The organism is Undibacterium sp. MH2W (assembly GCF_049340215.1).
Classification (GTDB): Bacteria; Pseudomonadota; Gammaproteobacteria; order Burkholderiales; family Burkholderiaceae_D; genus Undibacterium.
In genome coordinates, this window is sequence record NZ_JBMPPA010000002.1 from 173,015 (window position 1) to 403,700 (window position 230,686).

Here is a 230,686-nt window from a genome sequence, read left to right on the forward strand (position 1 = left end):
CCAGAACACAGGTGGTATCAATACCTCAGGGATTGATTTGAGTGCTAGCTATGTGCTCAACACAGACTACGGTAAATTCCGTTTCAGCGCGGAAGGTACTTATGTGTTGACTTATAACCTGCAAGAGTTCTCGACAGGTCCACAACTGAATCTGGTCGGTCAGTTCAACCAAGGTAATCAGCCAGTCATTCGTTTCCAAGACTTGTTGAGTATCGACTGGACCAAGGGTCAATGGGGTGCAGGCTTGAGCAATCACTACATGTCCAAATACCAGGACTTTACAACGGATGCAGCCGGTAACAACATCGATGTTGGTGCTTACTCCATCTGGAATGCGCATGTTAGCTACAAACCGTTCAAAGGCATGCGTGTTGTGTTCGGTATCGACAACTTGCTCAATACCAACCCACCGTTCTCTAATCAGATTCAAAACTGGCAGGCTGGCTACAATCCAGTCTTCTCTAGCGCAGTTGGTCGTGCTTACAACTTGCGTGCGACTTATCAGTTCTGATAGGGAAGCATAACGACACTCAACGATGATTGATCTGATCATCGTTTAGAGTCTTCGCCGACAAAAAGGCTTTTCAGTGGGATCTAGTTAGGTGTCACTTCTTCAAAATGGTACTCGTTGAGTACCATTTTTTTTGTCTCTTGCATTTAGCATGCAGTCCATCGGAAAGGATTTGCTACGATTTTTTTTAAAAAATTTTTAGTGTTGTGAGCGAACGCGGCCAAAAAAATAATCTGAAAAAATAGCGAGCATATGAAAAATTTCTATGCATTTTTTTAGTGCATTTACTTTTTGGATTGGGCGCTGTTTCGCTGTAAGCAACACCAATCGATCAATGCATTATTCGGAAATACAACAAAATATTTTGATAATCTTAATATTCACTACGCAAATGAGAAACAAAATCTCTGGAGAGCGCAATATAAATAATTAAAACCGAATTTCGCAATAACGCACCATGGGATGCCCCAATTTTGGGCGTCATTTTTAAGTCGTAATGAGGTGTTGTTTTTTTGTGGCAATGTATCTACGCGAGATTGACAGTAACAATGATGAAATGGTTTCATACATGATCAAAAAGATTTTGATAAATAAATTTACAAATGTAAAAAAGTGTTTTGAATCGATTACAGGGCATTGTTTGTAGTTGCATTAGAAAACCAATCTCGGGAGCGTGACAAATGGTGAAAGAAAAAATATTGTCCCAGTCAGTGAGAATTATGTTCTCTGGCGGGATGATTGCTGGGCTCAGCTTGTTCGGTGCAGTCGCATCCGCACAAGAAGCGAAAGATGCAGCCCCAGCAGTCCAAAAAGTAGAAGTAACAGGTACTCGTATTCCAACGATTAACGTCGATGGTCCGAGCCCAGTGACGCAAATGACTGCCAAAGACATCAAAATCGATGGCGCACGTTCAACAGAAGATATTCTGAACAACCTGCCGCAAGTATTCGCGGATCAAGGTGGCGCGATCTCTAACGGTGCTAGCGGTACAGCTACCGTCAGTCTGCGCGGCTTAGGCGCTGACCGTACATTGGTACTGGTTAACGGTCGTCGTATGCCATACGGCAGCACAAGCAGCTCTGCAGCTGACTTGAACGAAATCCCAGCAGGTCTGATCAAACGCGTTGACGTTCTGACAGGCGGTGCAGGTGCGGTGTACGGTGCGGGTGCGGTAGCGGGTGTGGTCAACTTCATTCTCAAAGACAATTTTGAGGGTGTTGAAATGTCCGTTAACTCCAGCGGCTACAACCACAAACAACACAACGACAGCGTCACGTCTGCAGCTATTGCACATGGCTACCCTGTGCCAGGCAATATTAATTACGACGGTCAGATCAAAGATGCAAGCGTACTGGTTGGTGGCAATTTTGCTGACAACAAAGGTAACGCAACTTTGTATTTCTCTTACAAGCAAACTGAAGCTATCCTGCAATCTGCACGTGACTTCTCCTCTTGTACAGTTGCAGCAGTATCTGACACAGCGTATGCGTGCTCCGGTTCTTCCACAAGTGCAACTGGTCGTATCACAGGCAAAACAGGTTCCTATACTTTAGGTGCTGACGGTAACCCACGTAAATACGTTTCTGCACAAGATGCGTACAACTTTGGTCCAATCAACTACCTGCAACGTCCATCTGAAGTTTATGTCTTCAATGCGCAAGGTCACTTTGATATTAATGAGAATGTTCGTATCTACAACGAATTTAACTTCCATAACTATCACACAGACGCGCAAGTTGCTGCTGGCGGTATTTTCTACGGTCCACAGACACTGTCTTCAGATAATCCATTCCTGACACCAGCTTGGCAGAAAGCCCTGGGCTTCACAGGACCAGGCCAAACTTTGACGTTTAACATCGGTAAGCGTAACGTCGAAGGCGGTCCACGTATCGATGACATCACTGATCAGTCATTCCGTGATGTATTGGGCGTAAAAGGTTCTTTGGGTAACTGGACTTATGACGTATTCGGTCAAGTATCACGTGTTAACCACTCTGAAACGAAGCTGAATTATTTCTCTTCAGCGAAAATCGGTAACGCACTCGATGCAATTACTGATCCTAAGACTGGTAAGGCAGTTTGCCGCTCCGCAGATCCTACTTGTGTACCATACAACATGTTCGCTGTTGGTGGCATCACGCAAGCAGCGTTGAACTACCTGCAAGTTTCAGGTCTGTCACAAGGTCACACAGATCAAACGATCGTTGGTGGTAACATCGGTTCCGATCTCTCCGTGTACGGCATTAAGACTCCATGGACTACCCAAGGTGTTGGCGTATCCTTCGGTGTTGAGCGTCGTACAGAACGTTTGGTCTATGCACCAGACTATGAAACAGCTTCCGGTGATCTCGCTGGTGCTGGTGCAGCTTCTCCAGCAATCAACGGTGGTTACACAGTTCAGGAAGTATTTGGTGAAGTTCATGTGCCAATCGCTGAAAACCTGAAGTTCATCAAATCGTTGGATTTGAGCGCTTCTTATCGTTATTCTGATTACAGTACGAACGCTAAGACAAACACCTACGGTTTAGGCATTGAATGGTCTCCAATCAAAGAAGTACGTCTGCGTGGTAGCTATCAACAAGCTGTCCGTGCACCGACAATCTTTGATCTGTACAACCCAGCAGTTGTCGGTTTGGGTGGTCCATCTAACGATCCATGCGGTGGCACTAAGCCAACAGCAACAGCTGCACAGTGTGCTAACACAGGTGTCTCTGCTGCTCAATACGGTAACATCGAACTCAACAGCGCGAACCAGTATCAGTCTCTGACTGGTGGTAATGCGAATGTGAAACCTGAAAAGGCGAAAACATACACAATTGGTTTTGTTGTTGAGCCAGTTAAAAATCTGAGCTTCACTGTTGACGCGTTTAGCATCAAGATCGAAGACACGATTTCCTCTGTTGATCCAACAACATCTTTGAACCAATGTTTGACAACAGGAAATCCAGTCTACTGTAACCTGATCCACCGTGACAACCAAGGCAGCTTGTGGTTGACAACAAATGGTTATATCTCCGCAAACACAACGAATATCGGTAAATTAGAAACTTCCGGTATTGACGTGTCTGGAAGCTATTTCTACAAATTGAACGGCTGGGGTAGTTTGGCATTCAACTTGAACGGTACTTACCTGAGCAAGTTGAGTGTTGAAAACACACCAGGTTTGGGTTCTTATGACTGCGTTGGCTACTATGGTCCTTCCTGCGGTACGCCAACACCAAAATGGCGCTCCAAAGCACGTGTAACATGGGATACACCATGGAAACTGGAAATCGCTGGTACATGGCGTCATATGGATAAAGTGACTTCTGAGTTGAACAGTAGTAACCCACTGTTGAATTCAAGCGGTCCTGCTGCTGCAATCGAATCACAAATGGGTGCACGTGATTACTTCGATCTGTATGCTGCATATCCACTGACAAAAAATGTAACAATCAGCGGCGGTATCAACAACGTGTTTGACAGAGATCCACCAGTTGTTTCTACTGACGTAACTACTGCAGCAGGTTCTGCTAACGGTAATACTTACCCACAAGTGTATGACTCTTATGGTCGTAAGATCTTCGTGAACTTGACAGCAAAATTCTAATTTTGTCTGCGTAGTTCATCTTAAAAACGGCATGCGCGAGCATGCCGTTTTTTTTCGGGCAATATTGAACGATTTGTTGATGTAAACGAAGAGTGAGCGAAGTCATATCGACTTCATCCTTGTCTATTGAGAACAAATAAGACATAAAATAGGTGGCAATCAATGATTGCCGCACCACAGAAATAGCAATATCAGTGGCAGTTCATTTCCGTTTTTTTTGTAGGGGTTGGGTGAGACAAACATGCAGCAAACACGAGACGTAGCGAGAGAGATCGAGATCCTGACCGCGGCCGCTAATAAGGCATTGCAAGAGGGAAAGGGTAGTCAAGCGATCACCTATTGGGGACAAATTTTATTATTGAATCCCAACCATATCCCCACCTTAGCGGCTTTAGGAAAATACTCGTTAGCGAATAACGACAACAACAGTGCCTGTAAGGCTTTTGAGCGGGTGTGTCAGATTGATGGTCGAGATCCGCAACAATGGATTAGCCTGGCGATCGCGTATCGAAAATTAAATAATATCGATGGCGAGAGTGCTGCGATCCAGCAGGCATTGGTGGCCGACCCAATGGATATGCTTGCCCTGATTATGAAAGCCGATTTACATACACGGCTGGGTGAAACGCATCAGGCTGCCTTGACGTACGGCAGCGTGGTGAAAGTCGCTCCACCTATTGAAAGAGTGCATCCAAGTCTCCGTCCTTCTATTGAATTTGCGATGCAATACAAGGCTAATTATGACCAGGAGCACGGCAAGTTTTTAGATGATTTTCTGGCGACCGCGTACCAAGAAGTTCATGGAGAACAACTCGATCGTTTCCGTGACTCGGTCGATATCATGGTGGGTCGTAAAAAGCGCTACGACTCGCAGTCATTGCTCTATCACTATCCTAGTTTAGCACCTGTCGAATTTTTCGATCATGAGCGCTTTCCGTGGCTTGCGGAAATTGAAAATGGTACCGAACAAATCCTCACCGAGTTTATGCACGTGCTGGGTGAAGAAGAAGGATTTACGCCGTATCTGGAATACAGTCCTGGGGTACCCATGGGGCAATTGGCGGAATTAAACAATTCGCCTGATTGGAGTGCTTACCACTTATACAAAGACGGCGTTGTTCAAGAAGCGAATGCGGCGAAATGTCCCAATACCATGCGCTTGTTGTCGCTGGCACCACAACCCATTCAATTAGGTAAAACGCCATCGGCATTATTTTCGTTGTTAAAGCCGAAGACCCATATTCGTCCACACACTGGTGCGTCCAATGTGCGACTGCTTACGCATATTCCGTTAATTATTCAGGAACATTGTGGATTCAGAGTGGGCAACCAAACGAAACCGTGGATTCCCGGACAAGCCCTTGTGTTTGATGACACCATTGAACATGAAGCGTGGAATAACAGCGATCAATTGCGCGTTGTGATGATCTTTGATATCTGGCATCCCGACTTGAGTGAAGCCGAGCGCCATATGATTACAGCGATGTCCAAAGCCGAGTTAGCTTTCAAAGAGCGCCATTCTCTCTGAGTGATGCTGGCATTTTCTGTTCTGAGCGGTGGCGTGGCAGATGGCTTACGTCACCGCTTTTTGTGAGCGACGCGTTATCGCTGATGGACTTTTTTTCCCGCCGCATAGGTCGCCTCAATACACCGATCATCGCCCAACATTGCTAAGACAAATAATTGCTCTTCCAATGAATTGACGTGTTTGCTTCGCCTTGCTAAGAGCGGCGTCGCTTGCGGGTTCACGAGAATAAAATCGGCCTCATTGCCGACCTTCAAACTACCAATCACATTCTCTAATTGCATTGCCCGCGCTGCGCCCAAGGTGGCGGTATAAAACATACTAGACGCAGGCAAATATCGACCACCCATGCGGGCGACTTTGTATGTTTCGTTCATGGTTTGCAGCATCGAAAACGACGTGCCACCACCGACATCCGTCGCCATCGACAAGGGAACATGTGCCGCATCCGCTTTATCAAAATCAAAGAGCCCACTCCCTAAAAATAAATTCGAGGTGGGACATAAGGCGACGGCAGATTGGGTCTCTGCCATCCGTTGCCTATCGATGTCATCGAGCCAGATACAATGGGCGTACATCGCCCGAGGGCGCATCAAACCGACGCGATCGTAAATATCGAGATAACTACGAGCCTCTGGAAACAGCGATCGTGCCCATGCACATTCGTCTTTGTTTTCAGCGACGTGCGTCTGAATGAATGTATCTGGATAGGCTTTCGCTAATTCTCCCGTCAGGTGTAATTGCTCGGGTGTCGATGTGGGTGCAAACCGCGGTGTCAGGGCGTACAGCTGGCGTCCGCGGTGATGCCATCGTTGAATCAGCGCCTCGCTATCACGCGCCCCTGTCTCTGCGGTGTCCTGTAAGAATTCTGGACAATGGCGATCCATCAGAACCTTACCTGCCACCATGCGTAGATCACGTTGTTCACTTTGATTGAAAAACGCCTCAACAGAGGCGGAATGGACGGTGCAATACACCATCGCAGTCGTCGTTCCAGCCCGTAATAGCTCGTCCAGAAAAAACGCAGCGACCTCGTTGGCATGTGCGGGGTCTTGAAATTGTCGTTCGGTCGGGAACGTGTATTGTTCCAGCCATGGTAGTAATCCCGGTGCCGGAGAGGCGATCATATCCGTCTGGGGGTAATGAATATGCGTATCGATAAAGCCGGGCATGATGATCTTGCCGGGATGGTGTTCGACAGATAAGTTATTTGGAATGAGATGCTGAAGTGCTGCATAGTCACCCGCAGCAGCAATTTTATCGCCCGCCAGCAACAGCAAGCCATCGCTGTGCCAGTGCATCGCACCCTCCTGATGAGCAGGATTGTCCGAAAAATGTAAAAGACTGGCGCGAAGGGCAGAGGTGATATTCATGCGTTTATGTCGAAGGAGAAGATGGTTGCACAGCAGTGATCGCCCGCAGGATCGCCTCGCTGGTCGCGGGGGCGGTGAGCGGCGGGTTGATTTTACCGTCGGCAACGCTGGCGATGGCATCGCGAATGGCAAAAAAGACCGAGAATGGTAAAAGTAATGGCGGCTCACCCACGGCTTTAGAGCGATGAATGCTATCAGCAACATTAAGATTGTGAAATAAACGGACGCGGAAATCCTCCGGACAATCCGAAATCGCCGGAATTTTATAAGTCGATGGCGCGTGGGTGGTGAGCTTCCCGTTGGCATTCCACACCAGTTCTTCGGTCGTCAACCAACCCATACCCTGAATAAACGCGCCCTCCACCTGGCCAATATCGATGGCGGGATTGAGTGAGTTTCCGGCATCGTACAACGCGTCTGCACGAAGGAGTTTCCATTCACCGGTCAAGGTATCAACAATGACTTCGGATACCGCCGCGCCGTAGGCGTAGTAAGAAAATGGGCTGCCCGTCATGGTTTTACTGTCCCACTTCAAATGGGGGGTGGCATAGAATCCGTCAGACCAAAGCTGGACACGCGCCAGATAAGCCTTATTGACCAGTTCTTCAAAAGGCAGATGGTGGTCGTCCCACATTACCTGACCATCCGCAAAACGGACCGTTTGTGCATCGCCCCCGAAACTCGCTGCGGCGAAAGCGGCAAGTCGTTCACGGATCTGCCGTGCTGCGTCTTGGGCCGCCTTCCCGTTTAGATCGGCCCCTGTGGAAGCGGCTGTTGCGGAAGTATTGGCGATTTTGGTGGTGTCGGTGGCGGTCACGCGCACCTGTGCCAGCGGCAAGCCAAGCTCATGCGCCACGACTTGGGCGACTTTGGTATTGAGACCTTGTCCCATTTCAGTGCCACCGTGATTCACGAGGACGGAACCATCCAAATACACATGGACCAAGGCACCGGCCTGATTGAGGTGCGTCACATTGAAGGCAATACCAAATTTATGCGGCGTTAAGGCGAGCCCTTTTTTGAGGACGGGACTGCTGGCATTGAAGGCAGTGATATCGTCACGGCGTCGACGGTATTCGCTGGTGGTTTCTAACTCCGCCACCAGTTCATGAATCACGTTATCCACCACTTTTTGTCCGTAATGGGTGACGTTGCGTCCTTCGCTGTCATTACGCCCATAGAAATTCACTTTGCGGATATCCAACGCGTCTTTACCGAGTAAACGTGCAATATTATCGACGACGTATTCAATCAAGATCGCGCCTTGCGGCCCGCCAAAGCCACGAAACGCCGTATTGGATTGGGTATTGGTTTTACCGCACATAGCGCGGATATCCACATCCGACAAATAATAGGTGTTATCGACGTGACACACGGCACGGGTCGCTACGGGGCCTGACAAATCCGCTGAAAATCCAGCGCGTGAGATCATCTCAAAGCGTGCACCTAGTATTAAACCATCTGCGTTGTATGCCACTTCATAATCGTAGTGGAACTCGTGCCGCTTACCGGTGACCATCATGTCATCATCCCGATCTGCACGTAATTTGACAGGACGTTTCAGGCGGAACGCACACAATGCGGCAGCAGCCGCCCACAAGCCGGATTGCGACTCTTTGCCACCAAAACCACCACCCATGCGACGGCATTCTACTTGTACGCTATGTGAGGGGATTGCCAATGCATGCGCAATGATGTGCTGCATTTCACTGGGGTGCTGGGTAGAGCAGAAAACAGACATGCCCTGTGATTCTTTGGGGATCGCATAGGCAATCTGCCCTTCCAGATAAAACTGTTCCTGACCACCCACTTGCCACGTACCTTGGATGCGGTGGGGCGCGGAAGCGATCGCTGCTTGTGCATCACCGCGTGACAGCGCCATAGGAGGCAAGACAAACGACGATGCGTCTTTGGCTGCGCGCGGGTGCAGAATTGCCGGCAGGGCGTCGTACTCAATCACCGCCAAACGTGCTGCACGTCGAGCGAGTTCGTGGCTTTGCGCCACCACGACAAAAAGGGGTTGACCGACGTATTCAACCACACCCTCTGCCAGAATTGGATCGTCTTTGATAATGGGACCGCATTGATTCGATCCTGGAAAATCCTGCGCCGTATAGACAGCGACAACCCCTGATGCAGAACGCACCTGATCGAGGTGCATTGCGACTATCTTCGCATGGGCTTGTGTCGACAAACCTAATGCTGCATGCAGCGTACCAATGACTTCGGGCAGATCGTCGGTGTAATTGGCCGTGCCTGAGACGTGCAAAATAGCCGATTCGTGCGGATGGGATCGACCGACTTCTGCCCATGGTGTGACAGCGGACGTGGTTGTTTGGATTGGTTTCATTTGACCTCCAGCAATGCACTCGTTGGGGTCGCTGCGGTTGCGGTCGAAGCACTAAAGGCATTGACGCTTTGCCGAGAGAGTGGCGCAGTGATCCGTGTTTCGAGCCAGAAGCGTTTCAGTAAGTGTTGAGCCGTCTGTAAGCGATAGGCCGCAGAGGCCCGCATATCAGATAACGGCGCATAATCTTCGGCCAAAGCGGCCATGGCTGCCTGCACTGCTGCTTCATCCCAATGTTGTTGATTGAGTGCCGCTTCCGCATGGGATGCGCGCTTGGGCGTTGCCGCCATCCCGCCAAAAGCGATACGCACATTGCTTAAACGCCCTTCGGTGAGTTCCGCTGAAAACGCCGCGCAAACCGCCGAGATATCCTGATCAAAACGTTTCGCTAGCTTGTAGGTGCGGAAAATTCTGTTGGGGTGAGGTAAAGGAATGCGGATGGCACGCACGATTTCATCGGCTCGCAATGCCTTTTTCTGATACCCCAGATAAAAATCCTCGAGAGGCATCTCCCGTTCGCCATCCGCACCGTGCAACACAATGCGGCTACCGAGGGCGATCAGCCACGGCATCGAGTCACCAATAGGCGAGCCGTTGGCAACATTGCCACCCAAGGTGCCCGCATGGCGGATTGGTAGAGAGGCAAACCGTTGCCATAACTCCGTCAGCTCGTCTGGATACAGATCACAAATGTGCCGGTAAGCATCATCAAGGCTGACGGCGGCGCCGATTTCTAGTACGCCATCTTCTTGTCGGATGTCATGTAGCTCTTTGACTTTGCCGAGATAAATGATCGGACCTAGTTCTCGGAATTGCTTTGTCACCCAAATCCCAATATCTGTGCCGCCCGCCAAAAGACACGCCTCTGGAACCTGTTGGCGCAGAGTGATGAGGCCCGAGAGCGACTGGGGGGCATAAAAATCTTGATCGTGGTAGCGATAATGCAGTGCTTCGGACCGCTGCAACTGGCGCAGTGCATCCAGCAGCGTTTGTTTGTCAAAATCGACGCGCGGCAGTTGTTCCATGTGATGCGCCGCGTCGATGATGGGGCGGTATCCCGTACAGCGGCACAGGTTGCCAGAGAGAGCAATATCAATTTGTTTGCGCGTCAACGGTGCGCAGGGTGGTTCACGGTCAAGATAGAGATCCCACAAGGACATCACAAAGCCCGGTGTGCAGAAGCCACATTGTGATCCATGGCAATCGACCATTGCCTGTTGTACTGGATGCAATTGTGTTTCTGTACTCAGGTCTTCCACCGTAAAAATCGCTTTGCCATCTAAGGTTGGCATGAGCTGAAGACAAGCATTGACCGATTTCATGGTCACTTCGCCATTGCTGATGTCACCAATCACAACGGTACACGCGCCACAATCACCCTCCGCACATCCTTCTTTCGTCCCTGTGCAGTGCAGGTCTTCACGCAAGTGCTGCAATAAAGTACGGGTCGGCGGAATCTGATCGACTTGATGAATTTGCTTCTGAAAGAAATAACGAATCGTGCCGGACATGCGAACTCCGAAGGGAAGTGTTGTGAAAATACACGCTAACGAGGGTGAATAGTACAGATATCGAAGGTTAGCATTCCGATACGGTTGCGCTATATCTAATCAGTGATGCTGCATATCAATCCAAATGCAATCTGTGATGAATCAACGGACAAATTTTGCATTTGAGATCCGATTTACACTATTTTTTTGCTTCGCAGCAAAGAAAATTCAGGGCTTATTTCAAATTGCGGATCATAATTAGTTTGATTAAATTTTGTGCAGACGACAAGATAGTGATAAATTGAAACTACTTTGCAACACAAATGAAGTGGTAATGTGAAAATTGAGATGTTGATGCGTTGAATTTACGCAAAAAAAGCCATTTCCATTGGGCAAAATTAAAGTATATTTCTATTTATTATCACGAAAATTAATTTACATCACGACGTGCCATTTTGTTTTTTGAAAACGGCGACGCGAAGATCGGCAGGAATGCCATCGAAGTAAAAAAGAGTAGAGATAAAAAGGCATATTACGCGGCACATATTTACCTGGGGTCGTCTCAGAAGGCAGAGCGCACCGGGATTTTGTTTGTTTTAACCATTTTTTCAGAGTAGTTACGCAATGAATTTCTCAAATATGACCGTCAGCAAACGTCTGGGTGCAGGTTTCGCACTGGTATTGGCATTTCTTGTTGCCGTTACCATTGTTGGTATCTCCAGAATGGCACAGATCCAAGGCCGATTAGAAAACATCGTTAATGTCAGCAACGTAGAAACCCGCCTCGCGTTGGATATGCGAGCGATTGTGTATGACCGTATGGTGTCTTTACGCAATTTGACGTTGCTTAATGATGCTGCCGATATGGAAAAAGATCTGGCGAAGATCGCCGATCAATCGAAAAAATATGCAGAGGCCAATGAAAAGCTCTTGAAGCTGGCAGAGACCGACGGTGGTCCAAGCGCTGAGAAAAAAGAGTTGTTGAACAAACTGAAAGAGCGTGAATCTGCCGCTTCCGCTTTGCCTGCGAAAGCGCAAGAACTCGGTTTGGCAAATAACCCAGAAATGGCGACGATCGCTCTGATCAAAAAAGTACGTCCAGTTCAGCAAAACTGGTTGGATTCTCTGGACGAATTAGTCACGTTAGAAGACAAGGTCAACTCTCAAGTAGCCGCTGACGCGAACGCAGCGTTTAAAGCAGCAACGACACTGATGTTGATTCTTGGTGCATTGGCGTTAGCTGGCGGCATTGTTGCTGCGGTCTACATTAGCCGTAGCCTGCTCAAGCAATTGGGCGGTGAGCCAAACTATGCGGCAGAAATCGCAGGTCAGATTGCTGCGGGTGAATTAACAACGAACATCGACGTGCAATCCGGTGACGATAGCAGTTTGATTTTCGAAATGAAAAAAATGCGCGACAGTCTGGTCAATATCGTTGCGCAGGTGCGTTCCGGTACAGACACCATTGCTACCGCATCAAGCGAAATCGCGATGGGTAACTTGGACTTGTCTTCACGTACAGAACAACAAGCAAGCTCATTGGAGAAGACAACTTCCTCCATGCGTGAACTGACCACGACAGTGAAACAAAACGCCGACAACGCCCGCGAAGCAAATCAATTAGCCGCGTCTGCATCTGAAGTGGCACGTCAAGGTGGTGCAGTGGTAGCGCAGGTGGTTGATACCATGGGTTCCATTAACGAATCTTCGAAGAAAATCGTCGATATCATTAGCGTGATTGACGGCATCGCTTTCCAGACCAACATTTTGGCGTTGAATGCTGCGGTCGAAGCAGCCCGTGCAGGTGAGCAAGGTCGTGGTTTTGCCGTGGTTGCGGCTGAGGTGCGTAACTTGGCACAACGTAGTGCCGCTGCGGCGAAAGAAATCAAAACATTGATTGACACGTCGGTTGAAAAAGTTGAAATCGGTACTAAACTTGTTGGACAGGCTGGTGTCACGATTGACCAAGTAGTGAGCAGTGTCAAACATGTGACAGATATCATTGCTGAAATCACAGCAGCGAGCCAAGAACAAAGTGTTGGTATTGAAGAAGTGAACCACGCGATCATTGAAATGGATGGCGTGACACAACAAAATGCTGCGTTGGTAGAAGAAGCGGCAGCAGCAGCGCAAAGTTTGCAGGATCAAGCGGCAGAATTGGCCAAAGTCGTTAGCGTCTTTAAATTGGGTGCGCATGATAACTTGCTTTCACATCGCCCAGCGCCGACACCAACAGCAGCACCGAAACGTGCAGAGCCATTGAAAGTGAATAAGCCAAGAGCGGCAGCACCAAAATCTTTACCTTCTGCCCGCCCTGCACCACGCCCTGCAACGAAATCGACAGGCACCTCATCCGGTACGTCGAATGCATCGAACAAATCGCAATCGGCCGATGACGGTTGGGAAGAATTTTAATTAAACAAACATCAGACGTTGTTTATCTATATTGACCAGAAACGAAAAGAAATATCATTATGAAATCTCCGCTCTCTACACTCCTGTGTTCGCTCTTATTTGTTGCAGCATCTTCCGCCATGGCTGCTGATACCGCACCTGTGATGGACAATAAGTCTTGCGATCCACCAAAATACCCAAAAGCAGCACTGATGAATGAAGAGACTGGTACTGTGTCGATGGGTTTTTTAATCAGTACCGACGGTAAAGTTGTTGACTCTAAAGTTGAAAAATCTAGCGGCTCTAAGAGTCTCGATAAAGCTGCGGTCACCGCACTGGCACTGTGCAAATTTAGAGCTGGTACCAAGGATGGTAAGCCAGAACAAACTTGGACAAAAGTCGATTTCGTTTGGAAGCTCGAATAAGAACTGATATGTTTGATGCGGGAGTCTTATTGACCTAGCTACCGCATCCTTCAAAGTAAAAAAAGAAGCGCAATTGGATTGCGCTTCTTTTTTTTTACGACGATGTTCCGGTAATGATGATATTTATTTCAAACCACGACGTACCAGTAACGGTTCGATCTCTGGATCACGACCACGGAAATTGCGGAAAGACTGCATCGGATCAATACTACCGCCACGGGACAACAATTGTTGTCTGAACCAGTCGCCATTTTTACGGCTTAACCCGCCATGCTCTTTAAACCATTCCACGGTATCGGCATCAAGTACTTCACTCCACAGATACGCATAGTAGCCTGCAGAGTAGCCGCCACCAAAGCTATGTGAGAAGTAGGGCGTACGGTAACGAGGTGGCACAGGGGCAAAGTCAACACCAGCGTCTTTCAGTGCAGTCGCTTCAAACGCCATCGTATCTGTTGGAATTTGCTTACTGCTTAACTGATGCCAGCGTTGATCCAACAAGCTCGCAGACAGGTATTCGGTGGTGGTAAAGCCTTGATTAAACTTACGGCTCGCCACAATCTTATCGACGAGATCCTGTGGGATGGCTTCGCCAGTTTTGTAATGCTTCGCGTAGTTTTTCAAGACCTCTGGCCATACTGCCCACATCTCGTTCACCTGCGACGGATACTCAACGAAATCGCGTGGAACGTTGGTGCCAGAGAATCGTGGATAACGCACTTGCGAGAACATGCCATGCAGGGCGTGACCAAACTCATGGAACGCCGTCTTGACTTCATCTGGCGTCAGCAGTGTCGGCTGCCCTGCCGGTGGCTTCGGAATATTGAGATGATTGGCGATCACTGGTTTCGTTGCAAACAAGCCAGATTGATCAACGTAGTTATTCATCCACGCACCACCGCGCTTATTGTCACGCGCATACATGTCCGCGATGAAAATAGCGAGCGGCTTACCATCAACGTCGTACACTTCAAAAACGCGCACGGTTGGTTCATACACAGGCAGATCTTTGCGCTCTTTGAAACTAATGCCGTAAAGCTGATTGGCAGCGAAGAAGACACCGTTCTGCAGTACGCTATTTAATTCAAAATAAGGACGTAACTGATTGTCATCAAACGCATATTTCTGTTGGTGCAAACGCTCGCTGTAGAATGCCCAATCCCATGCCGCCAGTTGGAAATTGCCATGCTCATCATCGATCAGCTTTTGTAATTCCGCCGCTTCTTTTTTCGCATTGGCGACACCTGCCGGTGCCAGTTCGCCCAGCATCTTATTCACGGCAGCGGGGGTTTTCGCTGTTTCGTCTTCGAGACTATAGGCCGCGAAATTGGCGTAACCCAATAACTCTGCTCGTTCAGCACGTAAGCGCGCTAATGTCAGTACCACCTCGCGGTTGTCGCCTTCACCACCATGGCTGCCACGTTGCACCGATGCTTCATAGAGACGTTGACGTGTTTTGCGGTTTTCGAGTGTCGCTAACAAAGGCTGACCCGTCGTGTTCATCAAAGGAATCATGTATTTGCCATCGAGCCCTTTGGCTTTGGCGGTCGCCGCTGCAGTCTCGATTTCCGTCGCCGACAGACCTGCTAATTCTTCTTTTGTATCAACGACCAAGGCCGAAGCGTTGGTGTCTTTCAGGACATTCTGATTAAACTTATTTTCCATCGTCGCCAATTGCGCATTGAGGGATTTCAGTTTCTCTTTCTCCGCGGCTGATAGATTGGCACCAGCACGGACAAAATCGGTGTAATAACGATCTAACAATCGGTCTGATTCAGCATCGAGGTGCAAACTGGCTTTTTGTTCCACCAAACGTTGAATGCGTTTAAATAATTGCGCATTAAGAGAGATCGCATCTTGGTGTGCCGATAAGGCTGGTGCCAGATCACCGGACAGGGCTTCGAGCGTCGGGTTGGTGTTAGCACCCAGTTGATTAAAGAAAATCGTCGCTACACGTTTGAGCGTCTGACCACTGCGTTCGAGTGCAATGACGGTATTGTCAAAGGTCGGCTTGGCAGGGTTAGCTGCAATCGCTTTAATCTCAGCATCATGCTGACGCATTGCCTCTGCAAAAGCGGGGGCGTAGTCCTCATTATGAATTTTATCAAAAGCTGGGTACTCGAATTCGAGCGCACTTTTGACCAGCAAAGGATTCTTTTTCAACGCACCAGGACTGGATATTGTCTTTGAGGCAGTTGGGGTAGCAGGAGAGGTTGCGTCTGCAGCAACGCTGGATTGAATTGCCAGCGCGGAGCAGAACAGCATGAGCAGGGGTTTGTTCATGAGAATTTAACGAGTTATTGAGTGTAGAAGAGAAAGAATAGACCATTTTTATTGAAGATAATTCCCTAAATACATGAAATCTTTGCTGAATGAATGCACTGAGTGGGTGATTGCAACATGACGCCATGACCTCGTTGCTTTTGCGCTTACTTTCTTCTCATGATCACGCGCCTCTTTATGCCGTCGCTCCCGCGAAGGCGGGAGCCCAGTGGCGCGTGAGCGCCTTGTTGTGGGGGCGTTGATCGCAGCAAGAAAGCGCTTTCGCGCACTGGATCCTCCGCCTGCGCGGAGGATGACGGGGTGTAGAGTTGGGATGAGGAGGTACGAATAGGGGATGACGGGGTATAGAGCTGGGACGACGATGTACGAATAGGGGACGAAGAGGTATAGATCTAGAATGACGAAGCAAAAATAAAGGATCACGCCTCTCTCAACATCGTCGCTCCTGCGAAGGCGGGAGCCCAGTGGCGCGTAAGCGCCTTGTTGTGGGTGCGTTGATCGCAGCAAGAAAGCGCTTTCGCGCACTGGATCCCCCGCCTGCGCGGAGGATGACGGGGTGTAGAGTTGGGATGACGAGGTACGAATAGGGGATGACGGGGTGTAGAGCTGGGATGACGAGGCACGAATAGGGGATGACGGGGTATAGAGCTGGGACGACGATGTACGAATAGGGGATGAAGAGGTATAGATCTAGGATGACGAGGCAAAAATAATGGACCACCCGTCTCTCAACATCGTCGCTCCCGCGAAGGCGGGAGCCCAGTGGCGCGTGAGCGCCTTGTTGTGGGGGCGTTGATCGCAGCAAGAAAGCGCTTTCGCGCACTGGATCCTCCGCCTGCGCGGAGGATGACGGGGTGTAGAGTTGGGATGACGAGGTACGAATAGGAGATGACGGGGTATAGAGCTGGGACGACGATGTACGAATAGGGGACGAAGAGGTATAGATCTAGAATGACGAAGCAAAAATAAAGGACCACCCGTCTCTCAACATCGTCGCTCCCGCGAAGGCGGGAGCCCAGTGGCGCGTGAGCGCCTTGTTGTGGGGGCGTTGATCGCAGCAAGAAAGCGCTTTCGCGCACTGGATCCTCCGCCTGCGCGGAGGATGACGGGGTGTAGAGTTGGGATGACGAGGTACGAATAGGGGATGACGGGGTATAGAGCTGGGACGACGATGTACGAATAGGGGACGAAGAGGTATAGATCTAGAATGACGAAGCAAAAATAAAGGATCACGCGTCTCTCAACATCGTCGCTCCCGCGAAGGCGGGAGCCCAGTGGCGCGTGAGCGCCTTGTGGTGGGGGCATTGATCGCAGCAAGAAAGCGCTTTCGCGCACTGGATCCCCCGCCTGCGCGGAGGATGACGGGGTGTAGAGTTGGGATGACGAGGTACGAATAGGGGATGACGGGGTGTAGAGCTGGGATGACGAGGCACGAATAGGGGATGACGGGGTATAGAGCTGGGACGACGATGTACGAATAGGGGATGAAGAGGTATAGATCTAGGATGACAAAGCAAAAATAAAGGATCACGCGTCTCTCAACATCGTCGCTCCCGCGAAGGCGGGAGCCCAGTGGCGCGTGAGCGCCTTGTGGTGGGAGGTTATCGATCAACTTTTCCAGTTGTCTGTCCGAAAACGGCTAGCTCAAACCAGAATGGCGGCGTATAAAGTGATCTGCGCGTTGTACCAGATGGCGCGATGACCGGATTTATTTGATCGCTTTAGACCTTGCTATGTTCACACCTCTACCCCCAACCGGCGGCACATTGACCGCACCGCAGTTTTATCGTGCACTCGCGGCGCGAGATAGCCGGTTTGACGGTGTTTTTTTTACCGGTGTGAAAACGACGGGGATTTATTGTCGTCCGATTTGTGCGGTAAAAACGCCACGTGAGAGCTCATGTGAATTTTTTACCTCGGCGGCCTCAGCAGAAGCGGCAGGTTATCGGCCTTGCCTGCGGTGTCGCCCAGAGTTGGCGCCGTATGCCATTCAACAAAATCTTGCCCATGCAATTTGGAAAAAAATAGCTAATGGCGCGCTCAATGAATCGAGTATCGAAGATCTCGCTGCACAGGTTGGGTTATCGTCAAGACAGATGCGTCGTGTGTTATTGCAGGAATTTGGCGTTAGCCCCGTCGAGATGGCGCAAACACAGCGCCTGTTATTCGCCAAAAAGTTACTGCAAGAAACGGCATTGAGTATGGCTGACGTTGCTTTCGCGGCGGGATTTGGAAGCGTCCGACGATTCAATGCCTTGTTTTCACAACGGTATCACATGACGCCCGGTGACATTCGCCGTGCGGCACCTTCTGCGGATGAGAGTCTTCGCTTACGGCTTGCCTATCGTCCACCTTACGCATGGCAAGCCTTGATGCACTATTTGCGGGGACGTGCCATGCCGGGTTTGGAAGCGGTGATCGAAGAGCGCGGCGAGCTTGTTTATGTGCGCAGCGTGATGATCGATGGCAAGTCAGGATGGCTAAAGGTCAGTCATGCACCCGAAAAACACCAGATTATTTTGCAAGTGGCGCCTGCACTAGCGACTGCATTGATGCCCTTGTTGGCCACCATTCGCCAGCAATTTGATCTTGAGGCACATCCTTTAATGATTCAAAGCCATCTGCAAGAAGATCCGATGTTGGCAGCGCAGATCATGGCAACGCCTGGCCTACGGGTACCCGGCGCATTTGATTCTTTTGAATTAGCCTTGCGGGCGGTGCTTGGACAGCAGGTGAGCGTTGCGGGTGCGACGACTGTTGCTGGACGGCTCGTGCAACGTTTTGGCGTGCCGGTGGCAACCCCTTTTACTGCGATCAGTCATCATTTTCCGACGCCGGAATGCATTGTCGCCTTATCGATCGATCAACTCGCTGGGATTGGTATTCCTGGAGCGCGTGCCGCGACATTGCAGCATGTTGCACGCTTTGCGCTGGCTGGGGGTTTTGAGAAAGCAGCAGATAGCCCCTTAGATGAGGCGATTCGGCAAATGAAGCACATTCCTGGCATTGGCGAATGGACAGCACAGTACATTGCCATGCGGGCATTGCGATTTCCGGATGCGTTTCCTGGCGGGGATTTAGGTTTGCAGAAAGCAGCGGCCCTGCTGACAGACCCCGTGACGGCCCGTTTTACAGAAAAGCAGTTGTTAGCGCGTGCAGAACAATGGTCGCCATGGCGGGCCTACGCGGCGTTACTTTTATGGCAATCGCTTCACTAAGATCTTCTGTTGAGGAGAGACCAACGATGTACTTTACAACGATCAATAGCCCCCTTGGCGTACTCACATTGACGGCCAGCCAAGGCGGTTTAACGGGCGTCTATTTCGAAGAGCACCGCCATTTTAAAGGTCTGGAAGGGGGGCAACGAGCGCCGGACTTTCGCCTTTTTGATCGGGTGGCGACGCAATTGGGGCAATTTTTCGATGGCACCCGTCAGACCTTTGATGTGCCCTTGGACCTTTCCGCCGGCACCGCCTTTCAACAGCAGGTATGGCGTGCTTTGCAGACGATTCCGTACGGAGAAACCTGCAGCTACGGCGAGTTGGCGCGGCATCTCAACAATCCGCAAGCGGTCAGAGCGGTTGGGGCTGCAAATGGGCGTAATCCTTTGTCGATTATCATTCCTTGCCACCGGGTTATCGCGGCGAACGGGGCACTGACAGGCTATGCAGGTGGCTTAAAAAATAAGCAGTACTTGCTTAAGTTTGAGGCAGAACAACATCATTTTTTTTGCTTGCCATTGAGGCATTAAATGGGTGAAACTGGCTGGAAACCCGCATGGATATTGCGTTTTGTAAATTTAACAAATAATATGATTTAGCCCATTATGTTGCGATGCACAAAAAATGCTTGACGTTTAAAATCCGGCGTGTAGAATCGAGGTTGTTGCGGTGCACCATATCAAGAATTCGTGGTAGGCGCTGCCGATTACTTAATCCTCACCACCACCGGAGAATGTCATGACTACATCACCAGAACAATTTATCGCTGCTACCAAAACAAACTTGGAAGCGCAATTTGCTTCATTGACAGCACTGAACAAAAAAGCATTTGAAGGTCTGGAGCAATTGTTTGCTTTAAACGTCAATGCTGCTAAAGCTTCTTTTGAAGAAGGTACAGCCACTGCGAAGCAATTGTTGGCAGCGAAAGATCCACAAGAATTCTTCACATTGACAGCAGCACAAGCTCAGCCAAGCGCAGAAAAAGCATTGGCATACGGCCGTCACTTGGCAAGCATCACAACAGCCACACAGCAAGAATTCACAAAAGCTGTTGAAGCACACATCGCTGAAACAAACACGAAAGTCATCGGTTTGATCGACGAAGTGACAAAAAATGCACCAGCTGGTTCCGAACAAGCTGTCGTTGCTTTGAAAACAGTTGTTGGTAACATCAATGCAGGTTACGAGCAGTTGTCCAAAACAACAAAGCAAGCCGTACAAACATTGGAAGAAAATCTGACAAAAGCAACAACGCAGTTCACACAAGCAGCTGAAAAAGCGACTGCAAAAAAGAAATAAGTCGGAAGACTGACTGATTGCGTGAATGAATTGACTTTCTTCACACTGCAAAGCTCCCGCCTCCCACGGGAGCTTTTTTTATGCGTCAAATTTGCGTCAAGTCAGGTACACGCAAGACCTAGGTGGTGTAATCTATCAAGGTATTCCTGCTCAACCTGCATCACATTATTTACACAGTATTAATATTTGTCTTAGAGCAATTCACTTTTTCGAAAACTGGAGAATCAATATGCAAGACGTTGTCATCGTAGCTGCTGGCCGTACCGCCGTAGGTAAATTTGGTGGTTCTTTAGCAAAAATACCTGCTTCAGAGTTAGGCGCCATTGTCATCAAAGGCCTATTGGCCAAGATTGGTTTAAGCGGTGATCAGGTCAACGAAGTATTGCTCGGACAAGTACTCACCGCAGGCGTTGGCCAAAACGCGGCACGTCAGGCCGTGATCAAAGCAGGTTTGCCAAACATGGTGCCAGCGATGACCATTAATAAAGTGTGCGGTAGCGGTCTTAAAGCGACGCACCTCGCGGCGCAAGCCATCAAAGTCGGCGACGCTGATGTGATCATTGCTGGCGGTCAAGAAAACATGAGCGTTTCACCGCATGTATTGAATAACTCCCGCGATGGCTTCCGTATGGGCGACACTAAGCTCGTCGATACGATGATTGTCGATGGTCTGTGGGACGTCTACAACCAGTATCACATGGGCATTACTGCCGAAAACGTCGCGAAAAAATACAGTGTTTCTCGCGAAGAACAAGATTTGTTTGCGTTGGCTTCACAAAATAAAGCAGAAGCGGCACAAAAAGCAGGCAAGTTTAAAGATGAAATTATTCCTGTTGAGATCGTTAGCAAAAAAGGCACCGTGGTTTTCGATACTGACGAGTTCATCAAACACGGCGTGACGCTTGAGTCCCTCGCCGCATTGCGTCCGGCTTTCGACAAAAATGGCACAGTGACAGCAGGTAACGCTTCGGGTCTGAACGACGGCGCTGCGGCTGTGATTATGATGTCCGCTAAAAAGGCGGAAGAGTTAGGCTTGCCTGTCCTGGCGCGCATCAAAGCATACTCTTCTGCAGGTGTCGACCCAAGCATCATGGGCATGGGTCCCGTGCCAGCAGCACAGCTCTGCCTGAAAAAAGCAGGCTGGACACATCAAGATTTGGATCTGATGGAAATCAACGAAGCCTTTGCAGCGCAAGCCATTGGTGTGAATAAAGAAATGGGCTGGGATACGAGCAAGATCAACGTCAATGGTGGTGCAATTGCGATTGGTCATCCGATCGGTGCTTCAGGCTGCCGTATTCTGGTCAGCCTCATCCACGAAATGATTCGTCGCGATGCAAAGAAAGGTCTGGCAAGCTTGTGTATCGGTGGCGGTATGGGCGTCGCTCTGGCGATTGAGCGTCCATAAAACGATCTGTATGTTGATACCCTGAGAATGGATTGCTGATTTTTTCAGCAATCAAATAAAAAATCCCCGGCGACAATTGCATGTCGCCGGGGATTTTTTTTGTCAGAGTACAGCTACCTGACAGAAGAGAATCGAAGAACGATTAATGAATGCCGTGCATCTTTTTGGCCATCCATTTGTTCAACAACATCAAGATGATCCCTGCAGCAATCGGGATAATCGTGAAAATCAGGAAGAACGTCGACAACGAGTAAGTCTCAGAAATCTTGTCGATATAGCTACCACTCAAGCCAGCCAGTTTGTTAGCGATGGATGTGTTCAAGAACCAAACGCCAAACATCAAACCCAGCAAGCGTTGTGGTGCCAGCTTACTGATGTAGGACAAGCCAACGGGAGACAGGCATAACTCACCCATGGTATGGAAAAAGTACGCTGCGATCAGGTAGATCATACTGACCGACGCTGTTTTTGCACCAGCAGGAATACTTGCTGCACCGTAAGACAATGCTGCAAAACCCAGACCCAGCAAGACCAAGCCCGTACCAAACTTCACTGGACCGCTTGGAGACCAATATTTGTCCCACATTTTAGAAAACATCGGTGCCAAAATCACCAAGAAGAAGGAATTGAGGACACCAAACCACGTCGCAGGGACATCCGACTGGGACATGCCAAATTCACGACCCAACATCCAGATGACCAGTGCCCAGATCACGCCGATACAGGTAATGAGCAACAGGTTAGAGACCAGATAGTCTTTCGCGGTACTTAAAAACAGCTTCAAAAGTAACCAGCTCAAAATCGCCGTTGGGATCACTGTCATCAAACTATTGACGATTTTAAACACCATACCGCTGGTGCCGACCAATGTGCGATCAGTGTAATCCGCCGCAAAAATCGTCATCGAACCGCCAGCTTGCTCGAAGGCAAACCAGAAGAAAATCGTGAAGAAAGAAAAGACACAGATGGCTTTCAAACGGTCTTTAACGATATGCGCTTCAGGTTCCACTTCGGCAACGACTGGAGTCGTTTGTTGAGACTTCGACAAACCAATCTCACGGAAGATACCTTGACCCAGGAAGAATTGAATCGCACCCAAGAGCATGAAACCACCAGCTAAGGCGAAACCATAAGACCAGGAAATTTTTTCACCGATGTAGCCGCAAAGCAAAATACCAAAGAATGCGCCAGAGTTCACACCCATGTAGAACAAAGTGTAACCAGAGTCACGTGCGTGTTCATTGTCTTTGTTATAGAGCTGACCAACGATGGCAGAGATATTAGGTTTGAACAAACCTGTACCCGCCACCACCAGAGATAGACCCACATAGAACATCGTTGGGGTGTCAAACAAAAGAGAGGCATGTCCGGCAGCAATGATAAAGCCACCAAGAACGACAGACCGACGGCTTCCAAGGAAGCGATCAGCAATATAGCCGCCCAGAATCGGTGTCAGGTAGACCAAGCCGGTGTACCAGCCATACAGCGATGTCGCCTCAGCACGTGACCAGCCCCAGCCACCTTTGGCGGTTTCGGTCACGAGAAACAGTACCAGCAGGGCACGCATGCCGTAGTAAGAAAAACGTTCCCACATTTCTGTGAAAAACAGGACAAATAAACTATTTGGGTGCCCAAGAATGGTGTGCGCCCCGGATGGTTGAATTTTGTTCAAACTGTGCTCCGTTGTTTTGGTTTTGGATGAATGAATACGGTAATGGCAAACTAATTTTCAACATCGACGTCAAAATGCAGCTAAATACGTCAATTTTGCGGCTAGCTTACCACGATGAAAAACTCATATAGAAAGACATATGGTGCGATGCAGCAAAAAACATACCAACAGACACGATCACTGAAGGTGCGGCATTCGGGCGTTCATCGCATTTTTCATTCTATTTATATCGTTTTCCGGTATTTCCTTCGGTCTTGTCGTGTTCTAGCGAGGAATCATTTTTGTTATTTGCACTGGTTGGGAGCAGCAGTAGGACTTTTTGATGGCGGTTGAGTCGTAACAAGACGGTAATGATGTCTGTGTTTTACAACGATGTTCAGTGCAACATGAAAAATAATCCGCAACCGTGCGAACTGGATCCTCCGCCTTCGCGGAGGATGACGGAGTGCGAGTGCGGAGGATGACGGGGCGGGAGCCCAGTGGCGCGTTAGCGCCTTGACGTGGGTGGGACTGCACTATTGCTGATATTTGTGTGTGATGACCTGATCGCGGTAGAAAAGCGCATTCGCGCACTGGATCCCCCGCTTTCGCGGAGGATGACGGAATGGGGGGCGGAGGATGATTGGGTACAAAATATGGCGGGGTGTACGGGGACGACGATGTATTAGCGGAAGCGGCGACATATCGTAGACAGACTCGGAATGTCCCCACCCCTCGTCGCTCCCGCGCAGGCGGGAGCCCAGTGGCGCGTGAGCGCCTTGATGTGGGTGCGAATGCATTTTTGCGGTCATGTGTGTGTGATGACCTGATCGGGGTAGAAAAGCGCATTCGCGCACTGGATCCCCCGCCTTCGCGGAGGATGACGGAATGGGGGCGGAGGATGACGGAATGGGCTTGTGTAGGGTGATGGAGTGGGGTTGCGGAGGATGACGGAGTAGGGGGCGGATGATTACGGAGTGGGGTTGCGGAGGATGAGGGAGTGAGGGTGCGAAGGATGACGGGGCGGGGGCACGGTGGATGGTTGGATGGAGGTGGAATGTCTCCACCCCTCGTCGCTCCCGCGCAGGCGGGAGCCCAGTGGCGCGTGAGCGCCTTGTCGGCGTTTGAGTGCCACTATCTCATCGTTGTGCAGCGCGGAAAGGTGTAAGAAACCATTGCCGTAGCCACATATATCGCTGCAGAAACAAGAACACCGCGCTACACTGCTTGCTTTTATCGCTGAAACTACCTCGTGTTCGCTCGTAGCTCGTCTTGTTGAAGGGCTAATAAGCGCGATGTCGTCTTCGTCATGAATGTCGGGCATTGGGCGCACTGAGTCTTTTTTTATTTGATTATGCCAGCCAATTTTCGTCGACTTGCACCCCTGCTATTTCTGTTGAGTTCCCCTTTCTCGTTACCCCTGGTCTCTGATGCGGCGACGCTTGCCAAAGCGGTGGATCCCAATGATGGGGCTTACAAAATGCCACCACCAGAGCTGCAGGCGATAGTTGATGCGCCGCGGGGGCCTGTTTTTAAATTGGGACCGCGCCGAAAAACGGCACTGTTGGAATCCATTCCAGGCTTGCCGGGCATTGCCGAGGTGGCGCAGCCAGAACTTAAATTGGCCGGTCTGCGTCTCAATCCACGGACACGGGCGGCGAGTCAGTTTGAGTTTGGGACGGGGTTGAGCTTACTCGATATCGCTACTGGTAAAACGCGCGTTGTCGATGGAATGCCTGTGCGTCCTAAGATCGCAGAGTTGATCTGGTCACCGGATGAACTATGGGTTGCCTTCAGTCATTGGACGGACGCGGGCGTTGAGTTGTGGTTATTGGATGTCGCCAAAGCGCATGCGCATCGGTTGATCTCAGAAAAGCTCAATGCAGTAACAAGTGCGGGATTCGAATGGACGGCTGGTTCAGATCAACTGTTGGTGCATTTGCTCCCTTTGCACCAGAAGCCCATGCCAACAGCCCCCTCACTACCAACAGGACCAAATACCCTCGAAACCAAAGGTGGCAAGATCACACAAAACCGGACCTATCCGGATATGTTGAAAACATCCACCGATGCTGACGTGTTGGATTGGGAATTGCAGACACAATTAGGGCTTGTGAACACCAAGGGAGAGCTGCACCGCATCGGGCCTGTGATGACGCTGACGAAAGCCCAACCCTCACCGGATGGCAAGCTGATTTTAACGACGCAGATTCGACGTCCTTATTCGACATTGTTGCCGATTGATCGCTTCGCGCAGCTCATCGAGTTATGGGATAAACAGGGTAAAAAAATCAAAACGGTGGCCGAACGGCCGATGCGTGAGCGGTTGCCGATTGGTGCTGATGCCGTCCAAACTGGTCCGCGTGAGTTTGGCTGGCGCACGGATAAACCTGCGACACTGTACTGGCTCGAAGCCCAAGCAGGCGGTGATCCGGAGATGCATGTCCGTGTGCATGATGTCATGATGCAGCAAGCCGCCCCGTTTGATACTGCGCCGCAGAAATTGATGGAACTGGCATGGCGGTTTTCGAGTGTCCAATGGGGGAACGATAACTTGGCGCTGGTCACCGAAAGTTGGTGGAAAACCCGCGATACCCGGACGTGGCGACTTCGCCCGGGCATCGTGGACAGCAAGCCTGATGTCTTGTTCAGTCGTAAGACCGAAGATCAATATGCCAATCAAGGCAATCCGGTCGTTGAGCTGAATCAGTTTGGTTTGCCAGCATTGAAGTTATCTTTGGATGACAAGGCAATTTATCTGGCGGGTCTGGGTGCAAGTCCAGAAGGCGAGCGTCCGTTTCTTGATAAATATGATCTCAACACGAAACAAAGCACGCGCTTGTTCCGTTCTCAAGCACCGTATTATGAGCAAGTCGTGGGGATACTGAACGACAAGGTGACCTCGGTGGTCACAAGCCGTGAGTCAAGTGAAGAGCGTCCGAACTACTACGTTCGCGACTTGACGAACACGGAGCCAGCAAGAGCGTTGACGAACTTTGCTAACCCTTTACCTCAATTAAAAGGAATTCGGAAGCAGCAGATTCGTTATGCGCGAGCCGATGGCGTTGAGCTCAATGCGACCCTGTACTTGCCTCCCGGCTATGAGCCAAAGCGGGACGGACCGCGTCCGATGTTGATGTGGGCCTATCCGCGTGAATACAAAACAGCGGATGCGGCAGGGCAGGTCAGCGGTTCGGCGTATAAATATAACCGGATCGCGTATAACAGCCCGATGGTGATGTTGGCACGTGGCTACACGGTGCTTGATTCGCTCAGTATGCCGATTATTGGCGAGGGTAAAAAAGAACCGAACGACACTTACATTGAACAGTTGAAGATGGATGCCGAGGCTGCGGTGGATGAAGTGGTGCGTCTTGGTGTCGCAGATCGCAATCGTATTGCCATTGGCGGGCATAGCTATGGCGCGTTCATGACCGCCAACTTGTTAGCACACACCCGTCTGTTCCGCGCTGGCATTGCGCGTTCTGGTGCCTACAACCGCACCCTCACGCCATTTGGTTTTCAATCCGAAGACCGCAATTATTGGCAGGCGGAAAAGGTGTACCAGGATATGTCACCATTTAATTTTGCGAATCAGATCAAAGATCCGTTGCTCTTGATTCATGGTGAGCAGGACAATAATACCGGTACCTTCCCATTACAAAGTGAGCGGATGTACCAAGCTTTGCAAGGCTTAGGTGGTATTTCTCGTCTCGTGATGTTGCCCAACGAAAGTCACAGCTACCGCGCCAGAGAGTCCATTATGCAGATGCTGTGGGAGCAAGACCGCTGGCTGGATATGTATGTGAAAAATGCCAAACCTGACGTTGGCGGTAGAGAAGACAGCAACCGATAAGCGCGTCATACAGGAAAAGACAAATTAAGCACACGTTGGCAACCCGCCACGTGTGCTTTTTTTACTCCTTTTTTCTATTTTGCATTACTATTGCGCAAAAGCCTTCTCATGGTAGACCTATGCTCAGAGCAGTCATTCTGGATACAAATGCTGTTGCCCGTAATTTGCTGACCTCCGTTTTAAACAACGGCGGGCACGAAGTTGTTGGCGATGCTAATTTGGCACCAGCGAGTTTGGCAAGGGTGATTAAGCTCAAACCGCAAATTGTCTGTGTCGATATCGGTGAACCTGATGAAACCGGTCTCGCTGTGATTGATCAGTTGCGCAAGGACTTGCCCAAGGCACTGCTATTTTTGGTTTCCGCCAAAATCGATGCCACAACCTTGCAAGCGGCGCAGCAGCGTGGTGTCCATGGCTTTATTGTGAAACCTTTCAATTCCATCGCTGTGCTCAGTGCAATACGCAATACCATTTTGCGTATTGCCAAACAACAGCGTCCGGCCGAGCCAAAGCCGCCAAGCGAAGACGCCCCCGAGTTGGCAAGCGGCGATCCTGCCTGATTTTATCTCCTGCTGACCCCATTTCATCCTGTTATGGCAGATTTCATCGCATCGCGCCATTGAGTGCCTTATTTTCCTTACACTGTTGTGGATGAACATACGCTCTCACCGCAAGAACAAGGAATACCACAATGACTAAGTCATTCCCTCATCCCGCAGCGACAGAACAACCTTTGCCACTCGAGGTCTCGATCCGTAGTGACAGTTGGTTGACCCGGGCGCGCAACTATCCGGTGTTTTCTCGCACGTGGTATTACTATCGGTTTCTCTCTTGGGTGATACCGTTATCGCTGATCGATCTGGTGGTGCTCACTATTTCAGCACTCAGTGGGGCGCCACTCGATAAAGTGATCATGGTGGTGGTGCCACTGAGTCTCGGTTTGCTTGCGCTGGGCTTACTGGGTACGGGGCTGGCGGTACTGGTAAGGAAGCGCCAATGGCCGGCAAGAAAAGAGACGATCGGTCTTGTTGTCGTATTGCTCCTCGGTGCTGGACTGAGTTACGGCCTGTTTGAGGGCTCGGATAAGCTCTGTAAGTGGATTGCACATGATCATATTCGCCATGGAAAAATAGAGCTTTTTGTTTCATCCAAGTATCACGAAGACGCGGAGGAGGGGAAGGCAACACCCCCGAAAGCGACCGCTCCAGCCTCTTCAGCCTCTCCTAGCGCCCCAAGCTCTTCAAGCACTCAGGGTCTCGCCAGTGCATCGGTCGCCGCCGAATCGCATTCTGTTCTGAGCCAAGAAACCTTGTTGATGCTGCGCGATCTCATTGACTTTTTATTTACCTGCTTTGTGGTGAGCTATCTGGGCGGCGGTTTTGACTTGTGGCTGTTTTTCCGTCAAAAAAAGCGACTTCAAGAAGATCGACTCGCCCGTGAACTCAAGCAGGCGCAAGAAGCACGACGTGAAGCAGAGCTGCGGTTATCGGTGTTGGTGGCACAGGTCGAACCACATTTTTTGTTTAATACACTGGCCGGCGTTCGCTCCGCGATCAACAGCGAACCCGCACGTGCGACGGCGATTGTCGATCATCTGGTTGATTATTTACGGGCAACGATTCCTAAAATACGCCGTGACGGGAGTTCAACCCAAGCCCGTCTAGGACAGCAATTAGACGCCGCCCGCGCTTATTTGAATCTGATGCAGACCCGCATCCCGCGTTTGCAATTTACCGTTGAATCGACAATTACCGATGCGGCTTTACCGCCGTTGATGCTCATTTCACTCGTTGAAAACGCCGTCAAGCATGGGATCGAGCCCAAAGTCGGCCCAGCGCACATTGCGGTGTCAGCGCATCAGACAGATAACGCCGGTCAACCTTATCTGACCGTGAGTGTGAGTGATGACGGGGTGGGGTTTGGTGGAACCACGAGCGGTTCAGGACTTGGCTTGGAAAATATCCGTGAACGACTCGCATCCATGTACGGCGAAAACGCCAGTTTGGTATTGAAAGCCAATCCCGACGGCGGCGTGACGGCGGTGATTAGTTTGCCTTTGGAAGCGTGAGAGGAGAGAAAAGAATGACAGCGATGATGACGGCAATCATTGCCGACGACGAAGATTTACCACGTAAAGACCTGCGACGTTTGCTCAATGAATTGTGGCCGGAACTCCGTATTGTGGCTGAATGTGAGCACGGCGCAGATGCCTTAGAAGCGATTCATGAGCATCAACCCGATATTGCTTTCTTGGATATCCGCATGCCAGGGATGACGGGTCTAGATGTTGCGCATGCGGTCAAAGGTCGGTGTCATGCGGTATTCACCACGGCCTATGATAGTTATGCCATTGATGCTTTTTCATGCGGCGCGGTCGATTATTTACTTAAACCCGTTTCTACTGCGCGCTTGGCAGAGGCCATTGATCGCTTAAAAAAACGGTTAGCAAGCCAACAACCAGTCCCAGATCTCAGTCAAATTATGTCGGCGCTGGATAAGCGTTTGCGGCCCGAGGTACCAGAGCGTATTCGTTGGATCAGTGCCAGCGTCGGCGATACGATCAAAATGTTCGCGATAGAGAAAATCTTGTTTTTTTCTTCCGACGAAAAATACACCCGCGTCGTCTGTGCGCACGATGAAGCCCATGTCCGTAAGCCATTAAAGGACATCATGGAAGGGCTCGACAGCGAGCAGTTTTGGCAAATCCATCGCAGTGTGGTTGTCCGTGCGGACGCCATTGTGCGTGCCCATCGTGATGAAATGGGACGATACACCGTTGAGCTCGAAGGCAGCCAAGAAAAACTCAAAGTCAGTCAAGCTTACGCGTGGCGCTTCAAGCCGATGTAGTGATGGCGTAATGCCGTGTCCGATTTAGGCGAGCGTAAGACCTGCGTCTTTGTTAAGCTGTTGCTCTTTGACTAGGTGGGAGTGGGCATGCGTCACAGTGATTTTCTGAGGTTACTTGGTTTGGCATCGATCTGGGGCGCGTCTTTTTTGTTTATGCGGATCATTGCCCCGCAACTCGGTGCTTTGTGGACCGCAGAAATTCGCGTCGGTCTTGCTGGTCTTGCACTGGTTGGATGGATGTTCGTTAGTAAACAGCCGATTCTTTTCAGGCAACATTGGAAATCCTTTTTAATTCTTGGTGCCATCAGTACCGCATTACCTGCCGTCTTTTATGCTTATGCGGCGATACATATTCCGGCGGGGTATTCAGCGATCATGAATGCAACAAGCCCCTTGTGGGGCGCAGTGATGGCGGCGATTTTCCTCGGTGAACAATTCACCACACGCAAAATGGCCGGCATGGTTGCCGGTGTCGTGGGCGTGGGCCTCTTGGTTCGCTTGGGTCCGGTTGCGTGGAGTACCGAATTATTGCTGGCGCTGTTGTCGTGTTCAGCAGCAACCATTTGCTATGCATTGGCAGGCGTCTACACCAAAAAATTATCGGTCAATGTGAACCCTGTGCTCATGGCCACTGCATCCCAAGTGGGTGGCGCTGTATTTTTGCTTCCTTCGCTCCCTTTTTCTCCGATTCCTGGAACGGTCACACCCACGGTGATGCTCGCGGCGGCGGGGTTGGCGCTCTTATGCAGCGCAGTGGCCTATCTCCTGTACTTCCGATTGATCCATGATGTTGGACCGACCAAGGCGCTGACCGTGACCTTTTTGATTCCGCTGTTTGCGCTCTTATGGGGATCGATTTTCTTGCACGAAGTGATTACGCTCAATATGCTAATTGGCTGTGCGGCAGTCGTGATGGCAACGTGGTTAGTCGCTTACTCTCCCAAAAAAGCAGAGGTCATCAAATAAGGGCAGCGCCATTAAGCGCTTGTCGTGATGGCGACCGTTATTGATTTTCTGGCGCGTTAGGGTCGTAGTCCGGTAGCGGTGGCTCGATTTGGGCAATGCTGTCGGGCCCTTTTGATCTCGCAGATTGCATTGCGGTGCTCGCACGTTGGAGCATGGTATCGGCGGTGTCTTTGATTGCGTTGGTGGTCAGACCCGTTGAAAAGGTCACCATTAAGCCTGGCGCTTGGCTTTCCCAATCGACGCTAGCGATACGTTTTTTGAGGCGTGCAATGGCTTTGAGGCTTTGATCTAGCCATGTCGTTGGCATAATAATCGCAAATTCGTTGGCGGAGACGCGACCAAATGAATCGAGGGTGCGCAGCATGTCGAGCGCTTCTTTGCTGATGGTTCTTAGGATTTCTTTTGCGACCGTTTGTCCGTGTTTTTCTAAAATGACTTCGAGTCCGTCGACACTGATGACGGCAAAAGAAAATGTGTGCCCTGTCCTGTAAGAGCGTGCTAATTCTGCGTCTAACGTGCTGAGTAATGTGCGGCGATTGAGCGCACCGGTGAGGTGGTCGTGTTGGGACATCCCTTCGAGCTTCGTTAACACCGTCTCCAGCGTCGGCAACAGATTATCCTGCTGTCCGTTCTCTTTGATTTGTTTAATCAACTGAGACAGCTGTAGTCTGGCACTGGTGAGCGATTGATCTAAATCTGCTGGCATGTCCCTCTCCGGGAAAAAGTGCGAATGGTGGGCGCGACAGACAAGACGGCATTCGTTTGTTCATTGCTGTACGCGTACAATGTTACTTTACCATTTTCGCTCAGATAATTGCATCGTGTTCACCTCATCTGCCTCGCCATGCCAGCGAATTAACAGTATTTTATTTCCCGGCATTGCGCTGTGGATCAAGCGGGATGATTTGCTACATCCGCAGGTATCGGGGAACAAATTTCGTAAATTGAAATATCCCTTGCTGGCGCTGGCAGGTCAGCGGTCGCACCTCGTCAGTATGGGGGGACTGTGGTCGAATCATATTCATGCGCTGGCGCATGCAGCAGCGTTGGCAGGACATTCGGCAACGGCCTTGATCCGCGCAGCCGATGGTATGCAAAGTGCAATGCTTGATGATTGTCGTGCGTTGGGGATGCACATTCAATACGTGAATCGAGAAACATACCGCGCACTGCGCGATGACGATCACTATTGGCGTCGTTGTGTAGATCACATCACTCCTGAACATGTTTGGTTGCCCGAGGGAGGTAGCTCGCCTGCCGCCTTACATGGGGTCGCGGAACTGGTAGTAGAGGTCGGCGACCAAATGGGTTCCCTTCCCGATGTGTTTATGCTTGCTTGTGGCACAGGTGCGACACTCGCTGGCGTGGTTGCAGGGGCACGTGGAGAGAGTCAGGTCATTGGTGTGTCTGCGATCAAAAATGGCGACTATTTACGCGACGATGTGAGACGTTTGTTGCAGCAAGCCGGTTATGCCACTGACCACCATTATCAGATTCTCACCGATTTTCATCATGGTGGTTATGCCAAAATCAGTACCGAGTTAGTCGCATTCTGTGATATGTTCCAACACCAGACTGGTATTCCCCTCGAACCTGTCTATACCGCAAAAATGTTGTTTGCATTACATCAGTTGTGTCGACAAAATTATTTCCCTGCGAAGACACGCGTTGTTGCGATACACACGGGGGGATTGCAGGGCAATCGTGGTTTTAGCGAGTAACTTCTCGCGGTATCAACGGGTGTTGTTTAGAACATGAAACGAGGATAAAACAGATTGAAGCAGGGTATTGATTTGATTGTCGCACGTGTGTGCGCGATCATGGTGTTGATCATCGGGGCACTCTTGCTGCCAATGCATGCTTTTGCACAGGATGAATTGAAGCTAGCGCTATTTGATACGGTCACCTACCCATTGAATGTGCTGGATCAGCATGATCATCTCGTTGGTGGGCTATTGAAAGATTTTCAGGATGCCATCGCCCGTGATATCGGTGCTACACCTGTCTATGTCGTTTACTCTCGTCGGCGCGTGGAGCAGGCGCTTAAGAGCGGTCAGGCTGATATGGTGTGTTATTTCAGCCCCCAGTGGACCGACAACCGCGATCAGTTTCTCTGGACCATCCCTAATTTGCCGCAAAACGAGCGGGTTGTCGTGGCGCGTGATAAGCCATTGCTCAATCATTTTCCACAACAGCTTATCGGTAAAAAAATCGCCGTCCGGCTTGGTTATTTTTACCCTTCCATTTCCAAAGAGGTGGCCGATGGGCGAATCAAGCGGATTGATTTGACCGATGTGCCGAGCATGTTCCGTCTCGTCGCTTTGGGTGGTGCGGATGGCTTGATCAGTTCGGAAGCCGAGATTGAAGGTTATTTCAAAAATTTTCCAGACCAGCGTGAGCAGTTCGCACTCTCGAAAACCGTGTTTTCAATGACGGGTACTCAGTGCGCATTGTCACGCAAATCCTCATGGAAAATCGATCAAATCAACCGTGCCATCAGCCGTCTTCAGTCGAGCGGTGAACAAGATGCCATGATGCGGCGCTATGGGTTGTCCGAAAAATAAGCAGATCAAGGACGCGCATCATGCATGAAAGTGCTGAGAAATACCCACGAGATTGTGCTGCCAATGATCATAAAAGCAGAGAAATACAGAGTAAAACAGCGTAAAAACATAGTTTAAAAATAAACATTTCAGTGTTAACCCCTGTTTTTCAGACCGGATTGCCTGTTTTTTGTGCAAACAATGGTGTAGTTTCTCCCTGACTCTATGACAACAGAGTAAACTACGCCCCAAATCTTGTCGCATCCTGCGATTCGAGCGAACGAGCGAGCATCGCCATGTCAGAATCTACATCCACTATTACTTTCACCGATTTGCAACTGAGTGCGCCTTTATTGCGCGCCTTGCAAGATGTCGGTTACGAAACACCTTCTCCTATTCAGGCCGCCACTATCCCGTACTTACTGGATAACCGTGACGTACTGGGACAAGCGCAAACGGGTACCGGTAAAACGGCCTCTTTCGCCTTGCCGATTTTGTCCCGTCTGGATATCAATCAAAGCAGTCCGCAGGCCTTGGTCTTGGCACCTACTCGCGAACTGGCGATTCAGGTTGCCGAAGCATTCCAAACGTATGCACGTCATATCCCGGGTTTCCACGTGTTGCCGATCTACGGTGGTCAGAGCTACGGTCCGCAATTATCCGCATTGCGCCGTGGTGTGCATGTGGTCGTTGGTACACCAGGTCGCGTGATTGATCATTTGGATAAAGGCTCGTTGGACCTGTCCAAAATCAAAACGTTGGTCTTGGATGAAGCCGATGAAATGTTACGCATGGGCTTTATTGACGACGTTGAACGCATTTTGCAAGAAACGCCAGAAGGCCGTCAGACTGCCTTGTTCTCTGCCACGATGCCATCCGCCATTAAGCGTATCGCGCAAACGTATCTGAACAAACCAGCCGAAGTCACCATTGCCGCTAAAACAGGCACCGCAGACAATATCCGCCAACGCTACTGGCTGGTCTCTGGGATGCACAAGCTGGACGCGTTAACCCGTATCCTCGAAGCCGAAACCTTCGACGGCATGATCATTTTCGCCCGTACGAAACTGGGCACAGAAGAATTGGCTGCTAAGTTGGATGCCCGTGGGTTCTCTGTCGCAGCGATCAACGGCGACATCAACCAACAGCAACGTGAACGCACCATTCAGCAATTGAAAGACGGCAAGATCGATATTTTGGTGGCGACCGACGTTGCGGCGCGTGGTTTGGACGTGGAGCGTATCAGCCACGTGATCAACTACGACGTACCGTATGATCCAGAAAGCTATACTCACCGTATCGGTCGTACCGGTCGTGCAGGCCGTAGCGGTGAAGCAATTTTGTTTATCACCCCGCGTGAAAAAAATCTCTTAAAAGCCATCGAACGCGCAACACGTCAGCCAGTGTCTCCGCTGGAATTGCCGACCATTCAAACCGTCAACAACGTGCGTATCGCCCGCTTTAAAGATCAAATTTCGACTGCGTTGGCAGAGGGTGGTTTGGATGAATACACTTCGTTGATCGAAGATTACGAGCGTGAACACAATATTCCAGCGATTGAAATCGCGGCAGCGTTAGCCAAGATGGCACGCGGTGATGAACCGTTGTTGCTCGATAAAAACCGTCGCGAAGTCAAATCTGACGATAGCTGGCGTGATGAGCGTCCGGCCCGTCATGATCGCAATGACCGCGGTGATCGCGGAGACCGCGGAGACCGTCCAAGTCGTGGCGATCGCTTTGAGCGTGAAGACCGCGGCGCACGACGTGAACACAGCCCACGTACTGCCGAGCCAGGCATGCAAACTTACCGTATCGCTGTCGGTCATGACCACGGCGTGAAACCTGGCAACATCGTTGGTGCGATTGCGAACGAGGCGAATATCGAATCCAAATTTATTGGTCGCATTGATATTTATGACGACTACACGATTTTGGATTTGCCAGACGATTTGCCGTCTGACATGCTCGATCATCTGAAGTCAGTCCGCGTGGCAGGCCAGTCTTTGCGTATCAGTGCTGAAAAAGCAGGCAGTGGTTCCGCTGCACCAGCGCGTGCACCCCGTTCTGATGCCCGTTCAGAAGCGCGTCCAGAGCGTACAGAACGTGCGCCACGTATTGCCGATGCGGTGCCCGGCAGCCGTATGAACCAAGTGGTCGATCGTGCATTCAGTGCACCCGCTGAATTCGATCGTGACGACCGTGCAGCAAAGCCGAAGAAAGACAAAGCAGGCAAAGCCAAAGTCAGCGTTCCAATGCAAACGTATCGTATCGAAGTCGGTAAGGCAGATACGGTCACACCAGCCAATATCGTTGGTGCCATCGCCAATGAAGCGGGCATGGAAGCGAAGTACATTGGTCGTATCGACATTTTCGATCACCACAGCACCTTAGACTTGCCTGTCGGTATGCCGCCAGAATTGTTGTCTCAACTCAAGGGTGTGTGGGTGGCTGGCAAGCAGATCAAGATTAGTCCCGTCGGCGAACCAACGAGCGGTGGCATTGCACATGATTTCCCAGCAGGTCAGAAGAAATCAGGTGGCGATCGTCGCGTATTAGAAAAAGCGGCTGGGAAGCCATCAAGTAAGCCAGCAGGCAAATTGTCGAACGGACGTCCTTCTAAGTTTGATAAGGATAGCGGAACGACCCGTCGCAAGTCGTCCAAATAAGACTGACTGTTGACCAACAAAAAACCGCCTTCGTGGCGGTTTTTTGTTGGAAGCGGGTTTCGCTACCTTGCTTAATTCAGAACACCGACAGGATGCGGCAAGCTTCTACCCGGTCCCATGCCGGCAATGCGCAATAAAATCGCCGTGATGGTTTTTTGATCATAGTCAAACGTTGCATGGCCGGCGCGGAGCAGTTCTTGGCCACTTTGCAGAAAGCGTTCCGATTGAATATGTAAAGTGAGTGCCTGTTTTTGCGTCAACCCGAGTCCTTTTTGCGCGAAGCCAGAAGGTGCTTTTCCTCCCCAATACACACTTTGCCATCGATGCAGCGCAGGAATCGCTGCAGGATTCCATTGCGCATGCGCGTTATCGGTGCTGGTGAGATAGGCCGCGTCGAGCGCGGTTGCCATGCCCAGCATGGGTGTTTTATGCCGGATCTCAAGACTATGTGACAAGAGGTACAGCAAGGATTTGCTGTAGACCTGTGCCACATTGTCAGCGCACTCGACCTCGTCGGATAACACATGCAAATGGAAATGCGAGCGTGCAATTTGACCTGATTCGAGTGCAGGTAAAAAGTTCGCATTAGCAAAATCGATACTGCAGGCAGGTGCTAATAGCGTACAAGTTTTGATGGTAAGCTTTTTCTTCAGATACGGAAGAAGATTGCCAATGAGTTGCGCTCCTGTCGAATGGCCGACCAGATGTAGCTCCAAACGATCAGGGCCAATGGCGTTGGCAAGTTTATGCAGATGCTGAACCAGCGCATGCAAGCCACGTGGTGGATGATCATTGAGCACCGATTGCGCTGCATTTTGTTTGAGTAAGGTCCATTCTGCTTTACCGCCATTGTTTGCTGCATACCCTTCAATACTGCTATCTTGCGCGGCGTTCGTGCCCGGATCGGGTGCAGAAAATTGACTAGAAATTAGCTGGTTTAATGTGTCACCGAGACCGCTATTCCATGTCAAAAAAATCGGATAACTACCATTCGCCAAAAAGTAAGGCGCAAGGCTAGCGATATGGGCGATGGTGGCATCTTCATTATCGAGGCCACTAAGCGCGAATAACGTGAGCTTGAAGGCTGACTTTGCACCCTGTTGTTGATAGGCCGACAGGGGCGCTTTGAACGCGATATGTTCGGCACTGGCAGCGGCATTTTTGAATGCCACTAGACGTTGAATGAGTGCACCGTTGTTGTCCATGACCAAGGTCAGACCATAGGCTTGATCTAGACTGAGGGGTGGCAAATGAGCAATAGGATGAGAGTGGCGGCGAGGGGCAGGTGGTGCGCCTCGTTTGCTTGTCATCGGTGGTGGTAATTGGCTGAGCAGACCAGCACTTGCTGGCGTCGATAAGGAATTACTGCTGCTGTACGCGCTAGCACCACTGGTTGGCACGCCGAGCGATACGGTCCATGCGTCAGTACCATTGGCTTGCCAGTCTTCGTAACTCAGTACCGCCAATCCCTGATAGCCCCAATCGGTTCCCCACGAATTTTGTACGACAAATCCCTGCGCGTTATAACCGATCAGTGCAAACGCGTGGCCACCAATTCCATGTGCTTCCATCGGTATGACCGGAATCTGATCCAGTGTGGTAAGCGGCGCTTGTTTTTTGGGGCGGCGATAGGTGGATAAATACCAACCCGTATGCACATTGGCGGAGACATAGACCGCCCCCGTCTCCGCAATGGCGGCCTGCATGTCGCTAATATTGCTCCGATCGACCCGATAGTAAATGCCGAGCGGCCTTGTCTGCGCATCCTGCTCCCAACCTGCTAATGGTGCCTCCCACGAGACGGCTTTGTTGCCGGCATGGACAGTAAATGGCCACAGATCACGGCGGCAAACGCCATGTTTATTCCAGCCTTTGAGTGCGCCACGACAGCTCGATCCGACATAGTCGTCGCCTTGCCACTCATCATAAAATTTAGCGAGGTGATACACCATTCGTGGACTGACTTCGACATGGTCTGGATGTTCGGACCAGTGCAGGTAATTGATCACCGCAGATAGGCCAAATCCCGTGCATGCCCCAGCAGATCCTTGATTCAGAATAAATCCTGCATCGATATAGGCTTGCCATTTGTTGGCAACCCAGTCAGGGGAGGGGGATGTGGGTGGGAGGTGTCGAATGACGGGAATAAACTGGCGATCGCGAATGTCTTGACGATCGGGGCGGACATCTAACGTGAGATTATCGCCGGTCCATGCAAATTGAGTAGTTGCCATGCATAAGCCTGTTTGATGGTGAAAAGAAACCGGATAGCACATCTGAGCCGGTACGCACATGATGAAGCAAAAGAATCGGTCGTATTATTGCATTTTTTATATATCAGGCACTGACGACCTGTTTTTCTGAGACAACGATAGGCAAAAAAATAGCTCATCACCAAACGGTGATGAGCTATGTCAGCTCACGCTTTGTTCAATCGTAATCGAACAAATTATTTCGATGCGGCTGCGTCAGCTGCTGCGGGTGCTGGCGTTGCTGCTGCAGGTGCAGATGCTGGCGCTGCAGTGATGTCAATCTTCGCTTTCGCTTTCATGTCATCCAGCATTTTTTTCAGATTTTGCTGTTGCAACTGTTGTGTCAGGCCAGCTTTGACTTCTTCCAAGGAAGGAACAGCCAATGGACGTGTGTCGTCCAGCATGATCACGTGGTAGCCGAATTGGGATTTCACTGGCTCTGCTGTGAACTTACCTTTTTCCAATTTAGCAACGGCGTTACCGAATTCAGGCACCATATTGTGCGGATTGAACCAGCCCAGATCGCCGCCTTTGTCTTTAGAACCAGGATCTTTGGATTTGGATTTTGCCAGTGCTTCGAATGCTTTTGGATCTTTAGAAATTTTAGCAATGATGTCTTTTGCTTCTGCTTCTGTGCCAACCAAAATATGGCGTGCTTTGTACTCGTTGCCGCCTTGTGTTGCTTTGAATTTGTCGTATTCGGCTTTGAGCGCTTCGTCAGTCACTGTGGCCGTCTTCATGTAATCACGAACAAACGAATTTGCCATAATGGAAAGACGTGCCATTTCCAGCTGTTCTTTAACGTCAGCAACTTTATCCAGCCCTTTTTTCTCAGCTTCTTGTGCGACGATAATTTGCATTGCCAGGTTATCGATCACCATTTTGCGTGTTTCTGGATTGTCAGGCATCCCTTGACCAGCTTGTTGCTGCATGATCTGGTCCAATTGCTTTTTGGAGATCGGTGTACCATTGACCGTTGCGGCAACGGCTTCTTTGGTATCAGCAGCAGCTGAAGGCGCAGAAGCAGCCTTATCTTTATCATTACAAGCGCTCAGCGCGAACAACGCAATAGCACTACCCAAAACTACGCGGGATTTGATCGACATGAATATTTCCTTAAAGTTGAACTGCTGTGCAGCGAATAAATACCATCGCATGTCTTTTGTTGCGACATGCTGCCAAATTATGTGACGCTGAATTCTACCTGTGATTATGGGGTTCTTGCTAGATATTCACTTTTCGTTACGTTCCAACGCCATTTTTGACGAAAAAGACCCCAATCTCGTCACAGAACGGTCATGAATTGCCCGTGCGGAACACGCTGAAAATCAGCAAATGGAACATATCGTTTGGTCACAAAAATCAGAAATAGTTCCCCAGCAGCCCTTTCTATGATGACCGCATCATCGTCTTGTCAGGCAAGGCTTACAATCACGTATCTGTTTCAACCGAGGATGCATCATGACCGACCCAATACACGACCTTGTCCCTACCAGTCTCGCAGAAATGTTACCTGTTGGCATGATTAACGGCGGCGGTACAGCTGCTGCAGCCATGGCCGCCGTGGCACAGCGCAAACGCGGCGTCCCTGGCTGGGAGGCATTTCATTACGAGCGACTGTCCGCCACCGAGTTCGAAATCACGGGTGGCATCGCAGTCAATATCAGTGGCGTGAAAAAATTCCAAGGCGCACATGATACGGTCAATGTCACCGAAACAGAGGTGCTAGACGAGATGAGGGCAAGCCAGCACGTGGTGGTGCCTTCGGTCATGACCCTCCTTGAGCAGGATTTGCTGGCCAATGACATTGGTCATAGCCGATCAGCGCATGGTCCTAAATTTTTGAAAGTCGTGTTTTCATTACCCGAAGACGAAGCGGGCCGGCAGCGTATTCTGCAGGCATTTCAGTTAAACAAGGACTTTTTTGGCGCGAAGGTACAGGCGTGCTCATTGCACGATAAATAAGCGCACGTACACTTTTTCTACTCGTCACTCCCGCGCAGGCGGAAGTCCAGTGGCGCGGTGGCGCTTTGTGGGGGGTGATCAACTTTCACTTAGACAAAGCGCTTGCGCGCACTGGATACTCCGCGTTCGCGGAGTATGACGAATTGATTGGAAGCGTGAGGGATTCATGCGGAGTGTGACGGTTTTGTGGAGCGTTACCTGTACTTTCATGAACTACCGTACCCCCAGCCTCGTCACTCCCGCGCAGGCGGGAGTCTAGTGGCGCGGTGGCGCCTTGTGTGGGGTTGATCAACTTTCATCGCGACAAAGCGCTTGCGCGCACTGGATACTCCGCCTTCGCGGAGTATGACGGATTGATTGGAAATGTGAAGGGTTGATGCGGAGTATGACATTTTGCCGAGCAATACGACAACGTGGCAGATCATCAATAACAAACCGGACGACAAGAATCCAAAACTTGCTGCTAGTCAAGAAACATATGATTTTTGTCACAAAAAAGCACAGGCATTTGTCCACCCAAGGATAATGGAGGATACTGCTCACCATTGCTGCAATGATCTTGCTTCGCTTTTTCTCGTGTCTTCCCACCCATAGGAGAACGTATGACCACCTCACACTTCGCAGAGCTGCTCGCTTATGCGCAAGCCCATCCTGGCCCAGCTGTTGACCGACAAGGGCCGTTTATTACAGCGTATTTTGAAAACACGGATCCCGACGAGATTACGGCGCGGGGGCCGGCGACACTGTTTGCGCAGGCGAATGCCCATTGGCGACTATTGGATGCGCCGAGAGCGGCACATACGCCGAAGATTCGGGTGTTTAATCCTACGTTGGCGGAAGACGGATTTGTCAGTGAACACACGATTGTGCAGATCGTCAATGACAACATGCCTTTCTTGGTTGACTCAGTCACGATGGCGATTAACCGGACTGGTCGGACCGCGCATTGGATCGTGCATCCGTTGATGAGCGTTACGCGTAATGCCAATGATGGCGTGGAATCGGTGAGTACCGTTGCTGCCGCCAAAGCGGCTGGACGCAATGACCCTGTGGAGTCGCTGATCATGGTCGAATGCGACCGCATCGTCAGTGTTGCTGAACAACAGGCATTAGCAGAAGAATTAAAACAGGTACTGGCGGATGTGCTCAGTGCGGTGGTGGATTGGCAAGCGATGCTTGATCGTGTTCATGCCGTGTGTAGTGCATGTGAAAAACATGCGCCAGACCAAAGTGGTAATGAAGGCGTCGCCTTCTTGCGCTGGTTAGAAGATCGTCATTTCACGTTCCTTGGGGCGCGTGATTATGATTTGAAACGGGATGGCGATAAATATAGTCTCGTCGCGATTCCTGAATCGGGACTGGGTATTTTGCGTGGCAAGGTACAGACCTCACTCGCGTATTTGCCGCCAGAAGTTCTGGCGATTATGGAATCAGACGAAACGGTCTTGGTGACCAAAGCCATGACACGTTCGACCGTTCATCGTCCTGCATGGCTCGATTATGTCGCCATCAAACGCTATGACGATGCCGGCAAAGTGATTGGCGAATCACGCTTTATGGGTCTTTATACCTCTTCGGCATATTCAGCGCCGGTCGATGACATCCCACAGGTGCGGCAACGTGTGGCCTCGGTGATGGCGACGTCAGGTGTAGTACCGCAAAGCCATGCAGCAAAAGCATTGCAAGCGATTTTGGATGATTATCCACGCGATGAATTATTCCAAATTGACACGCCAACGTTGACCGACCATGCAATCGGTATTTTGCGTTTGCAAGAACGTCAGCGTACACGTTTATTTTTGCGTCGCGATCCATTTGGCCGTTTCACTTCAGCACAAGTCTTTGTGCCGCGTGATCGATATAACACCGAATTGCGCGTCAAAATTGGCCATGAACTGATGTTCGCCTTGGATGGCGAATCCATTGAGTTCACACCGATGCTGACGGATAGCCCATTAGCGCGGATTCACTACCAAGTACGCGCTAAAAATCGTGCGCCAGTGAATGTGAATTTGAGGGCATTGGAAGCGCGTATCGCCAAACTGGCGCAGCGATGGGAAGACGATTGCACCGCCGAGTTGTTACGCACCCATGGGGAAGGCAACGGCCTTGCGTTAGCGAATCGTTTTGCCTCCGCGTTCCCAACCGCCTATCGCGAAGACTTTTCTGCGCTCGTCGGTGCGGAAGATGCCGAAATGTTAGCAAGCTTAAATCCATCACAAGCGATGGTGGTGAAGCTGTATCGTCCGCTGGATGCTGACAACGGCATGCTGCGCTTTAAGATCTACAACACCACCAAAGTGGCCTTGTCGGATTCCTTGCCGGTGCTGGAACATATGGGTGCGCGCGTACTTGATGAGCATCCCTACCAAATCGTTAATGGCACCGACAATTTATGGATTCATGATCTGGGTTTACAGCTGCCGCCAGACACCGATTTGTCCGCCATTAAGGCGCGTTTTGAGACCTTATTCTCACAAGCTTGGAAAGGCGAAGTCGAGAGCGATGATTTGAACCGTTTGGTACTCAACACGTCACTCGATGCACGTTCGATCGCTGTTTTGCGCGCTTGCTCACGTTACTTCAAGCAATTAGGTTTCGCGTACAGCCAGACGTACATCGAATCGGCGTTAAACAAAAATGCCGCCATCACGCAATTGATTGCCGAGCTCTTTGGCGCACGCTTTAAACCCGATTTTGCAGGTGACCGTGAAGCGGCACAAAAGCAGATTAAGGAACAACTAGAAGCCGCATTAGCCAACGTTGCTAGCTTGGATGAAGACCGGATTTTGCGACAGTTCTTTGCCACGATCATGGCAACGCTGCGGACGAATTTATGGCAGACGACAGCCGATGGCAATTTCAAACCGTACATGAGTTTCAAGCTCAATCCACGAGAAGTGCCAGGTGTCCCTGAACCAAAACCATTGTTTGAAATTTGGGTCTATTCGCCACGTGTTGAAGGCGTTCATTTGCGCGGCGGTAAAGTCGCACGGGGTGGCTTGCGTTGGTCTGATCGTCGCGAAGATTTCCGTACTGAGATCCTGGGGTTGGTCAAAGCTCAGCAAGTCAAAAATACGGTGATTGTGCCAGTGGGATCGAAAGGTGGTTTTGTCCTCAAAAATGCACCACCGATGAGTGATCGTGAGGCCTATCAAGCTGAGGGCGTGGCGTGCTACAAAATATTCCTGTCAGGCTTGCTGGATATCACTGACAACATCGTCAAAGGAACCGTCGTCCCACCGACAAAAGTCGTACGTCATGACGTCGATGATCCGTATCTGGTCGTCGCTGCGGATAAAGGCACGGCAACCTTCTCTGATATCGCAAACGGCGTATCAGCAGACTATGGCTTCTGGCTGGGTGATGCGTTTGCGTCGGGCGGTTCGGTTGGCTACGACCATAAAAAAATGGGCATCACTGCCCGTGGCGCGTGGGAATCTGTCAAACGCCATTTCCGCTCATTGGGTGTGAATACACAAAACACCGCGTTCACGGTGGCCGGTATTGGCGATATGTCAGGTGACGTGTTTGGTAACGGCATGCTGTTATCAGAGCACATCAAGCTGGTTGCTGCTTTTGATCATCGCCATATTTTTATCGATCCTTCACCGGATGTGGCAGTGTCGTTTGCCGAACGTCAACGCTTGTTTAACCTGCCGCGCTCAAGCTGGGATGATTACGATAAATCGCTGATTTCAGCAGGCGGTGGCGTGTATCCACGCAGCGCAAAATCGATCAAACTCAGTCCAGAAGCACGTAGTGTGTTGGGTATTCAAGCGGAAGAATTAACACCTGTTGAATTGTTACGGGTGATTCTGCAAGCGCCTGTCGATTTGCTCTATAACGGCGGTATCGGTACCTACGTCAAAGCGACCTTTGAAACCCATGCACAAGTGGGTGACAAAGCGGGTGATGCGTTCCGGGTCAATGGTAACGACCTGCGTTGTAAGGTGCTGGCAGAGGGTGGCAATTTAGGTTGTACTCAAAATGGCCGTATCGAATTCGCGCAAAAAGGTGGACGCATCTACACCGATGCGATTGATAACTCAGCGGGTGTTGATTGCTCTGATCACGAAGTCAATATCAAGATTTTGGTGGGCGCGATTGTCGAAGCAGGCGATCTCACACTCAAACAACGCAATGACCTCTTGGCGTCCATGACCGATGAAGTGGGTCACTTGGTTTTAACGGATAACTACTACCAAACGCAGGCACTGGATATCGCTGCACATCGTCCGTTATATGTACTCGATGGTCAACAACGTTTGATGCAATCCTTAGAGAAACAAGGGCGTCTCAACCGTGCGATCGAATATCTGCCAAGTGACGACGAAATTTTACGTCGTAAAGCGCGCAAGCAAGGCTTGACCGCACCGGAAGGCGCCGTGGTGCTTGCGTATGCCAAGATGTCGGTGTTCGATGATCTGGTCGCCAGTAATTTGCCAGATGATCCGTTCTTTAGTCGCGCACTGAAGGCGTATTTCCCGAAAGTGTTATCGGAACGTTTTGCGGACGCCATTGCACAGCATCCATTGAAACGCGAAATCATTGCGACCTACATCACTAACACCGTCGTTAATCGAGCCGGTGCGACCTTTGTGAATTTCATTGCGTCAGAAGCGGGGGCAAGTTCTGCGGATGTGATTCGTGCATTCACACTGGCACGAGAAATTTTTGATCTGGAAGCATTGTGGGATCAAATCGATATTCTCGATTACAAAGTCGCGTCTCATTTGCAACTGGACTTGTTATCGAAACTAATCGCCATCACCCAGCGGGCATCGCGTTGGATTTTACGCTTGCGTTCACAAAGCACTGACATGCCAACGCTGATTCATCGCTATCAACCGGCTGCACGTGAGTTGCGCGGCCAGCTCAATGAATGGTTGCCAGCGAATGCCCGATCAGCATGGCAACGTGAGGCTGATGTACTCGTTAAGGCAGGTGTTGAGTCTACACTCGCACAAGATTTAAGCGCCTTGGAATACATCTTCCCAGCCTTGGATCTCGTTGATTTAGCGGCGAGTTCTGATGCCACGCTAGAACAAGTGGCGCGTGCTTACTTTGGTGTGGACGATCAGTTAGGCTTAAGCGGCTGGCGAACACAAATCAACCGCCTACCAACTGATACCCTCTGGCAAACACAGGCCCGCGGTAGCGCCCGTGACGATGTGTACTCCATCGCCACGCAGATTACACGCGGATTGTTATCTCGTCAGGAAGACTTGGCGACATGGCATGCCCGTAACGCCGCAGCGATTGATCGTCTTACGGGTCTATTAACGTTGATCAGTGCACAGAGTGCTGATTTGGCACCGGTATCAGTGGCGTTGCGCGAGTTACGTCATTTGGCATAACCAGCGCTGGTATAAAGCTGAAGTGGTTCGTAATGATCCCTGCTCATGAAAGTGAGCAGGGATTTTTTTTGCACGACAGTTTTACTTGATCGGATGCTTCGTTTTTAACTCCGTCGCCTTTACAAACGACCCACCCCGTCACTCCCGCGTAGGCGGGAGTCCAGTGGCGCGGGAGCGCCTTGTGAGGGGAAGTGAGCGGCGAGCGTTATGCGCACTGGGTGGATCGTTGATTGCGGTAAGAAAGCGCTGACGCGCACTGGATCCCCCGCGTTCGCGGAGGATGACGGGTAAAGAGGGCGAGGATGACGGGTAAAAGGGGCGGGGGATGACGGGTAAAGGGGTGGGGGATGACGGGTAAAAGGGGTGGAAGAAGACGGGTAAAGAGGTGGAGGATGACAAGATACGAGTAATTAAACGTGTGAGCAATTGACATCGATTTTAAACACCGCTCCCCTCAACTCCGTCACTCCCGCGTAGGCGGGAGTCCAGTGGCGCGTGAGCGCCTTGTGAGGGGGAGTGAGCGACGAGCGGTATGCGCACTGGGTGGATCGTTGATGGCGGTAAGAAAGCGCTGACGCGCACTGGATCCCCCGCGTTCGCGGAGGATGACGGATGAACCGTCACCCCCGCATTTCCATCCACTCTTAAATCGTCACTCCCGCGTAGGCGGGAGTCCAGTACCGACTCGAAAACGATACGCTTAAAACTCTTCCCACTGATCGGCCGTCGACTCCTGATTGACACGCGACTTACGGGCGGTTTGATTCGTAATTTGCTGTGCTGGTCGGTTGCTGGGCGTTGGGCGGGACGAGGTACGGACGGCAGGTTTGACTGACGTTGCAGCTGTGGACGCTTGCGTGGTGACGTCGTGGCCTAAATCAAACATACCCACTGCGGCCATTAAGTGACCTGCTTGTTCTTCCATCGAGGCTGCGGCGGCCGCTGCTTGTTCTACCAAGGCGGCATTTTGCTGGGTGGCGTTGTCCATTTCTATGATTGCGAGATTGACCTGCTCAATGCCGGTACTTTGTTCACCTGTTGCCGCGGTAATTTCAGAAATGACGTCATTTACTTTCTTGACGCTTTCTAAAATAGCCTCCATGGTTTTGCCTGCAGCATCGACCAAGCGCGTACCATGGCCGACGTTGTCAACCGAATCATTAATCAAGGTTTTGATTTCTTTTGCCGCCAGTGCAGAGCGCTGCGCGAGGTTGCGGACTTCTGTGGCGACCACTGCAAAGCCGCGACCTTGCTCGCCAGCGCGTGCTGCTTCCACAGCGGCGTTGAGTGCGAGAATATTGGTTTGGAAGGCGATACCATCAATCACTGAAATAATATCCACAATTTTTTGCGACGAAGCGTTGATCACTTCCATCGTCGCGACGACTTCCGAGACAACGCTACTGCCTTTGATCGCCACGTCGGATGCCGAGCTGGCGAGTTGACGCGCTTGTCGTGCATTGTCTGCGTTTTGGCGGACGGTGCTGGTCAGTTCTTCCATGGTGGATGCTGTTTCTTCGAGCGACCCTGCCTGACTTTCGGTGCGTGCCGATAAATCAAGGTTGCCTGAGGCAATTTCTTTCGATGCGTGGCTAATGGTCTCGGCGCCTGTTTTAATTTGTCGGATCAAATCGGCGATTTCGTCGCGCATCATTTTGATAGAGGCTAACAAGCTCGTCGTGTCGTTCTGCTTGAGAATAATGTCACCTGTTAATTTTCCAGCGGCGATGTCTTTTGTCACCGCAGACGCATAACTTGGTTCGCCGCCCAGCTGTACGATCAGACTGCGTGCAATAAAGATAGACACGCCGATGAGAACCGCTGCTAATACGAGAGTGTAAACGGAGGCAGTTAGTAGGCGCGCATGAAAGCTAGCATCGACGCCGTCAATGTACACACCTGAGGCAATGATCCAGCCCCATGGCGCGAATCCTTTGACATAAGACACTTTAGGAACGGGCGCAGAGCTACCAGGTTTTGTCCAGACATGAAAGACGAAACCGGATCCCTTGGATTTGACGACATCAAGCATCTCCATGTACAACAGCTTGCCTTCAGGGTCTTTAAAATTAGCGAGATTTTTTCCCACTAGCTCTGCTTTAATCGGATGCATCAACATGACAGGTTGCATGTCATTGATCCAAAAATAGCCATTGTCACCATAACGTAAAGCTTTGACGGTATCCATCGCTGCTTGCTTCGCATCAGCTTCAGACATCTGATGTTGACTAGCAAGGTCATAGTAGTGGGACACCACTTTTGCTGCGGTCTCAACGGTTTGTTGAACGTTCGCTTGTCGCTCTTCGAGAATCATTTTTTTCTCGGACGCTAAGAACAATGCTGTCAGAAGCAGGATGCCAATGACTGCGCTAGCAATCAATAATTGTAGACGTCTCGAAATTGATAGTTGTTGTAATTTTTCAGAGATAGACATGCGTCCTCCGGTGATAAATAGGTGAAGAAACGGATGGTACAGAACCTTGATCGATCCACATTGACACGACGCAAGAGAGCCTCGCTGAACGCATCCGAATGAGCAGTTGTTGAATAAGTTATCTTGTCATTTTTATCGCCATATTATCGACGGTTTTTGATGGCGAGACCAACGCAAAACATGCATGTCAGGTCGTATGACGGTGAATTCTTTTCATTGTTTGCATCACTTTTTTTTTGCTTGCGGTGTGAATGATCAACTCACATCGCGAATGCTGCGACGCACAACGTTTTATCGTTGGTAAAGGTAATCTGAGCGAGAATTGATACAATGTTCGTTTGTTGTAGCGGCGGTGTTGGTCGGAGTGATCCAAAAGTGAAACCAGCGACCAATCACCATGAGCAAGGATGCTCGGGCTGCACGATTTTATCTACCTCTGGATGAACAGTATGAAACCATTGCAACACGCAAAATTAACTCCGGTGGCGCGTCTGTGCCTGCAAATGATGTTAGCCATGCCATTGGCAACGGCGGTGCACGTACCATTCGCCATGGCCGGCACGCTGACGCCTGAAGAGATCGCTGCCGTCAAAGGTAGCGGTATCGATCCAACGGTAAAGCCGGGTCAAGACTTCAATCAATACGCAAACGGTGCGTGGGAAAAGCAAGCGGTGATTCCTAAAACGAAGTCCAGCGTCGGTTTGGATGACATGCTGGCAGAAGAGTCAGATGATGCCGTTGCCCGTGTGATTCATCAGGCACTACAAGCACCTGCTGGCACCCCTGCTAAGAAAATTGCAGATTTTTATCAGGCATTTTTGAATACGGATGTGATTGATCAGCGTGGCTTAGCCCCTTTGCAACCGCGGATGGAAGCTATTGCGGCTATTAGCGATAAAACGAGTCTGGCTCGCTATTTGGGTCAGAATTTGCGCGCTGATGTCGATCCGATTAACGCGACCAAGGTATTTACTGAGAATTTGTTTGGACTCTGGGTTGCGCAGGGATTTCACGATCACACCTCTTATCAAGGATATCTGATGCAAGGTGGGCTTGGCTTGCCAGACCGAGAATATTATTTGTCGAAAAGCCCCGATATGGTGGCGTTACGCAGCAAGTATCAACAGTATGTCGCTGAGGTATTAACACTGGCGAACATCGTTCCCGCAGCCGATGCACCTCAGGCGGCAAAACGGATCGTTGATTTAGAAACGAGTATCGCACGCGGACATGCTTCACGTGAAGACACCTCCAATGTGTTGAAAGCGGATCACACATGGCGCAAGGCGGACTTCAATCAAAAAGCACCGGGTCTGGATTGGCAGACGTATTTCGCTGCTGCGGGCTTGGACAAACAGACTGCCATGATCATCTGGCATCCTACCGCGCTGAAAACCTCCGCGGCCTTGGTGGCCTCGACACCCCTGACGACTTGGAAAGACTATTTGCGGTTCCATGTCATTAACCAACGTGCTGACGTGCTGCCAACGGCTTTTTTCAAAGCCAAATTTGCGTTTTATAGCGTCTTAGCAGGCACATCGGTTCCTGAGTCACGCGAGAAATACGCGATCAATGCCACCAACGATGCGTTGGGCGAAGAAGTCGGTAAGCTCTATGTCGCTGATAACTTCACACCCGAAGCAAAAGAACGTATTCGTTCGATGGTGACCAATTTGCTGACAGCATTGAGCAATCGGATTGAAAGCAATACGTGGCTCGCAGCGAGCACCAAGCAAGAAGCCTTACAGAAAATCAAAAATACCTACGTTGGTGTTGGCTATCCTGAAAAATGGCGTGATTATTCAGCACTAGAAGTCAAGGCCGATGACGCGTATGGCAACATGGAGCGTTCTAGCTGGGTAGAGTATCAACGTGCGTTAGCGAAGTTTGGTCAGCCTGTTGATGAGACCGAATGGTGTATGAATCCGCAGTTGGTCAATGCGGTCAACATGCCAATGCAAAATGCGATTGATTTCCCTGCCGCGTATTTGCAATCCCCTAACTTTGATTTGCATGCCAGTGATGCAACTAACTACGGCGCACTGGGCGCAACCATTGGTCACGAAATCAGCCATAGCTTTGATAACACTGGTGCGATGTTTGATTCCAAAGGCGAATTACGTAACTGGTGGACCAAAGCGGATCTGGTGCGTTTCAATACCTCCGCCAAAGCATTGGTCGCTCAGTTTAATCAGTACCGTCCGTTTCCTGATCTCGCGATCAAGGGACAGCAAACACTCGGTGAAAACATTGCCGACTTGGTGGGCCTGATGGCGGCCTATGATGCGTATCATGCGGCGATGAAAGAAAAAGGGCAAACGCCAACAGAAGAAACTGACCGTGAGTTTTTCTTAGCGTATGCCAAATCTTTCCGCAGCAAATTGCGTGATGAAGTACTACGGACAGAAATTATCACCAATGAGCATGCACCATCACCTTATCGCGTACAAACCGTACGTAATCTGGATGCGTGGTACAAAGCGTTCGATGTGAAACCAGGTGATTCGCTGTATTTGGCGCCTGCTAAGCGTGTGCATATTTGGTAAGCGGCTGGTTGTGATCGGTTAGCGCGATCGACGCACCAGCGTCATGCGCTAAAACGTCACCAAAAAAGGTCACCAAAAAAGGCAACCAAAAACATCGCCGGACAAGATAGCTCATAATACGAGGTATATTGTCCGGCTTTTGTTTAGCCGGCACATTGCACCGGAGGTGATTGCACCATGACACGACTTTCTATCTTAGACCTAGCCCCTATTCCTGAAGGCAGTACACCTGCCCAATCGTTTAAAAATTCATTGCATTTGGCGCAACATGCGGAGCGACTTGGCTACCATCGATATTGGTTAGCAGAACACCACGGCATGCCGGGCATTGCCAGTGCTGCAACCGCCGTGTTGATTGGTCACGTTGCCGCAGGCACGACGTCGATCCGTGTGGGCTCTGGCGGCATCATGTTGCCGAATCATTCGCCGTTGGTCATCGCGGAACAATTTGGTACCTTAGAATCTTTATTTCCGGGGCGCATTGATTTGGGTCTGGGACGTGCACCGGGATCGGATCAGCGAACAGCGCGTGCTTTGCGTCGCAACTTGCACTCGGATGCCGATGAATTTCCAAGAGATGTGCAAGAGCTATTGGATTATTTTTCTGATGAACCGCAATCGGCGGTGCGTGCGGTACCGGGAACGGGTTTGCATGTGCCCGTGTGGATTCTTGGTTCTAGTTTGTATGGCGCGCAGTTAGCTGCGGCGCTCGGTTTGCCATATGCGTTTGCCTCGCATTTCGCCCCGCAAGAGCTGATGCAAGCAATTGATATTTATCGCCAGACGTTCCGTCCATCGGCGTACTTGCGTCAGCCGTATGTCATGCTGGGATTTAATGTGTTTGCCGCTGAAACCGATGAGCGTGCGCAGTATTTGGCAAGCTCTGCACAACAGGCTTTCCTCAATTTACGCAGTGGTCGACCCGCTAAAATTCCACCGCCAGTGGAACACTTTTTACAAGGCATCAGTGAAGGTGAGCGGTTCTTGTTGAATCAGATTCTTGCTTGCTCGGCGATTGGTGCGCCGGAGACCGTAGCGACGCAAATGCAGGCATTTATAGCGAAGACTGGTGCGGATGAGTTGATGATTGCGTCCAACATCTTTGATCATGAAGCGCGTTTGGCATCCTACCGAATCGCGATGGAAGTATTCACGCCACAACCTAAGGCATTAATTTAAGCTGGAACAATAAAAAAAGCCCGCAAACAAACATTTGCGGGCATCAAATACCAGAGAGCGTGATTCGGGAGATCTCTCCAGTGGGAGGGGTTCTGACGCTGATGACCAGCGTCAGAGGACATGACTAAATGACTTCAGAATTCGCAGCGGTCAGATCTAAGGGACGTGATCTACGGCGGCGTCCCAGGATCAACCCCAGCAATCGCAACAAGGTACGGTAGACAAATCGCAACATCAGCAAGGTGCATACCGCTTCTAACATCGTCATCGCAAAACCAACGACAGGGTTAAAACGTGTCATGCGGCTACGCATTTTTTGCAACATGCTTTCACGGGCGATTTCAATGCTGTCATAGAAAGTAGGTACGACCAGTAAAGTCAACAGTGTTGAGGTGATCGTGCCGCCGATAATCGCAATCGCCAGCGGACGATAGAATTCACCACCTTCACCCAGTCCCAGTGCCACCGGCATCATCCCTGCAATCAATGCGAACGTCGTCATCAGGATAGGCCGCAAACGGACGCGACCAGCCTGCATTAACGCGTCTTCACGTTGCATGCCTTCGGCTTCATTTTTACGCGCAGCGTCGAGCAACAGAATCGCATTTTTCGCCACCAAGCCCATCAACATAATGACCCCGATCAAGCTCATCAAATTGATCGTGCTACCAGTCACCAGCAAGGCAAGCACCACACCAATCAACGACAAAGGCAGGGATAACATCACACCAATTGGTGCAGTGAACGAGCCAAACTGCATGACCAAAATCAGATACATCAAGCCAATACCGGATAACAAGGCGATGGCCATGGCACCAAATACTTCTTCTTGATCTTGACCAGAACCAGCGATTGCTAAGCCGTATCCTGGTGGATAATCAAAGGACTCTGCCAATTTTTTAGCTTCTGCAATCACTTCACCGTTGGAGCGACCTTGCACATTGGCAGAGACGGTGATCGTCCGTTTGCCTTTGTTATGCTCGATTCCTGAAGGACCTTTCCCCATACTGATCGTCGCAATCTGATCCAGCGGCACCATTTGGTTTGTCCCTGTGACTGCGATTGGCAAGCGTTCGATATTCTCTTTTCTTACGCGATCATCTGGATGCAAACGCACGGCCACATCGCGGGTTTCTCCTGTCGGATCGACCCAGTCACCCACTTCGATACCGGCGAATGCCACACGTAATGCTTGTGCTGCATCGTTAGAAGAAATCCCCATCGAATTCGCCAGACCGCGGTTGAGTTCGATTTTCAGTTCTTTTTTCGGATCTTGCTGAGACAAACCAATATCGACGGCACCCGGCACATCATGTAATTTCTCCATGAAGGCACCAGTGATTTCTAATAGCTTGCGTGAATCAGGGCCAGTAAATTCAATCTGCACAGGTTTTTGCGCACCGTTGTTCAGATCATCTAACACCACGTATTCCGCACCGACAAGCGACTTCACTTTGTTGCGTAATTCGACAGCGATTTCTTTTGCGCTGCGTTTGCGTTCAGTCCGTTTGCCAATATCGACATAAATACGACCACCGGCAGGATTGATGTTGCTGTTCGTTTCTTTGACTTCTTTGATACTACGAGCAATCTCAGCAGCACGTTCCATTTTCAGCTTGGCGTATTCCAATGATGAGGAGGCTGGTGTGCGAACTTCGATCATCAGGTTACCCGAATCGGTAGGAGGTAAGAAACTCGTGCCACCCCATTTTGCTTGTAATCCCAATGCGGTCACCAAACTGATCACCGCAATCGCGCCCATCCAACGACGATGATGCAGCGCCCAAGCGATCACACGGCCATAACGGTCTGCCTGGTGGTCAAACCAATCATTAAAACGCGCCAAGACCTTGCTAATGCCCTTCTTGGGTGCGGTATGGTGGTCTGCAGGATCACCCCAATACGCAGACAACATCGGATCAAGCGTGAAGGAAATACCCAGACTGACCAGCACGGAACAAGTCACTGTCAATGCAAATGGACGGAACCATTCACCTGGCATCCCCGGCATAAACGCGACCGGAATAAATACCGCGATGATAGAGAAGGTTGTGGCAGCAACAGCGAGGCCAATTTCTGCCGTGCCTTCCAACGCTGCTTTGCGGCGGTCAGCACCCATTTGCATGTGACGGACAATGTTCTCACGCACTACAATCGCATCGTCGATCAACACACCAATGGCGAGCGACAAGCCCAACAAGGTCATAAAGTTGAGTGTAAAACCGCATAACCAAACTGCAATGAAGGCAGCAATAACAGAAGTCGGCAAACTCAAGGCGGTAATGAGTGTGGAACGCCAAGAGTTCAGGAAGGCATACACCACAAAGATCGTCAAACAGGCACCGAGCACCAAGGAATCGACTACGTTATTGAGACTGTTTTGCGCTTCTTTACCGCCGTCACGGGTCACTTCTAATTTTGTGCCAGGATGGTTTTTCTCAAAATCTTTATTGATTTCGTCGACCAACTTGTGCACTTCTTTGGCCACAGAAACGGTACTGGCATCGCGTGATTGCGTCACTTGAATACCGACGTTAGGCTTACCACTACGAATCGACAAGCCATTGATATCCGCAAAACTATCTTCAATGGTCGCGACTTGGGCAAGGCGAACGATCTGGTCGCCATTTCGTTTGACCACAATCCCTTGGAATTCTTCTGGGGATTCAATTCGACCAACTAAACGGATACTTTCTTCTTCCAGATCGCCCCGCAGTTTTCCGACGGGTGCGTTACTGTTTTGATTGCGTAAGGCATTGACGACGTCGCTAATAGAAACATTGTATTCACGCAGTTTTTCGGCGCGAACGAGGACGGATAACTCACGCTTTAACGAACCGTTCACGATCACTGTCGAGACACCAGGAATACCACGCAATTTATCTGCCAAAGTATCTTCTGCAAGACGAGAAATCTCGGCATGCGTCAACTTATTCGACGATAACGCTAAATTGAGAATGGGCTGCGCAGAAGGATCCCAACGCTGTATGACAGGCTCACGCATTTCGGTCGGCATCTTGTAGCGGACGCTAGAAATCACGTTACGTACTTCATCGGAGGCTTCGATCATGTTTTTCTTGAAGTTAAACATGATGTCGAAGGTGGCGACACCCTCGTTAGCAGAGGCGTTGAGCTCGGTCACGCCCTGAATACTCATGAGCGATTTTTCAAGGCGATTGATGACATCGCGTTCGACCGTATCAGGCGATGCGCCAGGGTAGGTAATGATCACCGACAAACCCGGTACGGAGACGTCTGGATTCTGATTGACGCGGAGCTTGCTTAACGCCAGCAACCCCATTGCCATCAACGCAATGATCATGACGATCGTTGCAATCGGTCGTTTAATACTGAAATCAGATAAAAACATAATCAGTTTCCTTCAGTACGCTGTGTAGAAGACGCGGCAACTTTGGCAACCGCCATTTCGATATCTTGGTCGTCTTTCAAGTTAGAGCCAGGACTCCGCATCACCACATCGCCTGATGCCAGACCGTGACGAATTTCCACATTGCCAGAGCGTTGGTCCCGCTTACCCAATAGCAGATCGACTTTTTTCAACTTTGCGCCTGTCACTTGCCATGCATACGATTTATCGCCTGCTTTGACGATGGCGCCTTCTGGCAAGGTCAACGCTTCCACCGTGGCTGATTCGATATTGCCTTCCGCATACAAGCCACCTACTTTAGGTTGGTTGCTATCGACAAAACTCACTAAGACCTCGACCTGACGGGTCACATCGTTAGCTGCAGGGTCAACGCGGGTCACTTTGCCGTGGAAATCTTGATTCAGATAGCCATTGACGCGGAAAGTAACAGGTTGGCCTACTTTCACCTGAGAAATGCGGTCGGCAGAGACATTGCCAACAAATCGCATACTGCCCGGATCGATTACTTTGACGAGTTCTTTACCAATGGACGCTGTGTCACCGGCGGAGACCTTGCGTTCACTGACCACACCATCAAACGGCGCGCGGACGACGGTGCGTTGCAATTGCTGGCGAGCGGTCGTTGCCCGGGCTTTGGATGCGGACAATTCGCTACGAGCGGCATCCACTTTCACTTCAGCATCATCCAGCGCTTGCAATGAAGCCATGCCAGAGGCGCGTAACGTTTTTAAGCGTTGTTGAGCGCGTTCTGCTTGTTCTAACGACAAGCTGGCGCTCCGCACGTTATCTTCTGCCGAATTAAGATTGTCTCGGATTGCCGTTTCATCGAGCTTGACGAGGATATCGCCGCGTTTTACCACGTCGCCGTTTTCTTTTAATACTTGCAGGACGATGGCTTGCACTTCTGCCCGTAGATCCGCTTTTCGTTCTGGTTGGATCGAGCCAGTCACAACTGGACCGGAAACCATCGCGTTCGTACCGATTTTGATGGTGTCTTCTGGAGCGATCAGTAGCTTGACTGCTTTCTCTTTCTTCTCTGCATTCTCTTTACCCGCGACACTGGTGGTGCTGGAAGCGGCCGTCTTTTCTGGTTCTTTATTATTGTTACAAGCAGCCAAGGTCGAGGCAATGGCGATGGCTATCAATGTTTTACGTAACATGGCGGGTCTCTTACGCTATAGAAATAATCGGGACTTCAGGGATGGTGCAGTATTGTGTACTGTGGCATCTAAGACAAGTGTCATAGATATAAGTTGCGTTTATTGAGGGATGAAACGCGTTTTTTTGAGGATGAACGGCAAAATAATACCTTCTGTCGGATCACAGAGGGGATAAAAAGCGGCGATGCCGTTCAATTATTTGAGATTTTTACTGCCGGATGACACGGAAGAGGGGGGGATACCGCAAGAAGTACGCTCTGGGAAAGAATGGGTGACTTCGAGTCGGCTTAACAAGCCGTCAGTGGCATCATCGATGTAATCGAGCACCAGATCAAAGCTCTTGCCGCCCTCGTAGTAGGGATCAGGCACTTCGGATGCGTTCGTATGTTGTGCATACGCCATCAATAAGCCGAGTTTGGACCGATAGCTCGTCGGACAGGCGGCTTCCAATAGGGCAAGATTGTGCTTGTCCATCGCAAGGATCAAGTCAAATTGCTCAAAGTCATTTGCTTTGACCTGGCGGGCGCGCTGCTTACTCAGATCGTAACCGCGTTTCAAAGCATGCGACTGAGCACGTGGATCTGGTGCTTCACCAACATGATTGAGGTACATACCGGCCGAATCAATAGTCAGATAATCCGCCAACCCGCGTGCGCGCACCTTCGCTTGAAACACAGCTTCAGCGGTGGGTGAGCGGCAAATATTGCCCATACATACAAAGAGAATAGAAGTCACTTTGGGAGGTGTCATCGGCGGCGTTGATGGAAAAACTATCTGAGATAAACATGACAAACACCGCACATGGTACGCGGATTTATTGTAAAAAAATGCCAAATTCTTCTAGACAAATGTGAACAATTCATAAATCCTCGAAGACAACTCGTTTCTTTCCGAGTGACAACGGCGAAGCGATAGGAGTGGCCTCGATGTATGGCAAAAATGGATGGCAAAACGTTACCCTTGAAGGGTAGAGCTGGCGATCACTTGCCAGCTTGAAACACCTTGTTCATTCGTTACGATAAACATACATTGCCACGCACAGTAGCACCCCAACGGCATACAGCAAACGGGTATCGCTACCAATCACATAGGGATAGAACATCATTGCGACGCCCAGCCATTTGGTTTTTGTTCGTGCCGTTTTTTTACCAAACCGATACGCCACAAAACCAACAATCCCAAAAATGATGGCACCAAACAGATAAGCGGGTGTGGGTAACAAGCCCATCAACATCCCTTGCATTTCTTCATCATTCATAGCGATAACTTTCTTTCTGGTTCTGGTGAATGAAGATGATGGAGGACAGCATCCACTGTGATCACGCTTGCAGCAAAATCGCGATCGAGGTGCCTACGCCTGCCATCCATATCAGCGTCCGCAGCGTACCGACGTTCATCAGATAGGCGATGACGTATAAAACACGAATCACAATGAAAGCGATCGCCAGTACATCGACTCGCCCCTGATCTGCATGAGCTTGCTGCGCCAGAACGACCGCTGCGATAAACAGTGGCAACGCTTCCCAACCGTTGTTTTGAGCCGCCTGAGCACGTTGCGGCCAGCCTGTGAGGCGATTTGCCCATTCACGTGGATTGTTATTGTCATAGCGACCTGCGCCGCCTGCCGTCTTTGCCGAGGCACCTTTGGCAAGACCGACAGTGATGATGGGCAACAAACAAGCAATTAATACACACCAGTTCGCGATCGTCATTTTTATCTCCTATAGATTGTGTTTTGCTCAGTGATCAGAATTTTCGTTTCGACATACTAAGTGAAAAGCTGTTCTTTAGCACCATGACTTCTTTTTTGTTTTCACCGGTTTCTATTTTGGTTGACAGCCAATTGTTAAAAAAAATCAGTTTAGAACGACTCTACCAAATCAGCTATTTTTCAAAAAACGTTGTCAACAGCTTGTCTCTCGACCGCGTTCTTGGCTTACGTAGACACACTACGCTAAACAAAGTAAGCAGTAAAAAAGAAATCATCCACGTTTCACTTTATATAGAACAGGACTCATCATGAAAACGATTATCGCCGCCATCATCGCTACAACGTTCGCAATGGGTACAGCGTTCGCCCAGACACCCGCAGCGAGCGCACCAGCAAAAGCCAGTGCAGCTCCAGCAGCAGTAACCGCACCAGCGCCAACCGCTAGCAAAGTTGACACCAATGTTGCTGCACCAGTTGCCAAAGTAGCGCATAAAAAACATCTGAAAAAAGAGGTGAAAGCCGAAGCAAAAACAGAAGCAAAAACTGAAGCAAAAACTGAAACTAAAGCCGACACAAAGACAGTTGCCAAAGCAGAAGCAACGACCGATACAAAAGTCGCTGCTGTCACAACAGTCGCAAAAAGTGGTGCAGCACCAGCCGTAAAAAAAGTAGAAGCACCAAAGAAATAATGTGAAGCAGTATTCAAGATCAACGTCGAATTCGACGCAGAAATAAACGCAGAAATAGACGTAGAAATAAACGCAAAACTAACGTAAAAACGAACGAAGAAAGAATAGGAACTATCATGAAAACAGTTATCGCCGCCATCATCGCTACCACTTTCGCAATGGGCACCGCTTTCGCACAAACGCCAGCAACAACAGCACCTGCTAAGAGCGCAACACCTGCCACACCAGCAGCAGTAAGTGCACCAGCGGCAAGTGCCAAAGCAGATACAAAAGTCGAAGCACCAGTCGTCAAACATGCACACAAAAAGCACGTGAAAAAAGACGCAGGCGCTGAAACAAAAACCGACGCAAAAGTTGATGCAAAAACAGATGCAAAAGTAGACGCAAAAACAGGACCAGCAACACCTGCTGTTAAGAAATAAATTTAACGGTTACCGCTAGAAATTGACCGTCACACGTAAGAACAGTCGCATTCAATTAACGATTAAAGATTAGGAACTATCATGAAAACAATTATCGCCGCTATCATCGCAACGACCTTTGCAATGGGTACTGCTTTCGCACAAACACCAACAGAGGCTGCGCAAGCAAAAGTAGCAGCACCAGTTGCAACAGCAAAAGCTGCCGCCACTACAACAGCAACTACAGCAGCAACAACGGCAACTGCGCCAGCAGCATCCGCAGTAGCAACCGCTGCATCACAGGCAAAAGCAACAGTGCCTGGTGAGAAAACTAAAATGAAGCATCATATGGATGCGAAAAAAGCGGCTGTTGAAAAAACAGAAGCAAAGATGGAAACGAAAACAGAAGTAAAACCAGAAGTGAAATCAGAAGTCAAAGCTGACACGAAAGTTGACGCGAAGGTAGCAACAAAAATCGCACCGAAGCCACAACTCGATAAAGTCGCTGCTTCTAAATAAGTCGAGCCGTAAGAAGTAAGAAGTACGATGTGAGAAGTACGATGTAAGAAGTGTTGTTAGCGTGAAGAAACACCAGTTCAGCGATGAACTGGTGTTTTTTTTATCGACGTCGCATGCACTGAATGGTCGCCTCATCAACGATGCCATCCGCCGCGCACTCCTTGAGCGTTCGTTCTTTTTTTGATTTTTTGACGGTCGGTTGACTTGGTGTCGTCACGGTAGCGGCTTGTCCTAGATTGGCTTGCCCTACCTTGTATTCGTAGTGAAACTCAAACGCAAAACGTTCTTGTTTGTCTTCGGCGGTGACGCGCACTAATTCACTCGTTTCACCTGCTTTTAATAAGCGGACGACCGGCCAGTTGGACGTCGATGCAATGTTCGTCGAACTGACCAAGGTCAGTGTCACGGTCAGCGGCGTTTGACTCAGATTATGCGCCATGACAATGTTCGCGTCGTCTTCTTTGATCGTTTCGACTTGGAGCAAACTCTCTTGAGATTGAGCCAGTAAAGGTAGTCCCTGCAAACATATCAGCAGGCTGACTCCTAGCAGTATTCGTCGTAATGGAGCGTGATTCATTGTGGAGGGCTTTCTAATGCTCGGCCATGTAAATGATGCGCGGACAGGTCGGATCTTGCTTTGTTTGTGGACACCAAAAAGAAACCGTCATCGACCAGCGACGACATGAAATCTCAATCAAATCTGAACGGTTTCCGCTACCCATATTGCAGGTCGATTGTAATGCCTGATCAATACTTCGTCCTTGAAAATAGCCGTAGCCACTCACTTTTTTTAAAGTCGTGATCGCGCGTGCGGGGTCGAGTGTGCCGGGGCGAACCAATAATTTGCGTGTTTCTGGTCCGTTCGACAGCGGTAGTATTGTTTCCAATTCGGATTCACTGCAACTCCATTCATTCCCGTCACGACCACATTGGGCAACGTGGTACAACGGTTGACCTTGTAACTGTGCATGGGGACGACATTTCACGTCCGCAAAATGTGCACGACTGTTGGCTTCCAGCGAACGGGCATCAATCTCAGCGACCGCCAGACCCCATTTGTCACCGCACACCATCCGCTCGAGCTGCAAGCGCTCCGCACGCGAAACCTTTGCTGGAAAGCTTTCGTCACTCGCCAACGCAATATGGTTGGTTGCGGTGAGGAGGCATACCATCAGTGCAGAAAACAAGACACGTTGATTCATAAAGACGTGAAGAAAATAGGTGTGGATGCAATGCATGGGCGATGTCTGAAATCGTATCATGGGTCGACCTATTTCCTCATCGCTCGTGCATCACCAGCGCCGCATTACAACTCAGTATTCGCTGTGGTACGCAACGCTGCCAATTGCTGATGGAGTGCATCCTCCCAGCTGACTTTGATTTGTTGCTTCGCTCGCAGGTAGTGATCGCTGAACACATCGAGATACGCATCAAGCGTTTGCGCCGCTTGCGTTTCCCCCGCCATCCCCAGACATATCGCCGCCACCTCGGCCGTACACAAATGATCATCGCGCTTCGAGCGTCGCAGACGATAGCGAGAAAGTTGTTCTGGTGCCAGACTGAGAACAGGAAACGGCAGCAGATACGGGCTCTTTTTAAAAATTTTGCGCGCCTCTGACCACGTGGCATCGAGCAAAATAAAGAGAGGACGTTTTGTTGGTGTGGCGGCGACTTCTGCTTGTGCGTCTGTCGCTGCACCTGCTTCAGCCTCTGCGATTAAGTGACTGACGACGCGCTCCGGTGCCACAAATTCACCCGGAAACACCACATAGGGCTGCCACTGAGGATCGGCCAGCACAGCAAGTAATGCGGGGTCGGTTTCCGTCCGCGCCCAGCCAAAGGCCATGGTATCGGGGATGACATCGGCAATCAGCCAGCCAGTGTTGCTTGGTTTGAGTGTTTCATGCTCTGCCATCAACAAACAAAACCCGGCGCGTGTTGGGACAATAGGGCGCAGATGACACAAACAATGACTTAATATTAACCGGCATCCACCGCACCGCTCGCCATGCGGCCCACCTCGTGCAAGGAAGGGACGGGTGCTGCGCAATAAACGCGCAGACCGCAACCGAGAAACAGCATGCGGCGGAAAAAGCGGTGGGACAGTGGTCATGATGGCAACGATGAAATGCGGAGTGCAGTAGAGGCATGCATTTTAGTGCAGGCACCGCAAATCACCTACAACAAGTCGCCATCCTCTTGTCGTTATCCTATTCTTCTGCCGGACGATGATCGAGTGCAATAAAATCCGGCTTTTCTCGGACAAAACACTCTGGACACGGAAAATCCTCCGGAAGCGATGACCACAGCGTCCCTGGCGCATATCCCTCATGCGCACAACCTTGCTGTTCGTCATACACATAGCCACAGTCAGGGCATTGGTAGCGGTGCATGGGTTCTCCTTAGGATGTGGTGGGGCGATGATACCGCTGAATCAGTGCCTCGCGCCGTGCTGGATCAAGGTTGACGCGCATCATATCGCCCTCTGCCCATGCCACCACCCGAGGATTCATGATGGCAAACCACAGCGGAGGAATCATTGCCACCAAAAACATCCCAAAATAACCTTGGGGTAATTGCGGCACATCGTCATAGTCGCGCAACACCTGATAGGGCATCGTCGGATGAGCATGGTGATCCGAATGGCGTTGGAGATGGACCAATAATAAATTCGATAATTTGAAGTTACTGTTCCATGAATGCTTAGGCTCACAACGTTGATAACGACCATTCGCTTCTTTTTGGCGTAACAAGCCATAATGTTCAACGTAGTTGGCTAAGGTTAATTGCCACCAACCAAACCCCGCTGCCAAGAGCAAAAAGGGAACCAAGACCACCCCCCAAAAAGACACCATCAGCCCATACATCAACAGCGTAAAGACCCATTGCTGCACGATCTCGTTATGGGGTGACCACCAGCGTTGATGTTGGCGCTCTAGTCGCTGCGTTTCCAGTTCCCACGCCCGCACCAATGCACCGGGCAATTCCCGTCTGGCAAAGCGATACAGCGATTCCCCAAAACGTGCCGACGCCGGATCTTCTGGCGTGGCGACATTCTTGTGATGCCCCTTATTATGCTCCACGATGAAATGCCCATAGCCACAACATGCCAGCACCAGCTTACCTGCCCAAGTTTGTTGTTTGTCGGTCACTTTGTGCCCAAGTTCGTGCCCAATGGCCAAACCAACGCCATTAATGAGACCCGCACTTAATCCTGCTCCCAGCATGACCAGTGCTGACCATTGCCAATGGGACACCGTATAGGCCATTCCTATCATCGCAACCCAATGCATGACTGCGGCGCAGTACAGCACGCGGGCAAAGTAACGATCGTTTTTGAGGTGCTCGACTTGTTCGTCGCTCGGGTTGGCGTGGTCTTTGCCGACAATGCTATCGAGTATAGGCACCAGCAGATACCCCACCGGTACGACTAGCCACAGCCATGCCCCTTGATGAAAGTGTACGGCCAACACCGCAGACAACAAGGGTAAGGTCGGTAACAGTAAGGAGGTGAGATACCAATAGCGTTTATGGGCGAGCCATTTCTGCTCGAGTGCAGAGGCCCAGCCTGAAGGGACGGTGGTTGCCATAGTTGTCTCCGATATGGTTGTCGTAATGGTTTTTTTTTTGATAATCCGTTCGTGTATTCTCTTCCTTACGGTCTTGCTAAAGTACGATAAACTGCGCTTGTTTTTATCAAAAAACGCTCATTGTCAGACAACGGAAGAGGTGCCAGCATGAAAGTGTGGGAAGAAGTCAGTCGGCTTCTGGGCGTGAAACCGATCGTGAGTGCGGCCATCGGGCCTGTCACTGGCGAAGGCTTGTCTTTGCATGCAGAGCGTTATCTGTTTCGGATGACACAACGGGAGATCCCTGCGTTGCCTGCGATGGTATTGCTGTCGCATTTAGGCGGTGGCCGCGCCCATGAGGCGCATCAGGCGGATACCGTGTTTGATTCTATTCCCAGCTTTTCCGCCGCGATGCGCGCAAATTGTCCGACGCATTGGCAATTTGGCGGCGCGATCGATGTGGCGATTTTTTATTTCTCTGAACCACTGCATGGGGATGCGTTGCGATTGCACCATCTGATCAGTGGTAGCAGCACGCTTTATTCCTTCAACGATCCGCTGGTCAATGCACTGGCTCGTCAGATCGTCGATGAACTAGCAAAAGCGCGAGGTGGTGACGCCGATTACGTCCACCGCCTGAGCGCGTTGATGGTGGAACAATCGTGCCGGACTATCGAAGGAATGACAGGCAAAGGAATGCGCCCCGATCCTTTACAAATCGGCCGCCTTGAGCAAGTTCTTGGTTGGATTCAACAAAATCTGTCGTCTTCATTACCCGTCGTTGATCTCGCCCGACGAGCAGGTGTGAGCACCGCGCATTGTCGGCGTTTATTTCTTGATGCCATGGGCATGGCGCCGCATCAGTATATTCTGCAACAACGTTTGCAGCGGGCGAGTGAGTTACTGACCAGAACGGATCTGAGTATCGAGCGTATCGCGCAGGAATGTGGTTTCAGTAGTCAGAGTCATTTAACCGCTGCATTCAAAACAGCATACGGTGTGACACCTGCGAAGATGAAGCAGAAAGCGAAGTTATCGCAGTTTGTGGCGTAGGGTAGTGATGATCTTTCCCCCAAAGCCCCAGAAGGGTGGGGGAAAGGCAGGGTGCCTATTTAGGCGAATTTCGCGTAATACGCTTGTACAGTAGGCAACGAAGAAATGCGCTGTAAATGGGCATTCAGTGCTGGCGCAACTTTTTCAACGAGGTCTGTTGGTACATGATCCAGGCGACCAGAATTCAAGCCGCGGATGTCCACAAACACTTTCAAATCCGCCACAGTTAAGCGGTTGTCGGCGAAATATTCGCCGCCGTGGGCCAGTAACTGCTTTTCTAACCATTGTAAGTAGACCGGCATTGGACCGTTCACCAAGGCAAGACGAGCGGCTTTTTGCTCTTCGCCCGTCATCCGGAACGTCGGACCGAGTCGCACAATCGATTCTTCCACCACATACATCACTTCGTCGCACAACAAGGCTTGGAACGCGTCGTTTGGATACAGACCCGCCAGTTTGCCTGCGTAACGCAGCATGGCATCGCACTGTGTCACGGTCACGCCATCCACTTCTAATGTAGGTACCTGACCAAACGGTGTCGTTTTACGCACTTCTGGAAACTCAGCAAAGCTAAAACGGTGATCTTCAAATGCGATGCCGCCGATGGCCAATGCGAGTCTGACGGGTTCGCCGCGACCGCCGTGCACATCGAAATAGGTAAGTTTGAGTTGAGACATGCGTTGCTCCTGAATGCTGAGTAATTGAAATAGTTGATTTGATCGTCATTCGCGTCTTGATATCGCTAGTCATGAGGGCAGACACAACGTGTTTTGTTGTGCTGCAAAATGATCCACTGATACAAGACGCGCAGACCATAGACGCGCAGATCATCGCCGCGCAGATCATAGCACGCACCAAAGCGGTGTGTTGTGGCTATCTCGCGCGACATTTCTCCACCGCCGCTGCCACGGTCACTTGCGCGGATTGACTGATTTGGTCCGTCACTGCGACTGCCGAGTCTGCACAAGTGACCGTCGCCCCTTTAAAGCCGCGCTGGGCTGGAATGCTGCCGGTACTTGCGCCTACTTCCGCGACACCAAAGATTTTTTTGCGGTTCTCTGCCTCATGCAGACTCTTCTCAAACTCATCGTGCGTTATTCCAGCGGCATTTGCCGTGCTATTGCTCAGAAGCGGTGGTTTTTCGTCGGTATTGTTGAGTTCTTTACTGATATCTTTGACAACCTGCTTTGACTCCGCGCTCAATGGCTGCGCGAGAACTTGCCCAGAGAGTCCCCCGGTTGATTGTGCCGCTGGGGGCGCGACGTTTGTCACAGGTGGTGCTATCTGTGCTTGTACATTGCCGTACAAGAATATTCCTCCGGACAGGCAAACACAGAGGGTGGCCAAACGACGGGCGGAATACGTGTGTAGTTTCATAACGACTTTCATTTTGCTCTTTCAAGCAATTTCAAAAAAATAATTATTTGCGGCCAGCAAACTTTTCAAATTTGTATTAAATTCTTGATATAGACCCTATATCACCTTATTGCCCTATACGGAATATTTGTTTTTAGAAACAAGTGTCGATATGTTCTTTGATACTATCACCGAAGTTCGCTTAATTTCTGCAATCCACTAAACACAATAAGAGACTGATGGCATGACAATAAAATTCAAAAAATATACCGAATGGACAGTAGGATCAAAATTAACGCTAATAGTTTCCGTTGTTTTCAGCTTGATCTTATTAACCTTCACATCAGTGGTGAACTATAACCTCAAGCAACAGGCAGACGCGCAGGCGGTGACCGATGTCACGGAGAGAACACAGTTTGTTGTCGATATGCTCAATATCTTTGATGCAGACTTGCGCAATCAAGCAAGTGACGCGCTCAAAGTGTTCAAAGGTAATTTTAAAGACGGTTTCGAACTTGACACTGCACGGACAGTCGACGTCGCGGGTGCCGCGACCCCAGTCCTCAAGTCAGGCGGCAAGGATCTGAACGGTGATCTGAGTTTTACAGACCGTTTGACCAGTGAAATTGGTGCCGTCGCCACCGTGTTCGTTAAAAGCGGCGATGACTTCATCCGTATCTCCACATCGCTCAAAAACGATAAAGGCGAACGCGCGATCGGCACACCACTGAACCACGCCAGCCCTGCCTACAAAACGCTCACCGATGGCAAAGGATATGTCGGTCTGACCGAATTGTTCAACAAACAGTACATGACCCAATACGATCCGATCGTTGATGCCAGCGGTAAAGTCATCGGTGCCTTGTTTGTTGGTAAAGACTTTACGGCCGCGATTAACGAAGTCAAAGACAAAATTCGCTCCATCAAACTCGGCAAATCGGGTTATTTTTATGCATTAGATGCCCGTGAAGGTAAAACCTACGGCAACCTGTTCTTGCATCCGACCAAAGAAGGTAAAAATATCCTCGATTCCAAAGATGGAAACGGCCACGAATTTATCAAAGAAATCCTCGAGAAAAAACAAGGCTTAATCCGCTATCCATGGATCAACACGGAGCTAGGCGAAACCGATGCCCGAGAAAAAATCGTCGCGTTCTATCCGATCAAAGGCTGGAACTGGGTTGTCGCAGGTGGCATGTATGCAGATGAATATGCAGCAGAATCCAATCGCACTAACCAGCGCTATCAGATCATTAGCCTGGTGATCGTGGTGCTGTTGGGTGTCTTCATGTTCAAGGTCATGCAGATCCGCTTAAGCACGCCGCTGGCGCAGGTGATTGATGCCGCCAATAAAATGGCTAACGGTGATCTCACCACCTCCGTACGCGTGACCCGTGTCGATGAAATCGGTCAGCTCATGCATGCCATCAACGGCATTGGCGAAGGCCTGCGTTCGCTGATTAACGAAGTCCAGCAAAGCGCCAACATGATCGCGTATTCGTCACAAGAACTGTCTGACGGCAACGTTGATCTCTCCGCTAGAACTGAATCACAAGCAAGCTCCTTAGAGCAAACGGCCGCCTCCATGGACGAAATGACGGGCACGGTTAAACAAAACTCCGAAGGCGCGAAACACGCCAATGATTTAGTCCTTGCCGCAGCAGAAGTTGCGTCGCGTGGCGGCAAAGTCGTCCATGACGTGATCGACACCATGTCCTCGATCAAAGACAGCTCCAGAAAAATCGTCGACATCATCAGCGTTATCGACGGCATCGCCTTCCAGACCAACATTCTGGCGCTGAACGCCGCCGTCGAAGCCGCCCGTGCCGGCGAACAAGGTCGCGGCTTTGCTGTGGTTGCGAGCGAAGTCCGAAACCTAGCACAACGCTCCGCCAGCGCCGCCAAAGAAATCGCCGCCCTGATTAAAGACTCCGTCTCCAAAGTCGAATCCGGCAACCTCTTGGCAGAACAAACCGGCAAAACCATGGAAGACGTCCTCCGCGCCGTCGACCAAATCACCCAAATCACCGCCGAGATTTCTCACGCCAGCCAAGAACAAAGCGACGGCATCGAACAAATCAACCAAGCCGTCGCCCAAATGGACGACATGACCCAACAAAACTCCGCCCTGGTCGAAGAAGCCTCCGCCGCAACAGAAACTATGCGCGAGCAGGTGGAGCATTTGGTGAGGTTGATTAGTGCGTTTAAGTTGAGATAAATTGCCGTAGAAAAAAATCATCGGCGCAAAAAAAGGAACCACATCTCTGTTTGGGCATGCCCATCAGGATGTGGTTCTTTTTTTTGTGCGGACTTTTTTACTTATCGAAGGCGCACAAAATCGCCGCGTTACAGTTTTTCGACTCCTAGTAACACACATAAATCGTCGAAGTGAGCTTGGGCACCGCCTCGTTCAGTAAATTTATTATTTTTGCCATAAGGCGATCAATAGTTCTGGTGTCATGCGCGCCAATAAAAATGATATAAAGTCTAAATTGAATTACAAGAAGGTCACCTTATTGATAAAAGATTAGGTCTCAATATCCGAATCTAAATTTATAACATTTTCTGACCCAAACCATTTGCGAGCTTTCGCTAAAACTTCTGTTGTGGGAGACTCATAGAACACAGCAAGATTTTCTTTCGCGCGAGTACAACATACATAAAATATTTTTTGAGTTCGTGTTATGACGTTTTTTTTATCAGTTCGGTCTGTAAAGAGATACTCAAAATTATACTTATTCCAATTTCCATTATTGAGTACAACGAAAACATTTGAGAATTCCGATCCCTTTGTTTTGTGCTGTGTTGAAAATGGTGTGGAGCCTTCGAGATATTTAAACAAATTCTGAAACTCTAAATACGGAAGCGCGACGACTTGTTCGTAAATATAGAGTCTTCTTTTATTAAAATTTAGTAGTCGATCATCGATCCTAACGATCCCACTCTTATTCGCCTCTTCGATTACTTGCCCGATCGTTTTACCATCTAAAGTTACAAAACCATCCATTTCTCTCTTAAGGTCAATTTTGTCTTGCAGCGAATTGATTTCTCGGTCAGTCACTCGCAAGAACTCATTAAATTGTCCATTCATATAGAGTTGTACGTTTTTTTGAATTCTAAACAGGTGTTTAATTAAATCGTCTCGATTTGAACCAGTTTTACTTATCTCGTCTTCGCTATTTTTTTTGTCATCAAGAAGGTGATCTTTATCGATAAAAAGTGAAGCAAGATCTCTGTAAGGCAAACTGCACGCGAGATTAAATATTGCTTTGTGTTTTCCGATATAGGTGAGCATTCCATCTGTTGGGTCGATGGCTTTAAGTTCTTTCGCTGACTTACCCTGTTTCAAAGAGCAAACAACTTCGCCAAAAGTTTTTTCTTCGACTGAAGTCTCAGGTTCCTTGTCCTTAATGTAGGCTTTTATTCGTTTTACATATTCTAAGACTTTGTCACCATCATAAATTCTCATTAGCTCGCCAAAGCCCGCTTTGGTAGCTATAAGGTTATGTGTCAAATTTAACTCTTTCGAATTTTTTGAATTTGAGAAATCCCATCCTAATAAGGACTTCGCTTTTGAAATGTCATTTTTCTTTGAGTATAGAAACTTTAAATTTCCTTCTTTAATTTCTCCACCTACATCCATATTTGGTGCAGAAATGTCGTTGGAGGGAATTTGAACTAGGCCGTCGTTCCTTAGCGCGTTCGCCAAGTCTATTACTTTCTTTGGATTTCGGCGATTTTGCTGCTTCTGAATTTCAGTAACTTTTCCAATACCTGTTCCTATATATGCATTCAGGCTTCCGACACCTTCATCATAAATGGACTGCATAGCATCGCCGAAAAAGCCCACAATATTCCGCTTTCCAGAACGATTTAAGCAAGAAAGTAAAATTTCAATTACATCTTTACTTGTGTCTTGGTACTCATCAACCATTATAAATGAGTAACAGTCTTGTATAATACGGCACAGTTTTTCATAGCGTTTAAACATTTCTCTTGCAACTGTAATCAGTTCATCGTGAGAAATTATTCCCTCCCTTAACCTGACATATTCTTTGTAGCGAATTTGATCTGGGATGAACTCTAATTTTTGTAGCTCTCCATCTGAATCTAAAACACTAAATTGAGATACTTCACTATCGTTAATGAGGTCGAGAAGCACACTTTTTAGTTCAGTTTGATAGTGTTTTATTGAGTCCCACAGAAAATCGTGAATTGTCGATACACGAAGATTTGGATGATTTACTCTTTGTTCAATTTCTCGGACGGCGGCGTTTGTATATGTGATACAAGCGATACGCGCTATTGGTCGCGACCCAATAAGATGCCTAATTATTTCTACAAGCGAATAAGTTTTCCCGCTGCCAGCACCCCCGCTAAGTAGGAAATTGTTTCCGAGGTCAATGGCTTCAACCACTTGTTTTGCCTCTTTGCTTAGCTCCCCAAGCATCATTGTTTGCATAGCCATTCAAGCCCCTCTTCGATATAGCTAGGAGTTTTCCAGTTAGAATAATCCGAAGTAGTGTCACTTTTGCTGTTAAGCAGGATCTCGATGGCCAAAGATGGCTTGCTGCCTACGGCTTTTTCTGCGAATTCGAACACATTACATTTATTTTCCACATATTTTTTAAACCATTTTTGTGTAAGGGATGGAAATTTAAGAGGACAGGTACCAAGTAAATTCTTGTTAATTGAGAAAAAAGCGTCTTCAAAGCTTCTAGCGTGATAGCCATCTTCTTCAGTTTGATAAACCATGAGTAAATTGCCATTTATATCTGGAATCCACTTGTCCCCCTCTTTTTTAAGACTCTTTTTTTCAAGAGTTAATTTCTTAAAATAGTCGAGATCTTTCGTATCGTTATCGTGATAAAAACATAAGGAAGAGTTAGATGTATGTTTGGCTCTCGTATCATTTGGGGAACACTTGATTTGGGCGGTGACTTCATTACCATTTGTGTACTTTTTAGTAGTCACTCCATCGTCTTCATATTCGACCTCCTCAAAATAGCTGTCGATATCTGTAATGATTAATGTTTTTAATTCGAAAAAATGGATGAACTTTTCAAACACTTTAGAGTGAGCGCCGACTTCAACTATTGAGATATTTTGAGAAAGTAAAGGCGAATATTCATTTGAAGGTTTTTCTTGATCGAATTTCTTCATCATTGCTGGAAGAAGAATTTTCTCGGTTTCGCCCTCAACTAATATCGCTTTGTCTGCGAAAAACAGCTCGGCTCGGTTCAGAGTCAAATATTGTTTCAGAAATTTGTAGTGCTGCTTGTATGTTGTGTCAACATCGGGATCTGTTGAAGAATATTGGTCTTGCAGGATTTTGAGACTTTTCGCCCTAACACCATTACCGGTTTGTACCTTCCAAAAGTATTTAATATCATCAAAATCACACTCGGCAACGATGTGTGAAGAGTGTGTGCTAATAATCGTTTGAAGGTTGACATTCAAACCGTCATCACGTGATCGGCTTTCCAAAAGCAACGATTTTATATTTTTTATGAATACATATTGCATTTGTGGATGCGTATGTGCTTCTGGCTCTTCAATAAACAGGAGATTAATCGCTGCTGGTTTTTCTTTTGAAGAACCTCGAAATGCGGCCATTAACATTTCAATCTCGAAAATCATACTTATTAGGTTCATATAGCCTAAACCGTTGAAATACTCTGGAAGTCGATGTGTGTCATGTGAGTATAGGACGGTTGTATTTCCTTCCAATAATTCCCTGTGCTGCAAAGTTGAAGCAATCTTGACTTGCGTATCACTTTCTTTTAACCCACCAAATTTTGATACTTTCTTCAACAACCCCTCGAACATGTTTTGATAAATGCCACTCAATTCTTGATCTGTCTCTCGTAGCTTTTTCTTGAAGGCAGCTACAGTTGCTTCTTGTTCGATGCTTCCAGCACTTTTCTTATAAATCGATGCAGTTTGTGTTGACAGTGTCTTATCGGTATCTTTATTGGTAACGCTCCTTTTTGCACTGATGTACTTAAAAGAGATCACATCTTGTAGTCCGATCTTTTCTTTAACTAGATCAGTGAATACGTTTGGATCTGAGAGTGAAACACTCTTTTTTCCTATCGACCCAAAGTAATCTTCCAGATTTTCACTGAGAAAAAGAGCTGGATCGTTTTCAAATTTATCTTTGCACAATTTAAAATCGTTACACATGGTACTTAACTGAGCGTAAGAAAGGACGTAATCGAACTCCAGTAAAATATGGTTGTCCTTGGGATCAAGGCTCATGATCAATTGATTTACACTTGAGAGATCATCTTTTTCATCATACTCAATGTCGATTTTTAGACTAATTCCAATGGGAATGTAGTCTTTTTCTTGAATGACTTCTTCTTTACTGACTAGTTTAATCAGCTTATTTTTTAATTCGATGTTGAAGTCATCATAAGTGAACTTGTTTTTCTCTGATGCGTTTAAGAACTTGTCCAAAGCGATAAGGAATGATGTTTTTCCAGAGTTATTTTTGCCAATTACTAGCGAAAGATCATGTTCGAGCTCGATTGTAAAGTCCTGAAGAAGTCGAAAATTCCTGATCTCAATACGAATTATTTTCATGCATGGCTCCACAAATGAGAAAGGACTGCCGGTAAAATTTTAGTTGCTTACTTTTCAAAATATATATTCTTTTTTTCATCTTAAATGCATTGAGCACAAAAAAACCAGCTTGATGCTGGTCTTCCTGTTTTTTGCATTATTGATGACACTAACTTGGCACAGTTTTCAATTATCGTGTCATTCGACATCTTTTCATTTTCTAAGGAACCCTACAAGATATAAATTTTTTGGGAAAAATTTATACTCCAACGGGAACCTACAACCTTAAACGTCAATATTCCCCGCCCTCAACGCATTCGACTCAATAAACGCACGGCGTGGTTCGACGTCGTCGCCCATCAGTGTCGTGAAAATCTGGTCGGCGGCGATGGCGTCTTCGATTTGGACCTTCAACAGGCGGCGGACGGTTGGGTCCATGGTGGTTTCCCAGAGTTGGTCTGGGTTCATTTCGCCCAGTCCTTTGTAGCGTTGCTTGCTGACGCCGCGTTCGGCTTCGTCGCGGAGCCACAGCATGGCGTGGTGGAAGTCTTGTACGGCGATTTCTTTCGCGCGTTCGCCTTCGCCACGGCGCATGAATGCGCCTTCGCCTAAGAGGCCTTTAAACGTTGCAGCGGCGCTTTCTAAGACTTTGTAGTCGGTGGCTTCGACAAAGTCTGCGTCGATGCTGGTGACCTTGATGTTGCCGTGGTACATGCGTTCGATGCGCAGGCTAAAGGCACCTGAGAGTTCATCCGTGCGGACCACTGCTTTGACGGCGGGGTCGTTGATCGCTTTGGTCATGTTGATCGCGGACTGTTCAGCGTTTTCTAAGGTGTCCATTTTGAGGGTAACACCGGTCATGATCGCTGTCAGTGCGGCGCGGTCGATGACGCGCGTTAAGCGCATCATGATGGCGTTAGCGAGGTTGTATTGACGTACCAGTTCCGCCAGTGCATCGCCCGTGATAGGGTCTGCGCCAGTGCTTGGAATCAGCGAAGCGCCGGTCAGTGCCACGGTCATCATGTAAGTGGCTTCTTCGGCGTCATCTTTGAGGTAACGTTCATCGCGACCGGCTTTGACTTTGTACAGTGGTGGCTGGGCGATGTAGATGTGACCGCGTTCGACCAATTGAGGCATTTGGCGATAGAAGAGGGTCAGCAGCAGGGTACGGATGTGGGCACCGTCGACGTCCGCATCAGTCATGATGATAATGCGGTGGTAGCGCAGTTTGTCGGCGTTGAATTCATCAGGGCCGATGCTGGTGCCGAGCGTGGCGATCAGTGTGGTGATCTGTTCGCTGGAGAGCATTTTTTCAAAGCGCGCTTTTTCGACGTTGAGTACTTTACCGCGCAGAGGCAAAATCGCTTGGAACTTACGATCACGACCTTGTTTCGCTGAACCGCCCGCAGAGTCACCCTCGACGATGTACAGTTCGCACAGGGCAGGATCTTTTTCTTGGCAATCAGCCAGTTTCGATGACAAGCCCAGACCGTCCATGACACCTTTACGGCGGGTCAGTTCACGTGCTTTACGTGCGGCTTCGCGGGCGCGGGAGGCTTCAACGATTTTGCCGCAAATGATCTTGGCGTCGTTCGGTTTTTCCATCAAGAAATCGGTCAGTGTTTTTGCGACGATTTCTTCAACAGGACCGCGAACTTCAGAAGACACGAGTTTGTCTTTGGTTTGGGAGCTGAATTTTGGTTCAGGCACTTTGACCGATAATACGCACGTTAAACCTTCGCGCATATCGTCGCCAGTGACTTCGACTTTCGCTTTTTTCGCGTATTCGTGTTCTTCGATGTATTTGTTGATGACGCGGGTCATCGCAGCGCGCAAGCCTGTTAAGTGGGTGCCGCCGTCGCGCTGTGGAATGTTGTTGGTAAAGCAGAGTACTTGTTCATTGTAGGCATCGTTCCATTGCATAGAAACGTCAACAGTGATGTTGGTGCCTTGATCCGAAACGCGTTCGCCCGTCGCTTGGAAAATCGTTGGATGCAACACGCTCTTGGCTTTGTTGATGTATTCCACAAAACCACGGGTGCCGCCTTCGAACGCAAATAATTCTTCTTTGCCAGTGCGGTGATCATTCAGTTTGATCCGCACACCGTTGTTCAAGAAGGACAATTCGCGGATACGTTTTGCCAAAATTTCGTAATGGAATTCAACGTGCGTGAAGATTTCTTCGTCAGCCCAGAAATGGACTTCGGTGCCGCGTTTGTCGGTTTCGCCGACGACTTTGATCGGTGAAGTGAGAACGCCGTCGACTGTTTCTAATTCGCGGTTTTGAACAACACCTTTCGCAAATTCCATGGTGTGGACTTTGCCGTCGCGACGAATTGTCAGTTTCAATAATTTAGATAGACCGTTCACGCAAGAAACACCCACGCCGTGCAAACCACCCGACACTTTGTATGAGTTTTGATCGAACTTACCACCTGCGTGCAGCTCGGTCATCACGATCTCGGCGGCACTACGTTTTGGTTCGTGTTTGTCGTCCCATTTGATACCCGTTGGAATACCGCGACCGTTATCGGTAATGGAAATGGAATTGTCAGTATGGATGGCGACGTTGATCTCTGTACAGTGACCAGCTAAGGATTCATCAATTGAGTTATCCAACACTTCAAAGACCAGATGATGCAAGCCGGTGCCGTCCGATGTATCGCCAATGTACATGCCGGGGCGCTTACGCACGGCTTCCAGGCCCTCCAGAATCTGGATAGAGGATGCGCCGTATTGATTAGAGCTGGCGGCGGAAACTGGTTGGTTCTCTTGGTTTTGATCGGACATGGCTACCTTCTTTGTGTTTACTGCGTGTTCATGGGTATTCAATCCCTTCCTCGCTCAGGTGTACTGGGCAGGGAAGGGTGGGGTGGCTGGGTTGACACTCAGCGAAAAAGACATTGATGATGAGATATGAACAACGATCAACGACCTTCACCCCGGCCCTCTCCCGCATGCAGGAGAGGGATGACATGCTTAAATTCTCATTGGCATGACAACGTATTTGAAGTCAGTGTTTTCTGGAACGGTGATCAATGCAGATGAATTGGAGTCGCCCAGCGAAACGCACACTTGATCGCACTTCAGGTTATTGAGTACGTCGAGCAGGTAGCTGACATTGAAACCGATGTCGACGTTATCGCCGCCGTAATCGATTTCGATTTCTTCCATGGCTTCTTCTTGATCCGCGTTGGTCGACAGAATTTGCATGCTGCCTGGTGTGATGACACAACGGACGCCTTTGAATTTGTCGGACGTCATGATCGCAGCACGTTGCAGCGAGCGCAGTAATTGTTCGCGGCTCAGTGTGAAGCTGTTTTTGTAGCCTTTTGGAATCACGCGGTTAAAGTCAGGGAACTTGCCTTCGACTAATTTCGACACCAATTCGATATCCGCAAAAGTCAATTTAACTTGATTGTTGGCGATGTCGATTTGAACCGGATCTTCTTTGTCTTCCAGCAAACGTTGCAATTCAATGATGGTTTTGCGTGGAATGATGACTTCGTGACGCGGGAACTCTTGTTCTACTTCTACTTGGCAAAACGCCAAACGGTGACCGTCTGTGGCGACGGCAATCACGTTTTTACCATCGACGACCAGCAATAAGCCGTTGAGGTAATAACGGATGTCTTGTTGTGCCATGGAGAAGTGCACCATGTTAAACAAGTGCTTTAAGGTCTTTTGTGGCAGATTCACGCTGGCATTGAAATGTTCCGCTTGCGCAACGGTTGGGAACTCTTCTGCTGCCAAGGTTTGCAAGGAGAAACGTGATTTGCCGGATTGCACGCTCATGCGTTTGTTGTCGAGCTTGAGCACGACGTCCTGATCATCAGGCAAGGCGCGCAAAATATCGAGCAATTTACGTGCAGCGACGGTGGTCGCGACAACCTCGCCACCTGATCCGATTTCTGCTTTGGTCGTGATTTGTACTTCGATGTCCGTCGACAAGAAGGACACTTGTTCACCGTCTTTGCGAATGAGGATATTGGCCAAAATCGGCAATGTGTGCCGACGCTCGACAATACCACTCACAATTTGCAAAGGCCGGAGCAGTGTGTCCCGGTGGGTTTTTACCAATTGCATTTGAAATCCTCGCTAATCGTGGTTGTTGTGATGGATGCTACAAAATACTGCATAACTATTTCATACTGATTGCTGTTGAACTGCCACCTACTGTCCGGCATGTGATGCATGTTTCATGCCCGGACTGACTATATTTTGCTCAAGCAATTACCCTTTCAGTGTCTGCTCCAGCACGTGTAATTCATGGTTGCATTCTGGATTTTTACTGCGATCAGCGGTGATCTTACGGACTGCATGTAAGACCGTGGTGTGATCGCGGCCACCAAACAATTCGCCAATTTCGGGCAAACTCTTTTGTGTCAATTCTTTGGCTAAATACATCGCGATCTGACGCGGTCTTGCAATGTTGGCAGGACGCTTTTTAGAGTACATGTCAGCCACTTTGATGTTGAAAAAGTCAGCCACTGTTTTTTGAATGTTTTCAACAGAAATCTGGCGGTTTTGTACCGACAACAAATCTTTGAGCGCCTCTTTAACGACATCAATCGTGATCTCTTTGCCATGGAAGCGGGAGTACGCCAAAATCTTACGCAACGCACCTTCGAGCTCACGCACATTGGAGCGCAGATGCTTGGCGACAAAAAACGCCACGTCATCCGAGAAGTGCACGCCTTCAGAATGGGCTTTTTTGAGCAAAATGGCGACACGCATTTCTAATTCTGGCGGTTCAATGGCCACTGTCAGACCCGAGTCGAAGCGGGAAATCAGACGGTCATCCATGCCAGTGATTTCTTTTGGATACGTATCACTGGTGATGATGATTTGTTTTTTCGCTGCAATCAGGGCTTCAAATGCGTAGAAGAATTCTTCTTGGGTGCGGCTCTTGCCGCCAAAGAATTGAATATCATCGATCAGCAAGAGATCGAGCGAATGGTAGTAACGCTTGAACTCATCAAAGCCTTTGCGTTGGTACGCGGTCACCACGTCACGCACGTATTGCTCAGCGTGGATGTAGCGGATTTTGGCATTCGGGTTGTCGACCAAAATTTGGTTACCAATCGCATGAATCAAGTGCGTTTTACCGAGACCAACACCGCCGTATAAAAACAGCGGATTGTAAGAAACGCCCGGGTTATTAGCGACCTGAATTGCCGCAGCGCGCGCCAATTGGTTGGCTTTACCAGTAACGAAACTATCAAACGTTAATTCAACGTTGATACGGCTTAAGTCGCGACGTGGAGAGGCCTCTGGCGCAGCCGCTTCTGGCTGAGATTCTGGCGCGTTGCCCGCAGGCTCACCGTCCACACCAGGACGCGAAGGCATGGGTGCCGCAGCAGGCTTCTTGCCACCACGTGGATCGAGCACAAAAACAACTTCCACGTCCTCATCCCAGTACTGGTTTGCCAGCTCAGTGATGCGATTGGCGAACTGGGCTTTCACCCAATCCAATTTAAATCGATTGGGCGCAGCAATACTCAGCTTGCCTTCTTCGAAGGAGAGCGGTACGAGCGATTTAATCCATGCACTATATTGTTGCGGTGGAAGCTCTTGCTCAAGTTGGGACGAACAGGCTTGCCAGAAATTTTCCATGTATGACTTTAAATTATTAAATGCAAATGCGCGGTGCCGAATGAATATGTCGGGGTCAACGCAAAACGGGTTCAACAAGCAGGAGCCAGGCAGACGACATCAAGCCAATCTGTGAGTGACACCCTACGTGAGCGTGTTTGCAGACACCCCGATACTTTCTATGGTGAGATTCCAAATACCAAATAGGAGTCAATTTTGAAAGTTGCCATAAAGGCATAAACCGGTGCCGCGCTAATCCTCTATTTTAACCGCGACTGGGCGAGTTATCCACAGCCTTACATTAAATTTATTCCTTGCACTGCATCAGAGGCTGTAAACGGCTTTTGATTAATTTTTACGCTAAGTGATTGACACGTAAGGTAAAAATGGTGTCTAATTACGGGTTCCCTACCCTCTTTTATTGGATGGTGCATTGTTTGTGTTGGGTTTTACCGTTCAACACATGCGCAGTACAGTAATGCAGCAAGCCATGAGCAGCGGTTTTGGGGCAGTAAAGGTGAAAAGCCTGACGTAAATAACGCAAGCCTTTACCCGTAATTCCGATTTTTTTTATTGCTCAAATAGCGAGACCAACATGAAACGTACTTACCAACCTTCCGTCGTTCGCCGCAAGCGCACTCACGGTTTCCGCGCACGTATGGCAACCCGCGGTGGCCGCGCTGTACTGAATGCACGCCGTGCAAAAGGCCGTAAACGCCTGGCAGCTTGATTTTAAATTTTTGGTCTGCGGCAGCTTTCGCTGAAATCGCATGATCAATCTTTTAGCTGACCCAGTTCAGGCCGATGCAGGCGGTGCAGATTTTGCACGTGCCCGACGCATCATTAAAACGGATGAGTTTTCATCCGTTTTTCGTTTGCGCCCCGTGCAAAAAACGCCGCATTTCGTGCTCTACGCTAGGGCCAATGATCTGGCACATGCGCGTCTGGGCGTGGTGGCTGCTAAGCGCTTTGCGCCGCGCGCCGTCACGCGCAATACGATCAAGCGTGTCACACGTGAAATCTTTCGATGCGCTGCTTTACAGAACGTCGACTGCATCGTGCGTTTGTCGCGACCTGTCAACAGCAAAGATGGCCCAGCGACGACTGCCCAGCTCAAACGCGAGCTGCGGGCGGAAATCCTACGCCTGTTTGCCTCACCTGCCTGCAAAAAAGTGAGCTGACATGAAAACACTACTGCTCCTGTTGCTACGCTTTTATAAGTATGCAATCAGTCCTATGCTGGGGCAGAATTGTCGTTTTTATCCCAGTTGCTCTGAGTATGCCGCGCAGGCAATTGGCATGCATGGCGCAGCCAAAGGAAGTTATTTAGCAGGCAAACGCTTGTGTAAATGCCATCCTTGGCACCCTGGCGGTGTGGACCCTGTTCCGCCTGCTAGTGAAAAACAACCGATTGCCCCCACATCCGACCCATGCTGCCATGATCATCCTGGCAGCACTGGTCATTCCTCACACTTTTCCTGACATACACCAAATGGATAAAATGGATATCAAACGTACCGTCCTGTGGGTTATTTTTTCCATGTCGCTTTTGCTTCTGTGGGATAACTGGATGCGCCATAACGGCAAATCATCTATGTTTTTCCCTGCAGCAGCAACGCAACAAGTAAAAGATGCCAAGTCAACAACGGCGGCAACGGCACCGAACGCGGCAGTTTCTGCTGCGACATCTGCAACAGGCGCAGCACCAGCCAATGGCGATACAGCGGCCGTTGCGGTCAAAACCGAGCGTATTACGATCACGACGGATGTCATCAAGGCGGATATCGATACCTTGGGCGGCGAAGTAAAGCGTCTGGAATTGTTGCAATACAAAGATAATCCAAAGCCAGACCATTTCTATGAGCCGTTCCTCGAAGAGGTTGGCTTGCGTGCGAAACAGCAAAGCGACAAGAACGTCGTGTTGTTTGACGAAAGCAATGCGCGTACTTACCTCGCACAAACAGGCTTAGCAAATGCCGCTTATCCGAATCACAAGTCGGTGTTCGTTGCACAGCCTGGCAAACGTAGTTTGGATGGCAGTGATAGTGTGCAATTGGTGTTGGTCTCCGAACAAGGTGGCGTCAAACTGACCAAAACTTTCACCTTCAAAAAAGGGGATTACGCGATTGATGTGAAGCACACAGTGACCAATAACACTGCTGCGGCCATCACGCCAGAGCTGTATTTACAATTGATTCATGATGGTACCAAGCCAGCAGGCGGTTCCATGTTCTCAGGTCCATCTGAGTTCTACGCACCAGCGGTTTATACCGAATCAGAACACTTCCAGAAGCTGGAATTTGAAAAAATTCGCAAAGCAGAAGAAGAGCAGGTCGGTAGCAGCAACAATAATCACGCGAAGTCAGCAGACAATGGCTGGGTTGCAGTGATTCAACATTTCTTTGTATCCGCATTTGTACCGCAAGACAAAGGCATGATGCGTGAATTCCGTACTGAAAAAGTACGCGACAACATCTACGCCGTCAGCACAGTGTTGAAGTTGGGTGCGATTGCGCCAGGTGCAAGTAAAGCATCGGATGCAACGCTCTACACAGGTCCACAATCGACAGCGATTTTGGAAAAAATCGCACCAGGCCTTGAGCTGGTTAAAGACTACGGTTATTTGGCGATCATCGCTAAACCACTGTTTGGTTTGATGAGCTTCATCCACGGCTTGATCGGTAACTGGGGTTGGACGATTGTTGTCTTCACTATTTCGATCAAATTGGCCTTGTTCCCATTGTCTGCTGCAGGCTATCGCAGCATGGCAAAAATGAAAGTGGTCACACCGAAGATGCAAGCGGTGCGTGAGCGTTATAAAAACGATCCGCAAAAAATGAATCAGGCAATGATGGAGTTGTACAAAACGGAAAAAATCAACCCATTGGGTGGTTGCTTCCCGATTTTGATTCAGATGCCAGTGTTCTTGTCCCTGTACTGGGTACTGCAAGCCAGTGTTGAAATGCGCGGCGCACCATGGATGGGTTGGATTACCGATTTGACTTCGCCAGATCCGCTGTTCATTTTGCCAGTGATTTACGCGATCTCGATGTACATCACGACAAAGCTCAATCCAGCACCGGCTGATCCGATGCAAGCGAAGATGATGATGTTTATGCCATTGGCATTCTCCGTCATGTTCTTCTTCTTCCCATCAGGTCTGGTACTCTACTGGGTAGTGAACAACATTTTGTCGATTTGCCAGCAATGGGTTATCAATAACAAATTGATTCCGGCAGAGCATAAAGTGAAGGCATAAGCTTGAAGCGGGAACCACCCAGTTCCTGCATCAACCAAGTCAGAGCCCGCTGCGCGCGGGCTTTTTTTTTGAGAACGGTCCGGTCAGATAGCGAATTTGTCGCATTTTTGTCACAAGTATGCCCCGAATTCCCTCGGTCCAATGTGTAAGCAAAGTTAAAATTTCAGCATGATTTACGATCCTATCCCCATCGCAGCTATCGCCACCGCGCCCGGACGCGGCGGTATTGGTGTTGTCCGCATTTCTGGTAAAGATCTCGCACCAGTCATCACAGCCTTATTTGGTACGACACAGTTCAAACCACGCCATGCGACCTACCTTCCGTTTACCCAACAAGATGGCAGCGTGATCGATCAGGGGATCGCGATTTATTTCAAGGCGCCACATTCCTATACCGGTGAAGATGTCCTCGAGTTGCAAGGCCATGGCGGTCCCGTCGTCATGCAAATGTTATTAAGCCGTTGCCTCGAAGCAGGCAAAGAGGCTGGCTTGCGTCTGGCAGAACCGGGTGAATTTACGCAACGCGCATTTTTAAACGATAAACTCGATCTCGCGCAGGCCGAAGCCGTGTCAGATCTGATCGAAGCATCGACCGAAGCCGCCGCCAAATCGGCATCGCAATCCTTGTCTGGCGCATTCTCTCGGGTGATTCATGATCTAGTCGAGAAGGTCGTCAATTTACGTATGCTCGTCGAAGCGACACTGGATTTTCCGGAAGAAGAAATCGATTTTCTTGAAAAATCCAATGCGCGCGGTCAGTTGACGGTGATTCAAGCCGCCCTGCAAAAAGTATTTGAACAAGCTTCACAAGGTGCGTTATTACGGGCGGGTTTGAACGTTGTTTTGGCAGGTCAGCCGAATGTCGGTAAATCGTCTTTGCTCAATGCGCTGGCAGGCGATGATGTCGCCATCGTCACGCCCATCGCTGGGACCACCCGCGACAAGGTGACGGAAACCATTCATATCGAAGGCATTCCGCTCAATATTATCGACACCGCCGGCATCCGCCATGAGCACGATGATGTCGAACCGGGCGGCATCGTCAACGTTATCGATACCGTTGAACGCATCGGCATCGAGCGCACTTGGGCAGAAGTGGAAAAAGCCGATGTGATTCTGCACTTACTCGACGCCAGCCGCGGCCCAACACGCGCTGACGAGGCCATCGTGGCCCGCTTCCCGGACGGTGTCCCCGTGATCCGCGTCTGGAACAAAATTGACCTTTCCGGACATCACGCCAGCGTCGATCAAATGGACGACGCCACCCACATCTACCTCTCCGCGCAAGACCATATCGGTATTGATTTACTGCGCCAGGAGTTATTACGCATCGCAGGCTGGGAACAAACCGGCGAGTCCCTTTACCTCGCCCGCGAACGCCATCTGATCGCACTCAAACATGCTCACGAGCATCTGCAAAGCGCGGCAGAGTATGCTGCTCAGAATGATCAATTATTAGATTTATTCGCCGAAGAGCTGCGACTCACTCAAGACCGCTTGAACAGTATCACGGGAGAATTTACGTCCGATGATCTGCTCGGCGTGATTTTTTCGCGATTCTGCATCGGTAAATAAACGTCTTTTTCTTGAACGCGAAAATAGCCCTTGCGTTGTGATCGCGTATCTCCCCGCTAAAAGGCGCTCTCGCGCCACTGGACTCCCGCGTGCGCGGGAGTGACGGTTTACCTGTCGTTCTCCCTCACGCGTACACCATTTTTCACCCGTCATCCTTCTTCACGCGTACACAATTTTTCACCCGTCATCCTTCTTCACACGTACACCATTTTTAGCCCGTCATCCTCCGCGAAGGCGGGGGATCCAGTGCGCGACAGCGCTTTGATGCTGAGACGTATAACCGACCGACGGAAAGGCGCTCGCGCGCCCCTGGACTCCCGCGTGCGCGGGAGTGACGGTTTATCTGTCGTTCTCCCTCACGCGTACACCATTTTTCACCCGTCATCCTTCTTCACACGTACACCATTTTTAGCCCGTCATCCTCCGCGAAGGCGGGGGATCCAGTGCGCGACAGCGCTTTGATGCTGAGACGGATAACCGACCGACGGAAAGACGCTCGCGCGCCACTGGACTCCCGCCTGCGCGGGAGTGACGGTTTACCTTTTATCCTCCCTCACACCTACGCATTTTTCTCGTCCGTCATCCTCCGCGAAAGCGGAGGATCCAGTTACAACATCGAATCAACCAAACACCCCGCATCCCCAAGTACCACAAGGCAACGACGTAAAACTCTCCGCAAAACCCCGCTTGCGTATGGTAAGGTAGAAGGACTTATTTTTACGTTTTGCATCATGTGTCAATTACTTGGAATGAATTGCAACACCCCGACGGACATTGTGTTCAGTTTTACGGGGTTTTCAACGCGCGGCGGGCTGACTGACGAGCATAAGGATGGCTGGGGTATTGCTTTTTTTGAAGGCAGTGGCGTCCGTTTGTTTGTTGATCATCAACCTGCCGTCAGCTCACCGGTTGCCGATTTGATCAAAAGTTATCCGATTAAATCTAAAAACGTCATCGCGCATATTCGCAAAGCGACGCAGGGCGAAGTGATGTTAGAAAACTGCCATCCTTTTGTCCGTGAATGTTGGGGGCGATATTGGGTGTTTGCCCACAATGGTGATTTGAAACAGTTTGCCCCAGTGTTGAACGGCAGTTTTTTGCCGGTTGGAACGACGGACAGCGAACTGGCATTTTGTTATGTGTTGCAACAAATGCGCGCCCGTTTTGGTGAGGCCTTACCAGCGATGTCGGAATTGGAAGCGTTCATGCGTGACATCACCGCTGAAATTGCTGCGTTTGGCACCTTTAATATGATGTTGTCGAATGGTGAAGCCTTGTTCGCGCATTGCTCGACCAAGTTACATTACATCGTCAGACAACATCCGTTTCCGGTGGCGAACTTATCGGATGAACAAGTTAGCGTCGATTTCTCGACGGTCACCACGCCCAACGATAAAGTGGCAGTGATTGTGACTGAGCCATTGACCAATAATGAACAATGGACACAGTTCTCGGCGGGACAGCTCATCGTTTTTGTTGATGGTGATGTGATGACAAGCACGGCCTCGCTGGAGGCGGCATGAGTACACGGCAGATTGATCAGCTCGATACCAATTTACTGCGTGTGCTGCACACCTTGTTGACCGAGCGCAGTGTGACGCGTACAGCGATGAAACTGGGGCAGTCGCAACCAGCGATTAGCAATATGCTCAAACGCTTACGCGACATCACTGGGGATGCGATTCTGGTGCGTGGTAAAAACGGCATGACGGCAACGGCGCGAGGCGAAGAATTATTGCTGTTGGCACGTCAAGGATTGAGCGTGATGGAAAGCATTGCTAGTCCCGCACCGGCGTTTATTGCCGCGACCACGCAACGGGTGTTTCATTTGGGTGCGCCGGATTATTTGAGCGTGCTCTTGCTTCCGATGGTGATGGAAAAAGTGCGTGAACTTGCGCCCAATGCAGGGTTGGTGATTCATGCTTTAAATGCAGGATTTGATTACGCAGCGGCGCTTGAAACGGGTGAGCTGGATTGTGTGATCGGCAATTGGCCTGATTTACCTAATCATTTGCACATAGCGCAATTGTTTGAAGACGACGTGGTGTGTATGGTCAATCGCAAACATCCCGTGGTCGGTAAGGGATTGTCGCTCAAGTATTACCTCGAGATGTCGCACCTAGCACCAACGCCATACATGATGGGGCATCGCAGCATTATCGATGGCACGCTCGCAGAGCAGGGGTTGAAGCGTAAAATTCAGATGACTATTCCTTATTTTGGGATGGTGCCCTACGTCTTATCAACGACAGATTTGGTGTTCACGACCAGCCGTAGTTTTGCGGTGCAGTGTGCCAAAGACTGGCCGATCGAGATTTTACCGATGCCGATTCCGATGCCTAAAATGCGATTCTTTATGCTGTGGCATGAGCGTGTCCATGCGGCTGCGGATGTGCAATGGTTGCGTAAAATTGTGGCAGATGCCGCCGGTGCGGTGTTTGCGTAAAAACGTCGCCTGACATAAAAAAACCTCGCTGCTTCGAGATCGAAGCGCGAGGTTTTTAATTGTGGTGATGAGATCAAGCCGGATCGATTAGCCCGGTACTTTACCTTCTACACCTTCGACGTAGAATTTCACGTCGTGCAAGAATTTGTCATCGGCAACGACATCTTTGCCCAAGACTTCTTTACCTGTATTGTCTTTCAATGGACCTTTCCAGATCGGTGCTGTACCGTCGATCACACCTTGACGACGCTCTGCGATGAGTTTTTTAACGTCATCTGACAGGTTTGCGTTGAAGTACTTCAGGTCGATCATGTTTTCTTTCAGACCCCACCATGTAAAGCCAGACTTCCATTTGCCTTCCATGACATCGCTGATACGCTGGATGTAGTAACCGCTCCAGTCGATCGTTGACGCAGCAATGTGTGCTTTTGGACCGAATTTAGTCATGTCGCTATCCCAGCCGAATGCCAGCACATTTTTTTCTTCTGCCGTTTGAACCACAGCTGCGGAGTCAGTATTTTGCATCAAGACATCAACACCTTGACCAACCAAGGTTGTCGCTGCTTCACGCTCTTTGCCCGGATCAAACCATTTGTTTACCCAGACGACTTTGGTCGTTGCTTTTGGATTCACGGAGCGTGCACCCAGTTCAAAGGAGTTGATGTTACGCAGCACTTCTGGAATAGGTACTGAAGCGACAACACCCAGTTTGCCTGATTTGCTGAGCTTACCTGCCGCGACACCAGCCAAATAGGCACCTTCGTAAGTACGAACATCGTACTGTGCAAGGTTGTCTGCTGTTTTGTAGCCAGTAGCGTGTTCAAATTTGACGTCTGGGAAGTCTTTTGCGACTTTCAGCATTGCTTCCATGTAACCGAAAGACGTACCGAAAATCACTTTGTTACCTTGGGATGCCAAGTCACGGATGACGCGCTCTGCATCGGCAGCGCTTTCTGGAACGTTTTCAACAAACGTGGTTTTCACTTTGTCGCCGAATTTTGCTTCGACCAGCTTACGTGCTGAATCGTGCGCAAACGTCCAGCCTGCGTCACCGACAGGATCGACATAAATAAAGCCAACTTTCAACGGCTCAGTAGCACTTGCCGGTGCGGCAGCGGCGCTGGCGGGCGCTGCTGCTGCATCTGGTTTGGCTTCTTCTTTTTTACCGCATGCTGCAAGGCCGAGAACGGCCAGCGAGACGGCTGCTACCAGGGTTTTTCTACGGGAAATTTTCATTATCAGTTTCCTTCGGTGAACAAAAAAAATGGTCTTTCAATGGAGCTTTACTTACCTTGACATCATTTCACAGCACTTCAATTCGCTTGCCTTGTACGACGTAACACTCACACTCACACTAACACGAACGATCAACCAGACGCAGAACAAACAAGACGCATTGCCAGTGCGTCAGACCGCCAAACTGCCTAAGGGCGGAAAGGCTTGCCTAATGACGCCGGCATATTGAGGCGGATCCAATCCGGATTACGCGAAATCAGTACCAACACAATAATCGTTGCGACGTACGGTAGCATCGATAAAATTTGAGAAGGAATCGCGATACCGATGGATTGGAAATAAAATTGCAAAATCGTGACGCTGCCAAACAGCAATGCACCGAGCAAGACCCGTGCCGGGCGCCAAGTAGCGAAGGTCGTTAATGCCAAAGCGATCCATCCGCGTCCTGCTACCAGACCTTCCACCCACATCGGTGTGTAGACCACAGACAGGTAAGCACCAGCAATACCGCAGCACGCGCCGCTGAATAACAGTGATAGATAGCGAATCTTACGCACAGGGTAGCCAAGCGCATGGGCTGATTCGGGTGATTCACCGACAGCGCGCAAGATGAGTCCTGCACGAGTACGGTAGAGGAACCAGATGATGCCGCCACACAAGGTGAGACTGAAGTACACAGCCCAGTGTTGATCGAAAAATGCTTTACCGACAAATGGCAAATCAACCAGACCCGGAATCCCATGGCTGCCAGGTGTTAATGATTGTCCTACGAAAGCCTGCCCGATAAATGCCGATAAACCCGCACCAAAAATCGATAGCGCTAACCCTGTCGCAACCTGATTGGTTGCTAATACCAAGGCGAGCCACGCAAACAGGCTCGCCATAAGCATGCCTGCTACGGCACCAGCCAAAAAGCCAAGTGCAGGTACATGGGTCTGATGTGCCACCGCAAAGCCGACAATCGCGGCGACCAGCATCATGCCTTCTGCACCAAGATTGAGCACGCCTGCGCGTTCATTGATCAACAAACCGAGCGCGGCGATTAACAGCGGCGTTCCAGAATTAATAGAGGCGGCAATAAGAGCTGCGAAATTTTCCATGATGCTTATTTCTTCCAACGGAGGCGGTAGTTAATCAGGGTGTCGCAAGCCAGCAGCAGAAACAGCAACATACCTTGGAACAAACCAGTAATGGCAGAGGGCAAGCCCAGACGTGATTGGGCGAGTTCGCCGCCGAGGTAAAACAGCGACAACACCAACCCACCAAAAATACTGCCAATGGGATTCAGGCGACCAATAAACGCCACAATAATCGCTGCAAAACCATAACCAGGTGAGATCGACGGCAAGACCTGGCCAATCGGTCCAGTGACTTCAAATGCACCCGCCATTCCTGCAAAGCCACCCGAAATGAGTAACGATGTCCACAATGCCTTGCGACTAGAGAAACCAGCATAACGCGCTGCGAGTGGTGCGAGACCACCCACCGTTAAACGATAGCCAGCAAAACTGCGGTACACAAAAATAGCCATGATCACACTTGCTACCAGCATCACCACAAAGCCAACATGCAACCGACTGCCTGCGATCAGATGCGGCAACAGATATTCACTGGAGAAGGTTTTGGATTGCGGGAAGTTCATGCCGTTCGGGTCTTTGAGGGGACCATTGACTGCATACATCAACAAAAGTTGTGCGATGTAGGTCAGCATCAAGGAGACCAGAATTTCATTGGCGTGGAACTTGTCTTTCAACAAAGCCGTGATCGATGCCCACACGCTTCCTCCGATAACACCTGCTAATGTCGCCAGCACCAAGACAATGCTTGGTGCCAGTGTCGATGTGCCGTTATCAAAAAATAAGATGGTTGAACCTGCTGCCAGTCCTCCGGCAATCAACTGACCTTCGGCGCCGATATTCCAGACATTAGCGCGGTAGCAAACAGAGAGCCCCAGCGCGCATAAGACCAACGGCGTGGTTTTCATGAGCAGTTCGGCAATGGCAGATGCATTGCGGATCGGTTCAATGAGGAAGACTTCAAGACCCACAAGTGGATTTTTTCCAAGTGCCAAAAATACCAAACCACCAAAGAAAATCGTCAACAACAAGGCGAATACCGGTGACAAATACGCCATGCGAAGGGACGATGCCGGACGTAATTCAAGTTTAAGCATGGGCAACCTCGGCCTGGTCACTTGCATTGACGTTCCATAAACCACTCATCCACAATCCTATCTGTTCTCTGGTCGCTGCTTCCTTCGCAATCGAAGGCGACAGACGACCTTTGGCGATCACATGCATGCGATCGCATAATTCAAATAATTCGTCTAGTTCTTCTGAAATCACCATTACCGCGCATCCAGCTTGTTTGAGTTGACGGATTTCTGCATGAATTTGTGCTGCAGCACCAACGTCCACCCCCCACGTTGGTTGCGCCACGATGAAGACTTCGGGTTGGCGCATGATTTCGCGACCAACAATAAATTTCTGGAGATTGCCGCCAGACAAACTACGAGCGAGGGCAGCGGGGCCGGACGCTTTCACGCGGAAACGGCTGATAATGTCTGCGGCAGCCTGCATCGTATGTTTGAAATTGATCATGCCACGGCGGACAAACGGTGCTTTCTGTTGTGACAGCAGCATGTTGTCTGTCAGACTGAGTTCCGGCACCGCGCCACGACCGAGACGCTCTTCTGGCACCAGACTTTGGCCCAGATCACGGCGCGCATTGGGCCCACGATTGCCAACAGGCTGACCGTTTAAAGTAATCATGTTCGCTTCTGGACGTCGATCTTCACCAGACAAGGCTGCCAACAATTCTTGCTGACCGTTCCCGGAAACCCCGGCAATCCCGACGATCTCACCCGCACATAAATCCAGATGGATATTCTCAAGAGCAGTGGCAAAAGCGTGCGCTTTGGAGAGTGACAGATTTTTTATTTGTAAACGTGAAACACCCGGCGTTGTGTGTGTATCCGGTGTGTGCTGCGCAATCGTATCGCCAATCATCATGCGCGACAGACTCGCAGCGGTTTCTTGCGCAGGATCACAATGACCCGTCACTTTCCCCATCCGCATGACCGTCGCCGAATGGCACAGTTCGCGGATTTCATCGAGTTTGTGGCTGATGTACAAAATACTGCATCCCTCAGCCGCAATTTTGCGCAAGGTGACGAAGAGTTTTTGTACTGCTTGGGGAGTGAGAACCGATGTGGGTTCGTCGAGAATCAATAACTGAGGGTGGGTGAGAAGTGCGCGAACGATTTCAACGCGCTGTCGCTCCCCGACGGAGAGCGTATGCACATGGCGATGCGGTTCAAGCTCTAGGCCATAATTGGTGCCGGTTTGGCGAATTTGTTCCGCCAGTGCTGCCATATCGATGTCGGCATCGAGCCCCAGCGCAATATTTTCGGCGACCGTGAGTGTGTCAAACAAAGAGAAATGCTGAAATACCATCGAGATGCCGAGTTTGCGTGCATCTTGTGGGTTGGCGATGTTGATTTCTTGACCATTCCAATGGACGCGGCCCGCATCGGGTTTCACCGCGCCAAAAATGATTTTCATTAAGGTGGATTTGCCAGCGCCGTTTTCGCCCAACACCGCGTGGATTTCACCGGGGGCAACGCTGAGATTAACATGGTCGTTTGCCACTACCGATGGGTAGCTTTTACAAATATCAGCAAGTGCTAATCTGGGCAAGATCGGTGAAGCAGTAGAAGTCACGTGTACCTTTCCAACATGAATATAAGCGCCGCACGGTGAAGGGGGCGCTTGAAATAAGCCTGGGGGCAGCAGAAAAAACCTGATCCCTGAGGACAAGCTGGCCGCCTTTTTTATTTTTTAAAAAAACGTCAGCAGATCCTGGCAAGATGACCAGCATAAAAACAGCGACAACAAACTCAGGTTAGGGAGATTGATGCACTGACATCATCATGAAATAGGCATGTTGAGTATTCAGCCGCTATTATAAATCCCTCTGGGGTAGATCTACAAAACCAAAATAGCCCTGAAATCATTCACGTTGGTGCGAGTTGGTCCGGTGACAATTAAATCATCTAAGCATGAAAAAAACCCGTAACCATCGTTGTTTTCCAACATCAGTTTTGGGTATAAATGATTTTCTGCTGCGCGTTGGAGGGACGTTGGTTCGCAGATCGCACCGGCGTTGTCCTCAGATCCGTCAATGCCGTCGGTATCACAGGCGAGCGCATAGATGCCAGGATGTCCATTGAGCGCTAATGTCAGACTGAGTAAAAATTCAGCATTGCGTCCGCCGCGACCATTGCCCCGCACAGTGACGGTGGTTTCTCCGCCCGATAACACCACGCAAGGTCGTTGGAAAGGTTGTCCTTTTTGGGCGATTTGACGTGCCAAGGCGGCATGCATGAGGCCGATGTCTTTCGCTTCGCCTTCAATACCGTCAGACAGCACATGGGCATGGATACCAGCGGCACGCGCCGCACCGGCAGTAGCATCCAACGCATCTTGCGCGGTAGCGATGATGTGATGCGAATGGCGGGCAAAGCGCGGATCGGTCGCGTCTGGTGTTTCGCCGCGACCACTTTGCAGATGGTCGAGGACGTTGGGTGGTATTTCAATCGCATATTTTTGCAAAATAGCTAAGGCATCGGCGCACGTGCTGTCGTCTGGTAGCGTTGGGCCGCTGGCGATAATGCTTGGATCGTCACCCGGTACATCTGAAATCATTAAGGTGACGACACGGGCCGGTGCGCAGGCGAGTCCGAGGCGACCACCTTTGATCGCGGAGAGATGCTTACGAACGCAATTCATTTCATCAATAGCAGCACCACTGCGTAGGAGTGCTTTGTTTAATGCTTGTTTTTGTGCAAGCGTAATGCCTTCAGCGGGCAAGGCAAGAAGCGCCGAGCCGCCGCCCGAGATGAGGCACAGCACCACATCATCGGCACTGAGTCCTTGCACCATCTCCATAATCCGCTGCGCCGCTTGTTGTCCCGCGGCATCGGGGACGGGGTGTGCGGCTTCAATGACCTCGATCTTGTCACACGGTGCACCGTGACCATATCTGGTGACGACCAAGCCGGAGAGCGCTCCTTGCCAGTGTTTTTCTACTGTACTGGCCATTGCCGCCGCTGCTTTTCCTGCACCAATCACAATCGTACGACCTGTTGTGGGTGGTGTTGGTAAAAAAGCAGGCAGACACTTCTCTGCACTGACCGCATCCACCGCTGTTTGATATAAAGAAAGCAAAAAATCACGTGGGTTAGCGATGGTCATAGTGGCAGAATAGTAAGTTGAGAGTAAAAAGGGCGGTCACATTGGTGAGGGCTGACGCGGTCATGGGGACGTGGCATGATAGCGTCCGAACGATGACAACGGCATCGCACCGATCTCGATGCATAGCCATTTCAATTTTAAAACGATCATAAACGATATGACTTACGATTTCAGTGAAGTAAATTCATCAATGCAAAAATACGTCGACCGCGAGATTCTGGCAGGGGTATCGACCGCCGTCTTAGTCGGGCAAGACGTGGTGCATCAGCAGTGTGTCGGGTGGGCTGACAAAGAAAACAATATCCCATTGCGTGATGACCATTTATTTCGGATTTTTTCTAATACCAAACTCATTACATCCATCGCCATTCTGCTACTCATGGATGACGGTAAGCTGTCATTGCATGATCCCGTTGAACAGTATTTGCCGGAACTAGGCAACCGTCGCGTGCTCAAGGCAAACGCCACAAGCCTCGACGATACGGAACCAGCGCGTTCCTCGATCACTATTCGTCAATTATTCAACCACACGTCTGGGCTCAGTTATGGTCTCTTAGATCATGGCAGCATGATGTATAAGGCCTATAACGAACGCAAAGTCTTGAATGCTTTTCAGACTTTAGAGGAAATGATCACCGTCTTAGCGCCGCTGCCGCTGAGCTTTCATCCGGGCACAGCATGGCAGTATTCCATTGCAACTGATGTGTTATCGCGTATCGTGGAAGTGGTGAGTGGTCGTAATTTTGAGCAGTTTATTCGTTTGCGTATCCTCAACCCGCTCGGTATGGATGACACGAGTTTCGTCGTGCCTGAGCATAAGCTGGATCGGCTGACTGCCTATTACGGCGGTGCTGACCCGGAAAATATCCTCAAGCGTGGTTTGCGTCGTTTAGAAAAATCACCCTATCCAGGTGCGTTTGTGACGCCAGTGCCGCGCTTGTCGGGTGGTGGTGGCTTGGTCTCTAGTATGCACGACATGCTCGCGCTGATGCGCAGCCTGATGCCCGGTGGTGATGCTTTGCTGAAACCAGACACGCTGCATTTGATGATGCAAAATCATTTGCCACAAGGCACTGGTATCAGTTTTCCGGGCATCGGTGATGTCCCCGGTAAGGGCTTTGGATATGGGGGTGCTGTGACACTGACGCCATCATCCATCGACCCCTCTGGCTCGACAGGCGAATTTGAATGGGGTGGTATTGCAGGCACCCATTGGTGGATCAATCCACGTCACGGTATTGCTGGGGTGTTGATGACGCAGCGCTTGATGAGCTTCTGGCATCCGTTCTCGTTTGATTTTAAACGTGCGGCTTATCAGGCTATCGGGGTCACGTCCTAGTCCCTTGTCCCTGGTTCGGCTTCAGCGCCTTTGTGATGCAGTCGGTAAGGTGGTACGGCGGCGATTGCTAACAAATAAGAGGGTGACTTTCAGGGATTTTTAAGCAAGGTTTCATATTGCTGCCATCTTTGTCGCATACCATAGCGACCTCGATGACATTGCCCCCTCTGGAGAAACAAATTGAATTTACATTGGATACGTCGCATAGGCCTTATGACCAGCGTGCTGGCGCTAGCGGCTTGTAGTTCCGTCTCATCACAGAAATCCACCGCCGTATCGCAAACCGCTTCGATGACTGCGTTGCAGGCATCGTGGGTGGTGATGGGTGAACAAGGGCAAGCCATCGCTCGTGCTATAACGACGGATACGGTTTGTCCTGCCTTGGTGCAAGATGGTGTGGCGCAAGTGATGTCAGTACGTGCTGCGCCGGCGACGATTGCACAGCGAAAAACGGCTAGCAAACCAGAGGCATCGAAGCCTTCTGCATTTCCTGTGCTGACTTGTGAAGCGCCCCTGTTGAAGACAACGGTGTCCGCGAGCATTGCGGGTCATGCATTACCGTTACCAAAAGCAACCGTGAAGCGAATCGTGGTCGTTGGTGATAGTGGCTGTCGTTTGAAGGCATCAGATAACTATTTTCAGCCATGTAATGATGGCGAAAAATGGGCATTTCGATCGATGGTTGAAAAAGCAGCGACCTTCAAGCCAGACCTCGTATTGCACGTAGGTGACTATCAATACCGTGAAAATCCCTGTCCAGACGGTCATCCTGAATGTGCAGGCAGCCCTTGGGGGTATGGTTGGGACACTTGGCAAGCTGATTTTTTTAGTCCAGCGCAGGCTTTATTGAATGCTGCTCCTTGGGTCATGGTGCGCGGAAACCATGAAATATGCACCCGCGCAGGGCAAGGCTGGTGGCGTTTTCTGGACCCTCGTCCATTACAGGCTGGTCGTGACTGTAACCTCGATCAGAACGATATGATGGGTGATTACAGCGCACCTTACGCTGTGCCTTTAGGTACGGTGGGTGGTCAGTCGGCGCAGTTTATTGTGTTTGATTCGTCGAAAGTGCCTGCCAAAGCCTTGTCTCATGAGGACCCCGCGCGTCAGATCTATGTTGATCAGATGAAGTTGGTCAACCAGTTAGCGCAGCAAGCGGACTTTAATCTGTTCACCAATCATCATCCGATTCTGGGGATGTCTGTTGAAAAGAAAAAAAGTGGTGGTCTCGATGTGAAACCCGGAAACGGTGCATTGCAGGACGTGATGCGTGATATCAATCCAGATCGTCTATTCTCGGACAAAATTCAGGTGGCGATCTCTGGTCATGTACACTTATTTGAGGCACTGACTTTTTCAAATAATTTTCCGACGCAATTTGTGTCTGGTAACGGCGGGTCCTCACTCGATACGCCGCTGAAAACCCCGCTGGACCCAAGTGTAACCCCGTACTCTGCTGCGCAGTTGGCGCACTTTAGTAACTCCAATGATGTCGGCTTTATGACCCTTGAGCGGGAACAACATGGTTGGAAAGTCCAAGCATGGAATAAACAAGGGAACCTGATTACCGCGTGTCAGATGCAAGAAAAAAGTACGCAATGTCATCAGGTTATGCAGTGAAATGTCAGATGATGTTGTAAATACGCAAAAATAAAAAACGGAGCCGATGTGCTCCGTTTTTTATTTTTTTGCAGCATTGTTGATGCAAAACGCATATACAGGGGGGGCGTCAGCCCCTGATCGGGCCTTAAAACAGCAATTGTAGAAAATTGTGTTATCTGTGGGAAACTTTTTAATTTGAGTAATAATGAAATTGTTATCCTGCGCAAAAGCATGTCATCTGGCAGTGGCAATTACGTTGTATAGTTACCCATGATGTTTGGTTTCTGTAGCATTTTTTGATATCTGGAATTTTCTGGAGCATGTCATGAAATTGTTTTACGACCTACGAATTGCATCAAAACTCCTTCTTGGCTTTGTCATTTTGTTGCTCCTGACAAGCTTTCTTGGCATCTTTTCTGTCTATCAATTATCCAATGTGAACCAGACGACGGTGGATCTGGGTGCAAACTGGATGCCCAGCGTCAATGCCGCCATGGGTATCAAAGAGCGGATGTCACGTCTTCGAACGCAGGAAATGCAGATTGTCTTATCCGCTGGCGACACCGCCAATGTTGATAAATACACAAAACGCTTTGAGGACTACACGGCAGAATTAAAACAATACGAGCAGGATTACCAAAAGCTGATTTCATCAGAAACCGAAAGAAGCTATTTCATTGAATACCAGAAGTTATGGGATCAATATCTGGCAGAATCAAAAAAACTGCGTGATCAAGCGCGCGCCGGCGACAAAGATGCTGCGGTTGCGACCCTACGTGGTGAATCGTCCAAGCTCAATGCGAAGATCTTGGAGGTTGCCGATAACATTGTGAAGCTCAATGTCGAAGGAGGGAAAGCCTCTTTCCAGACGAGTGCTGAGATTTACAAGTCTTCCCGAATCCTCATTATTACCTTGTGCGTAATCAGCGTGAGTCTTGGTCTTGCGCTTGCCTTCTGGATCGCTGGTGTGATTTCTCGCCCACTACAAGCTGCTGTCAGAATTGCAAAGACCGTTGCTGCGGGAGATTTAAGCATTGACATCCGAGCGGACACGAAAGACGAAACAGGACAATTGCTCGGGGCACTCAAAGAAATGAATGCCAACCTCTTATCGGTAGTGCGTGAGGTGCGGCAAGGAACGGACGCGATTGCGACGGCCTCCACCCAAATTGCGACAGGTAATATGGACTTATCGGCGCGTACCGAGAGCCAAGCGGGGTCATTGGAAGAGACGGCATCGTCGATGGAAGAACTTACGTCCACCGTCAAACAAAACAGCGATAACGCACGTCAAGCAAATCAATTGGCGCAATCCGCTAGTACCGTCGCCCAAAAAGGTGGTGATGTGGTTTCACGGGTCGTCGATACGATGAATACCATCAATGGTTCGTCGAAAAAGATTGTCGATATCATTACCGTCATTGATGGGATCGCTTTTCAGACCAACATCTTGGCACTGAATGCAGCGGTAGAAGCCGCTCGTGCGGGTGAACAAGGGCGCGGCTTTGCTGTGGTGGCATCTGAAGTTCGTAACCTAGCGCAACGCTCTTCGGCAGCAGCCAAAGAAATTAAAATCCTGATCGACGATTCAGTGACCCAAGTCATGCAAGGCACGCAACTTGTGGCTGAGGCAGGCAAAACGATGCATGAAGTGGTGGCCAGTGTTCAGCGTGTTAACGATGTGATTACCGAAATTACCGCTGCATCGACCGAGCAAAGCGCAGGTATTGACCAAGTGAACGATGCCATCATCCATATCGACGAGATTACGCAGCAGAATGCGGCGTTGGTCGAAGAAGCGGCTGCTGCCGCTGCGTCGCTACAAGAACAGGCGGCTAATCTGAGTCAGGTTGTGAGTATTTTCAAATTTGATCAGCATCTGCAACCACATCATGCGAGTGTCCGCACCCACCCGGTGCTGACAAACACGAATCAAAGCCCGACGAAAAAATCGTCGTTGGCATTAACGGCGTAGTTATTTATTCAACGGAGCGATACATGCTATTTTTTAAGAACCTCAAAATCTCTGCCAAGTTGTTAGTTGGTTTTGTGTTGCTATTGGTGTTGACCGCGTTCATTGGGCTTTTTTCCATCTACGAATTATCCAGTGTCAATAACTCTGCGACGGAGTTGGGCACGAATTGGATGCCGAGTGTGAAAGCGGCGATGGGCGTCAAAGAACGACTTTCTCGCATTCGCTCTCAGGAGGCACAGTTAGTGTTTGCTGAAAATCCAGAAGAGATTGCCGTCTACGAAGGGCGTGTGAATGAAGCAGTAAAAGGGTTGCGAGAAAACGAAGCTGCCTACGCTGCGCTCATTACCGAGCCGGAAGAGAAGAAACTGTATGGTGATTTTATTCAGGAAGAGAACGCCTATCTCCAAATCACTGACAAGATGATTGCGTTCAAAAAGGAAAACAAATCAGACGAAGCCATTGCGTTATTGCGTGGAGAGTCTTCTAAGCTCAATAGCAAAATGCGCGGGGTCGTTGATAAGCTTGTCGATATCAACGCCAATGGTGGCATCAATGCCTATAAGTCCAGTATTGCGGTGTATGAGCATTCTCGCAATTTGATTTTCATTTTGTTGATCGTCAGTCTGGCGATTGGTTTTACGTTGGCATTCTGGATTGCAGGCATCGTTTCTCGTCCATTGCAGCACGCTGTGAAAGTGGCGCAAACAGTGGCAGCAGGTGATCTGACGAGTCATATTGAGGTTCGCAGCAGTGATGAAACAGGTCTGCTGTTGCAGGCGCTCAAAGAAATGAACGATAGTCTGATGAGTGTCGTGACGCAGGTGCGCAAAGGTACCGATGAAATTACCTACGCCTCAGCAGAAATTGCGCAAGGCAATTTGGACTTGTCCAATCGTACAGAGACACAGGCGAGTTCGTTGGAGGAAACGGCCTCCTCCATGGAGGAAATTACTTCAACGATTCAGCATAATGCGGACAACGCTCGTCAAGCTAATCAATTGTCTCATTCTGCTTCGGAAGTGGCGCAGCGCGGTGGTAGTGTTGTGTCGCAAGTGGTCACGACGATGGGGTCGATCAACGAGTCGTCTAAGAAAATTGTCGACATTATTGCGGTTATTGACGGCATTGCGTTTCAACCCAATATTCTTGCATTGAATGCGGCGGTTGAAGCCGCCCGCGCTGGTGAACAAGGTCGAGGATTTGCCGTGGTCGCTTCTGAGGTCCGTAACCTCGCACAACGTTCTGCTGGTGCGGCGAAAGAGATTAAAGAGCTCATCAATGATTCCGTCAACAAAGTGGCCGAAGGGTCGCGTTTGGTGGATCAGGCAGGAAGTACCATGAGTGAGGTCGTTGAAAGCGTTCGACGTGTCAGTGACATCATTAGTGAGATTACCGCGGCAGGTTTGCAGCAAAGCGCCGGTATTTCTCAAATCAACGATGCCGTTACCGAAATGGATACGCTCACTCAGCAAAATGCGGCGTTGGTGGAAGAAGCTGCCGCGGCGGCCGCCTCCTTGCAGGAACAGGCGCAGAGTTTATCGCAAGTGGTGAGTGTTTTTAAACTGGATCGCGCGCATGAACAAGAGAGTCACCAAGCAGCATTACGTCCAACGCCTTCCGCAGTGAAAAAAGCAGCGCCTGTATCGAAAGGCACGAAAACATCAACAAAAGCGTTGCCGAAACCATCAGCAGAAAGCCAGTCGCCAAAGACGAGTGCTTCGGGATCGACCGCCAAAGCAACGGATGATTGGGAAGAATTTTGAGGTGATATCCGGCAATGAAAAAAAGCAGCAGAGGTGAACTCTTGCTGCTTTTTTTATTCGTAGTGCAATCCTGATGCGGCCGTATTGACCGCGTTGGATTAGCTTAAGTCGCTTTGCTTGACGATGGTGCGTGAAATCAGGCCGTATTCTTTGGCTTCTTCGGCGCTCATCCAATAGTCGCGATCGATATCATTGGTGACGCGTTCTAAAGATTGACCCGATTCACGGGCGATGAGGGCGGAAATACGCTCACGTACTTTCACGATTTCACGTGCTTGAATCGCGATATCAGTTGCTTGTCCACCGCAGCCACCGCTTGGCTGATGAATTAAGAAGCGCGTATTTGGCAGGCAAACGCGGCGCTCTTTCGGTACGGCCAAGAACACACTCACTGCGGCGCTTCCAACCCAACCTGTGCCCACCATGTTGACAGGCGCATCGATGAATTTGATCATGTCGTGGATGACGTCACCGGACTCCACATGGCCACCTGGAGAAGAAACCAAGATGGTAATCGGTTCTTTCGATTCGGCGGCCAACGCGATCAGACGTTTGCTGACATCTGCGGCGAGTTTGTCGTTGATCGTGCCAAACACCAGAACGGTACGGGATTTAAAGGCCTTTTCTTCCAGAAAAGGGCTACGCGCTGCGTCGGTGTTGTTGTCTTTTTCGTCGGCCATAAGATCTACTTTGTGTATAAGGTTGTTGGGGTAAAAATTCTCGGTGCTCTACAGCCTCAGATGGCTGCGGGGGCCGCTTTTTTCAAGTAAGTTTCTGCTAAGCGTACCCAATAAGTGGCACCAATCGGCAGAAGGTCATCGTTAAAGTCGTAGCTGGGATTATGCAGGTTGCAAGGACCAAGACCGTGACCGATATCACGATGTTGTCCATCACCGTTACCAATAAAGACGTAGCAGCCCGGTTTTTCTTGGAGCATAAACGCAAAATCCTCGGCACCCATAGTCGGTTCAACCTGTGCGTCAACATGCTCAGCCCCGACCACGGCGCGCATAACTTCTGTGGCAAATGCGGTTTCTTTGGGGTGATTAATCAGTGGTGGATAGTTACGTTTAAACTTAAACTCGACCTCTGCATCAAATGCAGCGGCAGTGTGTTCCGCAATGGTACGCATCCGGTGCTCGATCATATCAAGCATCGAGGTGGTAAAGGTACGCACCGTGCCAACGAGCTCTGCTTCGTCAGGGATAACGTTGGTGGCGCTTCCCGCATGAATTTGCGTGACGGATAACACGGCAGATTCAAGCGGACTGGCATTGCGGCTGATAATGGTCTGCCAGCTTTGGGCGATCTGAACGGCGGTCATCACTGGATCGATTCCCTTGTGTGGTTGCGCGGCGTGCGCGCCTTTGCCCTTGACCGTGACGTAAAATTCATTGGATGAGGCCATCATCGGCCCTGGCGTGACACCAAAGGTACCTACGGCTGCGCCAGGCCAGTTATGCATGCCAAACACCGCTTCCATGGGGTATTTTTCAAATAAACCATCCTTGATCATGGCTTTTGCGCCACCACCGCCTTCTTCTGCAGGCTGAAAAATCACATAAACGGTGCCATCAAATACCTGATGCTTGGATAAGTAGTGCGCGGCACCAAGAAGCATTGCCGTATGACCATCATGTCCGCAGGCATGCATTTTTCCGGCATGGCGGGAGGTATGCGCAAAGGTATTGATTTCCTGCATTGGCAATGCATCCATATCGGCGCGTAAGCCAATCGCGCGCGCGCTTGTGCCTTGTTTGATGATGCCCAGCACGCCAGTGACGCCTAAGCCTCGTACGACGGGGATGCCCCACGCTTCGAGTTGACGGGCGACCACGTCGGCGGTGCGGTGTTCTTCGTAACACAGCTCAGGATGGGCGTGAATATCACGTCGGATTTGTTGAATTTCATGCTGAAATTCGATGATAGGGTCGATCAGTTGCATCACAGTCTCCGTATTGTGCTGTCTGTCGTGGTGAGCTAGTTGTGAAGAAACCAACGCACCATGGCACAACATAGTATTTGTTACCCACACGACGGCGTTACTGGCTGTCGCGCTCTGGGTATTGAATCAAAAAAGATATCAAGAAAGATACCAGATTCTAAGGCAGGCTGTGTGAAAGCGTACACCCAGCAGCATTGTAGAGGGGAGATTATTGTGACAAGTTATGCGTTGCGGTGATGAGTGGTATACGAATAATAAAGCAGACATCTATGTTGCAGTGCACTATAGTTACACGTGTCTCCTCCAACACCTCCTAAGGTTTGGATTTAACCCGCAACCAACAGGTCGCGGGTTTTTTTTTATCCACATTTTTCTGATCCATGGCGTTGCCGATGACAACGCGCACGCATCATTCGATTATTTCTGTTAAGAAAAAAATATCATCGTGAAAAAAAAGGTGCACCAAGCGCAATCCTTGGCGCTGCTTACTGATCCCGCTGATGCTTGATATGTTGAAGAGATTTTGCGTTACGCACACTTTTTCCTTGCAGAAATAACCATATAAAAATTCATTTCTTTGCGGAAATGAATAGTTCGAATGAGATATATGATTTATGAATGTTTGATATGCGGAAATAGTAGTTGGTGTATTTGTTGCGCTGCGATATAGTTACACCTGTCTCCTCCAACACCTCCTAAGGTTTGGATTTAAGCCCGCAACTAGCGGGCTATTTTTTTATCTGGCGCTTTCTGTCAGCTGTCAGCCCACCACCCAACGACCATCGAGTGTGACCTCGTCGCAATTGAATCCTTCGCCGATCCGGTCCATCACCACAAAATCACTGACCCGATGCAAGGCAATCAAGGGATGGTGCCAGACGCCGCGTGCGTAATTGACACCCTGAAACCCCTTGCATAAGAAGGCCTGCATGCTGTTTTCATCAAAGTCGCCCGGTGGTGCAACGACAACGAGATATTCATCATCGGGTTGGACAGTCATCGGAACAAACGCCTGACTACCCAGCGGGTGACGCTCCATGACGGTGATCGCTAACGGCATCGACCTTGGTTGGCCGCGAAATACGCTGAGGATCGTTTTACCGTCCATGGCGTGGGTATCGGCCGTTGCCAAGGCATGAAATCGCTCAGTGGTTCCTTGATTGATTGGATAATGCCGTGCGCCTTCAAGCATGATGACTTCGCCGAAAGGGGCGAAGGCTTCTCTGGTCAACGGCTGGATAGTCAGGGTGGGCATGAAGCGTATTCCGATCGTGATCTTAAGCTAATCGACTCAGTAAGCGCAGACGGGAAACACCCCCATCTGGGAAAATATTCAGACGGATATGGGTGATCGCGCCCAGCGGTTGAATCTCTTGCTCATAGTAGTGTTGGTGATCCATTTGCAATCGTTGCTGTGGCAGTAATACAGGCCAGAACATGGATTGTGTGATCAATGAGGTCTCGGTGCCGCCCACCATGGATGCTGCTTGAATCGAACAGCTATCGGGAAAATTACCTTTGAAGTGACAAGTGTCGACTTCGATTTTTTCAACAATCCCCGGATGGGCAAGGGCGATAATGCACCAATCGTTGCCTGGCTCACGGCGACGACGCGTTTCCCAGCCATCTCCCATATTGACGCCACGTCCTGGCATTAGAAGATTGGATGCAAGACCAAAATGTTGGTTGTTGGTTGCCACAACATAGCCGCCATTCTCCATCGCAATCAAATCAAACAGGCTGGAGCGATCCGCTGACGCCCAGTCGGTTTCTGGTTGTGCATAGACGCGCAAACGCGCTACGCCGCCGTCGGGGTAGATGTTGAGGCGTAAATGGGTGAAGGCGCCGGGATGCGTAATCTCGTGATAATGATGACTATTCCCTTGTAAATTGACAGAGGGCAGTACTTCTTGCCACACCGTATTCGCGTCAGGTTCGCCATTGGCGATAAACGCGCCCTCCAGCGAGGCGGCGGGTGGATAGTTTCCGGTGAAATGGCTGGTATCGATATCGACCCCTTTTAAGATGCCTGCCCGTGCCAGTTTGAGTGTGCACCAGTCATAGCCATTGACGCGCTTGCGGCGGGACTCCCAGCCATCCATCCATTTACCGTTGGTGTCGTATTTGCCAGGAATAAAAACAGCAGGCTCAGGATGAAGCATCCGTGCCATTTCGGCAAAAAAATCGTCACTGCACGCCAATGTGGCGGCGCCTAAACGCGGATCAGCGAGATTAGGATAGCGACGGGTAAATTCAGGGGCATTCGGGTCAAGGGTAATGATGGCCATGAGCTACTTTCAATAAGGGAACGGCAAATTGTTAGTTGGTTGAAGGATGAACGGCAGCAGTAGCAGAGGCTGGAGCAGAAGCTGCACCTGTACCTGCATCTGCACCGTTTTCCACCCAATGCGCGATCACCGCGCGTTCTTGTTCTGTGATGTTCGTCAGGTTGCCAAGCGGCATAATTTTTTGTTGTACCACTTGCTGATAAATCAGTTGGGCTTTTGCTTCGATCACACCGGGTTGGTCAAACATCAAACCTTTTGCGGGACTATCCATCAACGTTGGATGTGATGAATGGCATTGCACACACCGCGCCTGCACAATGTGCTGCACTTCGGCAAACTGATTGGCGGTTGGGGTGACTGCATTCGTCGCCGATGGGGTCGGCATAATCCAAGCCGCCACGCCACCAAGAATCACGATCGCCACTAGTGGGTAAATTGCTTGTGTTTTTCCTTTGTGGCGCAGAATAAAAAATTGTCGAATCAAGACGCCTGCTACCATCATCAACACCAAGACGGCCCAATTGTTGCGGGCGCTGTAGACCATGCTGTAGTGATTGGAGAGCATCGCAAATAACACAGGCAAGGTGAAATACGTGTTGTGAACGCTACGCTGTTTGCCACGTTGTCCATGGACAGGATCCACCGGTTGCCCCGCTTTCATCGCCGCAACGACTTTGCGTTGTCCGGGAATGATCCAGAAAAAGACATTCGCACTCATGATGGTGGCGATCATGGCACCGATAATCAGAAAGGCAGCACGTCCAGAAAACAAATGACACGCGCCCCAAGCCGCCGCAATGACATACCCAATAATGAGCGCAGAAAGCAGGCGTTCGTTTTTACCGAAGAGCCTGCACAGCAAGTCATAGACAATCCACCCTAATGCCAGAAAACCCAATGCCGCTGCGACCGCCGTCGCTGGTGTCAGCGATGCTACTGAGGGATCAATGAGATACGTGCGGGCATTGAATAAATAGACGAGGGTGAACAAGCTAAACCCAGACAACCAGGTGCTATAAGATTCCCAATAAAACCAATGCAGATGTTCAGGCAAACGGGGTGGCGCACCGAGATATTTTTGGGGATTATAAAATCCACCGCCATGCACCGCCCACAACTCGCCACCGACCCCTTGCTTGCGCAGTTGCTCATCGGTTGGTGGTGTCAGATGGTTATCCAACCACACAAAATAGAACGACGAGCCGATCCAAGCAATCGCCACAATCACATGTAGCCAACGTAATAACAGGTTGGCCCAGTCCAATAAATACGCTTCCATGAATCTTCCTAACTGCCGCGATAAGTTGAGTAGCTCCAAGGCGTGGTCACCAAGGGCACGTGATAGTGTTGGCTGGCATCGGCAACACCAAACCGCAGAGTGACAACACCCAAAAATGCCGGTTCGGTAACGGGTACACCAAGCGCCTGAAAATAATGACCGATATCAAAATCTAACTCATAGATGCCACTTGTGAGCGCCTCGCCTTCGAGTAAGGGTTGATCGCAGCGCCCATCTGCATTGGTCACGCGTTCGCAGAGCAAATGCCGCTGCCCACTGTCTGTGCGGTACAGACGTACCTGAATGCCTTGCCCCGGTTTGCCGTGGGCGGTGTCGAGTACATGTGTCGTCAGACGTCCCATACCAGTCCTCTATGTATTTAAGAAAATGAAACAAATTGTCGACAATCTTAAGTCGTTTAAAAACGACATGTCAAACATAAATACAATAAGTAGTTGTAAAGAAAGGGAAATACGGCAGTTTTTGCCACAAAATATACCTATTCAATCATTTTTTGTTTATCGATTGTCGACAATCGTGATTAAATAAGATGATTGATGAGCAGGCTCATTACGTCTGATCAACGTGCAGCCGGCATGGCAACCAACAACGACAATCGTGAATACTAACCAGACTACCCACCTCGACCACGCCGACAACGCTGAAAAAGAACAGCGTATGTACCGTGATATCTACGATGCCATCATGGACCATCGTTTACCTGCTCGTACCAAATTAACAGAGCAATCTTTAAGCCAGATCTACAACATGGCGCGTCACGGTGTGCGCAAAGTGTTAACGCAATTATCTGCCGATGGCTTAGTCGATCTCGAGCCCAATCGTGGTGCATTTATTGCCAGCCCGGGCGAAAAAGAGGCGCAGGATATGTTTGAGTTGCGACAAAATCTGGAGCAACTTGCTGTAGAAAAAGTGCTTGTCCACGTGCAAAGCAACAGTGAGGGGCTCGTCGCGTTGCGCCAGATGGTCGAGCGTGAACGCGATGCCTATCAACAAGGTGACCGCGCACAATGGATCCGATTATCGGCAGATTTTCATATTGAACTAGCGCGCTTGAGCGGCAACGATTTATTAGTTGAAATGCTACGTCGCTTAGTCTCTCGCACAACATTAATGATTTCCAGTAACGATGTGCCTGGTACCCGACCTTGCTCATTCGATGAGCACTTCAAGGTCCTCGAAGCCTTGGAGCGTCGTGATAAAAAGTCAGCGTTACATGAAATGGCACAACATTTGCATCAGTGCGCTTGTCGTACGCCCAAAAATGTTGGAAAAAGTTTTGATTTAAAAGCAGTACTTGGTCAACGAAGCTGATCCGCGATGGATCATGTTTGATACGTTGACCATATTGTTCCGACATGAATGGAGAAAAAACGAATGACGATCACCTCAGCTTACCCGCGCGATTTGATTGGATACGGTCGCCATGTGCCACACGCACAATGGCCGCAGCAAGCACGTATTGCCGTGCAGTTTGTCTTGAATTACGAAGAAGGTGGTGAAAATTGTGTTCTGCATGGTGATGCCACCTCGGAGCAATTTTTATCCGAAATCGTTGGCGCTGCTGCCTATGAAGCGCGGCATATGTCGATGGAATCGATTTACGAATACGGCTCACGTGCAGGTGTTTGGCGGATTTTGCGTGAATTCGAAAAACGCGGTTTGCCCCTCACGGTGTTTGGCGTAGCGATGGCTTTGCAGCGTCATCCAGAATTGACACAAGCGTTTTCAGAACTAGGACATGAGATTGCCTGCCACGGATTGCGTTGGATTCATTATCAACACATGGATGAGGCAACAGAACGTGCGCATATGCAACAAGCGGTGCAGATTCTGCGCGAATTGACGGGCAGCGCGCCGTTGGGGTGGTACACCGGACGCGATTCACCGAATACGCGGCGCTTGGTGGTTGAGCATGGCGGTTTTGCGTACGACGCCGATTATTATGGCGACGATTTACCGTTTTGGACTGAGGTCAATACGGGCGCTGGTGAGGTCAAGCCCCATCTTGTCGTGCCGTATACGCTCGATGCCAATGACATGCGTTTTGCGACGCCACAAGGTTTTAATACTGGGGAACAGTTTTTTACGTATTTGAAAGAAAGTTTTGATGTGTTGTATGCCGAGGGCGATCCTGCTGGTGACAATGCACCAAAAATGTTATCGGTCGGTATGCATTGTCGCTTACTGGGACGACCTGGCCGCTTCCGTGCTTTGCAACGCTTTTTAGATTATGTACAGTCGCATGACAAAGTCTGGATTTGCCGACGGATTGATATCGCACAACATTGGATGGCAACGCATCCGTATGCTGGCGCAGTTCTTGCGGGACAAGGAGGGCAGCGATGAGTGCGTGTTATCAATTAGCAACGGTGAATCAATTGCCGGATACCGATTTTGTACAGCTGTTGGGAGGAATTTTTGAACATTCACCCTGGGTGGCGCAGGCAGTTGTGGGGCAGCGCCCTTTTGATAGCGTAGCAAGTTTGCATGCAGCGATGGCCAAGGCAGTACGTGACGCCGATGAAGAGGCTCGACTCACGCTCATTCGTGCCCACCCAGAACTGGCAGGTAAAGCGGCAGTGAGGGGGGAGCTCACAGCAGAGTCAACACGAGAACAAAGTGGTGCCGGATTGAATCAATGTAGCCCTGAAGAATTCGCGGAATTACAACGGTTAAATGATCAATATAATAAAAAATTCGGCTTTCCATTCATCATTGCTGTACGAGGACATGACAGACAAAGTATTATCCGGCACTTCACGCAGCGGCTCCATGCAGACCGCGCCACTGAAATGCAGGAATGCATCGAGCAAATTGTCCGGATTGGCGGTTTCCGTCTTGCTGATGTGATCCAATCCTGAGAGTGAGTTGGATGCCTTGTCGCCGACTTTGCAGGATTGTCACTTGATGTACGAGTACGATGAATTATGTGTAAAGCGCTCTCTGCGCTGCTGCAACAGAATTTTTTTAACACTTTGATAAAGGAAAAACGATGAAAATGAAATTCAATAGTCTGGTCGTTGCAGTTGCAGCAACTCTCGCAGCAGGTAGTGCGTTGGCACAATCCAGCGTTTCCGTTCAAGGCTTGGTCGACATGTCGGCTGGATCGATCAAGTACAGTGGCGATACGGGTAGCAAACTGTCCGTCAACAGCGGCGGTATGACCACATCTTGGTTGGGTTTCAAAGGCGTTGAAGACATCGGCAACGGCTTGAAAGTTGATTTCGCTTTGACAAGCTTTTTGCAAGCAGACAATGGTCAGTCTGGCCGTTTTTTTGGCGACACGCTGTTCTCCCGCGATGCCAACGTTGGCTTGTCTGGTGATTTCGGTAAAGTATCTCTGGGCCGTAATTTGTCCCCTAACTTCTTGCCAGTCGTGATTTTTAATCCGTTTGGCGATTCGTTCAACTTCTCACCATTGGTCTTGCATACTTGGGTACCAAACGGTAATTTCGGTGCACGTACATGGGTAAATTCTTCTGCTGCTGACTCTGGCTGGAGCAACGAAATCATCTACACGACACCAAGCTTCAATGGCCTGACAGCGAACATCCACTATCAAGCAGGTGAGCAAGCAGGAAAAACTGGCGTGAATAACGTTGGCGCGAACGTGCTGTACTTCAACGGCCCACTGGCATTGACTGCTTACTACCATCAGGCACAAGTAGGTAACCCAACCCCAGGCGCGATCGTTGATGCAACAAGCACACCGATCAACTACGCTTCGATCAACTACCAAAAATCCTATTTCATTGGTGGTAGCTATGATCTGAACGTAGCGAAATTGTTTGCAACTTACTCATCCACAAAAGATGACACAACATCGACAGCAACGATGACAGACAAGACCTACAGCCTTGGCGCAAAAGTGCCAGCGGCGGGTGGTAATGTGTTGTTAGCGTTCGCAGATACAAAACGCACTGGTAGCTTAGTGGGTGCTGATTTGAGCCGTGATACGTTCTCTGCTGGCTACGACTACGATCTGTCAAAACGTACAGACGTCTACGCAGTCGCCATGAGCGATAAGATCAATACAGCAGACCGTGCAAACAGCGTTGCTGTTGGTATTCGCCACAAGTTCTGATCATTGATGACAGCAACTGATTAGCGTCCGCGCTAATCGAACCCACATCCCCATCGGCATGTCGCGAGACCCGATGGGGATGTTGCTTGATGGGGGGCGTCTTGGTATGTTAGCCGCGACTTTGATAGATGACGTGCTCCAATTCAGGTAGTCCGTACACATCGGCATTACTTAAAAAGTCATCAAATGGGCCGAGTTTATGAATCACTTTGCCATCCTTGAAGACGAATTGCAGACCTTCTACTTCGTTCCAGTCACAATCGCATTCGAGAAGTACGTAAACACCTTGCTCCGCCGTTTGACGACGGCACACCAAAATCTCTTCACCAAACTGAATATGCTGCCACACACCCTCTGGGGTATCGATGGCAATCACTTCTTGTCCTTCACTTTTTGCGAACTGCGCACAGTCTTGGTAGTAAGCAAAAATATCTTTTTCTACAGCGAGTAACACGCTTTTATCGAGCTCCAGAAAATGCGTGATGGCATCACTAAATTCTTGCGGGCGCGGATCATCCGGATATCCTTCGATCAAGAACTCGCACCGATGACCATCGAGTGCTGGAATCGCGATCGGCGCGCTAATGAGCCAGTCGTTTTCTGTGTCTTCTGTAAGTGGTCCGAGAGGAGCGATGTGCATAGAAGTCCTAATGAAAAATGAATGAACGAGCGTTAACGATGACAAGAGGCCATCGCCTTCGGTGAGATCAGTAACAGCAGAAAAATGACCAACAAGCTGAATAATAAAACGACGTGCATACCGGGTAAGTGCGACAAACTATATTGATTGATCACACGGCTACCGAGCCGATACAGTTGAAATGCACTCGCTGCTAAACCAAGCCACCACGCCCATGCGTAGCGCCCTAACAAGCCGATAGCGATGAGCAACCCACACAGCGCAATCAACCACATCACTGGTTGGTTCAAACTAATCTGAATGCTGACATGACTCGCGTTGCCTGCGAGATTGAGTAACGAGTTGCCAACCACAGCAGCAACATACACAACTGCTGTCACGGCGGCAAGGATAATCCGGGTTCGTGCCACAAGAAACCTTTTTTTGATGAAATGGAGGTGCCGTTTGGCGATGCGGTTCGACGTTGGCATCGATGTGCGCCAAAACGTGTTGTATTTTATCAATTTTATAGGGATTGACTGCTTGTTTCTGCGTTATCGACCCATGTCATTGGGCTTGGTCAAGGACGGATCACCACTCACCAAAAGAAAGCGCATCCGCGCACTGGATCCCCCGCGTGCGCGGAGGATGACGAGCGAGGGGGTGAACATGGAAGGGTGCTAGGAGAAAACGCGGTAGGAAGTTCAATGACGAAGTTGCGTAGAAGGGTATGAGGGTGGGACTACGCGATAGGAAGTTCAACGATAAAGCTGAATGGAAGGGGAATGGGGGACGACGAGATAGGAAGTTCAACGACGAAGCCGCATAGAGACGGATAAGGGGTGAACGATGTATTTAATACGATCACCCCACCCCCCGTCGCTCCCGCGAAGGCGGGAGCCCAGTGGCGCGGCAGCGCCTTGCTACGGAAGGGGCGCTGACGCAAGCGTTTTTCATGTACGCATTCGCACACTGGATCCTCCGCGTGCGCGGAGGATAACGAGCGGAGGGGCGGTGAACATGGAAGGGTGCTAGGAGAAAACGCGGTAGGAAGTTCAATGACGAAGTTGCGTAGAAGGGTATGAGGGTGGGACTACGCGATAGGAAGTTCAACGATAGAGCTGAATGGAAGGGGAATGGGGGACGACGAGATAGGAAGTTCAACGACGAAGCCGCATAGAGACGGATAAGGGGTGAACGATGTATTTAATACGATCACCCCACCCCCCGTCGCTCCCGCGAAGGCGGGCGCCCAGTGGCGCGGCAGCGCCTTGCTGCGGAAGGGGTGCTGACTCAAGCGTTTTTCATGTACGCATCCGCACACTGGATCCTCCGCCTGCGCGGAGGATGACGAAACGGAGGGGGCGGTGAATATGGAAGGATGCTAGGAGAAAACGCGGTAGGAAGTTCAATGACGAAGTTGCGTAGAAGGGTATGAGGGTGGGACTACGCGATAGGAAGTTCAACGACGAAGCCGCATAGAGACGGATAAGGGGTGAACGATGTATTTAATACGATCACCCCACCCCCCGTCGCTCCCGCGAAGGCGGGCGCCCAGTGGCGCGGCAGCGCCTTGCTACGGAAGGGGCGCTGACTCAAGCATTTTTCAGGTAGGCATCAAGCTCATCAAACCAGATTTGCTTTTGTTCATCCGATACAAACGCCGCTTCAAAACTGTTACGTGCCAGTTGTCCTAATTCTTCCTTGCTCAGGTCGAGTGCATCTGCCGTTGCGATGAAGTTTGTGTTCATATAGCCACCGAAATACGCTGGATCATCAGAATTAATCGTGACGCAAAGCCCATCGCGTAACATGCGGGCGAGGTTGTGTTCTCGCAAATCTTTCACCACACATAATTTCAGATTCGACAGCGGACAGACGGTGAGTGGCATGCGTGTCTGCTGCAAGCGGGTCATCAAAGCGGCATCTTCCTCGGCACGAACACCATGATCAATTCGCTCGACCTGCAAGACATCCAATGCCCCGTGGATATACGCTGGTGGTCCTTCTTCACCGGCATGGGCAACGAGATGCATACCCATGGCTTGCGCTAAGGTAAATACATGTGCGAATTTTTCAGGTGGGTTACCGACCTCCGATGAATCGAGCCCCACACCAATCCAGACATCCGCATAGTCATCGCGCAAAGGCAATGCTGCTTCGAGTGTTGCAATGGCATCCTCTTCGCTCAGGTGACGCAGGAAGCACATAATCATGCTGGCGGAGAAACCATGCGAGGCTTTGGCCTCGCGCAAGGCGCGGGCGATCCCAGAAAATACCGTCTCTATCGCAATGCCGCGTGCAGTATGGGTTTGCGGATCGAAAAACAACTCGACATGGCGCACTTGATCTGCCAATGCTCGTTGAATGTACGCGTGTGTCAGATCAAAAAAATCTTGTTCCGTTTGTAACACCGCAGCGCCTGCGTAATACAAATCCAGAAACGATTGTAAATCGGCAAAATCATACGCCGCACGCACTTCGTCGACGGTGGCATAAGGAAGTTGCACCTGATTTTTTTTAGCCAGGGCAAACATCAGCTCAGGTTCTAACGAGCCTTCGATATGCAGATGCAGTTCGGCTTTAGGTAAATGACGGATGAAATCGTGTAAAGAGGTACTCATAGGGTGGCTTCACTTATTCTTGTTTGGGTTGCGATGGGCGAGAGTGTAGGGTGCTTCGACCAGAGTTGCAATAATTGGGCAGCGACGGCAACCGCAATCACGCCAGGTTCTTTGCCAGTGATACCAGAAACACCCACCGGGCAAACCATCTCCTGTAGTCGGTGCTGATCGATACCGCGTTCTTGTAAGCGATGCTCAAAGCGAGCGCGCTTGGTTTTTGAGCCAATGAGTCCAAACCACGCGGCGTCTGGGCGTCGCAGGATATGCTCACTGAGGATCAAATCCAATCCATGATGATGGGTCATGACCAAAAAGTACGCGCCAACCTCTGCGCTGGCAATGATCGCTTCGGGCGTGTCGGTGGCTTCTGTCGTGATGTGCGCGGGGAGTTCTGTGGGGAAAAGATGATCCCGTTCATCGATCCATGTGATACGACAAGGTACTTGTTGCAAGATATGAATTAATGCAGTCCCGACATGGCCCGCACCAAATAAATACAAATGGGGCAATGTAGTACGTTCTTGTTGGTAGTTATCAAGCTTATGTTGCAGATCTTGGTAGCTCCAGCAATCAACGCGTTCAAGGCAGAGGCTCAGCGCGCCGCCGCAGCACTGTCCAAGGCTAGGTCCCAAGGATAAATCAATGTGGCGTGGCGCAGTGTCATTGCCTGCTTCGTTGAGCCATAGTCGCGCAGTGGCAATCGCTTTCCATTCGAGATGGCCGCCACCGATGGTATCGAATTGATTATTGGCAGTCACAAGCATGCGTGTTCCCGTACCGCGTGGGGTTGAACCTTTGACGGCGGTGACCGTGATCAAGACGGCTTTATCGGCAGGTGTTAGCCGACGTAGGCTTTCTAGCCAGTTGGTGCTTGTCGTTTGCATACATGGGACTCCATAACGGCGAATCAGTCCACGATAGCAGTTTGCCTTGTGAACAACATACGCTGCGGCTGATGCTGCTTATTTGAGTCGCAGTATTTCATGCTATGCCATCAATAATGACGGCGGAAGAGGGGTATGGCCAGGAGTGAATTGGTGACATTTGAACAAAAAATGACCTACACCTTGCTGTCAGGCAAGGTGTGTCAATGGTCGCGTGTAGCGCAAATTAATGGAAATAAACAGGTTGCGCCATTGAACCGTCGTATTGTCCCAGAAACTCATCGATTTCTTCGACGGTCGGTTCGCTCGCAATCAGCTGTGTGACATCGTTACGGAAATCGATGGCGCGTGCGCCAGCAATAAACCATTCACGGTGTACGGCTTTGTCTGTAATTTCATAGCCGCCAAAACGAAGCGCTTCGTGATCAGCATCTGCACCATATTCGACGACACTGTAATGTTCGCTGTTATAGATAAGATTCATTTTTTGCATCCTTTCTGGCAAGAGGAAAAACTTCCTCGGTTTAACCGGACATGGTGCTCAAGGCAGCGGATTTCAAGTGAGAGAAAAGACGGGTGTGAGTACCTCTAAGCAAAATGCCAAGAAACAATGAGGCAACCAACCCTCTCACGAAGTGCGTACTACTGATAAGGGTAACGACATAACTTGTTACAGCTTTAGTCTACAAGTAAACGACAGAATGTTCCAGTAGCAACTGGTCATACGGTGCTTGCTTTAACATTTTGCGAAGATTTTGAAGGTGGTCGCTGCTAGCAACACCGAGATAGAGGTGTTGTATTTTTTGTCGTAAGAGACGATTTAAGGTGACACGCATAGTCAAATTGCCAATGCAACAGAAGCAACCAGGCGCAATTCTCTGCACCGTCATCTGTACGGAGGGAACCAGCAGTTGTTCCCCCGTTGGCAATCCTTCAAGAACCACGCCAATGGTGGCGGTGGGCCCATGCAGATCCAAAAAGGCAGTGCTCGCCTGCCAGATCAAGGCCTCTCTTTGGACGTAATCGGCACCGCTGACGATGGTCAGCGGTATAGATTCAGACATGGGCGCCGTTGGAAGGGTTATTCGCCGCGTTTGGCGTATTTCACAGATTCAACACCCAACTGTTTCAATTTACGATACAGATGTGTGCGTTCTAAGCCGGTTTTTTCAGCGACCCGCGTCATGCTGCCACTCTCACGGTTGAGATGATACTCAAAGTAAATCCGCTCGAAAGCATCTCTGGCTTCGCGTAATGGCAAGTCAAACGACAAGCTAGCAAACTGATTGACCGGTGCCACAGCAGCGACAGGAGGCACAGTAAAGGATCTACCCTCATAGCCGCTGTTGATCGTTTGCTGGTGATGCAAATGGCTCTGGTTGATGCTATGGTCGCCGCCAATCACGCGCAGTGGCGGTACCGCTGGACGGGTTGGTTCCGCTGTTCTTGTCAGACCTTGTTGCACTGCTTTTAATAGCTTTTGCAAGGCGATCGGTTTTTCAAGGAAATTGAGCGCTCCAATCCGCGTTGCTTCGACTGCGGTGTCGATTGTGGCATGACCAGACATCATGATTACTGGCATGGTCAGCAATCCATCGCGTTGCCATTCTTTGAGCAGCGTTACGCCATCCGTGTCGGGCATCCAGATATCTAACAACACCAAATCAGGCTTTGCTTCTTGGCGTGCAAGACGTGCCTGTTGTGCGTTTTCAGCAAGTTGAACGACATGCCCTTCATCTCCCAGAATTTCCGAAAGTAATTCTCGGATACCCATTTCATCATCTACGACCAGAATATTTGCCATAAAATTACCCTATTACCGCCCCTATGATTTTTGCCTTGTTGATGCCTGCATCCTTCTTTGAAGATGTCAGGTGAATACCTGCATACTCAACTTGCGTTTAATTCCGGTGCTAACTTTAACAGCAAAATCGCTACTTTTGCACCGTTTGTATCAGTCCGATTTTGAATATCGATTCTACCGCCGTGTTCATCGATGATTTTTTTCACCATAGCAAGACCTAAACCGGTGCCACGTGGCTTCGATGTTGCATATGGTTCAAACGCACGGGCCAGAATTTTTTTAGAAAATCCCGGACCATTATCAATGATGGACAGACGTACTGCCGAGTGAACGTCATTACCTTTGGTGTTATATCGTACAACTTCAGTGACGACATCGATACGCGGCGGTGTCGATGACTGTGGATTATCCGCCACTGCATCCTGCGCGTTTTGTAACAAATTATGAATTACCTGCCGTAATTGTGTCGCATCACCCATGATTTTAGGCAAATCCGGTGCGAGACTCAGTCGGATAATATCGCGGTCATCGCCAGCCAGATAAAGATGCAGTACTTCGTCGATCAGTTCACCGAGGTTCAGTTGGGTCAATACGGCCGGCGGCGTTTTGGCATAGTCGCGGAAATCATCCACCATCCGTTTCATGGATGCCACTTGATTGACAATTGTGGTGGTACTTTTATTTAAGATCGCGACATCAACCTCGTTGAGCTTGTCTTGTAATTTCATCTGCAGGCGTTCTGCGGATAGCTGAATCGGGGTGAGTGGATTTTTAATTTCGTGGGCGAGTCGTCGTGCGACTTCACCCCATGCAATAGAACGCTGTGCAGAAATGATATTGCTGATATCGTCAAAAACGATCACGTAGCCGTTACCCGATCCCACGGGCAGATGGGAGCCGCGCGCAAGGAGGGTGATGCTGGCGTTTTCATCATTGGGCATCGCGTCCGCGGCCGGTGGTTGCTGCTGAATGGCATCGGGACGTGGCACTTCGATCTGTTGCTGCCAGTGCTGTTCTTGACCATCTTTACCACCCGCTGCTGACTGGGCTTGTTGCTCCGAAAAAGCAGTATCAATCGCGGTCGCAAACTCGTTCATCCCAGGGATGGTGCTCAGTGCTTTACCAATGTCGGCCTCTAGAGGGCGCTGCAAGATCCGTTCAACTGATTCATTACAGGTGACCAAGTGACCGCGTTGATCAAGCACCATCACGCCCGCTGACATGTTGGCCAGTACCGATTCGAGGTAGGCTTTGGCGTTTTCGAGTTCGTTACGATTTTTTTCTACCGCTGCACGCGCATCAAATAATTGCCGCGTCATCGTATTAAACGACTGCGTTAAGCTGCCCAATTCATCTGAACTAGCCACGATTGGACGGGGTGAGAAGTTACCTTCTGTCACCGCTTTGGTACCCTCTGCTAATAACAACAAGGGGCGGGCAAGCTGTCCAGAGATCAGGAAAGCACTGGTGATCGCCGCAAAAATCGCTAACAATAAGGTCAGTGTCAGCGTAAAAATGTACATCGTTTTAAGACTACTGCGACCCAAAGACCGCACTTGGTATTCGCTCGATGCATTCCGTAATGCTTCAGCATGCATTGCGATACTGGCGGGAACAGGTTGGATCAGTTGCAGATAGTACGTGTCGTTTTGTAAAGAGAGTCCGTTGTCACTATTTTCCAGTTTAATCACGACCCGTGAGCGCAGAATTTTCTTGGGTTCTTGTGCGAGGACCGGCCGTTTGGCACCATTGGTGGCGCTGTTGTTCTCGGGATGATCTGATTCTTCGCCGATGATTTTTTCGTCTGTCGCGGCATAAATACGTGAGCTACGCGCAGACCGTATCATCTCTGTCGTTGGTAATTCTGGGACTAAATGATCAAAATTTTGGTTAGCGGCAGCAATGAGACGCCCACGGCTATTAACGATGCAGGCTTCTTGTACGCCAGCACGTTCACGGAGACGTGACAGGGTCAGTGCGGAAGAGCTCGACGGTGAATTTAATTCACTCGCCATGTCCCGCGCTTTGGATTTGAGATCTGCCAGCAAAAAATCGAGCGCGCTCAGGCCAAGATTTTTACCTGAGTCCAAGGCGGTTTCGACTTTGACGTCAAACCACGATTCAATGGACTTGGAGACAAAGGTCACGGAGACCACATAAATCACGGTACCCGGCAGGATCCCGACCAGCGCGAAGAGTAAAACCAAGCGCGTCATGAGCCGCGAACCAAATTCTCGGCTACGAAAACGGCTGAACAAGCGCAGAAGCAGTGTGGCGATTAAGGCCAATAGCGCCAAGGCGACGACGGCGTTGGCACCGAGCAGCCAGCCATAGTAATGCTCAAAGCGCGCGGAATTGTCTGCTGCAGTCGTAAGTAAGAACAGCAGGATACTCATCAGAGCCCCGCCGATAATTAAGGCATACCGCAAAAATTTCGTCACTTGTCTTCGGCCTTGAAAGTAAATCGTTTCCAGTCAGAAGAGAACCGCCAGTCACTGTCGTTGAGTGAAGTGATCAGGAAGGTTTTTGGCAAATAACTCAGATCCAGCTTGAGTTTTACCGCCACGTTGTAGACCGCACCTGGAGTCAGGCTGCCTTTTTCCGCGACAATCCAGCGTCGTGGACGTAGCACTAGTGCTAAGGCATCTTCCAAGGTCGCAAAATTCTGCTGCAAGCCGTTGTTAATGGTGCCTGTGTAATTACGGGTCCAGGGATTGTAGGCAATTCTGACAGTTTGAATGGAACGAATTGTTTTTTCGTCAAACCAGTACCAGCGCGGTCGGGTGAGTTCTACTTCGGTGGTAAAGGAGAGGGGAATTTCTTTGGCAATGGCGTCGACCAAACCGCGGCTCAGTTCAAATGAAAAACTGGCGGAGATCCGGTAGCCTTCTTCCGTTGATTCCAGTTTTGCCGAGGTGACTTCAGCTTCAGTCGCTCCCGCTACCGGGACGACGAGCACGGCCAATACCGCTAACAACATGGTCAGCATGAATTGGCGTAAGGGTGCGGTCAGTCGAAAGCGCATGCAATAAGAAATTAAAATCGGGAGTCATAAAGACAGGACTGATATCTATTTGTTCCGTATGCATGGTCGTTTCATTTCATGCATTACAAGAAAATTGATATCAGGCTAAATGATAACGTGAAGCTCTCGATTTAGTTAGTCTTGCGCTGGTTTTTGGAACAAGGCGTAGAACAAACCGTCGTGTTCGTTGTGTGCATCGGACGAATTGGCCATTGTTGGTAACAATTGCCCCGGCGCATCCAGACGAATGGCGCCATGTTTTTCGACAAATGCCTGAGCTTGTTTCTCGGATTCTTGCGGCCAGATGGAACATGTCACCATCAACATCTTGCCACCCGGTGCCAACATCCGCCATAAATTGTCCAGAATGCGTGACGACAACGCAGCAAGTTGGGCGGTGTCCGTTTTGCGCCTGAGCCATCGGCTGTCTGGATGGCGTCGCACAACACCGGAGGCGGTACAAGGAACGTCTGCCAAAATCCGGTCGAATGGTTTGTTATCCCACCAACCAGAACGGGTGGCATCGCCTTGCTTGACACTGGCTGACAACTGCAAGCGGTCGAGATTTTCGTTGATTCGCTGTATCCGTGCGTGATCAATCTCAAGCGCTACTAACTCCAGATCAGCCAATTCCAACAAATGACAGGTTTTCCCGCCGGGTGCTGCACATGCATCGAGAACCCGCATACCAGCTTGCACATCGAGGAGCGGGGCAGCTAATTGTGCTGCCGCATCCTGTACCGACACCATCCCCGCCTCAAAACCTGGGATCTGGGTGACGGGAATCGGTTTGGCTAAACGGATCGCGAAAGGACCGATTTGGCTCGCTGCGATTTGTTCGCTCGCGAGCAGTTCCAGATAGGCTGCGGTGCTCGTTTTGCGTTGATTGACGCGCAAGGTCAGCGGCGGCGCATGATTGCCTGCTGTCAGAATGGCTTGCCACTCTTGTGGGTAAGCCGCTTTAGTTTGATCCACCCACCATTGCGGATAGTTCCAGACAGCGGCGGGTTGTTTCATGACCAGCTTGAGTAATTCGTCTTTTTCGCGCAAAAAGCGGCGTAACACGGCGTTGACCATGCCTTTTGCAAATACCATGTGTGGACTGGACGTCGCTGCAGTAACCGCTTGATCGACGACCACAAATTCTTCATAGGGGGCACTTTCGCCCTCATTGCTGACTAACAGCGTCAGCGCACAGCACAGTAGACCGTATAACAAGGCCGGTTCAGGCGTTTTATTGGTCATGGCTTTGAGGAGCGCATCTACCCGACCGACCTGACGCATTGTTCTGTAGGAAATATCCTGAATGGCACCACGTGCTTGTGGCAACGCGTTCGTCTGCGAAAAGACCTTCAGTAGCGCCTGTGGCAATGCCGTTCCCTCGAGCACGTAGGCGACCGCTTGTGCGGCACCAATCAAGCTAAAAGCGAGAGAATCGGGCTTGAGATCTGTCATCTGCAGTTCTGGCGTGACCAGTGGAGAAGAATTGCTGACTTTATTTGCAGGTTTGTTGACAGGCTTACCGAGGATTTTTCGTGGACGTTCTTGCATAGGAGTATTTTATTGTTACCAATGTAATGCCAAGCGCGACCGACGCGCTGCTGGCACAGTATTTCAGTCACCATTGTTGGTATTGTGTGACAGATACAACGCTAGTGTACCAGTCTACCAGCTCATACTGCTAATTCATCCGGCCTTTCACCTCCCATATGGTTGCGACGCGTAGAACAATCAGCACTGAAAATAGCGATCAATAACAAAAAAACAGGAAACATCTCCGTCGCATTCCGCTTCCCACATCGCCTCAGCGCCTCAGCGTCGATGGACGCGAGCTGCGACTTCATGCGGGGACGATGCGGGCATGAATGCGAACATGAATGCGAACATTAATGCGGTGATAAATGCTGAACCTCAAGCCAGGTGCGGATATCATCAAACACCCGCGTTGCATCTAATTCGTTAAACAGTTCGTGGTAAAACCCAGGGTAAAGATGCGTCGTGACCTTGTCAGGAAGACATGCATGGGCAAATTGTTGACTTCCTTTAGGATCGACCAGGTGATCGTCTAAGGCGACGAGGACGAGTACGGGTACCTGCAATCCAGAGGCATGTTGGAGGCTGAAGTCCATGGTATTGAGCATGCTCGTGAGTAGGCGGGCGCTAATTTTGCCATGAACCAATCTGTCATTTTTGTAGGCATAGACCACTTCGGCGTCGTGAGACAAAAAGTGGGTCTTTAATCCATTGGGAATTCCAAGTCCCGGGAAAATCGCCTTGGCAATACTTAAGAAGCGATGCTGCAAGGCGGACATATAAATCGCCAAGGCAGGTGACGACAAAATAAGCGCTTTGATGGGGGCGACGCTCTCTGTGGCGAACCGCGCTGCAAACAAGCCACCCATGCTGTGCCCAAGGACGATGGGCGGCGCGTCTAATTGTCGGCGGAAATCATTGATCACGAGTGCTGCATCTCGCACCATCGCCGTGTCATCCGGCACATCACCACGGGAGCCTCCTGATTGGCCATGACCCCGGTGATCATAGGTGCGGACGATATACCCTAAGGCATTAAAAAAGCGGGCGACGTGCGCATATCTGCCGCAGTGCTCACCGAGACCATGCATGATGACAACACCCTCAACGGTCGATGTGCGCTCTTTGTTTCCTGTCTCTGGCAAAGGCCAGTCCCGCACAAAAATCGGCGTTTCATCGTCAGCACAGAGCGAAAACTCTAGCGTGTTTTCAATATGCGCGGTCATGGGTTATACGCCCCACATCACTTCTTTTTGCATTTTGTGGGCGGCGTGAAGCATTTCCAGTACGGGGAAAACGCGTGTTGCAAAACTGACACGTTCTGGTTTTTCGTGGTCATGGTCATCGCCGTTTTCATTGTGGTGGGCGTTGACGTCACGGCTGACTTCGTCAGAAATCGGATGTGCTTTGCTGTCCGCGACAGCCGCTTCGATCTTTTCAATCGCTTTTGGTAATTCAGCTGGGGTAATGATGCCTCGCTCGACATCTTTTTCCAGAATTTCGAGAATGCGGCGAGCGTGTTCTTTGTACATGGTGACTTCAGTTGCTGCTTTAGATTTAAACGTGATCAGCATGATCTGCATTCCTTCGATGAATAGTGTGACGAATAGTGTGACAAATAAGGTAAAAGGGCACCGCAAGCATGCACAAAAGGGTATCGCATCGTGCATTCAGATATCGATAGCCTATGATAATCCCAAATCACGACACGTGGTGTTTCAGTTTGCGACGAAGGAATTCATAAATGTCTCGATGATTTCTGGGGACATTTTTTGAGGCGGTCCCATCATCACCAGTTGATAGACCCAGTCACCCCGCGCGATGAAGCGGGCGGCCATGATGACCTCTGTCTCTCCATGGCGTCCTGCAATACGCATGACACCACCGGATGTGGTTGGGGCTTCGATGATTTGGCCGTGAATGTTGTTGATCATTCCTTGTTGCATTGCAGTGAGAATGGCGGCCGTGCTGCTTTGATTGCTGACTTTGGCACTGCCAACGGCAAAACTAAGGTGGTCGACTTCAGTTGCCGTCATGGTCATGTTCAGTTTGCTTTCGCCCAGTTGTACCGGTTGGGTAAAGCTCTCGGGTTTGGCTGGCATTAGCATCGTGAAGGGGGCATCGGCTGAATGAATCTCACGCCAATTAAAGGTGGGATTGCAAGCAGAAATAAGGACTTGGCAGAGCAGCAGGCACAGAGTCAGCGCAGTTTTCTTGATCGTCATAGGTCGTTGTGGTGGGGTGGTTTTATCGGACGAGCTTGCTCAATCATTATCTTGACGTGATGGTTGGGTGGTGCAATCTTGGATGATGATCTGAATCATGTTGCTTGGGCTTGCGTGGCGTTGCATGTTATTTCAAGAGAAGACAATCATGTTTTCTTGATTCAATGTTATCGTGATTGACCTACACTAAGGTATCATAAGTGATCCCCTCACAATGCGGTCATAGCGCAACGTGTGCGGGTGAGAGGCGTTTTTTTACATAATTACACTGGTGCTACGATGTTGCCACGTCATTCTGCGTTAATAACGGTTTTTTCAGTGCTCTTGTTGAGTGCTTGTGATCGTCTGGGCATTGCTGATCCTGCCAAAGAGGCCGCGCAAAAGGAATCTGATGCACGGGCAACAGGGAGTGCTTGCCGCCATGCGGGGCGTGCGATTGAGGATTGCTATTCCTTAAATCCCGATGCCGCTAGAGCATCGATTTTCGCGGGCTGGAAAGAAATGAACGACTACATGCGTGAAAACAAAATCGAAGTCGTGAAACCAGAACTGCCTCCACGCACTGAGGCTGCAGAGGACGCAGCATCAGAGTCCGCGTCGGCCTCCGCCTCGGAATCGGCATCCTCTTCTGCCTCGGCGAAGTCAAAGAAATAATCATCAATGACATTTCGCCTACGCACGATGCGTGAGTCTGATCTTCACGCAGTCTATGCTGTGCAGACCCTTGCTTACACGGACATGGTCGAAAGTCAGGATGTCTTACGCTCACGTTTGATGTCAGCGCCTGATACAGCCTGGGTTGCTGAAAACAAAGATGGTATTGGTGCTTATCTGGTGGCTTATCCTTCCCATCGGGGGAAGATCTCGTCTTTGGGCGGGGAATTTGATATCGCGCCAGCGGCAAATGCGCTGTACATCCATGACTTAGCGGTCGCGCCTCGGATGGCGGGTCAGGGCGTTGCTGCCGCTTTAGTGCAACAAGCCTTCGCGTACGCCATCAGCAGGCTATTAACGTATGTTTGTCTTGTATCGGTCCAAGATAGCCTTGTTTTTTGGAACAAGTTGGGATTCGAAGAGGACCACGAACTCAGTCCGGAACAGGCATCAGTGTTACTGAGCTATTCCGGTCCCGCCTATTACTGTACGAAAAAAATATAAAGCGGCAATCGCGTTATACGACCTTATTTCGCTTTTTCAGCTTGATCCGACGTGTCGGCATCATCCTTCTTGCTGGCGTGGCGTTTCTTCTTGTAGATGATCTTTTTGCTTCCCCCCTCGCAGACACCCACCACCCGTGACTTCGTCTCAGTATCCTTGGAGACGATAGTCAAGGAATAGCCGGTCACCTCTTTGTGTTCCAGTTTTGTATTGATTTTATCGATGATGGTGTCGCAGGACGTGATTGCTGCCCAGCCTGAGGTCGTGCTTAGCATCAAACTCACTACCAGACTCGTTGTTATTACACGCTTAATCATGTTGTCTTCTCCTTTTCAGTGGATGGTTTGCTGCTGTTTAAAATGAGTTGATGATAGAAACGGATCATTTCTGCGTAATTTTTCACAGAGATACGCTCATTTGTTCCATGGAACCTCGGTAAGTCTTCCGATCCTGCGCGTACAGGAGAAAACTTGAAAATGTTGTCGCTCAGTTTGTCGAAGTGACGTGAGTCCGTTGCACCCAGCATGAGACCCGGCGCGACAATCACGTTAGGGAATGTTTCGCGGATGGTGCGGTTGAGCGTTTGATACGCAGCACTGGTTGTGGGTGAGACGCGCGATGGTTCTGAATTTCCGGCGAGACTTTGAACACGAATACCACTCTGCGCAATCGTATTTTTGACATGTTCAATGACAGTCGCTTGCGTATCGCCAGGCAGTGTGCGGAAATTGACGGTGGCGTCGATTACGCCGGGTAAAACGTTGTCTTTGTTACCGGCGTGCACCATGGTCAGTGCGGTCGTTGTGCGTAACATCGCATTCGTGCTGCCATTTTTCTCTAGTTCATGTTGCAATAAAGGACTGAAGAGCCACAAATTGGACAAAATGACGCGGTTGATGCCATGCATTTCCGGTGCCAGCGTATCGAACATGTCGAGCGCCACACCGCGAATACCCGCAGGTAACTGATTCTTTTCTAATTCGCTCAAGGCGGTACTCATCATCCCAATTGCGGTGTGTGCAGGCGGCATGGACGAGTGTCCTGGCGTGGCTTCTAGCGTTAATTGAATACTTGCGTATCCTTTTTCAGCAACGCCGATCAACGCAGCGGGCACGGATAAACCACTTAACATGCCCTCTGTGATGAGCATTCCTTCGTCGAGCACAAATTCAAACTGGAGATGGCGTGATTCCAGCAAAGCGGCGATGGCTTTTGCACCATGCTCGCCCCCGACTTCTTCATCGTGACCAAAAGAAAGATAGATACTACGCTGTGGCTGAAAACCGGCAGCCAGCAGGCTTTCAACTGCTTCAAGAATCGACAACAAATTGCCTTTGTCATCCCATGCACCACGACCCCAAATAAACCCATCGTTGATCGTGCCGGCGAAAGGCGCTTGCTGCCAGAGCGATTCAGTGCCCGGCGCGATGGGGACGACATCTTCGTGGGCCATGAGGAGAATAGGTTTGGCATTGGCATCGCTGCCCTGCCACTTGAATAACAGACTGCTACCGCCAACGGTTTCATGTTGTAACTTTGCATGAACCAGGGGAAACGCCGTCGCCAAGTAGGCGTGTAGTTGTTCAAATTGTGCCGCATTGGCGTCGCGGTCAGTTTGGCTAGAAATCGTTTTGAACGTGAGCGACTTGGCTAATCGGGTAGCGACGGCGGCTTCATCGATGGCAATCGGCGCGATCGGGGAGACCAGAAGTTGCTGCGAGCGGTGGCGCAGTGTATTTGCGGTTAACACCACAAGAAGGAAGAAAAAAATGCTCAAGAGAAAGAAAAAAAAGCGTCTGATCATGGTACTTTCTCGTTAAAGGGAATTAATATGACTTTCGTCACACCTGCGACCAGGTGATACTCTCTCAATGCTTATACGATGAACTTCTCTTAGCGTTTTTTTGCTGTGTTTAACCGCCTATTTGTTGATCTGATTCTGGTAGTAAAAAGAGTGTGTAAACAATTTGTATAAAGAATTTGTATAAAAAGCTTGTTTAAAACGCTTGTTTAAAACTCTTGTTAAGAGAGCTTGCTTTAAAGGCTTGTTTATAAAGATACTAGTATTTCTTTTAATTGACAATTTATCTAAATCATAAATTGCTGTGTGGAAATAATTGTGGCGTATTTTACGTCGTTTTAGGGAAAAATTATTTAATGATGAGATTTGCTGCATCGCATGCCAGTCGAATTGCTAAAACACTCGAAGTGTGTCTTGTCGTTGCGATGTTGATCGCTGCGGGCGCGTTCATCTGGACGTTGCGTGTGCAGGAAATCCATAAGTGGGAAAAACAGACGCAGACATTTAGTGTGGTGTTGGCTGAAACAACGACACAACAAATGGATTTCGCCTACACAGCACTCGCTAACATCGCCGATCGTATTGAGGATCGCTGGAGTGTCAGCGCCCGTTATTTACCGAATCAACTAGGTTCTGCGGATTTTCATCAATTCTTAAAAGAAAAAGTCGCGCTCTTTCCAGCGATCGAAGTGATTTCTGTGCTTGATGTTGATGGCAACGTGATCAGCACTTCGCGGGAGTACCCTGCACCCACGTACAACCTCGGCGAACGCGATTATTTTTTGGCACAGCGAAACAATATTTCACAAAAAGTTTACCTCAGTAATCCTGTTCGCAGCAAAACAACAGGTCAGTGGATTTTCTTTTTGAGCCATCGTTTAACTGGAAGCGATGGTGAGTTTATCGGCGCGGTGACGTTGGGTATTTCACCGGATTTTTATTCTCACTTCTACCAAAAACTCAGCACCGATGGTCACGCTGCCATCAGTCTCATGCGCGATGATTACACCTACCTCGCCCAGTGGCCAGAGCACAAGGAAGAAATTGGACACATGGAGCTGGCTGGCGCTGCTTACAAAGTGATCAATGATTTGCACAAACGCTCTGGCGTGATGATTACGGATGAAATGTCTCTTCCTGGCGAGCCGCCGATGCGACGGATGGAAGCCGTGCAAATGCTCGACAAGTATCCGTTAATACTGAATTTTTCGATCGACGAAGACCTGTATCTCGCCGATTGGCGAAAAATGAGCGTCGCGGTGATCCTGGTGACGTTCGCAGCGGTTCTTGTATTGGTCGCTGCCTTCCGCGTTTTAATTCGTCTGTTCTTGTTGCGCGAACAGGATATGCGCGAGATGACAGAACTCAAACGGGAAGCAGATCAGATCAACCGCAATCAGACGACTCTATTAAACAGCCTGACAGAACAACAAGGGGCATTGAAAGAATCATCCGATCGTCTTAAGGCGATTTTTCAGAATGCTGCCGATGGCATTGTGATGCTCGATGACAGAGGAATCATTGAAGCATTAAATCCCGCCGCCATGGCGATCTACCGTTACAGCGAAGATGAAGTTGTTGGTCGAGATAGCCAGATATTTTCTCCGGAAGGACAACCTGGGTTGTTGGCGCTGGTGATGGGGACACGTGAGTTCGTAAAAACGGGTCGACTGCGAATGGAGACTGAACGCGTCCGTAAAGGCGGCGATCTCTTCCCCGCAGAATTGGCAATCAGTGAATATATTCTTGGCGGACAACGCAAGCTGATTGTGTTTGTGAGAGATATTTCTGAACGCCGAAAAATAGAGCGCATGAAGAATGAGTTTATCTCGACAGTGAGCCATGAGCTCCGCACGCCACTGACGGCGATTCGTGGTGCATTGGGTCTGTTGATAGGCGGTGCCATGGGAGCCTTACCAGAGAAGCTATTGCCGCTGATGTCGATGGCACACAAAAATAGTGTCAGCCTGACCCGCCTCATCAATGATTTGCTTGATATTCAAAAAATTGAAGCCGGAAAAATGGATTTCATGATCGACCACTACAATTTGTACCAGCTATTGCAATCTGCGGTCCAAAGCAATCAGGGCGTCGCCGATGAGCTGCATGTACGTCTTGCTGTGGCGGATGAAAGTCATGTTGCCAAATCACACGCCATTTCTGTCGACCAAGGACGTTTCCAACAGGTGATGGCTAACCTGATTTCGAACGCTTGTAAATATTCGCCGAGAGATGGAAAAGTGACGCTATTTAGCAGCGTGTTGCCAAACGATATGATCCGGATCGCAGTTGCCGATCAGGGCATTGGTGTGCCGGATAATTTTAAAGACCGGATCTTCCAAAAATTTTCTCAAGCAGACTCATCGGATACCCGCGCAAAAGGGGGCACAGGCTTGGGGCTGGCCATTTCAAAAGTGATTATTCAGCAAATGCAGGGCGAGATTGGATTTTATAATCGGGCTGCCGAAGATGGTGGCGGCGCCGTTTTCTATGTCGATCTCCCGCTGTCGCTTCATAAAGAGAGTGCCTAATGTAGGCATGCGGTATCCAATCATGCCGCTCGCTTTCTCTTCGGACTGCAACATCTAACGTCTCTATACTCTCACGTCGAAAGCGTTCGTCGGAATGGGAGTTAAATTAATCCCAGATCGCGCGGTTTGACACCACTGAACACGGTGTTGATTTGTTGATGATTCAAACCATAAATGCGGCTAAACAAGCCACCCAATACCGCACGATATTCGTTTAAGACCGGAAAATCGCGGTTTTGAAATAATTGTCCGGCTGCGACTTTGGTTTGCTCTCCGGCGATTTGCCCCCCTTTGATTCCGCCGCCCAGTACCCAATAGACACTGCCGTGACCATGATCTGTGCCACGCTTTCCGTTTTCGCGGAAAGTGCGACCAAATTCGCTAATCACAACGACGGTGGTTTGTTGCCACGCATCGCCCATCTCATTTTTGTAAGTTGCTAGGCCGCGACCTAATTCTTCAAACTTATTGGCTAACGTACCCTTTGCGCCACCTTGGTCGACATGTGTATCCCAACCACCAACGTCAATGAAGCCGAGACTGTATTTTTCTCGCATCATCTTTGCAACACGTCTCGCTTCGAGCGCAAAGCCTTTGGTTGTAATGGCATCGCGGTTAGCGGCATTCATTTCATCCTGCATTTCCATGGCAATATCTTGCCTGACTGCGAACCCTTCATTGACTTGCTGCGATAAGCCCGTTTTGCCATACATTTTTTGGATGATATCGCTTTGACGTTGATCGACGCTTGATTTGGAGAGACTCCGTAGTGAGGTGTTGCCAACGGTCGCACTGCCTTGCATGGAAATTGGCAACTGATCAGTAAATGCCATTGTCGGAATACCTTTCCCATCGTTGATCACCGATGCTAGCCGATTCATAAACCCAGAATGGTAATTGCGTGAACCCGTTAATGGCTGCCCGAGCTCGATCGAGTCTTGGGTTTCAAAATGGCTGCGCGTGAGATCTTCTGTGCCTGCAAAAGGGATAAAAGCGACTTCGCCGCTCTGATACAAGGGATAAATCGAGTCTTTCAATGCAGGATGCAGTCCCCAGTCCGCATTGAGTGCCAGCGCCGATTGTGGATTATCACCCGGGCGTGCAATCGCTATGTTGGGCCGAGATTCGTAGTAAAAACTGCTCGACGTTGGCACGAGTAGGTTGCAGGCATCATAACCTCCGCGCAGAAACACGAGGAGGAAGCGGCTTTGCGTCGCTGGTGCCGCCAAGGCATGACTGCAATAGCCTGTCGCAGGCAAGACGCTCATCGCTAACATGGATTTGAGGAGATCGCGGCGGTGCATGATGGTTCCTTTTGGCGGGCAAAATAGGGTTGAATCAAATCAATCGCTAACGTCGCATCATTTCAGGTGACGCCAGGAAAAAAATATTCCATTCGTTGGGCGACTTCGCTTGCTTGAGTGCTTCGCGGGTTTCCGAGCTAAAGGTGCTACTCATTGTTTTTGCGTACATCGAGTTCGCCAATGCTGGTGCTGGCGGCTTCTCTGCTACCGTCATGTTGTCCGCCTTAAATAGACCTGGCGTACCAAATGCCATCGCACGGGCAATGTCAAACCGGACACTCATTTGACCAGGACTCGCCCACGCACTTTCATCCATGGCGTAGCCGTCTGGTGTTTGATGCCCGTTTAACGGTTGCCCCATCATATTGAGCCAGTTCAACATTGGACCCGCATTCACAATGTAGTTGCCGTCATAGGCGAGCCGGACTTCGCTGACAACGTAATGGAGAGGATCTTTAAACTTGTGACCAAGGGAGGCAATGAATTCCGGCGAATCGAACATGGTTCGCAGGGTGACGGGAATATTGCCGTCGCTTTGTAAAAAGCTATTGGCCATGCTTTGCACTAATGCATCCGAGGGATTATCCGACACAAAGTACATGGCGAGTTTTTTACTGATATAACGCGCTGTTGCTGGCTGCCTTGTCAACATGGTCAGCACATCTTCCATTTCATTCAGGCCACGACCATAAATGGTGTTGCCTAAGAATTGCTTATCGCCGAAATCATGACGTTGTGGGTTAAATTCAAATAAGCCACGACGTATATACAGTCTGCTGAACTCGGGTTTAATTTTGGGTGCATTGCCGTTTAAATTTACGCCGATACCCGTAAGTACGCGTGCTAACTCCTGAACGTCCTTCTGGGAATAGCCGCTATTGACGCCCATGGTGTGCAATTCCATGATTTCACGGGCATAGTTTTCGTTGATATGACCAACGGTGTTATATTCATTGTCCAAATAGCGCAGCATCGCTGGGTGGTAGGCGGTTGCACGGAGTAAATCGCGAAAGTTGCCTAGGGCATTGGGGCGGATAGCATTTTCTTCAAAATCACCTAACATCGCGCGCACATTGTGCTTACCACTGTGAATGTTAAAGTGATTCATCCAGAACCACGTCATTTGTTCCTGCAACTGATTCGGCGAATAGACATCGCGTAATAATGAGCGCGTCGCAAACTCACGATACAGACGGTTCAATTCCTGTTGATAGGCTTTTCTCAAACTATCATCGACGCCTTTTTGTTGCTCTGCCTCGATACGCTGCGCTTCTAATTTGTGAATTAATTCTTCCAGTGACAACTGCGAAATCGTCATGCTGTTGATCTGGGCTTGAATGACATTAGGGACGACGCTGCCCCGAGAGCGCAACTGCTGGTCCAGATAGCGGTCCATGTTGACCGATTGTAACTGCTGGTCGGAAGTGAAATTACTGCCAAAAGTAATACGATTCAATAACTGGCTGGGATTGACATTGGCTTTGGACAAGGTATTGCCAACAGGCGGCAAGGTTTTAACGTAGTCGTTTTTTGCATCTTGTCGCACAGAAGATGAGCCGCACGCGGCCAGCAGGCAGATCAGTCCTGCGCTGGCGAGCCGTTGTATTGAAAGAGAGCTAAACATGGGCAGTCTGTACTCCGGTCATATTCAAAGCATAGGAGGATACAACGAATTATGCTCAAAAGAGATGACCGGGGTGGACTGCGACTATGTATTTTTTTGTATAAAAATAGTTTTTTTGACTAGTCGATCAAATGTCGCTGCTGTCGTCTAATGCCGAAGACTGATCTTGTCCTTGGTCAAAATAGCCAGAGATGAGCCCGCTGTCATTCTGGTTGCTGAGGGACGAGTTCATATTGTCACCAGTGACATTGTCATTGAAATTCGCATTCAACCGTTGGTGTTCATTACCGTTCATCATATGGCTGATCCCTTCATACAAGAACGCCCCCGCGGCCACGCCAGCTGCCGTTGCCGCAACGGAACCAAGGACGCTTCCCGTATTTCCACCAAAAAAGCTCGACGAAGCGGGTTGTGCGTATTGCACTGGTGTCGCTACGTTTGCCGGGTAAGCTGTCGGGTAGGCAGGCAACGGCTGACCAGTGACGGATGTTGCGCCAGATGGATAACTCGCAACTGGGGGCGCTGAAGACACATTGAGTGGTCTGCTTTGAGCGCTGTTGCCCCAACCACTGATGGCGGGGTCGAGAAAACTGGACGATGAACTGGTTTGCCCATTGCCAAGCGCCGCATTGAGGGCCTTTTGCTCACGCAGATCTGCTTGCAGGCTGGCAATTTGACTATTGGCGTGGACCATTGCCTGATCCAATAATAGTGCACGTTGTACCAGCAAATAGCTGGCATCAGGCTGCTTACTGACGGCGGTGTTAATCATTTCCTGTGCCACGGGATCTTTATTGACGCCCTGCACTTGGACCAACTGATCCAGAAAATTCTGCAATAAGTGGATTTCCTGTGGTGACATCATTTTCTCCTGAGGTGAACGTAACGCTACCTATCTGGTTATGACCGGATGGATTTCAATACTGATGTAGATGATACCCGCCATGAGGATAGCTTAATGCTCCCTGAGTGCTCGTCGATATTGAATCGCTTCTGCGACATGGGGTGTGCTAATGGTCTCTGCGGCGGCGAGATCGGCGATGGTTCTCGCTACTTTTAATACTCGGTGGTATGCGCGTGCAGACCAAGCAAACTTGGTGATGGCTTGCGTGAGAAGCTGTTGTGCGGCGGCATCTGGTTGGCATAACGCATCGATTTCGCTGGTGCTGAGTAAGTTGTTGGCTTTTCCTTGGCGCCTCTGCTGGCGCTCAAACGCGGCTTCGACGCGTGCGTGAATGAGGGCGCTGGGTTCGCCGTCGGCTTGCTTCAGTAAATCAGCGTGGGGCAACGCGGCCACCTGAATTTGTAGGTCAATGCGATCGAGCAAGGGACCTGAGATTTTGTCTTGATAGCGATTGATCAGCTCCGGCGTGCAACGACATTTGCCATTACTGTGGCCAAAATAGCCACAGGGGCAGGGATTCATTGCAGCGATGAGTTGAAAGCGTGCCGGAAAATCCGCCTGACGTGCAGCGCGGGAAATGGTGATGTGACCAGATTCGAGCGGTTCACGTAGCACTTCTAAGACTTTACGATCAAATTCTGGGAGCTCATCGAGAAACAGGACGCCACGGTGTGCCAGCGAAATTTCGCCGGGGCGCGGATTGCCACCACCGCCAACCAGTGCAACGGCGGAGGCCGTGTGATGAGGTGCACGATAGGGGCGAATCTTCCATTGATGAATCGAGAAGCCTGATGTTAACGATTGGACTGCTGCCGATTCTAATGCCTCTTGGTCGGTCATTGTGGGCAAAATACCCGCAAAGCGGGCCGCAAGCATGGATTTACCGGTGCCGGGTGGTCCGACCATAAGGACGGAGTGCGAACCTGCCGCAGCGACCTCAAGTGCCCGTTTGGCTTGGAGTTGTCCTTTCACTTCATTGAAATCCGGACAGTTGACGGTTCGGCTGTTTTCGACTGGACGATGGCGTGAAAGCCTGTCATCACCCTTGATAGCAGCGAAGTGAGTACAAACTTGAAGTAAAGAGTCTGCTGGATAAATCGCGGCATCGCTCACCAACGCCGCTTCATTCGCATTTGCAGTGGGTAAGATAAAGGCGCGCTTACGTTCGGGCTGGGCACCGCGTTGACCCTGACAAATTGCAAAGGTCATGGCCAGCGCACCGCGAATTGGGCGGAGTTCTCCAGAGAGTGACAGTTCCCCCGCAAATTCGTAGTGGTCGAGCATCTCGCTCGGAATTTGGCCAGATGCTGCCAGAATGCCCAAAGCGATGGGAAGGTCAAAGCGGCCAGACTCTTTCGGCAGATCCGCCGGTGCAAGGTTGACGGTGATCCGTTTGGCAGGAAACTCAAAACGTGCATTCTGGATGGCGGCACGCACCCTGTCCTTGGATTCTTTTACTTCCGTTTCAGGCAGCCCGACGATCGTAAACGCAGGCAAACCGTTTGCCAGATGGACTTCCACAGTCACTTGTGGCGCATCCATACCAGCCAATGCGCGGCTTTTTAATACAGCAAGACTCACATTCTTCCTTTATTTGGTGAAACGATGAATTATCTAGACGGCAGCACCGTAGCGTCGATTCATCGTTCAGCGATTGAACGGGAAGAATCGGCGACGGGCATTGAGTACCGTGTGGCAGCAAGGGCGACAATGAATGGACTATGCAGCGCGCCGGCAGGTGAAAAACCCATTGATGGTGAGCCTGCCGCCGGTGGGGTCGCTGCTCAGTAAGGATGGATTGGTGATGTAGGCAGAATGAAAAATGTACGCATCATAAAAAATCATGCGATTCCATTTTGCTGGAACCATGTTGATCAGTTCAAAGTATTTATTTGATCCTGTCTGGTAACCGGGCTCCACACCGAGTTCTGCCGTGAACTCTTCATTGGACATCGTGCACCAAGGGGAGTCAGGAGAGTAGAACAAGCGGTATAGCTCATCTTTGGCCATCGTGGGCCGGTAAAAGCTGGTGCCACCTAAGTCTGGATTGTCAAACAAGTAAAGCACGGAGGCGGCAAAACACTGCTGTGGATGCGTGGTGATCGGGTCCGTATGGCAAATACGCTGAAATAGCCCGAGCTCATGGGGCTGCAACGTCGCCATCGACAAGCGGCTAAAAATCCGTTCTGTCCGCCGCGCACCCAGCAAGCGTCTGATGTGCTGAATGAAAAAATCATTTAACCGTGCCGAAAAATCGTCGGGCATCACGAGTTGCAACCCCGGGAAGGTATTCACCGGCGCCATTGAAAAGTGGTCACGCTGTTGCGTTGCATACGCCACCATCGCCTCTGGTTCCAATAAAAAGTCGTCAATCACGATACAAGGCAAATGTCCGGGGATGGGAATCAATTGAATTGTTGGGCGCGGATTGAACATGGGCAAGAATGGGAAATAAGGGGGCGGATGATAGGCAGATGAATGATCACCATGGTGCATCGGTCATCGCGATGCACCATGGAGAGTAAAAAGTGGATTCGCTACTTACTTCGCCGCGAAGTGCGCTTCAAGGGCTGCCACGCGTTCTTCGAGCGCTTCGAGTTTAGCGCGGGTTTTCGCTAAGACTTGTGCCTGAATATCAAACTCTTCGCGGGTCACCAGATCCAGTTTAGAAAAACCCTGCGTCATCATGGCTTTGACATTTTTTTCGATGTCTTTGGCTGGAGAATTCTCGAGCACCTGATTGATTTTGGCTTGCATGTCGTCGAAAAAATTTTGCTTGTTCATGGTGGCTTGTCCTGGTTATCAAAGAGTGCGCACGTTTATGGTGCGTATTTTTCTGGCGTCAAAAGGTGCAAAAACGCCTGCTACAAATTGGTGCAAATCATCCGTTGGTGAACTATAGTGAATTCCAACAAATGTGATGAAAGGGAAATCATAACCCAAAGCCCGAGACCTGCCCATGGTCGGGGTGCATCTGGACGCGACAGAGATATGACAAGGCGTAACAAAGCTGTCATCAACAGTCGATCGCTTCATAATTAGTGACAAATTATCCATGATTTATTTGAGCTGTATTGTTCTAAAGACAGCTGGCACGACTCCTGCTTATACAAGATCGAAGAGCTCTATCAAGTTCAATGAGTTCATTTCCCGCAGGGTCACGGATGATCTTCTGGCTTTGTGTATCAGTGGTTGACGAAGTGAGTTCAAGGCAGTTTCTTAATTACGACTAATGTTTATACCTTTAAGGGGAAGCAAAATGAAGAAAGCTTTACTTGCTGTAGCAGTTGCCTCAACGTTCGTGACTGGATTTGTTCACGCAGAAGATGCAAAACCAGACAATGAAGTCAGTTATAACGTTGGTGTCGCAAGCGACTATCGTTATCGTGGTATCTCTCAAACGCGTTTAGATCCAGCATTGCAAGGCGGTGCGGACTACACCAACAATCCAACAGGCTTTTACGCTGGTACTTGGTTGTCTTCCATTAAATGGACTAAAGATGCAGGCGGCGGTGGCGATGTTGAGTGGGATTTGTATGCAGGTAAGCGCGGCGAGATCACGAAAGACGTGACCTATGACGTGGGTGTCCTGAGCTACGTCTATCCTTCTAACGGTTTGGGTAACGTTGCTGGCTTGGCTAATGCGAACACCACAGAAATCTACGGTCAAGTTGGTACAGGTCCTTTCTACGCCAAGTACTCCAGCTCGGTAACGAACCTGTTCGGCAACCAAAATAGTAAAAACAGTGGCTATTTGGATCTGGGTGCCAACGTTGAATTGCCAGAAGGTTACACACTGGTTATTCACGCAGGTCGTCAAAACGTCAAAAATAGTTCTGCCTTGTCTTACACAGACTGGAAATTCGGTGTAACGAAAGAATTTGTTGGCGTCGCGTTCACATTAGCAGCCATTGGCACCAACGCAAACAGTGCCTTATATGTCACACCAGCGGGTAAATTCACTGGCAAAACAAGCCTGGTCTTGACTGCCGTTAAAACATTCTGAAGATCGAGGATAGTATGAAACTCATTACAGCGATTATCAAACCTTTCAAACTCGATGAAGTGCGTGAAGCTTTATCGGAGATGGGAGTGCAGGGCATCACCGTGACGGAAGTCAAAGGTTTTGGCCGTCAAAAAGGTCATACCGAGTTATATCGCGGTGCTGAATACGTCGTTGATTTCTTACCAAAAACCAAAATTGAAGCGGCTGTGGATGATGCGATCGTTGATCGCGCGATCGAAGCGATCGAAAACGCAGCACGCACAGGCAAAATTGGCGATGGAAAGATTTTTGTCTATGACTTGCAACAGGTTGTGCGTATCCGTACCGGCGAAACCGGCAACGACGCACTCTGACGTACTCTGATTGATTCATTAGGGAATTCATATGAAAAATATTTTTAAAAATATACTGGTAGCAGGTGCCTTGCTTGCATCAGTGGGGATGACATCCGTCGCAATGGCTGACGATGCGCCAGCAAAAGTTGACGCGACTGCGGCATCCGCAGCAACCGCTTCCGCACCAGCAGCAACGGCAGCACCAGCGCCAGTTGCAGCGCCTGCAGCAGCATCAGATGCTGCGACCGCTTCTGCACCAGCCGCCGCAGCCGATGCGTCCGCTGCTTCCGCACCTGTCGTAGTCGCTAACAAAGGCGATACCGCTTGGATGTTGGTATCGACACTGTTGGTGATTTTGATGACGATCCCAGGTTTGGCCTTGTTCTACGGCGGTCTGGTTCGTTCCAAAAACATGCTGTCCATTTTGATGCAAGTGTTCATGATCTTCGCTGTGATCATCGTTCTGTGGTGCATCTATGGTTACTCACTGGCATTTACCGAAGGCAATTCGTTCATCGGTGGCTTTGATCGCGTGTTCCTCAAAGGTATCTGGGATCCTGTCAAAGGCTCATTCTCGACGGCTGCTACCTTCAGTAAAGGCGTTGTGATTCCTGAGTTTGTGTATGTCGCTTTCCAAGCAACATTTGCAGCGATCACTTGCGGTCTGATTATCGGTGCGTTTGCTGAGCGTGCAAAATTCAGTGCAGTACTTGCATTCGTCGTCTTGTGGTTCACTTTCAGCTACTTGCCAGTGGCACACATGGTGTGGTTCTGGACTGGTCCTGATGGCATCAAAGATGCAGCGACTGCAGCAGCTGAGTTGGTCAAAGGCGGCTTCTTGCAACAAAAAGGCGCGTTGGACTTCGCAGGTGGTACGGTTGTTCATATCAATGCAGCGGTTGCCGGTTTGGTTGGCGCGATCATGATTGGTAAGCGTGTTGGCTACGGTAAAGAATCCATGGCACCACACTCCCTGACAATGACAATGATTGGTGCGTCTTTGTTGTGGGTGGGCTGGTTTGGTTTCAATGCAGGTTCTGCGCTGGAAGCAGGCGATATCGCAGCATTGGCATTCGTTAATACGCTGTTGGCAACGGCTGCAGCTGCTGTGTCTTGGGTCTTCGGTGAGTGGATGTCTAAAGGTAAGCCATCCATGTTAGGTGGTGCATCCGGTGCTGTTGCTGGTTTGGTTGCGATTACACCAGCATGTGGTTTCGTTGGCCCAATGGGTGCATTGATCATCGGTTTGTTGGTCGGCATCATCTGCTTGTGGGGTGTGAACGGTCTGAAACGCTTGATCGGCGCAGATGACTCTCTGGACGTGTTCGGTGTTCACGGTGTTGGCGGTATCTTCGGTGCGTTGGCAACAGGTGTGTTCGCTGCACCAGCGTTGGGCGGCCAAGGCATCATGGACTACGTAGCAAACAAAATGTCCGCAGATCCTTATGTGATCTTTGATCAAGTGAAAGTACAAGCCATCGCTGTTGGTACAACCGTGATCTGGTCAGCGATCGTCTCTGTGATTGCATACAAACTGGTTGATATCGTCATCGGCTTGCGTGTTCCTGAAGATGAAGAGCGCGAAGGTCTGGACATCACTAGCCACGGTGAATCTGCTTACCACTCTTAATGTGTGGTGGTCGATAAAAGTTTGAAGTAGGAAATCTAGTATCCTCAGTACGTGTATAGAGCGCACGGTGCTGATTTTATAAGCGGTTTAGCGACATGGCTAAACCGCTTTTTTTTACTTGTATGACCTATGACGATGGACGATATCGTGATGCCTCACAAGATTGCAAGGCAAAAAAAACGTGCCAGAAACAAGTTCTGGCACGTTGATGTGAAGCTAAAACTAAAACTAAAACTAAAACTAAATTCAAACTAGTTGTTCAGTTTCTGACCAACATGATTTATTTTGCTGCTGTTGCTTCTAACGGTTGAAACTTCAACCACAGACGTGCGATGTCTGCTGTGCCATCAGTCGCTTCGATGGTTTTGAATACGTCTGCCGCCTTGTCGCGGTTGCCGGATTTGAGGTACGCAAGACCTAAATGCAGTTTCGCTTCATCAGGTGATTTCAAACCACCTTTCGCAATCCCTTGCTCGATGAAAGTGATACCCTTTTCAAACTGACCATTGACGACATAGTTGTAGCCAATATTGACCAAACCCACACCGGTTTTTGCATTTTTCGCAGCGGATTCGCCTGCATCCAGAGATTTCACGTCATCTGCTGCTTGTTTGTTCACACGGTCACGCAATTGCTTTTGTTTTGCAGCGTCTTTGTTTGCACCGAGCAAATTGGACGCATAGCCTGCGTCAACAACGGCTTTTGCTTCTGTTGGCAAGCCAGCTTGCAACGCTAATTCGGCCATTTCAACGTATTGACCAGGATCTTCCATGTTGTTGGTTGCCAGCATCAGGCGATACAGATCCAAGCGCAGACGGTCAGAGAAACCGGCTTTATGTTCCACGCGGTACAGCAGATCACCCCAGTATTCTTTCGTTGGGTGGTACTCGATCATCATTTCCAGCAATGCACTGTAGCCAACCATATCTTTGGTTTGTTGGTAGCTGCTGCCTAACAAACGCAAGGTTTCTTCAGTAGGGGCACGTTTCGCTGCTTGATCACTGGCGATAATGTTTTTGAGTTCGACAATCGCGCTAGCGTAGTCACCTTTGAGGTAGTAAGCACGGGACAACAGGTTATGCATCGATGCATTGTCGCTGTTTTTCTCTAAAAAGCGTTTTGCCCAAACGATGGACGAGTCATACTTCTTCTCATTGAAGTAAGTACCCGCCAGACCTTCAATTAAGCGCAATTTTTCATTGTCTTTGAGGAAATCGGAATTGATCATGCCATCAAACGCGACAGCTAATTGATCCGTGTTGCTGGTGCCAGAAGCGATAACGGCGCGCATCCGGTTGATCACGAATAATTCGTAAGGTGTTTTATTTTCAAACTTGCTCAATGCGTCGATTTTCTCAGACGCTTGCGGGAATTGCTTTTTTTCGAGCAAATCTTGAATTTCTGACAATGGTTTACCCATTTCCGCACGGACAGTTGGTTGTTTCGCTTTATCGGCCGCTTCATCCGCGTGAGCGATACCTGAGGTCACAGGAGCAAAGCCTGTACCGATTGCTGCAAACATCATCGCAGCGAACAAGTAAGAAATTTTTTTCATGGAATATCCGGTAAAAAATAAGGAAAACCGCACGAGCACGGTTCTGAGAATAACGCTCAGCGAAGAAGTCTGTTGACTGTGGATGTGCGGAAGCGGGCATTATAACTGAGGTAGCGGCTGGATCACCATTTACACACCTTATCGCTGACGGCGCTCGCTGCTAACGGGATCAAAGCCAGTATGCCCAAACCCGAATAAGCCTGCATACAGTCTTTTGCTTTGGCCTTCTGAATACCTTCACCCAGTTTCTTCTCGAAGCCATCATCCCGCCTGAGATCATGTTGAATCTTTTCAATTTCACTAGGACGTCGCTGCTTGTCCATGGCGAGCGCAGAGGCTTTCAGCGCATCGAGATCGAGGTGCGTTGTCGGCGAGGGCTCGCCATTGGTGGGCGCGGCAGGGGACGGTGTGGTCACTGCTGGGGGAACATCTGTGACGGTGATGGCGTTCGTCGCATTGGCCGCGGGATGCGATGGCGGGTGCGACGTCGCTACAGTGGGTTTGGTCACTGGTGCTGAGGCCGCAAGCGTTGCTGGTGGCGATTTCTGCTGCGTTTCCTTGGGTTGTGGTGGCGTTAGCAACGGGATTTGCAATAATTGCAAATACGTTGTTGGACGGTCTCGCCACAGCTTAAATTGGGTCTGCGATTGCCATGCCCACCACAGTGCCACATGGACCGACAACATCAGAAAAATGACCAAAAGTCGTTTGGAAAGTGGTTCAGTTAGTGCATGCTGCATCGTGAAGCCCCCAAAGTGGTTTGTCACTGTGACAGGAAGAACTTGGTAAAAGTTCAATGTCACCGAGGCGCATGGTTGGTCAATGCCATGCACCTCATCCAATGCGGGTGAATGGCGGTGGCGCTGACTTCATGTGGCAGGGCGATGTTGCACCAAAATCCACGGTTTCACAACCACGGTCCATAGCAACAGATTTTGTTCCAGCCAAGCACTGGCCTGTTCATCGCTAACTTTGGCAATTTTACCGGCAACGATGAGGGGCTCAATGATCGCGGTATTGTCCTGTGCCATGGCTTCGGCGATATCCACCAAATCAAGCGCGCCATCGACAGCGATGACGTTGCCGCTGGCAAATTGCTTCAGTAATTCACTCCAAGGGAACGTGGCAGTTTCTTGGTTAATTTTTTGGCGTAAGGAAAGTTCGGGAGACATGATGTTAAATGAGAAGACAAAGGGGATGAAAAGCGAAGGGTGGCAGACGCTACGTTATAAAGTGGAGATGGTAACTTGACCTTTGAGTTGCTCTGTGAGTTCAATGATCAGTGCATCAATCTGTTTTTCTTTCAGGCGAACCGCCATCTGCACCATGTCGGCGTAATGGACGTCGGTCACTTGTGCGGCATATTTATCGAGGGTCCGTCGAGCGTGCGTTTCGTCAGCAAAGTTCACAGTAATGTGGATATCTGCCATGGTTTCGACAGCAATCAACTCCGCCATTTTAAAGGCTTCTGAGATCGCTTGACCATAGGCGCGTGTTAAGCCGCCAGCGCCGAGTTTGATGCCGCCCCAATACCTTACAACCACAGCAAGCACGTTTGTGACTTCTTTATGGACGAGGACGTTATACATGGGTTTGGCCGCCGTACCGGAAGGTTCTCCATCATCATCGAGGCCAGATTCACCAGCACATACTAAAGCCCAGCAAACATGGACCGCATTGGGATGCGCTGCGCGGATCTGGCTTAAGCGATCGCGTGCCTCCGTGCGGCTGTGCAATGGATACAGTTGCCCCAGAAAACGGCTTTTTTTGATCTCAATTTCCGCAAATGCGGGTGCTGCCAGTTGGTGCATGAAAATAACGATAATCGTGTGGAGGGAGCGGGCGTTGGGACGCAGGCAATGAAGGTCAAAAAGAGCGTCGATATCAAGAGGGTTGAATAACGGTGTTTCTCTTTGCTACGTCTGTGATCAGGTCTGGCTGACAGAAACAGACAGACCTGTGGATTGCCAATTATTGAATGACAAAATTCACAAAATACACATCAGTCACGCCATCGCGTTCTTTGAGTTCGAGTACCGAATTTAATTTCTCCTTGATTTCGTTAATTAACTCGTGTTTGCCTTCGCCGTTTTGAATATCTGACGACTCTTTACCGCTCAGCAGCATGATCATTGCGTGACGCACGATAGGCATTTTCGCTTTGACCTTTTCGCCTGTTTCCGGTGCACCTAATTGTAGGGTGAGACTGATTTGTAAATATCGATCAAAGCTCGACAAGTTAACGGTGAACGGTTCCAGAGGAATGACCGAGGAACTACCTTCGCCACCTTCCTTTTTTTCGTTCGCCTGAGACGCACCTGAGACCAGGGCAAGCAAGCAAAAAATACTCGCCAGAAGGACCTTTATGAATGCATTTTTTCGCATAACTCTCTCACAAGGGATAGGGTGTTCGGGATCCCCGTGAGAGCGTCATCAGGCGCTGTCGCGGGGAAGTGCCGGATCGTGCTTATACCGTCAGTGGTTTGTAACGAATACGTTTTGGTTTCGCGCCTTCTTCACCGAGACGTTTCTTCTTATCGGCTTCATATTCCTGATAATTACCGTCAAAGAAAGTGACTTGGGAGTTGCCTTCGAATGCCAAGATATGGGTTGCAATCCGGTCGAGGAACCAGCGATCATGGGAGATCACCATGACGCTACCCGCAAACTCTAACAACGCATCTTCCAATGCGCGCAGTGTCTCGACGTCCAAATCATTGGACGGTTCATCGAGCAGCAACACGTTACCGCCTTGAAGCAGCGTCTTCGCCAGATGCAGACGACCGCGTTCACCACCAGACAGATTACCAACGATTTTTTGCTGATCGCCGCCTTTGAAATTGAAACGACCGAGGTAGGCGCGAGATGGCATTTCAAAACGGCCTACTGTCAGAATATCGGCACCATTGGCGACATCGTCGAAAACGGTTTTTGTATTCGCTAAATCTTCGCGGGATTGGTCCACCAGAGAGATCTTTGCTGTTTGTCCCAAAACCACCTCACCGCTGTCAGGTTGTTCCAGACCTTTGATCATTTTGAACAGCGTGGATTTACCGGCACCGTTCGGACCGATGATACCGACGATTGCGCCTGGTGGAATTTTGAAACTGAGGTTATCGATCAACAAACGATCGCCAAATGCCTTGGAGACGTTTTTGAATTCAATGACTTCATTACCCAAACGTTCTGCTACAGGGATAAAAATCTCCTGTGTTTCATTCCGTTTTTGGTATTCGTGTTCGCTCATTTCATTGAAACGGGCCAGACGGGCCTTACTCTTTGCCTGACGTGCCTTTGGATTCTGGCGTGACCATTCCAACTCTTTTTGCAGCGCTTTTTGACGTGCAGATTCTGTGGCTTCTTCTTGTTTCAGACGTGCTTGCTTTTGATCTAACCAAGAAGAGTAGTTGCCTTTCCAAGGAATACCATGACCACGATCCAGCTCAAGAATCCATTCAGCAGCGTTATCAAGGAAGTAGCGATCATGCGTAATCGCTACAACGGTGCCTGGGAAGCGCAGTAAGAACTGCTCCAACCAGTCCACGGATTCGGCATCCAGATGGTTGGTTGGCTCATCCAGTAAGAGCATGTCTGGTTTTGACAGCAGCAGACGGCACAAAGCCACACGGCGTTTTTCACCACCGGACAAGACGCCGATTTTGGCGTCCCATGCAGGCAGACGCAAAGCATCAGCGGCCATCTCTAATTGCAGTTCGACGTTGTCGCCGGACGATGTCGAGATAATCGCTTCCAAACGTGCTTGTTCGTTTGCAAGGGCATCGAAATCGGCATTTTCGTCGGCGTAAGCTGCATACACTTCTTCGAGCTTTGCTTTGGCTTCGAATACTTCACCGAGCGCGGATTCCACCGCTTGGCGCACTGTTTGCTCTGGATCGAGCTGCGGTTCTTGGGGCAGATAACCAATGTTCAGATTCGGCATGGGGACTGCTTCGCCCTGAATATCCTTATCGATGCCTGCCATAATTTTAAGCAGTGACGATTTTCCTGACCCATTCAGACCCAACACGCCGATTTTGGCGCCGGGAAAAAAGGACAAGGAGATATCTTTCAGAATCTGACGCTTCGGTGGAACAATCTTACCGACGCGGTTCATTGTGTAGACGTAATTAGCCATTTTTGATGTTTTTTTGGGAGGTAAAGACAATGCCTGCAAGGATACCTTAAGCAGACATTGCGCGGCACATTTTGGCGCATTTTATGAGAATTTGTGCTTCGCACCAAACTTGATGTAGCTCAAGTTCCCTTTTACGGTGCAGATCTACACTTTGTTCATCTTAATTCAACACAAAAAGGAAATTAAAATGAAAAAATTAGTTCTCGCTCTCTCCTTGGCAGCAGTTGGTTTTACAGCAACACAAGCAATGGCAGAAGATGCAACGAGCCCATGGTTGGTTCGTGTCCGTGCAGTGAACCTGAGCCCAGCAAATGAATCTGATCCTATCGGTGGCGTTGGTGCAGCAGATCGCGTGTCTCTGAGCAACAAAACAATTCCAGAGGTAGATTTCACGTATTTCGTCACACCAAACTGGTCTGCTGAGTTGATTTTGACTTACCCACAAAAACATGACGTCAAACTGGACGGCAATACAATCGGTAGCCTCAAGCACCTGCCACCTACATTGACTGCACAGTACCATTTCGCGCCAGAAGCGAAAATTAACCCATATCTGGGCGCTGGTATTAACTACACACGTATTTCTGACGTCAACCTGCCAACAGGCCTGAGTCTGGATAACAACAGTTTTGGTTTTGCGCTACAAGCTGGCGTTGATTTCAAACTGGATAAAAACTGGTCTCTGAACTTGGACGTGAAAAAAGTGCAGATCCGCAGTGATTTGTCCTTGAACGGCACCAAAGTATCGAACGTAAAAGTGGATCCATTGCTGGTGGGCGTGGGCGTTGGCTATCGCTTCTAAGCAGTAGTCGACCACTGATACGTAGAACAGCCAGTCACTCGACTGGCTTTTTTTTGTCCTTCTTCATCGCTACCTTCCTTCTCTTCACGGACGCCACATCGTTGCGTCGTACGCAAAAATGGCACAGGCCCTATAATCGATCCCGCTTTGCGAGCCGAACCTTGTTTCTCTCGCCTGCCTTTTGGCGCTTTGGCGTCGGTATTAACGTCGGTATTAACTCTGGAGAAAAAAATGGCCATTTCGATGTACACCGCTTCCGTTCCTGTTCTGGTTCAAATGCTTGATAGCCTCAGTGATGTGCTCAACAAAGCCGAAGCACATGCGACGGAGAAAAATATTGCCCCCGAAGTCTTCCTGCAATCGCGTTTATTTCCGGATATGTTCGCTTTAGTGCGTCAAGTGCAGATCGCTGCTGACTTTGCAAAAGGTGTCGCGGGACGATTAGCGGGCGCTGATTTACCAGCGTATGAAGACAACGAGCAAAGCTTTGCGGATTTACAGCAGCGTATTGCGAAAACCAAGACATTCATTCAGTCCTTGGATGCCGCGCAATTTGAAGGGAGCGAAGACCGCGAGATTGTGTTGCGTCCTGGTACGCCAAAAGAGAAAAAGCTGACGGGCCATGCGTACTTATTGAATTATGGGTTGCCGCAATTCTTTTTTCACGTCACCACGACCTATGCCATTTTGCGCCACCAGGGTGTGGCTTTAGGTAAAAAAGACTTTATGGGCGCGTATTAATTCACTATCGTCGGCTAGAGAATGAGAAAAATGCCCTTTTTTCTCATTCTTTGATGGCTTCAACGTTAAACGACAACGTTACTTCATCACTGACAAACGGCACATAGCGGCCCACTTTAAAGTCACTCCGTAGTATTTTGGTGTACCCATTCGCACCGCATGCTTGTTTCAGGTACAGGATCATAAAACGGCAATTGAACTGGGTCACTTCGATAGTGACGGGTAATGTTGTGTCTTTGATCGTCAATTTCCCCATGACTTGGGTTAACTTGTCGTTATCAAACAACAATTTGTCCGACGTAAACGTGATGTTCGGAAATTTTTCAGTGTCAAAAAAATTCGAAGATCGCATGGCGCGGTCAAAGACCGCTGAGCCAGTGCTGACGGATGTGGCATCGATCACCATGTCAATCGACCCTGTTTTTGCCTCTTTATCGATATGAATACTGCCGGTATTTTTATCGAATCGTCCACGTTGGGTCGATAGTCCCCAATGTTGATACTCGAAACTGCTGTAAGTATGTTCGGGATCGATGGTATAGACCTCTTCTGCACCAATCGCCTGAGTTGATGTCAGGAAGAGGAGGGAAGATAACAGGGCAGAGACTGACAACTTTGTAGTGAGATGCAATACCATGACATGCTCCAGGCGGATGCGACACAATCAGCTGTGTCACATGGTGGCGGTGCTCTTACACGTTTTACGGCTTGATGAACTTCAGCGTCATCCTATCACTTTCACCGATGGCTTGATATGTCGCTTTGTCCTTGTCTTTGTTGGCGTAGGTCGGTGGTAATGCCCAAACGCCCCCTTCATGATCGGCATTGTCTTTGGGATTGGCGTTGATTTCTGACGTGCCAGCAAGCTTAAATCCGACACTTTGTGCCATTTGAATGACGTAAGCCTCATGCACGTAGCCTGTACTTGCTTTGTCATCCTGGGCTTTATTGGCAGGCAAGCGATGCTCGACAACACCAAACACCCCACCTGGCTTCAGGGCATCGAAAGCACTTTGGAATACGGCTTTGACGCTACCGTTTTCATTGGCAATCCAATTATGAATATTGCGGAAGGTGAGCACCATATCCACACTATTCTTTGCGGCATAGTGAATATTGTGAGGTGGTTCAAAGACGCCAAGAACGACTTTATCAAATACCGCAGGGCGCGCCTCTAAGCGTTGTTTGAATCGCTGATAACTCCGCTTTGATTGCTCGTTATCGGATACTGGATCGCTTGCTGTCGCAATCATGAGGCCATCGTTGTGCAAATAAGGCGCCAGAATTTCTGTGTACCAACCGCCACCCGGGGCCAGCTCAACGACTTTCATGTCAGGACGAATGCCGAAAAATTGCAGCGTGTCGTACGGATGGCGGTAGGCGTCGCGTGCAGCGTTTTCTGGTGTGCGCTGGGGGCCATTGATCGCCGCCGTGAGTGCATCGTCGGCAAATGCCGGACTACAAATTGACAAAACAAGGGCCGACACAAGCGCAAAGCGTTTCATGGTATGACTCCAGAGGAAGAAAACTGATCAGACGACGAAAACAGCGGAAGAGTTCCACCGTTCTTTATTTGACCGTCACTATATCTCTTTTCATGGGAGCGAGTCGGGCGATGAATTTATTCTGTACGGCAAATGGCACCTGACATTTTTCCATTGCTGTTTGCAAATCTTCCGCCAAGGCATTGAATTGGGCGCTCGTGATGCCGAGTTTTTCATGCACGAGTGCCATGTCATCCCCTGAGTACTTACAGGGGCCTCCCGCCACGACGCAGAATTGCTCTTTAAGTAGCTGTGCGAGCCGTTTCATGTTGGTCTCTTTGAAGCCGGTTTTGATCCGTGCATCGTTCAAAATCTGGACGACGGTTTCGTCAACGATACGGCTAATGCCGCTTTCTTGTCCAAGTGCGTCATAAAGCGACGATTCCTGTGCAGATACAGGTGTGCTCGTGACCAGTATGGAGGTGGCGATCAGGGCGATGCCCGCCAGTGTTTGGTACTTGTTCATACTTGATTTGCCTCCTTCATTAATTGCCTATTTGCACGGATAAATACCAGCCACGCTGATTTGTCGGGTTAAAAACGGTAATGTCTCCGAGCGTGACGTAAGCAAGGGTGAAAGAGAGGTTTTTATTTGGAAACCACGCAACAAACCCGTCGTAGTAGGCTTTTTCATGGTCCACACTGAGATTATTCGGCTTTTGACGGTATTCAGCACCAAGAACCCATTTTCGGTTCAGCAGATAAGCCGCAGAAACTTCTGGCATCGCCTGATAACGGTCATGTTGATCGCCGCCAAAGCCCAGTAGTCCCATCTGATTGGCTTTGGTGAATCGGATCGTTCCGTTGAGTAACAGACTTTGGGCTAAGAATAGCTTTGTCGCTGACACATAATAGTCTGTACCGTGATCATCTTTGGCACCGAGTTGTTTGACGTTGGTGATGCCGAGTGCTTCCAGGCCAGAGATGCTTTTATCGCGTTTAAACATGGCACCGATCGCAATCTGTGGCTTCCAATTATCCTGATCAGCAACGAGATCGCCAGATAATTTCAGTTTGACGCCGACGATATCCTGGTTGAGGTTTAACTTGTCGAGCGGCGCCTTGCTGCCTTTGAATGTTTGTTGAGAGAGCGACAGTTCCAGCTTATCGCAGATGCCAATCGCGACGCCGTTAGTCGTGAGTTGATAATCTTGCGTATTGAGCTGCGTCATATGGGCATTGGCACCATAGCTGTTTTCGCTGCCGTAGCCGGTGATCACCGCCCAGGGTGTAATGCCACCGCCGGCGGCACCTTCCACTTCTGATACACCCGATGTCGCTAACAATTTGCCCTGATCCGGTAGGGGGATCACTTGTGCATTGGCTGTTTGCAGTGTCCATCCAGCAAAGCAGATGGCGATACAAGTAGAAAAATGGAGGAGGCGCATAGGATAGCTATGGTGAAATAACAGACATAGTCTGTAATGTTAATGCAAATCAACATTGTCTGTCTTTCATGAACAATATTGACCCCACACAAAACATACTGCATAGCATACATCTTCTGATCAACCGCACACGGTGTGAATGAGGCTAAATATCAACAACGTCGTCAAATAACAGTCGTCTTTCTGGCCCTTTATGCTGTGTGTTTGACCACAGAGTGTTGCTTAAAAAATACGGCAGCGATCGTGTGATAGTTGCGATGTTTCAGTCCTCTCAGCCCATCGGGTTGATCTCATGTGTGACGGTGTAAAGAGCGACATGCTGAATCCTGACGCTTCTCACCTGAGGGAAACAGCAATATTTCCCGTTCAACATCACGGGATGCCGCTCGGATACGATGAATTGACACAGAATAATTAACTTGCTCATAAGAACTGAATTCGCTTATCTTCGTATAATTGTAGATAAATCGAGCAATTTTCAGGTTTTACATCTTGGTTGATCTTTCCGCATCAGGTGTTCGTTGTTGATGTGATGGGGCAACGTTGTTCACCTTATATGGGTTTTTGAGACGCTTTATGGGTCGTTCATCTTTACGTCGCGAACTGGTTATCCCTATTACCGCTGTGGTGGTGGGGGTGTCTATTGCGATTGGATGGGTGTCCATGAAGGCAGGAACCGATGCGGTCAACGCACTGACGCGACGTATTTTGATTGATATGGTGAGCCGTATCAACGTCGCTACCGAGAAACACCTTGATGGTGCATTAACAGCGCTTGAATCGATTGCACCCAGCTCGAGCCATCTTCCCAAAGAGTACGAATTTACCCCCGACTTGCATGTCCTTGAAGATAAGTTCTGGACCGCGAGTGGCTTATTTATGGACGTCAATAACTACGTCTATTTCGGCGGCAAAGATGGACGCTTTATTGGTGTTTACCGTATTTCTCCGACGAACGTCCAGTTATTTTGGCGCGAGCCCTCTGACCTTTATCGCACCGTCTATAAAGTGGGCAGCGTTGGCGACAGATCGTTATTCGTGCGTAAGGATGACTTTGATCCCCGTAAAAGACCGTGGTATCAGATTGCGATGTATTCAGATACGCCGGTATGGACGCGCATTTACAATAATTTTTCCTTTCACTACCCGACCATCACATTGGCAAAAGCTGTTTTTGAACGCCGTCATGAATTTGCCGGTGTCGTGGCAACGGACGTAACACTCAAAGAATTATCGAGTTTCTTATCAAAGCTTGATATCAGCAAAAACAGTGTGGCTTATATCGTCGATGAAGACGGCTACATCATCGCGACCTCTGGCAAAGAAATCCCCGAACGCGTCGTGAATGGCCTCCCTGAGCGTATGCGCGCCGTTGATATGAAAACGCCATTGATTAGTCAGACTTATAAACAGCTCAACCAACTAGTTGTGAAAACAGCCGAAACGCAGTCCTTAGCGCTCCCGTCGGGCACTATTGATGTGGCGATTTCTCCTTTAGGTAATAAGCAAGGACTACATTGGCAGACCGTTGTGGCTGTTCCTCGCGCTGACTTTATGAGCAGCATTAATCAAGGTTTTTTGCAGAGTGTCGTCATTGCGGCAGCATGCATTCTCTTTGCACTCACGGTGGGATTGACGGTGGTTGAGCGTGTCATTCGCGATATCCGTAAGTTGACGGCCGCTGCCGAAAAATTTGGTAATGGCGAGGCAATGCCGAAGCTTGATATTCGTCGTCAAGATGAAATCGGGATTCTTGCCCAGACTTTCGTGGAAATGGAAAACAAACTGCGTTACGACAAGCTTACGCAAGTTGCTAACCGCGAGTCGCTCTTCGCCCAAATCAACCATTTGCAGCAAATCTCGAAAGAGCACCCCGAGCTACCGAGTGGATTCACGCTTCTTTTTGTGGATTTAGACCGCTTTAAAACGATTAATGATACGTTTGGTCATGACGCTGGGGACAAGGTGCTAGTGATTACTGCAGCACGTTTGCGCGCAGCAATCCGCGATTCGGATGAGGTGGCACGGTATGGCGGTGATGAGTTTGTATTGCTGCTAAAAGACACCAAAAGCACGATCGACATTCACACCATGGTTGAAAAAATCACTTCGCTCGTGGAAGAGCCGATTGCGCTCGATAACGAGGTCGTGGGCATCGGCGCCTCGATTGGTTGGGCAAGCTTCCCAGAAGATGGTGATGACTATTTGCGATTGATTAAAATTGCCGATAGCCGCATGTATAACCGTAAGCGAGACAGAAAGACGACCTCGCTGGTGCATGCGGTCTGAGCATTAGCCGTCAGATTGAATTCAAAACGAGTCCGCATTCAACGCAACCAGCGGTTGGTTAAACAGCGGTCTCTGGTGCCTGTTTCGTTTTCCATTCTGCGAGCCACGCTGGCATCTTACTGGCTGGCATCGGTCGACTGATGAAATAGCCCTGCGCCTGGTCGCAGCCGAGTTCTTTGAGCAATGCCATCACTTCAGCGTTTTCTATGCCCTCCGCAACGACACGAAGTCCCATGTTGTGCCCAAGATCAATCGTTGATTTAACGATCTTGGTGTCGTCGATATCCTGCTCCATTTTTAAGACAAAGGACTTATCGATTTTTAATTCATCGACTGGAAGACGTTTCAAATAAGCGAGAGAAGAGTAACCAGTGCCGAAGTCATCGATCGATAATTCCATTCCCATCGCATGCAATTTATCGAGTGTCTGATGGGCTCTGACCGGATCATCCATGATCGCACTCTCGGTAATTTCAAGACAGAACGAGGTTGGATTGACGTCGTGGGCCCGCAAGATGTCCGCAAATTTTTGTGGCAACTCTTGGTCCAATAGGTCTCTGGTCGAAATGTTGACAGAAATTTTGATATCGATACCCGCTTGGCTCCAGTCTTTGCAGCACGCTGCCGCGGCATTCATCACCCAGCGGGTGAGCTGGCGGATGAAGCCAGTTTGTTCGGCGAAAGGGATAAACTGGTCTGGAAAGACCATGCCTTTATCCGGATGAACCCAGCGCACCAAGGTTTCGACAGCGATGACCTCATTGCTGTTGAGTGATACTTTGGGTTGCACATATAACTGAAAATGGTTCTGCTCTAAGGCAATACGCATATCCGTTAATAGCGATAAGCTTTGCTGACTCGATTTATCAATCGCAGGTGAATACACCACAGGGCCATTTTTCGCCTGCTTTGCGACATACATCGCGACCTCGGTGTGGCTCAGCAAACTTGCCGTATCAGAGGCATGCTCGGGGTATCCGGCAATACCAATACCAGCGCTAATATCGACCGTTTGGTCTTCGATTGAAATCGGCTTTTCGAGCGATTCCAGAATTTTATTGGCTAACACTTGCGCTTGATCGGCATTGGTCGCAGGTAACAAAATGGCAAACTCATCGCCACCCAGACGTGCTGGTTTGGTGTTGCCTGCACCGAGTTCGGCGCTGAGTCGGAGTGCGACTTGTTTTAATAGTAAATCCCCAAAACGATGTCCCATGACGTCGTTGACATGCTTAAAGCGGTCAAGATCCATCATCAATACAAAGCATGAGTTAGCCCGAGATTTGGCTTGTTCAATGGCTTCATCGAGCATTTCTGTGAAAAGGGCACGGTTCGGCAGGGTGGTCAGCGTATCCCAGTAAGCGAGACGGCTGATTTCTTTCTCACGGAGGGCGATCGCATCGCGCATGTTAGAAAAACTGCTGGCGAGGTCGCCGATTTCATCCTTGCGCTGAATATCGATGGCCACTTTATAATCACCCGTTCCGAGGCGGCGCGCTGTGTCTGCTAATTGTCTGACGGGACCAGTGATGCGACGGGCCGTGATGGCACTGAAAATGCTTGCAGCAATACCACCGATGATGGTCAAAATTAACAGGTTTCTTTGCAATTGCTTGTAAGGAGCAATGGCGTGACTGATCGATAACTGCAAAACGGCGATCGTTGTGCTTTTGTCGTTCATGGCGACGGGCAGAATTCTCTCGCTGTAGCGATCATCACCAATGGTCAAGTCACCAATGAAGGTTGATGTTGCGACGTGTGGCGGCAGCAAGCTTGCTAGTTTTTTTTGCTCATCGACGTCCAAGGTCGATACATTGGGCTGCCAGGGGCCATTGTTTTTAGAAGTGAAAAGACTGATTTGCATCATCGACAGCTCACGCATGTCGTTCACCAGCCCTTGATCAATGGGAATCGCCATTGCGACCCAACTAATGGTGACAGGTGCTTTCACCGGTACCATCACCATTTGGTAAGGCGTTCCGTTGACGATATCCGTGCTAGACGCGTTGCCGTTCAGCGTCGCGTCTTTAATGAGTTTATCGACGGTTTTTTGGAACCCATGGGCCAATGTATCGCTGCTGGCAACGATAATTTTGCCGTCCAAACCGACCAGCATAGTCAGGTCAGCCTTGATTCTATCGCCATGGTTAAGTAACGCTGACACCATGGTTTGCGTATCGTTGGTCCCGATGGCTTGTCTGAAAGCGTAGTCTTTTGATAATAATGTCGCGCCCTCAACGAGTTTCTGCGCATTCTGATCGAGCAAGTGCGTAAAAATTTTCTCATTGATCGCCAAGCTACCTTCGATCGCCTTGCGAGCATTGTTATCGATGGCACGGTCGATAAACGCATAGCCAACCAGCTGCAAACCCAGCAGTAAGCTGATAAATAAAGTAACGACACGGCTTTCCAGACTTCTCAAACGCATTTTTCTCTTTCTTCAGGCGCTGGTGGTGGTTTCAGGTTCTTGATTCAATCACGCTCCTGCTTTTTCAATCCCTTATCGTAGCTTGAAATTGAGGTGTACGGCGATAGTTGGAATATCTTTTGCGACCTGTAAGGGTTGCGAGTGCGGCTCACTGCCGGGTGCTTGCAAGTAATGCCAGACTTTTAGCGCGTATTTACCTGCGGGCAGCGATGGCAGGGTGGCATTGCCATGCGCATCCGTTTTTGCAAAAAATGGGGTGTTCACCACTTGAATATAAGCGAGCATTTGATCATGAATATTGCAACCCACCGTGACTGTACCTGCCTTATCGAATAGCAACGGCGCTGTCGGTTTGCCGGAATAGAGTTTCAGTTCAAAGTTTTTGGCAGGAGAAAACGAATAAGCTTGGTGTTTTACCGTGTCGTTATTCGGAAACGAAATCAATGCGCCCGTCTGAACGACAGTCACCAGCGGAATGAATTGCTTGTTTTTTTGCTCAATGACGGCGGGTTCTGCTTTGGTCGCGGGAAGTGCAAATTCGGGCTCAGCGTAGACAACCGCATCTTCGATTTTTTGCCCGCTGTTGTCGGTGACAGTGACGACGGTATTTGCCAACACGGTATTGTTTGCTGCAACGCACAGGAGTAAAGTGAGGATGGTACGTAGCGTTGGACGAAAGTGTTTGTTTGACATAGCAGAATCCCGAGTTCTAAAGTGGGTAGGGAAGTGGCAAATTCGGTCGTATGTTGCAATTGTATGTTCAACGAGTCGATGATCATACACTGTTGCATAAATCGATTAGACACACGGAAGGCATAAGCCTATCATTGTTGTGATGCCGTTGACAGGCAAGAACATGTTCACACCGCTCCAGAGTTTAATACTGTCAGTAAAATATTGCAGGATGGTGTTGCTGCCATCTTCTTACTAATTGTCATTCGATGATATTGCAGGGATTGGCGCTATGGAATCCACTATTCAGCATTTAGTAAAAATTACGGGTTACCGTGACCACGACTTGCTCAATATCTCAATTGCCTCCTCGTTGCGCGAAATCGTTGATGCCGCCTCGGTCAGGGTATTTGAGTTGATGACGAGTGATTCCGGACCGTTTTTGCGATCGAAGGTCGATATCACGGCGACGGATGTCAAACTGGTCGACCATCAAGAAACCATCGATTTGACATCCGACGAGAGCGCGGCAGCTGAAATTCAGGCCGCGATTGCGGCGCGTCTGCCGCTCATCGAAACCATCACAGACAGCGGCCTCGATATCTACTTCTTCTTGTGGAACGATCAAAAATTAGAGGCGGTCATTCGCTTGTGTCATCCGGCGAAACACAGCGTCAATATTGTCGAAGTTCTCAAAGGGATGATGGTTGTCTTCCGAAATTTTCATGCCTTGCTTGATTATCACGAACGTGATTCCTTGACCGGTCTGCTGAACCGTAAAACATTTGAAGACAGTTACACCAAATTATTACGCCTCAATACGGCGGCACCTCGGGTTGGTGCTGAGGGCGCAGAAGCCGATGCGGAACAAGCCCATTGGCTAGCCATCGTCGATATTGATCATTTCAAACGTGTGAATGACCAATTGGGGCATTTGTATGGGGACGAAGTACTGATTTTGATTGCGAACCTTATGCGTGGAGCTTTTGGCTCCGATGATTATTTATTCCGATTTGGGGGGGAGCAGTTCTTGATCCTGTTGCACGCCACCACCCTTGAAAAGGCGCAGGCGATGTTGGATCAGTTCCGCATCCAAGTCGAGCAACACCATTTCCCGCAGGTGGGACAGATTACGCTGAGTATTGGCTTCTCGCGGATTGATCATGTCGAGCCTTGGGTCGCCATCGTTGGGCGCGCCGATCAGGCGTTGTATTACGCAAAAACACATGGCCGCAATCAATGCTGTCATTACGACCATCTTGTTTCTAATGGTGACTTACACCAAGAATTTGCAAACGATATCGCCGAATTTTTTTAATGGCGGTTATTTTGCGGGTTTTCTGGCGCTGGTGAGCATCATTACACTGCCGAGAATAATGGTCATCGCCACCATGGCTTTAACTGAAATATGTTCACCGCCAAAAGCCGCACCAAGCGCAACAGCAATGACAGGATTGACATACGCATAGCTTCCCGCCAGTCCGGTATGCACCTTAGACAAGAGGAACATATAGGCCGTGAAGGCAAGCAAAGAACCCGCTGTCACTAAATAACACCACGCAACAACCGCATTGACGGTGACGGGACCTGGGGACTGCTCTCCCATCATCAGACTGGCAATCACCAAAAAGAAACCACCCACAAGCATTTCACTGGCAAATCCCATCCCACCTGCAGCCATCTTCAATTTCTTTTGCGACAAAATCGAGCCGACGTCCCAGCATAAAATGGCGGCTAACAATAAGATAATCCCTGCAGGTTTCGCTGAAAATTCGCCATCCGACGCCAACAATACGGCACCAGCAAAGCCGCACAGAATACCTACCCATTCCCGGCGTTTCGGCCAATCACCAAATAAACCGGATAAGCCCGACAAAATCATCGGTGAGCAGGCAATAAAGACAGCGGTTAGTCCTGAAGAGACATACTGCTCAGCGCACGCCGTCAGTCCCGTGCCGCCGCCTAGCATCAAGATACCGATGATGCCGCCATCGCGCCACTCGCGCAACGTGGGCACACGGGATCCCCGCCATAATTGCCATAAAAACAGAATGGAACCCGCCGCAACAAAGCGTGTACCAATCATCATCAAGGGCGGAAACGATTCAAGCGCTACTTGGATCGCAAAATACGTTGACCCCCAGACAATATAGACAGTCAATAAGGCAATCAAAACGGAGCGGGGCAAATGGCGCATAGCAATCAAAGGGAAAGTGAAACGGTGCTTAATAGCATTGAATAGAAAACAGTGTATGTCATCGAGAACCGCTTTTGAATGGATAAAACAAGGTAAATGAGGTACATTTCTTTTAAATTCACTGAAAAATCAAGGTTTCACCATGAAGATAGAATTTGACCTAATGGATGCCAAAATCCTCGATATTTTGCAGGCCGACGCGCGTGTTACGCTGGCAGAAATCGGTCGCCGTATTCATCTTAGCCAACCTGCCGTCGCGGAACGGATCAAACGCATGGAGGCTGCCAACGTCATTACCGGCTATCACGCCCACGTTAATCCAGAAGCCTTAGGGTATGGAATTACAGCGTTTGTCCGCATCGCGAGCCGTTCAAGCGATATTCCGGTTGCTAAAATTGCCGAACAAGTCCCAGAAGTGATTGAATGTCATGCCATCACCGGTGAAGATTGCGTGATTGTGAAGGTTGTCGCTCCTTCGGTCAGAGAGTTAGAGCGAGTCATTACGAGCCTCGCACGTTGTGGTGTGACATCCACCTCGTTGATTCTTTCTTCTTCCATTGAACGACGTGCCATTAAACCCGTGGAGTAGACCATGGAATTACGCCAGTTGCGCTATTTTGTCGCCATCGTTGATCATGGTTCCCTCTCGCGCGCCGCGAAGGTGCTGCATATCGTGCAACCCGCATTGACGCAGCAATTGCAGCAACTGGAAGAGGAATTGGGGGCAACGCTGTTACATCGCTCGGCGCAAGGAATGCAAGCGACAGATGCGGGAAAACTCTTTTACGAACATGCGCTCGCGATTTTGAAACAAGTCAGTGACGCCAAATCAGCCGTTGCACAATCAACAGACAAACCAACCGGCACCGTCGCATTGGGTATACCCCAAAGTGCCTCGGGGGCATTGGCTTTTCCGTTGCTGACCGCCGTTCGTGCTGCTTACCCAGACATCGTCTTTCAGCTCACGGAAGAATTGACCGGCAACTTGACTGAGCAATTGCGATCAGGAAGATTGAACCTCGCTGTACTGTTTGATGATGGGCAGCTTACGCATTTTGCGACGACACCGCTTGTCGAAGAAGAAATGATGTTTATTACCCGGGCCGATTCTCAATTTGCCTGCAAGCGAAAATCGACGACGCTTGCCAAGGCGCTACAGGTACCATTGATTTTACCGAGCATTCAACACGGTGTTCGCCCCAGAATCGAGGCCGTTGTTCGGCAACAGGGACTACACATCGGTCAAGTGATTGATATCACATCAATTGCGATTTTAAAGTCGGCATTGTTAGCGGATATGGGGGCGACGATTTTACCGGTATCCCCTTTGTTGGCAGAAATTGAACGCGGTGAAATGGTGGCATGTCCGATCAGTGACGTACGACTATCGCGTACGGTGACGTTGTGTGCATCGAAAAATATCCCACTGACCAATGCTGCCATGGCGGTGGAGAAGCTGGTATTGGAAGTGACGCGAGAATTGTGCTTGAGTCAGAAGTGGTTGGGGGCGGTGAGTTTGTTAGCGAAATAGACGCAGGAACGGGTATGGCGTTTGGCTTTTTGTTGTTTTTCACTTTGCATTCGTTGCTACCTTGTTACCGTCCACCTTGTATGTATTGGTCCCGCATTGCCATCCACTTTTCAACCGCAACTCCCGCATTACCATCTCCTTTTAACCCGTCACTCCCGTATTGCTATCCCCTCTTAAATCGTCACTCCCGCGTAGGCGGGAGTCCAGTGGCGCTTCAGCGCCTTGTGTGTCGGTGGTTGTAGCGAGAAGCGCTACCGCGCACTGGATCCCCCGCGTTCGCGGAGGATGACGGGGGTAAAGGTTGGGTGGTTCTTTTGTTTTTGTGGAGGATGACGGGGGTGAGGGCTGGGTTGTTCTTTTGTTTTCGCGGAGGATGACGAAGGTGAAGGTGGGTGGTCCATTTGTTTTTGTGGAGGACGACGGATAAACCGCCACTCTCGTATTACCATCCGCTCTTAAACCGTCACTCCCGCGCAGGCGGGAGTCCAGTGGCGCGTCAGCGCCTTGTGTGAGTGGTTGTAGCGAGAAAGCGCTATCGCGCACTGGATCCCCCGCGTTCGCGGAGGATGACGGGGTTGAAGGTAGGTGGTTCTTTTTGTTTTTGTGGAGGATGACGAATAAACCGTCACTCCCGCGCACGCGGGAGTCCAGTGGCGCGTCAGCGCCTATCGCTGACGGTTACGCTGCGATGCGCGAGGGGGCATCTTCTAGCAGTGCAGATAAGCCAATAAACGCTGGGTACGGTTCGGTAATCACGAATACCGGTATCTCTGATAGATACTGTGTGAACCGCCCTTTTTGCTCAAAGCGTTGCCGAAAGCCAGAGTGGTTGATGTAGTCACCTATGCGCGGCACAATGCCGCCGCCGATGTAGATGCCACCACGAGCGCCGAGGGTGACGGCGAGGTTGCCAGCCATTGTGCCGAGCATTTCGCAGAAGCAGGACAATACTTCCGTGCAGATAGTGCATTCTTGATTCAATCCACGTTGCAGAATCTCAGGTGCATCGATATCGTCGGCTGGTTGCTGATGTAATGCCGCGAGTGCACGATAGATCAGTTTGAGCCCAGGGCCAGATAGCAAACGTTCAGCGGAGACGTGATCAAATTCTTGCCACGCGAATTCAAGAATAGCAATTTCACGGCGATTGACGGGGGTAAAAGTGACATGGCCACCCTCGCTGTGGAGTGGCTTCCAGCCATTCTCAGAAGGGATCAGGCCGGAGACGCCAAGACCGGTACCTGCGCCTAAAAGACCAATGGCGCTGCCAGCAACGACGGATTGTCCACCAACCTGCGTCAATTGTTGTGCGTTCAAACGAGGGAGTGACATCGCCAGTGCGGTGAAGTCATTCACGACATCGAGGCTATCGAGCTGAAATTGCTTGCGGGTGGTTTCAATCGAAAAACGCCAATGATGATTGGTCATCTGTACCACATCGCCATTGATTGGATTAGCGATGGCGATACCAGCATTTTTGACGAGATCTGCACCGGCTGCTCTAGCCAAATCCGATTGCAGATAGGCGCGCATCGCGTCCTCTAAGCTTGGGTACTGTGCGCATGCCAGAATGTTGACTGCACTGAGTACCCCAGGCGAGGTCTCAAGGGCGAAGCGGGCGTTGGTTCCACCAATATCGGCCAATAATTTAGGGATGCGCATCAGTAACTCCTTTTTCGTATTACAGCAAACTTTGCTCTGTTTCCGGATCAAAAAAGACCGCCTTCGACAAATCAAACGCAAGGCGCAGCGGCTGACCGGCTGTCGCGCCGGCGCGTGGGTGCGTGCGGCAAGTGATACGTTCTTGGTTAAAGCTTGTGAAGACCAAGGTATCTGGACCCGTTGGCTCTGTGAGGTCGATGAGGCAATCGACTTCTGTTGGATGATAGTCAGAGGACGTTTCTGAGCGACGTGCGCTGGCGGCATCCGTGACGTGTTCAGGACGAATGCCCAAAATGATATCGCCGTCTTTGTTTCGCAAATGCTTGATCGCGTTATGATGGGACGCAGGGATTGGTAACACGGTATGGTGCCCCGCATGTTCAACCACAAATCCCAAGCCATTGTCGTGTGCTTGCAATTTTCCGCGCAAGAAATTCATGGAAGGTGAACCGATAAAGCCTGCGACGAACATGTTGGCGGGGCGATCGTAGATGTCTTGCGGACTTCCAAACTGCTGAACGACACCATCCTTCATCACCGCAATTTTATCGCCAAGCGTCATCGCTTCGACTTGATCATGGGTCACGTAGACGGTCGTTGTTTTCAGACGTTGATGTAAAAGTTTAATTTCTGCACGCATTTCTACGCGTAGTTTTGCATCCAAATTCGAGAGTGGTTCGTCAAACAAAAACAAAGAAGGGTTACGTGCAATCGCACGCCCCATCGCCACACGCTGGCGCTGTCCACCGGACAAATGCGCTGGTTTGCGATCCAGTAAATGCGTCATCTGCAAGGTTTCTGCGACACGATCCACAATCTTCTTTTGTTCCGCCGCTGGTACCTTACGAATCCCTAAACCGAACGAAATATTTTCACGCACAGTCATCGTTGGGTAGAGCGCATAGGACTGAAACACCATGGCGATATCACGTGATTTCGGTGGCACGTTATTGACGCACTTTTCGCCGATATAGATTTCGCCTTCGGAGATCGTTTCGAGACCGGCAATCATGTTCAACAAGGTCGATTTACCACAACCAGAGCCACCCACCAAGATCAGAAATTCGCCATCTTTAATTTCTAAATCAATTCCTTTTAAAATTTCTGCACCGTTCGGGTACACCTTTCGTACACCTCGGATAGATAAGCTTGCCATCGTTGTTTCTCCTGATTATTCTTGTTGAGCGTGTATAAGAAGAGATCGCTCATGAATCGTTATAATGTTTGTTACAGCGTGTGTTGCAGCGTGGATTACCCCGTTACTTCGTTAACCTTTCACGGCACCTGCTGTCAGACCACGTACAAAATATTTCCCTGCCAATAAATACAATCCCAGTGTGGGCAATGCCGCGATGATCGCTGCTGCCATATTGACGTTATATTCCGTTACGCCCGTTGATGTATTGACCAGATTGTTAAGGGCAACAGTGACTGGCTGTGCATCGGTTCCACCGAAAACTACACCGAATAAAAAGTCATTCCAGATTTGTGTGAATTGCCAAATAAAGCAGACCATAAAAATAGGCAGAGACAGCGGCAGAATCACACTGCGATAAATCCGGAAAAATCCTGCACCATCAATACGTGCTGCTTTGACTAATTCATCGGGTACGCTGATGTAGTAGTTACGGAAAAATAAGGTCGTGAATGCAACGCCATAGACCACGTGAACAAAAACGAGGCCCATCGTGGTATTCGATAACTCTGCCATCCCCAACAATCGTGCCATTGGCAGAATCACGACTTGAAACGGAATAAAGCAACCCACCATCAACGCCGTGAAAATGATTTCTGAAAATTTGAATTTCCAATGCGCCAACACATAACCATTGACCGAACCGATCAATGTTGAAATCAATACTGCCGGTACCGCCATCTTGACCGAGTTCCAGAAGTACGGTGACAGCCCATCACAACGCACGCCAGTACAAGCGCCGCTCCACGCTTTTTGCCACGCCGCAAAGCTGGGGTGCAACGGAAAATCCAGCAAATTACCGCTACGAATTTCATCTAAAGATTTGACGGATGTCGTCAACATCACATAGAGCGGTGCCAGGTAATACAGAGCGCAGAACACCAACAACGCATAAATAAAAATACGTCCTGGGCTGAAGGTGAATGGCGAACCCGAGGTGTGAGAATCAGTGCCCATGTTTGGCCTCCTTACTTTCCAGATAAATCAATGGCACCAACACGGCCAAAACAGTCATTAACATCATCATCGCCGACGCTGCGCCTAAGCCTAACTGACCACGGGTGAATGAAAATTGATACATAAAAATCGCAGGAACATCGGACGAGGTACCTGGACCACCGGCAGTCAACGCCATGACCAGATCGAAACTCTTAATCGCAATGTGTGACAACACGAGTAATACGCTGAAAAACACCGGACGTAACGCAGGGATGACGATACGGCGGTAGATCGTCGGCAAGCTTGCCCCATCCACCATCGCCGCTTTGATAATGGCATCATCGACACCACGCAAACCTGCAAGGAAGAGTGCCATCACAAATCCAGAAGACTGCCACAAACCAGCGATGACAACGGTGTAAATGGCCATATCGGAATCAACAAGCCAGTCCATAGAAAACTGTGAGAAACCCCATTCATGCACCATCTTCTCAAGACCCAGACCTGGATTCAAAATCCATTTCCATGCCACGCCAGTGACAATAAAAGAGAGCGCCATCGGATAAAGATAAATGGCGCGTAAGGCCCCTTCCATCCGAATTTTTTGATCTAAAAATACCGCAAGCAATAAGCCAACGATCAGACAAAATAAAATAAACAGACCACCAAAAATACCCAGATTCGTGGCAGACACCCACCAGCGATCGAGTTCGAACAAGGCTTGGTACTGACCAAAACCTGTCAGTTCATAATTGGGCATCAGGCGCGAATCAGTGAACGATAAATACGCGGTGAAGGCGATAAATCCATAAACAAAGAGTAGCGACGCAAACACGGTGGGTGACAACACCAGACGTGGTAACCAGAGATCGGCGAATGCTTGCAGACGGCCAGATGCGGCTTTGTTTTGTGTAACAGGAATAGATGTTTCTGACGGGGATGTAACCGACATGCTTGTCTCCGGGGGACTGAGCAGAGCTGATGTGGGGGGAGGTTCCACACCAGCTCAACGGCGTCATCATCGACGACGCCGGGACTCGGGTGAACCTTACTTAGTTTTTGCTGCTTTTGCCAACGCTTGAACTGCGGCTTGCGATGTCATGTTGGAATTCATGAATTTCGCAATGACGTCTTGAATCGCCCCTGCTTTTGCAGAGTCGATCGCCATACCATGCGCAAAGCTTGGAACGAAACTACCTGCTTTGCTGGACGCATCCATGTCATCCATCGATTTCAATGCGCAGCTGTCAAACTTAGCACGAGAAACGCCAGCACGGGCAGGAATGGATCCTTTGTTCAGGTTAAATACTTCCTGGAACTCTGGGCTCATGACGGCTGTTGCCAATGTCAATTGTGCTTTTTGTGCTTCCGCGCCTTTGACTGCAAACATAGTCAACGAGTCGACGTTAAAGGTGAAGGATTTTTCGGTACCCGGTGCAGCTACACACAAGAAATCTTTACCAGGTTGTTTACCTGCTGCTGTAAATTCACCTTTGGCCCAGTCACCCATAAACTGCATACCTGCTTTACCATTGATCACCATCGCTGTTGCGAGGTTCCAGTCGCGACCTGCTGCATCTTTGTCGATGTAGGTTTTGATTTTTGCTAAGGTATCAAATGTTTTGATCATTGTTGGGCCAGTCAATGTTGCCTGATCCAATTGGACGATCGCTTTTTTGTAGAAGTCGGCACCACCCACACCTAACGCAACGGATTCAAACACCGTCGCATCTTGCCATGGCTGACCACCGTGTGCGATCGCGATGTAACCTGCTTTTTTGATCTTGTCGGCGGCGTCAAAAAATTCAGCAAAATTGGTTGGTACTTTTGCGCCAGATTTTTTCAATACTTCTGGGTTCACCCACAACCAGTTCACGCGGTGGACGTTGACCGGTGCGGCGACGTAGTGACCTTTGTATTTCATGATATTGGTCAGCGTTGGTGGCAATGTTGATTCCCATTTGCCTTCAGCCGCTGCTGCATCGATATTAGCCAAGACACCTTCGTTGCCCCATTCTTGAATGGATGGGCCTTTGATCAGCGCTGCAGTAGGTGCGCTACCTGCAATAACACGTGCTTTTAATGCAGTCATTGCGTTTTCACCAGCACCACCAGCAACAGCAAAATCTTTCCATGCCACGCCTTTGGCTTCCATCATTTTTTTGAGTTCGGCAACAGATTTCGCCTCACCACCGGATGTCCAGTAGTGCAATACTTCGACTTCCGCTGCGTTGGCGATGCTTGCACCTGCCAGTAAGGTTGTGCCTGTCAAAATAGCAAGTGTCAGTTGTTTCAGTTTCATTTGAGTCTCCGTTATATGTTATCGACGACGAATGTCAGTGCGAGCACACCCTCTGTTTAGCAGTGTGCTCGTTGAATTTTTCAGGCGTATTACCACCAAGCCTCAACTTGTACACCAGCAGAGGTTCCGCTTGTGCCGTTGTTATAAACCGGGCCGGAGTTGTTGTTGGCATTCACGGCAGCAGTTGCTGCGTTGTTCCATTTGCCATAACTGACGAAGAAACGCAGTTCTGGACGTGCCCAATAGCTCTCACCCATCGCGATAGCTGGGGCAAATGTCACTTTGGTCAGACGCTGATCAGCACCGCCTGTTGGGGATGTCACGCGGTCGGTACCCAATTCCAGTTGTAATTTCAGATGCGGCATGATGGCGTAGACAGGGCGCACACCCAGACTTGTCCATGTTGAAGAGCCTGCAGCATCGGATTTGTCTTTTTGCACTAAGGCGACAAATTCAGCACTAAATTGTTTTGTTGGCTGTACGACGAGGTCATCAAAAATACGAGTACGTGTCACGTCTGAACCCAACGCAGTACTACCAGAGGAGCCCATACGACCGTTACCAACACCAACGCCGGTACCTGGACCCACACCATATTGGAATCCGAATGTATTACCACCACCCCAAACATCTTGCTTATGCAACAGACTTAATTGCCAGCCGCTGTGTGTATTGGTTCCTTGGCTTTTGATGGCGGTCAGAATCGCGTCCACTTTACCGCCTTCGTTGACTGGCAGACCTTCATAGATAAAGTTTTGGCGAATCGCAGCAGTTGTGTTGATGACCAGACCGGTTTTCGGATCAATGGTTGTTGCGTCATTGTCTTTAAAGAAGGCATAGCTGAATTTACCAGGACCCGCTTTTACACCGTCAAAGCCACCGCCAGTACCGTTCAAATTGACGAACTGCATATCCAACATATGAATATCAGGACGGTAGTAGTAACGCTTACCGATCCACGCAACGCCACCTTCTAAGAAATCAACGTTTTTTGCTTCAACGTACGCTTTCGCCAATTTCAGTGTGGCATTACCAAAGTCAGAATTTGGGCTGTACGCATTGGCCCACAATGTGCCGGTAAATGTGACGCCATCAACTGCTTTGGCGAGCGTAGATGTGTATCCACCTTCAAAGTAGGCATCACATTCGTTACCGAGGCGGTATTTCATGGTGTTACCACCTAGACCAAAACAGCTTTGAGGGCCGTGGGCTGAACTGACACCAGCGCCGTCGCGTAAGTAACCATGGAAGCCATCTTCATCGTGGCCAGCATCAGCGTAGGTGAATCCGGAAGAGAGCGCGAGAGTCAGCGCCAAAGGCAATGCTTTGAGGGTAGTACGAGTCATGTTGTCTCCGTAATAGTTGAGTGAACAATGCTCAACAAAGTCTGTGCTTTTTTATTTTTTGCTTTGAGCTTGTTTTTTTATTGCATGTCATTTGACAGCGATCGGAAGGTAACATCGCTACAAATGTGATTCCAACTAAGACGGGTACTGAGTGGTAGTGAGTGTTAAGGTCTTGATTTATAAAGAATTACTCATTTTTATGTGTTAAGAAGTGCTTACGTTTCTTTACAAAAAGAGGCTTATAGAAACGACAATTAATTCAATTTAAGAGGACGAATCACAAAATGAGCACGAGATGAAGAGACTCATAAAATTTCATAAAAACTTACGTTTCTTTACAATTAACTAGTCTTCATTACGGTAGCGATCCCACTTTGTTGTTCACTTGGGCTATAGTGTCCCCCGAGACAAAGAAGGATCCCTCAAGGTGCAAATAGAAAAAAAATTATTGCCCTACGCGGAATTTGCCACCAAGTTACAACATGAAAACAAGCCAAGTACCCTCAGCCAGGTGTTGCTTTTGGTGATGCTTTTGTTGCTAGTGGTAAATGCGCATGCCCAGACCGTGCAGGTACTTCATTGGTGGACTTCCGCCAGCGAAGAAAAAGCCGTTGCAGTGCTGTCAGGGCGTCTGGCACAAGATAATATTACTTGGAAGAATGCCGTGATCCCGAGTGGGTCAGGAATCGGCGCGGGTATCGTCCTTAAAAGTCGGATGCTTGCCGGTGATGCCCCAGAAGTCGCTCAGTTAAATGGCGTCATGATTGCTGAGTGGGCGCAATTGGGCCTGCTGCAGGAAATGGATTCTGATGCGGTGGCGGGGCGGTGGGAAAAATTATTACAACCAACCGTTTGGCGGCTCATCCAGACGAGTGGTCATCCCGTGGCAGTGCCACTGGGCATACATCGGATTAATACGCTGTTCATTCATCGCAAGCTATTCGCTAAATATGACCTCACCCCGCCAACGACGTGGGAAGAATTTGAGATCGTCGCCAAAAAGCTTCAGCAAGCTGGCATCACACCGTTAGCGCAAAGTTCTGAACCGTGGCAATTGGCGACTTTGTTTGAAACGCTCGTCTTGTCTGAGTCTGATTCCAATTTATACCGTGACGCCTTCGTTTATAAAAAACCGCAGGCATTCAACGACCCTCGTTTTGGCCGAGCATTAAGCCGCTTGCGTCATCTCAAGCAATATATGCCGTCACCGCTCAAAGAAAATACCTGGGTAGCGACGACCAAACTGCTCGCTGATGGTGAAGCAGGGATGTTAGTGATGGGAGATTGGGCCAAGGCAGAACTCAATGCACTGGGTTTGGTGACGGATGTTGGCTTTTCTTGCAGTGTGGTTCCGCACACCAGCAATTATCACTTGTATGACGTTGATACACTCGTGATGATCAAAAAAGGGAATGCGGCACGAATTGCGCAAGATAAAATCGCCCAAGCTGCGTTGCAACCTGCGGTGCAGGCAGAATACAACCAATTAAAGGGATCGATACCCGTACTGCGCGCACCCGACCTCAGCAAAATGGATAGTTGCGCACAAGCGTCATGGAAAAGTTTTTCACGCGGCGCGGCGAGTCAAGTGCCTAGTTTTTCGCATCGAATGGCCACTGATGAAATTTCAAAAGAAGCCATTATTGCTGAAGTCATTCGTTTCTTTTCCGACGACCGTATCAGCGTGAGCGAGACCCAAAAACGCTTAGCAGCTATTTCACACACCTTACCTAAATAAATTTCGGTTATGACGCGCAAGATCCTTATCGTCGATGACGACCAAAAGACCCGCACTTTATTAAAGGCGTATCTCGAAAAGAACCAATACGAGGTCAGACTTGCCCACAACGGCGAGTCTTTTCTCGCGGAGTTTCAACGTTACGTTGATGAGTTGTCGATGGTGATTCTTGATGTGATGTTGCCTGACACAGACGGATTTGCGCTCTGCAAAATTGTCCGTCAACGATCAAATATTCCTATCATCATGCTTACCGCGAGTTCGGACGAAACCGATCGTGTTGTAGGTCTTGAGTTGGGGGCGGACGACTATATTGGCAAGCCGTATAGCCCGCGTGAATTGTTGGCCCGTATCAAGGCGATTCACCGTCGTATGGGCACCGAGAGCAATGGACCGCCGCGCTATTACCGTTTCAATGGATTCACCCTCGATGCGCTGGAACGAACCGTCGTGAACGCGGAATCAGAGATTGTCCCGCTGACAGGGCTTGATTTCCAATTGCTGAAATATTTCGTTGAGCATCCGGGTGATATTTTGGATCGCGGTATTTTGTGTGAAGAAACGCGGGGCCGTGATTCTGGTCCGCTAGATCGTTCGCTGGATGTACAGATTAGCCGCCTACGCTTGCGTCTCAATGATGACGCGAAGCAGCCGTTTATCATTAAAACAGTGCGCGGTGCTGGCTACGTTTTCTCTGTTGATGTTAGTGTGTCCAATGCCTAATCACGCGCGCTCTCGTCCTTGGTTGCAGCGGATTTTACCGTCCTCGTTACTGGGTCGTTTATCGATTGTGATGGTCGCTGGCGTGATGCTGACGCAGTTTGTGGGCAATGCGTTTTGGGCGGCACAAATGCGCAAAGAGTCACAGATCGAAGTGACGGAATCGTCGCAACACTTAGCGCAAAGTGCCGCATCGACGATCCGCTTCTTTATGAGCCCACCCCCTAATTTTCGGCCTCTCATTATTCAGCAATTTAGAGAGATGGGTGGAACACGTTTTTATGTCAATTTGAACAGTGTTCCGCTTAAAATTAAAGAAATTCCTGACGAGACATTGACGGCCCTCGCCAAAGAAAAATTTGGCGCAGCGTTAAAAAAAGTCTTACCAAACATCGCGAAAACCCAAATCAATTTTACGTGGCCCGCTGACCTCGTGTTGTCGGAAAATGGGGCAGGGATTGGCGATGTGCCCGACCGTTGGGTGCAACATATCTTGGTCACGAAACCGAATCCTGCGCCGATTCTTGTCTTGCAAATTGAAATGGAACCGGGGCATTGGCTGTATCTCGCTACGCTGATGCCGAACCCGTATTTTTTAGATAGCAATGATCCCTTATCAGGCGATCGTGTTGTGCTTCAGGCCTTATCCTTAGCGGCGGTCTTGTTACTTTCTATTTTGGTGGTGAGCTGGATCACGCGACCATTGGCTGCTTTATCGGAAGCGGCGTCGGCATTTGGTAATGGCGAATCTGCCCCCGAATTGCCAGAAACCGGTAGCCGTGAATTTATCAATACAGCCCGTGCCTTTAGTGCGATGCGTGAACGGATTGCACGTTACATTGAAGACCGTGAACGCTTGTTTGTCTCCATTTCTCATGATCTCAGAACCCCCATCATGCGGCTGAAATTGCGTGCTGAGTTATTAGATGATGACGAGGTGAGAAGTGAGTTTCATGATGACCTCGATGAGCTCGATATGATGGTCAAAGGTGCGCTGCAATGTGTGAAGGATAGCGATATCTATGAAAATCCCACTGAGATTCGCCTTGATCCGTTGATTGGCAGGATGGTGCGGGGCGTGGGATTAGCGGGGCATCAAATTTCTTTCCAACCGTCGGGACTCACGGTCTCTGCAAAACCGCTTGCACTCAAGCGTGCTATTGGTAATTTACTCAACAATGCGATTCATTACGGCAAACAAGTCGAAATTTTTGCGTTAGAAACCGAGTCGTCGATTGAGATCCAAATCCGAGACCACGGGCCGGGTGTTCCTGAAGAAGCCTTAGATCGATTGTTTGATCCGTATGTGCGTCTCGATCATGGACGTCAGCAAAATCAAACGGGACTTGGGTTGGGCTTGAGTATCGCACGCGATATTGTGCAAGCACATGGCGGACAGCTGCTGCTGAGTAACGCGGTGGGTGGTGGGTTGTTGGCATGTATTCGCTTACCTAAAAAATCCTCATAGTTGGATCTTATCAATAGGAAAGCGATGCAGCGATGATGCATGGATGGCGTCGTTGAAAAAATGACCTGTTGATCAACAGCAGGTCATTGTCGTCACTACTAGCCACATTATTTTTTGATTTTTACTGGACGCTGCCAGTTTTCGATAGTGATCTGACGCGCCCGTGAGACTGTTAATTTGCCTGCTGGTGCGTCTTTCGTGAGGGTAGTACCTGCACCGAGTGTTGCGCCCTGACCGACGGTCACTGGTGCAACTAACTGCGTGTCACTACCGATAAATGCATCGTCTTCAATCACTGTGCGGAATTTGTTTGCACCGTCATAATTGCATGTGATTGTACCTGCGCCGATATTAACGCGACTACCAACGGTGGCATCGCCGACGTAGGCAAGATGGTTCGCTTTGCTATGTGCAGCGATCTGGCTATTTTTGATTTCAACAAAATTGCCAATGTGGACGTCTTCGGCCAGTGTCGTTCCTGGACGCAAGCGCGCATAAGGTCCGATTTGTGACTGTGCACCGACTTGCGCATCTTCGATATGGCAAAACGGCTTAATCGTGGCACCAGCACCGATACGGGCGTTACTGATCACGCAATGGGCAGCAATGGAGACACCATCTTCCAGCGTCACATCGCCTTCAAACACGCAACCGACGTCGATACTGACATCGCGACCGCAAACCAATTTTCCTCGGACATCGATACGCGCTGGATCAAGCAAATGAACGCCTTGTTCAAGCAGCTTGCGGGCGATATTGAGTTGATGAATACGCTCTAATTCAGCGAGTTGAACTTTACTGTTGACACCCAATGTCTCCCAGATCGCATCGGGTTGAGCAGACACAACGCTGACGCCATCAGCCACGGCACGCGCGACGATGTCTGTTAGGTAGTATTCTCCCTGCGCGTTGTTGTTTGATAAAGTGCTCAGCCATTGTTTGAGATGTGCCGTTGGGGCAATCATGATGCCGGTATTAATCTCGGTAATCCGGCGCTCTTCTTCAGTCGCATCTTTTTGTTCAACAATCCGTTTGATCTCACCGTTTTCTCGCACAATGCGACCCAGACCTGTTGGATCTGGCATCTCTGCGGTCAAGATAGCAAGGCGATCGTTGCCAGCCACATCCATGAGTCGTTGTAAACTGGCGGCGGTCGTTAATGGCACATCGCCGTAGAGAACTAAGGTAGGTACCGATTCATCGAGGACAGGAATCGCCTGCGCTACTGCATGACCTGTACCTAATTGTGGTTCTTGTTTAGCAAAACGTAGATCATCCGCAGCGACAGCGCTCAATACTTGCTCACCACCATGGCCATAGATAACGCAAATTGACGATACTTGCAGGCTACGTGCCGTATCAATCACATGAGAGAGCAATGCTTTGCCTGCCAAAGGATGTAATACTTTTGGCAAAGAAGATTGCATACGTTTGCCCATACCGGCAGCCAGAATCACGACGTTCATAGGTAGTTGTGCGGAAGAGATCGCTAAAAAGGTAATAGTAGAATTTTAACATGGGACTCTGGCGAATTCGAGAAAATGTCGATGACGCAAATAGCACATTCACATGGGACATTTACCTATGGAAACTTTTTCAACATAACGAGCCGAACGCAGAGTCCACCCAAGCGGACGGACGTCATTTACAATAAAGATCTACCTCTTTCTCTTAAGAAATTTATGTCCGAAAAAACGCTTGAGCAACTTTTTTCAGAAGGGACCGCCCTCATGAATAGCGGCGACCTCGCTGCAGCTGAAGCATGTTTGACGACGGCCTTGGCGATTCATCCGTATTCTGGCGAGGTGATCGCGAATTTGGCTTTTCTGAAAGAGCGTCAGGGCGACGTTGTCCTCGCTGAACGGTATTATCGACAGGCACTCCACCTCTTGCCAACGACACTGCAAATTTATCTCAATATGGGTGTCATGCTGGTAAAACTCCATCGATTTGACGAGGCAAAAGAGCTCTACGAACGCGCATTGCAAGTGGACCCGAATTCGCCATGGGTCTGGTCGAATTACGGTGTTCTTTACGCTTGCATGAAGCGCGACACGGAAGCAGAGCAATGCTATCGAAAAGCGCTTGAACTCGATCCTGGTTATCAGAAAGCCCGCTTTAACCTCAGTTATATTTTATTGCGCCAAGGACGATTTGAAGAAGGCTGGTATTGCCTGGAGTCGCGCGAGTGGCAGGATCTTTTCAGCAGCTATTTTCATTTTCCGCGCTGGCAAGGAGAGGCACTGCTAGGAAAATCCATCGTCATTTGTTTCGAAGGTGGATTTGGCGACATGATTCAATTTAGTCGCTACGCATCGGTGTTAAAGCATCGCGGTGCCAGTCGGGTCAGTTTGATTTGTCACCCACCATTGGTGACATTATTCCACACGATGGCGGATATCGATGATGTGTACTCGTATGATGTGGACGTCGATAAATCGGGCTGGAATTACTGGGTGCCAATGACGAGTTTGCCTTATCGCTGTGGCACACGACGCGAATCGATTCCTGCGTCGATACCGTATCTGTATGCCGATCCAGACAAAGTCACCTCTTGCAGTAGCTTGTTTGAAAAAAAGAGTTTGCGCGTCGGTCTCGTCTGGCAAGGAAACCCGTTGTTTGAAAATAACGAGCATCGGTCCATTGCCGACATTGAGATGTTACATCCCTTGCTGTCACTGGACGATATTGCCTTTGTGAGTCTGCAAAAAGGGGCAGGAGAAGGTCAGTTGTCTCAGGGGCTGGGCCAATCGCTGATACCGGCAAACCAGGTGATGCATGATTTTTCGGATACGGCGGCCCTCATTGCCCATCTCGATCTGGTGATTAGTGTGGACACGGCTGTCGCCCATCTTGCCGGTGCGTTGGGGAAAACGGTCTGGGTCTTGTTACCGAATTATCGAGCAGATTGGCGTTGGATGACGGAACGTGAAGATAGTCCGTGGTATCCGGGCGTGATGCGTTTGTTCCGTCAGCAGGCAGAGGAAGATTGGACCGACGTCGCGCGTCGTGTTGCGCATGATCTGAAGATTTGGAAGGCGGTAAAAGCCCTCCAATAAAAAAGCCCGGTGTGCAGCGAACCGCAACCGGGCGTGGCATCACGACGGATATCGACCGTGATTACACTTTTTTCAGATAGCAAGCTTTGAGCATGAAACTGCCGCCATCCATCTTGCAATCGACTTCGTGATCTCCACCCACAATACGGATACTCTTAATCTTGGTACCCATTTTGAGTGTTGTCGAGGAACCCTTCACTTTCAGATCCTTGATCAAAACAACGGCATCACCGTCGGCCAAGACATTGCCATTGGCGTCTTTCACGATACGTTCATCGCCATCATCACTGCTGGCCGCAGCCACTTGAGGCCATTCGTGACCGCAATCAGCGCACACAAAGTTGTCCCCGTCTGGGTAGGTATTTTCCATGCCACATTGAGGGCATGCTGATAAATTAGACATGTTTTTTTCTTCAAATTGCAAATAACAGGCTGGCAGTATAACCGACCCGTCCGTCGCCCCTCGTATTTTTAGGGCGACATCTTGCGTTATTTCAAGCGATATTGACGGTAATCACAGGCGATGTTGTCTTCACGATAGGAGATGCATTGCACTTTTTATCGCTTTGGGCGCTTTCCATCGAGCTTGCGCCAATATTGGAATTCAGCCTCATGTACCTCAATATCGACTTCCATAATTCTTGCCTGTAAACGTTCTTGAACATCAGCGACGGCTTTGTTGTACACCAGCGGGCCAATTTCTTCTAGAAAAAAACTGAGCAGACTATCTGCTTCCAAGCTACCGATGGGTTCCGGAAAATTTTCACGGGCGTAACGCTCAATTGAGGTGATCGCTTCTTTACGTGCTTCTTTTGCAATCTGGATAGTCATAAGAATCTCGGTGATAAAAGACCCGTATTTTATCGTGCACAGAACCGGTTCTGCGACGCTTTACTTCATGGTTGATCAAAAACAAAACGGACGGCATACCGACAAGAGGTATCCGTCCGTTGAGCGTGATGTGTGAATGGTTACATCACTATTTCGTTTCGTTATTTTGTGCAGCGTGGCGTTGTACTGTTTCCAGGATTACCAATTCTGTTTTACGGATTTCTTCAATCGCATCTTCCAACGACAAACTGGTACCGCGTGCCAATGTCGATGATGCAGACATGGTGTTACCGGCCAACACATACTCAAGCACATCTTTCAGCACTGTGTCAGACATATAAGGTCCAAACAGATGCTTGACTTTGTCTTTGAAAAATTCAAACCGTGGTTGCGTGAGTATGTACCGTTTTGAGGCGAGACTCGCTGTCGTCGGTGGGGCGGGTGTGGACGGTGCAGAAGGGATTTCAGTTGTTGTTTTTGCTGGCGCGACATTGGCTGTTGCCGGTACTTTTTCGGCAGGGACTTTTTCAGCAGGTACTGCAGCGCTGATCACGGGTTCATTCACCTTTGTCGGCGCTTCAGTGACTGTTGGTGCCGCTTTTTCAGCGACCTTCACTTCGAGTGGTTTCACCGGCGCACTGACAGGTACTGGCTTAGGTGTAGGGGCTGCATTAATCGCACCCAACACGCGGAATAGATCATTGTGAATCTTAGCAACAAGATCATCCGCAGAATCAAAAAAACGGACATCTTGCACTTGGCTCAATAAGCCTTTTAGTTCGCTCAATTGATGTGCAGAGTCACCTGTATCGACATGCTTCGGCAATACCCAATGTTCGTCCTCATCCATGATGTAAATCAGCATAGGGATATTGTGGGCCAGCGCTTCTTCAAGTTCTAACTGCACTAATGATTTTTTTGAAACGGGATCCACATCGCCCAACATCATCCCGAAGATGCCGATGTACGCTCGGGCCGCACGTACCAAATGCAGACGATTTTCAATCGACGTTTCAGGCAGTGTTGCCACCACGCTGACATCGGGTCTTGCCGTTCCTGCATGACCGCAACTTTCCGTAATCTTTTGTCTATGTAAAGCCAAGTCAAAAGGAGTTGAACTGACAAAGATTGTCGCAGTCATAAAATTTCTCGCCCAAAAAATAGATGCTACACAAAATGTCCTGCGGTGGTCAGGTACATCCTAAGCGTTATATAAGCCTTATATAAGCGTCCTAGGACTCGCCATGCTGTCCTGCAAAAAGTCAACCAAGCGGAGGAATATCTCCCGCTTATACTAGCATGAAGCGATATTGTTGTAGTGGGTCGGCGGAGAAAGAGCGATGTTTCACGCTTTCATGCCTGCCATTAATGCTGCAAAACCAACAAAGGCACCGCCGGTGACACGGTTGAACATTTTTAAGACACTGGCTCTTTTTAAGTAGACAGACAGCTTAAATCCACCGATCGCGTAGATGAGATACCAACTCATTTCGATCACCGTAAAGCTACCCAACAGAATGCCAAACTGTGGCAATTGAGGTTGGCCCGCTTGCATAAATTGCGGCAAAAAAGCGACAGCGAATAAAAGTGCTTTGGGATTGCTCGCGGCTGTGACGAAGCCGACCCGGTAAAGCTCCCATGCTGTGGCTTGCGCGCGCATCGGCGTTGCGTCGTCTTCAGGAGAGGCTTCAGTGACAGGAGCAGTCCACACTTTATAGCCGAGGTAAGCCAAATACGCTGCACCGATCCATCGTAAGGTTTCAAAGACGGCTGGAGCGCTTTGTAACAAGACGCCTAGTCCTGCTGCAGAAGCCGACATCATCATAAAGAGGGCTGTCAGGCAACCCATCGCGCCACACATCGCTGAACGGAAGTTAAAGCGCACACTCTGACTCATGATCAGTAACATGTTCGGACCAGGAGCGGCAGAGATAAAAAATGTCGCCGTGACAAAAAGCCACCAAGTGTGAAGTTTCATGGGATGCCTTGTTGGAAAGAGGATGCAAAAGCGAAATTGCTCACATGCATGATGAATTTTATCTCTTTGTCTCGTCTTGTGTCGGATAACTTGATTCCATCGACGCACGCTGCGGCATGAACGCGTTAGGCTTCGTAAAGTTCTAGCGGTAATCCATCGGGGTCAGCAAAAAAGACGAAGCGGCGTTGGGTGTATTCGTCGACCCGAATAGCTTCAAGTGGAATACCTTTCTCTTCAAGCTCCTGTTTCGCAAGAACAATGTCATCGACGACAAAGGCAAGATGCCGTAACCCTCGCGCTTCAGGGTACGAAGGTCTGACGGGTGCTTCAGGAAAAGAGAATAATTCGATCTGCCCCCCATCCGGCAGCGCTAGATCGAGTTTGTACGATTGACGAGCCGGACGATAGTTTTCAGCGATGATACGCAAACCGAGTTGATCGACATAAAATTTTTTTGATACCGCGTAGTCAGAGCAAATGATTGCGGCATGGTGAATGCGTTTTAACATAGAGATTCGTGCGCCATCGCTTAAAAATGAATCGTTGTCTTCATCGTAGTTTTTTTTCGCTACGAACGTTGTGATGCTTGCTGTAATTGGGTAAACAAACTGACCACCTGCTCGACAGGCACGGCCTGCGCACCAGCAGCTGTACAGGCAGCCGCACCGCTGGCCACGGCATAGTGTAAGTGGGATCGGGCATCACGTTCTGGGTGCAGATACAGGCTATACAACAGACCGGCCATACTTGCATCGCCAGCGCCGACAGTATCGACCACGTTGATACGCGGCGTTGGCGTATGCCATACCTGATCGCCGATCAAGAGACTCGCTCCCTCTGCACCGCGTGTGTACAAATAGGTGGCATGGGGATTCATCCGTCGTAATTGTGTCAGCCCCGCTTGAGGATCATCGGTTCTAAACAATCCACACAGATCTTCATCGGATACCTTGATCACATCTGCCAGTGGTGTCATTGTTTGCAAGACGTGGTCGTAGCGTTCATCCATGATATTTCTGAAATTTGGATCGTAGCTGATCTTGACTCCTTGTGATTTTAATTGCTGCGCCAAGGTCACTAAGGTTGAGGCTAACGGCTGACGTGCGAGGCTGATACCGCCAAAATGGGCCCACGCCAGATCTTGACTCCAGCCCTCAGGCAAGGCGCTCACATCAAAATGCAAATCCGCACTATCGTCGCCAATAAAAAAATAGCTGGGCGGCGAGCTTTGCGCGACGATTGCTAAGAGCGGTGCATGATGATTTCTTTGTAGCAGTCGTAAATCAAGGCCAGCTGCAGCACTAGCAGCATATAACTGATCGCCAAATACATCTTCACTAATCGCCCCTGCAAAACCCGTCGCCACGCCCGCACGTGCCAGTACACGTGAGACGTTCCAGGTCGAGCCGCCAACGAGGCTATGCCATTGATCCTGGCCCATAGAAATCATGTCCGTTAATGCCTCGCCGGCACAGACGATGGAGGGAAATTTATTTTGCATGCGGTGCTCCTGATGAGATTCTAGAAAAACTTTTTAAGACATCGTAGCAAGCCCCCATCGTATGATAATCGGTCTTGCCTGCGGGACTTTTTTCGTCGCTGTATGGGCGGTTGTCGCGCGATAAAATTCGGAACCACGCGCCGTGTTGATGATCAACAAGGTGTTGCCAGCTATACGCCCAAATGTTGCTGTACCAATCGCGGTAGATTTGCTGTTGGGAGGCGTCTTCACAACGCTCTGCCAGCAATGCCGCAGCAGCCAAGGATTCAGCTTGAACCCAAAAATATTTATCGCCATCGCAAATGCTGAGGTCCGGTGCAAAGCCGTAGCAAATGCCACCATATTGGTCGTCCCAGGCATAACGAAGGGCGGTGTCAAATAAGCGTTGTGCCGTAGGGATCATCCAAGCACTGTCGTTGAGCAACTGTGATCGTTCTGCTTCTAAGAGCACCAGTAACTTTGCCCATTCCGTGAAATGACCAGGCTGATATCCCCAAGGTCGGAATAGGTTGGCTTTGTCATGCAGATTGTAGTTCCAGTCGACTTGCCAGTCCGCGTCATAGTGTTCCCAGATCATGCCTTGCGTGACACCATCGACCGACGCCTGACGCTGGGTGATGTTTTTTGCGAGCAGTTCAGCACGGCGCAGATAGGCGACAGTGCCACTAGCGTGATACGCGGCAAGGAGTGCCTCGCACGCGTGCATATTGGCATTTTGTCCTCGGTAGGAATCAACGGTCTTCCAGTCTGCGCTGGCCTGATCGGCATAGAGCCCGTGTGTTTCGCTCCAGAATTTTTCCTCCATTAACGCGACGGTTTCATCAAGGAAAACACGCGCTTCAGTGACGCCTGCCATCACGGCATGGGCATAGGCCAACACAACAAAGGCGAGGCCATAACAGTGATTATCTGCAGCAGTGACTTCTTTGTGCCCATCGCGCCATTGCAATTGCCATGCATAGCCACCGGTGGCGGGGTCGCGATGCACCTCGCGTAAGAATCGAACACCATGTCGCACTTGCTCTAGATACGCAGGCTCGTTCCATTGCCGGTAGGCCATCGCGTAATTAAAAACAAACCGTGTACTGCTGACCAGATGGCGGTGGTGCTGGTTGTAGACCGTACCATCATCTTTAAAGTAATGATAAAAACCACCACTGGGATCAATGCAACGCGGATGATAAAAGCGCATGGTGGATGCGATGTGATCTTGAATCATCGCTGGTGAAAAAAAATCGACAGTCGTTGTGGAGGGAGGCATGTTGTATCACGTAGTGGAAAATGCATTAATCGTCGCAGCTACTCTCACGCACAATTAAGCGCACGGGTTCGATACGTTCCGTCACCGCTCGTTCTGGTGAACCAACGTTCGGTGTATGACTGAGCAGGAACGCGACGCCAGCCATGCCCAGTGCTTGTTTATCGATACCGATACTACTTAACGGCGGCATCGCTTGTGCTGCTGGCGCGATGTCATCAAAACCAATCACCGCAAGTTGCGCAGGCACTTTGATCCCGTGTGCATGGCAGTACTTCAATACCTCAAGTGCGGTGATGTCGTTATAACAAAACAGCGCATCGGGTGGATGCGGTAAGTGCATTAACACATCCATCGCGTTACCAACACCCGCCGTCAAATCATGTATGGTGTCGATGCTGATTTCTAATTGCGGATCTGCCAGCATTTTGTTTTCAAAGAGTGCCTGCCTGAAGCCTCGGGCGCGCTCAGCGATACTGAAATGGGCAAGCGAACCACTGAGCATCGCGATACGCTGACGGCCTTGCTGGATCAAATGTCGGGTAGCGAGAAACCCACCTAAACGGTGATCCGGACACACCGAATCAAACCCAGATTGCCTCGCATCGAGCAATAACATGGGCTTGTTGGTGTGGCGTAGCGCGGAAAGAATATCCGGTTCAACATACCCCGCACAGATAATCGCATCGGCTTGATGCAAACGAATCTGCTCTAACAGCGGTTCTGAGGGGGCGCTGGTGACAAGGGATAGCGCAATGCCAGCTTCGCGACAGGCTGATTCTGCGCCTTGTAGTACGGGTGAGAAAAACTGTGCAGCGGAGTCACCTGCATGTTGACGATGGAGTAAGAAGACAATGCGGCGGATTTTTCCTTGCTTCAACCTCGAAAAATCGTATCCCATGGCATGCGCCGCCTCACTGACCCTAACCCGCGTGGCCTCCGTCAAACCTTCCTGATTTTTGAGCGCCCGCGACACCGTACCCACTGATAGTCCAGTGTGACGTGCAATGTCTCTGATACTGACCGTCATGCGAGGGGCTCCGATGTTAGAACTAAACAAATAACAAGAAGGCGATAGCGCGATCAAACGACGCGTTTTTCTCTATGTCATTGTTATACAGCCGCAAGCATGTAGGGTCAATCAGGGGATGAAAATGGGCGATAGTTTAGGATGTTTACTAAACACTATCGGATGCGCGGTTAAAGTTACCCCGCGTCATGAACGCGAACGTCGATCGACGTTAAAGACCATACTCATCACACCGCCCATGGTGATTAATGCAATACCCGCGATGGTACTGCCAGTGAGCGTATCGTTGAGTAACATCCAAGAGAGTAATGCGGAGAAAATGACCGTTGAATAGGAGAGCGCACTGGTTGTCAGTGCTTTCCCTCGACCATAGGCGCGGGTCATGCAAAGTTGTCCCAGAGATCCGAGTGTACCGAATCCGATGATCGTGGGGATCATTGCCAGAGTAATATGAGAAAAGCCCGTACCCATCAACCACAACAGGCTCATCACCACGCCGGTGAGTGAGAAATAAAACACGACACGTAGCTCGGATTCACCATTTTTGACGAGGACACCCACGCTGTAATAAGCCAATGCGGTGAGCAGACCGCTGCATAACCCCGCAATTCCACCAAGATATTGATCCGGCGAAAAGGACGGGTGCAAGATTGTCACGATGCCCACAAAACCTATCAAAATCGCCACATAGACGAGCCATGTTGGTTTTTCTTTAAAGAGAAAAATGGAAAGCAACGCCAAGAAGATGGGATTGGTATAGTTTAAGGTGGTGGCCGTCGCGATCGGCAAATGCGCAATCGAGAAGAACATGCAGATCAACGACAAATTACCAGTCATCGCACGCCGTACGTGCAATAACGGCACCGACGTTGAAAATCCAATGCCTTGACGTCGCATCAAGACCACGATCATGACGAGGTTGATCAACGACCGATAAAACAAGATATCCGGTACGGCGAGCGCATCCGATACGTGCTTGATGAGCACCCCCATGAGCGCAAAGCAAAAACCTGCAACGACCATCCACAACGAAGACAACATATTCTCCAAAATTCTTTCGTAGAAGAGATAGTAGCTGCGTCAGGTCTATTTTGGGTGATCAATTAGTGCGAATTCATGCTTGATTCTGTTATGTAAGCGCGGAGGGAGGCATCCAACCCCGTCGCTCCCGCGAAGGCGGGAGCCCAGTGGCGCGGCAGCGCCTTGTTGGTGGGGGGAATGATGATATCGGGATGAAGCGCATTGGCGCACTGGATACTCCGCCTACGCGGAGTATGACGATGGTGAAAATGAAGATGAATTTTCGCTCTTAACCCTAACACGTAATTTCTAACCCTCATCCCCCAATCCCGTCGCTCTCGCGAAAGCGGGAGCCCAGTGGCGCGGCAGCGCTTTGTTGGTGGGGGGGAATGATGATTTCGGCATGAAGCGCATTCGCGCACTGGATACTCCGCCTGCGCGGAGTATGACGATGGGGAAAATGAGGATGAATTTCCGCTCTCAATCCCCACACGTAACTTCTAACCCTAAACCTTAACCCCCAACCCCCAACCCCCAATCCCGTCACTCTCGCGAAGGCGGGAGTCCAGTGGCGCGGCAGCGCCTTGTTGGTGGGTGGAATGATGATATCGGCATGAAGCGCATTCGCGCACTGGATACTCCGCCTGCGCGGAGTATGACGGTGGGTAGGGTTGATGGGTGTGATACTAATGCGCGGTGTTTGATACGTTGGGGGAATGGCACGGAATGACAATGCGAAAATGGGGTTAAGCCGTAATCCCAAATTCCTATCACTTCACTCGTCACCCCCAACCCCGTCGCTCCCGCGAAAGCGGGAGCCCAGTGGCGCGGCAGCGCCTTGTTGGTGGGTGGAATGATGATGTTGGCATGAAGCGCATTCGCGCACTGGATACTCCGCCTGCGCGGAGTATGACCATGGGTAGGGTTGGTGGGTGTGATGCTAGTTACTCCGCTTGCGCGGAGTATGACGATGGGAGGCGGGGATCACCCGCCCCTTTATTACATATTGCGACGATATTGCCCGCCGACTTCAAACAAAGCGGTGGTGATCTGGCCGAGTGAGCAGACGCGGGCGGCGTCCATCAGTTTGGCGAACACGTTTTCATTGTTGATGGCGGCTTGTTGTAATGCGGCCAATGCCTGTGGTGCGACATCGGCGTGGCGTTGATGGAAATCAGCAAGACGTGACAATTGGGATTGCTTTTCCTCATCGGTTGAGCGCGCTAATTCGATCTTCTGTGGTGCTTCTCCCGCTTTCGGATTGCGGAAGGTATTCACACCAATGATCGGCAGCGTGCCATCGTGCTTGAGATGTTCGTAGTGCATGGATTCTTCTTGGATTTTACCGCGTTGATAGCCGGTTTCCATCGCGCCCAATACGCCGCCACGTTCAGCGATACGTTCAAATTCTTGCATGACGGCTTCTTCGACCAGATCAGTCAGTTCTTCAATGATGAAGCTACCTTGGATCGGGTTTTCGTTTTTCGCCAGACCCCATTCACGGTTGATGATGAGCTGAATCGCTAAGGCACGACGAACGGATTCGTCGGTCGGTGTCGTAATTGCTTCATCGTAGGCATTGGTGTGCAGGCTGTTGCAGTTGTCGTAAATCGCAATCAGTGCTTGCAATGTCGTGCGGATATCGTTGAAGTCGATTTCTTGCGCATGCAATGAACGACCAGACGTTTGAATATGGTATTTCAATTTCTGGCTACGGTCGTTCGCGCCGTATTTGTCGCGCATGGCAATCGCCCAGATACGGCGTGCAACGCGACCCAAGACCGTGTATTCAGGGTCCATGCCGTTACTAAAGAAGAACGACAAGTTTGCTGCGAAATCATCGATGTGCATACCACGTGCTAGGTACGCTTCGACGAAAGTAAAGCCATTCGACAACGTGAAGGCCAGTTGCGAAATTGGATTCGCGCCGGCTTCGGCAATGTGGTAGCCAGAGATGGAGACAGAATAGAAATTACGCACCTGATGATGCACAAAATATTCCTGAATATCACCCATCACTTTGAGTGAGAATTCTGTCGAGAAGATGCAGGTGTTTTGACCTTGATCTTCTTTCAGAATATCTGCCTGCACCGTACCGCGAACATTCATTAAGACCCATGCGCGGATTTTTGCTGCTTCATCTGCGGTTGGCTCACGCTTGTTATCAGCGCGGAATTTGTCCATTTGCTGATCAATCGCGGTGTTCATGAAGAACGCCAGAATTGTTGGTGCAGGACCATTGATGGTCATCGAAACGGAGGTCGCTGGATCGCACAAATCGAAACCGTCGTATAAGACCTTCATGTCTTCCAGTGTTGCCACGGACACGCCAGAGTTGCCGACTTTACCGTAGATGTCTGGACGGATTGCAGGATCTGCGCCGTACAAGGTGACCGAGTCAAAAGCGGTCGAGAGACGCTTCGCTTCCATCCCTTGTGACACCAGCTTAAAGCGGCGATTGGTGCGGAAGGGATCGCCTTCACCAGCGAACATCCGCGTTGGATCTTCACCTTCACGTTTGAATGCAAAGACGCCTGCGGTGAATGGGAAAGAGCCTGGGACGTTTTCTAATAACAACCAACGCAAAATTTCGCCGTGGTCAACAAAACGGGGTAGCGCCACTTTACGAATGGTCGTGCCGGACAAGGTCTTTTGTGTCAGACGAGTACGAATTTCTTTGTCGCGAATCTTCACGACATACTCATCACCCGCATAAGCTGCTTGCATGTCAGGCCACATGCTAATGAGTTTTTTGGATTCTGCATTGAGATGATTGTCTCGTTCTGCGATGAGCTCATCGATGCCGCCAACGACGTCCTGCGCTTTACCTGCAGTGCTCAGCATTCGTTTTGTTTCTTGCAGTTGCTGACGTTCACGTGCCAGTCCAACTTGTTTGCCGACTTGCTTGTGATATTGGCGCACGGTATCGGCGATTTCTGCCAGATAACGGCTGCGCGCAGGCGGAACGATGACGTTTTTAGCACTGGAGAATTTCACATCGACGCGGGCGAGTTTGCTGGTTGTGGTTTTCAGGCCATGTGCAGTCAATGCAGGCAATAAGCCTTGATACAAAGCGGTGACGCCGTCGTCATTAAAGCGCGATGCTTGTGTACCGTAGACGGGCATATCGTCTGGCTTTTTCGTCCAGAGCTCACGGTTACGTTGGTACTGTTTAGCGACATCGCGCAGTGCGTCTTGTGCGCCTTTTCGGTCAAATTTGTTGATCGCTACAAAGTCTGCAAAATCGAGCATGTCGATTTTTTCTAATTGCGATGCAGCACCAAATTCAGGTGTCATCACATACATCGAGACATTCACGTGCGGCACGATCGCAGCGTCGCCCTGACCGATACCCGAGGTTTCGACGATCACCAGATCAAAGCCTGCTACTTTGCATGCAGCAATGACATCAGGTAATGCCTGAGAAATTTCAGAACCGGCTTCACGCGTTGCCAGTGAGCGCATGAAGACCTTAACGTTTCCTTTCCAAGGATTGATCGCATTCATGCGAATCCGGTCACCCAAGAGCGCACCGCCTGATTTGCGACGGGAAGGATCAATGGAAATCAAGGCAATATTCAGATTGTCGTCTTGATCGAGACGGATACGACGGATCAGTTCATCCGTCAGGGAGGATTTACCCGCACCACCAGTGCCGGTGATACCAAACGTCGGAATCGTGATTTCTTTCGCCGCATTGACCAGCTCTGCGCGTAACGCAGGCGCCACTTGGTCGTTTTCAAGTGCGGTAATTAACTGGGCCAAAGGACGATGCTTCGCAGCAATGTCGCCTTCTTGTAGGACTTGCAGGCTGGTTGGTGCGTAGCTTGAGAGATCAACGTCACAGGCTTGGATCATCGACAAAATCATGCCGACCAGGCCCATGCGTTGTCCGTCTTCAGGGCTAAAAATGCGCGTGACGCCATAGGCGTGCAGGTCGGCGATTTCTTCAGGGACGATCACACCACCACCACCACCAAAGACTTTGATATGCGCACCGCCACGTTGCTTGAGCAGGTCGATCATGTATTTGAAGTACTCAACATGACCACCTTGGTAGCTGGAGATGGCAATCCCTTGCGCATCTTCTTGTAAGGCAGCGGTGACGATTTCTTCTACGGAACGGTTGTGTCCCAGATGGATCACCTCAGCACCATTGGCCATCAGAATACGGCGCATGATGTTGATCGAGGCGTCATGGCCATCGAACAATGAAGCGGCAGTGACGAAACGCACCTTATTTGTTGGTTTGTATTCGGTCAGATTTTGGGCTACGGACAGGTCGGTCATGTCATCCTCAACAGTCTATTTTTTCGGATAAGCATACGCTCAGATAGGCTTATCGGGTTGGTTATTGCTTTCGAATTGTTCGGTTTGTTTGTCGCTAACTTATATGACGTTAACGTAAACGTCAATACGAAATTGTCGAAACGGCTGGAAATACCAAGCCCATGTTTTATGCGGGTCTTGAGACATATATGGCGCAAGAGTGGCGTATTCATTGGACTTGGTAAATAAACATTATTGGCAGGTGATCAGGACACGTTTTTTCAGAAAACTGTCCTGATCCTTCTGCGTTATGCTGCGGCGCGCTTGGTTGGCTGTGCTAACAGGCTGGCTTTTTCAAGCTGGTAAGCCTGCATGGCTTTTTCTTTGACATGGCCAAATCCACGCACTTTTTCGGGCAAATTCGCAACAGCAATCGCGGTGTCGAGACTGTCTGCTGTTAAATTTGACAACAATTGTTCAATCGTTGTGCGGTAATCAGCAATCATGGCACGTTCTGCTTGACGCTCTTGTGTATAGCCAAACACGTCGAACTTCGTGCCACGTAAGCCTTTTAATTTTGCCAGCAACCCAAAGGCATGCCACATCCAAGAGCCATATTGCGCTTTGATGAGATGGCCTTGCGCGTCTTTCTTGGAGAACAGCGGCGGCGCGATATTGAATTTGAGACTGAAGTCGCCTTCAAACTGTTGTTTCAGTTTGTCAGTGAACTGACCGTCGGTGTAGAGACGGGCAACTTCGTATTCATCCTTGTACGCCATCAATTTGAAGTAGTACTTCGCTACAGCCGTCGTCAACTTGTTACCCAGACCCAGCGCATTCTCGGTACTGCGAACACGATTGACCAGCGCCGTGTATTGCGCAGCGTAGTCAGCATCTTGATAGGCCGTCAGATAATCAACGCGGCGCTTGATGACGGTATCAAGATTTTGTGGCATCTGCACGATCACCGTCTGTGTTGGCAGGGCAATTTTTTCGACACGTTGCAGATCGACTGCGGCACGACGGCCCCATAAGAACGCCTTTTTATTCGCGTCGACGGCAACACCATTGAGCTCAATGGCACGTAATAAAGCCGCTTCAGACAGAGGGATCGCACCTTTTTGGAACGCAAAGCCGAGCATGAACAGATTGGTCGCAATGGAGTCACCCATCAATGCCGTAGCTAATTTCGTGGCGTTGATAAAGTCTGCTTTACCACCAACAGATTCCGAAATTAACTGCTCGGTGGATGCTAATGGGAACTGCCAATCTGGATTTTTTGCGAAGGGTCCAGTCGGTTGTTCATTGGTATTGATGACGGCACGAGTGCGACCGGCACGCATTTTGGAAATAGCATCGTGTGCACCGGCAGTCAGAATGTCGCAACCCAACACCAGATCGGCTTCGCCAGTGGCGATCCGTTGTGCACGCAGTTTGTTGCGGTCGTTCACAATACGAATATGGGAAGTGACAGAACCATTCTTTTGCGACATCCCTGTCATGTCCAATACCGACGCGCCTTTGCCTTCTAAATGCGCCGCCATCCCCAGCAAAGCGCCGACGGTAATGACGCCTGTGCCGCCAATGCCGTTAATGAGGATATTGTAGGAGGTAGCGCAGGTTGGTACGACTGGTGCAGGCAATGCGCCGAAGTCGTCTGTTTTTGCAGTGCCGGTTTTTGACTTGCGCAACTTGCCGCCTTCAACGGTGACAAAACTGGGGCAGAAACCCTTCACGCAAGAGTAATCTTTATTGCAGGACGATTGGTCAATCGTGCGCTTACGGCCAAATTCTGTTTCTAATGGCATGATGGAAGTGCAGTTCGATTGCACGCCACAATCACCACATCCCTCGCAGACGGCTTCGTTAATAAACAAACGCTGGTTGGGGTCAGGGAATTCGCCTTTTTTACGACGGCGACGTTTTTCTGCTGCGCAGGTTTGGTCGTAAATCAAGACGCTGCAACCAGGTAATTCACGCAGTTCACGCTGTACCGCATCCATGTCTTTGCGGTCATGCACGGTCACAGAGGCTGGCAGTTGTGAGCGGTCGGTATAACGAGACAAATCTTCCGTCACCAGCGCGATACGCTTCACACCTTCCGCCGCCATTTGCTGCGCCATCATCGGTACACTGATTGTGCCATCAACAGGCTGACCACCCGTCATGGCGACCGCGTCGTTATAGAGAATCTTATAGGTGATATTGACCTTCGCAGCGACTGCCGCGCGGATGGCTAGATATCCAGAGTGGAAATACGTACCATCACCCAGATTTTGAAACACGTGCGGCAATGTCGAAAAGGCTGCTTGACCAATCCACGGCGCGCCTTCACCACCCATGTGAGTCGTCAGTTTGTTGAACTCGGGATAAATGGCCGTCGCCATCACGTGGCAGCCAATCCCCGCCAGTGCCAGACTTCCTTCGGGTACTTTGGTCGAGGTGTTGTGTGGACAGCCAGAGCAATAATAAGCAGGACGCGCTGGCGTATTGACTTGTTTCGTCAACACCACATCTTTGGCTTCTAAAAACGCGAGGCGTGCTTTGATTAAGTCGCTCGTATGGAAACGCGCAATCCGAGAAGAAATCACACGTGCAATCTGCGCTACCGAGAAGTCTGCCTTCGATGTTAACAACCATTCGCCGCGAGGATGGACCCATTCACCTTTTTCATCGAACTTACCAATGACCCGTGGACGTACATCGTCACGCCAGTTATATAACTGCTCTTTGAGTTGGTATTCTACCATCTGGCGTTTTTCTTCAATGACCAGAATTTCATCCAGACCCTGCGCAAATTCACGCACACCATCTGGTTCCAGCGGCCATGGCATAGAAACTTTAAATAAACGAATACCAATGTCAGCGGCAAATTGCTCGTCGATACCGAGTTCTTCAAGCGCTTCAAGGACATCCAGGTAGGATTTACCAGACGCGACAATCCCTAACTTCGCATGCGGACTATCGATCGTGACGTGATTGAGTTTGTTTGCACGGGCATAGGCGAGGGCGGCATAGATTTTGTAATCCTGCATCAATGCTTCTTGCTTGCGCGCTTGGATGCCGAGCGTGTCTAAGGACAAGCGGGTATTGAGCCCACCTTCTGGCATTACAAAGTCTTCAGGGATGGTAATTTTCAGACGGAACGGATCGGCATCCACAGATGAGGTTGATTCCACCGTGTCCGCCAATGCCTTAAAGCCAACAGCGCAGCCGGAAAAACGCGACATCGCCCACGCATGTAAGCCCAGATCCAGATATTCCTGCACATTGGCTGGATAGAGCATCGGGATCATGCATGCGGAAAAAATATGGTCCGATTGATGCGGCAAGGTAGAAGAATATGCACCATGATCATCGCCAGCAACCAACAACACGCCGCCGTGTTTGGACGTGCCGGCATGGTTCATGTGCTTGAACACGTCTGCACTACGGTCTACGCCAGGGCCTTTACCGTACCACATTGCATAGACACCGTCGTATTTCGCGGGGCCTATCAGATCGACAGTTTGCGTACCCCAGACGGCTGTCGCCGCTAAGTCCTCGTTGACGCCAGGAACAAATTGGACATGATTCTGTTCAAGTAATTTTTTGGTTTTCCACAATGTCTCATCGAGACCTCCCAGTGGTGAACCGCGATAGCCGGAAATAAAACCAGCCGTATTCAGACCCGCAGCGAGATCACGTTGTCGTTGTATCATCGGCAAGCGCACTAATGCCTGAATGCCGGATAAAAAGATCGTGCCTGTGTTCGATGTATATTTATCATCGAGGCTGACATCGTTGAGCTGTGGGGAGGTCGGTTGTGCGCTTGTTGTAATGCCTTGCGCAGGCGAAGACGTGGACGTGAGTCCAGCAGACTCCAGTTGGGTGTCGGATGACATGTGTGGCTCCAAAATGGGTAATTTAGATCGCAAAGAACATGCGTTGCATCCGGTAAGACACAAGTTTGCTCGTAACCTATAGCGAGGTATCGGGTATAGGCTCTCGTTGCGTTGGCTGAGATAGCAGCCATTTTATTCGAATTCGGCACAAAACTCGATAGGAAGACGTTCGCTGACTGCATATCGCCCCTCATCATGCCGCGCTTACCCAAATAAGCCCACCACGCTTCGTGTCGATCATGCAATAAAAACATCGCTACCTGTTCTCGCCGAATCAAAGAGATATCAAAAGAAGCTTTCCGAAATATCGCTGCAGCGCTTCTTTGACTTCCTTTGAAATCTGCTGTGATCACAGTGTAGGGGAGTCTACGCGTTTGGGAAAATACAGAATAAAAATAGGGGTATCAGGAAAAGTGATGGCTCGGTTTTTTGGTGTCATTTGTTGCGAGGGGAAGATGAAGTGTTGCACTTGCATAAGCTTGATCTTGGTCGGTGTTTCAACTCCCTGTCGTTATATACCCCGTCGCTGCCGCGTAGGCATGATCCTCATCTGCGCATCAATTCGCTCGTCGCTCCCGCGTAGGCATGATCTTCATCTGTACATCAACTCGCTCGTCGCTCCCGCGAAGGCGGGAGTCCAGTGGCGCGTTAGCGCCTAGTGTATGGCTGCGTCTCGATTGTGACCAGAAAGCGCTTGCGCGCACTGGATCCCCCGCGTGCGCGGAGGATGACGAGTTTGGGGGGGGGCGGCGGAAGGATGGAAAATTTTTGGAGGTGGTAATTACAAGGATGACGAATTGGGGGAATCGGCAGGATGGAAAATTTTTGGGGAAACATGAGGATAACGATGCGAGAAATGAAAATGAACGATAACTCCTCATCCCGACTACCACACTCGTCACCTCCAACCCCGTTGCTTCCGTGAAGGCATGATTCTCATCTGTGCATCAATTCCTCCGTCGCTCCCGCGTAGGCGGGAGCCCAGTGGCGCGGTAGCGCCTAGTGTGTGGCTGCGTCTCGACTGCGACCAGAAAGCGCTTGCGCGCACTGGATCCCCCGCCTGCGCGGAGGATGACGAATTGGGGGGCAACGGCAGGATGAAAAATTTTGGAGGTGGTAATCACAAGGATGACGAATTGGGGGAATCGGCAGGATGGAAAATTTTTGCGGAAACATGAGGATAACGATGCGAGAAATGAAAATGAACGATAACACCTCATCCCTACCACCACACTCGCCACCTCCCACCCCGTCACTCCCGCGAAGTCATGATCCTCATCTGTGCATCAATTCGCTCGTCGCTCCCGCGTAGGCGGGAGTCCAGTGGCGCGTTAGCGCCTAGTGTATGGCTGCGTCTCGACTGCGACCAGAAAGCGCTTGCGCGCACTGGATCCCCCGCGTGCGCGGAGGATGACGAATTGGGGGGCAACGGCAGGATGAAAAATTTTGGAGGTGGTAATCACAAGTATGACGAATTAGGGGGCAACGGCAGGATGGAAAATTTTTTGGAGGTGGGAATTACAAGGACGACGGGCTTGGGATAATCGCAAGGATGCCATTTTGCGAGCAGCGCTTTGCTTTGATATATCAAACACGCCATCCATCGCCATGTATACTTTCATGCAAAGGAGATTTCATGACGAATAACAACGAGGCGCCGCTCTCTTCTCGGGCGCTTAAATTGTCTAATCTGGTTAATGGTGCGAGAGACACGATTCCGATGTTGGTGGGGGCCGCACCATTTGGGATGATTTTTGGTACGCTGGTCTCTGCCAGTACGATGATGCCGTGGCATGGGCAATTAATGTCTTTGTCTGTGTATGCCGGTTCCAGCCAGTTTATTGCTACCGGCTTGGTGGCGAGCCATACAGGCATGTTGGTGATTTGGCTGACGACATTCATCGTGAATTTGCGGCATATGCTGTACGCCGCCACGCTCTTGCCGCATGTCGCACATCTGTCCTTACGTTGGCGCTGGTTGCTTGGATTCTTGTTAACCGACGAGACCTTTGCTGTCGTTGCAGGTCATCACCAACAGGCCCTGAGTGCGCATCAGCGTCGCTACGCGCATTGGTACTTTTTAGGATCGGGGCTGGCGATGTATAGCAACTGGCAACTATGGACGCTGGTCGGCTTACTGTTTGGTACCTTGTTCCCAGGGTTGCAGAATATGGGGCTCGATTTTGCGATGGTTGCCACCTTTATTGCGATTATCGTGCCCCAGATGAATAAAATGCCTTACTTCGCTGCAGCCATTGCGGCTGGCAGCTTTGCCTTCTTATTGCGGGAATTACCTTATAAACTTGGCTTGATGACGGCGGTATTTGTCGGCGTTGCCGTGGGAATGGCATTGACCCATCAGATGCGTAATAAAAAGGAGGCGGTATGAATTACACCGTGTTGATTCTTGGCATGGCGGTGATTACCGTGCTCATTAAAGCGATCTTTTTTATTTTGGGCGACCGTATCCAATTTCCAGGTTGGTTGAACCAAGCGTTGAGTTTTGTGCCGGTGACGGTATTAACAGCGATTATTACACCGATGATTTTGGCACCGCATGGTGGACAGATGGAGTTAAATTGGCGCAATCCCCAGTTGTTAGCATCACTGGTGGCGGTTGTCGTTTGTTTGGTCGGCAGGCGACAGTTGTTGACTATCGCTGCCGGATTGACGAGTTTTTTTCTGATTCAGTGGTTGTTCACTGTCTGATATCGAAAGAAGTGCGCTCGCTGCATGAGTATCTGTATGGGTATCTTATTGCGGACGCACTTCTTTCTTTAACGCAGACATTGCCATTTTCTCGACCAAGCCAGGCATGAGTAACTTGAGCAAGCGGGCAATTTTGCCTTTGCCTGTCATGACGACCTCGCGCTTATTGTTTTCCATTCCCTCGATAATCAGACGAGCGCATTCAGCGACCGACATCGCGTTGTCCTCTTTGAGTCCGCTATGACCCGCGGCATCGCCGGCAGCGTTGTAGCCGTTATAGCGAATGCGTGTTGCCACGACGCCCGGATAAGCCAGTGTTACATGCACACCGGTATCGCTGATCTCGCTGCGCAAACTTTCAAAAAAACCGTTCATGGCAAACTTGCTGGCGCTGTAGGCGGTGCGTCCCGGTACACCGATGAGCCCTGCCAGGGAAGACACGGCCACAATGTTGCCGCGTGTTTCTTTGAGGTAAGGTAAGGCCGCGTGGGTGCACCAGACACTGCCCCAGAAATTAATCCGCATCAACTCTTGGTACCAGCCAAGGTTCTCGACGTCACTGAATAAGGCTTGCGCTGATTTGCCAGCGTTATTGATGAGGCAGTCGATACTGCCAAATGCCTCGATGGTGGCGCGAATGAGCCGACGGCAGTCGGGTTCAGACCCGACATCCGTTCTGACGACGAGGCAAACGGTACCAAAGAGTTTGCAGTCGGCGGCGACGTCATGGAGTGCTTCTTCATTGCGTGCTGCAAGAACTAATCCCAGGTCGCCTTTATATTTACACGCAAGTTGGCGCGCCATTTCAGCGCCGATACCATCAGAGGCACCGGTAATGATTATGACGCGATGACGTTTCTTCATGATGCGTAGCTTTCATCAATACGGTTCAGTTTACGAATAAGCGAAGGCCAGACAAATGCACCACCAAGACCACCGGTTTGTACACGCATCGCCTCAGCAACACCTTTGACAATGTGCGGATTAATCTGCGTCAGTTCGCCGCCAGCTTGTGCTGCCAATTGAATTTGACAAGTCGATTCGAAGGTATACATCGACAAAAATGCATCAGCAACCGATTTACCCGCTGTCAACAATCCATGATTACGCAACACTAAAAAATTAGCGCGACCCATGTCTGCTTGCAAACGTGGCTTTTCATCTTCACGAAAAGCCACGCCTTCGTAGTCATGATACGCGAGAGATGCCAATACAAATGTAGATTGTTGTGAAATTGGCAAAATGCCGCATTGTTGAGCACTCACAGCAACACCTGCCCGTGTATGCGTGTGCAGTACACACTGCACATCTTCGCGTGCGGCATGCACCGCGCTGTGGATGACGAAACCGGCAGGGTTAACAGGAAACGGAGAATCGATGACCTTGTTACATTGTTGATCCACTTTAATCAACGACGACGCAGTAATTTCGTCGAACATCAATCCATACGGATTAATCAAAAAATGATGTTCAGGTCCAGGAATACGCGCACTGATGTGAGTAAAGACCAAGTCGCTCCAGCCATACAGCGCGACCAAGCGGTAGCACGCTGCAAGATCTACGCGGAGTTGCCATTCTTCGGGGCTGACTTGATCTTTAAGTGAAGGTATTTGCATGATTCCTGTCTCCATTCATTGTTATCGTTGATGATGCTGTGTTGGTTTTGATCACTCCATGGTTTGCGTGTCAGGATGATGTGATCGAGGCAAATTTTTGTGCCAAGGAAACACATCGCCTGCACCAAACCGCTGCCGAGAGCGCTTCTCTGCTGTTGGTGTTACGCCTTCTCGCTTAACGCTGCTTTGTAAATCGAATTTTTGGGGCGGGCAAATAAGCGTTGGAGCATTGGCTCAAATTCGCTCATTGGAAACGTCTCGGCGTGCTTGTCAAAAGATGGGTTGTCATACAGCGCGCAGAATTCCGCCGTTTTGTCGAAATAAGGATGTCCACGAAATTGCTCGCGCATATCTCTGTCCATGCCGATGTGATGAAAAAAATAGTGACCTTGAAAGATGCCATGGTGTTGCACCATCCACAGATTGTCTTCACTCACGAATGGCTTGAGTATCGCTGCAGCAATATCAGGATGGTTATAGCTACCCAGCGTATCACCAATATCGTGCAAGAGTGCACAGCAAACATACTCTTCATCTCTACCGTCACGTAGCGCGCGGGTTGCTGTTTGCAGGGAATGCGCATAGCGATCGATTGGAAACCCGCCGTAGTCACCCTCAAGCAACTGTAAGTGTCGGATAATGCGTTCTGGCAATTGCTGGGCAAATTGGACGAACTCTCCGCCGATGACTTGCCAGTCTTCTTTTTTGCTGTCTTCCATACGGACGAAATCGGTACGATGATGCATTTGTCTCACTCCTGTTAGTAGCACTGACACAAACTCTTCCTACACGGATTGGCGTTCTTTGATGCACACGCCTGGCAAACATCGCCGCGGTGAGTCGGGATGAATCTGTACAATGTTGGTTGATAATGACACCACCATACAGCGATTCATTTCCTTGAACTGTCAAATATTCTACAATTGATCTAAAGAATATTTCCTAAAATGAATGGTAACAAAATGTCATTCAACGTGTTACCAGATGAAACTGATAGCGACGCCCCGTTATCCCCTCTATCCCTTTTATTAGCGGATAGCTGGTTTTCTGCATTGCCTTCTACTGTCCGTCATGTGTTACTGGATACCGCGACCCGCGTTCGTCTTGCTGCAGGGGAAATGTTGTTTCGGCGTGGTGATGCGCCAAGTGGGTTTTATGCCTTGCTAAAGGGCAAAATTAAAATGTCGACCTTAAATGAAGACGGAAGGGAAGGCATATTAACGATTCTTGAGCCGGGCACTTGGTTCGGAGAAATTTCCCTCATTGACGGTCAGCCGCGGACACATGATGCGACGGCTGTCGATCCAGTTGAAGTGCTACTCGTTACGCCGCCTTGCTTTTCGGTCCTCATGCAAGACCCCGTCTTTGCGAATGCGATTGCTCGCATGTTGGCGTACAGAATCAGGCTGCTTTATGGTGTTGTAGAAGATGTGCATTTACGGTCGCCCAGAGAACGGGTGGCACGTCGTTTGTTATTGCTTTCGGGGAGCAATACCATGCAAGAATCAGCGCCCCATCAATCTATTCCAGTATCTCAAGAGTCCTTGGCGATGATGTTGGGCATGAGTCGCCAAACTTTATCGAAAGAATTAAAGTTTTTGGCCGCGCAAAAGGCGATTGCACTGAAATACCGGTCTATTCATATTCTATCGTTGACGATCTTGTCTTCTTTTTCTGGGCAACGGTAAAATATGATCGCCGTTTTGTTTGAGCGCTAGCGCCAAGGAGCGCGTGTTGTTGCGTTGCCTCCGGGATACTTAGTAATCAAACGAGTCGTCGATGTATCTGCAGGGAAAAATGTTGCGTTTTATCCATGAATTCTTTTTGTAAAAAGAACATTTATGTTCTATGCTGAAAGTTTGACTGATACAGATATTGGAATACTAAATGGCTCAAATAATGACTCGTTATTGTTGCTATTTTCTAATTTTTACGCTGTGCCATTGCATCATGTCGGCGGTACACGCTAAGTGCAGCCGAAAAATAAACGTTGCTTTCTCTCCTACAGGCCTGACAGCCATCCCCTCTGAGACAGGTATCTCCGGTATTTATCCTAGTTTATTGGCTTCTGCTTCAGGAAAAGAAGGCTGTTCATTCGAGTTTTCTGTGGTTCCTCGTACCCGCCAGGAACTCATGTTCCAAAACGGTCAGACGGATTTATTGCTCCCCGCGATCAGAACGGTGCGGCGCGATGCGTTTGGGACGTTTATTCCTTTGTTGTACACCCGCGCAGTGCTAGTATCGATGCGCGCTGACTTGCCTCCGGTCGCCTCCATCCAAGAACTGATCGACAGAAAAACAGCCAAAGTGGTCGTCGTTCGTGGGTACGATTACGGTGATGTCTACATCAACGCATTACAAGAACTTGCAAAGCAAGACAGGTTAATTTACGAAGCAGACCCCGGGTCCGTCGCGCGAATGCTCAAGGCAGGTGCTGCCGACTACACCATCATTGCGCCTTATATTTTGATCGGTGAAGTACAGATGGATTCGCGTATCCGTGATATCGAAGATAAATTGCGCTATGAAATGCTGCCTGAAATGCCTTGGCTCGATAGCGGTGTTTATTTATCTGCAAAAACACTGACAGAACAAGACAAACAAAGCCTAAAAACACTCTTCGCTGGATTATTAAAATCTGGTGCTGTGTGGAAATATTTTCAGTTCTATTATCAATCAGAGGCATTCAGCCTTGGTTCTCGTCCGCGATAGCTGAATCGCTTTTTTACGCGACATTGTTGCTGTCGCGCCCTCCTTTTGTTTTAAAAGCGTGTGCATCAGGTAGACTACACCTGTTGCGCACCTTTTTCATTTCAGTATGTTGCCTTTTCAATTACCCAGACATCTTCAAGGATTGCTGGTTTCGTTTGCTCTCTGTTCGGTATGTGTTTCTCTACCAGCACTGGCACGTTGCACGCGGCCATTGAATGTACCGGTAGCGGCAACGGGATTGAGCATCATTGATCAGGGTGACATCATCAGTGGCATCTATCCGGAAATTCTGCGTACGATTGCCGCCAAAGAAGGGTGTACCTTCACAATCACGATAGTTCCCCGCGCGCGCCTTGAAGTGATGTTTGAAAGTGGCAAAGCTGATCTCATGATCCCTGCGACCCGTACGCCGCATCGGGATCTTTATGGCTTGTTCGTTCCATTGGTTCGCAATCGTGCGATGCTGATGTCGATACAAACATCACTGCCGCCAGTGAAAACAATGCAAGATCTGCTCGCGCAATCAAAAACGAAAGTCGCAGTTGTTCGGGGATTTGATTACGGCGAGCGTTATCAAGAACTGCTCGTAGAATTACAAAAGCAAGGTCGACTATTGGTGGATACCGATCCATTATCAGTCGCACGATTATTAAAACTCGGCAGTGCCGACTACGTTTTAATGGCACCGACGATCTTGGCAGGAACGTCGCAAACAGATCCGCGCGTTGATGACATCGTCGACCACCTGCGCTATGAGGCCCTCGCCGAGTTACCTTGGGGCGAGAGTGGCGTCTACTTCTCCAAAAAATCTCTTAGTCTAGAAGACCTGAATACCTTGCAAGAGATGTTTGATCGCGTCGCACGCAATGGTGTCGTGTGGAAAGGCTTTCAACGGTATTACCGTGCTGAATTCCTGCGCGAAGGAATTCGCCCACTCTGAAACAGGCTTGACCTAGGATCAGAGCATGATCTGCGTTTCGAATTTACTCCGATGGATGGAGAAAAAACTTCGTACGTTCCGGATGTTGCTTTGCGTGGCAAATAAGCGATGGGCAAGCGCGTGGTAGGCGGGCATATCTGCCACCTGAATGATCAACACAAAATCGGGCCCTGGTGAAACGCGATAACATTGCTGAACCGAAATCTCTTCAGCGACTAACGCCTCAAATGCCTGCATGTGCTCAGTGGTCTGCACATCCAATGTAATTTCAACGATCGCCGTCAGGCTCGGTCCGAGCTTTTCTGGTGCCAACAAGGCAACTTGGCGCGCAATGACCCCTTCATCGACCAAGCGTTTCACCCGCCGCAAGCAGGTGGGCGGTGACGCATGCACCCGCGCGGCTAATTCGTGATTAGTGAGTGCGGAGTTTTGTTGTATTTGCAACAAAATACGCTTATCTAATTCATCAAGTACCATGGTTTTTGATAGAAAATTTCAAAAGTGACTCTCATATGAAATATAACATTCACTTTTTTGTATGTCGATGCTTTATTTCAAAAGTTGCTTAATTTTGAAATAAAACCTCATTCAATCTCGATTAGCATGATGCCATATTCTTTTTCTTTGTGAGGTCATTATGTGCGGTATCGTCGCGGCAGTTGCTCAGCGTAACATTACTCCTATTCTGCTTGAAGGTTTAAAGCGACTTGAATACCGTGGCTATGACTCGTGCGGTGTTGCTCTGCATGTGAATGGTGAGTTACAACGTTCTCGCAGTACATCACGCGTTGCAGAATTGCAGGCACAAATTGAACAAACCGGCTTGGCTGGCTTCACTGGCATCGCGCACACCCGCTGGGCAACACACGGCGTGCCATCGTCTGCCAATGCCCACCCCCATTTCTCACGCGATCGTATCGCACTGGTACATAACGGCATTATTGAAAACCATGAAGAGTTACGCGCAGAGCTGACCGCATTGGGCTATGTCTTTGAAAGCCAGACCGATACCGAAGTCATCGCCCACTTGGTCGATCACATGTACCAAGGTGATTTGTTTGAAACCGTTAAACTTGCAGTGAAACGTCTCACCGGCGCCTACGCCATTGCCGTATTTTGTCGCGATGAACCACACCGCGTTGTCGGTGCGCGCCACGGCTCGCCATTGATCGTCGGTATCGGCAAAGGAGAAAACTTCCTTGCCTCTGATGCCATGGCACTGGCAGGTGTGACTGACCAAATCACGTATTTGGAAGAGGGCGATGTCGTTGACCTGCAATTGCAACGCGTATGGATTGCCGACGTCAATGGCAAATCGGTTGAACGCGAAGTCCGTACAGTGCACGCCCACAGCGGCGCAGCAGAGTTGGGCCCGTACCGCCACTACATGCAAAAAGAAATTTTTGAGCAACCACGTGCCATCAGCGATACCTTAGAAGGCATCACTGGCATCATGCCAGAATTGTTTGGTGATAACGCGTACGGTATTTTCAAACAAGTGGACTCTGTTCTGATCCTTGCTTGCGGCACGAGCTACTACGCTGGCCTCACTGCAAAATACTGGCTCGAATCCATTGCAAAAATTCCAGTCAATGTCGAGATCGCGAGTGAATACCGCTACCGTGACAGCGTACCTAACCCGAATAGCCTCGTCGTTACGATTTCGCAAAGTGGCGAAACCGCAGATACCCTCGCTGCGTTAAAACATGCCCGCAGCCTTGGCATGCATCACACCCTGACCATTTGCAACGTCTCAACAAGTGCCATGGTCCGTGAATGTGCTTTGTCCTATATCACCCGCGCTGGTGTGGAAGTCGGCGTTGCCTCGACCAAAGCATTCACCACCCAATTAGCCGCGCTGTTCTTACTTACTTTGACCCTGGCACAAAGCAAAGGTCGTTTGACAGAGGAAGAAGAAGCCACCCACATCAAGTCCATGCGCCATTTGCCAGTGGCCATCAGCGCCGTGCTGGCGCTGGAACCACAAATCATCGCATGGGCAGATGAATTCGCGAACAAAGAAAACGCCTTGTTTTTGGGCCGCGGCCTGCACTATCCAATCGCATTGGAAGGCGCGTTAAAACTCAAAGAAATTTCTTACATCCATGCCGAAGCCTATCCAGCGGGCGAATTGAAACACGGTCCGTTAGCCTTGGTCACGAAAGAAATGCCTGTTGTGACCGTCGCTCCTAACGACGCCTTGATTGAAAAACTCAAATCCAACATGCAAGAAGTTCGCGCCCGTGGCGGTGAGTTATTTGTCTTCGCCGATGCCGATTCCCACATCACCTCAAGCGAAGGCGTACACGTCATCCGCCTGCCAGAACACTACGGCCAACTCTCCGCGATCTTGCACGTCATCACCCTGCAACTCCTGGCGTACCACACTGCGCTAGCGCGCGGTACAGATGTGGATAAGCCACGGAATTTGGCGAAGAGTGTGACAGTGGAGTGATGGTAGGGCGCGGGGGATTGGTGGCTGATTTTTCTTTATAAATGGAAGTCATCACCCGCGCAGGCGGGTGATCCAGTGGTGCGTGAGCACCTTTAGCGGTGAATCATCTCGAACCTTATTTCAAGCCAAAAGCGCTGACGCGCACTGGATTCCCGCGTTCGCGGGAATGACGGGTATTGGCTGTAATCAAAGTCTGGAAGTCAAAACGACGCAGCCATTTCCACCGTCATCACCCGCGCAGGCGGGTGATCCAGTGGTGCGTGAGCACCTTCAGCGGTGAATCATCGTGGATCTTATTTCAAGCTAAAAGCGCAGACGCGCACTGGATTCCCCCGTGCGCGGGAATGACGGGTATTGGCTCTAATCCAAAGTCTGGAAGTTAAAAATAACGCAGCAATCCGCAGCGTCATTATCCGCGTAGGCGGGGTCTGTAAGTCAAAACAACACAGCCATTCGCATCGTCATCACCCGCGCAGGCGGGTGATCCAGTGGTGCGTGAACACCTTCAGCGTTTTATCATCATGGACCTTATTTCAAGACAAGAGAGAGTTATACGGTGAGTAAGGCTTCAATATCTGAAATTTTACGACGAGCAAGTGCCAAATTAGATTTAGCCTTATCCAATACCACGTACAGGAATAAGCCTTCGTGTTTTGCTAACGGACGTATGATGTGATAGTGCTTACCTAAGGTAATCAGAATATCTTCAATGACATCATTTAATCCCAAGCCTCGCATTGTCTTGAGTTTTGCTCTCACAACTTCAGTATTTCCAGCAGCCGCAATCTCAAGGTCGATACCGGATCCAGCTTGCCCTAAAATCATGCCACTTGTTGAATCCACCAGCGCTGAACACATCGCACCGTCGAGACTACTAATGATTTCTTGTACGGATTGGGTAATACTCGCCATTCTATTTTCCCCTCAATGGACGCCTGGGATATGCACTGATAGCGCGGCGTCTTAAACGCTATGAGTGATGTGATCCTAAGTAGCCAAACGGACATTCATTCCATCACTTGGAGCGTACGCACAGCTTGTTTTGCGAAATACAGTATTTGACCAATCACGGCATCTGTTCCGGCAATCACGCTCATGATGAAAGTGTCCTGTCCTCGTTTGAACTGAAGAATAATAAGCATTCCCGACGCCGCCTCGATAATGATGTTTCTGCATTCACCCAAGTTGCTCTCTTCTCCAGCGAGAACACCTAAAGCAGATAAGGAGCTTGCCATCGCAGAAAGGCGCGTTACCTGTGCGTTGTTGTCAACACGAGAGACCAGCTCGAATCCATCTTCAGTGGAGATGACCACTGCCCTAACGCTACTACCTTCGTTCATGACGAGTTCTATGGCGGCTTCAGCGCGACTCAATACATGCTGGGGTAGATATTTTTTATCTGGCATATGAATAACACTCCTGTGTTGCTTCTAACTGAATCATTAATAGTTCTAACAACTCGACAACTTGCATGGTTTCTCGTACATCCGTCGGAATGACGGGGCATAGCACACCTTTGGATTCGAGATGTGCCGCGAACTGGGCAATATCTGGCGTTGGATGCGTATCCATTCTGCCAACAGCAATGACACATGCCGAATCACTAATGAGTCGCTTAAATCCATCGAGGTAGATATCCAAATCTGCCAAAGGGTCGTTCGACGAGTTATCGATCAAAATAATTAAACCAAGAGCCCCACGCGACAGAATCTCCCACATGAAATTAAATCGCTGTTGTCCCGGCGTACCATAAAGTCTTAATTTATCGCCGTTATCTAGTGTCAGCTCACCGTAATCCAAGCCGACCGTCGTCGACTCTTTCCCAACGGCAGCGTCCGTATTTTTTACTTCCGTCATTAACGTCGCGACCTGACTTACCTGACTGATTGCGGTCGTTTTGCCTGCGCCGGTGGTACCGCTAAATAAGATTTTGTGCTCCATTATTGATGCGTACTCATTGCCGAGAATCGTGCGAGGTTGTTACGTATCAGAGAAAGGACTGTGGAACGGTGTGCCTTCTTTTCAATATCAATATGGATTTGTGGAGCCGCTCTTTGCGGACTGTGATGCGTGCGTGGTGCAACCAACAAACCATGCTTCAGTAATTCTTCTAAAAAGAGACGACATTGATTTAATGCGAGTCCGGTATGTTTATGTAATTCATTCACGGACAGAGGACGCTTAGTCATCAGCGTACTTAAGCGGATCCAATCCGCCGTCTGCAGCATGGTGCTTGGCGGCCAACGGAGCAAGCGGTAAGGCTCATTGGGATCGATAACGATGGATGGCTTTGCATTGACTTTCGGAGAAATGAGACGACCAATGTGGTTCAGTTTGGCTTCAATTTCGTTTGAATTCAGAGGTAATTGTAGAAATTGATCACCTATTTCGTGTGTGGTCAGAAATAGCGCGTGGCTTGCGTTTTTTTGATGTTCTCTGACGATGTCTCTCGATACCGCTGTGCCATAAATGACGACATGCGCGTCAGTTTGTTGATGACGCCATTGATGCTCAAGACGAAAATCCAGCACGCGTACATACGATGTAAAAAGCGCAATCTCGCGCGAATTAACTCTATCTAAATAAAAATTAAATGGTATTTTTAAAGACATGACTTAACCCTATTTTCCGTAATGAACCACCATGAATGAAGATACTTTTAGTCTTGAAAATATCTATTCATGAGGTGTTCTTTTTCATATCACCAAGATCGATGACGATGCTGTTAGTTCGGATTATAGAGAGTCGATAAAAGTTAGCTATTGCACTTTGGTGCATTGAAGAATGTGATGGCAATATTGATATTTAAAAATAGAAATAAGTTTTTCATCACGACACGTTCGAAAAAAAATGACCTCACATGTAGAGATCATCATCAACAGTGCACCAAAGGACACTATACTTTGAGCGCCGTCTCGCTACACTTTCATCAACGACGATGCCGTCGGAGACTCTCTAGAAATGTCACCAATGAAGGGGCGAGACGAAAAGTATGCTAGTAGTTAACATCATCTCAGAAGATAAAATCGAAGTTGAAAATCTGAAGTCTATCCTGCGTTCCCGGGCTATTGCAGTAAGATCATTTCGTCGTTTAGAAGAATTGACTCCCCCGCATTTGGGGTCGACAGAGTGTGTCTTGATGGCGTTGGATGAGACAATCTTGGGCGGCGATCATTTTTTTGAAAAACTACAAAAATTAAATAACCGACTGCCTATTATTATGATGGTGGACATTGCCTTATTTCGTCATTTACCAAAGCATTATTTTGGAAATGGTATCTCTTTTATTCATCGTCCAGTGAAAAGCATTGAATTGTTTTCGTTGCTCGATATTTTCAAACGATCTTATTATTTCGATTGAAAATATCGTTAGCAACTTTTTACTCTATCACACGGATATCGTGTCATTATTCAACGTCTCTTGATGAAAATAGCGGTTAGATTGAAAAGAATTTTTTCTTTATCCGCTTTTTGACTTCATCGTTAATTTCTTGCGTTAGCAACAAACTGATCGCGCCAGTTTGATAGAGAAGCGATGTCGTCCCGTTCACTACGCCCAAAGCACGATCACGAGAAATTTTTCCTGCATTGGCGGCGTCGACAACATCATCAATTGTTTTTGACAATATCTCATTCATCGCATTTCCAACTTCAGGAAATCGCCCTACCTCTTTCCACTTCACGACCTCATAGGGGAGAGTGATGTAGTGATTTAATAAGCTTGATATCCGCGCCGAGGTCATACTCGTTCCGTGTAAATGCTGAGAAATTTCTGACGCTAATGCCTCTGTTGAATGAATCCGATTACTCTCGTTGCCCGTAAAGCAAATGGCAATATCATGCTTCTGCATAAAAGTAATGAACGTTTCGATGATATGAACGAACTGAATATCATCTTTTTTTTGTGCAGGAAAATGGATGAGCTCCGCTGCATCAATTTGATTGTTCATTATCGTGTCTCCAAATGAATCGTGGAACTCTAGCATAAAATTTTCATGCGCCACCGTAGTATTTTCCTGAAGAAAACATGAGTATGAAAAATGATCAATTATGTTAAAAATGAATACTTCATTTCATTTTTTTCTGTCACTAAACTGAAATATAGATGGATAAATTTCTCTGTAAGTTATGGACATTTAGACGAAATTTAAAATTGAGATGAATAAATAAAAATTCAAATATGGAATTTAATTATTTTATTTTTAAGTCCCTAATAAAAAATAAAAGATTGAAAACGATTGTTAATCTATTTCTTTTGTCTGATCGGTCTGCATGTAATTTGATGCTTTATTACCATGGGGATCAGGTGAAATTATTGAGCATCGCTATCCGGTGTTGTCTGATTTTCTAATTTATTTTTTCTGCACCAAAGTGCAATTTACATTGAATCTCAGCTATCTATAATCAAGTTCAATATTGTGAATTTACGTGAATGGAAACGTATTTTTTATAATAAAAAATGGTCACGTACAGCTTTTAAAATTATTTTTTGGCGAATGTTGTTACGAACTACGAGTTGAAAAATAGCTTTGTCTGCATCATTACTCATTCATTGATCACCTGGCCAAAAATGCAAAGAGAATCATATCCACTTGTTTATGTTGTTGATGATGATGCCTTGATTCGTTCTACCTTATGCGGAATTTTGAATACGCGTTATTTTCGGGTTTTGACATTTGAATCTGGCGTTCAGTTTTTAGAAGCAGAGTTAAAAGATGAGGCTTGTTGTATTTTGTTGGATATGACGATGCCCGGCTTAAGTGGATTAGATGTACTCAAGAAGTTAAAGGAGCGTCAATGTTCAATACCAGTCATTTTCCTGACAGGCGTGAATGATATTGCATTAAGCGTTCTGGCGATAAAAGCAGGGGCTGAAGATTTTTTAAGTAAGCCAATTCAAAAAGAGCGACTACTGGCATCGATCAATAAGGCGCATGAACAGTCACTTGAAAGCAAAAGTTCAAGAACCTTTTTGGAGGACTTGCGTCGGAGTTATGCTGGCTTGTCGGATACTGAATTACAAATATTCAATAGTGTGATCCGAGGGCGTCTAAACAAACAAATTGCTTATGATCTGGGCTACGCAGAGCGAACAATAAAGGCGTATCGAAGCAGCATTATGGAAAAGATGAAAGTCGACACCTTGGCAGATCTCGTCTTATGCGCAATTCAACTTGGTGTTCTTGAATAAGTACTGCAATAGTCACATCACCTAATACGATTGCTCACAGTTATTGGTATTTGCGGCTGACCATCATTTTTTCAAACGCATTCAACCGTGTTTCATTACGCTCTTCTTTCACATATGTGCTCCCAAAGATCACGTTTATTTTACGTCGTCTTTGGGGAGCAATATGTTGAGGGAAAGCGTATGTGATTGTTGAAGATTAAAACGATTGAGACATCAACACATTAGCTGTCTTGATTTGTGCTGGTGTCATTGTCCAAATCGTCGATGTATCAAGTAACTCCAGTTTCGCCACTTTAGCATTTGATGGGGTGGGGATATTGATTGCCCATAAATGAAAACTTTTTGCATTCGTTGGATCGGTCACTCCCGCATCAAATGTTGTTGGATACGAGTATTGGCGAAAACCTCCCTTTAATAATCGGTACGATTGGGTACCATCAGTGAAAGTCGCTCTTAAGGTATAGTCACATCCAGACTGATGGCAGTACCACATGTACTCAGCATTATTACCATTCAGTGTGTACGGATAAATTTTCGCTAACTGTGTGACATCGGTCGGATCGATGGTTTCAATAGAACTATCTGTTGCAAGAATAGGCGGATAAAAACGGGACACGTTAGGCGTTCCCGCATGACTGAATGTTAAAACGATTTTGGCAACAGGTATGTTTCTTAATACCGGAACATTTCCCTTAATCTGATCAACGCCATAATTGCTCGTGACCGGGGTATAGGCTTTCCAGCTTGAACTAGCACTGTCCCATTTGGAAAAATTGGTTGGGGAGGCGCTATCCAACTTGATTTGTCCAGTAATCCACCTCTGAATACGGGCAATATTGTAATCAGAAAAGAGGGAAAAACCATTATAGGAGGGATCGCTTCCATCATCAGCGTGGTCCATCGGATCTAAACGGTAGCATTTTCCATTGGCATCTAATTGATAGTTGCTTTGTTTCGTACACGATAGATAAATGGGCGATGTTTTGGGTATCAATGGATTACGCAACTCGTTTGTTGCACTGTTATAGCCCCACGCTGATCCATCTAAAGATCCTTGTATGTATGGGTAACGCTTGCCAGTAGGATCGTTGTACTCTGGACGAGAGTGCCCTAAACTCATGGCATGCCCTGTTTCATGTAACAAGAAGCCATAGCTATTCCCTCCAGTTGCCACCCCAGCGCCTACGACGCTCACACCGTTTCCAATCCATGCCAATTTATTCGATCCAGATTTCGTATTGTCAACCGCAATGACAGATGAAAACGTCACGCGGTTCATACTCATATCGCCGCTCGCTTGGTGCACCTGATAGGTCAGATCATTGATTGCATCAACAAATAAGCCCGTATCTTTGATATCGCTCATTGATGTAGCGAGAAATGCTGGTGCACCGTTTTGTGGTGGCATGACAAAATAGGGCGACACAAATTGTCCTGCAGGATGGTTGACTACGGTCACGTTGCCTGGCCAGCCAGCACTGATTTGTTGCTTCATCTGATCAGTCATACGCATTGTTCGTTCACTGTTTAAATCAAGGCCCGTATTTGCGTTGGTAGCGCCAAATAGCACGAATGGCAAGATTTGCATGGTCAGATCAATGTTTGCACCTACCGCGACATTGGTTGGTGTTGTGCGGCTATAGTTGTCACTAGAAAAGTTGACCGACATCCCAGCAGTAACCAGTACAGACGGAATGGTGGCCGACCAAATATTCGTCCCGTACGCCGCTTCTCCTCCCTCGGTTGGGGGAAGCTTATTGGGTGGATTGAGTGGAATAGTTTGTATCAGCGTTTGATTATTCCAAATTTCTAACACCGGATTTTTCACATCCGTTTGTGATATTTGGACAAGCGCTAAGGCACTACGTTGACCCGCTAATGTCAACGGTGCACTTCCTATCGTCGTCGGCCATGAAAGACCATTCGGAGGCAGGACGTGGGTCTGGGCAAATTCCACTTTTGCGATCGATATGCCAGGAAGCTGTGGTGGCGATGTCGTATTGTTATTATTAGGCGTACCAGCATTCGAATTGGTTGCCGCCCCTGCTTGCACTCCGCCCGATCCGCCGCCACAACCAGACAATAAAAATGATGCCATCACCAAACCTGGAATCAGCCTCATCGAGGTGCTTTTTAATACTGATTTTCTGTTTCTCATACTTTCCATCAAAGCCTCCGTCACTGAACCACATATCAATGCGAACGAAGATAACGAATCTCGACGGATAAAAGTATTGTACTTTGGTGCATCATGATGATTGGGGAGCACGCTCAAGGTCTGTTTTGTTTACATATTGAAAAGTGATAAATACAATGGTATTGGGTAGTAAGGACGTCTGGATCTGATCTTGCCGAAAAAGGAGAGATGCCGCAGCTTCAACGGAGTCGTATTAAAAAGCTTTCTGCGTCGTCACATCGACTCACTCGAATATCTCCAAATCACGATCATGATGGCTGGGTTGGTCTTCATGGGAATAGGGATACGGCATCTCTATCGTCGTTGAAGGCACACAGGTGGTTTGATGAGTGGTGTTAGTCGTAGGCATCGGAGAAGGGACCAAAGATGAACGAAAATCATGATTTTGCGATTCCAACTTTACCTTGTCGCTCCATCACTGAGACGATCAAATTTTATCGACAGTTAGGTTTCGAAGGTGGTGCACATGCCTTCAATAGCGATTACGCGGTTCTTCACCGTGGCAGTATTAAGCTTCATTTCTTCACCCACAAAGAACTTATTCCAGCCGTTTCTTCGGCTGGTTGCTATATTCGTGTTCAGGATGTCGATCGAATCTATCAGGTATGTGCGGTGAATTATTTACCCGTCTCAGGAATCCCCAGAATGGATCGCTTGGAAGATAAACCGTGGGGACTCAGAGAATTTGCGATTGTTGATTTGGATGGGAATTTAATTCGGATTGGTCAGATCATTCAACGCTAGCACATTACTTTTCGTATCGTCTACTTGATGTATTTGAACGCTATGTCGTTAACGATATGGGTCGATCAGACCTTACTTGCCTGTGATTGAAAACCACCCTTACTTAACGAGGGCGTTTGTCGCCATGTTGAAGGTCTCTGAAAAGAAGAGTGTCTAAAAATGGAAATTCAGATAAGATGAATCGTACAAATCATAGTGAATTCAATTCATGAGAGCTGCAAGAAAACCTCGTATGTCATATTGCTTATTTGATAACCAGCGATGAAACGTTTTTTGACTACTTTTATACACCAAGGCTCGCAAAGAAATTCAGCGTGAACAGAATGAGAAAAATCTTGCGATATTTGACATGCCTCATCGCTGTCACACCTGTCCTCTCAGTTGCAGAGACAATTACGTTTTATTCACCTGAAATTCCAGGCTTAATTAGTAAGAATGATAACGGAAAAGTTGTTAATAAAGCAGCAGTAGAGTTTGTTCATATTATTGCAAGTCGTTCTGGAATCACTGATAACTATCAGGTCGTCCCTTTCGTTCAAGCGTTCGAATCCGCCCAAAATATGAAAGCAACGTGTGCTTTAGGAATTGGACGGGATAAAAGCACTGAAGAAAAATTCAAATGGGTCGGACCAGTAGTGAGGCAAAAAATATTGCTGTACGCAAATAAAAGTGATCGCCGCGTTATTCATAATCTAGAGGATGCGCGAAAGATGACGATTGGCGTCAGAAAGAAAACGGTCGTCGCTTCGATGTTACGTGAAGCAGGATTTTTACTCGATGAATCCGACGATGAATTAATTAATCTGAAAAAACTCACCACACACAAAATTGATCTCTGGGCGGCAAATGCCATTCCTGCTTTGGCTGCGGTAAAAGAATTAGGTGTGTCTGAACCGCGGTTGATTACATCGCTTGGCGTAACCGATGGTTATGTTGCATGTAATCCTCAGGTCAGCGATGAGACGATTGAAAAACTGAATCTCGTGATTCGATCTATGGCAAAAACAGGGGAGTTATCGAAGTCAGGGTTATGAGATTCTTAGAACGATCCTGACATTATTTTTAGTCGCCTATTAACATTAGCGATATGCACTTATACATACCCCAAAAATGGCAGAAACTACGGCGCAATTTTTTTGTGCTGACGCTATTTCTCTGGGTGCTCATTTATTCAATCGTTCTCAGTGTTCAGGTATCCATCGAGCTAAAAAATCAAAAACAAATTTTTAACGATAGGGCTCGTTCTATCGCAGAATTATTACATCAACGATTTATTCAAAGTGAAACAGTATTGAATAGTCTAGAAACAATTATTCATATCTTTGATGTCATTCCTTATTATGGACCGGAACTTTACCCCAGTCCTACTCTGACGCAATTTCCAAAGAAAAGCTCAGTATTCAATAACGATCCGAGTTCTGAAATTGAGGCTCTCTTTAAATCGACTGAGGCCGGATTATCATCAATCGATGTAGGGATCATGCCAAAAATGAATGTCGAGTCGGGCGCTTTTGATACCGTCTTGTTCAATCGTTTGCGCGGTTACATCAAAGACATGATCGTGCAGCATCCTTATATTTCATTCGTTGCCATCGAGCCAAGAATTGAACAGGCAGAAGTGAAGCAATTTGAAGAGCATGCGCGGTCCATGCTGGCGACAAACTATAAAATAAAATCGAATGACATGGATCGTTCAGATAAAAAAGGTAGCGCTGCCAACAATGTGAAGCCAAGTGGATCACCGGTGAGAGTACCTCGGACGTTTTATTATCCTTTCACGTTTAAGGAGCCGATGGATCCTGGTGATTTACTTCAACTAGGAACGGATAAATACCAAGATGCTATCTGGCGCGAGGCCCTTAATCGGTCGGTTTATAGTCGAAAATATGCGATTGCACAGCAACCAAGTGACGCGAAAAATCATGATTTTTTACTTTTAAAAGCGATCTTCTCGACGGTGTCGCCGTCGACCGATCCGATTATTCGTTATACCCAAGCAGCGCATACCATTTCTATTTCAGTTAATCCCGACAAGCTTTTATCCGCTGATGAACTACCGCCCTCAAATATGAGTGTGAGTATCTATAGTGCCAACCCTTTGATCAAGGGCGATAAGACGAGATTGGTCATTTTTAATCCATTAGCAAGTTCAACTTCGTCTATCAAGTGGCAAGAGTTTTTCTTAAAACTTCATTTTTCACAAAACGAGGATCATGGAGGGACGCCTTATTCCATTGAAGCTAATCAGCAGATTGGCTGGGAAGTCTTTAATCGATCAACCACTTTGTTAGGTGCGATATTGAGTTTGAGTATTGCCTTATTAACTGCTGGATTAATTCGGGTATGGGGAGATAAAAGTGAATTGTCTCGCCAAACAAAAGAAATTATCTTTCAGGAAAAAGAGCGAGCTCTGGTCACATTGCACTCGATCAATGATGCTGTCATTACGATGGATTTGACGGGTAATATAGATTACGCCAATGCATCTGCATTAGAAATTTTGCGAACAGATCTTGATGCAATAAAAAACAGGCTCGCCCACAAAGTACTTAACTTTAGGTATGACTTAGCAAACACCTTAACGCTAGACCCGATTCAAACTTGTCTGGTAGAAAAACGCATTGTCGAACTTCCGGATAATACGATTTTTCAAATCCACTCAGAAGATCCAACTTTGATCGAAGGAAGCGTTTCACCATTGTGCGATTTGAAGCAATCAATTATCGGAGCGGTCATTGTCTTCAGAGATTTAGGTCCAGCCAGAAAAAAAGTATTAGCGGCTTTGGCTGCAAGCGAGAAGCGCCTGCGTCAGCATCAAACGGAATTAGCGCATGTCACCCGTTTAACAACCATGGGAGAAATGGTTTCCGGGATTGCACATGAGCTCAACCAACCTTTATCAGCGATCCTGAGTTATAACCAAGCATGCATTCATCTTTTGCACTCTCCCAATCCTAATATTGAAAAAATTATTCAGGCTATGCAGTCGGCTGCAACGCAATCTACACGCGCTGGAGACATTATTGCAAGGCTCAGGTCTTTTATAAAAAAAGAAAATTGCCTTCCAGAGCTAATTAATGTTAACCAACATATTGAAAATGTGCTGACGCTCATTGAGCATGATTTGAGAGATGCGGAAGTCACGTTGCAGGTTGATTTGGTTGATCAAATACCCCCCGTTTTAGCTGATGGAATTCAGATAGAACAAGTGATATTGAATCTTATCCGTAATGCAATCGATGCGATGTCAGACGTGAATGTCGCCGAGAAGACGATCCTAATTTCTACCAAGTATGAATCAAACTTTGTCTTTGTATCCGTGATAGATAAGGGTTGCGGCATATCTGAAGGAACGATGGATAATTTATTCCACCCTTTTTTTACAACAAAAAAAGATGGACTAGGGCTTGGTTTGGCGATTAGCACATCGATCATTGAATCCTTTGGTGGAAAGTTAATTGCGAAAAATAATACGTTTGGTGGTGCAGAATTTAGCTTTTATATGTCAAGTGTTGAATAAACCAATGCCACAATAGCGACGATTGTGAAAACGCAAAATGAACTAGATGCGAGAGATAGAGATGGTTGAACCTATTGTGTACTTAATTGACGACGATGTTGCTGTAAGAGACTCGCTGAGCCTATTGATAGGTTCAGTCGGACTTCATGTGCGAGCCTATGCAGATGTTAATCAATTTTTACTTGATTTCAAGCCTGACGCTGTCTGTTGCCTCATATTAGATATACGGATGCCAGGGATCAGTGGGCTTTCGTTTCAAGATTCGCTGAAAGAGCGTGGTGTCTCGATTCCGATTATTTTTATTACTGGACATGGCGATTTAGCTCAATGCACAAGGGCATTTAAGGCAGGAGCGATTGATTTTCTTTTGAAACCCGTGGCTGAGCAAGCCTTGATTGATTGTGTACAAAAATCGATCAACATTTCTCAAGAGACTTTTAATCAGCGTCGATTTGAGGAAGGTATCTTGAACAGGGTGAGTCGTTTAACAGAGCGAGAAAAATTAGTACTGGAATCATTGGTGGATGGATTACCCAATAAAGTAATCGCGGTCAATTTAGGGGTCAGCGTTCGTACGGTAGAGACCCATCGTGCAAATGCGATCGAAAAACTCGATGCAACATCCATCGCAGAATGCATCAAAATTCAGCTGGCATATCAAGACATTCTTTCAAAGAGTCATTAGATGCTTGAATGCCTCACATTTAATTTATGCGCGTAGTGATGACGTTTGTTTTCTCTTAAGCTGTCATGGTAATGAATGACTAATACGTTGCATCATTTCTGACTTTCGACTTCTCACTGCGCCTACCTCAACTCAGTAATTCCCGCAATATAAGTGCGTATTCCTACAAATTGCCGTACATCAATTTTGTAGTTAAGATGCGCCCTCCCATAAACCTAGCGGTGCATATATCGCTAGGCATACCTATTGTCATTCGTTCCCATCAGCCTGATTACTGAATTGATATTGTTCAGTATTTCCATTGAATGGAACGACCTGTGGTAGCAACGCACACGACAGATGGCAACTCCAAATCTAAGTTATATGTCGCTCACTCAAAGTGAACATTTCAGTGTGTCGTTAAGCGATAGATTAAACAGTAGGTAATCTAGTCATACAGTAATTTTCTTCGGTATAAATATGGCGTTAGATAAAGTATATAACTTAGCGGCGCTAGGTCTTAGTGCAATTGAGGTTCGTGTCATTAAGAGTGTTTGCGCAATTACAGCAGGACGGCAATATAGCTTTCGTGTCAATGACGTCATCGATGAGAGCAATGCGCCAGATATTGTTCTCATTAATGAGGAGTCGCCGGAATCGATGAGTTTTTGGGGGAAGTTTAATCAGGAACGAAATATCCCCGCTGTGGTCTTGTCGCGAACAATTGAAGATCGACATGGCTATCTATTAAAGCGACCGATGGTCCCCGGTAGTCTTTTAAAAATCTTGGAAGAGATTTCAGTGAAGGAGTCTGATCGTATTCAAAAGAATCGTCAGCCCAAAGACATCTCGTTGCATGCAGAATTTGATGCTTCCTCGACTTCCGGATTACATGCTCCTTTTCGGGTTTTGGTCGTCGATGACAGTACAACGATTCGAAAACAAATGGAATTGGCCATTAAGCAAATTGGCGGTGAAGTTGTCTGCGTCGATACAGGGGAGGCCGCCTTAGATATCTTATTAAAACAAGAATTTGATATGTTGTTTCTTGACGTAGTTCTCCCTGGCGCAGACGGTTATGCCATTTGCCGAACGATCAAAAAAAATAGAAAGACAAAGCAGTTACCAATCATCATGTTGACTGGGAAGAGCTCTCCCTTTGACAAGATACGCGGCAATCTCGCGGGTTGTGATACGTATCTTACTAAGCCCGTTGATTTGAAAGTATTTCAGTCGACAATCAAAAAATACATGCCAAACGAAGAGTTATTTAGTTACGTATTTTCATAAATTTAATAAAGGAAAAATGCAATGAGTAAGAAGGTGCTTATAGTCGACGATTCCCCCGTGGATCTCGCCAATATCAAAACGGTATTGAGTGATGCAGGATGTTTGGTTGTTACTGCCAGAAATGGTCGAGAGGCGATTGAGAAAGCGAAATTAGAGAAGCCGAATGCTATTTTTCTCGACATCGTCATGCCTGATATGGACGGCTATGAAGCGTGTTGTTTATTAAATGAGGATCCCAATACAAAATCGATTCCTGTCATTTTTGTGACAAGTAAAGGACAAAAGGCTGACCTCGTCTGGGGGCAAATGCAAGGGGCAAAGGGGCATGTCGTTAAACCTTATTCAGCTGATCAGATCATCGATCAGTTAAAGAAAGTATCGTAACCATTCGGTGGTGTTAGCAATGGTACATATACCTTATGACGAACAGATTGATAAAAGAACTGATGCAATTACGCATGATGTGGTTAGTCCAATAGCTGATCCACATACTGATCTAAACACTGATTCGGCCATCGTTGAAGCAATATGGGATGACGCAGCGACGCCAGAATGGTGGAACATCGATTCTCGCCGCTATGGTGTCAGGATTGGCGATGTGCGAATACTCTTGCCTAATGGACTAGAAAGTGAAGTTCTCGACAATTCTAAATTAACGCTATTGCCAAGGACACCACCTGGATTACTGGGCGTACTCAACGTACGAGGGAGTTTAGTTCCTTTATTTGATCTCTCTCTCGTTAATGGATGGCCTAGTCAAGAGCTTCGACAGCGTCCCGCTAGTTCTGTTGATGTCATGATTGGCAAAGGACAGAGTGTTTTTGCACTTCGTGTCAATGGCTTGCCAGAAGCCTATAGCCGTTTGACACGATCTGAAACTTTCGATTTTTCCGCGCTCTTTGGTCGTCATTTGATCGCCTGCTGGAAAACAGAGAATGACTTGTATCTCGTTGATTTTGCACTTCAAGATTTCCTCAGCGAGCATGCTTATAACTATTCCGAGACAAAAGATATGCCATTCCACTCTACAACTATTTCATCACAAGAGGAATTTTAATGAAAGCACTTGCCAAACGCCTAGAGGCCTTACTGGCAGCGAATACTGTTAAATGGCGGATGCGCTTATTGATGCGTGTGTTGGCCGTCAGTTTGTTCACCTTATTTCTGATTTTTGCTTTAGATTTTGCCGTGAGCTATCAAGCGGCAAACACGGAACGACGTCTTGCAGATTTTTCCCATGCGATTCAGGAAACACAAGTATTGACTTTGATTGCTCGTCGTCATGAGAAAGATTTTTACTTACGTAAGGATCCTCAATATGTAGCAAGTCAACAGTCGATCATCGCAAAGTTACAAGCGAAATTAAATGAATCTAGTCAATTGTCTCCGAACGACCAGCTCGTGGGATTAATTAATGATGTTAAAAAATCGGTGAATGAGTATGGGGTCACCTTTGCCAAAACAGCGGAGTTAATGACACGCGCCGGCTTGAATCAAGATTCTGGATTACACGGAAAATTCCGTGCTGCAGCGCATGATGCTGAAACGCAAATTCCTGAAGGTGCTTTTGAAATTCAAGCAGCATATCTCGAAATGCGACGTAATGAAAAAGACTTTATTCAACGTGAAGAAGAACAATATATCCAAACGTTTTCTCATCAGCTTGATAAAGCATTGGCATTAATTGAACGCGCCAAAATACAAGAGGATAGTAGAAAGACGATTTTGACCAATATGAAAATGTATGGGCAATCGTTTATTGAATTCGCTAATGCAACGTTAAGTGCAAAAAAGTCTGCTGAGGTCGCTCGTCAAGCAACCCGTAAAACGGAGCCTCTCGTTGATAAGTTGCAATTGTTTTCAGAGGAAGAAACGCTTGCCAGTGAACGTCGGGTTAGTTTTGTACGAAACGCAACTGGCATTATTGTTACTTTCATTGTTTTGCTTACAGCATCGTTACTCTACCTGATCGTGACGTTTATTTCGCGTTCGGTGACTAGTCCGGTGACGCATTTGCAGGAAACGATTTCTCGACTACAAAGTGGCGATGACACCGCGCGTGCGCATATGCTTGAGCAGGATGAATTGAGTCAACTTGGGCGTACGTTGGATGGAATGATCGATGCTCGTCTTGCAACACAAAAACGGATTCAGGATGAAAATGACGCGTTGAATGATTCGGTATTGAATTTGCTTCAAGCCGTGGCGATGTTAGCAAAGCGTGACTTAACAATTAAAGTGCCTGTTACGGAGGACGTAACCGGTCCTGTTGCTGATGCGTTGAATTTGCTTACAACAGAAACAGGCAAAGTTTTGCGCGAGGTGTCTGATCTCTCTGCTGACGTGGCATTGGCATCATTGCGCGTTCAGGAACAAAGTAATGCCGTGATCGAAGTTGCCTCATCGGAGCGAAGTGAAATTGCTGCAACAGCTATTTCATTAGGTAACGCCGCCGAAGCTATGGGACGTATGACAAAGTTAGCGCGCGGTGCTAATCACAGTGCCGAACTCGCACTGCGAGCTACGCAACAGGCGATGGATACGGTATCTAATACTGTCTCCGGCATTAATCTTACTCGCGACATGATGCGTGAAACGGAAAAACAAATTAAACGCTTGGGTGAGCGGTCGCAAGATATTTCACAGGCCGTTAACTTGATTAACGCCATTGCTGAACGTACGCATGTACTGGCGTTAAATGCGTCCATGCATGCAGCGTCTGCTGGGGAGGCGGGTCGCGGATTTGCGGTGGTTGCTGATGAGGTTCAGCGTCTTGCAGAAAGCTCACGTCAGGCAACACAGCAAATTGCTGCCTTGGTGAAAAATATTCAGGCAGATACGGCTGAAACAGTGGGCACCATGAATTTAGCTATTGAGCAAGTGGTGAGTGGTTCGCGTTTAGCCGAGCAAGCGGGTACGCAAATGCAAGAAACACAGCGCACGACTGAAGAACTCGTCCGGTCGGTACATGAGATTGCAGAGTCGACAGAAGATCAGCTCAAGAATAACCAAGACTTACTTGTTCGTGCGGATGCTATCCGTTCCAGTACTGAAGAAACGAGTCGACAGTTGGGGGAGCAGGTGGGACAGACCAATAATTTGGTTGAATACGCTCGTAGTCTTGTTGCAGCTGTACGGGTCTTTAAACTAGTAGATTAATTAGATTGGTATTTGATGTTTAACTCTCATCTCGAAGCCTTGCTCAAGCGTGTGGCGGCGTTTCCTTCTGATACGAATATAACTTATAACGACTGGATCGACGTTGCGACAGATGTTGAGAATCAAAGTGCGTCGATATTGGCATCCACGCCACATCACGCGCTGGGAGACATCTTATCTATTTTGTCTAAGGGCCTGAATTCCATTGTCGTTGCGTTCGCAAAAGGTAATCGCCATTCCGCAATCGATTTGGTCCAACCATTATGCGACGCTATTTTGTCTCTGAAGCATTATGAGGACGATATTGATGCGGTGCATCGATCATCTAACCTGATTGATGAGTTCGGCGCGAGGATGAGTCTTACTCATCAATTAAATGAGACGAACCACTGCCGACCAAGAGAGAGTACGCAAGATCCTGTGGACAATCCGATCAATGATACTGATCGGATGTTACTTGAAATCGAAGCACTAGATTTTGTGTTGAATCAGAAATGGGATAGCACCGCTGTGTGTGACTCGCTGTTTATCATTGCTCAGTATGCCGACGAAAAAAATTTGAGTATTCTTTGCGAAGCTTGCTTTTCGTTAGCAGAAAGGGTGGTAATGAATCTCAATGCAACTCAGCAACTTACGATCGCTATGCAAGCGAAAGTGGCACTGTTGGATGCATACATGGATCAACCTCAACGTATCGCAGCGTTGCTTATGCATTTGAACGATGCTACTTCAGATTCATCAGTCGATTTCATGATCGATATGTCTTCCAATTTATCTGGATCGGGAGAAAGTGAGACGGTAGTGGTTCACGAGACTAGAGAAATGGCGGAGATAACGGACATAAGGGACATAACGGATACGCCTCAGAAGGTTGGCCGCGACATGTTGGTTATTCTGACTGATGAACTTGATATTGTGATGAGTGAGATTGTTGATACGTTAAGTGCAATCGATCTCTTGAACGATACTTCGGATGAAATTGAAAAACGTAAGGATGTACAAGCTGCCCTTGCAGAGTTATTAGAACGTTTTGCAGGCGCTTGTGATGCGATTGGTCTTTCTGTGTTGTCTGAATGGATTTACGCTTACGCAGCGTTGATGTTAGCTACGTTAGACGCGCCCGGGCCAAATGCGGCGCAACGCGAAGCAATGTTGGTTATGGTGCCAGCGATGCGCTATTATTGTTTGACACCTGATGATCCCGCTACTGCAGTGGCCCTGGCAAATTTACTTGTACTTCCGTGTTGGTCATCGCCATGGGAGACAGAAGAAGTCGAAGTGATGGCAAATCGGCTATCTGCAGTGGAAATTCTAGAAGTGACGACTAGCGCTGGTATAACACGCCCTAGCGTCGCAAATGATAGTGATGTGTGTCTCGATATTCCCGACGATATCAATACCGAACTTGTAGAAGGATTGATTCAAGAATTGCCCATTCAGACTGCGGCATTCTCGGGGGCTATTTTGCAAATCGCTAGCGGTAATGGGACGCTCAAAGATTTGGATATCGCAAAGCGCGCTGCGCATACACTCAAAGGTGCCGCAAACACCGTTGGCATTTCTGGCATTGCTAATCTGACTCACCATTTGGAGGATATCTTAGTTGCTTTGCATGCTGCTGAAACGATGCCTGGCAGATATGTTTCTCACATCTTAGTCGAGGCAGGTGATTGTCTTGAAACAATGAGTGAGGCAGTCCAAGGTATCGTACCAGCACCGACAGATCGCTTAAAAGTATTGCAAAACGTTCTAGATTTAGCAAATCAAATTGATGAGTGTGGAATACCTGATAGTGAATCTGCAGGTATTGTGGGGATAAGATTGGATGAACATAGTGGAGATTCAGGGGCAGTGCATCCTGCTGAATCGGTGGTTGCTCCAGCAGTTGTTGCGTCAAATATGTCAGCCACTGTCCGGGTACCTGCTTCTTTGATCGACGAACTTTTGAATCTCGTCAATGAATCTATTATTTCTGCAGCGCAATTACGTGAACAATTAGCACAGTCTCGTGAAATGACAAGCCGTACTCGCAGTCAAAACGAAATTCTACAGAGTTTGGTTGGTCAGTTGGAGCACATGGTCGATATTCGAGGACTGGGTATTGGAAGTCATCTTTACGCAACGAGTAGCGGGGAGCATGAATTTGATGAACTTGAATTCGAACGTTTTAACGAACTACAGACCCTTTCACGGCAGTTGACCGAAGCAAGCGTTGATACCAAAACGATTTTGAACGATGGAAGCTTACAACTTGAGAATTTCAATGAACTTGTAGAGCAGCATCATCGATTACAGATTCGTTCTCAGGATCTCGTGATGCGCACTCGAATGGTTCCAGTAGTAACAATTGAGCCGCGATTACAACGGTCTGCCCGTCAGACGTCGCGTCTCCTCGATAAAGAGGTGATTCTTGACATTGAGGGCGGAGAGACGTTAATGGATAGTCACGTGCTGCAGGCACTCGTTGACCCCTTAATGCATATTATCCGTAATGCTATTGATCATGGGTTAGAAATGCCGGATGAGCGCGATGCGATCGGGAAATCGCGCGTGGGACATATTAGACTGTCCTTCAATCGTGAGGGTAATTCACTCGTTGTGCGTTGTCGTGATGATGGTCAGGGACTTGATCATCATATTATTCGTCGTAAAGCCGAAGCAATTGGAATGGTCACACCTGATCAAGAGTTGAGTGCCGAAGAAGTGATGCGTCTCATTTTGCGGCATGGTTTTTCTACTCGTGACGAGGCGAGCCAAATTTCCGGACGTGGAATTGGAATGGACGCCGTTTTGGCATCGATTCATGATTTAAAAGGCACACTTTTTCTACATAATGAACCAGGTCGTGGACTTACTGTGGAATTACGAATGCCCGTTTCGCTCGTCGCGAGCCATGCACTGTTAGTGTCGTGTGGAGGTCAGGTATATGCGTTGTCCACGAGTGGCATTCACGATTTGATTTATCTGGATTTGTCTGATGTTTCAGTGACCGAGGATGGTCAGATGCAAGTACAGGTGAACGGTAGTAAGCAACGATTAACCGATCTTGAAGAATTATTATGTGTACCTCAACTGCAAAATGAACATAGAACTGGATTTCCTGTAGTGGTTGTTCAGTTAGATACTGGTACTTTAGAAGCCGTTCGACTTCAAGCCGTGTATTACTCTCGAGATATTGTCGTGAAAGATTTAGGTGAGTTTGTTCCGCGTATGTCTGGGTTGTTGGGTGCGACGATATTGGGTAATGGCGATGTTGCACCTGTGATCGATTTGCGAGAGCTTGCTACCAAAGTTACCGAAGGTGGATTGAATGCCTGGAGACATAATCATACTCAACAGGCAGTATTAGAAGCGACGGAGAAAATGAAGGCACTGGTTGTTGACGACTCGCTCTCAGCGCGCCGCAATACTGTGCAGTTTATGGCTGACATTGGTTTTGACGTAAGGGTGGCCAATGATGGAGTAGATGCGGTGACGATGATGGAGGAGTGGGTTCCTGATATTGTTCTGACTGATATGGAAATGCCACGCATGAATGGACTCGAACTTGCCTCTTATGTACGATCTCAGCAACGATTGTTTAGTGTACCTATCGTTATGATTTCATCGAGATCTACCGATAAACATCGCCGGAAAGCGAGTAATGCGGGGGTAACTGATTATTTTGTTAAACCTTATAATGAAGACTTATTGATTGAAAGTATTATCAAATTAACTCACATTAAATCACTAGACATCGTCGAAAACGTCTGAGGAGTTCATTTTTTCAGTGCTTGAAAACCATTGCTATGTGCTTAAAAAGAGCAGGCGAAAATCAATGAATGCATGGCATCTATGGACGCTGTAAACGATGAATATCTTGTAGTAGCGATGTCTACGTTTAATTTTACTTAGCTCTACCCGCATCTACTTTGGGATTACGTTTATTTTGCGTCGCGTCGTTGATCGTGTTGCTCGTATATTGATTGTGGTCGCCTCCACTTTTTGGACCAACTAACTTCATCGGAATAAAGATGCCTCTCTCTCTATGTCGTCTCATTCTCTATGTCCATGACGTTTCGTTATTGAAACGTTTTTATCAACTACATTTTTCTTTTGAGCTCGTTGAAGAGATCCCGGATGAGTGGGTGGTACTTCATACTGGGCACATAGAACTTGCACTGCACCGCGTGGGAATGCCCTGGCGCGATCAGCCTCTTAATCGTTCGAGTTCTAACGTCAAAATGGTTTTTAATGTGAAATCAGGATTGCCCGAGTTACGTACTTCATTATTGAGTGCAGGTGTGGCCATGGGGGATCTTAAGCGCTATGATGGATTTCCCCAATTGATGTGCGATGGACAAGATCCTGAAGGCAACGTATTCCAACTTTCCCAATCTGATGGATGAATGACACCGCATAAAGAACGACTGCGGTGTCGCTATTATTGACGACGTGATCGAACGTAAAGTGCCTGCACATGCTAGTGATAAGACAACATTTTTTCGCATATCGACTGTGACCGGTTTGTTTGATTTTTTAACGACAACGCGTCTATCCATTTGTACAAAGATGGTTTAGGATGAAACACGTTTTGTTAAAAAGGGAAAACTTTTGTTACATTGCATCAAATTAACAAACATCAACTTTTCTTTTTCTACTTTTACGCATATTTTAATTTAAAGAAATATTAAACAATCAGATGGTAAGAACACCACATCCAATGTAAAGCTGTATTTACTAGCTCGGAGAGTACTCGTGAAAATGTCAAATTTAAGAATCGGTACACGTCTTGGGCTAGGTTTTGGGCTCGTTATATTGTTATTGGTTGTTATTTCTATCTTGAGTGTTACTCACTTGAAGAGTGGAACGGCAAACACCGAAGCGATTGTGAATGATCGCTATGCGAAGATTGCGCTTGCGACCCAGGTCAGGGGCAATACCAATACCGAGGCGCGCAATTTGCGTAATGCACTCCTTGCGCCGACGCCAGAGGAAGCAAAGAACTTTATTGCGTTAGCTGTTAATGCAGAAAAGAAAAATGAGGTGATCCTGCCGCAACTCGAAAAGCTGATTCATGGCCCCAAGGGTATGGCGCTGTTTAAAGCCATTATCGATGCTCGTACGGCCTATCACGCTGCTGCTGATAAAGAGCTAAAACTCATTGAAGAAGGTGGCAAAGAACAAGCAACTGAGTTCTTGTTCAAGGAAGTTATCCCACTGCAGAACGCTCTCTTTGGCGCCATTGAAAAATTTGATGAATATCAAACAGAAGCAATGGATAGCACTGCCAACGACACGCTCGAGCAAGCGCGCACGGCGACAAACCTTGTCATCATATTGTCCTTGATTGCGGCACTGTTGGCGACCGTCATTGGCGTACTCATTACCCGCTCGATTACGCGCCCCATCAACAAAGCGGTGAAAGTGGCGCAGACGGTGGCGGCCGGTGATTTGACGAGCCACATCGAAGTGAATACCTCGGATGAGACGGGGGAATTGCTGCAAGCGCTGAAGGACATGAACGATTCGCTACAAACGATTGTTTCCCAAGTGCGATTAGGAACGGACACCATCGCGACAGCAACAACACAGATTGCGATCGGCAACTTGGATTTATCTTCCCGCACTGAACAGCAGGCTGGTGCACTTGAAGAAACCGCCTCAGCGATGGAGGAGATTACGTCCACCGTTCAACAAAATGCTGAACATGCCCGTCACGCCAACACCTTAGCTAAAACAGCCTCTGAAGTGGCAAGGAAAGGCGGTAGTGTGGTGTCTGAAGTCGTTGGTACTATGGATTCGATCAGTGAGTCCGCAAAGAAAATCGTCGACATTATTAGCGTGATCGACGGCATCGCCTTCCAGACAAATATTCTTGCTTTGAATGCCGCCGTTGAAGCTGCACGTGCTGGAGAGCAAGGACGTGGCTTTGCTGTTGTGGCGTCTGAAGTGCGTAATTTAGCGCAACGCAGTGCGAGTGCTGCAAAAGAAATCAAAGCGCTGATCGGCGATTCCGTTGAAAAAGTTGAAGCGGGAAGCAGGATGGTGGGGCTGGCAGGAGCAACCATGACTGAAGTCGTCGACAGTGTTAAACGTGTGACCGATGTGATTAGTGAAATTACCGCTGCCGGTCAGGAACAAACGACGGGTATTGAGCAGATCAATAGCGCAGTGATCGAAATGGACAATGTGACACAACAAAATGCAGCCTTAGTTGAAGAAGCGGCTGCAGCGGCGGGATCATTGCAAAACCAAGCGAAAATTCTTGCGGATATCGTGAGTGTTTTCAACATCAACGGGACACGCTCTATCGTCGCCATCACGAAAAAATTGAAATGACCAATGGTACATAAGACCACTGCTCGTTCGAACCCCATCGAGATACGTTAGTCGTGTCCACTTTACACTAGCCATCGATATCCATTCGTACATCTTCGATGTCGATTGAATCAATGACCGAGAAAACATCAATGCCAACACGTCAGTATCGCTTTATACATGGGTTTATTTTTCTGTGCAGTTTGCTGAGTGGGTGCACGCAGTTGCCTCTCGCGAGCAGTTGTGGTGCGTGGGCATATGGGGTGGCTGGATTGCGGGCGAATCATCCCTACCAACAATGCAACCGCGACGTACAAGCGATGAAATGGGACAGCAAGGATTTTTCTGATGATGCTTTTCCAATGGCGTTTGAAACAAGCGATCACGGTGCACCTTCTCAATCGAGCGCTGTTCGGAATCTTGAGACAATCAATAATGCCATTGTGCGGGTGCGTGATTCGCACCGGTTTGATGACGAAGTCTGGAATATGGTATTGTCGACAGGGTGGGTACAGGCGGTCTCACCGAGCGGTCTTTATCAACATTATGCATACAATGAAGGTCTGCAAGCGGGGGTGTTTGTCAGTACCTATATGCGCAATCCTTTTCCGATATTCAGCGATATCAGCGGATCGCTCATGGAAAGGTTGCGAATGGATAGTGATCTCGTTAAAGGTGCCCTCACTACCAGTCGACAATTTGATCTGCCGGGTGTTGAGGCGTACCGGCAGGAAATGCGTGGCGTCGATAGGCATGGCGTCTATTTGCACTATGTTGGCCGCGTAATTTTTACCAAGAACAAAGTGATCTACCTTGCGCTGTGGTGTCCCGAGGAACGGTTTTCACAAAACGATGCGCAGTTTGAAAACATGATGAACGGCTTGCACATCAAAGACGGCGAATGAAGTCGACCGACAGCCGTGGGTGGCAGTGCCGGTTAACCTTATCTTAAAGAGAACAAAGTCCTAAGACATGGGTGAGCAGAGTTCGATGATGAAGCCATTGATATCGCGCACATAGCCAACTAATTGTCCCCACGGTTTTTGTGTCGGTTTTTTAATTTCGATCGCTCCCGCAGAGATAGCCTGATGGAAGGCTTCTTCGACGTGCTCTGTCACAAATCCCAGTTCCATAGGAGGTGCTGGTTTATCGATGGAGGCTTCCTCAAATGGCTGAGGCATGATGGTTTTGACGAAAGTGTTCGCAGCAAATGCTAGTTTTGTTGTGCCAGTCGCTAATTCGCCGTATTCATTGGTATCCGTGATGAAAATACGCTGGAACCCAAATGCTTTCTCGTAAAATTCGATGGTGTCTTTGACGTTGTTGACATAAATGATGGAATAGCCGAATACCATAATACCTCCATAGATTGTGTTTCTCTATGATATCCGGAATCCTATTGAGGCTACATCGTTTCTTGGCGCCTGCACATCAACTCAGCCATTTAGAATTTTTGATGACCTCAGTGAAGAATTCTGTCAGCGCGGCGGCAGGCATGCTGTAGGGATCAAAATCTGCTGTTGCCGAGTATTTGAGAAAGAGCGTGGTATTTTCGCTGGTTGCGGCGACGAGCCCCATGTTCCAGCTGGTGAATTGTCGTTGTGTGATTTCTTCCAGCGATAATACTTCTGGTCTGACGTGACGTTTATCTTTCAGAATATGATGGTATAAGGCATTCACCGCGGAACGTTCTCCTTCGAGGCACTGTAAAAATATTCCGTTCGATAAGCATAATGCACCCGTAATAGCGAGTTGCTGATTATTTTTACGGGAACTTGCTAAAATGTCTTTGACGTCCGCGGGTCCTAAGTTAACGGCACGGCTGGCATAAATCAAACGAATCATCATAAGTGGGGTCTTTCATTGATTGAACGGTGGGAGGCAAATCTAGGCTTCTTATTATTGCCGGTCGGTATTAAAAATTATTAAGAATTATTAAAAAGTCAATAAATGAATGCATTCACCTTCAGAAATAGAAATTCAGAGGTATAAAAAGTGTTGATTAAACAAAAAATAACGCGACAAATAAGAAACGATGGCTTAGATTAACTGATAATGACAAATGATGTTGGCGGTCGCTTTGCCGCAGACAGACTTGGCATGGCATCAGCGGTAACGCACCGGTTTTTGAATGAATTAGACCACGTTGGCTCTGTTTTTTACTCAATGACTTCTTCACTCAGTTCTTCACTCTATCAATGAAAAAGATTGCATTGCACCCAGATAGCGCGTCGTCATCACAAGACAAATGCGGCATGTGCAGGTCAGGAACGGCGTTGGACTTTGAGTTCACGTTTGCGTACCAGCCGATTATTAGTCTGACTTCCAAGACGATCTTTGGACATGAAGCCTTGGTGCGCGGCCCCAACGGTGAGTCGGCGTATTCTGTCTTGAGTCGGGTGAATGACACGAATCGATATCAGTTTGACCAACAATGTCGTGTGGAAGCGATTCGGAGAGCCGCGGCACTTCACATGGAAGGAAAATTGTCGATTAATTTTTTACCCAACGCCGTGTATCAGCCTGAAGCATGTATCCAGACAACCTTAGAGGCCGCCAGAAAATATGGCTTTCCGATTGAGCGGATCATGTTTGAAGTGACGGAAGGCGAGAAGGTGGTCGATCGCGCCCATTTGGTCAATATTTTTAGAGAGTATGAGCGATTTGGTTTTATCACATCGATTGATGATTTTGGTGCGGGGTTTTCTGGGTTGAATTTGTTAGCGGACTACCAGCCCCATGTCTTAAAAATCGATATGGAGCTGATTCGGGACGTGGATCGGAGTCGTCCAAAACAGGCCATTCTGCGTGGGATTGTGTCTATCTGTCGCGATTTACAGATAGAGATCTTGGCGGAGGGCATAGAAACGAAAAGCGAGAGAGATTTTCTGACATCGATCGGTATTGATTTGATGCAAGGCTATTTATTTTGTAAGCCTGCCTTTGAGGCGGTAGGCGTGATTGATCCTTCATCATGGGAGTAGGGTATTCCCTGCATGTTCAATACAGGATGCCTTGTGCGTGTGTTGCTCCATAGGCGTTAGCATCAAAAAAGCGTAATGCGTTACGTCCCGATTTTTTGACATCGTACATGGCGATGTCGCCCTCTCTTAATACATCTTCTGCGCTTTTTCCGGTACCGCGGAAAAGGGTGATGCCGATACTTGCACTAATGTGATAGTGGTCTGAGAGTAAATGAAACGGCTGCATCAGGACTTGCAGTATTTTCTTCCCAACGATCTCGGTTTGCGATGCAGCTTCAAAAGGGATGTCGCTTAAATTCTCAAGCATGACAATAAATTCATCGCCGCCAATTCTAGCGACCGTATCGATATCTCGTACACACGCCTGCAACCGATGTGCGACTTCAATTAACAGTTCATCTCCCATGTCATGACCGAGGGTGTCATTGATTGTCTTGAAGTGGTCGAGATCAATAAACATGACAGCACCATATCGTCCATGACGATCACTCGCCGGCATCGCTCTTCGCAGACGATCTAACAAGAGCCGACGATTAGGCAGTTGGGTGAGTGAATCATGGGTCGCGAGTGATTCGAGTGTGGCGTTCATTTCTGCTAATTGCACATTCACAGCACTGAGTTCGGCGCGAGATAAATTGAGTTCGGTGATATCGCGTCCCACACTCATGACCGAGACGATCTTGCCTTCGGTGTCAAACTCCGGAATGAGTCGGATATCACTGCACAGGTCGTGACCATTCTTGCTAGTCCAACGTAATTCAAAAAATCCTTTACGTCCTGTCTTGATGACGTCGACGATTTTCTGTTCATACATGTCCCAGTTGGCACCACCGGGGAGTTCTGAGGGTTTTGTGCCTAACAGAGAATGGACGCCATCAGAGGTCAGTGCATCAAAGGTTGCATTGATAAAAATCCGACGACATTGCAGGTCATACCGGACGATGGTGTCTGGAGAATTTTCAATCAGGGTACGTGACTCTTGTTCGCTGGCAGCGAGTGCCGCAGTACGTTCAATAATTTTTTGCTCTAGCGTCGCATTGATGTCATTGATTTGTGCGATTTTCTGGTGAACGATATCATTCATGACCACAAAACTTTGCGTGAGTCGACTGAGTTCGTCATTGCCCTCCGCTCTTCGTAAAGCGCGCCGTTGCATCGGTGATGCTGTTGGGTTGACTTGATTTCCAAAGGCTTCTATTTTTCGCATTAAGGCTCGTAGCGGACTCGAAATACTATGTGCGATGACCATTCCCAGTGCAATCGCGAACAGGAAGCATAAAACGCCAATGAGTACTAACTTATTTCGTACGGTCTGAATTTCAGCGATAAGTCGACGTTTTGGAATAGTGTTGACGACTAACCACGAGGTGCCGGGAATGGTGGCAAAGGAGGCGAGGTATTGTTCTCGGTGGGGATCGCTAAAATTGATGAAACCATTATCTGTACCACGATGGAGATCATTCTTGATGACGCTGAGCATGGGAGTTGTGCTTTGTAGCGTATCGAGATTATTTTGTGGCACACCCGGCGTGTACACAATAATCTTGCCACTATTTGCGTCCATCACAAAAATACTGGCATCACCACCGAGATCAACGTTATCAAAAATAGCGGAAAAGTGCGCTGGATTAATCGCAAGGAAAATAGCACCGATGACTTCGTTATTATTTTTATTGATGATGGTGCGCACCATGCCGATGTTTTCTTGACCCACACCGTTGTCATAGCTTCCCCATTGTGGTTTGCTGGAAGTGGCGTCAGCGTGGTCGATAAAATGGGCGACGCCGCGTGTTAATTCAGCAAAGGCTTGCATATCGACCACTTGGTGATGTGTGTCGAGAAAATACTTTTGGTTGATATGACTAACAGCGCCATAGTGCTCGAGAAGCGCCTGTGTCAGAGCGCGCCTCGCAGCGCTTCGTTCTGCTTCTTGTTCCGTGGCGTACGCAGTGAGCGCCTTTTGTACAGGCGTGGCATAGATCAGACTGGCGCTCTCATTGTCGATCTGCGCCATTCTCAGATGAATATTTTTCGCGACCTGTTTCACAACCTCGGTAGAAAAGACGCGTGTTTTTGTTTCGATTGCATTGACCGAGTCCACAAATGCAATATAGCCAGAGACTAACAAGGGAAATAGCGACACCAGAATAAAGGCCGCAATTAAACGATGCCGAATCTCGATCCGTCTGAGGCGGATCCATGGCAGGTAGCTATACCAGCGATCTGATGTTGGACGATTCGAGGTCATTTGTAGTGCATTTTCGCTTCGTGTTTAATCGATGCGTCTAACATCGCTGCCGCTTGCTGTGGGGTAATTTTCTTTAGCAGAACGTCCTGAATCATCGGATGCAGGTCGTCGATTGTATTGGCCGGAAGAAACGAATAATACAAGCCTACCGTGACCGGATAATGTCGTAGATTGTCGGCATAGTGATCGATCTCTGGTTCGCTTAGTCCCGCGACAAGGTTTTGTTTGAATGGGGAAATGTTGTGCCGTTTCTTTTGAATCTCAACAAATCCTGGTCCCGACATATATTCCAGGAACTGTAATGCAGCCTGTTTATGCGGGGTTTCGCCCACCGCAAACCCCGTCTCGCTACCGATGACGGGCACAATCGTTTTGCCGGGATCATTCCATGGCGGGATAAAAACACCTGTCTGAAAATCCTTGCCGTGCATGAGGCGACCTGATGCCCAGCTCCCTTGGAATGCCATCGCTACTTTGCCTTCTGTGAATAAACGAATACCGTCATCGTAGTTGGTATTCATAAACCCACTTTGCACGTACCCGCGATCGACGATCTGTACCATGCGGTCAAAAATATTGGCGACTTGGGGCGTATTCAGTTTAAGCGAACCGTCGGCGATCTTGGCTTTCCATTCAGGCTCGTTGACAACGACATTGTTGCCAAACCCGAAGCTAAAAGGGCCGTTGCCTAGCATATTAGGGAATCCACCATTCCATACAAGGGGCGTTAATCCTGCCTTTTTGAGTTTTTCGCAGACCGCTAAAAACTCTTTGAAATCGGTGGGTAGTCGGGTGATGCCCGCTTTGGCGAACTGCGCTTTGTTGTAATAGATCAGTGTCATCGCAATGCCACCCGCAATACCGAAGGCTTTTTTGGTCGGAGTTCGCCATTCTGCTTTGAGATTGTCATGCATGTTCTGCCATGCAGTGCTTTGGCTCACGTCGGCCAACAAACCATTTTCTGCGAGTTCTTGCGCGTATGAGTTCGGATTGATGGAGACGAGATCGGGTAAATTCCGAGAAGCAACTCTTGGTTTGATATTTTGTTCAACCGATTCTCCAATCATAAATTGGACGTTGACGTTGATATCTGGATGTTGCTTGTTAAACGCTTCAGCAATCTGGAGCATTTCATCGGGCCAGTCTGGTGCCCAAATGAGTGCGGTGATGGTTGTCTGCTTTTGAAGAGGTAGCGGTGTCGATTCTCTATCATGTTGATCACAGCCAGGCAGCGCGAACAAGACCGTGATAGCGAGTAGGCGAGTGCAAAGAATAACGAGCGGTGAATAGAAATTTCGATGCATATATCGTCTGGCGTTCGCACAATGGTCCCGCCGTATGACGGGCGTTGAAGTACTGCTTGCCTTGTCGACGAAAATGGACGCACTGCGAGTCCCTCGACACGTCAAAGGAGCGGTGTTGTTTCAGGGCTGTGACGCCTCCTTACCACCAATGTTCCTTTTGCTTAATTTTCGCACAATTTTAAGCACAAGACTATCTCTGCTGATGCTGCGTTGTCACGGGATCGTTATGGCTCAAAGAGTGTACCCAAAAAAAGAATCGCCGAGAGGGACTGCGCTGTGCAGTCCCTCTCGGCGATGGCGATGATCGCTGATGGTGAGCTCGATTACTTGCCTGTTGTAACGCCCGCGGCGTTGGATTGAACATCTGCCTTACGTTGGGCATTCACGGCGTTTTCTTGACGGTTTAACTGACGCTGTTCTGCTTTTGTGATGTGACCACCATCCGCCGCTGCATCAGCGCGTTCTTCTTTTCTGATGGCGGTATCTTCTTTATTTAACTGCTTACCTTGGGCCTTTGTCAGGCTACCGTTTTTCACGTCTTTGGCATTGACTGCCTTTTCATGTTTTTCACGGGCGATCACTTCAGCGCGACGTGGATGTTCTTTCGCGAAGGTGGAGTCCTGTGCAAACGCAGATTGGATCGAGAGAACTGCTAAGCCGGCGAGGATTGCGGTAGAAGCGATATGACGAGTTGTCTTGAACATGATTGACTCCAGTTTAGTCGGTTAATGGTGATGTTGGGTGGTCATCAATTTGATGCATCCATGTGCCTAATAACGCTGCTGATGTCCGTGGGGATGACGACTGAAACGTGCTTTATTGTTTTATACATTAACGGAGTGTATCAATAGACTGTGGTGGTCAGATCGGGTTGTTGTTAATGTCTTGGGGCCATTTGATGGATTTTAATGGAGTTATTTATCTCATTTGCGACAGCTTATTTGCCTCTTGCTTTGAAATTTTGTGCTCGCTTTTTATATTTGTGCAAATATAAAGTGGTATGATGATCGCTGGCGCCAAGGATGTCGATCGTTCGAATGATATAAAGCGTTTGTTTATTGCAACTATATTTGTGCAAATATAAAAACCTCAGTAAAATACGCGATAAATCAGATAAATATGCTGATCTATCACCACATCATTGACGTACACCATCTAGAGGAACTACAAATGAAAGCCGCAAAGTCACTTGCATGCATCGGTATTGTTGGATTCGTATTAGCCGCTTGCAGCAGCGCGCCAGTTAAACCTGTTGAAGAAGCAAAACCAGCACCAGTGATGCCAGCACCAGTGGCAGCGACACCAGCAACACCAGCACCTGTACAAGCTGCGGTACCTGCTTACCTTGATCCATCTAGCCCAATCTACAAAGAACGTAGCGTCTATTTCGATTTTGACCAATACACGGTAAAAACAGATTACAACGCGATGATCGAACGTCAGGGTAAATACCTGGCAGCGAATCCACAGTTGTCGATCAAAGTGGAAGGCAACACGGATGATCGCGGCGGCGCAGAATACAACTTAGCATTGGGTCAGAAGCGTGCAGAAGCTGTTGTTCGTGCGTTGAAAGTGTATGGCGTGAAAGAGACACAATTAGAAGCCGTCAGCTTTGGTAAAGAAAAACCAAAAGCAACAGGCGACAACGAAGCAGCATGGTCACAAAACCGTCGCGTCGATTTGGATTATCCACAGAAATAATCTATTTTTTCTGTAAAAACGACCAAAGCCGCTCAGCATTGCTGGCGGCTTTTCTTATAGATCAGCGAGTGGCGTATTGGCAGCACCTTCATCGGCATGCAGGGCTTCGATTAATTTACCGAGATCTTTTTCAAGGCGATTCAGTGTGCGGGTATCTAAGCTTGATAAAGCATCAGGTAAGACGCCAGTAAAAGGTGCGGGTGCCGTTTTTAAGATTTTTTTCCCTTTGGGGAGAATCGATAAACGAACAGAGCGGCGGTCAACAAGATCTTTTTCTGCGACGATCAATTCTTGTTTGATCAGGGCTTTCACGAGATTACTGGCAGTGGACTGATGGACATCCATTGCTTGGGCCAGATCATTCATGCCGATGTGGGGTTGTGCATCAATGACACTGAGTGCCCATACTTGTGCGCCGCCGATACCGGTCTCTTTTTCTACCTGTCGGAAATGCACCTTAACCGCGTTGACGACCACCCTAAATTGGCGGAGGACGCGCGTTGCTGGCACATTGCTGTAATCGGTGCTGTGCGCGCTGTTTGTCGCTGATGGGGCACCAGAGGCGTTTTTGTTGGTTGGTGTAGGCATGCGCTTATGATAGCGGATATCACGCACGTCGCAAAACGTCTACAGCATAAAATAAGTACAAGGATATCCAGGATGAAATTCGACCACCCTATTGTCAAGGCATTGAAGAAAGAATTGACGAACTGGAATATCTGGCAAACGCGTATTGTCGTCGTGACAATGGCGGCCATTGCGGGGCTGGTTGTTGTGGGCTTTACATGGCTATCAGAAAAAGCAGTAGCGATCTTTTTTCAACTGAACGCAGGATGCCGATGGCTGCCCCTGATCTGGACACCCGTCTGTGCCATGATTATTGTGTGGTTGACGCGGCGCTATGCAGCGGGGGCGGCGGGTTCTGGGATACCGCAAGTCATGGCTGCGCTTGATCCCAGTGTCCATCGTGCGAACCGGCCGCTCTTCGTGTCGCTGAAGCTCAGCCTATCAAAAATAATGCTCACCTCGGCGGGCTTACTCGGTGGATTATCCCTTGGTCGTGAAGGACCGTCTGTGCAAGTCGCCGCGGGTATTATGCTGTCGGCGCGTCGTTGGCTACCCGCCCGTGCCAGCGTCAACGAGCACGGCTTGTTGGTGGCTGGGGGCGCAGCGGGGATCGCCGCGGCGTTTAACACCCCGCTAGCAGGGGTGATGTTCGCGATCGAAGAATTATCTCGTTTACCCGAGCAACGCAGTAGCGGCTTGTTGGTCGCGTGTATCGTTTTGGGTGGTTTGATTGCGGTATCGCTGACAGGCAACGCCACATATTTTGGTGTGATTCATGCGACACAGGCGGGTCTGGCGCTTTTGTTACCGGGTTTGTTGGTGGCGATCGCGAGCGGAATGGCGGGTGGTGTCTTCTCGCGACTGGTCATTGCTTCCTTGAGCGGTCAAGGGCAGGATCGCCTAAGCGTATTACGCCGTCGTCATCCGATTGTGTTTGCGGGTGTCTGCGGCTTGCTGGTGGCGGTGATTGGTGTCGTGACGAGTGGCGCGACGTTTGGGAGCGGCTATTCACATACACGCCATATGCTTGAAGGTTCGGACAATACCGTCAGTATCTATGTCGTGTTTAAGTTTCTGGCGACGTGGCTGACGACGTGGTCGGGGGTACCAGCAGGAATTTTCGCACCATCGCTCGCCATTGGTGCTGCATTGGGCAATGACGTTGCGCAGCTCTTGCATTCCCCTTTAACCGCAGCCCTGATCGCCCTAGGCATGACAGGGTTCTTGGCTGCAGTGACGCAAGCGCCATTGACCTCGTTTATCATCGTCATGGAAATGGTGGATGGTCATGCCATGGTACTGAGCCTCATGGCTTGCGCCCTGATTGCTAGCGGTATATCGCGTATCCTTAGCCAACCTCTCTATCCTTCTTTAGCCCAGGTACAACTTAAACGATTACCAACGACTTCTTGATCGGGACATCGGCGTCGGCAGCGGTGGAGGGAATTCGATAAAATAGCGTCACCGAATATGGCCTCACGCTGGAGAAGATCTTGAAACGACCCTTATTCTTAATCATCGCAAGTATCGCAGTGAGCTTACCTGCTGTCTGTTTTGCTGCCAATGAAGAGATCCAGGTGTACATGGATGACATGAGTGAACCCGGACAATTGGGGGTCGATGTGCATCATAACTATGTACCTTCGGGTGATGCGAATGCTCCTTATCCTGGCGGTCTTGCTGCACGTCATCAGTACCGCTTAACTCCTGAGTTTTATTATGGTCTGACAAACAATCTTGAGTTGGGATTGTATTTACTGACCGCCAGAGCCAGTGATGGGACTGCCCATTTTGAAGGCGAAAAGGTCCGCGTCAAGTACATCGCACCGCATGATGCGGACAATGGCGCGTTTTGGGGCGCGAACCTTGAAGTCGGTCGCACTAATCTCTACGCGTCGCCGCAAGCATGGAATGCAGAACTCAAAGGCATTATCGGGTATCGCTCTGGTCGCTGGACATTTGCCATGAATCCGAATGTTGATTGGAGCTTGTCCGCTGGTGGTGGACCAGTCACCTTAGATGTCGACGGCAAGGTGGCGTACAAAGTGACGGAAAAGACCCAGATTGGTTTCGAAACCTATAATGAACTGGGACCCTTACGCCATTTGCAAGGCTGGAGCCAAAATAGCAAGACGGTTTATCTGGCGTTAGACCATGATTTTGGCGCATTTGATCTGAATGCGGGCATCGGACGAGGTGTCACCAGCGACGCCGACAAGTGGGTGGTGAAGTGCATTATAGGTACCCATTTTTGACGGCAGCATGAGCGCGGCTTCTCTGATAGCATGCAAGCCTAAAGAAAACATGTAAGTTTTTTCGTTGCCAGACGACTACATGAGGCATGGCGTATGCTTCATGATGGACATGACAACGTGATGCATGACCTGCAATGACTACTATCGGAGTTTTTATGACACGTTACAGCAAATCCGCAGAGGCCATTAAAGCCCTGACCCCTGAACAGTTTCATGTGACCCAGCGTAATGGCACTGAAAGACCGGGTACAGGTGAATATCTCAATAATAAAAAACCAGGGATCTACGTTGATATCGTTTCAGGCGAACCGTTGTTTGCCTCGTCCGATAAATACGAATCCGGTTGCGGCTGGCCTAGTTTTACGAAACCGATTACCCATGGTTTTATCAAAGAATTGCATGACGAGAGCCACGGTATGCGTCGCATCGAAGTGC

At 49.0% G+C, this 230,686-nt stretch carries 189 protein-coding genes (2 of these 189 cut by a window edge); 83 read left to right on the forward strand and 106 right to left on the reverse strand.

Annotation, left to right across the window (positions count from 1 at the left end; all coding sequences use genetic code 11):
- The 3 genes from ACO0K2_RS05160 to ACO0K2_RS05170 all read left to right on the forward strand — a co-directional run.
- Positions 1-511, forward strand: the final stretch of a protein-coding gene (locus ACO0K2_RS05160) for a TonB-dependent receptor plug domain-containing protein (RefSeq protein WP_423016450.1). Its footprint begins 2,198 nt before the window's first position; the window shows 511 of its 2,709 coding nt (coding positions 2,199-2,709); the start codon falls outside the window, past its left edge; its stop codon occupies positions 509-511.
- A 680-nt stretch (positions 512-1,191) separates the two neighbouring features.
- Positions 1,192-4,101 carry a TonB-dependent receptor domain-containing protein gene (locus ACO0K2_RS05165; protein WP_423016452.1) on the forward strand — a complete coding sequence of 970 codons (2,910 nt, stop codon included), beginning with the start codon at positions 1,192-1,194 and terminating at the stop codon, positions 4,099-4,101.
- A gap of 241 nt (positions 4,102-4,342) precedes the next feature.
- On the forward strand, positions 4,343-5,629 hold the full coding sequence (locus tag ACO0K2_RS05170; RefSeq protein ID WP_423016454.1) for an aspartyl/asparaginyl beta-hydroxylase domain-containing protein: 1,287 nt from the start codon (positions 4,343-4,345) through the stop codon (positions 5,627-5,629).
- A gap of 74 nt (positions 5,630-5,703) precedes the next feature.
- Here the strand turns inward: ACO0K2_RS05170 and guaD are convergent, their stop codons facing one another.
- From guaD to xdhA, 3 genes are read right to left on the reverse strand one after another with little or no spacing between them, the layout of a single operon-like run.
- On the reverse strand, positions 5,704-6,999 hold the full coding sequence (gene guaD, locus ACO0K2_RS05175; protein ID WP_423016456.1) for a guanine deaminase: 1,296 nt from the start codon (positions 6,997-6,999) through the stop codon (positions 5,704-5,706).
- A 4-nt stretch (positions 7,000-7,003) separates the two neighbouring features.
- Complete coding sequence (gene xdhB, locus ACO0K2_RS05180; RefSeq protein ID WP_423016458.1) at positions 7,004-9,349, reverse strand: xanthine dehydrogenase molybdopterin binding subunit; 2,346 nt, start codon at positions 9,347-9,349, stop codon at positions 7,004-7,006.
- The gene (xdhA, locus tag ACO0K2_RS05185) at positions 9,346-10,857 is read right to left on the reverse strand and encodes a xanthine dehydrogenase small subunit (protein ID WP_423016460.1); all 1,512 of its coding nucleotides are present in this window, start codon (positions 10,855-10,857) and stop codon (positions 9,346-9,348) included. The genes xdhB and xdhA overlap by 4 nt, the downstream gene beginning before the upstream one ends.
- 603 nt (positions 10,858-11,460) lie before the next feature.
- On the opposite strand from xdhA, the gene ACO0K2_RS05190 reads away from it, so the two are divergent.
- Together ACO0K2_RS05190 and ACO0K2_RS05195 are read left to right on the forward strand one after the other, a co-directional pair.
- On the forward strand, positions 11,461-13,251 hold the full coding sequence (locus tag ACO0K2_RS05190; RefSeq protein ID WP_423016462.1) for a methyl-accepting chemotaxis protein: 1,791 nt from the start codon (positions 11,461-11,463) through the stop codon (positions 13,249-13,251).
- Positions 13,252-13,310: 59 nt separating this feature from the next.
- A complete protein-coding gene (locus tag ACO0K2_RS05195; protein ID WP_423016464.1) occupies positions 13,311-13,655 on the forward strand; it encodes an energy transducer TonB in 345 nt (114 codons plus the stop codon).
- Between the two features lie 123 nt (positions 13,656-13,778).
- On the opposite strand, the gene ACO0K2_RS05200 is transcribed toward ACO0K2_RS05195, so the two are convergent.
- Positions 13,779-15,938, reverse strand: coding sequence for a M3 family metallopeptidase (locus ACO0K2_RS05200; protein ID WP_423016466.1), 2,160 nt, complete (start codon positions 15,936-15,938; stop codon positions 13,779-13,781).
- Positions 15,939-17,671: 1,733 nt separating this feature from the next.
- On the opposite strand from ACO0K2_RS05200, the gene ACO0K2_RS05205 reads away from it, so the two are divergent.
- The 4 genes from ACO0K2_RS05205 (at position 17,672) to ACO0K2_RS05220 (ending at position 21,866) form a co-directional block, all read left to right on the forward strand.
- The gene (locus ACO0K2_RS05205) at positions 17,672-19,156 is read left to right on the forward strand and encodes an AlkA N-terminal domain-containing protein (protein WP_423016468.1); all 1,485 of its coding nucleotides are present in this window, start codon (positions 17,672-17,674) and stop codon (positions 19,154-19,156) included.
- A 26-nt stretch (positions 19,157-19,182) separates the two neighbouring features.
- Positions 19,183-19,689, forward strand: a complete 507-nt coding sequence (locus tag ACO0K2_RS05210) for a methylated-DNA--[protein]-cysteine S-methyltransferase (protein ID WP_423016470.1) — start codon at positions 19,183-19,185, stop codon at positions 19,687-19,689.
- Positions 19,690-19,897: 208 nt separating this feature from the next.
- On the forward strand, positions 19,898-20,458 hold the full coding sequence (locus tag ACO0K2_RS05215; protein WP_423016472.1) for a phasin family protein: 561 nt from the start codon (positions 19,898-19,900) through the stop codon (positions 20,456-20,458).
- A gap of 229 nt (positions 20,459-20,687) precedes the next feature.
- Positions 20,688-21,866 carry an acetyl-CoA C-acetyltransferase gene (locus ACO0K2_RS05220; protein ID WP_423016474.1) on the forward strand — a complete coding sequence of 393 codons (1,179 nt, stop codon included), beginning with the start codon at positions 20,688-20,690 and terminating at the stop codon, positions 21,864-21,866.
- A gap of 142 nt (positions 21,867-22,008) precedes the next feature.
- Here the strand turns inward: ACO0K2_RS05220 and ACO0K2_RS05225 are convergent, their stop codons facing one another.
- Positions 22,009-23,538, reverse strand: coding sequence for a peptide MFS transporter (locus ACO0K2_RS05225; protein WP_423016476.1), 1,530 nt, complete (start codon positions 23,536-23,538; stop codon positions 22,009-22,011).
- 1,333 nt (positions 23,539-24,871) lie between these two features.
- Here ACO0K2_RS05225 and ACO0K2_RS05230 point away from each other — a divergent pair.
- The 5 genes from ACO0K2_RS05230 to ACO0K2_RS05250 all read left to right on the forward strand — a co-directional run bounded on the left by ACO0K2_RS05230 (position 24,872) and on the right by ACO0K2_RS05250 (position 31,186).
- Entirely contained in the window at positions 24,872-27,373 is a 2,502-nt protein-coding gene (locus ACO0K2_RS05230; RefSeq protein WP_423016478.1) for a prolyl oligopeptidase family serine peptidase, read from the forward strand.
- A gap of 119 nt (positions 27,374-27,492) precedes the next feature.
- Positions 27,493-27,933 carry an ANTAR domain-containing response regulator gene (locus ACO0K2_RS05235; protein ID WP_423016480.1) on the forward strand — a complete coding sequence of 147 codons (441 nt, stop codon included), beginning with the start codon at positions 27,493-27,495 and terminating at the stop codon, positions 27,931-27,933.
- 131 nt (positions 27,934-28,064) lie between these two features.
- Positions 28,065-29,441 carry a sensor histidine kinase gene (locus ACO0K2_RS05240; RefSeq protein WP_423016482.1) on the forward strand — a complete coding sequence of 459 codons (1,377 nt, stop codon included), beginning with the start codon at positions 28,065-28,067 and terminating at the stop codon, positions 29,439-29,441.
- A gap of 14 nt (positions 29,442-29,455) precedes the next feature.
- Positions 29,456-30,220: a LytR/AlgR family response regulator transcription factor gene (locus ACO0K2_RS05245; protein ID WP_423016484.1), complete on the forward strand. Its 765-nt coding sequence runs from the start codon at positions 29,456-29,458 to the stop codon at positions 30,218-30,220.
- Positions 30,221-30,307: 87 nt separating this feature from the next.
- Positions 30,308-31,186 carry a DMT family transporter gene (locus ACO0K2_RS05250; RefSeq protein WP_423016486.1) on the forward strand — a complete coding sequence of 293 codons (879 nt, stop codon included), beginning with the start codon at positions 30,308-30,310 and terminating at the stop codon, positions 31,184-31,186.
- 37 nt (positions 31,187-31,223) lie between these two features.
- On the opposite strand, the gene ACO0K2_RS05255 is transcribed toward ACO0K2_RS05250, so the two are convergent.
- Positions 31,224-31,892 carry a GGDEF domain-containing protein gene (locus tag ACO0K2_RS05255; protein WP_423016488.1) on the reverse strand — a complete coding sequence of 223 codons (669 nt, stop codon included), beginning with the start codon at positions 31,890-31,892 and terminating at the stop codon, positions 31,224-31,226.
- A gap of 115 nt (positions 31,893-32,007) precedes the next feature.
- Between ACO0K2_RS05255 and ACO0K2_RS05260 the strand changes: the two genes are divergently transcribed.
- The 3 genes from ACO0K2_RS05260 to ACO0K2_RS05270 all read left to right on the forward strand — a co-directional run bounded on the left by ACO0K2_RS05260 (position 32,008) and on the right by ACO0K2_RS05270 (position 36,395).
- A complete protein-coding gene (locus ACO0K2_RS05260) occupies positions 32,008-32,907 on the forward strand; it encodes a 1-aminocyclopropane-1-carboxylate deaminase/D-cysteine desulfhydrase (RefSeq protein WP_423016490.1) in 900 nt (299 codons plus the stop codon).
- Positions 32,908-32,961: 54 nt separating this feature from the next.
- On the forward strand, positions 32,962-33,750 hold the full coding sequence (locus tag ACO0K2_RS05265; protein ID WP_423016492.1) for a substrate-binding periplasmic protein: 789 nt from the start codon (positions 32,962-32,964) through the stop codon (positions 33,748-33,750).
- A 275-nt stretch (positions 33,751-34,025) separates the two neighbouring features.
- Entirely contained in the window at positions 34,026-36,395 is a 2,370-nt protein-coding gene (locus ACO0K2_RS05270; protein ID WP_423016494.1) for a DEAD/DEAH box helicase, read from the forward strand.
- A 71-nt stretch (positions 36,396-36,466) separates the two neighbouring features.
- Here the strand turns inward: ACO0K2_RS05270 and ACO0K2_RS05275 are convergent, their stop codons facing one another.
- Positions 36,467-38,629 (reverse strand): C1 family peptidase, encoded by a 2,163-nt coding sequence (locus tag ACO0K2_RS05275; protein ID WP_423016496.1) that lies wholly within the window; start codon positions 38,627-38,629, stop codon positions 36,467-36,469.
- A 215-nt stretch (positions 38,630-38,844) separates the two neighbouring features.
- Positions 38,845-39,753: a foldase protein PrsA gene (locus tag ACO0K2_RS05280; RefSeq protein WP_423016498.1), complete on the reverse strand. Its 909-nt coding sequence runs from the start codon at positions 39,751-39,753 to the stop codon at positions 38,845-38,847.
- Positions 39,754-40,108: 355 nt separating this feature from the next.
- Between ACO0K2_RS05280 and ACO0K2_RS05285 the strand changes: the two genes are divergently transcribed.
- Both ACO0K2_RS05285 and ACO0K2_RS05290 read left to right on the forward strand, forming a co-directional pair.
- The gene (locus tag ACO0K2_RS05285) at positions 40,109-40,612 is read left to right on the forward strand and encodes a hypothetical protein (RefSeq protein ID WP_423016500.1); all 504 of its coding nucleotides are present in this window, start codon (positions 40,109-40,111) and stop codon (positions 40,610-40,612) included.
- 602 nt (positions 40,613-41,214) lie between these two features.
- Entirely contained in the window at positions 41,215-45,972 is a 4,758-nt protein-coding gene (locus ACO0K2_RS05290; RefSeq protein WP_423016502.1) for an NAD-glutamate dehydrogenase, read from the forward strand.
- 700 nt (positions 45,973-46,672) lie between these two features.
- Here the strand turns inward: ACO0K2_RS05290 and ACO0K2_RS05295 are convergent.
- Positions 46,673-48,406, reverse strand: coding sequence for a methyl-accepting chemotaxis protein (locus tag ACO0K2_RS05295; RefSeq protein ID WP_423016504.1), 1,734 nt, complete (start codon positions 48,404-48,406; stop codon positions 46,673-46,675).
- A gap of 449 nt (positions 48,407-48,855) precedes the next feature.
- Between ACO0K2_RS05295 and ACO0K2_RS05300 the strand changes: the two genes are divergently transcribed.
- The gene (locus ACO0K2_RS05300; protein WP_423016506.1) at positions 48,856-50,952 is read left to right on the forward strand and encodes a M13 family metallopeptidase; all 2,097 of its coding nucleotides are present in this window, start codon (positions 48,856-48,858) and stop codon (positions 50,950-50,952) included.
- Positions 50,953-51,129: 177 nt separating this feature from the next.
- Positions 51,130-52,131, forward strand: coding sequence for an LLM class flavin-dependent oxidoreductase (locus ACO0K2_RS05305; protein ID WP_423016508.1), 1,002 nt, complete (start codon positions 51,130-51,132; stop codon positions 52,129-52,131).
- Between the two features lie 124 nt (positions 52,132-52,255).
- Here the strand turns inward: ACO0K2_RS05305 and ACO0K2_RS05310 are convergent, their stop codons facing one another.
- The 5 genes from ACO0K2_RS05310 to ACO0K2_RS05330 all read right to left on the reverse strand — a co-directional run bounded on the left by ACO0K2_RS05310 (position 52,256) and on the right by ACO0K2_RS05330 (position 58,391).
- The gene (locus ACO0K2_RS05310; protein WP_423016510.1) at positions 52,256-55,501 is read right to left on the reverse strand and encodes an efflux RND transporter permease subunit; all 3,246 of its coding nucleotides are present in this window, start codon (positions 55,499-55,501) and stop codon (positions 52,256-52,258) included.
- A 2-nt stretch (positions 55,502-55,503) separates the two neighbouring features.
- Positions 55,504-56,679 (reverse strand): efflux RND transporter periplasmic adaptor subunit, encoded by a 1,176-nt coding sequence (locus tag ACO0K2_RS05315; protein ID WP_423016512.1) that lies wholly within the window; start codon positions 56,677-56,679, stop codon positions 55,504-55,506.
- Positions 56,680-56,874: 195 nt separating this feature from the next.
- On the reverse strand, positions 56,875-57,429 hold the full coding sequence (locus ACO0K2_RS05320) for a low molecular weight protein-tyrosine-phosphatase (RefSeq protein ID WP_423016514.1): 555 nt from the start codon (positions 57,427-57,429) through the stop codon (positions 56,875-56,877).
- A gap of 256 nt (positions 57,430-57,685) precedes the next feature.
- On the reverse strand, positions 57,686-57,937 hold the full coding sequence (locus ACO0K2_RS05325; protein WP_423016516.1) for a hypothetical protein: 252 nt from the start codon (positions 57,935-57,937) through the stop codon (positions 57,686-57,688).
- Positions 57,938-57,998: 61 nt separating this feature from the next.
- Complete coding sequence (locus tag ACO0K2_RS05330) at positions 57,999-58,391, reverse strand: MAPEG family protein (RefSeq protein ID WP_423016518.1); 393 nt, start codon at positions 58,389-58,391, stop codon at positions 57,999-58,001.
- Positions 58,392-58,698: 307 nt separating this feature from the next.
- Between ACO0K2_RS05330 and ACO0K2_RS05335 the strand changes: the two genes are divergently transcribed.
- From ACO0K2_RS05335 to ACO0K2_RS05345, 3 genes are all read left to right on the forward strand, one after another.
- Positions 58,699-59,079, forward strand: coding sequence for a hypothetical protein (locus tag ACO0K2_RS05335; RefSeq protein WP_423016520.1), 381 nt, complete (start codon positions 58,699-58,701; stop codon positions 59,077-59,079).
- Between the two features lie 116 nt (positions 59,080-59,195).
- Entirely contained in the window at positions 59,196-59,501 is a 306-nt protein-coding gene (locus ACO0K2_RS05340; RefSeq protein WP_423016522.1) for a cell envelope biogenesis protein TolA, read from the forward strand.
- Between the two features lie 81 nt (positions 59,502-59,582).
- Positions 59,583-59,999 (forward strand): hypothetical protein, encoded by a 417-nt coding sequence (locus ACO0K2_RS05345; protein WP_423016524.1) that lies wholly within the window; start codon positions 59,583-59,585, stop codon positions 59,997-59,999.
- Between the two features lie 100 nt (positions 60,000-60,099).
- Here ACO0K2_RS05345 and ACO0K2_RS05350 read toward each other — a convergent pair whose 3' ends face one another.
- The 5 genes from ACO0K2_RS05350 to ACO0K2_RS05370 form a co-directional block, all read right to left on the reverse strand.
- Positions 60,100-60,576, reverse strand: coding sequence for a hypothetical protein (locus ACO0K2_RS05350; RefSeq protein WP_423016526.1), 477 nt, complete (start codon positions 60,574-60,576; stop codon positions 60,100-60,102).
- 13 nt (positions 60,577-60,589) lie between these two features.
- A complete protein-coding gene (locus ACO0K2_RS05355) occupies positions 60,590-61,261 on the reverse strand; it encodes a hypothetical protein (RefSeq protein ID WP_423016528.1) in 672 nt (223 codons plus the stop codon).
- A gap of 44 nt (positions 61,262-61,305) precedes the next feature.
- A complete protein-coding gene (locus ACO0K2_RS05360) occupies positions 61,306-62,112 on the reverse strand; it encodes a tRNA-uridine aminocarboxypropyltransferase (RefSeq protein ID WP_423016530.1) in 807 nt (268 codons plus the stop codon).
- Between the two features lie 97 nt (positions 62,113-62,209).
- Positions 62,210-62,392, reverse strand: a complete 183-nt coding sequence (locus ACO0K2_RS05365) for a rubredoxin (RefSeq protein ID WP_423016532.1) — start codon at positions 62,390-62,392, stop codon at positions 62,210-62,212.
- A gap of 9 nt (positions 62,393-62,401) precedes the next feature.
- Positions 62,402-63,589 (reverse strand): alkane 1-monooxygenase, encoded by a 1,188-nt coding sequence (locus ACO0K2_RS05370; RefSeq protein WP_423016534.1) that lies wholly within the window; start codon positions 63,587-63,589, stop codon positions 62,402-62,404.
- Between the two features lie 147 nt (positions 63,590-63,736).
- On the opposite strand from ACO0K2_RS05370, the gene ACO0K2_RS05375 reads away from it, so the two are divergent.
- Positions 63,737-64,621 carry a helix-turn-helix domain-containing protein gene (locus ACO0K2_RS05375; protein WP_423016536.1) on the forward strand — a complete coding sequence of 295 codons (885 nt, stop codon included), beginning with the start codon at positions 63,737-63,739 and terminating at the stop codon, positions 64,619-64,621.
- A 59-nt stretch (positions 64,622-64,680) separates the two neighbouring features.
- Here the strand turns inward: ACO0K2_RS05375 and ACO0K2_RS05380 are convergent, their stop codons facing one another.
- Together ACO0K2_RS05380 and ACO0K2_RS05385 are read right to left on the reverse strand one after the other, a co-directional pair.
- The gene (locus ACO0K2_RS05380) at positions 64,681-65,298 is read right to left on the reverse strand and encodes a glutathione S-transferase (RefSeq protein WP_423016538.1); all 618 of its coding nucleotides are present in this window, start codon (positions 65,296-65,298) and stop codon (positions 64,681-64,683) included.
- 196 nt (positions 65,299-65,494) lie between these two features.
- Positions 65,495-65,998: a hypothetical protein gene (locus ACO0K2_RS05385; protein WP_423016540.1), complete on the reverse strand. Its 504-nt coding sequence runs from the start codon at positions 65,996-65,998 to the stop codon at positions 65,495-65,497.
- Between the two features lie 223 nt (positions 65,999-66,221).
- Here ACO0K2_RS05385 and ACO0K2_RS05390 point away from each other — a divergent pair, with 223 nt between their 5' ends.
- Positions 66,222-68,195, forward strand: a complete 1,974-nt coding sequence (locus ACO0K2_RS05390) for a methyl-accepting chemotaxis protein (protein WP_423016542.1) — start codon at positions 66,222-66,224, stop codon at positions 68,193-68,195.
- A 309-nt stretch (positions 68,196-68,504) separates the two neighbouring features.
- Here ACO0K2_RS05390 and ACO0K2_RS05395 read toward each other — a convergent pair whose 3' ends face one another.
- The 5 genes from ACO0K2_RS05395 to dnaA form a co-directional block, all read right to left on the reverse strand.
- Positions 68,505-70,445, reverse strand: a complete 1,941-nt coding sequence (locus tag ACO0K2_RS05395; protein ID WP_423016544.1) for a UvrD-helicase domain-containing protein — start codon at positions 70,443-70,445, stop codon at positions 68,505-68,507.
- Positions 70,427-72,565 (reverse strand): ATP-dependent nuclease, encoded by a 2,139-nt coding sequence (locus tag ACO0K2_RS05400; protein WP_423016546.1) that lies wholly within the window; start codon positions 72,563-72,565, stop codon positions 70,427-70,429. Before ACO0K2_RS05400 ends, ACO0K2_RS05395 begins: the two co-directional genes overlap by 19 nt.
- A gap of 264 nt (positions 72,566-72,829) precedes the next feature.
- The gene (gene gyrB / locus ACO0K2_RS05405; RefSeq protein ID WP_423016548.1) at positions 72,830-75,334 is read right to left on the reverse strand and encodes a DNA topoisomerase (ATP-hydrolyzing) subunit B; all 2,505 of its coding nucleotides are present in this window, start codon (positions 75,332-75,334) and stop codon (positions 72,830-72,832) included.
- 189 nt (positions 75,335-75,523) lie between these two features.
- Complete coding sequence (gene dnaN / locus ACO0K2_RS05410) at positions 75,524-76,630, reverse strand: DNA polymerase III subunit beta (protein ID WP_423016550.1); 1,107 nt, start codon at positions 76,628-76,630, stop codon at positions 75,524-75,526.
- A 147-nt stretch (positions 76,631-76,777) separates the two neighbouring features.
- Positions 76,778-78,160 carry a chromosomal replication initiator protein DnaA gene (gene dnaA / locus ACO0K2_RS05415; RefSeq protein ID WP_423016552.1) on the reverse strand — a complete coding sequence of 461 codons (1,383 nt, stop codon included), beginning with the start codon at positions 78,158-78,160 and terminating at the stop codon, positions 76,778-76,780.
- Between the two features lie 574 nt (positions 78,161-78,734).
- On the opposite strand from dnaA, the gene rpmH reads away from it, so the two are divergent.
- The 7 genes from rpmH (at position 78,735) to ACO0K2_RS05450 (ending at position 85,419) form a co-directional block, all read left to right on the forward strand.
- On the forward strand, positions 78,735-78,869 hold the full coding sequence (gene rpmH / locus ACO0K2_RS05420; RefSeq protein WP_061535510.1) for a 50S ribosomal protein L34: 135 nt from the start codon (positions 78,735-78,737) through the stop codon (positions 78,867-78,869).
- A gap of 40 nt (positions 78,870-78,909) precedes the next feature.
- The gene (gene rnpA / locus ACO0K2_RS05425) at positions 78,910-79,320 is read left to right on the forward strand and encodes a ribonuclease P protein component (RefSeq protein ID WP_423016554.1); all 411 of its coding nucleotides are present in this window, start codon (positions 78,910-78,912) and stop codon (positions 79,318-79,320) included.
- A gap of 1 nt (position 79,321) precedes the next feature.
- A complete protein-coding gene (gene yidD / locus ACO0K2_RS05430; protein ID WP_423016556.1) occupies positions 79,322-79,621 on the forward strand; it encodes a membrane protein insertion efficiency factor YidD in 300 nt (99 codons plus the stop codon).
- A 19-nt stretch (positions 79,622-79,640) separates the two neighbouring features.
- Positions 79,641-81,398 carry a membrane protein insertase YidC gene (gene yidC, locus ACO0K2_RS05435; protein ID WP_423016558.1) on the forward strand — a complete coding sequence of 586 codons (1,758 nt, stop codon included), beginning with the start codon at positions 79,641-79,643 and terminating at the stop codon, positions 81,396-81,398.
- A gap of 168 nt (positions 81,399-81,566) precedes the next feature.
- Complete coding sequence (mnmE, locus tag ACO0K2_RS05440; RefSeq protein WP_423016560.1) at positions 81,567-82,973, forward strand: tRNA uridine-5-carboxymethylaminomethyl(34) synthesis GTPase MnmE; 1,407 nt, start codon at positions 81,567-81,569, stop codon at positions 82,971-82,973.
- 731 nt (positions 82,974-83,704) lie between these two features.
- Positions 83,705-84,496, forward strand: coding sequence for a class II glutamine amidotransferase (locus ACO0K2_RS05445; protein ID WP_423016562.1), 792 nt, complete (start codon positions 83,705-83,707; stop codon positions 84,494-84,496).
- Positions 84,493-85,419, forward strand: coding sequence for a LysR family transcriptional regulator (locus tag ACO0K2_RS05450; RefSeq protein ID WP_423016564.1), 927 nt, complete (start codon positions 84,493-84,495; stop codon positions 85,417-85,419). The genes ACO0K2_RS05445 and ACO0K2_RS05450 overlap by 4 nt, the downstream gene beginning before the upstream one ends.
- 87 nt (positions 85,420-85,506) lie before the next feature.
- Here ACO0K2_RS05450 and ACO0K2_RS05455 read toward each other — a convergent pair whose 3' ends face one another.
- The 5 genes from ACO0K2_RS05455 to ACO0K2_RS05475 form a co-directional block, all read right to left on the reverse strand.
- Positions 85,507-86,655 carry a BMP family ABC transporter substrate-binding protein gene (locus ACO0K2_RS05455; protein WP_423016566.1) on the reverse strand — a complete coding sequence of 383 codons (1,149 nt, stop codon included), beginning with the start codon at positions 86,653-86,655 and terminating at the stop codon, positions 85,507-85,509.
- 188 nt (positions 86,656-86,843) lie between these two features.
- Entirely contained in the window at positions 86,844-87,755 is a 912-nt protein-coding gene (locus tag ACO0K2_RS05460; RefSeq protein ID WP_423016568.1) for an ABC transporter permease, read from the reverse strand.
- A 5-nt stretch (positions 87,756-87,760) separates the two neighbouring features.
- Entirely contained in the window at positions 87,761-88,855 is a 1,095-nt protein-coding gene (locus ACO0K2_RS05465; RefSeq protein ID WP_423016570.1) for an ABC transporter permease, read from the reverse strand.
- Positions 88,821-90,377, reverse strand: coding sequence for an ABC transporter ATP-binding protein (locus ACO0K2_RS05470; RefSeq protein ID WP_423016572.1), 1,557 nt, complete (start codon positions 90,375-90,377; stop codon positions 88,821-88,823). The genes ACO0K2_RS05465 and ACO0K2_RS05470 overlap by 35 nt, the downstream gene beginning before the upstream one ends.
- Positions 90,378-90,641: 264 nt before the next feature.
- A complete protein-coding gene (locus tag ACO0K2_RS05475; protein WP_423016574.1) occupies positions 90,642-91,910 on the reverse strand; it encodes a glycerate kinase type-2 family protein in 1,269 nt (422 codons plus the stop codon).
- Positions 91,911-92,100: 190 nt separating this feature from the next.
- Here ACO0K2_RS05475 and ACO0K2_RS05480 point away from each other — a divergent pair, with 190 nt between their 5' ends.
- The 4 genes from ACO0K2_RS05480 (at position 92,101) to ACO0K2_RS05495 (ending at position 98,589) form a co-directional block, all read left to right on the forward strand.
- Positions 92,101-93,249: a serine hydrolase domain-containing protein gene (locus ACO0K2_RS05480; RefSeq protein WP_423016576.1), complete on the forward strand. Its 1,149-nt coding sequence runs from the start codon at positions 92,101-92,103 to the stop codon at positions 93,247-93,249.
- A 213-nt stretch (positions 93,250-93,462) separates the two neighbouring features.
- Positions 93,463-94,869 (forward strand): metallophosphoesterase family protein, encoded by a 1,407-nt coding sequence (locus ACO0K2_RS05485; protein WP_423016578.1) that lies wholly within the window; start codon positions 93,463-93,465, stop codon positions 94,867-94,869.
- 307 nt (positions 94,870-95,176) lie between these two features.
- Positions 95,177-96,826, forward strand: coding sequence for a methyl-accepting chemotaxis protein (locus ACO0K2_RS05490; protein ID WP_423016580.1), 1,650 nt, complete (start codon positions 95,177-95,179; stop codon positions 96,824-96,826).
- 23 nt (positions 96,827-96,849) lie between these two features.
- Positions 96,850-98,589, forward strand: coding sequence for a methyl-accepting chemotaxis protein (locus ACO0K2_RS05495; RefSeq protein ID WP_423016582.1), 1,740 nt, complete (start codon positions 96,850-96,852; stop codon positions 98,587-98,589).
- Between the two features lie 98 nt (positions 98,590-98,687).
- On the opposite strand, the gene ACO0K2_RS05500 is transcribed toward ACO0K2_RS05495, so the two are convergent.
- The 6 genes from ACO0K2_RS05500 to uraH form a co-directional block, all read right to left on the reverse strand.
- Complete coding sequence (locus ACO0K2_RS05500) at positions 98,688-99,269, reverse strand: ATP-dependent Clp protease proteolytic subunit (RefSeq protein WP_423016584.1); 582 nt, start codon at positions 99,267-99,269, stop codon at positions 98,688-98,690.
- A gap of 56 nt (positions 99,270-99,325) precedes the next feature.
- Positions 99,326-100,534 (reverse strand): M20 aminoacylase family protein, encoded by a 1,209-nt coding sequence (locus tag ACO0K2_RS05505; RefSeq protein WP_423016586.1) that lies wholly within the window; start codon positions 100,532-100,534, stop codon positions 99,326-99,328.
- A 760-nt stretch (positions 100,535-101,294) separates the two neighbouring features.
- A complete protein-coding gene (locus ACO0K2_RS05510) occupies positions 101,295-101,789 on the reverse strand; it encodes an ureidoglycolate lyase (protein ID WP_423016588.1) in 495 nt (164 codons plus the stop codon).
- A gap of 22 nt (positions 101,790-101,811) precedes the next feature.
- On the reverse strand, positions 101,812-102,822 hold the full coding sequence (gene alc, locus ACO0K2_RS05515; RefSeq protein ID WP_423016590.1) for an allantoicase: 1,011 nt from the start codon (positions 102,820-102,822) through the stop codon (positions 101,812-101,814).
- Positions 102,823-102,853: 31 nt separating this feature from the next.
- Positions 102,854-104,101 carry a urate hydroxylase PuuD gene (locus ACO0K2_RS05520; RefSeq protein ID WP_423016592.1) on the reverse strand — a complete coding sequence of 416 codons (1,248 nt, stop codon included), beginning with the start codon at positions 104,099-104,101 and terminating at the stop codon, positions 102,854-102,856.
- Between the two features lie 8 nt (positions 104,102-104,109).
- Positions 104,110-104,463, reverse strand: a complete 354-nt coding sequence (uraH, locus tag ACO0K2_RS05525; RefSeq protein WP_423016594.1) for a hydroxyisourate hydrolase — start codon at positions 104,461-104,463, stop codon at positions 104,110-104,112.
- A gap of 256 nt (positions 104,464-104,719) precedes the next feature.
- On the opposite strand from uraH, the gene ACO0K2_RS05530 reads away from it, so the two are divergent.
- The 4 genes from ACO0K2_RS05530 (at position 104,720) to ACO0K2_RS05545 (ending at position 108,206) form a co-directional block, all read left to right on the forward strand.
- The gene (locus ACO0K2_RS05530) at positions 104,720-105,433 is read left to right on the forward strand and encodes a GntR family transcriptional regulator (protein ID WP_423016596.1); all 714 of its coding nucleotides are present in this window, start codon (positions 104,720-104,722) and stop codon (positions 105,431-105,433) included.
- Between the two features lie 63 nt (positions 105,434-105,496).
- On the forward strand, positions 105,497-106,468 hold the full coding sequence (puuE, locus tag ACO0K2_RS05535) for an allantoinase PuuE (protein ID WP_423016598.1): 972 nt from the start codon (positions 105,497-105,499) through the stop codon (positions 106,466-106,468).
- On the forward strand, positions 106,465-106,983 hold the full coding sequence (uraD, locus tag ACO0K2_RS05540) for a 2-oxo-4-hydroxy-4-carboxy-5-ureidoimidazoline decarboxylase (protein ID WP_423016600.1): 519 nt from the start codon (positions 106,465-106,467) through the stop codon (positions 106,981-106,983). The genes puuE and uraD overlap by 4 nt, the downstream gene beginning before the upstream one ends.
- Positions 106,984-107,114: 131 nt before the next feature.
- Positions 107,115-108,206, forward strand: a complete 1,092-nt coding sequence (locus ACO0K2_RS05545) for a porin (RefSeq protein WP_423016602.1) — start codon at positions 107,115-107,117, stop codon at positions 108,204-108,206.
- Positions 108,207-108,315: 109 nt separating this feature from the next.
- Here the strand turns inward: ACO0K2_RS05545 and ACO0K2_RS05550 are convergent, their stop codons facing one another.
- The 13 genes from ACO0K2_RS05550 to ACO0K2_RS05610 form a co-directional block, all read right to left on the reverse strand.
- Positions 108,316-108,846, reverse strand: a complete 531-nt coding sequence (locus ACO0K2_RS05550; protein WP_423016604.1) for a DUF6985 domain-containing protein — start codon at positions 108,844-108,846, stop codon at positions 108,316-108,318.
- Between the two features lie 32 nt (positions 108,847-108,878).
- Complete coding sequence (locus ACO0K2_RS05555) at positions 108,879-109,256, reverse strand: hypothetical protein (protein WP_423016606.1); 378 nt, start codon at positions 109,254-109,256, stop codon at positions 108,879-108,881.
- 1,164 nt (positions 109,257-110,420) lie between these two features.
- The gene (locus ACO0K2_RS05560; RefSeq protein WP_423016608.1) at positions 110,421-111,449 is read right to left on the reverse strand and encodes an adenosine deaminase; all 1,029 of its coding nucleotides are present in this window, start codon (positions 111,447-111,449) and stop codon (positions 110,421-110,423) included.
- Positions 111,446-112,333 carry a xanthine dehydrogenase accessory protein XdhC gene (gene xdhC / locus ACO0K2_RS05565; protein ID WP_423016610.1) on the reverse strand — a complete coding sequence of 296 codons (888 nt, stop codon included), beginning with the start codon at positions 112,331-112,333 and terminating at the stop codon, positions 111,446-111,448. Before xdhC ends, ACO0K2_RS05560 begins: the two co-directional genes overlap by 4 nt.
- Before the next feature lie 226 nt (positions 112,334-112,559).
- Positions 112,560-112,817: a BTH_I0359 family protein gene (locus tag ACO0K2_RS05570; RefSeq protein ID WP_423016612.1), complete on the reverse strand. Its 258-nt coding sequence runs from the start codon at positions 112,815-112,817 to the stop codon at positions 112,560-112,562.
- 199 nt (positions 112,818-113,016) lie between these two features.
- Positions 113,017-113,397: a GTPase gene (locus tag ACO0K2_RS05575; protein WP_423016614.1), complete on the reverse strand. Its 381-nt coding sequence runs from the start codon at positions 113,395-113,397 to the stop codon at positions 113,017-113,019.
- Between the two features lie 17 nt (positions 113,398-113,414).
- Entirely contained in the window at positions 113,415-114,137 is a 723-nt protein-coding gene (locus tag ACO0K2_RS05580; protein ID WP_423016616.1) for a response regulator, read from the reverse strand.
- 86 nt (positions 114,138-114,223) lie between these two features.
- Positions 114,224-116,578 carry an ATP-binding protein gene (locus ACO0K2_RS05585; protein WP_423016618.1) on the reverse strand — a complete coding sequence of 785 codons (2,355 nt, stop codon included), beginning with the start codon at positions 116,576-116,578 and terminating at the stop codon, positions 114,224-114,226.
- Positions 116,575-117,162: a DUF4390 domain-containing protein gene (locus ACO0K2_RS05590; protein ID WP_423016620.1), complete on the reverse strand. Its 588-nt coding sequence runs from the start codon at positions 117,160-117,162 to the stop codon at positions 116,575-116,577. Before ACO0K2_RS05590 ends, ACO0K2_RS05585 begins: the two co-directional genes overlap by 4 nt.
- A 135-nt stretch (positions 117,163-117,297) precedes the next feature.
- Positions 117,298-118,713, reverse strand: coding sequence for a 16S rRNA (cytosine(967)-C(5))-methyltransferase RsmB (gene rsmB, locus ACO0K2_RS05595; RefSeq protein ID WP_423016621.1), 1,416 nt, complete (start codon positions 118,711-118,713; stop codon positions 117,298-117,300).
- 335 nt (positions 118,714-119,048) lie between these two features.
- Positions 119,049-119,921: a lysophospholipase gene (locus tag ACO0K2_RS05600; RefSeq protein ID WP_423016623.1), complete on the reverse strand. Its 873-nt coding sequence runs from the start codon at positions 119,919-119,921 to the stop codon at positions 119,049-119,051.
- Between the two features lie 3 nt (positions 119,922-119,924).
- Positions 119,925-120,269 carry a DUF1840 domain-containing protein gene (locus tag ACO0K2_RS05605; protein ID WP_423016625.1) on the reverse strand — a complete coding sequence of 115 codons (345 nt, stop codon included), beginning with the start codon at positions 120,267-120,269 and terminating at the stop codon, positions 119,925-119,927.
- 144 nt (positions 120,270-120,413) lie between these two features.
- Positions 120,414-120,920 carry a hypothetical protein gene (locus ACO0K2_RS05610; RefSeq protein ID WP_423016627.1) on the reverse strand — a complete coding sequence of 169 codons (507 nt, stop codon included), beginning with the start codon at positions 120,918-120,920 and terminating at the stop codon, positions 120,414-120,416.
- Between the two features lie 279 nt (positions 120,921-121,199).
- Here ACO0K2_RS05610 and ACO0K2_RS05615 point away from each other — a divergent pair, with 279 nt between their 5' ends.
- Together ACO0K2_RS05615 and ACO0K2_RS05620 are read left to right on the forward strand one after the other, a co-directional pair.
- Entirely contained in the window at positions 121,200-121,574 is a 375-nt protein-coding gene (locus ACO0K2_RS05615) for a hypothetical protein (protein ID WP_423016629.1), read from the forward strand.
- Between the two features lie 6 nt (positions 121,575-121,580).
- Complete coding sequence (locus tag ACO0K2_RS05620; RefSeq protein ID WP_423016631.1) at positions 121,581-122,078, forward strand: GNAT family N-acetyltransferase; 498 nt, start codon at positions 121,581-121,583, stop codon at positions 122,076-122,078.
- A 23-nt stretch (positions 122,079-122,101) separates the two neighbouring features.
- Here the strand turns inward: ACO0K2_RS05620 and ACO0K2_RS05625 are convergent, their stop codons facing one another.
- Both ACO0K2_RS05625 and ACO0K2_RS05630 read right to left on the reverse strand, forming a co-directional pair.
- Positions 122,102-122,395, reverse strand: a complete 294-nt coding sequence (locus ACO0K2_RS05625; protein WP_423016633.1) for a DUF1161 domain-containing protein — start codon at positions 122,393-122,395, stop codon at positions 122,102-122,104.
- Positions 122,392-123,882, reverse strand: a complete 1,491-nt coding sequence (locus tag ACO0K2_RS05630) for a M20 family peptidase (protein ID WP_423016635.1) — start codon at positions 123,880-123,882, stop codon at positions 122,392-122,394. Before ACO0K2_RS05630 ends, ACO0K2_RS05625 begins: the two co-directional genes overlap by 4 nt.
- Positions 123,883-124,235: 353 nt before the next feature.
- Between ACO0K2_RS05630 and ACO0K2_RS05635 the strand changes: the two genes are divergently transcribed.
- Complete coding sequence (locus tag ACO0K2_RS05635; protein WP_423016637.1) at positions 124,236-126,410, forward strand: ATP-binding protein; 2,175 nt, start codon at positions 124,236-124,238, stop codon at positions 126,408-126,410.
- Positions 126,411-126,511: 101 nt separating this feature from the next.
- Here ACO0K2_RS05635 and ACO0K2_RS05640 read toward each other — a convergent pair whose 3' ends face one another.
- The 6 genes from ACO0K2_RS05640 to ACO0K2_RS05665 form a co-directional block, all read right to left on the reverse strand.
- Positions 126,512-127,714, reverse strand: coding sequence for a DUF1501 domain-containing protein (locus ACO0K2_RS05640; protein ID WP_423016639.1), 1,203 nt, complete (start codon positions 127,712-127,714; stop codon positions 126,512-126,514).
- Positions 127,715-127,760: 46 nt separating this feature from the next.
- Positions 127,761-129,338 carry a DUF1800 domain-containing protein gene (locus ACO0K2_RS05645; RefSeq protein ID WP_423016641.1) on the reverse strand — a complete coding sequence of 526 codons (1,578 nt, stop codon included), beginning with the start codon at positions 129,336-129,338 and terminating at the stop codon, positions 127,761-127,763.
- A 127-nt stretch (positions 129,339-129,465) separates the two neighbouring features.
- On the reverse strand, positions 129,466-130,203 hold the full coding sequence (locus ACO0K2_RS05650; protein ID WP_423016643.1) for a DUF2076 domain-containing protein: 738 nt from the start codon (positions 130,201-130,203) through the stop codon (positions 129,466-129,468).
- 90 nt (positions 130,204-130,293) lie between these two features.
- Entirely contained in the window at positions 130,294-131,823 is a 1,530-nt protein-coding gene (locus tag ACO0K2_RS05655) for a YifB family Mg chelatase-like AAA ATPase (protein ID WP_423016645.1), read from the reverse strand.
- Between the two features lie 138 nt (positions 131,824-131,961).
- Positions 131,962-132,738, reverse strand: coding sequence for a DUF6445 family protein (locus tag ACO0K2_RS05660; protein ID WP_423016647.1), 777 nt, complete (start codon positions 132,736-132,738; stop codon positions 131,962-131,964).
- Positions 132,739-132,783: 45 nt separating this feature from the next.
- A complete protein-coding gene (locus ACO0K2_RS05665; RefSeq protein WP_423016649.1) occupies positions 132,784-133,026 on the reverse strand; it encodes an accessory factor UbiK family protein in 243 nt (80 codons plus the stop codon).
- Positions 133,027-133,501: 475 nt separating this feature from the next.
- Between ACO0K2_RS05665 and ACO0K2_RS05670 the strand changes: the two genes are divergently transcribed.
- Genes ACO0K2_RS05670 through ACO0K2_RS05680 form a run of 3 tightly spaced genes read left to right on the forward strand, consistent with a single transcriptional unit; the run spans position 133,502 to position 136,213 of the window.
- Positions 133,502-134,248, forward strand: coding sequence for a TorF family putative porin (locus ACO0K2_RS05670; RefSeq protein WP_423016651.1), 747 nt, complete (start codon positions 133,502-133,504; stop codon positions 134,246-134,248).
- A 14-nt stretch (positions 134,249-134,262) separates the two neighbouring features.
- Positions 134,263-134,601 carry a P-II family nitrogen regulator gene (locus tag ACO0K2_RS05675; protein ID WP_423016653.1) on the forward strand — a complete coding sequence of 113 codons (339 nt, stop codon included), beginning with the start codon at positions 134,263-134,265 and terminating at the stop codon, positions 134,599-134,601.
- A gap of 31 nt (positions 134,602-134,632) precedes the next feature.
- Positions 134,633-136,213, forward strand: coding sequence for an ammonium transporter (locus ACO0K2_RS05680; RefSeq protein ID WP_423016655.1), 1,581 nt, complete (start codon positions 134,633-134,635; stop codon positions 136,211-136,213).
- 280 nt (positions 136,214-136,493) lie between these two features.
- On the opposite strand, the gene ACO0K2_RS05685 is transcribed toward ACO0K2_RS05680, so the two are convergent.
- The 6 genes from ACO0K2_RS05685 to ettA all read right to left on the reverse strand — a co-directional run bounded on the left by ACO0K2_RS05685 (position 136,494) and on the right by ettA (position 141,903).
- Positions 136,494-137,768 carry a tetratricopeptide repeat protein gene (locus tag ACO0K2_RS05685; RefSeq protein WP_423016657.1) on the reverse strand — a complete coding sequence of 425 codons (1,275 nt, stop codon included), beginning with the start codon at positions 137,766-137,768 and terminating at the stop codon, positions 136,494-136,496.
- Positions 137,769-137,890: 122 nt separating this feature from the next.
- Positions 137,891-138,508 carry a hypothetical protein gene (locus tag ACO0K2_RS05690; protein WP_423016659.1) on the reverse strand — a complete coding sequence of 206 codons (618 nt, stop codon included), beginning with the start codon at positions 138,506-138,508 and terminating at the stop codon, positions 137,891-137,893.
- A 129-nt stretch (positions 138,509-138,637) separates the two neighbouring features.
- The gene (locus ACO0K2_RS05695; protein ID WP_423016661.1) at positions 138,638-138,940 is read right to left on the reverse strand and encodes a DUF2288 domain-containing protein; all 303 of its coding nucleotides are present in this window, start codon (positions 138,938-138,940) and stop codon (positions 138,638-138,640) included.
- A 54-nt stretch (positions 138,941-138,994) separates the two neighbouring features.
- Entirely contained in the window at positions 138,995-139,579 is a 585-nt protein-coding gene (locus ACO0K2_RS05700; protein ID WP_423016663.1) for an IMPACT family protein, read from the reverse strand.
- Positions 139,580-139,739: 160 nt separating this feature from the next.
- Positions 139,740-140,153 carry a flagellar basal body-associated FliL family protein gene (locus ACO0K2_RS05705; protein WP_423016665.1) on the reverse strand — a complete coding sequence of 138 codons (414 nt, stop codon included), beginning with the start codon at positions 140,151-140,153 and terminating at the stop codon, positions 139,740-139,742.
- Positions 140,154-140,235: 82 nt separating this feature from the next.
- The gene (ettA, locus tag ACO0K2_RS05710) at positions 140,236-141,903 is read right to left on the reverse strand and encodes an energy-dependent translational throttle protein EttA (protein WP_423016667.1); all 1,668 of its coding nucleotides are present in this window, start codon (positions 141,901-141,903) and stop codon (positions 140,236-140,238) included.
- 187 nt (positions 141,904-142,090) lie between these two features.
- Here ettA and ACO0K2_RS05715 point away from each other — a divergent pair, with 187 nt between their 5' ends.
- Complete coding sequence (locus ACO0K2_RS05715) at positions 142,091-142,705, forward strand: OmpW/AlkL family protein (RefSeq protein WP_423016669.1); 615 nt, start codon at positions 142,091-142,093, stop codon at positions 142,703-142,705.
- On the opposite strand, the gene ACO0K2_RS05720 is transcribed toward ACO0K2_RS05715, so the two are convergent.
- A complete protein-coding gene (locus tag ACO0K2_RS05720; protein ID WP_423016671.1) occupies positions 142,702-142,944 on the reverse strand; it encodes a hypothetical protein in 243 nt (80 codons plus the stop codon). The two genes, ACO0K2_RS05715 and ACO0K2_RS05720, sit on opposite strands and share 4 nt — an antisense overlap.
- Here ACO0K2_RS05720 and ACO0K2_RS05725 point away from each other — a divergent pair.
- A complete protein-coding gene (locus ACO0K2_RS05725; protein ID WP_423016673.1) occupies positions 142,937-143,446 on the forward strand; it encodes a DUF1993 domain-containing protein in 510 nt (169 codons plus the stop codon). The two genes, ACO0K2_RS05720 and ACO0K2_RS05725, sit on opposite strands and share 8 nt — an antisense overlap.
- Positions 143,447-143,489: 43 nt before the next feature.
- Here the strand turns inward: ACO0K2_RS05725 and ACO0K2_RS05730 are convergent, their stop codons facing one another.
- The 4 genes from ACO0K2_RS05730 to ACO0K2_RS05745 form a co-directional block, all read right to left on the reverse strand.
- Positions 143,490-144,083 (reverse strand): YceI family protein, encoded by a 594-nt coding sequence (locus ACO0K2_RS05730; protein ID WP_423016675.1) that lies wholly within the window; start codon positions 144,081-144,083, stop codon positions 143,490-143,492.
- Positions 144,084-144,147: 64 nt separating this feature from the next.
- Positions 144,148-144,951: a class I SAM-dependent methyltransferase gene (locus ACO0K2_RS05735; protein ID WP_423016677.1), complete on the reverse strand. Its 804-nt coding sequence runs from the start codon at positions 144,949-144,951 to the stop codon at positions 144,148-144,150.
- A gap of 64 nt (positions 144,952-145,015) precedes the next feature.
- Positions 145,016-145,456, reverse strand: a complete 441-nt coding sequence (locus ACO0K2_RS05740; protein ID WP_423016679.1) for a group I truncated hemoglobin — start codon at positions 145,454-145,456, stop codon at positions 145,016-145,018.
- Positions 145,457-145,475: 19 nt separating this feature from the next.
- Positions 145,476-146,378 (reverse strand): DUF3034 family protein, encoded by a 903-nt coding sequence (locus ACO0K2_RS05745; RefSeq protein WP_423016681.1) that lies wholly within the window; start codon positions 146,376-146,378, stop codon positions 145,476-145,478.
- Between the two features lie 576 nt (positions 146,379-146,954).
- Between ACO0K2_RS05745 and ACO0K2_RS05750 the strand changes: the two genes are divergently transcribed.
- Positions 146,955-148,667, forward strand: a complete 1,713-nt coding sequence (locus ACO0K2_RS05750; RefSeq protein WP_423016683.1) for a diguanylate cyclase domain-containing protein — start codon at positions 146,955-146,957, stop codon at positions 148,665-148,667.
- A 58-nt stretch (positions 148,668-148,725) separates the two neighbouring features.
- Here ACO0K2_RS05750 and ACO0K2_RS05755 read toward each other — a convergent pair whose 3' ends face one another.
- Positions 148,726-151,095, reverse strand: coding sequence for an EAL domain-containing protein (locus tag ACO0K2_RS05755; RefSeq protein WP_423016685.1), 2,370 nt, complete (start codon positions 151,093-151,095; stop codon positions 148,726-148,728).
- Between the two features lie 72 nt (positions 151,096-151,167).
- Positions 151,168-151,788 (reverse strand): methylamine utilization protein, encoded by a 621-nt coding sequence (locus ACO0K2_RS05760; protein WP_423016687.1) that lies wholly within the window; start codon positions 151,786-151,788, stop codon positions 151,168-151,170.
- Positions 151,789-152,059: 271 nt separating this feature from the next.
- Here ACO0K2_RS05760 and ACO0K2_RS05765 point away from each other — a divergent pair, with 271 nt between their 5' ends.
- Positions 152,060-153,085 (forward strand): GGDEF domain-containing protein, encoded by a 1,026-nt coding sequence (locus ACO0K2_RS05765; protein ID WP_423016689.1) that lies wholly within the window; start codon positions 152,060-152,062, stop codon positions 153,083-153,085.
- A gap of 6 nt (positions 153,086-153,091) precedes the next feature.
- On the opposite strand, the gene yedA is transcribed toward ACO0K2_RS05765, so the two are convergent.
- Entirely contained in the window at positions 153,092-153,964 is an 873-nt protein-coding gene (yedA, locus tag ACO0K2_RS05770) for a drug/metabolite exporter YedA (protein ID WP_423016691.1), read from the reverse strand.
- A gap of 142 nt (positions 153,965-154,106) precedes the next feature.
- Here yedA and ACO0K2_RS05775 point away from each other — a divergent pair, with 142 nt between their 5' ends.
- Both ACO0K2_RS05775 and ACO0K2_RS05780 read left to right on the forward strand, forming a co-directional pair.
- Positions 154,107-154,553 carry an Lrp/AsnC family transcriptional regulator gene (locus ACO0K2_RS05775; RefSeq protein WP_423016693.1) on the forward strand — a complete coding sequence of 149 codons (447 nt, stop codon included), beginning with the start codon at positions 154,107-154,109 and terminating at the stop codon, positions 154,551-154,553.
- 3 nt (positions 154,554-154,556) lie between these two features.
- Positions 154,557-155,495: a LysR substrate-binding domain-containing protein gene (locus ACO0K2_RS05780; protein WP_423016695.1), complete on the forward strand. Its 939-nt coding sequence runs from the start codon at positions 154,557-154,559 to the stop codon at positions 155,493-155,495.
- Positions 155,496-156,173: 678 nt separating this feature from the next.
- On the opposite strand, the gene ACO0K2_RS05785 is transcribed toward ACO0K2_RS05780, so the two are convergent.
- The 6 genes from ACO0K2_RS05785 to ACO0K2_RS05810 all read right to left on the reverse strand — a co-directional run bounded on the left by ACO0K2_RS05785 (position 156,174) and on the right by ACO0K2_RS05810 (position 162,939).
- Positions 156,174-157,157, reverse strand: a complete 984-nt coding sequence (locus tag ACO0K2_RS05785) for a glucokinase (protein WP_423016697.1) — start codon at positions 157,155-157,157, stop codon at positions 156,174-156,176.
- A 19-nt stretch (positions 157,158-157,176) separates the two neighbouring features.
- Positions 157,177-158,313, reverse strand: a complete 1,137-nt coding sequence (locus tag ACO0K2_RS05790) for an ABC transporter ATP-binding protein (protein ID WP_423016699.1) — start codon at positions 158,311-158,313, stop codon at positions 157,177-157,179.
- A gap of 111 nt (positions 158,314-158,424) precedes the next feature.
- On the reverse strand, positions 158,425-159,309 hold the full coding sequence (locus ACO0K2_RS05795) for a carbohydrate ABC transporter permease (RefSeq protein ID WP_423016701.1): 885 nt from the start codon (positions 159,307-159,309) through the stop codon (positions 158,425-158,427).
- On the reverse strand, positions 159,299-160,243 hold the full coding sequence (locus ACO0K2_RS05800; RefSeq protein ID WP_423016703.1) for a carbohydrate ABC transporter permease: 945 nt from the start codon (positions 160,241-160,243) through the stop codon (positions 159,299-159,301). The genes ACO0K2_RS05795 and ACO0K2_RS05800 overlap by 11 nt, the downstream gene beginning before the upstream one ends.
- A gap of 96 nt (positions 160,244-160,339) precedes the next feature.
- Positions 160,340-161,593, reverse strand: coding sequence for an ABC transporter substrate-binding protein (locus ACO0K2_RS05805; protein WP_423016705.1), 1,254 nt, complete (start codon positions 161,591-161,593; stop codon positions 160,340-160,342).
- Positions 161,594-161,682: 89 nt separating this feature from the next.
- Entirely contained in the window at positions 161,683-162,939 is a 1,257-nt protein-coding gene (locus ACO0K2_RS05810) for a maltoporin (RefSeq protein ID WP_423016707.1), read from the reverse strand.
- Positions 162,940-163,366: 427 nt separating this feature from the next.
- Here ACO0K2_RS05810 and ACO0K2_RS05815 point away from each other — a divergent pair, with 427 nt between their 5' ends.
- Genes ACO0K2_RS05815 through ACO0K2_RS05825 form a run of 3 tightly spaced genes read left to right on the forward strand, consistent with a single transcriptional unit; the run spans position 163,367 to position 166,865 of the window.
- Positions 163,367-164,677 (forward strand): ABC transporter substrate-binding protein, encoded by a 1,311-nt coding sequence (locus tag ACO0K2_RS05815; RefSeq protein ID WP_423016709.1) that lies wholly within the window; start codon positions 163,367-163,369, stop codon positions 164,675-164,677.
- Positions 164,678-164,686: 9 nt separating this feature from the next.
- A complete protein-coding gene (locus tag ACO0K2_RS05820) occupies positions 164,687-165,400 on the forward strand; it encodes a response regulator (protein WP_423016711.1) in 714 nt (237 codons plus the stop codon).
- Positions 165,393-166,865, forward strand: coding sequence for a sensor histidine kinase (locus ACO0K2_RS05825; RefSeq protein WP_423016713.1), 1,473 nt, complete (start codon positions 165,393-165,395; stop codon positions 166,863-166,865). The genes ACO0K2_RS05820 and ACO0K2_RS05825 overlap by 8 nt, the downstream gene beginning before the upstream one ends.
- A gap of 107 nt (positions 166,866-166,972) precedes the next feature.
- Here the strand turns inward: ACO0K2_RS05825 and glmU are convergent, their stop codons facing one another.
- Positions 166,973-168,331, reverse strand: a complete 1,359-nt coding sequence (gene glmU, locus ACO0K2_RS05830; protein ID WP_423016715.1) for a bifunctional UDP-N-acetylglucosamine diphosphorylase/glucosamine-1-phosphate N-acetyltransferase GlmU — start codon at positions 168,329-168,331, stop codon at positions 166,973-166,975.
- Positions 168,332-168,547: 216 nt separating this feature from the next.
- Between glmU and ACO0K2_RS05835 the strand changes: the two genes are divergently transcribed.
- Positions 168,548-169,924 carry a tetratricopeptide repeat protein gene (locus tag ACO0K2_RS05835; RefSeq protein ID WP_423016717.1) on the forward strand — a complete coding sequence of 459 codons (1,377 nt, stop codon included), beginning with the start codon at positions 168,548-168,550 and terminating at the stop codon, positions 169,922-169,924.
- 61 nt (positions 169,925-169,985) lie between these two features.
- Here the strand turns inward: ACO0K2_RS05835 and ACO0K2_RS05840 are convergent, their stop codons facing one another.
- The 11 genes from ACO0K2_RS05840 to ACO0K2_RS05890 form a co-directional block, all read right to left on the reverse strand.
- Entirely contained in the window at positions 169,986-170,327 is a 342-nt protein-coding gene (locus tag ACO0K2_RS05840) for a zinc ribbon domain-containing protein YjdM (RefSeq protein WP_423016719.1), read from the reverse strand.
- 155 nt (positions 170,328-170,482) lie between these two features.
- On the reverse strand, positions 170,483-170,755 hold the full coding sequence (locus ACO0K2_RS05845; RefSeq protein WP_423016721.1) for a DUF2164 domain-containing protein: 273 nt from the start codon (positions 170,753-170,755) through the stop codon (positions 170,483-170,485).
- 148 nt (positions 170,756-170,903) lie between these two features.
- Entirely contained in the window at positions 170,904-171,896 is a 993-nt protein-coding gene (locus ACO0K2_RS05850; RefSeq protein WP_423016723.1) for a DUF4062 domain-containing protein, read from the reverse strand.
- A gap of 204 nt (positions 171,897-172,100) precedes the next feature.
- Positions 172,101-172,733: a LysE family translocator gene (locus tag ACO0K2_RS05855; RefSeq protein WP_423016725.1), complete on the reverse strand. Its 633-nt coding sequence runs from the start codon at positions 172,731-172,733 to the stop codon at positions 172,101-172,103.
- A gap of 125 nt (positions 172,734-172,858) precedes the next feature.
- Complete coding sequence (locus tag ACO0K2_RS05860) at positions 172,859-173,242, reverse strand: VOC family protein (protein WP_423016727.1); 384 nt, start codon at positions 173,240-173,242, stop codon at positions 172,859-172,861.
- 59 nt (positions 173,243-173,301) lie between these two features.
- Entirely contained in the window at positions 173,302-174,234 is a 933-nt protein-coding gene (locus tag ACO0K2_RS05865) for a carbohydrate kinase family protein (RefSeq protein ID WP_423016729.1), read from the reverse strand.
- Positions 174,224-175,495 carry an AGE family epimerase/isomerase gene (locus ACO0K2_RS05870; RefSeq protein ID WP_423016731.1) on the reverse strand — a complete coding sequence of 424 codons (1,272 nt, stop codon included), beginning with the start codon at positions 175,493-175,495 and terminating at the stop codon, positions 174,224-174,226. Before ACO0K2_RS05870 ends, ACO0K2_RS05865 begins: the two co-directional genes overlap by 11 nt.
- A gap of 25 nt (positions 175,496-175,520) precedes the next feature.
- The gene (locus tag ACO0K2_RS05875) at positions 175,521-176,522 is read right to left on the reverse strand and encodes a LacI family DNA-binding transcriptional regulator (protein WP_423016733.1); all 1,002 of its coding nucleotides are present in this window, start codon (positions 176,520-176,522) and stop codon (positions 175,521-175,523) included.
- 186 nt (positions 176,523-176,708) lie between these two features.
- Positions 176,709-177,563, reverse strand: coding sequence for a DMT family transporter (locus tag ACO0K2_RS05880; RefSeq protein ID WP_423016735.1), 855 nt, complete (start codon positions 177,561-177,563; stop codon positions 176,709-176,711).
- Between the two features lie 978 nt (positions 177,564-178,541).
- On the reverse strand, positions 178,542-181,832 hold the full coding sequence (icmF, locus tag ACO0K2_RS05885; protein ID WP_423016737.1) for a fused isobutyryl-CoA mutase/GTPase IcmF: 3,291 nt from the start codon (positions 181,830-181,832) through the stop codon (positions 178,542-178,544).
- A gap of 287 nt (positions 181,833-182,119) precedes the next feature.
- On the reverse strand, positions 182,120-185,695 hold the full coding sequence (locus tag ACO0K2_RS05890) for an indolepyruvate ferredoxin oxidoreductase family protein (RefSeq protein WP_423016739.1): 3,576 nt from the start codon (positions 185,693-185,695) through the stop codon (positions 182,120-182,122).
- Between the two features lie 1,636 nt (positions 185,696-187,331).
- Here ACO0K2_RS05890 and ACO0K2_RS05895 point away from each other — a divergent pair.
- The gene (locus tag ACO0K2_RS05895) at positions 187,332-188,084 is read left to right on the forward strand and encodes an AzlC family ABC transporter permease (RefSeq protein ID WP_423016741.1); all 753 of its coding nucleotides are present in this window, start codon (positions 187,332-187,334) and stop codon (positions 188,082-188,084) included.
- Complete coding sequence (locus tag ACO0K2_RS05900) at positions 188,081-188,404, forward strand: AzlD domain-containing protein (RefSeq protein WP_423016743.1); 324 nt, start codon at positions 188,081-188,083, stop codon at positions 188,402-188,404. Before ACO0K2_RS05895 ends, ACO0K2_RS05900 begins: the two co-directional genes overlap by 4 nt.
- Before the next feature lie 45 nt (positions 188,405-188,449).
- On the opposite strand, the gene ACO0K2_RS05905 is transcribed toward ACO0K2_RS05900, so the two are convergent.
- From ACO0K2_RS05905 to ACO0K2_RS05915, 3 genes are all read right to left on the reverse strand, one after another.
- Positions 188,450-189,268: an SDR family oxidoreductase gene (locus ACO0K2_RS05905; protein WP_423016745.1), complete on the reverse strand. Its 819-nt coding sequence runs from the start codon at positions 189,266-189,268 to the stop codon at positions 188,450-188,452.
- Positions 189,265-190,020 carry a class II aldolase/adducin family protein gene (locus tag ACO0K2_RS05910; RefSeq protein ID WP_423016747.1) on the reverse strand — a complete coding sequence of 252 codons (756 nt, stop codon included), beginning with the start codon at positions 190,018-190,020 and terminating at the stop codon, positions 189,265-189,267. Before ACO0K2_RS05910 ends, ACO0K2_RS05905 begins: the two co-directional genes overlap by 4 nt.
- 161 nt (positions 190,021-190,181) lie before the next feature.
- Positions 190,182-190,766 carry an HD domain-containing protein gene (locus tag ACO0K2_RS05915; RefSeq protein ID WP_423016749.1) on the reverse strand — a complete coding sequence of 195 codons (585 nt, stop codon included), beginning with the start codon at positions 190,764-190,766 and terminating at the stop codon, positions 190,182-190,184.
- Positions 190,767-190,982: 216 nt separating this feature from the next.
- Here ACO0K2_RS05915 and ACO0K2_RS05920 point away from each other — a divergent pair, with 216 nt between their 5' ends.
- The 3 genes from ACO0K2_RS05920 (at position 190,983) to ACO0K2_RS05930 (ending at position 193,672) form a co-directional block, all read left to right on the forward strand.
- Positions 190,983-191,708, forward strand: coding sequence for a Crp/Fnr family transcriptional regulator (locus tag ACO0K2_RS05920; protein ID WP_423016751.1), 726 nt, complete (start codon positions 190,983-190,985; stop codon positions 191,706-191,708).
- A gap of 199 nt (positions 191,709-191,907) precedes the next feature.
- Positions 191,908-192,732, forward strand: a complete 825-nt coding sequence (locus ACO0K2_RS05925; protein ID WP_423016753.1) for a substrate-binding periplasmic protein — start codon at positions 191,908-191,910, stop codon at positions 192,730-192,732.
- A 106-nt stretch (positions 192,733-192,838) separates the two neighbouring features.
- Positions 192,839-193,672: a substrate-binding periplasmic protein gene (locus tag ACO0K2_RS05930; RefSeq protein ID WP_423016755.1), complete on the forward strand. Its 834-nt coding sequence runs from the start codon at positions 192,839-192,841 to the stop codon at positions 193,670-193,672.
- An 18-nt stretch (positions 193,673-193,690) separates the two neighbouring features.
- On the opposite strand, the gene ACO0K2_RS05935 is transcribed toward ACO0K2_RS05930, so the two are convergent.
- Positions 193,691-194,149 carry an Lrp/AsnC family transcriptional regulator gene (locus tag ACO0K2_RS05935; protein ID WP_423016757.1) on the reverse strand — a complete coding sequence of 153 codons (459 nt, stop codon included), beginning with the start codon at positions 194,147-194,149 and terminating at the stop codon, positions 193,691-193,693.
- 160 nt (positions 194,150-194,309) lie between these two features.
- Between ACO0K2_RS05935 and glmS the strand changes: the two genes are divergently transcribed.
- Together glmS and ACO0K2_RS05945 are read left to right on the forward strand one after the other, a co-directional pair.
- Complete coding sequence (gene glmS / locus ACO0K2_RS05940) at positions 194,310-196,127, forward strand: glutamine--fructose-6-phosphate transaminase (isomerizing) (protein WP_423016759.1); 1,818 nt, start codon at positions 194,310-194,312, stop codon at positions 196,125-196,127.
- 82 nt (positions 196,128-196,209) lie between these two features.
- Positions 196,210-196,407, forward strand: a complete 198-nt coding sequence (locus ACO0K2_RS05945; protein ID WP_423016761.1) for a hypothetical protein — start codon at positions 196,210-196,212, stop codon at positions 196,405-196,407.
- Between the two features lie 269 nt (positions 196,408-196,676).
- Here the strand turns inward: ACO0K2_RS05945 and ACO0K2_RS05950 are convergent, their stop codons facing one another.
- The 4 genes from ACO0K2_RS05950 to ACO0K2_RS05965 all read right to left on the reverse strand — a co-directional run bounded on the left by ACO0K2_RS05950 (position 196,677) and on the right by ACO0K2_RS05965 (position 198,739).
- The gene (locus tag ACO0K2_RS05950) at positions 196,677-197,039 is read right to left on the reverse strand and encodes a hypothetical protein (RefSeq protein ID WP_423016763.1); all 363 of its coding nucleotides are present in this window, start codon (positions 197,037-197,039) and stop codon (positions 196,677-196,679) included.
- A 95-nt stretch (positions 197,040-197,134) separates the two neighbouring features.
- Positions 197,135-197,533 carry a roadblock/LC7 domain-containing protein gene (locus tag ACO0K2_RS05955; RefSeq protein WP_423016765.1) on the reverse strand — a complete coding sequence of 133 codons (399 nt, stop codon included), beginning with the start codon at positions 197,531-197,533 and terminating at the stop codon, positions 197,135-197,137.
- Positions 197,523-198,068, reverse strand: coding sequence for a GTP-binding protein (locus ACO0K2_RS05960; protein ID WP_423016767.1), 546 nt, complete (start codon positions 198,066-198,068; stop codon positions 197,523-197,525). Before ACO0K2_RS05960 ends, ACO0K2_RS05955 begins: the two co-directional genes overlap by 11 nt.
- The gene (locus ACO0K2_RS05965) at positions 198,068-198,739 is read right to left on the reverse strand and encodes a hypothetical protein (protein ID WP_423016769.1); all 672 of its coding nucleotides are present in this window, start codon (positions 198,737-198,739) and stop codon (positions 198,068-198,070) included. Before ACO0K2_RS05965 ends, ACO0K2_RS05960 begins: the two co-directional genes overlap by 1 nt.
- Positions 198,740-199,119: 380 nt before the next feature.
- Here ACO0K2_RS05965 and ACO0K2_RS05970 point away from each other — a divergent pair, with 380 nt between their 5' ends.
- Complete coding sequence (locus tag ACO0K2_RS05970; RefSeq protein ID WP_423016771.1) at positions 199,120-199,488, forward strand: hypothetical protein; 369 nt, start codon at positions 199,120-199,122, stop codon at positions 199,486-199,488.
- A 76-nt stretch (positions 199,489-199,564) separates the two neighbouring features.
- On the opposite strand, the gene ACO0K2_RS05975 is transcribed toward ACO0K2_RS05970, so the two are convergent.
- Positions 199,565-200,077 (reverse strand): hypothetical protein, encoded by a 513-nt coding sequence (locus tag ACO0K2_RS05975; protein ID WP_423016773.1) that lies wholly within the window; start codon positions 200,075-200,077, stop codon positions 199,565-199,567.
- Positions 200,078-200,643: 566 nt separating this feature from the next.
- On the opposite strand from ACO0K2_RS05975, the gene ACO0K2_RS05980 reads away from it, so the two are divergent.
- On the forward strand, positions 200,644-201,318 hold the full coding sequence (locus ACO0K2_RS05980; protein WP_423016775.1) for a response regulator transcription factor: 675 nt from the start codon (positions 200,644-200,646) through the stop codon (positions 201,316-201,318).
- A gap of 196 nt (positions 201,319-201,514) precedes the next feature.
- On the opposite strand, the gene ACO0K2_RS05985 is transcribed toward ACO0K2_RS05980, so the two are convergent.
- Positions 201,515-203,416, reverse strand: coding sequence for a M66 family metalloprotease (locus ACO0K2_RS05985; protein WP_423016777.1), 1,902 nt, complete (start codon positions 203,414-203,416; stop codon positions 201,515-201,517).
- Positions 203,417-203,881: 465 nt separating this feature from the next.
- On the opposite strand from ACO0K2_RS05985, the gene ACO0K2_RS05990 reads away from it, so the two are divergent.
- The 12 genes from ACO0K2_RS05990 to ACO0K2_RS06045 all read left to right on the forward strand — a co-directional run bounded on the left by ACO0K2_RS05990 (position 203,882) and on the right by ACO0K2_RS06045 (position 220,097).
- Entirely contained in the window at positions 203,882-204,259 is a 378-nt protein-coding gene (locus tag ACO0K2_RS05990) for a bleomycin resistance protein (protein ID WP_423016779.1), read from the forward strand.
- A 335-nt stretch (positions 204,260-204,594) separates the two neighbouring features.
- On the forward strand, positions 204,595-205,293 hold the full coding sequence (locus ACO0K2_RS05995; protein ID WP_423016781.1) for a substrate-binding periplasmic protein: 699 nt from the start codon (positions 204,595-204,597) through the stop codon (positions 205,291-205,293).
- Positions 205,294-205,397: 104 nt separating this feature from the next.
- Positions 205,398-207,779, forward strand: coding sequence for an ATP-binding protein (locus ACO0K2_RS06000; protein WP_423016783.1), 2,382 nt, complete (start codon positions 205,398-205,400; stop codon positions 207,777-207,779).
- 61 nt (positions 207,780-207,840) lie between these two features.
- On the forward strand, positions 207,841-208,464 hold the full coding sequence (locus ACO0K2_RS06005; RefSeq protein ID WP_423016785.1) for a response regulator transcription factor: 624 nt from the start codon (positions 207,841-207,843) through the stop codon (positions 208,462-208,464).
- Between the two features lie 459 nt (positions 208,465-208,923).
- On the forward strand, positions 208,924-209,733 hold the full coding sequence (locus ACO0K2_RS06010; RefSeq protein ID WP_423016787.1) for a response regulator: 810 nt from the start codon (positions 208,924-208,926) through the stop codon (positions 209,731-209,733).
- A 21-nt stretch (positions 209,734-209,754) separates the two neighbouring features.
- A complete protein-coding gene (locus tag ACO0K2_RS06015; RefSeq protein WP_423016789.1) occupies positions 209,755-210,117 on the forward strand; it encodes a response regulator in 363 nt (120 codons plus the stop codon).
- A 19-nt stretch (positions 210,118-210,136) separates the two neighbouring features.
- Positions 210,137-210,790: a chemotaxis protein CheW gene (locus tag ACO0K2_RS06020; RefSeq protein ID WP_423016791.1), complete on the forward strand. Its 654-nt coding sequence runs from the start codon at positions 210,137-210,139 to the stop codon at positions 210,788-210,790.
- Positions 210,790-212,892: a methyl-accepting chemotaxis protein gene (locus tag ACO0K2_RS06025; protein ID WP_423016793.1), complete on the forward strand. Its 2,103-nt coding sequence runs from the start codon at positions 210,790-210,792 to the stop codon at positions 212,890-212,892. Before ACO0K2_RS06020 ends, ACO0K2_RS06025 begins: the two co-directional genes overlap by 1 nt.
- Before the next feature lie 15 nt (positions 212,893-212,907).
- Positions 212,908-216,645 (forward strand): hybrid sensor histidine kinase/response regulator, encoded by a 3,738-nt coding sequence (locus ACO0K2_RS06030; protein ID WP_423016795.1) that lies wholly within the window; start codon positions 212,908-212,910, stop codon positions 216,643-216,645.
- A 260-nt stretch (positions 216,646-216,905) separates the two neighbouring features.
- On the forward strand, positions 216,906-217,280 hold the full coding sequence (locus ACO0K2_RS06035; protein WP_423016797.1) for a VOC family protein: 375 nt from the start codon (positions 216,906-216,908) through the stop codon (positions 217,278-217,280).
- Positions 217,281-217,635: 355 nt separating this feature from the next.
- Positions 217,636-219,213, forward strand: a complete 1,578-nt coding sequence (locus ACO0K2_RS06040; protein ID WP_423017462.1) for a methyl-accepting chemotaxis protein — start codon at positions 217,636-217,638, stop codon at positions 219,211-219,213.
- Between the two features lie 131 nt (positions 219,214-219,344).
- The gene (locus ACO0K2_RS06045) at positions 219,345-220,097 is read left to right on the forward strand and encodes a hypothetical protein (RefSeq protein ID WP_423016799.1); all 753 of its coding nucleotides are present in this window, start codon (positions 219,345-219,347) and stop codon (positions 220,095-220,097) included.
- A 60-nt stretch (positions 220,098-220,157) separates the two neighbouring features.
- Here the strand turns inward: ACO0K2_RS06045 and ACO0K2_RS06050 are convergent, their stop codons facing one another.
- Positions 220,158-220,547 carry a VOC family protein gene (locus ACO0K2_RS06050; protein ID WP_423016801.1) on the reverse strand — a complete coding sequence of 130 codons (390 nt, stop codon included), beginning with the start codon at positions 220,545-220,547 and terminating at the stop codon, positions 220,158-220,160.
- 76 nt (positions 220,548-220,623) lie between these two features.
- On the reverse strand, positions 220,624-221,040 hold the full coding sequence (locus ACO0K2_RS06055; RefSeq protein ID WP_423016803.1) for a BLUF domain-containing protein: 417 nt from the start codon (positions 221,038-221,040) through the stop codon (positions 220,624-220,626).
- 350 nt (positions 221,041-221,390) lie between these two features.
- Here ACO0K2_RS06055 and ACO0K2_RS06060 point away from each other — a divergent pair, with 350 nt between their 5' ends.
- Positions 221,391-222,176 (forward strand): EAL domain-containing protein, encoded by a 786-nt coding sequence (locus tag ACO0K2_RS06060; protein ID WP_423016805.1) that lies wholly within the window; start codon positions 221,391-221,393, stop codon positions 222,174-222,176.
- A gap of 16 nt (positions 222,177-222,192) precedes the next feature.
- Here the strand turns inward: ACO0K2_RS06060 and ACO0K2_RS06065 are convergent, their stop codons facing one another.
- From ACO0K2_RS06065 to ACO0K2_RS06075, 3 genes are all read right to left on the reverse strand, one after another.
- Entirely contained in the window at positions 222,193-224,424 is a 2,232-nt protein-coding gene (locus ACO0K2_RS06065) for a diguanylate cyclase domain-containing protein (RefSeq protein ID WP_423016807.1), read from the reverse strand.
- A complete protein-coding gene (locus ACO0K2_RS06070) occupies positions 224,421-225,728 on the reverse strand; it encodes an ABC transporter substrate-binding protein (RefSeq protein WP_423016809.1) in 1,308 nt (435 codons plus the stop codon). Before ACO0K2_RS06070 ends, ACO0K2_RS06065 begins: the two co-directional genes overlap by 4 nt.
- A gap of 323 nt (positions 225,729-226,051) precedes the next feature.
- Positions 226,052-226,432, reverse strand: coding sequence for a hypothetical protein (locus ACO0K2_RS06075; protein ID WP_423016811.1), 381 nt, complete (start codon positions 226,430-226,432; stop codon positions 226,052-226,054).
- A 466-nt stretch (positions 226,433-226,898) separates the two neighbouring features.
- On the opposite strand from ACO0K2_RS06075, the gene pal reads away from it, so the two are divergent.
- The gene (gene pal, locus ACO0K2_RS06080) at positions 226,899-227,429 is read left to right on the forward strand and encodes a peptidoglycan-associated lipoprotein Pal (protein WP_423017464.1); all 531 of its coding nucleotides are present in this window, start codon (positions 226,899-226,901) and stop codon (positions 227,427-227,429) included.
- Between the two features lie 54 nt (positions 227,430-227,483).
- On the opposite strand, the gene ACO0K2_RS06085 is transcribed toward pal, so the two are convergent.
- Positions 227,484-228,017 (reverse strand): MarR family winged helix-turn-helix transcriptional regulator, encoded by a 534-nt coding sequence (locus ACO0K2_RS06085; protein ID WP_423016813.1) that lies wholly within the window; start codon positions 228,015-228,017, stop codon positions 227,484-227,486.
- Positions 228,018-228,089: 72 nt separating this feature from the next.
- Between ACO0K2_RS06085 and ACO0K2_RS06090 the strand changes: the two genes are divergently transcribed.
- The 3 genes from ACO0K2_RS06090 to msrB all read left to right on the forward strand — a co-directional run.
- On the forward strand, positions 228,090-229,409 hold the full coding sequence (locus ACO0K2_RS06090) for a chloride channel protein (RefSeq protein ID WP_423016815.1): 1,320 nt from the start codon (positions 228,090-228,092) through the stop codon (positions 229,407-229,409).
- An 80-nt stretch (positions 229,410-229,489) separates the two neighbouring features.
- Entirely contained in the window at positions 229,490-230,251 is a 762-nt protein-coding gene (locus ACO0K2_RS06095; protein WP_423016817.1) for a hypothetical protein, read from the forward strand.
- A gap of 155 nt (positions 230,252-230,406) precedes the next feature.
- A protein-coding gene (gene msrB / locus ACO0K2_RS06100; protein WP_423016819.1) for a peptide-methionine (R)-S-oxide reductase MsrB crosses the window boundary here: on the forward strand, positions 230,407-230,686 show its 5' portion. 167 nt of this gene lie beyond the right edge of the window; the window shows 280 of its 447 coding nt (coding positions 1-280); its start codon is at positions 230,407-230,409; its stop codon lies beyond the right edge, outside the window.

Coding starts and splice junctions, on each gene's coding strand:
- ACO0K2_RS05625 (WP_423016633.1), bottom strand. CDS start 122,395: ATGATTAAGCGTGTAATAACAACGAGTCTGGTAGTGAGTTTGATGCTA.
- ACO0K2_RS05855 (WP_423016725.1), bottom strand. CDS start 172,733: ATGAAACTTCACACTTGGTGGCTTTTTGTCACGGCGACATTTTTTATC.
- puuE (WP_423016598.1), top strand. CDS start 105,497: ATGACGATCACCTCAGCTTACCCGCGCGATTTGATTGGATACGGTCGC.
- ACO0K2_RS05965 (WP_423016769.1), bottom strand. CDS start 198,739: ATGTCTTTAAAAATACCATTTAATTTTTATTTAGATAGAGTTAATTCG.
- ACO0K2_RS06075 (WP_423016811.1), bottom strand. CDS start 226,432: ATGTTCAAGACAACTCGTCATATCGCTTCTACCGCAATCCTCGCCGGC.
- ACO0K2_RS05840 (WP_423016719.1), bottom strand. CDS start 170,327: ATGTCTAATTTATCAGCATGCCCTCAATGTGGCATGGAAAATACCTAC.
- ACO0K2_RS06020 (WP_423016791.1), top strand. CDS start 210,137: ATGGTACATATACCTTATGACGAACAGATTGATAAAAGAACTGATGCA.
- ACO0K2_RS05255 (WP_423016488.1), bottom strand. CDS start 31,892: ATGCCAGCAGATTTAGATCAATCGCTCACCAGTGCCAGACTACAGCTG.
- ACO0K2_RS05245 (WP_423016484.1), top strand. CDS start 29,456: ATGACAGCGATGATGACGGCAATCATTGCCGACGACGAAGATTTACCA.
- glmU (WP_423016715.1), bottom strand. CDS start 168,331: ATGAACGTCGTGATTCTGGCTGCCGGTATGGGCAAACGTATGCAATCT.
- ACO0K2_RS06025 (WP_423016793.1), top strand. CDS start 210,790: ATGAAAGCACTTGCCAAACGCCTAGAGGCCTTACTGGCAGCGAATACT.
- ACO0K2_RS05935 (WP_423016757.1), bottom strand. CDS start 194,149: ATGGTACTTGATGAATTAGATAAGCGTATTTTGTTGCAAATACAACAA.
- ACO0K2_RS05580 (WP_423016616.1), bottom strand. CDS start 114,137: ATGGCAAATATTCTGGTCGTAGATGATGAAATGGGTATCCGAGAATTA.
- ACO0K2_RS05250 (WP_423016486.1), top strand. CDS start 30,308: ATGCGTCACAGTGATTTTCTGAGGTTACTTGGTTTGGCATCGATCTGG.
- ACO0K2_RS05715 (WP_423016669.1), top strand. CDS start 142,091: ATGAAAAAATTAGTTCTCGCTCTCTCCTTGGCAGCAGTTGGTTTTACA.
- ACO0K2_RS05865 (WP_423016729.1), bottom strand. CDS start 174,234: ATGCAAAATAAATTTCCCTCCATCGTCTGTGCCGGCGAGGCATTAACG.
- ACO0K2_RS05875 (WP_423016733.1), bottom strand. CDS start 176,522: ATGACGGTCAGTATCAGAGACATTGCACGTCACACTGGACTATCAGTG.
- ACO0K2_RS05685 (WP_423016657.1), bottom strand. CDS start 137,768: ATGAAAAAAATTTCTTACTTGTTCGCTGCGATGATGTTTGCAGCAATC.
- ACO0K2_RS05735 (WP_423016677.1), bottom strand. CDS start 144,951: ATGAAACGCTTTGCGCTTGTGTCGGCCCTTGTTTTGTCAATTTGTAGT.
- ACO0K2_RS05560 (WP_423016608.1), bottom strand. CDS start 111,449: ATGAGTACCTCTTTACACGATTTCATCCGTCATTTACCTAAAGCCGAA.
- ACO0K2_RS05820 (WP_423016711.1), top strand. CDS start 164,687: ATGACGCGCAAGATCCTTATCGTCGATGACGACCAAAAGACCCGCACT.
- mnmE (WP_423016560.1), top strand. CDS start 81,567: ATGATTTACGATCCTATCCCCATCGCAGCTATCGCCACCGCGCCCGGA.
- ACO0K2_RS05590 (WP_423016620.1), bottom strand. CDS start 117,162: ATGCGCTTTCGACTGACCGCACCCTTACGCCAATTCATGCTGACCATG.
- ACO0K2_RS05395 (WP_423016544.1), bottom strand. CDS start 70,445: ATGGCTATGCAAACAATGATGCTTGGGGAGCTAAGCAAAGAGGCAAAA.
- ACO0K2_RS05665 (WP_423016649.1), bottom strand. CDS start 133,026: ATGAACAAGCAAAATTTTTTCGACGACATGCAAGCCAAAATCAATCAG.
- uraD (WP_423016600.1), top strand. CDS start 106,465: ATGAGTGCGTGTTATCAATTAGCAACGGTGAATCAATTGCCGGATACC.
- ACO0K2_RS05340 (WP_423016522.1), top strand. CDS start 59,196: ATGAAAACAGTTATCGCCGCCATCATCGCTACCACTTTCGCAATGGGC.
- ACO0K2_RS05495 (WP_423016582.1), top strand. CDS start 96,850: ATGCTATTTTTTAAGAACCTCAAAATCTCTGCCAAGTTGTTAGTTGGT.
- ettA (WP_423016667.1), bottom strand. CDS start 141,903: ATGGCTAATTACGTCTACACAATGAACCGCGTCGGTAAGATTGTTCCA.
- xdhB (WP_423016458.1), bottom strand. CDS start 9,349: ATGAAACCAATCCAAACAACCACGTCCGCTGTCACACCATGGGCAGAA.
- ACO0K2_RS05330 (WP_423016518.1), bottom strand. CDS start 58,391: ATGACGATCGCGAACTGGTGTGTATTAATTGCTTGTTTGTTGCCCATC.
- ACO0K2_RS05705 (WP_423016665.1), bottom strand. CDS start 140,153: ATGCGAAAAAATGCATTCATAAAGGTCCTTCTGGCGAGTATTTTTTGC.
- rpmH (WP_061535510.1), top strand. CDS start 78,735: ATGAAACGTACTTACCAACCTTCCGTCGTTCGCCGCAAGCGCACTCAC.
- ACO0K2_RS05360 (WP_423016530.1), bottom strand. CDS start 62,112: ATGACCACTGTCCCACCGCTTTTTCCGCCGCATGCTGTTTCTCGGTTG.
- ACO0K2_RS05640 (WP_423016639.1), bottom strand. CDS start 127,714: ATGCACCGCCGCGATCTCCTCAAATCCATGTTAGCGATGAGCGTCTTG.
- ACO0K2_RS05730 (WP_423016675.1), bottom strand. CDS start 144,083: ATGGTATTGCATCTCACTACAAAGTTGTCAGTCTCTGCCCTGTTATCT.
- ACO0K2_RS05930 (WP_423016755.1), top strand. CDS start 192,839: ATGTTGCCTTTTCAATTACCCAGACATCTTCAAGGATTGCTGGTTTCG.
- ACO0K2_RS05510 (WP_423016588.1), bottom strand. CDS start 101,789: ATGCCCACCCTGACTATCCAGCCGTTGACCAGAGAAGCCTTCGCCCCT.
- ACO0K2_RS06005 (WP_423016785.1), top strand. CDS start 207,841: ATGGTTGAACCTATTGTGTACTTAATTGACGACGATGTTGCTGTAAGA.
- ACO0K2_RS05170 (WP_423016454.1), top strand. CDS start 4,343: ATGCAGCAAACACGAGACGTAGCGAGAGAGATCGAGATCCTGACCGCG.
- ACO0K2_RS05235 (WP_423016480.1), top strand. CDS start 27,493: ATGCTCAGAGCAGTCATTCTGGATACAAATGCTGTTGCCCGTAATTTG.
- ACO0K2_RS05290 (WP_423016502.1), top strand. CDS start 41,215: ATGACCACCTCACACTTCGCAGAGCTGCTCGCTTATGCGCAAGCCCAT.
- ACO0K2_RS05350 (WP_423016526.1), bottom strand. CDS start 60,576: ATGAATCACGCTCCATTACGACGAATACTGCTAGGAGTCAGCCTGCTG.
- ACO0K2_RS05790 (WP_423016699.1), bottom strand. CDS start 158,313: ATGGCAAGCTTATCTATCCGAGGTGTACGAAAGGTGTACCCGAACGGT.
- ACO0K2_RS05960 (WP_423016767.1), bottom strand. CDS start 198,068: ATGGAGCACAAAATCTTATTTAGCGGTACCACCGGCGCAGGCAAAACG.
- ACO0K2_RS05455 (WP_423016566.1), bottom strand. CDS start 86,655: ATGAAAATTTCCCGTAGAAAAACCCTGGTAGCAGCCGTCTCGCTGGCC.
- ACO0K2_RS05445 (WP_423016562.1), top strand. CDS start 83,705: ATGTGTCAATTACTTGGAATGAATTGCAACACCCCGACGGACATTGTG.
- ACO0K2_RS05755 (WP_423016685.1), bottom strand. CDS start 151,095: ATGCGTTTGAGAAGTCTGGAAAGCCGTGTCGTTACTTTATTTATCAGC.
- ACO0K2_RS05475 (WP_423016574.1), bottom strand. CDS start 91,910: ATGACCATCGCTAACCCACGTGATTTTTTGCTTTCTTTATATCAAACA.
- dnaA (WP_423016552.1), bottom strand. CDS start 78,160: ATGGAAAATTTCTGGCAAGCCTGTTCGTCCCAACTTGAGCAAGAGCTT.
- ACO0K2_RS05695 (WP_423016661.1), bottom strand. CDS start 138,940: ATGTCTCCCGAACTTTCCTTACGCCAAAAAATTAACCAAGAAACTGCC.
- rsmB (WP_423016621.1), bottom strand. CDS start 118,713: ATGCAAGAACGTCCACGAAAAATCCTCGGTAAGCCTGTCAACAAACCT.
- dnaN (WP_423016550.1), bottom strand. CDS start 76,630: ATGCAATTGGTAAAAACCCACCGGGACACACTGCTCCGGCCTTTGCAA.
- ACO0K2_RS05985 (WP_423016777.1), bottom strand. CDS start 203,416: ATGGCATCATTTTTATTGTCTGGTTGTGGCGGCGGATCGGGCGGAGTG.
- ACO0K2_RS05880 (WP_423016735.1), bottom strand. CDS start 177,563: ATGTTGTCTTCGTTGTGGATGGTCGTTGCAGGTTTTTGCTTTGCGCTC.
- ACO0K2_RS05200 (WP_423016466.1), bottom strand. CDS start 15,938: ATGAACAAACCCCTGCTCATGCTGTTCTGCTCCGCGCTGGCAATTCAA.
- ACO0K2_RS05680 (WP_423016655.1), top strand. CDS start 134,633: ATGAAAAATATTTTTAAAAATATACTGGTAGCAGGTGCCTTGCTTGCA.
- ACO0K2_RS05450 (WP_423016564.1), top strand. CDS start 84,493: ATGAGTACACGGCAGATTGATCAGCTCGATACCAATTTACTGCGTGTG.
- ACO0K2_RS05270 (WP_423016494.1), top strand. CDS start 34,026: ATGTCAGAATCTACATCCACTATTACTTTCACCGATTTGCAACTGAGT.
- ACO0K2_RS05845 (WP_423016721.1), bottom strand. CDS start 170,755: ATGACTATCCAGATTGCAAAAGAAGCACGTAAAGAAGCGATCACCTCA.
- ACO0K2_RS05275 (WP_423016496.1), bottom strand. CDS start 38,629: ATGGCAACTACTCAATTTGCATGGACCGGCGATAATCTCACGTTAGAT.
- ACO0K2_RS05355 (WP_423016528.1), bottom strand. CDS start 61,261: ATGATACGATTTCAGACATCGCCCATGCATTGCATCCACACCTATTTT.
- ACO0K2_RS06035 (WP_423016797.1), top strand. CDS start 216,906: ATGCCTCTCTCTCTATGTCGTCTCATTCTCTATGTCCATGACGTTTCG.
- ACO0K2_RS05785 (WP_423016697.1), bottom strand. CDS start 157,157: ATGCGCATCCCTAAATTATTGGCCGATATTGGTGGAACCAACGCCCGC.
- ACO0K2_RS05895 (WP_423016741.1), top strand. CDS start 187,332: ATGACGAATAACAACGAGGCGCCGCTCTCTTCTCGGGCGCTTAAATTG.
- ACO0K2_RS05480 (WP_423016576.1), top strand. CDS start 92,101: ATGCAAAAATACGTCGACCGCGAGATTCTGGCAGGGGTATCGACCGCC.
- yidC (WP_423016558.1), top strand. CDS start 79,641: ATGGATATCAAACGTACCGTCCTGTGGGTTATTTTTTCCATGTCGCTT.
- ACO0K2_RS05920 (WP_423016751.1), top strand. CDS start 190,983: ATGTCATTCAACGTGTTACCAGATGAAACTGATAGCGACGCCCCGTTA.
- ACO0K2_RS06010 (WP_423016787.1), top strand. CDS start 208,924: ATGGCGTTAGATAAAGTATATAACTTAGCGGCGCTAGGTCTTAGTGCA.
- ACO0K2_RS05605 (WP_423016625.1), bottom strand. CDS start 120,269: ATGCTGATCACGTTTAAATCTAAAGCAGCAACTGAAGTCACCATGTAC.
- ACO0K2_RS05165 (WP_423016452.1), top strand. CDS start 1,192: ATGGTGAAAGAAAAAATATTGTCCCAGTCAGTGAGAATTATGTTCTCT.
- ACO0K2_RS06030 (WP_423016795.1), top strand. CDS start 212,908: ATGTTTAACTCTCATCTCGAAGCCTTGCTCAAGCGTGTGGCGGCGTTT.
- ACO0K2_RS06085 (WP_423016813.1), bottom strand. CDS start 228,017: ATGCCTACACCAACCAACAAAAACGCCTCTGGTGCCCCATCAGCGACA.
- rnpA (WP_423016554.1), top strand. CDS start 78,910: ATGATCAATCTTTTAGCTGACCCAGTTCAGGCCGATGCAGGCGGTGCA.
- ACO0K2_RS05390 (WP_423016542.1), top strand. CDS start 66,222: ATGACAATAAAATTCAAAAAATATACCGAATGGACAGTAGGATCAAAA.
- ACO0K2_RS05725 (WP_423016673.1), top strand. CDS start 142,937: ATGGCCATTTCGATGTACACCGCTTCCGTTCCTGTTCTGGTTCAAATG.
- ACO0K2_RS05630 (WP_423016635.1), bottom strand. CDS start 123,882: ATGATCAGACGCTTTTTTTTCTTTCTCTTGAGCATTTTTTTCTTCCTT.
- ACO0K2_RS05300 (WP_423016506.1), top strand. CDS start 48,856: ATGAAACCATTGCAACACGCAAAATTAACTCCGGTGGCGCGTCTGTGC.
- ACO0K2_RS05620 (WP_423016631.1), top strand. CDS start 121,581: ATGACATTTCGCCTACGCACGATGCGTGAGTCTGATCTTCACGCAGTC.
- ACO0K2_RS05215 (WP_423016472.1), top strand. CDS start 19,898: ATGACTACATCACCAGAACAATTTATCGCTGCTACCAAAACAAACTTG.
- uraH (WP_423016594.1), bottom strand. CDS start 104,463: ATGGGACGTCTGACGACACATGTACTCGACACCGCCCACGGCAAACCG.
- ACO0K2_RS05505 (WP_423016586.1), bottom strand. CDS start 100,534: ATGCAACTGATCGACCCTATCATCGAATTTCAGCATGAAATTCAACAA.
- ACO0K2_RS05870 (WP_423016731.1), bottom strand. CDS start 175,495: ATGCCTCCCTCCACAACGACTGTCGATTTTTTTTCACCAGCGATGATT.
- ACO0K2_RS05190 (WP_423016462.1), top strand. CDS start 11,461: ATGAATTTCTCAAATATGACCGTCAGCAAACGTCTGGGTGCAGGTTTC.
- ACO0K2_RS05635 (WP_423016637.1), top strand. CDS start 124,236: ATGATGAGATTTGCTGCATCGCATGCCAGTCGAATTGCTAAAACACTC.
- ACO0K2_RS06055 (WP_423016803.1), bottom strand. CDS start 221,040: ATGATGATTCGTTTGATTTATGCCAGCCGTGCCGTTAACTTAGGACCC.
- ACO0K2_RS05650 (WP_423016643.1), bottom strand. CDS start 130,203: ATGATGTCACCACAGGAAATCCACTTATTGCAGAATTTTCTGGATCAG.
- ACO0K2_RS05745 (WP_423016681.1), bottom strand. CDS start 146,378: ATGCGCCTCCTCCATTTTTCTACTTGTATCGCCATCTGCTTTGCTGGA.
- ACO0K2_RS05660 (WP_423016647.1), bottom strand. CDS start 132,738: ATGCACCATGGTGATCATTCATCTGCCTATCATCCGCCCCCTTATTTC.
- ACO0K2_RS05520 (WP_423016592.1), bottom strand. CDS start 104,101: ATGGAAGCGTATTTATTGGACTGGGCCAACCTGTTATTACGTTGGCTA.
- ACO0K2_RS05315 (WP_423016512.1), bottom strand. CDS start 56,679: ATGTTACGTAAAACATTGATAGCCATCGCCATTGCCTCGACCTTGGCT.
- ACO0K2_RS05860 (WP_423016727.1), bottom strand. CDS start 173,242: ATGTTAAAACGCATTCACCATGCCGCAATCATTTGCTCTGACTACGCG.
- ACO0K2_RS05740 (WP_423016679.1), bottom strand. CDS start 145,456: ATGAACAAGTACCAAACACTGGCGGGCATCGCCCTGATCGCCACCTCC.
- ACO0K2_RS05670 (WP_423016651.1), top strand. CDS start 133,502: ATGAAGAAAGCTTTACTTGCTGTAGCAGTTGCCTCAACGTTCGTGACT.
- ACO0K2_RS05545 (WP_423016602.1), top strand. CDS start 107,115: ATGAAAATGAAATTCAATAGTCTGGTCGTTGCAGTTGCAGCAACTCTC.
- ACO0K2_RS05320 (WP_423016514.1), bottom strand. CDS start 57,429: ATGACACCTCCCAAAGTGACTTCTATTCTCTTTGTATGTATGGGCAAT.
- ACO0K2_RS05795 (WP_423016701.1), bottom strand. CDS start 159,309: ATGGGCACTGATTCTCACACCTCGGGTTCGCCATTCACCTTCAGCCCA.
- yedA (WP_423016691.1), bottom strand. CDS start 153,964: ATGCGCCATTTGCCCCGCTCCGTTTTGATTGCCTTATTGACTGTCTAT.
- ACO0K2_RS06060 (WP_423016805.1), top strand. CDS start 221,391: ATGAAAAAGATTGCATTGCACCCAGATAGCGCGTCGTCATCACAAGAC.
- ACO0K2_RS05645 (WP_423016641.1), bottom strand. CDS start 129,338: ATGTTTAGCTCTCTTTCAATACAACGGCTCGCCAGCGCAGGACTGATC.
- ACO0K2_RS06065 (WP_423016807.1), bottom strand. CDS start 224,424: ATGACCTCGAATCGTCCAACATCAGATCGCTGGTATAGCTACCTGCCA.
- ACO0K2_RS05460 (WP_423016568.1), bottom strand. CDS start 87,755: ATGGAAAATTTCGCAGCTCTTATTGCCGCCTCTATTAATTCTGGAACG.
- ACO0K2_RS05775 (WP_423016693.1), top strand. CDS start 154,107: ATGAAGATAGAATTTGACCTAATGGATGCCAAAATCCTCGATATTTTG.
- ACO0K2_RS05575 (WP_423016614.1), bottom strand. CDS start 113,397: ATGTCTGAATCTATACCGCTGACCATCGTCAGCGGTGCCGATTACGTC.
- ACO0K2_RS05400 (WP_423016546.1), bottom strand. CDS start 72,565: ATGAAAATAATTCGTATTGAGATCAGGAATTTTCGACTTCTTCAGGAC.
- ACO0K2_RS05720 (WP_423016671.1), bottom strand. CDS start 142,944: ATGGCCATTTTTTTCTCCAGAGTTAATACCGACGTTAATACCGACGCC.
- gyrB (WP_423016548.1), bottom strand. CDS start 75,334: ATGTCCGATCAAAACCAAGAGAACCAACCAGTTTCCGCCGCCAGCTCT.
- ACO0K2_RS05915 (WP_423016749.1), bottom strand. CDS start 190,766: ATGCATCATCGTACCGATTTCGTCCGTATGGAAGACAGCAAAAAAGAA.
- ACO0K2_RS05195 (WP_423016464.1), top strand. CDS start 13,311: ATGAAATCTCCGCTCTCTACACTCCTGTGTTCGCTCTTATTTGTTGCA.
- ACO0K2_RS05490 (WP_423016580.1), top strand. CDS start 95,177: ATGAAATTGTTTTACGACCTACGAATTGCATCAAAACTCCTTCTTGGC.
- ACO0K2_RS05485 (WP_423016578.1), top strand. CDS start 93,463: ATGACCAGCGTGCTGGCGCTAGCGGCTTGTAGTTCCGTCTCATCACAG.
- ACO0K2_RS06040 (WP_423017462.1), top strand. CDS start 217,636: ATGTCAAATTTAAGAATCGGTACACGTCTTGGGCTAGGTTTTGGGCTC.
- ACO0K2_RS05210 (WP_423016470.1), top strand. CDS start 19,183: ATGTACTTTACAACGATCAATAGCCCCCTTGGCGTACTCACATTGACG.
- ACO0K2_RS05975 (WP_423016773.1), bottom strand. CDS start 200,077: ATGAACAATCAAATTGATGCAGCGGAGCTCATCCATTTTCCTGCACAA.
- ACO0K2_RS05305 (WP_423016508.1), top strand. CDS start 51,130: ATGACACGACTTTCTATCTTAGACCTAGCCCCTATTCCTGAAGGCAGT.
- pal (WP_423017464.1), top strand. CDS start 226,899: ATGAAAGCCGCAAAGTCACTTGCATGCATCGGTATTGTTGGATTCGTA.
- ACO0K2_RS05240 (WP_423016482.1), top strand. CDS start 28,065: ATGACTAAGTCATTCCCTCATCCCGCAGCGACAGAACAACCTTTGCCA.
- ACO0K2_RS05900 (WP_423016743.1), top strand. CDS start 188,081: ATGAATTACACCGTGTTGATTCTTGGCATGGCGGTGATTACCGTGCTC.
- ACO0K2_RS05500 (WP_423016584.1), bottom strand. CDS start 99,269: ATGGCCGACGAAAAAGACAACAACACCGACGCAGCGCGTAGCCCTTTT.
- ACO0K2_RS05325 (WP_423016516.1), bottom strand. CDS start 57,937: ATGAATGATGAAGAAATGCAAGGGATGTTGATGGGCTTGTTACCCACA.
- ACO0K2_RS05280 (WP_423016498.1), bottom strand. CDS start 39,753: ATGTCGATCAAATCCCGCGTAGTTTTGGGTAGTGCTATTGCGTTGTTC.
- ACO0K2_RS05765 (WP_423016689.1), top strand. CDS start 152,060: ATGGAATCCACTATTCAGCATTTAGTAAAAATTACGGGTTACCGTGAC.
- ACO0K2_RS05750 (WP_423016683.1), top strand. CDS start 146,955: ATGGGTCGTTCATCTTTACGTCGCGAACTGGTTATCCCTATTACCGCT.
- ACO0K2_RS05950 (WP_423016763.1), bottom strand. CDS start 197,039: ATGGCGAGTATTACCCAATCCGTACAAGAAATCATTAGTAGTCTCGAC.
- xdhA (WP_423016460.1), bottom strand. CDS start 10,857: ATGTCCGGCACGATTCGTTATTTCTTTCAGAAGCAAATTCATCAAGTC.
- ACO0K2_RS05610 (WP_423016627.1), bottom strand. CDS start 120,920: ATGACGATCAAGAAAACTGCGCTGACTCTGTGCCTGCTGCTCTGCCAA.
- ACO0K2_RS05380 (WP_423016538.1), bottom strand. CDS start 65,298: ATGTCTCAACTCAAACTTACCTATTTCGATGTGCACGGCGGTCGCGGC.
- ACO0K2_RS05990 (WP_423016779.1), top strand. CDS start 203,882: ATGAACGAAAATCATGATTTTGCGATTCCAACTTTACCTTGTCGCTCC.
- ACO0K2_RS05310 (WP_423016510.1), bottom strand. CDS start 55,501: ATGTTTTTATCTGATTTCAGTATTAAACGACCGATTGCAACGATCGTC.
- ACO0K2_RS05970 (WP_423016771.1), top strand. CDS start 199,120: ATGCTAGTAGTTAACATCATCTCAGAAGATAAAATCGAAGTTGAAAAT.
- ACO0K2_RS05910 (WP_423016747.1), bottom strand. CDS start 190,020: ATGCAAATACCTTCACTTAAAGATCAAGTCAGCCCCGAAGAATGGCAA.
- ACO0K2_RS05780 (WP_423016695.1), top strand. CDS start 154,557: ATGGAATTACGCCAGTTGCGCTATTTTGTCGCCATCGTTGATCATGGT.
- ACO0K2_RS05285 (WP_423016500.1), top strand. CDS start 40,109: ATGACCGACCCAATACACGACCTTGTCCCTACCAGTCTCGCAGAAATG.
- ACO0K2_RS05550 (WP_423016604.1), bottom strand. CDS start 108,846: ATGCACATCGCTCCTCTCGGACCACTTACAGAAGACACAGAAAACGAC.
- ACO0K2_RS05690 (WP_423016659.1), bottom strand. CDS start 138,508: ATGCAGCATGCACTAACTGAACCACTTTCCAAACGACTTTTGGTCATT.
- ACO0K2_RS05800 (WP_423016703.1), bottom strand. CDS start 160,243: ATGTCGGTTACATCCCCGTCAGAAACATCTATTCCTGTTACACAAAAC.
- ACO0K2_RS05955 (WP_423016765.1), bottom strand. CDS start 197,533: ATGCCAGATAAAAAATATCTACCCCAGCATGTATTGAGTCGCGCTGAA.
- ACO0K2_RS05365 (WP_423016532.1), bottom strand. CDS start 62,392: ATGCACCGCTACCAATGCCCTGACTGTGGCTATGTGTATGACGAACAG.
- ACO0K2_RS05835 (WP_423016717.1), top strand. CDS start 168,548: ATGTCCGAAAAAACGCTTGAGCAACTTTTTTCAGAAGGGACCGCCCTC.
- ACO0K2_RS05375 (WP_423016536.1), top strand. CDS start 63,737: ATGAAAGTGTGGGAAGAAGTCAGTCGGCTTCTGGGCGTGAAACCGATC.
- ACO0K2_RS05700 (WP_423016663.1), bottom strand. CDS start 139,579: ATGCACCAACTGGCAGCACCCGCATTTGCGGAAATTGAGATCAAAAAA.
- ACO0K2_RS05205 (WP_423016468.1), top strand. CDS start 17,672: ATGTTCACACCTCTACCCCCAACCGGCGGCACATTGACCGCACCGCAG.
- ACO0K2_RS06090 (WP_423016815.1), top strand. CDS start 228,090: ATGAAATTCGACCACCCTATTGTCAAGGCATTGAAGAAAGAATTGACG.
- ACO0K2_RS05335 (WP_423016520.1), top strand. CDS start 58,699: ATGAAAACGATTATCGCCGCCATCATCGCTACAACGTTCGCAATGGGT.
- ACO0K2_RS06015 (WP_423016789.1), top strand. CDS start 209,755: ATGAGTAAGAAGGTGCTTATAGTCGACGATTCCCCCGTGGATCTCGCC.
- ACO0K2_RS05825 (WP_423016713.1), top strand. CDS start 165,393: ATGCCTAATCACGCGCGCTCTCGTCCTTGGTTGCAGCGGATTTTACCG.
- ACO0K2_RS05850 (WP_423016723.1), bottom strand. CDS start 171,896: ATGACTGCGACAATCTTTGTCAGTTCAACTCCTTTTGACTTGGCTTTA.
- icmF (WP_423016737.1), bottom strand. CDS start 181,832: ATGACCGACCTGTCCGTAGCCCAAAATCTGACCGAATACAAACCAACA.
- ACO0K2_RS05675 (WP_423016653.1), top strand. CDS start 134,263: ATGAAACTCATTACAGCGATTATCAAACCTTTCAAACTCGATGAAGTG.
- ACO0K2_RS05220 (WP_423016474.1), top strand. CDS start 20,688: ATGCAAGACGTTGTCATCGTAGCTGCTGGCCGTACCGCCGTAGGTAAA.
- ACO0K2_RS05600 (WP_423016623.1), bottom strand. CDS start 119,921: ATGACCGCGCATATTGAAAACACGCTAGAGTTTTCGCTCTGTGCTGAC.
- ACO0K2_RS05345 (WP_423016524.1), top strand. CDS start 59,583: ATGAAAACAATTATCGCCGCTATCATCGCAACGACCTTTGCAATGGGT.
- yidD (WP_423016556.1), top strand. CDS start 79,322: ATGAAAACACTACTGCTCCTGTTGCTACGCTTTTATAAGTATGCAATC.
- ACO0K2_RS05370 (WP_423016534.1), bottom strand. CDS start 63,589: ATGGCAACCACCGTCCCTTCAGGCTGGGCCTCTGCACTCGAGCAGAAA.
- ACO0K2_RS05810 (WP_423016707.1), bottom strand. CDS start 162,939: ATGACTCGTACTACCCTCAAAGCATTGCCTTTGGCGCTGACTCTCGCG.
- alc (WP_423016590.1), bottom strand. CDS start 102,822: ATGGCCATCATTACCCTTGACCCGAATGCCCCTGAATTTACCCGTCGC.
- ACO0K2_RS05230 (WP_423016478.1), top strand. CDS start 24,872: ATGCCAGCCAATTTTCGTCGACTTGCACCCCTGCTATTTCTGTTGAGT.
- ACO0K2_RS05925 (WP_423016753.1), top strand. CDS start 191,908: ATGGCTCAAATAATGACTCGTTATTGTTGCTATTTTCTAATTTTTACG.
- ACO0K2_RS06045 (WP_423016799.1), top strand. CDS start 219,345: ATGCCAACACGTCAGTATCGCTTTATACATGGGTTTATTTTTCTGTGC.
- ACO0K2_RS05890 (WP_423016739.1), bottom strand. CDS start 185,695: ATGTCATCCGACACCCAACTGGAGTCTGCTGGACTCACGTCCACGTCT.
- ACO0K2_RS05570 (WP_423016612.1), bottom strand. CDS start 112,817: ATGAATCTTATCTATAACAGCGAACATTACAGTGTCGTCGAATATGGT.
- ACO0K2_RS05615 (WP_423016629.1), top strand. CDS start 121,200: ATGTTGCCACGTCATTCTGCGTTAATAACGGTTTTTTCAGTGCTCTTG.
- ACO0K2_RS05465 (WP_423016570.1), bottom strand. CDS start 88,855: ATGCAAGTGACCAGGCCGAGGTTGCCCATGCTTAAACTTGAATTACGT.
- ACO0K2_RS05760 (WP_423016687.1), bottom strand. CDS start 151,788: ATGTCAAACAAACACTTTCGTCCAACGCTACGTACCATCCTCACTTTA.
- ACO0K2_RS05905 (WP_423016745.1), bottom strand. CDS start 189,268: ATGAAGAAACGTCATCGCGTCATAATCATTACCGGTGCCTCTGATGGT.
- ACO0K2_RS05385 (WP_423016540.1), bottom strand. CDS start 65,998: ATGAAACTACACACGTATTCCGCCCGTCGTTTGGCCACCCTCTGTGTT.
- ACO0K2_RS06070 (WP_423016809.1), bottom strand. CDS start 225,728: ATGCATCGAAATTTCTATTCACCGCTCGTTATTCTTTGCACTCGCCTA.
- xdhC (WP_423016610.1), bottom strand. CDS start 112,333: ATGCAAACGACAAGCACCAACTGGCTAGAAAGCCTACGTCGGCTAACA.
- ACO0K2_RS05805 (WP_423016705.1), bottom strand. CDS start 161,593: ATGAAACTGAAACAACTGACACTTGCTATTTTGACAGGCACAACCTTA.
- ACO0K2_RS06050 (WP_423016801.1), bottom strand. CDS start 220,547: ATGGTATTCGGCTATTCCATCATTTATGTCAACAACGTCAAAGACACC.
- ACO0K2_RS05295 (WP_423016504.1), bottom strand. CDS start 48,406: ATGTCTATCTCTGAAAAATTACAACAACTATCAATTTCGAGACGTCTA.
- guaD (WP_423016456.1), bottom strand. CDS start 6,999: ATGAATATCACCTCTGCCCTTCGCGCCAGTCTTTTACATTTTTCGGAC.
- glmS (WP_423016759.1), top strand. CDS start 194,310: ATGTGCGGTATCGTCGCGGCAGTTGCTCAGCGTAACATTACTCCTATT.